The sequence below is a fragment of the Rhizobium sp. Leaf306 genome (assembly GCF_001423425.1).
In the GTDB taxonomy this organism is placed as follows: domain Bacteria; phylum Pseudomonadota; class Alphaproteobacteria; order Rhizobiales; family Rhizobiaceae; genus Neorhizobium; species Neorhizobium soli.
This window is the reverse complement of sequence record NZ_LMNX01000003.1, coordinates 57,672-288,357: the sequence shown is the minus strand read 5'-3', so window position 1 is coordinate 288,357 and position 230,686 is coordinate 57,672. Positions and strand designations below refer to the sequence as shown.

Below are 230,686 nucleotides of genomic sequence, written 5' to 3'. Positions count from 1 at the left end.
TCCCGATCTTCGAGCCCGGCCTTGATGCCTTGGTCGAAAGCAATGCCAGGTCCGGCCGTCTTTCCTTCACGACCGAGCTTGCGCCGGCTGTCAGCGAAGCCGACGTCATCTTCATCGCTGTTGGCACCCCTTCGCGTCGTGGCGATGGTCATGCCGACCTCGGTTACGTCTATGCTGCCGCAAAAGAGATCGCAGCTTCGATCAAGGGCTTTACCGTCGTCGTGACGAAGTCCACCGTGCCTGTCGGCACCGGCGACGAAGTCGAGCGGATCATCCGGGAAGCCAATCCGGATGCGGATGTCGCCGTTGTCTCCAACCCGGAATTCCTGCGCGAAGGGGCAGCGATCGATGACTTTAAACGTCCGGACCGCATCGTTGTCGGCCTGTCGGATGACCGTGCCAAGGCTGTGATGACCGAGGTCTACCGGCCGCTGTTCATAAACCAGTCGCCGCTGCTGTTTACATCACGCCGCACATCCGAATTGATCAAATATGCTGCCAATGGTTTTCTCGCCATGAAAATTACCTTCATCAACGAGATGGCGGACCTTTGCGAGAAGGTCGGAGCCGACGTTCAGGACGTCTCGCGCGGGATCGGCCTCGACGGTCGCATCGGATCGAAATTCCTGCACGCAGGTCCGGGCTATGGCGGATCCTGCTTTCCAAAGGACACGCTGGCGCTGGCAAAGACCGCACAGGACTTTGACGCACCCGTGCGTCTGATCGAGACCACGATTGCTGTCAACGACAGCCGCAAGCGTGCCATGGGCCGCAAGGTGATCGCCGCTGCCGGTGGCGATGTGCGCGGCAAGAAAGTCGCTCTGTTCGGCCTTACCTTCAAACCGAATACCGACGACATGCGCGACAGCCCGGCAATTGCCGTCGTTCAGGCTTTGCAGGATGCCGGCGCGATCGTGTCCGGCTATGACCCCGAAGGCATGGCAAATGCCAAGCAGATGATGGACATCGAGTTCGCAGCGGGACCCTATGAAGCAGCAGAAGGTGCCGATGTCGCCGTGCTCGTGACCGAGTGGAATGCGTTCCGAGCCCTCGACCTCGACCGCCTGAAGTCCATCATGAAAACGCCGGTTCTCGTCGACTTGCGCAATGTCTATCGCGCTCAGGAAGTTGAAGCACACGGCTTTGCCTATACGGGTGTGGGCAAGAGCATCTGAACCCGGGATCCGGCACATGGCGGTGTTGCCTTGAGCGGGACAAGCAAGAACCTTCAAAGCGACCGTAATCCCTGGCGGATTTCGAACGGGGATTACGGCGCATGCGAAAGATGATCCGCTGGTTGACCTTGCGCGCCTCACCGCAACTTGGCGAGCAGCGCAGGCGAAGGCTCGACCTTGGAAGCGAACCGTTACCCTACCCGCTTTACGCGATCGGCGATGTTCACGGCTGTCTTGACCTGCTGAAAAGGGCTGAAGCCGTCATTGCGGATGACATGAGGCGATTGGGACGCCCCGGGCTCGTTGTTCTCCTCGGCGATTACGTCGATCGGGGACCCGCATCGGCGCAGGTGCTCGAACATCTATCGAGCCCCAGCGCTCTCGGTTTGAAACGCGTGACGCTTTGCGGCAACCACGACGATCTGTTCCTGCGCTTTCTGGAGCGTCCCGAAGCGTATATGCACTGGCTGGAAATGGGCGGCGACAAGACGCTCGCATCCTACGGCGTGGATCTGCAGCATCTGAGCCTCCGCCGCAAAGGTAGCGGCGCGTCTCTCATGCACGTCTTGCAGGAGGCGGTACCTGAAACGCACCGATCATTTCTTATGGATCTGCCTGTCAGCCTCAAGGCCGGCCAAGTCCTGTTCGTTCATGCGGGCGTGGCACCGGCCATACCGATCGAAGAGCAGCGCGATGAGGATATGATGTGGATCCGCGGGGCGTTCCTCAAGCAAGGGCCTGAACTTCCACATCTCATCGTAATCCACGGGCATACGCCGCAGGAAGATCCTGATTATGGGATCGGTCGCATCGGGATCGATACCGGAGCAGTCTATTCCGGAAAACTGACAGTTCTGCGTATCGATGGTGAGGAGATCTCGATTCTGCAGTGAGGACCAAGCCTTCTGCACTCGTTACCATCAGATGCGCTGGCGAGGCCGATCTGCGCCACGACTTCAAGCAGACATTGTTCGCATGAAAAAACCCGCGCCATCGGCATCTACCGTTGGCGCGGGCTCGTTGTTTTGCTTGTCAGATCAGACCGTGCGGCGACCGACGGTCTCCGTCACGACCACGTTCTTCTTCGTCCCGAAGCTGCCACCGACCCAGCCGGCGATTGCACCGAGTGCCAGGGCGATGAAGCCAAGGATTGCACCAGCAGATACGGCAGTTGCCGTGGCTTCTGCGGCTTCAAGTGCCTGCTGCTTTGCAGCTTCGACGTTCTCGCGGTATGTTGCCTCATACTGCTGAACCTGCTGGCGAGCCTGTTCGACCGGGATGTTCTGCGAGCGAGCGATTGCTTCAGCGGCACGGTTGCGGGCATCTTCTGCCTTTGCCTGGTCGCCGGTTACGGCTGCCTGAACGGCTGCAACTGCAGCGTTCTGGAGAGCCTGCGGATCGTTACCGGTTGTGCTGCGGATCTGCTGCTCGATACCGGCCATCGGGTTGGCGGAATTGGCAATTGCAGGCGCTGCGGTCGACGCAGCCGTTGCTGCCGTCTTGCCAACGCCACCGATGACGCTCGACAGGCCGCTGAATGCGCCGCCGACGAGTGCGCCGATCGAGGTTGTCAGCATGTAGAGGACCACGAGCGTTGTAACAGCCCAGGTCGTCAGACCATGGTAACCGCCCGTCGAGTTGCTCGGGCGGCCGGACAGGCGGCTCGAGACGTAGCCGCCGACGAAGGCCGCAATGATCCCGGCGATGACAAACCAGATGCCGCCGGCGATTGAGAAGGTGCTGGCAGTCGGGTTGTCGGAGGTGACCGGATCAAGCACCGCGGCACCAAGACCGACGCCGAGAAGATTGAGCAGGAACTGCACTGCAAGCGCGATGACGACGCCTGCAAAGATTGCTCCCCAGGATACTTTGTTCAGTGCCGACGTCGCATTGACTGAGACGCCATGAGTGGTTTCGTGCGGTAGATGGGTTGTGACTGGTGTTACCATGATGGTGATCCTTAAAGCGCCTCACAGACGCGTGAGTGCGCCGTTAACAGTTTCGCCTCATTCAAGTTCCGTCAAAATCGTCGGACAACACGAAATATTGGAACAAAAGCAACATAATCACCTTCGACGGTTAATTCTGAGCATGAGTAATATTTCCGGGGAACAAGCATCTTGCCCGGTGGTTGGGACGAGACCTACAACCAAAGGAATACCTCAATGTTCATGCGAGTTGATCAGCTGCAGGCAAACCTGCCGGCACCGAAACGTGCTGACCCCAATGCTGCCGCAGCACTCCAGGAATTGCTGGGCGGGAAATATGGAGAAATGTCGACGCTTGGAAACTACATGTTTCAGAGCTTCAACTTTCGGTCCAAGGAAAAACTGAAGCCGTTCTACAGCCTTGTTGCCAGTATCACTGCAGAAGAACTTGGCCATGTCGAGCTTGTCAGCAATGGCGTTGGAATGCTCAACAACGGCCCGGACATTCCAGGGGGCGACGAAGGCGACGGCGGCGATATTTCGGGCGCACCCTTCGAGGATATGAAGGATATGCGGTTGGCCGCGGCTTTTCTGTCCGGTGGCGGTGGAGCCGCTCCGATCAACAGCAACGGCGTATCGTGGAATAACGATTTCATCACCAGCACGGGCAATGTCGTCGTCGATCTCTTGCACAATTTCCATCTGGAATGCGGTGCCCGACTGCACAAGCTGCGCGTCTACGAAACGCTGACGGACCCGACCGGTCGCGAAGTCTGCGGCTATCTTCTCGTGCGCGGTTCGGTTCACGCCCATGCCTACGCATTGGCGCTGAAGAAAATCACCGGCGTCGAAATCGAAAAGTTCCTGCCGACACCGAACATTCCGCTGTCCAAGATCCCGGAATGCCAGAAATACCTGGATGAGGGTTCGCATCGCCGGCTCTACACGTTCAGCCCGAACGACTACAAGGAAATGGCGGGCATCTGGGGGAATGGCGAAGTCGCTCTTCCGAACGATCCTCCGGGCGAGCTCGAAGTCGTCGATGGAATGCCCGACGGTGGCAAGATCCATCAGTTGACCGGCGTTCCCTCGGCATTCACGCCGGATTACGCGCCGGAAGAAATGTTCGAGATCGCAGAAAAGCTTTACAAGAAGTCGCGTTAATTCAGTCGGCGGCGGGGACTTTGGTCCTCGCCGTTTTTCATTGGACGTGTCACCCGTCCAGGGTCTGCAGCAGCTCCGAAATCCTGATCGTCGAGAAGTTGGAAACCGTATCGCAGACTGCGTATGGCAATATGATCAGGTCGCCGTGCCGCATTCCACCGCATGTGTAGACGACGTTCGGGACGTACCCCTCACGTTCCGACTTTTCCGGACGAACGAGCGGATCGCGTGACCGGGCGAGAACCTTCGAGGGATCCTTCTTGTCGAGAAGTGCGGCCCCGATCGCATACCGACGGACCGGGCCCACACCGTGTGTGAGAAGCAACCATCCTTCGTCGAGCTCGATGGGGGATCCGCAATTTCCCATCTGTACGAACTCCCAGGGAAATTTCGGACGCAGGATCGCTTGGCCGCCGTTCCATTCGTGCAGGTCGTCGGAGTAGATCAGGTAGAGATTTTCGTTGTCCTGCCGACCAATCATCGCGTAGCGACCATCAATCTTCCGCGGAAACAGCGCCATCCCTTTGTTCATCGCCGCGGTGCCGGTCAACGGCGTCATCTTGAACGATATGAAGTCGCTGGTCTGGAGCAATTCCGACCGGATGGCCTTGCCGCTGTAAGCGGTATAGGTCGCATAGAACGTCTTTTCCTCATTCTCCTCCGTCTCGAATTCGACGAAGCGTGCATCTTCGATGCCGTTCGACTGAGCTGGTGTCACCGGAAAGATGACGCGTTCGCTGATATGCTGGTCGGCGCTGAAACTGAGTTCGACGCTCTCATCCGGTGAGCCTGACAGTGGCGTTTGGATCGTTGGGGTGGATGCAAGCCGTGCAGTCGGTTCTATCTCCACGCCGCCATCGGGCGCGATCAGTCCCGTGCGGAACGTCAACGAGGAGACATGCCCCTCGCCGACGGCGCGCAGGCTCAAGACAAACCGGCGGCTACCCTCCGGCACGCCCGATTGGTCCGGGTGAGCGACGATACTGGGGTTGAACAGTGCCGAGGCTTCAAACGAATATTCGTTGAGGAAGTAGGCCCCGATCAGTTGTCGCTGCGTCGGGCTGAAAACCGTGTGCGGCGCAAAGGCTTCTTCCATCTCCTTCGCGCGTGCTTCGAACGTCGCCAGGAGGTTACGGTGGCGGCCCTCAAAATTCTCGAGCACGTCCGCAAGAAGAAGATCGGCGGCCTGCGGTTCCAGCGCCAGCACCCGATCGACAATAAGGTTCGCCCGGGTTTTATCCGTCAGGTTCAGATCCCGGGGTTCGGTGGCGGGCTTGAACGGACGCACGACCACGCGCGAGGAATCGGGTCGCAGGAAGAGCGATTGGCGGTTGACAACAACGGCTTTTGACAAAGCGATCTCATTTCATTTGAACGGAATTCGGGTTCAGGCACTCAGAGCGTGCAATTGGGAGGAGGTTGCCGATTGACTGCCGCTTCGCACGATCCTGCGGTAGTCGACGAGGCCTAAGAGGTAAGCGAGCACGGACTCGGCCCCCCTGTTCTCGTTGGGGCGTGCGCGATGCAGCCCATCGCGACAACTTCCGGTGTCGATATCCACGAGCGGGAGGGAAAGATCATTGGCACCCGTAAACCAGTCCAACGCCATCCGCGCATTGCTTTGCCATTCGGGGCGTTTCTCGGCATGCCAGGCCGTCAGGCAGGCAGAGATGGTTGCGGCCGCCTCGACCGGCTGCTGGTCGAAATGCTGCGGCGGCAAGCCGACATCACCGAAACCATCCGAACCGACCGGGCGGAAATGCCCTGTCCGTGCAGTCTGCATCGTCATCAGCCAGCGCAGGCTCTGCAGGCCAGCGGAGATATGGGTTGGCTTCTCAGCGGCCAGACCCGCAAGGATCAGAGCTTGCGGAAGACGGGCGTTGTCATAGGACAACCCCTCTTCAAACCACGGCCGATCCGGTGTGGCCACACGCGAGAAAAGCGCCATCAGCCGATCTGCAAGAGTGGACCGAACCCGTCGGGCATTGATGTCGTGTCGCCGGGCCGCGCAATATCCGTCCAACCCCAGCAACGTGAATGCCCAGGCGCGAGGTGAGGTGAAATCGACTGCTGTCGGAAGGGCTTCGGCAAACAGATCGGCAGCCCAGTTGCGTCTCGCCGAACTGGTGTCGTTGAGTGCGCATTGTCCAAGCGCCCAGAGGGTGCGGCCATGGCTGTCTTCCGAGCCCTTGTCTTCCAGCCATCGCCGGTCAAAACCCATGAAATTGCGAAAGTGCTTTTGATCCGGGTTCCACGCATGCTGGACAAAGGACGCAAACCGCGTGGTCAGGATATCGGGCAACTGGGTTTCGCCGGAGGCCATGAGAGTGACTGAAAGCAGCAGCGCCCTGGCATTGTCGTCGACGCAGTAACCATGCGACCGGTCCGGGACAGAATGGACGGCATGCTGGAATAGTCCGGTGTCGTCACACATCGACAAGAGGTACGCGAACTGGAGCTCGGGCACACCGGGCGAGCCGAGGGCCGACGGCTTGCGGCCAACTGGCGGGACAGCACCGGGCCGGATTTTTGGCTGGATGACCGCCTCAAACAGCGAGAGGTATCGCTGGCCCGTGCGCTGCCAGGTCATCGAGCGACTGGCGGCATAGGCGCGACGGCGTATCGCGTTGCGACTGTCATCGTCGGTCAGCAATGCTGCGATTTCCTGACCGATCGCCTCGGAATCGCCGAACGGTACGAGAACGCCGGAGCCATCCGCAAGGAGCTCGCTCGCGTGCCAGTACGGGGTCGATACAACGGCTTTGCCGAGCCCGAAACTGTAAGCAAGCGTGCCTGAGGTCATCTGGGCTTCGTTGAGATAAGGCGTCGCGTAGACGTCGCACATCGAAATGAAGTCGAGGAGGGTCGGCAGGTCGACGAAACGGTCGAGGAAGACCACATGGTCTTCGATGCCGAGATCCTCCGCACGCGCTACGAGCGACTGTCGATACGTCTCGCCCTCGGTCCGCACAAGATTCGGGTGGGTCGCGCCAAGCACGACGTAGACTGCGTCCGGCCTGCTCTGCAGGATCACCGGCATCGCGTCGATCATGACCTCGATGCCCTTGTTGGGTGACAACAGGCCGAACGTCAGGATAACGGATCGCCCCTCAAAACCGAGTTTCGTCTTCGCCTCGTCCGGCTCGCTGAAGGCGATTTCCGGGATTCCGTGCGGGACGAACTCGATTTTCTCCGCCGGCACATCATAGACTTCCTGCAGCAGCTCGCGCCCCCGCGCGGCCATCACCACCACCTTCGACGAGATATCGACGATATTGTTGAAGACCCGTCGCTGAGATGGTGTCGGTTCGGCAAGGACCGTATGCAACGTCGTTACGACAGGCATCGTCAGCCGTGACAGCAGCGCCAGGATATGACTTCCGTCATTGCCTCCGAAGATGCCGAACTCGTGCTGGAGGCAGACGATATCGAATTTCTCAGCGTTCAGGTATTTCGCGGCTGCGACATATTTCGCAAGGTCGTCGTCCGCGATCTGCAGATGGACGCTGTGCGGATAGTCATACACCTGGCCATGATCCGTCATGGCGACAATCGCCGTTTCGACGTTTGCTGACGTTTTCGATACCGCTTGCTCAAGATCCGTCGTGAAGGTCGCGATGCCGCAGCGGCGCGGCAGTGAGTTGCCGACGAAAGCAATTTTCCTGGTCTGGGTCATGACAGCGTCTCCGTTGAAGGGAACGCTGGAACGTCCGCTAAGGGTTGAACAAAGGTCGTCTTCCTGGGATCCGGCATGTCCCGGAGCGGACCGACGTCCCGCAGCAGGTTTTCCCGGGCGTCTTTGCCGGCATAGGCGAGCAAAGCTGTGATCGGAGCAGCACCGGCTTGTATCGATGCGTCATCCGCTTCCAGGAAAGCGGCATCACCAAGCTTCAGCGCCATCGATCCTATCGACGCTTTGCCCGCAAGGAGAAGCAGCCAGCATTCGCTTTCGGCCTTGAGTTGCCACAGCGTGTTTGCAGGAAGTGTCACCCGCTCAAGCACGAAGAAGTCGCAGGAGACGAGTAGCGTTCTCTCTTTCGTCAGATGACGCATCGGTTCCTGGCGCGGTGCCTGTCCCAGCTGCGCCACTGAAACTGCCTGTTCGATATGGAGTTCACGCGCGCTTCCATGGTCGAAGAGACGGTATGTCGTGTCACTCGCCTGCTGGATTTCGGCAATGACGAGCCCCGCACCGATCGCGTGGATGGTTCCGGCAGGGACGAAGAACGCATCGCCCGCATAGGCTTTTTGCCAGTTGAGCAGGCAACCGATCGAACCGTCGGATATGGCGTCGCGCAACTCCTCCGTGGACACGGGCGTTTTCAACCCGATCCCCACTTCGGCGCCGTCCTCAGCAGACAGGACGTACCAAGCCTCTGTCTTGCCGTTCCTCATGCCGACGGCCTGCGCCGCCGCGTCATCCGGATGGACCTGGATCGACAGTGCCTGAGACGTGAACAGCAACTTGAGAAGCAGTGCCGAAGCGTCACGGTCTGGACCGTTGCGCGCATAGCGCAGCTCGCCAATGACAGTCGTGCCGTCCGACTGGCTCCACGGCTTCAGTTCACGACGGCCCCACGGCTTTGCTGCGGGCTGCACGCCTAGATGTTCTACCGTCATGATACCTCGTGGGTATGCCGCTAAGATCAGTTCGATCTGAGGTCGTTAGCTGCGCCAGCAAATCAGGTGGAACGGTCGCTATCGCAACGATGTCAGGTTTTGAAACGCGCCCTGGGATATCGGAACCCGCCGGGCCATTCGCGCCGGCAGCCTGTCAGGCTTTGCGCAGGCATACCTGATATAGGGTTATGTCCTGCGAATTTCAATTTTTAAATAAAATCAGCCACCAACAGCTACAAAATAAGATTCTTCACGCATCAGAAATTTTATAAATTATAAGTATATTGGTAATTTACTTAGCTGGATCCAATGAGATACGCTTGAAAGGCCCGAAAAATGCAAAATTGTACTATAAATACGCGTTGCCGCGACTTAGGAATACGCTGCAACATCTAGCCAGCATTGCCCCAATGACCGGAGAGCTGTTCTGCGCTCCTTCACGCTACGTCTTCGCTCAGGACTAGCTCGGCATCGTCGCGATGCATCTCGAAAACCTGCCTCCCGATTTCCGAGCTGAAGCCTGCGCGTGCAAACGATGCGAGCTCCTTGGCCTTGCGTTTCTGATCGAGCTCCACTCTCCTGAACGGGCCAAATGCCCGCTTTCGCGCGAGCACGACCGCGGCACGCAGATCGTTCACGTCAGCGACTGCCTCGGAGGCGGTTTCCCGGTCTATTCCCTTGATCACGAGCCGCTGCGAAATCGCGCGTTTCGACCGGCCGCTTCGTTGCGCAGAACGGGTCGCGACTTCTGCGTAAGCCTGATCATCGAGAGCGCTGTTGTCATAGCCGAACTTCACGGCAAACGCCGCAAGCGCCTCGACTTGCCGATCGCCGATGTCTTCGAACTTTTCCCGCGCCTTGCGCGTGATCGCTTGCCGGAGCTGTTTTTCCGTGTGCATCCGTTTGGACAGACGATAGATAGCGGAGTTGCGCGCCCATGACAGCATACGCGTCGTCGGGATATCCGATACGTGTTTTTCAGCAAGCTCGTTGCTGCTATCGTCTGGTAAAGGCTCCAAAACCAAGTCCTTGTTCCAGTGGTATCACGCGATACCTGACAATCAGAGAACCTTGTTGTATCAACCGCGGTCAGGTTTTTTCGAACTGGATCCTGGACAAGGGCATCGCAGTTGTCACGACGACACCATCCGGCTCGTAATCGGTCGTGGCGGTTCCGTAAGAGTTCAGACTGGACGCGATAAGCCGAGAGCCAAATCCCTTTCTGGTCGGGATAGCGACGGGTGGCCCGCCGACTTCCCGCCAAGACGAGATTAGAAAATCCTCTCCCTCCCGGGCTTCGATTCTCCATGCAATATCGATGTGACCATTGCTCTCGGAGAGTGCGCCGTATTTGGAGGCATTCGTGAAAAGCTCGTGCAGCACCAGCGAGAACGACAGGGCGGCCTGGGGATCAAGCTCGATCTCCGGTCCCTCGATCCGGACTCGGTCGGAACCCTCAAGACCGATGTTGATCGTTGCGGCGTTCACGATCTGGCCAAGCGTCGCGCTCACCCAGTTCTTCTGGAGCAAAATATCGTGTGCCGAGGCGTAGGCCGACATGCGCGACTGGAGCTTCTCGCCGGCATCTTCGAGCGAGGCCGCATTGCGGATCGACTGCGTTGCAATCGACTGCACCACCGAGATGGTGTTTTTCATCCGGTGACCGAGCTCGAGCATGAGCAGGCGTTGCTGGTCGGCCTGTTCTCTTTCCTGCGTTCTGTCGCGAAGGATTTTGATGAAGCCTATGACGGTATCGTCATCGGATCGCAACGCCATCATCTCGCCGGACGCCCAGAAGGTTGAACCGTCCTCGCGCAGATGCCATCGCTCGTCGCTACCACGCCCCTGGCTCAGGGCGGCAGTCATCTCCCGTTGCGGAATGCCCTGCTCGCGATCCTCGAGCGTGAAGAAGGCTGTGGCCGGCCTGCCCACCATCTCGTCTGCATCCCAGCCGAGAACACGCCGAGCGCCCTCGTTCCAACTGGTCACAAGACCATCGAGATCCATCGAAATGATCGCGTAATCGATCGCGCTCTGGACGATGGCTTCGAGATACCGCTCTCTTGAGGAAATCTTGTCTGTGGGTATCTCGATCTTCATCAACTGGTCTTTCGCCATATCGGTCCCAACGTGGTGGCACGAACCAGCTCAACTGGGGAATTTTAGCACTATCTGCAATCCCTATTCAAAGAGGATCGTGGAAATCGTGTGGCACAAGATCGGCCTCCCGTCGAGCCGCCATAGGCGACCCGATCTCGAAGCTGGCGGCGAGACGACAGTTCACATCGTCGGCGTCTCCCGCCCGAGCCATACAGCGGAGGAAAGCACCGACAGCCAGTCTTACAATTCGCCCTTATGAAGAAGGGTGCGAACATCGTCGGAGACCTGGTTGGCGGCTCCCAGCGTCTCGATCAGCTGCGCCTGTCGGCTTCCTCTCAATCCCGCGGTCGTCAGCTGCTTGTCGCGGACATAGGTATAGATGCCGCTTACTGCGAAGGCAGTCGCATGGCTGATCTGGGCTTTCTGGTCGGAGAGCGTTCTCTGGAACAGATCGCCGCCGTAGAACTGCCGACGAGCAAGCGGGCTGGCGAATGCGAGCTCCAACACCGCAATGTGCCCTCTCTCGTCTGGAACAGTATGATCGACGCCGCGAGCAGGCGGTGCGGGTTTTGCGTTGTCGTAGACATCGGGCAAGTGCAGACGCACTTTCATAGCGGCAGGGTCTGAGGAAATCTTCTCGGCAAGGTTCGTCATGAACGTTGCAAAGGCGAACGCATCGCCTGTCCTGGAGCCGAGATGGACGTGGATGCGATCAAGTCCGTCGTCTCCGTTGGGAACCGGGTCGGCGCTGCGATCGATGAGTGTGGTTGAGCCCTTGGGAAGGGCATAGGCAACGGTTGCTGCAAACATGTTCTGCTCGTCCGCAAACAGGATCGAGCAGGCGTCATTGAATTCCTTCTGGTCGGCCGCCGTCTCGAAGCCGATCTCGACGCCGCCGTCCAGGACATAGTTTTCAAATGGCGAAACCCCGTCGATTTCAGGCCAGAGATGCGCGTCCTGTTCGCGGTTGAAGTGGTTTTGTACATACCATCCAAGCCCGGGGATTCGGGAACAGAGCGGGCCATGCACATCGCGCCAATAATTGGCGAACGTTTCGTGCGGCACTTTTGGACGACGAAGGACGGTCGTGTAGGTGTTGATCGCTATGGCGGCATCGCGCGCCGCAAAATTCGTGTCGTTCGATGAAATGGACAAATGAAACTCCGATTCGTTGCACGGGGAGAACATGCAGCGGTTTCGGTTGTTCCTTTTGCCCCAACATTAGAGCCGGCAGACGAGCGGACGCAGGATCATCGCATCGGAAGCGCGCCGTCACCGAGTGACGGCGCGCTTCTATTGCTCCCAAGACCTAGCTTTTATTTTCGCCGCGCGGCCGCAACCTCACCCAGGATGTCATGCAGTTCCGGGAGTGCGTCGAGCTCTTCCAGCATGACGGACAGTTTCGGTTTCCAGTTCGGATAACTGTCGCTCGTGCCAGGGACGTTGGTGGGCTGCTTTTCGTCCGTAAGATCGGCGAGCCGTACAGCCATCAGGAGGGATGGCGTTCTGGCAACGAAGGCATGGGCAGTCGCCGCCAGATTTCTACGAATGGAGTGATCCACCGCTTCCGACCCCATAAGATCGGCCGCCCGGAATGCGGAAAGCACGTCGCGCCTTTCGCTCTTTCTCTCGCTCTTCTGCTGACGGGCAGCGTCTTCGGGCACGAGATCGTTCTTTTCCCGCATCATGACGTCAGCTGCCCGCCACCAGCCGGAAAACGTCTGGTGGTCATGGGTTGATACACATGCCAAGGCCAGCGCCGGATACTGGTCGGGCGGATGAAAGCCCTGCTTTCCCTGCTCGTAGGAGAGAATTCTGTAGGAGAGAATGTTGGCAGCCTCCAATTCTCCCTGCAGCCCTTGCGGCAGATTGCCGAGATCTTCTCCGATGACGAGGCAGCCATATGTGTTGGAGAGGTCCGCAAGCGTCTTGATCAACGCTTGTTGGGGGTAGCCGACATAGGCACCCTCTTCGGGGCTTTCTCCCGATGGCACAAGGAAAAGGCGCCGCAGAGCTGCTGCATGGTCGATGCGAACCGCGCCCGCGTAGCGCATGACACCTTCCATCGTGGTCTCAAATGGGGACGGATTTCCCGAAGCGATCGCCGAAGGGTGAAACGCTGCAAGCTGCCAGTCCTGACCATAAACCGCCATGGGATCTGGCGGACTGCCGATGCTGGCACCTTCGACATAGGCATGACGGCTGCTCCAGGTGGCCGATCCGTCCAGTGCCTCGCCGACGGCGACGTCGAGATAGAGGCCGACGCGCATGCCTGCAGCCTTTGCACGAGCTGAAGCCTCGGTGAGCTGCCCATGTGCCAGATACTGGAGCCACAGGTGGAAATCGACGCGATCGCCGTGCGTTTCCGCAAACAGCTTTACCGTCTCCGACTGCGGATCCTGATATTTTTGCGGCCACGCCTTCCAACCGACGCTGCCCCCAGATGCGACAAGGGTCTCCGAGATCGCCTCGAACAAGGCGTGCAGCCTCAGTTCAGCGTCGCCTTCCCTGCAGAAATCCTGAAACGCGGGGTCCTCTCGGCGTTTTTCTGTCGTCCAGATTCTGTAGAGCACCTCGCGCTTGATCCGCGCGACATTCCCGTAGTCGACCAGTTCCGTTCGTTGCAACCGGGCAATATCTTCCTCCAGCTCAGGCGAGCTTGCGAAGCCGTCGATCCGATCGACAGCAATGTAGAGGGGATTGAGAAAACGCCGGTTGGAGGGTTCGTAAGGACTGCATCGTCCGGCAGCGGCCATGAACGGCGCATGGAGCGGATTGAGACCGACGAAATCGGCACCCCAGCCTGCGGCGAGATCAATGAAAGTGGACAGGTCGTCAAAATCGCCGATCCCCCAGTTTCGGCGCGATCTTAGTTCGTAAAGCTGCAGCGCCACGCCCCAGACCCGCTCGCCCTGCAGATCAGGAAGAAAGCACTGGGGTTGACCGGAATCTTCGACCGAGGCGGTCTGGTCCTGGTCGTTGTTTTGCGAGTACCGCTCCAGCGACGCGAGGATTTTCGCCCGGCCGGCTGTCGAAACGGGCACGTCATTGCCCTGGGGTGAGGGTCTTTTGTTTTCAATATCGTAGGCCTCGGAGCTCTGGCCCCGATCGAGCATGGCGTCGTCAATATTCTGCTTCATTAGCCCACCTCGTCAATATTACACGGTCGGCAGGCAAAGCATGCAGCTTTCCTCCAACGTCGATTTCTGAGCCCAAACCGTCTGCGGGTTGAGGAAGTTCCCCGGCGCAATGCCCGGACTAGGAAAGAGTTTCTGCTCTGCGAGGTACATCTCGCTGCAGCGGACGAAATTGCGCTACGAGTCCTGCAGCATTTGCAGGATGACAGAGCGGTACTCCGGCATGGCCAGTTCCATTGCCTCGAGGTCTTCCCGGCCAAACCAGCCCAATTCGGAATGCTCGGTGCCGAGCAGGGAAGCCTGTCCACCTTTCCAGAGCGGTACCGCATAGGTGTGGAAGGGCGATTTCTGCTTTTCGTCACGGCTCTCGTACAATGTCGCGACCTTGTTGAAGGCAAGTGGCGTGAGCCCCACCTCTTCCTCGCATTCCCGCACCAGAGCCTCGTCCAGGCCCTCGCCTTTTTCGACATGACCGCCGACCAGATCCCACAAATTTGCCGACCACTTTCGGTGCGATGCGCGCCGGACAAGCAGGATCTTTCCATTTCCGACAAAACCTGCGCATACGATCTTCGCCATTGTTTCTCCTCTGTCCTGTCGAAGCGTTCGCAGACATTGAGGGAACCACCTGTGGCAAATTCAGTTCCCTGCCCTTGAGACGCATTGACGAGGGTATGAATGGCACCGCCGCAATTTGGGACTATCGAAGAGATCTGGCGCTACCCGGTAAGCTCGCTTGGCGGCGAGCGTTTGACCTCCGTCGAGCTGGGAACGGACGGAATCGAGGGCGATCGTTCATGGTGCGTTGCTGATGCGCAGTCCGGCCATCCGGCGGCGCCCGAGAAAGAATCTCGCTGGAAACCGGCACTTTTCCTCCACTCGAGATCAGGTCGAGACCGGCCTGAAATCGGATTTCCGGATGGGGAGTGGCTGCGTGTCGGAGAGAGAGATACCGATGCGAAGCTGACCCTCTATTTCGGCTTCGAGGTCGAAACGCGTCCCTATGTCGCGACCGGCGATGCACAGACGGCCGTCAACCGTTATGAAGTGAGCCCGGTCCATCTCGTGACGACCAACTCACTTCGACACTTGTCCACGATCGTCGGAACCGACGATATCGACAGCCGCCGGTTTCGCCCCAACGTCGTGCTGCGAACGCCTGCGGCCGAGGGCTTTGAGGAGAAGTCATGGCTTGGAAGCCGGATGCAGATGGGAGAAGCGACCATCCACATCTGCGAAGAAGCCAAGCGGTGCGGAATGACGCTGATCGCGCAACCCGGGCTTCCCGAAAACCCCGACGTGCTTCGCTCGCTTTTGCGACAAAACAAGCGAAACTTCGGCATCTATGGCGATGTCGAGATACCCGGGAAGCTGACATTGGGTGACCCGGTCGAGATCGTGACGGGCTGACGCCTTAAGCTTGCGCGATTATCAGGGGCGGCTCGTTCGATTTCAGGATCGCTTTCGAAATCACCTCGCCGATATCGCGCGCGCTCGTAATTCCCTGCACAAACGGAAGCTTGTGCAGCAGAAATGCGATCGAGCCGCAGTAGAGGTTGTTCGAGAGATTGTCCGTGAACACCAGCCGGAAATCGTCGTCGAGGTCGATCCCTCCTGTCCGGACTATCTCCTGCTCGGCGCCATCGAGAGAAAAAGCAGCCTTTGTTGCCGCTTTTCGAACGACACCCTGGCCAACGAGCGTCGGGAACGGAATGTCGCGGGCCGACAGCTCGTGCTGTCCTGTGGCGTCGATGAAAGCCTCAAACCGAAGCTCCCGTCCTTCCGTGCGAACGACAGCGCCCCGCTCCACGCTCTTGTTGTCGATCTCGCTGTTACTTCCGAGTGCCACGATCTCAAGCTTGCCGGTGCGATGGAGAGCGAGCAATCGGCGGATCGATTCATGCGGAACCGTCGCATAGTCATCGATGAACACAGTCTTGAAGTGTTTGTGGAACCGCTTGAGGTCATCAGCGTCCAGATGCGGTATCGCCTTCGCAATCACCTCATGCATCCGCAGGATGGCATAGCGCCATTCGACGGTCTGCTTCAGCTTCTTGTTCAGGTCCGCTTCGGCGAGGTTGCGCGCAGCCCAGGCGAACGCCTCGTTGGTCTCTCGAGCACGGAAATATGCTGGCGCGAGCGTCTCCACGGTTAGAAGCGACAGGCCGATGCTGGCGGCATAATCCGGATCGCAGGCCGCCAGCTCCTGTCTGAACAGATCGAATATCGCATCCAGAAGATCGAGTTTTCGCGTGGCAATCGCGTTTTCGATCGCCTGTTCGGTACAGAATGTCAGCGGGCGGTACGGGATTTCGCAGTAGAAATCGGCTTCGGGCAGCACCCCTTTGCGCGACATCATCGTCGCGCGATAGGCTTCTGTTCCCGGCAGCGGCTCATACTGAAGATCGCCCTGCCCATCGAGCATGAAGGCGCCATGTGCGGTAGAGACGGTAATCAGCGCATCGATGCCGCTCAACGACGTGCCCAGAATGCCGAGATTGCATGGAGGTATGGTTTTGAGAAGCGGTGCCGGCCACGGCGACATGAAGTAACCGGGCCGCACCTCGGTGGTCTCCGGCCAGTCGTGGCCAGTCGCCATCACCACGTGATCGAAACCGAATTCCGCCGGTTCGTCGTCCAAGGCTTTTACGCTCAACCGGATATCGTCTGCGCGCAGCTCGATATCGACGACACGATGCCGCGCCTTGAGGTGGATGGCGTGGCCGTTGGCGGTGGCGGCATTCAGAAGCTGCTGGAACTGCGCGTGCAGGAACTCTCCTAGAACCACGCGCGGATAAAACTCCCGCTCGCTGATGGCATCGCGTTCGACGCCGAGATGCTGCAACTCCATATCCGTCTGACGGCGAAGCCACTCGGTCAACGTTTCGCAGATTGGCGGCAGCTCGATGCTGGCAATGTTGGAGAGCATCGCCGCATCGTTAAGATCGGGGCGATAGGGGGTTCCCTTGCCGGGTTCCGCGTCGCTTTCGAAGATGGTGATCTCGAGCGGTTCAGACTTCCCGATGAGGCCCTTCAGCGTGTAGATGCCGGTCGGACCGGATCCGATGATTGCAACTCTCAATGACATATGCCCGATCTATCCTTGCAGGAACCAGAAAGTCTGGAGACTGCGCCAACAAGGCTGATGCCTCGAGGTTCCGTCACGACGCAATGATCGCCGCTCCACGTTAGGTCCGGCTGTATGTCTGCCTGACAGTGGAACCGTTCCCATTTCCGGAAGTTTGTGACGTCGAACATCGCGATCCCGTTCTTCAGTGTCAATGATTAGAGACGTGTATGAGACCACGGCGTATTGTCGTCATCAGTGATTTTCAGGATGGAATCTGGAGCGAGGAGGACCTCCCGCCTCCTCGAAGCTTTGGAACGCTATGGTCATCAGGTTCACGCGGATCTCCTCCCCTGTCCATTCCGGATACGAACGACGTGGTTGTCGACGGCGGCTATATCGAGCGGCTTCCCCTCGCAGCCCTCAAGGACGGGCTGGTCGATTGCGCGGAAATCTGGACGCATTGGCGCGGCGGTGACCCTCCGCCAGAGTGGCGTTCCGGCGATCAGTCGCTGGTGCGCCGTGCATTCCGGATGAACGGTCCGGAGGCTCCCTTTGCCTCGAACGACATGCTCGGGCATATCGAGGCGTTCGGCGCTCCCGACATACTGTGTGTCTGGGGACTTGGGGTGAGCGAGGAGATCATGCTTGCCTGCCGCGACAGCTTTAAGATCTACAACTCCATCGACGCCCCGGCACTTCGCGTGCCGTTCGAGGTCAGCCGTCATTTCGATCTCGTGATCACGGGAGCGGAGTGGCAGTCGGAGGTTGTTCGCGCCCGGCATCCTGACATGCGCACAGTCGTGATGCCGATCGGACCCGAATTCTCATCCGAGATGACATTCCGGCCGCTGAACCTTCCGAAGATCTATGACGTGATCTATGTGGCGGCCGCCCAGCCCTACAAGCGCCACGACATGCTCTTCGAAGCGCTGGGTAAGCTACCGCGGTCGCTCCGGACCCTTTGCGTCTTTGGTTACGGAGAACTCGTACCGGAGTTGAGGCGCCATGCGGACGCGCTGGGCATCAATGTCGATTTCATTGAGCCGCCGGGAATACCCTTCGACGACGTCAACCGGTTGATGAACCAGTCACGGATCGGCGTCGTCTGCGGCGTCGACGACGGAGCACCTGCCATTCTCACCGAATATATGCTGGCCGGCATTCCCGTCCTCGCCAACAGCGCGCTTCGGTGCGGATTACAATACATTATGCCGGAGACGGGCCGAATGGCTTCAGAGCAGGACTTTCACGACGGTATCCGGGATCTGCTCGGGCTCGCCGACGGGATGAAACCACGCGAGACAGTGCTGGAAAACTGGACGTGGCAGCATAGCATCAGCCGCCTGCGAGATTTGATGAACGACAGGTAACAGAATTATGATGAGCGTCCGGAACTTTGCTGCCCAGGCTTTGTTTGGCGGCATCTGTTTCGAGGTGCTTGATGAACGTTCTGAATTCCTTCCCGCAAACGCCTGATGCCTCCCTGCCTATCGATACGCCGCTCATCTGCTTCTCGCATCTGCGCTGGGACTTTGTCCTGCAGCGGCCGCAGCACCTAATGCAGCGCTTCTCTCAGGATCGTCAGGTCTTCTTTTTCGAGGAATTCATTCCAACCGATCATCATCTTGCCTACCTGGAAATTCACCCATTCGCCGGTACGTCCGTCAAGGCGATCCGGCCAAGAGTTCCGCATTGGTGGAGCGAAGCCGAGCGGGATCGGGCGCTTAGCCGCCTGCTCGACGATCTCATCCTGCTTCACGGTGGGCGGCGGCCGATACTCTGGTTCTACACGCCGATGATGTATTCTTTCGCGCAGCATGTGGACGCGGCGGCGGTTGTCTACGACTGCATGGACGAGCTGGCCAACTTCAAGTTTGCGCCGCCTCAGCTGAAAGATATGGAAAACGCGCTGATGGCGCGCGCGGACGCGGTCTTTACCGGCGGGGTGAGCCTCTACGAGGCAAAGCGCGATCTGCATGACAACATCCATGCCTTCCCATCCAGTGTCGATTCGCACCATTTCCGCGCAGCACGAAACTCGGTTGCCGATCCAAGCGATCAGGCAAAGATCTCTCACCCACGGTTAGGCTTCTACGGCGTCATCGACGAACGCCTCGATCTCGACCTGATCCGCGCAGCGGCTGCAGCGCGACCGGACTACTCCTTCGTTTTTCTCGGTCCGATCGCCAAGATATCGCCGTCCGATCTGCCGCGCGCGGCCAATATTCACTACCTCGGGCACAAGTCCTATGCCGACCTGCCGTCCTATCTGGCGGGTTGGGATGCGGCGCTCATGCCGTTTGCACTCAATGAGGCAACCCGTTTCATCAGCCCCACCAAGACGCCTGAATATCTGGCGGCAGGGCGACCGGTCGTCAGCACAAAGATTGCAGACGTCGTTCGTACCTACGGTGATACGCCGGGCGTGTTTTTTGCCGACGATGCCGACAGCTTTGTCAGCGGATGCGATGCCGCGCTTGCCCTTGCCCGCGCCGATACGTCCTGGCTCGAAGCGGTTGACAAGATGCTCGCGCGCTCGTCCTGGGATGCCACGTTCAAGAGCATGGCGATGATTGTCGACCAGACGGCTGTCGATCCTCCATTGCCATCTGCGCTGCTCGGCAAAAACGACATTCTGGTGCATTCAGAGCGTGACTAGGATGCCGCGGATAGTCCTTGCGACGGATAGCCTGGACCCATCCGGGATGGGCGAGCATATGGTTGCCTTGGCGCGCGGGCTGTGCGGGCAGGCCGATGTGTTCATTGCGCTGTTGTCGGAAGACCGGGCAGGATTGCTCCCGCGCGCTGCCCGTCTCGGCCTCGGCATCAAACTTGCGGATGACGTCGATGACTTTGCTCAATGGCTGTCCAGCAGCAATGTCGACCTCCTGCATGTCCATGCGGGGATCGGATGGGAGGGGCACGCGCTGGTCGAGGCCGCGAACCGAGCCGGTATCCCGGTCATTCGCACGGAGCATCTTCCTTATCTCCTCACCGACCGCGACCAGCAGGACGAGTATCAGCGACGCACGCGGGATGTCGCCCATCACGTCGTGGTTTCGGAAGCCTCCCGGGACAGTTTTCGCGGGCACATTGCGCCCGACCGACTGACGGTTATCCGCAACGGTATCTTCGTGCCGCAGCAGACGGCAACAGGCGACGCACTTCGTCGGGACCTCGATGTGCGTGACGAGATCGTGCTTGTGACCATTGCCCGGTTGACCGCGCAGAAGGATCACAAGACCCTCCTCGAAGCCATGCCGCAGATTCTGGAGGCGCACCCCTCCTTGTGCCTTCTCCTGGTCGGATCCGGCGAGGAACGCGTGAGGCTCGGGGCTTTGGCGGATGAGCTCGGCATCTCCGACCGCATTCGATTTACCGGACATCGCCCGGATGTCGCCAACATCATCGCTCTCGGCCACCTCTTCGTTCTGCCATCGCTGTTCGAAGGCCTGCCGCTTGCGGTGCTCGAGGCGATGTCGCTCGGCTGCCCGGTCGTTGCAACCCGGATCGGCGGCACCGTCGAGGCGCTCGGGGAGGACCACCCGCTTTTCGCCACACCCGGCAGTTCCGCTTCAATGGCCACTGTCGTCATCGCGGCGCTTTCGGATCGGCAGAGACTTGCGCATGTCGCCGAGGCTGCCCGCGTCCGCTTCGACAATCACTTTTCCGCACATCGCATGGCGAGGGAAACGAGAGCGGTCTACGACCGGTTCATTTCCCAGCCTGCCAATCTCATGCAAAAGGACCTATCCATGCAGAAGACACGCCTCGCCTTTATCGGCGTTGGAGGTATCGCGCACCGCCATCTCGATGTCATCTCCGGCTTCGACGATGTGGAACTCGTCGGGTTCGCGGATCCGGATATCGGCCGCGCCGATCAGGCCGCAGCGCGCTTCGGAGCGAAATCCTTCGCCCACCACCGCGACATGCTGGACGCCGTCCGCCCCGATGCTGTCTATGTCTGCGTGCCGCCGTTTGCGCACGGGGAGCCGGAGCGGGACCTGATCGAGCGCGGCATTCCATTCTTCGTCGAAAAGCCGGTTTCGCTTGACATCGGGACGGCCGAAGAGATCTCGGCTGCCGTGACGGCGAAGGGTCTCGTGACCGGCGTCGGCTACCACTGGCGCTACCTCGACATCGTCGATGAGGCCCGCAATCTCCTCAAGGACAATCCCGCCCAGCTTCTGTCCGGCTACTGGCTGGATAGCACGCCCCCGCCGCAGTGGTGGTGGAAGCAGGACAAGTCCGGCGGACAGATGGTGGAGCAGGCGACCCATCTTCTCGACCTTGCGCGTTTTCTTGTCGGCGAGGTGACCGAAGTCTACGGGCGTGCCGGCCACACGGACAGGCCCGAATTTCCGGGCCTCGACGTGCCGACCGTGACAACAGCAACCCTGACATTCGAAACCGGGGTTGTTGCGAACGTTGCCTCCACCTGCCTTCTCGGCTGGAGCCATCGCGTCGGGCTTCACATCTTTGCGGACCGTCTCGCGATCGAGCTTACCGACCGCGACATCATGGTGGATGTCGGCCGAGGCCGGCCGGTCCGTGGCGCAGACGGCGACCCCGTGTGGCGCGAAGATCGCGACTTCATCGATGCCGTTCGCGGCGGGGAAAACCGGATCCGCTGCCCCTATTCTGAAGCCCTTGCAACGCACCGGCTGGCGCTGGCTGTCGTTGCCTCTGTGCAGGAAGGCAAGCCGGTTTCGATCGCGCCGCCAGAGATGCGCCAGCCCGAGCCTTTGCCCCTGCAATTCCAGCCTCGGCCGGAAGCTCCTCAGCCGGGATTGGCACCGGGGCACCGGATCATCCGCTCACTTGGCGTCGAGGCCCCCGGGCGGTCCTATTTCTTCGAATACGAGGAAGGCCCTCCCGGCGATGGCCAGGTTCGGCTCGACACGATCTACACCGGTCTTTCCGCAGGGACCGAACTGACGTTCCTCAAAAACACCAACCCCTATTTCCGCTCGCGCTTTGATGGCGAGCGCGGGGTGTTTATCGAGAACGAACCGGACCTGCACTATCCGGTCCCGTTCCTTGGCTACATGGAAGTTGCCAGGGTTTCAGAGTCGCGCACAGGCGGTTTTGCGCAAGGCGAGGTGGTCGCATCCGCCTACGGCCATAAATCGGGCCACACGGCCAACCCGTTCCACGATCTGCTGGTGCCATTGCCGGCCGAAATAGATCCCGTGCTCGGCGTCCTTGTCGCCCAGATGGGGCCGATTGCCGCAAACGGCATTCTGCATGCCGATGCCGAAGCCTATGGGGCTCACGTGCCCTTCCTCGGTGCGGGCGTGAAGGATCGCCCGGTTATCGTGATCGGCGCCGGCACAGTGGGGCTGATGACTGCCCTGTTTGCGAAATCCCTGGGTGCATCCGAGGTTATCGTGACTGACCCATCAGAGTTCCGCCGTCAAAAAGCGGAAGCGATGGGCCTTCAGGCCATGACCGAGGAGCACGCGTGGCAGCATGCCAAGGCCCGCTGGCATGATGGCGCGATGGGACGCGGTGCAGATCTGGTGTTCCAGACACGTGCGTATTCAGGCAGCCTCAACACGGCGCTGAAAGCCTTGCGGCCGCAGGGCACGGTAATCGACCTTGCCTTCTACCAGGGCGGCGCTGATCAGTTGCGGTTGGGCGAAGAGTTCCACCACAACGGCCTCAACATCCGTTGCGCGCAGATCAACCGGGTTCCGCGTGGTCTTGGTGCGCTCTGGAACCGCGGCCGGCTCGCCCGCGCAACGGTCGATCTTCTCCGGACGCATGGCGACATCATCCGCCAGCATATGATCACCCACGTCATTCCGATGGACGACGCGCCGTCCTTCCTGACGGACCTGATCGAAAACCGTCCGGAATTCCTGCAGGTTGTCTTCAAGGTGGGCGAATGACACCTGAACCTCAGCCTGTACGGATTCTGTTCGTCTTCGCGTGGTTGGTGGTCGGCGGCGAGGAGACCGAAGTGCGGCTCCTCGCGGCAAACCTCGATCCGAAGCTCTACCGGATCGACGTCGTTGCCTGCTTCCGCAAGCCCGGAATGCCGGAGCAGACCCACGAGCAACTGCGGGCGCTCGGGGTCGATGTCGATACGACGCCTTACGATCTGTCCTTCGAAGATACGGTTGGCTATCTGGCCGGCAAGGTTCCTGGATACGACATCGTCGTTTCCAGCCAGAACGTTGCCGACATCTATCCGTCGCTCGAACGGCTCCATCTCCGCCCCCCGCTGATCGAGCATGGCGGTCTTGTTTCGGAGGCGGAAGCTGGCCCGAAGCACCTCACGAGCCGGTATGTCGGCGTCTGCCGCTCCATCCGCGACGCGGCTGCGTCAAAAATGCCCGGCCGCGAGCAGCACGCGCTCGAGATACCCTCGATGGTCGATCTCTCCGAGTTCAATTCGGCGAACCGCTCGGTCATGCGGTCAAAGCTTGGGTTGCGGGACGAGCAGGTCGTCATCGGTTGGGTCGGTCGGCTGGATCCGAAGAAGAATGTCGAAGACTTCATCCATGCCGCCGCACTGGTCGTCAGAGACAATGCGCATGCGCAGTTCGTCATTGTCGGCGGCCCCGATGCTTTCATGCCGGACTATGCCGATCACTTGAAGGATCTCACCCGCCGGCTGGGCTTGGCGGACAGGCTCATGTTTTTAGGCGATCGCAAGGATGTGGCCGAGCTTCTGTCGGCGTTCGATATATTTGTCTGGCTGTCGCGCGGCGAAGGCATGCCGCATGTCATTGCCGAAGCAGGTGCCGCCGCCCTGCCCGTCATCGCAACACCTGACAACGGCGCCCAGCAGCAGATCGACGACCAGGTCTCCGGCCTCTTCGTGCCCTATAACGATCCGGCCGCCGTCGCTGACAAGATCCGCTTACTTGCGGGCGACGAAGGTTTCCGCCGTTCTCTCGGACAAGCGTTGCGGCGCAAGGTCGAGGCGAGCTACTCGATCGAGGCCGTGTTGCCGCAGTGGACACAGCTTTTCAGCGACGTCCTTGCGGAGAAATCGCCGCAGGGGCCGACCGGCATCTTCAAATCGTTTCTGATGGGCGGTTTCGAATGCTCGACGCATCGACTACGTCCCGCTAACGGCGAAACAACCGGTCGACGCTTGGATATGATTGCGGCAATCGAGCACGATCGCTTTGCGGAGCAGGACTATCGTCAGCTTGCAGGACTTGGAATCCGTACGGTCCGCGATGGTTTTCGCTGGCATCTGATCGAAAAGTCCGGGACCTATGACTGGTCGAGCGTATTGCCGATGATCGAAGCCGCGCAGAAAACCGGCACGCAGGTCATCTGGGACCTCTTACACTACGGATGGCCTGACGATCTCGATATCTGGTCGCCGCAATTCGTCGATCGGTTTGCAGCCTTCGCCGGCGCCTGCGCACGGTTGGTTCGCGACAACACAAGCGAAGTGCCGTTCTATTGCCCCGTCAACGAAATCTCATTCTTCTCGTGGGGCGGCGGAGATGCCGCCTATCTCAACCCGTTCGCGCGTGGTCGAGGATTCGAGCTCAAGGTTCAGCTTGCCCGGGCCGCAATCGCTGCCATGGAGGAAATCCTGTTGGTCGACCCCCGCGCGCGCTTCGTTCACTGCGATCCGGTTATCAATGTCGTGGCGGACCAATCGAGACCTTTCGAGTCCGGCGTTGCTGAAGGTCACAGGCAGTCGCAGTTCCAGGGATGGGACCTCATCGCCGGCCGCATGTGGCCGCAGATCGGCGGTCAGGAGCGGTTTCTCGATATCATTGGCGTCAACTACTATTTCAACAACCAATGGATCCATGGCGGGCCGCCGATCGACATCGGTCATCCCAGCTACAAGCCGCTGAGCAGGATCCTTGCCGAAACCTACGCGCGTTATGGCAAGCCGATTTTGATTGCAGAAACCGGCATCGAGGATGAGCGGCGTGGGCCTTGGTACCGTTATGTCTCGGATCAGGCAAAACGTGCCATGCAGTCCGGTGTCCCGTTCGAGGGGATTTGCCTTTACCCGATCGCCAATCATCCGGGATGGGACGACGGACGGGCTTGTCAGAACGGATTGCTAGCAAGCAGCGTGTCTCTCGGTGGGCGAGCGGTAGATCCCGGACTGTCGTCGGCTATCCAAGGCAGCGTTGGTTGAGACCCAACCCCCGAAATATCAAACAAGCGACGGCGGCACCAGTGTGCCGCCGTTTGCTATTGGATCGGTTCGAAGAACGGTTGGCTTAGAAGCCCTTGCCATTCGTCAGTTCCATCCTGATGGTTTGGAGGATGATGTAGACGTCAAGCCAGATCGAGAAATTGGCAACATAATAGAGATCGCAGGCGATGCGAGCCCGGGCTTTCGAAGCACGATCCGTTGGCCCTCGCAGGCCGCGCATTTGCGCCAGCCCGGTAAGACCAGGCCGCATGCTGTGTCGCTGGTGATAATCCGGAACGAGTTCCTCATAGGTAACGCCGGCCGCAAGCATGCCGACGGCGTGGCATCTCGGACCGACAAGAGACATGTCCCCTTTGAGCACGTTGATGAGTTGCGGCAGTTCGTCGATATTGGATTTGCGAATGAACCGGCCGACCCGTGTAATCCGGGGATCGTTCCGAGTTGTCTGTGCGACGCCAGACACATCTCCCCGGTCGGTAAACATCGATCTGAACTTATAGATTTTAATTTTGCGACCGTCCTTCCCCCATCGAATCTGGGAAAACAGCGGTGACCCTCTGCTCTCGGCACGGATGATCGCGCATATCAGGACGAACAGGGGAAGAAGCGTAACCAGGGCAATCAGGGATATCAGCATGTCGACTGCGCGCTTGGCCGCGAATTCCCAAGCCGCAGGCTGGTCACTATATGTAAGCTTATAATTATCATTCGCCGAACTACCGGCAAGGTACTCACTAGCATCCAGTTGTACCACCAGCTCCACAGCACTCAAGGGAACCATCCAATATACGAGAGTTAATATATGATCGTCTTATCAATACTCCATATCTCGATTCTAAACACGAGTCAGCCCGGAACTTAATAAATGGTTAAATATAAAGCAAGCAATATTGCTTTATTATTACATATGAAATTAGATTTGATACGTGGATTCGCAGCAACGTGCGGCGAATCCCTCCGGTTCGTTCGAGAGAACCGTGATATTTTGCGGTCGACGACTTGAGAGATCGATCAAATTATGCGCTGCACAGTTTTGCTATCATTGCCGCAATAAATTCGTCGCTTCCCGCACAGTACGCACATACCGAGATGTGCGTTGCTTCCAAACAGAAATCCCCGGGCGCATGAACGAAGGTTCGGGGAACGCTGCAAAAAAAGGGAACGGGTATACTTACCAAACGGGTAAGACGATCGGGTACAAGATCGACAACGGCAAGATCTGCCTGCAATTTCCGAACGGACAGAAAGATTGCGTAAGCGCCGAAACTGACGGCAAGCGCTCTGAAATGATCATTAGAAAAGGTGATCGCTCCGACCTACAATCAGGCTCTTGCCGCAGCCCTCCTGGACTAGGGTCACATCACTCGCCAACAGCTACGATCCATTCGGCGTGATGTTATTTGTGCCTTGCGTTTTAATCTGAAAAATATACTAGATGTAGATGCAAAATACGGGTGATTAGAGAGGTTGAGATGGCCGCTTTACACGTAATTTCGAAGTTAACTATTGCGACATTACTCCTCGCAGCTTCGCTCGGGGCGTCGGCATACGCGGCGGACATCATTCAGCGGTCGAGGTATAACGAGACGCAACCGAACACACATCTTGTCCGCTCGAGCTACGTCACAGAGGAATGCGAACTGCTTGAGATCACCTACCGAGAACCGCGCCAGATCGAAATCGTCAGGGTCTGTTACCCGCCGATTTTCTGAGCGCGAAGTTTCTCGGCGAGCGTTTTCATGGTCGATCGGCGGGCGCTACAGTTAGGTTCAATTTGACCGATCACACTAACTGTATTCGAACTATTGTGCGGTACATATTCCTCATCTTGTGAGGGAAAAATGTCGCGTCGTTTCAGAAATCTGTCATTTGCTTTCGGTGTCTCCATTGCTCTCTGGGCTGTCATCATCCAGGGCATCAGCCAGATTGCCGAGCACATCGGCACGCCTCACGACACGACTGTCACGGCAAGTATCAAGTAGATACGAAAATCAACTCAGTTTGTGACTTGCTGAGCAGGGGCTTTCGGAAGCGGATACGTTCCAACGAGATTGTATCGACTTTCATCCAGCATTTCCCGCTTATATGAAATGGTTGCCGCCGCAATCTCTCTGCGAAAATCTTGCCCGCGCGCCAAGGCGTCTCCGAGCGAAATGGACAGATACGCATCGAGATCGAGCAAGCGTGCAGCAATTGCGGACGCCTGATAGGCGAGCGCTTCCCGTTCGGACAAAGTTCCGAAGCTTATTTTCAGCCGAAATGTCGCGTTCCCTGCAGCCTCCCTACCCCGGATCTGGACGAATATCGATGACTGACGTCCCAAATCCGCTCCCGTCACGAGATAGCTGCATTCCCATTTGGCGCCACCGTCTTCGCGGGTAAACACAGGCTCCACCTCGGCAAGGGCTGCAAGAGTAGCGCACTGCTCGTCAGCACGTATCGGGGCGCGGCCCTTCAAGAGGCGGGCTTTCTTTGCAAAGACCACCGATACCCCCATGCTTGCCTGCGCGGCGGACTGTGCATTGACAAAGGGCACGCTCAGGTTCGCAACGCTGCTTTGCTGGAAACCCAGCCGCAGCAACAAAAGCTTGAGACGCGTGTGATCATTGGAGAGGAGAAGGCTTGCACCGATTGCGCTTGAGAAGGCGGCGAACAGGAGCATGAAGACGACGAGACCTCCCGGCCCCCGATGCCTTCCCCCTTCCGCAAACCGCCTATCGTTGTAATATCTGCTCAAGCCAAGAAAACCTCGTGAGCACTGCAAAAAACAGGAAAGGTACTTTAGGAAATAGAAACTGAAAAGAATCTGGCGTGCATTACAAAGGCACGAACCCGACTTTCTTATTTACAAAAATGGCAATATCGATCGTTTTATTATTCCAATATTACGTTGGCACTGACCCGAGCGCATGCGCTAACGGAAAGCATAATATCTCGCTACCGCAGTGCACGCTAGAGGCGTTTTATTATTCAGCTGCTACTAAACGAAGAATGATTCGAGCCTAGATGTGGGTCATCACAGCCTCCGGCCAAAATCCGTTGGCGAGGGCGTTGGTACAGTTCGAAGGCTCCAGATTTTCAGACGCCTAATCCGCCTTATCGTCTGAACTCACCGGCTTGCTGGTTGGGGGCGAAACACCTCCGCCGTGATCGGCCGACCACGTCTGCGGCGAGCTGCTATGAGACTTTGAATCGCTCGAAGTTTGCTCGCGCTCCTGGCTATGCTCACCCTGCGTGCTCCCTTCCGCCTGTGGCTCCTCATTGCCGGTTTCGCCGCGTTTTTCTTCGGTCATGATGTTGCTCCTGTTCGGCGAAACAACAGCTAGAGCACGCAAGGGTTCCGCCCGGGTCTTCCGGGACAACAGATTGCGGCACGATGGCGTCTTGCCGGAAATCCTGCGCAAAAGCTGTGTCGTGGTTGCGTCGGGTCATGCGCGAAGAAAAATGAGCAAAATAATCTCATTTGCCTGTTTTATTTGCTCGATCCTCTCCTCCAACAGCACAGGTTTTCCTAGATAACACCGCATCGAAAGGCCATCAGGCCTGATGCCCGAAAGGAATGACCATGAACTGGCTGAAATCCATCGCTGCTGCCGCCCTGCTGCAGGCCGTTGCCATCACTCCGTCTGTCGCTGGCGAAAACCTCGACCAGATCAAGGCCGCCGGCGTGATCAAGATCGGGACGGAAGGCACCTATGCGCCCTTCACTTTCCACGACAGCGCCAACAAGCTGACCGGCTTCGACGTCGAGATCGGCGAGGCTGTCGCCAACAAGCTTGGCGTGAAGGCAGAATTCATCGAAGGCAAGTGGGATGGCCTCATCGCTGGCATCGATGCCAAACGCTATGATGCCGTCATCAATCAGGTCGGCATCACCGAAGCCCGCAAGCAGAAATATGCCTTCTCCGACCCCTATATCGCGTCCAAGGCCGTGCTGATCGTTCGCAGCAATGACGAGGAGATCAAAGGGTTCGAAAGCCTCAAGGGCAAGAAGTCGGCACAGTCGCTGACCAGCAACTTCGGCAAGCTGGCCGAGGCGTCTGGAGCAGAGCTCGTCGGCACCGACGGCTTTGACCAGTCGATCCAGCTGGTTCTGACCCGCCGCGCCGATGCCACGATCAACGACAGCCTCTCCTTCCTCGATTTCAAGAAGAAGCAGCCTCAGGCTCCCGTTAAGATCGTTGCCGAAAAGGCGGATGCCGATTTCTCTGGCATCATCGTTCGCAAGGGCGACGACGAGCTGGTTTCAGCCATCAACAAGGCGCTCGCCGACATCAAGGCGGACGGAACCTACAAGACGATTTCTGACAAGTATTTCGGTCAGGACGTCTCGAAGTAAGAACGGACTGTTCCGTTCTTGAAACTGCGCCATATGTATCGAGATCAGAGCGCTCGGCGACCATCGCCGGGCGTCATATGTTTTGAGGTTCGCCGTGCCGCACTGGCTTCAATTGATGATCGATTCGTTGCCGACACTTCTGTGGGCCGGCGTGAAATTTACGATCCCGCTGACACTCCTTTCCTTTGTGCTGGGCCTATCGCTGGGGCTTGTCACCGCGGTCGCACGGTTGTTCGGGCCGTGGCCGGTTTCAGCAATCGCTCGCTTCTATGTATGGATCATTCGCGGTACACCACTCCTTGTGCAGCTCTTCGTGATCTTCTACGGCCTGCCGAGTGTGGGAATTCTGCTTGATGCCTTTACGGCGGCCCTGATCGGCTTCACGCTCAATGTCGGTGCCTACACGTCGGAAATCATCCGTGCAGCCATCTCCTCCGTCCCCAAGGGTCAGTGGGAAGCCGCCTATTCCACCGGCATGAACTGGCGCCAGGCGATGCGGCGCACGATCCTGCCGCAGGCAAGCCGGGTATCCGTGCCGCCTCTGTCAAACACGTTCATATCGCTGGTCAAGGATACCTCGCTTGCCGCGGCAATTACCGTGCCCGAACTTTTCCAGTCCGCGCAGCGTATCGTTGCCACGACGTATGAGCCGCTCATCCTCTATATCGAGGCCGCCATCATCTATCTCGCTCTGAGCTCCATCCTGTCTCACCTGCAGTCCCGACTCGAATTTCGCTTTGCCCGATACGGCGGCATGCTGGAGGCCAACCGATGATCGAACTGTCGCATATCGAAAAGCGTTTCGGCGACGCCGTCATTCTGAAGGATATCTCTCTCAGCTTTCCGGAGGGCAGCGTTTCGGCTCTGGTCGGACCGTCGGGCGGCGGCAAGAGTACCTTGCTCCGCTGCATCAACCTCCTGGAGCAACCGACTGCCGGAAGCGTGCGCATCGGCGCTGAGAGCGTCGACTTTGCACCCGGCCGCAAGGCGCCGTGGCAATCCATTCAGAAAGTGCGCAGCCAGACGGGAATGGTGTTTCAGAACTTCCAGCTTTTCCCACATCGCACGGCCATCGAAAACGTCATGGAAGGGCTGCTTGTCGTCCAGAAATGGTCCCGCGAAAAAGCCAGGGCGCGCGCCATGGAATTGCTGACGAAAGTCGGCATGGAACACAAGGCCGATGCCTGGCCCGCCAATCTCTCAGGCGGCCAGCAGCAGCGTGTGGCAATTGCACGGGCGCTCGCGCCCTCGCCGAAGGTTCTTTTGTGCGACGAACCGACTTCGGCGCTTGACCCGGAGCTTTCCGCCGAGGTCGTCGACGTGCTCGGCACCCTTGCCAAAGAGGGCACGACCATGGTGATGGCGACGCACGATCTGCGACTTGCCTCGCAGGTTGCCAATCTCGTTGTCTTTCTCGAGGCGGGGCAGGTCGTCGAGATCGGCAGCGCCGAACAGGTCTTTCGCAACCCTGTCCACGAACGCACACGTCAGTTCGTGTCGTCGATCAACGCCGCGCAGACCTTCTCGGCGTAGCCATTCCGGTGCTGCACGCCACTGCTGAAACCGCGTGCGGCCGTTGTTTGCATATTCAAAGACAGGGGTTGCTGAGCGATGACACAGACACGACCGCCACTCGATCCCCTCACCCAGGCGACGGTCACGATCGCCTGGGTGATCGTATTCAATAAGCCATTCTATCCCGTCTATGTCTGGTATCTCGTCGGCAATGGCGTGGCTGCGTCATGCGCTACCTTGCTTGCCGCCCCCCTGTTTCTCGCGATCCCTTTCATTGCTCGCCAATCACCTTTCATGGCGCGGTTGGCGTTGCCAATCGTCGGCACGCTCGACACGTTGTTCGAGACCAAACTGTTCGGGCATGGTTCGGGGACGGCGCTTTTTTTCGGTGCCTGCTTCATGCTTTCCGCACTGTCCTTTTTTGCCCAGGAGAAGTGGTGGCAGCGCGGCATGGCGGCCTTTGTCTTCGCTGTGTTTCTATTCTCGCAGTATCTTCTCGGTCCTCCATTGCGGGTGTGGAGCGATCCTGACCTTGCCATCCTGCTCAGGCTCAACATGTTCTCGGTCGCATGCCTGATGGCCTTTATCGCCATACGTTATGCCGGTCTTGAGACGAGATGTGAGCGCCACTAACCATTTGTGATCCCGCGACTGCACAGTGCCTAATCTCCGCAACATCTGGAAACACGGAATTTTCAGGTTTTCCCTAGAGAATGGAGCGGATTGCTGACGACCGTCAATTTTAACAGGATGTCGGAACCTGTCCGCGGTTAAAGCATTATTTTTCGCAACGCTTATGAGGGGCGACGGACTTTATGGCTGTGGAAAAAGATGTTCGCGGCGCAAGAGACGCAGGCGACCGGCTAATCGCCGCCCACGCATCCGGAGATCCGTTCGCAGCAGCTTTCAAAGCAACACGCATGCCGATGATCATCACCGATCCACGCCAGGTCGATAACCCGATCATCTTTTCAAATCGAGCGTTCTCGAAGTTAACCGGGTACTCGGCGCAGGAACTTGTTGGGCGCAACTGCCGCCTCTTACAGGGTCCGCAAACTGACCCTGCGGCTGTTGCCAAAATTCGGGAAGCGGTGTCGCAAGAGCGGGATCTTGCGATCGACATTCTCAACTATCGGCGCGACGGCACGACCTTCTGGAATGCTCTGTTCGTCAGCCCGGTTCGAAACGAAGATGGGCAAGTCATCTACTTCTTCGCGTCTCAGTTGGACTTTACCAACATCAAGAGCAAAGAGGCAGAGTTAGCGGCGGCTCGGCATATCGCGGAAGAGGAAGTCGCAAGGCGCACAGCGGACCTGACGGACGCGCTGACAACAAAGACCGCGCTCGTTCACGAAGTCGACCACCGCGTCAAAAACAATCTCCTCACCATCGCCTCGATCGTCAAGCTCCAGGCGCGGATGGCGGAGGACGAGGTAGCAAAGCGGACCCTGTTTTCCGTCCTCAGCCGCGTCGAAGCGCTGAGCACTGTTCACCGTAAGCTTCTGAATGACGATGATGTCGGCCATTTCGATGTTGCAGAGTTCGCAGGCGACCTCATCGTTGATGTGGTCGGCGCGCTTAGGCGATCTGACATTGTGATGACAACCGACCTGCACGAAGTCATCGTCCCGGCTGACAAGGCATCACCTCTCGCTCTTATCTTGAACGAGCTGATCGGTGATGTCGTTCGACGCGGCCTGAGCGATGGCGGCGGCGAAATTCACCTGGAAGTGAGACGCCTGAACGGACACTTCTTGGTAAGGGTCGTCGACACGGTCACCCCCGTTGTCTTTGACCAGCGCGAACACGACTTCGGCAGACTGATGCTGGAGACCTGTGCCAGGCAGCTGGGCGCTGAAATCGAACGGAAAACGGATGGCAAGCGCACAGAAGTGAGCGTTACCCTGATGGTCAATGAGTAAGGAACAGAATTTTGCGCGTGATGATCGTGGAAGACGAGGCGCTGCTGGCGCTCGAACTTGAAACTGAGGTCGAGGCTGCGGGTCACGATGTTGTCGGCCAGGCGGCTTCAAGCTCGACCGCATACGAACTTGCTGAAAAGACTGCGCCTGACTTCGCTTTCGTCGACATCCAACTTCTTGATGGCCCGACAGGGATCGACGTCGGAAAATTCCTTGCTTCGAAAAACGTCCCTTACATATTTGTTTCAGGAAATTTGAAGCGGATCCCGGATGATTTTGCTGGCGCGCTCGGCGCAATCGAGAAGCCGTACACGATGAACGGACTGCAGAACGCCTTGGATTATCTGGCGCTACGGGTCGAAGGTGGGGAAGTACCGAGCCCCCCTCCTGGCCTAATCCTGGCCTCCGAGGTCGCCTGACTGTTTAGAAGCATGGGCGCCGCCCTGTCTAACCGTGTCCATCTATCCGCAGACATCGGATACTGATGGCCTTCACTTCTCGAAAGTAGGGCCCCGCTGCTGCAGGGCCTCCACTTCTGGTGCTGGTGTAGCGATCAGGCTGCAGCCAGCGCCTTTTCGATATCCTGGATCGAATGGCCCGTAAGGTCCTTGTCGAGTTCGCCAATCAGAACGTCAGACAGCGACTTGTGGTAGCTCTTGCGCATTTCGCCGAGCGTGCGGGGCGCCGCCACGACAACAAGATTTTTGATCTTTCCATCCAGCACATGTTTGTTCAGCATGTCGGCAATGCCGTTGCTGAAACCGTCTTCGTCCTGCTGGCTGTCATCCGGGTTTGCGGAACTGCTGGAATGGCGCGCACCGGAAGAGATTTTCGAGCTGTCGATGTCCGTGGCCGGCATCGCTCTCAGCTTGACGTTTGCTGCGTCACCTTCATTCTTGAAAAGGCTGAGCTTTTCGCCATCGGCAACGGCAACGATCGTGTTCTGTGGTAGCTGCATAAGGGTCTCCATAGTCAGCACCGCCTGCTTCCTTCGAGGAACCAGCCGGTGCATGTTTCGAGGCCTACAGTAATCCCGCAGCGGCGGATCGGTTCCGAGCAAATGACGTGGATAACGCTGAGTTATCTGATCCTTGACACCCGCCGTACCTAGCCGAACTGTCGCAAATCGGGCACCGGCTGCGACGCGGCTCCGTCGGCTACTGCGCGGTAAAAAACGTCAGAAGCACTTTTCCTTTTTCGCCTAGAAGGCAGACGAAACGATCAGGCTTACCGGTTTCGCCGCCGCGTGCGATATAGGCATCGCCCATGACGACGGTCTTCACCGCGACATTCTCGACCTTGGTATCGGCCGAGCTCACGGCCAGGGTTTCCATGTCGAGCACGAGATCGGTGATGGCGGACGATTTTTCCTGCAGCGCCAGCAAGCCGGTCGATTGGCATGCCTGGGCTGCCTCGTCGTTGTTCGTCTGGGCGTAGGTTGCTCCGGCGGTGAGGCAAAGAGCGGCAAAGGCGGTCACGGAAAGTCGTTTCATAAGGGCCCCCAAGAGAAGTCGGCATTGACTGCGACCTCGAATGCATTTGACCTCGATTTGTTCCCTTCCACCCTGAGGCTAAGCCCCGCGGATTATGGCATAACATGATACGCACGGCGTGGTTGACCTTATTGATTTCCTCCGCCGATCAAGCACTCGGCTGCCGCTCGGTCATGATTAGGCGTTTGAGCGTGTACCTGTTAGACCTTTGCCAACGGATCGACCGTCATGACATCGCGCTGACCGTCGTGTCAGCTTTCAAGAAAGAGAGATCGATATGGGTTGGAAAACGCCAAAGGTCGAATACGTGAACGGTTACAAGATCGTCGAGGTCGATGGGCCATCCTTCAAGGTGTACGAAGGCGATCGCCAGCTGGGCGATGACTTCCCTTATTCCGGCGAGGCTGCGGCTCTCGCGAATTCTCTGCCAAAGCTGGATATGCCGAAACCTAGTCATGGGTTGCCCTCGTTCCGCTGACGGCGGGCCATCGCCTTTTCAAGTGACGCATCGCAAGGGATTGGCGATGAATATTTCGGTGCGGCTCACGACTTACCCTGGCCTCGATGATCGGATTGTCATCGTGAGGGCTGGCGACGAGGTCGATGCCGTCTTCGTGCGGACTGATCGGTTCAATGTCCTCGTCGATACGCTTGGCACCCCATCCCTGTGTCGGGAGGCGCTAGCACTGCTCGACGACCAGATGGGCGACCGGCCTCTGCTGGTCATCAACTCCCACATGGACTGGGACCACTTTTGGGGCAATTCCGGGCTTGACGATCGCATACCGATCATCGCGCACGCCAAGGCGCTGGAGCGGCTAAACGATCCCGCTGCACGAGATAAGCTTGTCGAAAAACAGCGCGACGCACGGTTTCGGGATGTCGAGATTGTTGCCCCCAATCTATGCTTCGCTGGCGAGAGCATGATCCTGGATGGCGGCGATCTGGTCCTCGAATTGCTTCACACGCCCGGACATACGCCGGATCATATCGCGGTCTGGATCCCTTCCATCCAAACCTGTCTTGCGATCGATGCCGTCGAGTGGCCGATCCCCGAAGTCTGGAGCAAGGATCCTCACGATCTCAAGGCGCTTTGCTGCTCGTTGAAAACAATCCGTGATCTTGATGCCCGCCACGTCGTTCTAGCTCACGGCCAGACCTCCGCACCGTCGATCGTCGAAGCGAACCTTGCTTACTTCTCACGACTGCACGACCGCATCGCCGCTCTTGACGGCCCCGCGTTGGCCAATGCTGATCTCGACCAGAAAGACGGCCTGCGCCTGCGGGACTTCCTGAGCCTGCCAGAGGATATGCCGGGCGAAACGGCAGCATTTTATGAACGCTGCCATCGGTCCAACCTTTATGCGGCAGCGGAAGCCCGGAAGGCCGGTGTCGCTTATATCTGAACCGACCATCCTCCGGCACGCGTGTTTGCTCGAACCGGACGGAGCGAGAGCACAATCTTCGTTCCCCTTTTGCGAGTATCAGGCTGAGCCTCACGGAACTCCTGCTCTTGCTACCTGTTGGATAGGACAGAAAAGGAGCACTGCAATGAGTAAACCGGAAGACGATGCAAAGGGTCAGTACGCCCCGTCCCAGGCCGATCGCAAGGCGACAGGGGTTCACAGCGCAAAGCCGACAGTCGTGACGGGCTCTGAAGACGCGACCGTTCACCGCGATGCGCCGGGAAAGAAATCCGAAAAGGATTTTGATCTCAACTATGATCCCAAGGACATGAACGAAGGCAGTTTCCGCGGCTGAAGCATAGCACGCGGCCACCTACCGCAGCAGGATCAGCCGTGGCGCTCCATAAGATCGTCACGCTGCTCCTGCGTCAGTGGCCTGATTTTCTCGCCACGCAGCATCAGGAACAGTTTCGCCGTTTCCTCGAGCTCCTCGGTCGCGTATTGCGCCTCGCGCAGCGATTTCCCGGCAACGACCGGCCCGTGATTGGCGAGCAGGACGGCGTGACTGTCGCGAGCACGCTCCCGCACCGCCTCAGCCAAAGCGGCATCGCCTGGCGGGAAATACGGAGCCATCGGCAGTTTTCCCACCCGCATGACGTAATAAGCCGTCAGTGGCGGAAGAAGATCCTCCGGATTTAGTCCTTCGATGAGGCTGATCGCGACGGCATTCGTCGAGTGAAGGTGAACGACCGCTGAAGCCGTGCTGCGTTCGCAATACATGCACTGGTGCAGAAACGCTTCCTTGGTCGGTTTGTCGCCGGAGACATGCACGCCCTCAGCCGAGAATTTCGAAAGGCGCGCCGGATCGAGCGCGCCAAGCGATGCGTTTGTCGGCGTCATCAGCATATCGCCATTCGATAGCCGCGCACTGATGTTGCCGGTCGATCCGAACGTGAAGCACCGGTCGAAAAGCGACTTGCCAACCGTGACGATCTCGTCGCGAAGCTTTGTTTCCTCGGAAAGAACTGCCGTCATTTCAAAAGCTCCCACGCCTTGAGGAAGAAGTCGGCGGTGCCGAAATTGCCGGATTTGAGTGCAAGCGCCATAGGTGCGCCATCACCCATCGTCAGTGTCCAGGGCACACCCGGGTCGATCTCGCGGCCGATAAACAAGGCGGACGGCGCCAGTGCTCCAACGACGGCGCCTGACGTTTCTCCGCCGGCAACGATCAGCCTCCGGACCCCGTTTTCGCGCAGTCCGATGGCGGTTTTTGCGAGGAACTGCTCGACGATCTCGCCAGCCTTTTCCTGTCCAAGGCTGTCTTGGGCTGCCAGAACATCCTTGGGATCGGCGCTCGAGTAGATCAGTGGAACGCCTTCCTGCGCCAGAGCCCATCTGATCGCTTCGTCAACGTCCATACGCCCTTGTGCGATATCGACCGGATCGAGCTTGAGCGTTGACATGCCGGCCTCGATAGCGGCCTTGATCTGGCCCCGTGTCGCCTCTGAACAGGAACCGGCAAGAATGGCGGCCCTCCCGTCCGGCGCCTGAAACTGTCCTGCCGTGATGTCTCGTTGCAAAAGCCCCGCGCGCCGAAAGTTCTCGGGCAGACCGATTGCGATGCCGGAACCGCCGGTGATCAGCGGGAACTCCGCGACTGCCTCACCGATCACGCGCAGATCCTGGTCGGTAATCGCGTCGACGACCACGACGCCGTCACCACGCCGACGCGCCTCTTCGAAGGCCGCACGAACGCTCTCGGCACCCTTTGCGACGTTCTCATGTGAGACAAGGCCGACCTGAAGTTTGGATTGTGCCGCCATCAGACGCACCAGCGACGAATCCGTCATCGGCGTCAGGGGGTGATGGCGCATGGGGCTATCCGACAGCAGTTGATCTGCCACGAAGAGATGACCCTTGTAGATTGTCCGGCGGTTGGCTGGGAAAGCAGGGCAGACGATCGTCAGATCCGTCCCAAGCTCGCGTGCGAGCGCGTCGGTGACCGGCCCGATATTGCCCTTCGGCGTCGAATCGAAGGTCGAGCAGTATTTGAAGATGATCTGGCGGGCACCGGCCGTCTTCAGCCATCGCAGTGCCTCGAGCGACATCGCGATGGCCATTTCAGCGGGATTGGTACGGGATTTCAGGGCGACGACGACCGCGTCGACATCGCTCAGATCGAAATCGGCGGGCGGAACGCCCACCGTCTGGATCGTGCGCATGCCCTCCCTCGACAGCATCAGGGCAAGGTCCGTTGCGCCGGTCAGATCATCGGCGATTGCGCCAAGCAGCATATCATTCTCCCGTCTTGAGGATGGGCTCCGCCTTCAGGCGGTTGCCCCCTCTATAATTGAAAATCCCGTGTCGATGATCCTTGCCTCCTGCGGACGCTGAGGCGTCTCCAGCAAGGCTTCGATTGCCGTCTTGCCGATGGCAAAGCGATTGGAAAGCACCGTCGTCAGCGGCTTTGGCAGAACCTGTCCGATCTCGAGCCCGTTGAAGCCCATCAGCGCGAGACCGTCCGGCACCGGCATTCCGGCCGCCATGCAGTGCATGAAACCGCCCACCGCCATGTCGTCGTTGGAAAACGCCGCCGCATCGATGGCGGCACCGTCGGCAAGAAGACTGGCCAGAGCTCGACGTCCTTCGAGCGTCGAACTTGGCGCCTCTGTCCGATACTCTGCGACCAGCGACAGGCCCGTCTCAGACAAACCTTCGCAAAGCCCCTCATACCGTAAACGCGCGCGCCGATCCGCAGTCCAGTCATGGCCGACATAGCCGATCCTCGAATAGCCGCGCTGAACGAGATGGCGTGCCATCGCGCGGCCGGCCTCGCGATGCGACAGGCCGACCGCAAGGTCGATGGGCCGGTCATCGATATCCATCAGTTCGGCGATCCGCACCCGGCTGCCTTCAAGCATGCGTCTTGCGGCCGTGGTATGCTCGAAACCTGTGGTGATGATCGCCGCCGGATGCCAGGCCAGAAGCGACGAAATAATATCCTGCTCGGTCTCGAGACTGTAATCGGTCACACCGATCATCGGGCGATAGGACGTGCCAATCAGCCCGGCATTTATACCCCTGAGCACTTCGGGAAATACGATGTTCGACAACGACGGCAAGATGACGCCGATGATCGGCGAAGACGAGGACGCAAGCGAACCGGCAGCCCTGTTCGGGACATAGCCGAGTGCGTCGATTGCCGCATTGACGCGGAGCCTTGTCTCCGGTGCAATCGGTCCCTTGTTGCGGATCACGCGCGAGACGGTGTTCTCGCTGACTTTTGCCAGCCGAGCGACATGCGCAAGCGTCGGCGTCTCAGCGGCCGAGGGCACGCTATCGTCTGCAATGGACCTCCCCTCCCCGTCCAAGTCGTTCTCTCCTCCATTTATCTCAGCGCTAACATATGTTGCTTGAACAGGGCAAGAGGATGTGGTTGAAAACATGTTAGCGCTGAGATTCTGACTATACAGCGCTTCATGGAGGTGCCGCTCATGTCCAGCCCAACCACTATCGCCATCATTGGCCTCGGCTCAATGGGACTAGGCATGGCACGCTCGGTGCTGAGCGCCGGTCACAAGGTTCGCGGCTTCGACGTCAACCGGGACGCGCTCTCGACCCTCGAAAATGAGGGTGGCGTTGCTGCCTCCTCGCCGGGCGATGCTGTTGAAGGCGCTGACATCGCGGTCGTTGTGGTCGTCAATGCGGCACAGACGGAAACAGTCCTTTTCGGCAAGGCCGGGATCGTCAGCGCGATGCATTCCGGCGGCGTCATCGTCTGCTGCGCCACCGTCTCGCCCCGCGATGCGAAATCCTTCGCCGCACGGACCGAGGCAGCCGGGCTGCTTTATCTCGACGGCCCGATCAGCGGGGGCTCGAAAAAGGCGCATTCGGGAGAACTGACCTTCATGGCATCGGGCTCACCTGAAGCAATCAAGGCGGCGCGGCCGGCGCTCGATGCGATGGCCGCCACCGTCTACGAGCTTGGCGACCAGCCGGGGGTCGGCTCCTCCTTCAAGATCGTCAATCAGTTGCTGGCAGGTGTCCATATAGCGGCCGCCTGCGAAGCGATCACATTCGCGAAAAGCCTCGATCTCGACATTGCCAGGGTCTTTGACGTCATCACCAAATCGGCTGGCAATAGCTGGATGTTCGAAAACCGCATACCGCATGTGCTCGATGGCGATTACAGTCCTCACAGTGCGGTCTCGATCTTCACCAAGGATCTCGGCATCGTCTCCGACATAGGCCGCCAGCAGAAGTTTCCGCTTCCGATCACCGCGGCCGCATTGCAACTCTTCATCATGACCGAGGCCGCCGGGATGGGTCGCGATGACGACAGTTCGGTTGCGCGGCTGCTCGCCCAGATCACCGGGCTTCACCTGCCCGGCATGCCAGAGAAAGAATAGGCCCATGCCGAAGTTTGCCGCAAACCTGTCGATGATGTTCAACGAGCGACCGTTCCTGGAGCGGTTCGCGGCTGCGGCCACGGCTGGCTTTAGCGCCGTCGAGTATCTCTTCCCTTACGACTATCCAGCCGAGGTCGTCGCCGAGAAGCTTCGTGATGCCGGGCTAAACCAGGCCCTGTTCAACATGCCACCCGGGAATTGGACAGGCGGCGATCGGGGTCTTGCGAGCCTCTCCGACCGGCGCGAGGAGTTCGAGTCGTCGCTGGTCAAGGCAATTGCCTATGGCAAGGCGCTCGGAACGCCGCTTCTTCACATGATGGCCGGGATCGCGCCAGCGGATGATCCCACCGCTGCTTCCTGCTATGTGGACAATCTGAAAAAGGCGGCCGATGCAACGGCCGAAGCCGGTATCGGTCTCGTCATCGAGCCGATCAACAAACGCGATATGCCGGGTTATTTTCTTAACGACTTCAATCGCGCATTCGATCTCGTGGTCGATCTCGATCGCCCCAATGTCAGTCTTCAGTTCGACATCTATCACCGCCAGATCATGCACGGAGATGTCATCACAGCCTTGAGGCAGATGGCGCCGCGCATCGGGCATATCCAGATTGCGGCGGTTCCTACCCGGCATGAACCCATGACAGGCGAACTCAACGACCGCATGATCTTCGAAGAGATCGACGCCCTCGGCTATCAGGGTTATGTCGGCTGCGAATACCGGCCTGCGGGAGTAACCGAGGACGGACTGGGCTGGATGAGTTCGATCTGAACCCGGCTCACCCCTTTACCGAAGTATGCATCCGGCTTGCATCATCCGTCGCTCGTCAGTTCCGCCCTGATCCGTCGCTGTTCTTGCAGCGCCGTCTGGAGTTGCGTCAAGAACGCCTCGACGCCGGGCGTCATCGGGCGATCTCGACGCGTGACGATCCCGTATGATCCCATCACCGCAGGCAGCGTGACCGGGATCTCGACCAGCAGGTTATGGCGGATGTAGAAGTCCGATACGTCGCCGGGCATCACGGCCAGCATGTCGCTCTCGTGCATCAGCGCCACCATCGTCATCATTGACGAAGTTTCGACGATGTTTTGGGGACCGGACAGTCGCATTTCGGCAAAGACGGGCGCCAGAACCTTTCGCATCGGGCTTCCGGCCGGCAGAAGCGTCCAAGGCCATTCGCCGAGCTCGCGCACCGTGACGGACGACCTGCTCGCGAGCGGATGGTCCCGCCGGCCGACGACTTTCAGCGGTTCGTCGATGAGATCGACGTAATCGAAGTCGTTGCGATCGCCGAGCACGATCGGTCGTGCCAGCAGCACATCGAGGTGACCGTTCAACAGGGAGCCAACGAGCGCATCGCTTGTCCCAGCATCGATCGAGACCTGCAGGCCGGGATGCTCGCGCTTGAGCGCAGCGACAGCCTTTGCCAGCAGAAACGGAACGGCGCTGATGACAGCCCCGATCCGCAACGTGCCGGATGCGCCCGACGACAGCGAATCGAGATCCTCCCTCGTCCGGACGATTTCCATCTGCATGAGCCGCGCATGTCTGATCATCACCTCGCCATAGGGCGTTGCGCGCATGCCCCTGGAACTGCGCTCGAACAGCGGATGGCCGACGGCCGCTTCCAGATCCTGAATCAGTTTCGTTGCCGTCGGCTGCGTCATGTTGAGAGCCGACGCGGCTTTTCGCAGGCTCGCGACCTTTCCAAGCTCGACGAGAAGCAGGAGTTGCGTGCTTTTCAGATGGCGCAGGAGCGACAGCCCGCGGTCGAAACGCTCTGATGTCATTGGCGCAATCCATTTCAGCCGGCGGATGCCGTGATCGGAAAAGCCGATCACATGATCTGTATATTTCATTATTTCGGCATAGCCAGTCAACTATATTCCCGGGATGCACGGTGGAGAGGAACGCCGATCAAGGAGGTCGGTGACAACCGGGTGGATGCAAGCCTGATGAGGCCTGCGCCGACAAGTCAGGGAGGATTTGTATCTATGTCCGAAATTGAACAGCAACCCGTTGCCGCTGGCCGCGTGGAGCTAAAGGGTAAAGCGGCAACGAATGTACGATGGTACATCTTCGTCGTCGTTTTCCTGCTCGTTGTCATCAACATGGTCGACCGTACGGCTCTGTCGATCGCCATGCCCAGCATTGCCGCCGAATTCTCGCTCGGCCCCGCCATGCAGGGTCTTATCCTGAGCTCCTTCTTCTGGAGCTATGCATTGATGCAGATCCCCGGAGGCATGCTGATCGACCGCTTTGGCGCACGCTCGGTCATCACGGTGTCCACACTCGGTTGGGGTATCTTCCAGACCATTGCGGGCTTCACGACCGGCGGCATCTCGCTTCTGTTGACGCGCATCGGTCTCGGCGCGGCGGAAGCGCCTCTCTTCCCGGCCGGAGCAAAACTCAATTCGATCTGGCTTTCGAAACGGGAACGGGCACGCGGTGCCGTTTTCATGGATAGCGGTGCCCCGCTCGGGGCTGCCATCGGCGGCGTCCTGATCAGCTGGCTCATCCTTACGCTCGGAAGCTGGCGGCTTGCCTTCATCGTCGCCGGGCTCGTGACCATTCTTTTGGGCTGGCTCGCATGGCGTTACCTCCGTGACAATCCGTCCACGCATCCGGGCATCAACGCTACGGAAATGGATATCATCAACGAAGTGGGGCAACCGAAGTCCGAGGCTACGGAAAGCGAACCGACCGAAATCCTTCGCCGGTCGATCGTCAGCCTCGTGGCAGGTCGCGCCGGATGGGCGATGATCAATTTCGGTCTGCTGACCTGGGGCCCGAGCTATCTTGCGCAGGCGCGCAACTTCAACCTGAAGGAAATGGGCGGAGCGACTTTCGTCATCTTCCTCGCCGGCATGCTGGGTTCGCTCGCGAGCGGCTTTGTCGCCGACAAGATGGTGGCCGCAGGGTTTAAACGATCCGTCGTCTACAAGCTTCTTCTGGGCATCACTGGCCTCGGCGTCGCCGCCACATTCATCGCTCTGCCGCATGTGAGCAGCCCGGTTGCCGCGGTCGCGCTTCTCTCCGCCACACTATTCCTGCTCTACTTCGGCAGCCTTTACTGGAGCCTTCCCTCGATCCTCGCGCCGAAGAGCCGGGTCGGCGTCATCGGCGGCACAATGAATTTTGCCGGCAGTGTCAGCGGCATCATCGTCCCGATCCTGACAGGCTTCATCCTTCAATGGACCGGTGGCTCCTATGGCACCGTGCTCGGCTTCTTTGCGGGCTGCGCCGTCGTCTATGTCATCGCCACTCTCACCATCGACTTCAACGAAGGTACTCGTGAACGGAAGGGCAGCTAATTGGACGACTTTCCTCTTTGGGACGGCCCTATCGTCGATGCGCATCAGCATTTCTGGGACCCCGTCGCCAACGACCATCCCTGGCTAAAGCCGGAGGCAAAAATCCCCTTTCGGTATGGCGACTACAGCTCGATCAAGCGGCGCTATCTTCCGCCCGACTACCTGAAGGACGCGGAAGGTCACAACGTCGTGCAGACGGTCTATGTCGAGACCGAGTGGGATCCAGCCGATCCCATTGGGGAAAGCCGATACGCAACCAAGGTCGCGGATGAATTCGGGCTTCCCAATGCCATCGTCGCCCAGGCATGGCTCGATAGGCCCGATGTGGCTGATGTCCTTGCCGATCAGGCAGCGTTCGAGCTGGTGCGCAGCGTGCGTCACAAGCCGGGCGGCGCCGAAAGCGCCGCTGTTGCTGCCGATCACCGAACTCTCATGACCGACGAGACCTGGCGCAAAGGCTACGCCCTTCTCGAGACGCATGGACTGAGCTTCGATCTCCAGACGAACTGGTGGCATCTCGACGAGGCCCTGCTGCTGGCACGGGATTTTCCTTCCACGACCATCATCCTCAACCACACGGGTCTGCCATCGGATCGATCCAGCGAAGGGATGAAGGGATGGCACGCGGCGATGGGCAAGTTTGCGGATATGCCCAATGTCTGCGTCAAGATTTCTGGGATCGGCCAGAAAGGGCGGCCTTGGTCAATCGAGGACAACAGCGCCATCATTACCGAAACCATTGCTATGTTCTCAGCCGAGCGGACGATGTTTGCCAGCAATTTCCCGGTCGATAGTCTATGCGGTTCATTTGACACGATCTATTCGGGCTTCAAGGACGTGGCGGCACGCTATTCCCTGAGAGATCAGGCAAAACTCTTTGCGGGGACTGCACGCAAATACTACCGGCTGCCGATGGCGAACGAAGCCGGCATGACCGGCACCGCGCCTGAGGTCGCCCGGACGGCTCTCTTTGGGTAGCACGCAGTCGAAGGCTGAATAGACCTGGCTGCGATCGCGAATCGCCGATCGGGACCTGAATTTAAGGTTGCTGTTGTGCTATCCGCATGACGGTTCCCGGTGCCGATCAGCCTAAGTTCTCTAAAAAAAATCTCGCGATCCGTTCAAACTCGCGTTCGCAAACGCGAGTTTGAACAGTCGGGCTATCACGTAAAGCAAGAGCAAATCGATTAGATCGCGCTGATCGATCGTATCGCCGCCTGCGCTCCCCTGTCCGCAAAATTTTGTATACAAAATTCTGAAGACTTGATGTGTGCTAATAGATGGCCTATGATTTTCCTCGGATGGAGGAGATTATGGCGTCAGGACGAAGCCCAAAATCAGTCGGACTTGCGCCCGCAAGAGGCGTCTCGGCGAGGCCCAACCGCCACGATCAGAGTGGCTTAAGCGCGCTCGCTTCTCTCTCATTCGAATTCAAAGAACTGCCCGACATCACGAGATCGCAGCCGGCGTCTGCCTGGCCGCTCATTGCCGGGTCGATCTCACGAGGTGCGCCGAGGACGCAGTTCGCTGCCGCTTCGTGAACACGAGGACCGATCGGCTGTAGGCAAACCTGCAGCCATTTCATCTAAAGGAGGAATAAGATGAAGAAGCTATCCGTAGGATTGACATTTGCGGCCGCGGTCGTGCTGGCGGGACAGGCGCTTGCCTTCGAACCGACACGCCCCGTCGAGTTCGTCGTCGCATCCGGCCCGGGCGGCGGCACCGACAACTTTGCCCGCACCATCCAGTCGATCATCGCCAAGCACAAGCTGATGGAAAAATCGATGGTGGTCCTCAACAAGGGCGGCGGCAGCGGTGCGGAAGCGTTCCTCTACGCCCGCAAGAATGAAGGCGATCCGAACAAGCTCTACTTCGGAACCAACAACGCTTATCTCCTGCCGCATGTCGCAAAGCTTGCCTATTCGATGGAGGACCTGCGTCCCGTCGCAGCGCTCGCATTCGACGAATTTTTGATCTGGGTGAAGGGCGATTCCGAATACGCGACGCCGACGGATCTCATCGAAGCCGCGAAAGCTGCGCCGAACAAGCTTTCCTTCGCCGGCAGCCAGTCGAAGGACACGGATGAAACCCTGGTCGCTCTGATCGAGCAGACGACGGGCACCAATTTCAAGTATCTGCCCTTTAATGGCGGTGGCGAAGTCGGCGTTCAGCTGGCCGGCGGCCATGTCGCTGCCAACGTCAACAATCCGAACGAGAATGTCGGCCAGTGGCAGGCGGGCGCGATCAAGCCGCTTTGCGTCTTCTCCGACAAGCCGATGGCCAAGAGCGATCCGGTCCATGACGGCAAGGGCTGGGGCGATATCCCGACCTGCGCCTCGAGCGGCGTCAACATTCCGTCCTACAAGATGCCCCGCACTGTCTGGACCGCGGCAGGAACGCCTGATGATGCGGTCGCCTACTACAGCGACGTTCTGAAAAGGGTCAGCGAGACTCCGGAATGGGCCGACTATATCCGCAAGACCTCGCAGACCGGCGATTTCATGTCTGGCCAGAAGCTGCAGGACTTCATTGTTACCAGCGAGAAGAACGCCGTCGGCGTCTTCGAAGCCGAAGGTTGGCTGGTTAAGTAAAATCCTGACGCCAATACGATTTTAGGTCCGGCATGTTCGTGCCGGATCTTTCGATCGAGGGAAATCAATCATGCGTATCAAGCGACTCCATGTCGAGATCGTCACCGCCATCACGCTTGCCGCCGTCGGCGCGCTGGGTGCAACAGGTGCCCTGGAACTCGGCGTCAGCTGGAGTGAATCCGGCCCCATGCCGGGCTACTTTCCGTTTTACGTCGGCATCATCCTGATCGTTGCGGCTTTTGCCAGCGCGGCCCAGGCCATTTTCAGGTTGAAAATGGGCAGCGAGGAGATGCGCGAGACGTTCCTTGAGCCGGAACAGACGCGAAGGGTTCTTTCCTTCCTTCTGCCGATGATCGTCTTCGTCATCGTGACGGTCTTTCTCGGCACCTATATCGGGACGGCGCTGTATCTCTTCTACGTTGCCTGGCGCAACGGCGGCTACAAGCCGTGGATCGCGATCCTGATCGGTGTTGTCTTCTCCATCGCGCTTTATTTCGTCTTCGAAAAAGCGTTCCAGGTGCCGCTGCATAAGGGCCCGATCGAAGAAATGCTCGGCATTTACTAAGCACCCGGAGCTTGATCATGGAAAATTTTGAACTGCTTATGGGTGGCTTTGCGACGGCACTTACGCCGATGCACATCACCCTGATGATCGTCGGCGTCCTTCTCGGGCTGATCGTCGGCGTCCTCCCCGGCCTCGGGGCTCCGAACGGCGTATCGCTGCTCATTCCGCTGACCTTCACAATGGACCCGGTATCGGCGATCATTCTGCTGGCGTCGATGTATTGGGGCGCGCTGTTCGGCGGCTCGACGACCTCGATCCTCTTCAACATTCCCGGCGAGCCGAGTTCGGTGGCGACCACTTTCGATGGTTATCCGATGGCGCGATCCGGGCAATCGACCCGCGCTCTCACGCTTGCCTTCATGTCGGCCGGCATCGGCGCCTTCGTCGGTATCGTCGTCATCACGCTTCTGTCCACCTGGGCGGCGCGTTTTGCGCTTCGGTTTGGCGCGGCTGAATATTTTGCCGTCTATTTCCTCGCTTTCTGCGCCTTTGTGGGGATGGGCAGCGCTTCGCCGATCAAGACGGCCGTCTCGCTTAGCCTCGGACTTCTCCTTTCCACTGTCGGTATGGATACGGTCACCGGATCGCTTCGCCTGACATTCGGCATCGAAGCCTTGCTCAGCGGCGTCAGCTTCTTGGTGGTCGTCATCGGTCTGTTCGGGATCGGCGAGCTTCTGGCAACCGTTCAGGACGGGCTGAAATTCCGTGGAGTCGCGTCCCGTATCGATCCGCGCGACGTCTTCAAGACCATGCTGGAGCTGCCGAAATACTTCACCACGATCGTGCGCTCGTCTGCCGTCGGGATCTGGATGGGCATCACGCCCGGCGGCCCGACCGCAGCATCGTTCATGAGCTATGGTCTTGCACGCCAGTGGTCGAAGCCGGGCGAAAAGTTTGGTACCGGTCGTCCGGAAGGTATCGTAGCACCGGAAACCGCCGACCATTCGGCTGGCACCTGCGCCATGCTGCCGATGCTTGCCTTGGGCGTTCCAAGCTCTGCAACCGCAGCCGTGATGATGGGCGGCCTGATGATCTGGGGCCTGACGCCCGGACCAATGCTTTTTACCACGCAGCCGGACTTCGTCTGGGGCCTGATCGCCAGCATGTATATCTCCAACTTCGTCGGCGTTATCCTGGTTCTGCTGACGGTTCCGTTCTTCGCCGCCCTGCTTCGCATCCCGTTTTCGATCATCGGACCGATGATCGTGGCGATCTGCTTTGTCGGCGCCTATACGGTGGCGAATTCGACCTCCGACCTCTGGCTCGTGCTGATTTTCGGCGTCGTCGGTTTCGTCTTCAACAAGTTGGAGTTCCCGCTGGCACCATTGGTTCTCGCCATGGTTCTCGGCAGCAAGGCGGAAAGCTCGTTCCACCAGTCGATGATCGCGTCCGACGGATCGCTCGGGATCTTCTTCTCGAACTATCTGGTCGGCTCGATCATGACCGTGGCACTCGCTCTTCTCATCATTCCGCAGAGCCTGAAGTTCATCAAGTACCTCAGAAGCCACAAGAACGTGGACGCGGCGGCATAAGCCGCGCCCACCAGTTTTTCGTTTCGGTTTAGGAGGGGAACACCATGAACTATCATACCTATTTCGGCAGAGAGTCCGATCCGGTCGAATGCTGCATCGTCGGCACCGGCGGCTTCGGCCGCAGCTTCATCGCGCAAAGCCTGAAGACGCCAATGATCAGCACCCGCGTTGCCGTCGATCTGAAGGCGCAAACCGCGACAGACGTTCTGCGGGGTCTTGGGATCGATCCGTCCAGGATTGCCCAATGCGCAACCGCGAGCGAGGCGAAAACGGCCTGGGAGAACGGACAGTATATCGCGGCGGGTGACCTTTCCGTCGTCCTCGACCTTCCGATCTCCGTGGTTGTCGAAGCCACCGGTCATCCGGAAGCCGGGGCGAAACACTGCCGGCTTGCGATCGATGCGGGCAAGCATGTCGCGCTCGTCTCCAAGGAAGTCGATAGCGTCGTCGGTCCCGGCCTTGCGCTGCGCGCCCGCAACAACAATGTCATCGTGACCCCGGTCGATGGCGATCAGCCGAGCCTGTTGATGGGTCTGGTCACCTGGGCGGAAGTGCTCGGACTGGATGTCATCGCCGCCGGCAAGGCCAGCGAATACGATTTCGTATACGACCCCAAGCAGAAGACGCTGAGCTCCAACGGCAAGACCGCGTCTGCACCTGATTTTGGCGACTGGATCGAACCGGCGACGCTTGACCTGTCGACCATCGCGGCAAGACGATCGGAAATCGCAGCGGAGTTTCCGCAGCGGGCAGTTCCGGACTTGTGTGAAATGACGCTGGTTGCCAATGCCACGGGCTTCCTGGTCGACCGGGCCGACCTGCACGTTCCGATCGCGCGGATCACCGAAGTCGCAGATTTCTTTTCCGAGCGTTCGAGCGGCGGATTTCTCGGCGCGCCAAAGGTGCTCGACGTCTTCCACTGCCTGCGGCTTCCCGGCGAATTGAGCTTTGCCGGCGGCGTCTTCGTGACGGTCCGTTGCGACGACGCGGAGACCTGGCAGATGCTGGCGGAAAAAGGCCATGTCGTGAGCCGCAAGGCCGATGTCGCCATGCTCTACATTCCACGCCATCTTCTGGGCGTCGAGGCTGCAACGAGCATTCTGGAAGTCGGCCTGCGCGGCGTCTCCAGTGGTGCTGCCGAGCCGCGGCCGGTGATCGACCTCGTCGCGCATGCGGATGCAGATATCGAAGCCGGAACAATTCTGACGGCAAGCGGCCACCATCACTCGATCGTCAACGTTTCTGCGCGGATGATCCCGGCCGGCCCGCTCTCGGATGACAGGGCCGTTCCCTTCTACCTGGCAGCCAATCGCACCCTAAAGAGAGCGGTCAGGGCGGGCCAGCCGATCCTTTGCGGCGATGTCGAACTCGATGAGACCTCGGCATTGCTCGAACTGCGGCGCGAGCAGGACAAGGCATTCTTCTAAGCCTCCCAAGGCAATGCGCGGCCGGCGCGAACGCTGGCCGCGCGCTCTCAAAGGCCCTGTGGCCGAACTTGCGTCGAGGATAAGCCTTGCTCTCCTATATCCTCGTCTGCGCCATAGGTTTCGTCGCCGGTTGCCTGAGCGGGGTGATCGGCACCGGCGCCAGCCTCATTCTCCTGCCCGTTCTTGTTCCGATGTTTGATCCCGCTCGCGCCATTCCCGTCATGGCGATCGCCGGGCTGATGGCGAATGCCGCGCGTGTGATGGCTTGGCACAGGCATGTCAATTGGCGGGCCGTTCTCGCTTATGCGCTCCCCGGCATGCCGTCAGCGTCCTTGGGCGCTGTCAGCCTGGTCCATCTGCCGGCAGCCGTCAGCGGCACTTTGCTCGGCCTCTTCATCATGCTGCTTGTCCCGTTCCGGCGATACATTCGCCACCGCAACATGACCATCGGGCTGAGTGGAATGGCAATCGCCGGTGCCGTTATCGGGTTTCTGACCGGGATGTTCCTATCCACCGGTCCACTCAGCATTCCAGCCTTTATGGCCTTCGGGCTGACCAAGGGCGCCTTCCTGTCGACGGAAGCAGCGGCCTCGATTTTCGTGCAGGCCGCAAAGATTTTCACGTTCTATCAGGCAGGTGCGCTGACCCATGATCTCGTGACCAGCGGTCTCGTGATTGGTTCGTCACTGATGGCCGGAACGTTCTTTGCCAAACGGTATGTCCTCAGCATGTCGGAGCGCACGTTCGGTCTGGTGATGGATGGCATTACCCTGGCATCCGGCCTGTGGCTCACCTGTGTCGGTCTGTTCGGCTGAAACCGAACAGACCTTTTCATGGTCAGCCGCGGCTGGCGATAAAGCCGGCAGCAAGCTGCGCGACCATGGACAGCGATACAGCGCCGGCATCCGGATGGCCGATGCTCTTTTCCGCAAGCGGACGCGCACGCCCGAGCCGCGGCGTGAGTGCAGCTGTTGCTTCGGCGGCCGCGCTCGAAGCGTCAGCCGCAGCCTTGAAGGCTTCCGGCAGGGACTTGCCGGCCACGGTCTTCTCCGTCAGCGTCTCGACGAACGGAATGAGGGAATCCACGAGCGTCTTGTCGCCAGTACGGGCACGGCCGAGACTGGTGACGGCATCGAGCGCCCTGCGCGCGCCTTCGGCAATCGCTGCTTCATCAGGCACGTCGTTGTCGCTCAGTGCGCTGCTCCACGACCGCAGCAACAATCCCCAGATCGCGCCGGATGTGCCGCCGGCCCGGTCAGCCCAGGCATCGCCGCCCAGCGCAAGCGTCGTCTGCGCGCCGGCGCCCGCCGATACGGCAGCGGCCATCGCCTTGGCAGCGGCATCGGAACCACGCTGCATTCCCTGCCCATGGTCGCCATCGCCGGCGATCGCATCGATGCGGCCAAGCTCGGACTCCTTATCCCTGAGCATGGCGGCAGTCCTGGCAAACAGATCCGAGATGCACGCGGCCGACTTGCGCGACGCTTCGGAGGCCGCCGGGATCACCGGAGCAGCTTCCTCATCGGTGATGACATCGGTGCGCAATTCGGCGACTTCAGGCCGTCCGCGACGAAATGCCGGCGCATCGCAGGGTGCCGCCCAATAGCGCTCAAGCTCTTCATCGAGCCAAGTCAGCGTCAGCGAGCAACCCTGCATATCGAGGCTGGTGACGAACTCACCGGCTTCCGGCAGGACGATCTGAAGATCGGACCCGGTGAGTTTCTTCTGGACGGCTGTCCACAGCACGAAGAGTTCTTCATATTTTGTCGAACCGAGACCGTTGAGAACGGCTGCGACGCGCGTGCAGCCCTGCGGCCTTTCGGCCAGCAGTTTGTCCGTGAGCACATCTGCAAGATCCGTCGCGCTCGCGATATCCTGCTCGCTGATGCCAGGTTCGCCGTGAATGCCGAGGCCGAGTGCCATCCGGCCTTTCGGGACCGTGAACAACGGCTGCTTTGCACCGGGAAGGGTGCAGCCTGCAAAGGCGACGCCGAACGAAACCGTGCGTTCATTGGCATGCCGGGCGATACGCTCCACCTCGTCAAGCGAAAGCCCCGCTTCCGCCGCCGCTCCCGCTATCTTGAAGACCATGAGGTCGCCGGCGATGCCGCGGCGCTTGGCGTGTTCGTCAGCCGAGGCACTCGCAACGTCATCGGTCACGGCAATGATGCGCACATCGATGCCTTCGGCACGAAGCCGCTCTGCAGCGACCCCGAAGTTCAGCACGTCGCCTGCATAATTGCCGAAGCCGAGAATGATGCCGCCGCCATTGTCGGCATGGCGGCAGACACGTGCAACCGCTGCCGTCGATGGAGACGCAAACACGTCACCGGCGACCGCTGCATCGGCCATGCCCTGGCCGACATAGCCCGCGAAAGCCGGATAGTGACCCGAGCCGCCGCCGACAACGACGGAAACCTTGCCGTCAGGGACCTTCGTGGCACGCACGACACCGTTGGCAATGAGACGCACATGGTTAGGATAGATCTGGCAAAAGCCGGCAAGCGCAGTCGAGGCGAATTCGTCTGGGGCATCAAAGATCGTCGTCATGTAAGCGGTCCTCAAGTACGCGGCAGAATGCGCCGGAGATAGTCGCGGTTGGTCGCGCTGACGGAAAGGCCGTCGCCACCATAATGCTCGCACAGGAACGGGCTGTTGAAACCGTGTTCCAGCGCAAGCTTGATTGCTGTGCGATAGTTGATCAAGCCGGATTCGAGCGGAACCGGGTAGCTGGCGATCAGGCCCGCATGCTCGTCCTCGATCCGCATGTAGTTCTTGACGTGCCAGTATTTGGCGAACGGCGCGACTTTCGTCATCATTTGCAGCCAGTGCTCGACCGGCCGATGGAGACGGATGAGATTGCCGAGATCGGCGTTGATGCCGACATTGGCCAGACCGACTTCCTCGACGAAGCGGACAGAACTGTCCGCCGTTCCGAGATACGTGTCCTCGTACATTTCGAGGGAAACCTCGATCCCGACTTCTGCGGCGTGCCTGCCGAGTTCGGCAATGCGGGCCACCGCCTTGTTCCACGTCGCGGGATCATCGGGGTTTTTGGCACCCTGTTCGGTCCAGAACCACAACGCGCTTTTCTGCTTGTCCGTCAGCGGCTCGAAAAAGCCGAAGGAAACGCTCTGCGCACCGATCTCGGCGGCAGTCTCGATGACGCGGTGGCTGTAGGCGAGATACTCGTCGCCGTGTTTGTCGTCGATGACGCTTCGGCGCGATGTCGAGATTGCGGGGATGGTCATCCCTGCATCTTTCACGACCTCGCAGAACGCACGGCGACGGTCCGCCGAAAGATCGGCGACGCGGAGCCAGCTGTCGGTGGGATCGAGTTCGGTAAAGCCTGCATCCGCGACTTCGCCGATCGTCTTGGCCCATTCCTCGACGTTCTGATCCTGAACCGAACGACCGTCCGGCAACATATTGGGGTATTGAATCATTGCGGCCGCGATCGGCCAGGTCTCACGCGTCCACTTGGGAGCTGAACTTGTCATTGTCGTCCTCCAACCGCGACGCCACCGCGCTCTTGATGGCGCAGGGAAGCCGCACACTCTGACATTTGGCAGCCGGCGTTCAAGCCGACCGACATGCGCCAAGCCCGCGTCCTCTCGGGCTGAGATGACCGGCCATTCACGGCCGGTCATTTATGATCAAGTGATCACGCGGCCTGTGCTGCCAGGCGCTGGCGCTTTGCCATACGGGTCGCAAGCAGGATCGCTTCACGGGTCGCGCCGATATCGGCTATTCCCTTGCCTGCGATGTCATAGGCCGTGCCATGAGCCGGCGTGCAAAGCGGGAATGGCAGGCCACCCATCATCGTCACGCCCTTGTCGAAGCCAATCAGCTTCATGGCGATCTGACCTTGGTCATGATACATGGTGAGGACGGCGTGATAGCCTTCCTTCATGGCGCGAAGAAACACGGTATCGGCCGGGAACGGACCCTCGACGCCGTAACCGCGCGCCTTCGCTTCGGCAACGGCGGGTTCAATAATCTCGATTTCTTCCATTCCGAAGCTGCCGCCATCGCCCGCATGCGGGTTGAGACCGGCGACCGCGACGCGCGGCTCATCGATACCGGCGGCCTTCAGGCAGGAAACAGTCAGTTCGAGTTCCGACAGAAGCCGGTCCACGGACAGGTTGGCAGCCACTTCCTTCAGCGGGATGTGCGAGCTGACACGTGCGTTCCAGATCTTTTCGAGAACGTTGAACTCGCGGATCTTGCCGGTGAACGACAGAACGTCCGAGACGAAACGGATTTCGTCGTCGTAGCCCGGATAGGCAAAGCGCATCGCCTTCTTGTTGAACGGCGTGAAGCAGACCGCATCGGCCTTTCCGGCATGGGCGAGCTCAAGGGCGGTGCGGAAGTTGCGCGTGGCGAACGTGCCGCCGGCCAGCGTCGCTTCGCCGCGCTCAACCTCTTCCGGAGCGAGATGGCCCAAATCGACAAAAGCGTGCTTCGAGCGATCGAGACCCGACAGACCATCGAGCGAAGCCGAGATCAGATCCGGCTGAACGCCCGCTTCCTGCGCGCCCTTGTCGAGAATGCGGCGATCGCCGATCACGACGATATAGGCCTGCTCTCTGATGTCATCCAAAGCCAGAAGCTGTGCGGTCAGTTCGGGGCTGATACCGGCCGGGTCTCCCATCGCAAGCGCAATGGTGGGACGGCTATCGTGATGCTGGGTGATATCCATGGGTCAATTCTCCTACCTCGGTGAGGACGTTTCTAAGCCATCCGGAATCGCAGGACAAGTCTTTTGCATTTTGTATGCAGCATTTTTACGTTTGGTGCCGTTCGGGTTCTGGTATAATCCTGGCGAGACGCTTTGATCATCACGGCGGTCCAGAAATCGAGCTTTCAAAATGAGTGATACACTGCCCGAATTGCCTGTCTCGCCATCCGGCCCCATCCGGCGGACGGCCTTGCACGACACGCTCGTCACTCGGTTGCGCGACATGATCATCGAGGGCGAGCTTGCCCCCGGTTCGCGGATGCACGAAAGCCAGCTCGGCGAACAGCTGGGCGTTTCGCGCACGCCGCTGCGGGAAGCGATCAAGTACCTTGCCAGCGAAGGGCTCGTCGAACTCATTCCAAGCCGCGGCGCGATCGTCAAAAGGTTCAGCGGCAAGGATGTGCACGACATGCTCATCGTTCTGAAGAACCTGGAGGAGCTTGCCGGAAGCCTTGCCTGCGAGACCGCGACGGATGACGATATCGCCCGGGTCAGGCAACTGCATGACGAGATGCGGGCCTGCTACGACGTGAAGGATCGCCTGCGCTACTACAAGCTCAACCAGGCCATCCATACCGAAATCTGTCGGATCGCGGACAACCAGGCACTTAGCAGCGTTCAAGCGCAACTGCAGTCGCGCTTGAAGAGAATCCGGTTCATCGGCCACGAGGGTCCGGACAAGTGGTCGGCGGCCATGGCCGAGCATGAGGAGATGATCGTCGCGCTCGAAGCGCGGGACGGAGAAACCTTGTCCAAGGTATTGGGGCTTCATTTGCTCAATGCGTGGCAGCGCGTCAAAGACGCGATATAGCGCAAGTCGAAATCTCCAGAGCCAACATGGCTGCCACAAAATCACATCCAAAATGTTGATTATAACAATATAGGTGTTATATCCGTTTCATCCCACGCGGACGGTCTCGGATGAAGCGCGAAGAACGACACCAACGGATCATCAATCTGCTGATCGAAAAGCGAACCGTCGATCTCGACGATCTGGCGGAGCTTTTTGCCATCTCCAAGATGACCGTTCACCGTGATCTGGACGAGCTTGAGCAGGCAGGGGTGCTTCGCAAAGTGCGCGGCGGCGCAACGATCGACGCAGGTACCCAGTTCGAGAGCGATTTTCGGATCCGCGAACGTCAGGATCATGCCGCCAAGCACGCCATCAGCAAGGCGGCTGTCGATTTGGTCGAACCCGGCATGACCGTCATGGTCAATGACGGATCGATGGCGGCCGTGCTCGGCGAGGCACTGGCCGACAAACGTCCGCTGACGGTTATCACCAACAACGCGGCCGTCATGGAGCGGCTGAAAACCGAGACCGGCATCACGCTGATCGCCCTCGGCGGCGTCTATTCGCCCAAGTTCAACGCATTCTTCGGCGTGGTCACGGAAGAGGCTTTATCGCGGCTGCGAGCTGACGTTGCGTTCATCTCAACCCCGGCCGTCGCATCGGGGCAGGCCTATCACATGGACGACGCCGTGATCCGGGTTAAACGCGCGATGATGGCATCGTCGGCGCGCGCTTACCTGCTCGTCAACCACGAGCGGATTGGCCAAACGGCGCTACATGTCCTCGCCGGTCTCGATCAATTCGACGCCGTCATCACCAACCATCAGCCTGAGGCCCAACTGCTTCGAGACATCGAAGACACGGGCGTCACACTGACCATCGCATCGTCGGGAGGATCACATCCATGACCACATCGCCAAGCTTCTGGATCGGCACCAGCTGGAAGATGAACAAGACGCTTGCCGAAGCTCTGGAATTCGCGGCTGCCGTGAAGGCAGCTGATGAAGACAGGGATTCGCGCATCCAGCGATTTGTCATTCCGCCATTTACCGCCACGCGCGAGGTCAAGGCTGCCCTTGCCGGAACCTCCGTCAAGGTCGGCGCGCAGAACATGCACTGGGCTGATCAGGGTGCCTGGACCGGCGAGATCTCGCCGCTGATGCTGAAGGACTGCAAGCTCGACATCGTCGAGCTCGGCCATTCCGAGCGGCGCGAGCATTTCGGCGAGACGAATGAAACAGTCGGGCTGAAAACCGAAGCAGCGGTTCGCCACGGGCTCATCCCGCTGATCTGCATCGGAGAGACGCTCGCTGATCGCGACAGCGGCAACGCACAGCAGGTCCTTGCGGATGAGGTTCGCGGTGCCCTTTCCAAACTGTCGGGCGACCAGAAGAATGCCGAGATCCTGCTCGCCTACGAACCGGTCTGGGCGATCGGCGAGAATGGCATTCCCGCCACCGCAGATTACGCATCCGCCCGCCATGCCGAGATCATTGATGTGGCGCAGTCCATCCTTGGACGCCGCATCCCCTGCCTCTATGGCGGGTCGGTCAATCCCGGCAATTGCGAAGAACTCATTTCGAGCCCTCATATCGACGGGCTCTTCATTGGCCGTTCCGCCTGGAATGCCGAGGGCTATCTCGACATCCTGGCAAAATGTGCCGCCAAACTCTGAGGAGACATGACCATGAAGCTTGCAATTGCAGGAGACAGCGCCGGCGAAGGCCTGGCAAAGGTTCTCGCTGATCATCTGAAAGACCGTTTCGACGTGCACGAAGTATCGCGTACCGATGCCGGTCCCGATGCGTTCTACGCGACGCTTTCCGACCGGGTCGCCTCCGGTGTCATCGACGGCACCTATGACAAGGCCATCCTGGTTTGCGGAACCGGCATCGGTGTCTGCATCTCGGCCAACAAGGTCCCCGGCATCCGCGCCGCACTGACACACGATACCTATTCGGCTGAACGCGCCGCCCTCTCCAACAACGCCCAAATCATTACCATGGGCGCCCGAGTGATCGGCACCGAACTGGCCAAGGCGATTGCAGACGCCTTTCTGGCGCAGACTTTTGACGAGAACGGTCGCTCGGCCGGAAATGTCCAGGCGATCAACGAGGTAGACGGGAAGTACAACGCCCGCTGAACCTTTTCCGTGACCGGACAATGTCCGGTCACGCCCTCCTCTCCGACTGACAGATGTCGACACAAGATTCACGTGTCCTTTTTCGCGGCCATACCCTGTCGAAGCTCGCTCAACGGGCAGGCTTACGGGCGACTGGAAACCTAGTCCCCACACCCCTCAAAAATCCTAGTGTCTATCGTCTTTCCGGCGGCAGGAACCTTAATGTTCCAAACTACGTTTCTGCGCCACCTGCGGGTATCAGGGGAGGAGAAACGATGATTGAACATAGCGTTTTCGTACAACGCCACTTTGGCACTCCAGCAAAGCAAATCATGTTTGAAACGAGAGCGATGGCCGCAGCGCAGCTTGTCGCTTTAGCAGCGCCATTCGATCCGCAGGCATAGGCCACACCTACCCCACCTGCTTTCCGTTTCCGTCAATCTTTCTACAGTTTCTAAGTGCGCTGCCCAGCGGACGATCTCGACCGGAGTGTCAATGTCAGAAACCACCTCGACCAAGCCAGGCGCAACAGCCGCCACCCTTACCCCGGAACAGGCAGAACAGGCACGGCGCGCCTATCTTCTCAAACGTTTCTGGGTCAGCGCTCGCGGCTACTGGGGTCGCGATGGCGACAAGATCGCCTGGGTATGCTCGATAACGCTTCTCGCGCTCATCGGTGTCAACGTCGCTTTCCAGTATGGTATCAACGTCTGGAACCGCGGACTGTTCGATGCGATCGAGCAGCGGAATGCCGATCAGGTCTATTCGCTAGGCCTTCTGTTTCCGCCGCTCGTGCTTGGAAGCGTCGCGCTCGTCAGTTCGCAGGTCTATCTGCGCATGCTGATGCAGCGCCGCTGGCGCTCGTGGCTCACGAAATCATTGATCTCTCGGTGGCTTACGAATGGACGCTACTACCAGCTGAACCTGATCGGCGGCGATCACCAGAACCCGGAAGCCCGCATTTCCGAGGATATGCGGATCGCGACGGAATCGCCCGTGGATTTCACGTCAGGGGTGATTTCGGCTTTCGTGTCGGCGTCGACCTTCATCGTCGTCCTGTGGACGATCGGTGGCGCGCTGACGATTCCGATCGCCGGAAATTACGTCACCATACCCGGCTTCCTCGTGATTGCGGCGGTCGTCTATGCCATCATCACATCGAGTTCGATCGCGGTCATCGGCCGGAACTTTGTGAAAGTGTCCGAGAATAAGAACCAGGTCGAAGCGGAGTTCCGCTACACGCTGACGCGCGTGCGCGAAAACGGCGAGAGCATCGCGCTGCTGGGCGGCGAAGAGGAAGAGCGCAACGATCTCGATCGGACCTTCGCAAATGTCCGTCAGCAGTGGCGGCTGCTTGCGTGGCAATATATGCGCACGTCCTTGGTCTCGCACGGATCGATGCTCATTGCACCGGTCGTTCCGGTCCTGCTCTGTGCCCCAAAGTTCCTCGATGGCAGCATGTCACTGGGTCAGGTCATGCAGGCGGCATCGGCATTCACAATCGTTCAAGGTGCGTTTGGATGGCTGGTCGACAACTATCCCCGTCTCGCCGACTGGAATGCCTGCGCCCGTCGCGTAGCCTCGCTGATGGTTTCGCTTGATGGTCTGGAACAGGCCGAACAGAACGAAACTGTCGGACGGATCAAGCACGGCGAGACTGAGGGTGACACCATGCTCAGCCTGAACGAGGTTTCCGTCTCGCTTGGCGACGGCACTGCCGTTGTCAAGGAAACGCAGGTGGAGATCGGGCCTGGCGAACGCGTCCTCGTGGCGGGTGAATCCGGTTCTGGCAAGAGTACGCTGGTGCGAGCCATTGCGGGGCTGTGGCCATGGGGAGAAGGAAGTGTCAACTTCCGCAAGGGCCAGGAACTGTTCATGCTGCCCCAGAAACCATACATCCCCTCGGGCACCCTGCGTCGCGCCGTCGCCTACCCGAAACCGGCAGACACATGGTCGGCAGAAGAAATTCATGTTGCCCTCGACAAAGTCGGGCTCGGGCACCTGCGCGACAGGATCGAGGACGAAGCGCCATGGGACCACACGCTGTCAGGAGGAGAGAAGCAGAGGTTGGCGTTTGCCCGGCTTCTCCTCAACGACCCTGACATCATTGTCCTTGATGAAGCGACCTCCGCTCTCGACGAAAAGACGCAGGACAAAATCATGGAGATGATGATCGACGAGCTGCCCAATGCCACAATCCTGAGCGTGGCACACCGCGTAGAGCTCGAACAGTTTCACAGCCGCAAGATCACGCTCGAGCGCCGGGAGGGCGGGGCAAGGCTGGTTAGCGACGTCGATCTCGCGCCTTATACACGCGGCCGAAACGTCTTGTCGCGACTTCTCGTTCGCCCGATCATCAAGCCGTAGAGGATGTGAATGAGAGTTCGGCTCAGATTCAGACAACGCCCTGTGTAAAAGTCGGAACTGATGCCTCGCCAAAATGTTCAATTGTACGGTAACGTACAGAGAATGTGATGCCGAGGTCCGAAATGAGCCAAGCCGGAGTTATTCTCGTCGTTGAAGATGAGCCCGTCCTCCGATTCATATTGGTGGAGGAGTTGCAGGATGCCGGGTACGAGGTGTTTGCCGCGGTCGATGCAGCCCAAGCCATAGACATCCTGGAGAGCAACTTCGATATCCAACTTCTCCTGACGGATATCGACCTGTTTGCCGAGGGTGAAGGCGTGGAACTCGCTCGGATGGTGCGCGATAGATGGCCACCGATCCGGATCATCCTCACGTCGGGAAACTGGACGCTTCAACAATCCGAGCTTACGTTTGCAGAACGCTTTATCCCCAAACCCCATGGGCCGGGCGTACTTCTCCAGACCATCAGAGAGTGTATGCTTTGACATGCTCTTATGGAACCATTTTGCGCAAACGGCGTTGTGCAGAGCGACCAAGGGATGACTCCGCGTTTACCGTTACGACGCGAGGGATTGCTTGAGGCGACGAATTCGACTGAGACCTTTGCATAAATGACAATGACCGGGGCCCCGTCCGACGCACGGGATGGAGATACGAAACCCATGCACCGCAAATTGCTTGAATCGTTTTACGGCTACGGTGCCGCAACAACAGTCGTCGCTGTTGGTCTTTTGGCGGTGTGGTTAATTCGGTGACCTCTTGCGCCGTACCGAGGGCTCGCTGACTCATACCGGTCCGCCAAGACGCCGCCTCTGGTTTTGCCGGAGACAGCAGTTGCGCGAGAAGACCGGCTTCTCGGGAATATTCTGCGGAAACAACTCGTCGCCTTAGAGGTTGAACACAGACTGTGGCCACCATCCTCCACGCGTCAAACACCGTCTCCCCACCCCTCCCGTTTTCTGTTAGACCCGATCTCCAGACTGAAGCCATTAAACTGAAATGAGCGTAGCCTTCATGTGCCGAACAGCCAGTGAGCCTCTGACGTGATGCAGATCCTTTCAGAGATAGAAGGCGAAATGGCTTCGCGGATTCGCGCGGTCGATTGGAGCACAACCAGCTTAGGACCTATCGAGGACTGGCCGATAGAGCTGCAGACCACGCTGGCCTTGTGCCTCAATACCGATCTGCCAACTGCCATCTACTGGGGAGACGAAATGCGTCTCCTTTATAACGATGCGTGGTCGCCGATCGCTGGAGAAAAACACCCGTGGGCATTGGGTCGCCCCGCGTCGACCGTCTGGGCGGACATCTGGGATATCATAAAACCGCAACTCATGGCCGTCGTCGAGACGGGCAAGGGTTTTCGTGTGGCCGATCAAATGCTGCCGATGCTTCGCGGCGGACGCGTTCAGCATACGCATTGGGACTACAGCTTCGCACCGATCTTTTCGGCGGAAGGTCGTGTCGTCGGGGTTTTCAACCAAGGTACCGAGACGACCGCCCGCCTCTCTGCGCAACGGGCGTTGCGGGCGAGCGAAGAGCGACTGGAATACGCACTCGGCGCCTCAGAAACTGTCGGGACGTGGGACTGGGACATCCCGAACGACAGCGTGGTGGCCGACGCGCGATTTGCCAAGATCTACGGCGTTGAGCGGAGCGTTGCCGCCAGCGGCGCTCCGATCGGTGCTTTTTTCCGTCTGGTTCATCCCGATGATCTGCCGGCCCTTCAATCCGCGATCGACGAAGCGCTGAAGACGGGCACTATATTTTCGCAGGAATACCGGCTCGTCGACGCGGATGGTTCCGTCCGGTGGGTGACTGCCCAAGGCCGCGTCACGCTTGCGCCGGACGGTACACCATTGCGGTTTCCGGGTGTGTCATTTGACATCACCGATCGCCGCGTTGTCGAAATCGCGCTGCGGGAGAGCGAGGAACGCTTCCGTGCGATCACCAATTCGATCGACCAGATGATCTGGGCCACGCAACCCGACGGCCACCACGATTATTACAACCAGCGTTGGTACGACTTCACGGGCGTCCCGCAAGGCTCGACAGACGGCGAGGAATGGAACGGCGTATTCCACCCTGACGATCAGGATCGCGCCTGGTCCACCTGGCGTCGCAGCCTCGTCACAGGAGAGCCCTACCACATCGAGTACCGCCTCCGACATCGTAGCGGTAACTATCGATGGGTTCTCGGCCGCGCGCAGCCTGTGCGGAAGGAGGATGGCGAAATCAGCCGCTGGTTCGGGACATGCACCGATATCCAGGACATCGTCGATGCACGCGATATTCTGTCGAAGTCCCGCGAGCAACTGGCGCGTGAAGTAGAAGAAAGAACCGCGAAGCTGGTCGACGCGCAGGACCAGTTGCGCCAGGCGCAGAAAATGGAAGCCGTTGGTCAGCTCACGGGCGGCATCGCGCATGACTTCAACAATATGCTGGCCGTCATACTGGGTTCGATCAGCCTGCTCGAAAAGCGGTTGGCGCGCGGTGAGGTCGATGTCGGCCGCTACATCGAGGCCGCAAAGGATGGCGCAACGAGAGCTGCGTCGCTGACGCACCGCCTGCTCGCTTTCTCGCGACGGCAACCGCTTCAGCCGGAGGTGATCGACCCCAATCGCATGATTGCCGGAATGTCGGAATTGCTGACCCGCACGCTCGGAGAGCATGTTTCCGTGGAAACCGTCTTGGCGGCCGGACTGTGGAAAGTCTATGCCGACAGCAGTCAGCTGGAAAACGCCATTCTCAACCTCGCCGTGAATGGCCGCGATGCCATGCCCCGCGGCGGCAACCTGACGGTCGAAACCGCAAACTCGTATCTTTCCGACGAATACGCGCAGGACAATGCAGTGGCAGCCGGGCAATATGTCATGATTGCCGTATCGGATACCGGAACGGGGATGACGCCCGAGGTTATGGCGAAGGCTTTCGATCCGTTTTTCACCACCAAGGAGGTCGGCAAGGGATCGGGTCTGGGACTAAGCCAGATCTTCGGCTTCGTCAGGCAGTCGAGCGGGCACGTCAAAATTTATTCGGAAGAGGGCGTCGGGTCATCTATCAAGATCTACCTGCCGCGGCATCACGGTGAGGTTGAAGCCCCCGTAAACATCCAGGGCGTCGTCAAGCAGCCGGGCCGGGGCAGCGTTTCCGAGACGATCCTTATCGTAGAGGACGACCAGCGCGTGCGCGTTTTCTCCACCGAGGCGCTTCGGGAACTGGGATATACCGTCGTCGAAGCCGCATCGGGCGAGCAGGCGCTCACCTTGATCAGGGCAGGTCTCAAGCCGACCTTGTTGTTTACAGATGTCGTGATGCCGGGGATGACAGGCCGAGAATTGGCCGACGCCGCCAAGGTTCTGATGCCGGAATTGAATATTCTCTATACGACTGGCTACACCCGCAACGCCGTTGTCCATAACGGCGTGCTGGAGGGGGGAACGCACCTCTTGCAAAAACCCTTCAGCCTCGATCAGCTTGCCGATAAAATACGGAAGGTGCTGGACCAGTAGCCTTCGCGAATAAAGCGGGGCGGCGTGAGGAGCGTTCGAACTCGGGGCTGGACCGACGGGCAAGCCTGTCTGCGCACAGCTCGCGGTCCGATCAGAGAATGGACAATCGACGAGCGAAATGGGAGGCGGCGGCGCGTACACTCGCGCCGTCATCATTGGCCTGTGATTTTCGCGTATAGCAATGCAACGCTTCGACCCCGTCGGCATTCACCGGATAGACAAGATCGACATGCTCCCTCTTCGATCCCGACCTCTGCTCTTGCAGGGGTTTGGCGGAAAGGCACGGTATCCGTCACTATAGGAGAGGATCAAAGGAGCCGTGAATCCAACCCGCAACCTCATTTTCATTCTTGGCGATCAGCTATCCTTGTCGGTATCGAGCCTTGAGGGTGCCGATCCCACGCAGGATATGGTCCTGATGTGCGAGGTGGTGGAGGAGGCGACCTATGTCGAGCATCACAAACTGAAACTCGCCTTCATCTTTTCCGCAATGCGCCATTTTGCCGATGAGCTGCGTGCGAAAGGCTTCTGCGTCCGGTACGTGCGGCTTGATGATCGCGACAATTCAGGCTCCTTCACGACCGAGCTTTTGCGCGCGATTGCAGAGACGTCACCCCGATCGATCATCGTCACCGAAGCTGCCGAGTGGCGCGTTCTTTCCGCCATGGAAGACTGGCAAGGTTTGGTAAATCTGCCGGTAGAGGTGCGGCAGGACACGCGGTTTATCTGTTCGACGACGGAGTTCAAAGCCTGGGCCAAGGACCGCAAGGCTCTGACGATGGAGTATTTCTATCGGGACATGCGGCGCAAGACCGGCCTCTTGATGAACGGTGACCACCCCGAAGGTGGCCGGTGGAATTTCGACAGTGAAAATCGCAAACCTGCCAAACCCGACCTGTTTCGCCCGAAGCATCATGTCTTTCCGCCCGACACAGCAACGCAGGAGGTTCTTGCGCTCGTCGAGCGCACGTTCCCGAACAATATGGGTTCGACGGAGAATTTCTCGTTTGCAGTGACCCGCGCTGACGCGGAGAAAGCTGCCGACGGATTTATCCGCGACTTTCTACCCAATTTCGGCGAGACGCAGGACGCGATGCTGGCCGAAGAGCCTTTCCTCAACCACGCGCTTCTCTCCTTCTACATCAATGTTGGACTGCTCGATCCGCTCGCACTATGCCGGGCTGCGGAGCGCGCGTATTTCGAAGGACACGCGCCGCTGAATGCGGTCGAGGCTTTCATCCGCCAAATCATCGGCTGGCGCGAATATATCCGCGGCATCTATTGGCTGAAAATGCCGGGATACGAGACAAGCAATTTCTTCACCGCATCCCGTCCCCTGCCGGGCTTTTTCTGGAGCGGTGAAACGGACATGGCCTGTATGTCCACAGTGATCAAACAGACGATTACCCATGCCTACGCGCATCATATCCAGCGTCTGATGGTGGTCGGAAATTTCTCGATGCTGGCAGGTCTTGATCCCTATGCGGTCCATCGCTGGTATCTGGAAGTCTATGCCGACGCCTACGAATGGGTTGAACTCCCCAATGTGATCGGAATGAGCCAGTTTGCCGACGGTGGGTTTATGGCCTCCAAGCCATACGCCGCAGGCGGCGCGTATATTTCTCGTATGTCCAATTACTGCGAAAGCTGCCGGTATGACGTGTCGCAGAAAACTGGCGAGAAAGCCTGTCCCTTCAACGCCTTGTACTGGGATTTCCTCGCCCGTAATGCCGAGTCACTGTCGGGCAACCACCGTTTGGCGCAGATGTATGCGTCATGGCGACGGATGTCGGCAGGAACGCAGCAGGCCTATCGCAACAGTGCTTCTGCATTTCTCGGGAAACTGGATGACGGAAGCCGTGTTTGACCGTGTGGAAATAGGCCGGCGACGGAGCATCTGAGGAGCGCCCCCCGCAGAATGAATGGATCTGATCGCTGACGAGGTCCGTGTCTCTACCCCCAAGAGTGAGCCGGGATCATGCGGAATGGTCCTCCGCTCTCGGAAGGAAAAACAGGGCGGAGGCGAACCGGGTTCACTTGTTCCTTCGAGAACTGGTCGCGACCGCCTTCCTCGAACGATCTGACGCCCGGTCCGGATGGACGAACCTATCTCCCCATTTTGTCGCGCAACGATCGACCGAGATGACAATCTTGCGCGTAAGATAGGACCTCACGGGCAAGGACTGGGTTCGCCAAAGGCAAACGCCGCCGCAGCGCAGCGCCTTTCAAGGAGCATACCACCGCAAGATCCGCTTTCAGCGGTACTGCCGCGAGGTTAAGGCTCGGCTTCGTCAGGCGGTTGTACAAGCGGAACCGCGCCGCAATCGTGTTTTCTTCTGCGGGGGCGTAAAGCTGCGACAGCGTGACGAGCTTTGCGATTTCCTCTGGCTGTTCCCCGACCGCTTGCCTGACCATTGCATACCGGACCCAGAAGTTTCCATCACTCGGGAGGCAGTGAAGCGCAAAGCGCACCACGGTCTCTGCCTCCCCAAGCGCGCTCGACCAGTTGTCGTATTCGACATCCGGGCTTTGCGTATCCAGCCGGACGAGCGCAACCGTTACAGCTGCTTTGACGAACTCGCTTTGGCAAACATCGTCTCTGAGAAGCAGTCTCATCTGCGGTAGAGTTCCTTCGAGCAACTCCCGCGAGACCGGTCTGTCGCGTTCAATCTCGGCCGCGATGTGTCGCATGGTCCCGAACCGGGCGTAACGTGAGATCTGTGTTACCGAGATCGCCAGGCTTCCCATGCAGAGCAGGACGACCGCTCCGATGAGAAGCGGTCTGCGACCACGCCGCGTCATTCTCAGCCTTCCTGGTAGTACTGGGAGTATCGCGAGTAATAATATTCGCTGGAGCCATAGGCTCGGTAGAGCTTCATCCGTTCCTGGTCGACCTTGTTCAGCACGACACCAAGACACTTGTCGCGGACATAGGGATCGGAAGCGAGAACCTGACGAACGACCCGGCGTGCTGTCTTGCCCCATTCGGTGACGAAGATGAACCCGTCAATTCGGCCTGCAATGGCGCGGGCATCGACGACCGGGCCAAGAGGCGGCAGATCGATAATGATATAGTCTGCGGTATTGCTGATGTCTGCGAGCACCTGACGCATGCGCGCGGACGACAGCAGTTCGGACGAATGCGGAATGCGGTGACGGACAACTGCAGGCAAGAACGCAAGTTTAGTCCGATCGTTTCGAAGGAAAAGCGACTGCGGATCCCTGTTGTCGATGAGCACTTCGAGAAGGCCGGATTCCGCATGTCTCCCGATCGCCCGCGTCGCGCCCGGGTTGCGCAAATCGCCGTCGATCAGGACGGTTCTGTTTCCTTGCCCCGCCAGCAACTCGGCAAAATTCACCGCAATCGTTGACTTGCCTTCTCCAGGCAATGACGAAACGACGCCGATGATCTTGCAACTCTTGCCGGTAAGCGCGAGGTCTGCAGCAATCTTGGCGCTTCGAAGCGTTTCCGCGAAGGCGGAGAGTGGGTGATCGATGACATAATTCGAAACGGCATGGGTCTTTCGAACCTGGCCAATGCCACGACCGTCAGAGCTATCCGGAGCATCGACGGCCTTTGCCGGAGCCACTATTGGCGCGATGCCCAGAAATTCCAGATTGAGAACGTCGCGAACCTGTTCGCCGGTTCTAAAGAAACGGTCCCGGAACTCGCGAAACGCGCCAAGGCCACTCCCGACCGCGGCACCGATAATCACGAACAGCGCCAGCACCAATGGCTTGCGGGGATGGCTCGGACTGTCGGGTGCAGCTGCTCGCGTGATGATACGTGCTTCTGTGACCGGGAAGGACTGTTGCTGTATGGCTTCCTGATACCGCTGCAGGAAGGTCTGGTACATGTTCTTGTAGGTGTCAGCTTCCCGCTCGAGTTCTCTCAGCTGTACCTGGGTCTCGCTCGCGGTGGCGCTGATGCCTGTGGCCTGCGCGACCGAATCCGTCAGGCTCTTTTCCCGGGCCTTGGCAACGTTGAGATCGCTCTTGTAGCTTTCGGCAATACGATTGACCTCTTCGAACATCAGACGGTTGTATTCCGTCATTTCGCTGCGCAGCCTGATCGCTTGAATGTGATTGACTCCGAGACGATCGGAGATCTGCGCTTCCCGCTTGGAGGCATCGAGATATTTCTGGCGCAGTTCGTTGGAAATGGAGCTGTCGAGAACATCCGTAACGATCGCGTCTCCTTGGCCCGAAGCGATGATCTGCGCGATCCGCTGCAGGCGCGCCTCAGCTTTTGCGGTATCTGACTGCGCGACGATCAATGCGCTGTTGAGTTCGGACAACTGCTGGTCAGCAACCAGAACCGAGCCGGCAGCAACGAGGCCGTTGGAACTGCGGAACTTCTGGACGGCAAGATCCGAGTCCAAAGCCTTCTGGCGCAGTTCGGCTATGCGATCCTGCAGCCAGCCGCTTGCGCGCCTGGTTGCCTCATATTTCGAATTAAGCTTGTCAACCAGATAGGCCTCTCCGATCGCGTTGGCGATCTTTGCAGAGAGAGAAGACGATGGAGAGGTGTAGCTGATGCTCAAAACATAAGTGCGACCAACGCGGCTGATCTCCATGTTCCAAAGGAGCGTGTTCGCAGCGGTGCGGCGTTTCGCCTCCACCTGATCGCTGGTTTCGGGTTCAACAACGAACCACGAAGAGACATTTGCCAGCGACCGGAGCGTTCCGACCATCGTTCCAATGACAGACCCTCCGGCACTCGCAAACGCCGCATCATTCGTAAGGTCGAGCTTATCCACGACGGACATTGCAATCGTGTCCGATTTCAGGAGTTCAACTTGACTGAGAACGGAACCCTCGTCGTCGACCACGCCACCAATTGTCGAAAGCTGCTGAACGACTTCTCTATTGCCTTGGTCGATCAAGACGCTGACGTTGGACGTATAAAGAGGAACTGCCGTGAATATATACGCCAATCCTAGGACAATAGCGGCCGCCACTGCGGCCGCTACGATCATCCATTGTCGTCTGGCGATCGCTAAAACAGCGTCGAAATCAATTCCTTGAACGGAGCGCTCTAAATCGACATCGTCGCCTTGCAGGCCACCAGAGAAACTCTTGTTATGAATCTGCAAGAAAAACCTCGCTCAATGAAATGCCAGACAGTAGCCGCCTCAGAACGACGCCGTGGTCGAACTGCCTTCGACGATCGTCGTCGAGCCGCCGTCTTCGCTCGCGTAATATCCGCTACCGCCGCCGGAAGAGAAGCTGGACGAGCCCGAGCCGGTCGACGCAGTCGTTCCCGCGCCACCATTGCTGCCGCCACCCGGCGTGCCGCCGCCGCCAATCGCGCCAGCGCCACCGGTTGCAGAGCCGCCACCGCTGAGGCCGCCGCCAAGAGACGCAGTCTGCGTTTCGCTGTTGGCCGCGAGAAACGCTGTCTCGAGAGCGCGATTGCCGCTGTCCGCGATAGCGTCCTGGATACGGGAGGCATATTCGGGATTGACGGTAGCGCAGGCCCTTGCGGCACGAGCAAGCCCCGCGCCGATCGCGGCAGCCTGACCGGCATTAGCCTTTGCAGCGATGGCAATCAGCGGGGACAGTGCGTCGGCGCTGGATCCGGCGAGCGAACGAGCCTGATTGGACAGTGGAAGTCCTCCAGACGAGAACTGCGACAACAGACTTTCTGGAGCTGCGAGAAACGCGCTGATCTCGGCATCAGACATCCGCGCCGGAGCGACGAAGCATCCCGCCGTTGGCAAAGCCGACTGTGCATGAGCCGAAGAAAGGTCAGCAATACCTGAAACTAGAGCAGTGGCAAGCGCGATACCTGCAATATTACTTATAAAAACCTTAAGCATGACTGTCTCCCGAAGATTACTAAACTAATCAATCCATCGCACAGAAGTAAAAAATCATCAATAGTGAGATTAAATTACTGTTAACTTGTGAATTTGAAGCGACGGCTCACGGGACGAGTTCTCGAACAGCATCGCGGGTGGCGATGGCATCCGACGGAACACCAGCGACAGTCGACGTCACAGAATTCAGGATGTTGAGGAACTTCAGCGTTTCGACGGAGTCGGAGTTGGACACATAGATCGTGTCCTTATCCTGCATCGGGAACTTCTGGACAGCGAAGAGAGCCGAAGGATCTCTCATGTTGGCTCTGAAGATAACGGGAACCATTTCGCCGCTGAACCGACTGGTATCCACGCCCAGCTTAGCCAGGAAGTCTTTCTTGACTGTGCGGTAGAGCATGACCTGCGCCGGATTTGCACGCGAGTCCAGCAATCCGCCCGCCTTCCCCAGTGCTTCACCAAGGGTCAGCTTCGATTCCTCGAAGTCAAACCTGCCATTGAGACCCGAGGCGCCAAATGCAAGGTAGGTTCGACGTTCACGATCGACCAGAATGGTGTCGCCAGGTGCGACATAGATGTTTTCAGACGGCGTGGCGACCAGATAATCGTAAAGGACAGTCGCCGATTTTCCGCGTCTTTGCAGCGTAATATAGGTTTCGATGCCGGGCGAGCTCAGGCCGCCGGCTTCTGAAACGACGTCAAGCACGCGCTCACCAGCTTCCGTCAACTCTATCTTCGCAGGCGAGCGTACGTCGCCCAGAACCGCGACCTGAGCAGATCGGCTGCTGACCTTCGTGATCAACACCTGCGGCTCAATCGCGCGATTGGCGAGTGCATCCTCAACTTGTCGCTGGACGTCCTCCACCGGACGCCCGGCGGCCGGGATACGACCGGCGTAAGGGACGCTGATCGTACCCTCCCGATCGATTGTCTGGTTCGGTAGCGACACGTAGTTACCAGGACGACTCCCGGCGTCGTTGGGAATAAACAGGCCGCCGGACTGAGATTCAAAGACGGAGACCTGAACGACGTCACCAACGCCGAGCGGCAAGCTCGGGGCTCCGCCACGACCGCCGCCGAACCCCCCTTTGAGGGAGGTCGCCTTTGTATCCTCTACATAAGCAAGCACAGATTTACTAATGTCGACGAGAGCATAGTCGATCCCGACGGCCTGTGCCTTTTTGGCTGATGTAACCTTTGCAGTTGCCTGCGCCTCCACCTGCCGAGAATCTGGTCCAGAGTTTGGCAGCGCCGTGCATCCCGACAGGAATGACGTCGCCACAAGAACAAAAGTCGATGCGGTTTTGATTTTCACGTGTGTCCCCTTAGAAGCCCCAAGCGAAACTTGCACACGAGATTATTTATTTCTAGTTTAGATTGGTAGGCAACAAATGAATCCGGAACGAAACAAAGTTTTGTTGCTGATAAATCACAGATTTAACTATTAATTATATATATTATTTGTGCCTAAGCTATAAACTAGTACAATATAATTTATCTTACTAATATAGATGCTTTGGATAAACTGCACGTCTTAAGCAGGCAACTGTTTATCTCGCAGGTTGGGCGCCGACGGCAATTGCTCCGCCACGCTTGTTTGGATCGTTCGATTTCGCCTGTTTTTCGACCCGACTTTTGGATCGGCAACGCAGACAACGACGATCGGCGCCAAGGTCGCAGCCACGAAAATGGCGAGGCCGGAGATCTGGATTGAGAAGTCGAAGGCGGAGTGAACGACAAGCAGCAACACGACCGCGAAGCCGGATTCTGGGACATAACGAAGGCGACGCCTCGCTGCCATTCCTCTGACGAGGCACGATAGGATAAAGGCCAGCGCAAACGCGATAATGAGTATGCCAGCGACGCCCAACGTGAAGACTGCTTCGAGATAAACATCGTGGGCACGATTCCAAACCGTATAGACGCCGCAGTCCGGATCGCGATACGCTGTAAAGGCGGTTTCGAAACTTGCCAGTCCGGTCCCGAACGGAAAATGATCGGATACCCCCGAGACCAATCCCGGCATGATGCAGAAGCGGCCGTCGCTTGCGCCCTGCACTTCTGCTCGGAGCAAAGCTCTGCCAGAAAACGACAGGAGGCCTGCTGCGAATAGGCCGGTTAAAGCAATCGCTATCAGAAATGCGCCAACGCGGATGGATCTAAGGCCGGTACCTCGAAGCGCAGGGACAGGATGCTTGCTCTGCGAAGATCTGAACACGAACAACAGGGTCATCAACAGAAGCGCGGCAAAACTTGCCGCAACCCCGGCCCGGGACTTCGTCAGCACAAGAGCCGTGACCGATACCGTAAACAGTATCGCAAAGCTTAGTGCTCCTCGAACTGCCTTTCGTTGATCGAATGGAAGACCCCTGCCTTGATCCAGCGACGTGAGAATTCGCCGGACCTCAACGCACCGCACGTGAGACGAAAGGATTCCATAGTTCAGGATGGCGACAATCCCGAAATAGGTTGCGGCGGTGTTCCGATTGACAAAGAAGCCGGTTAGGCTGTCGAGGTAAGCCGTCTTTGCGATGAAGAGGAGTGTCTTGGGCGCGATCAGGAATTGGGCGATGGACAGAAGAGCGACAACGGCTCCTGCTATCGCCAGCCCTCTGAGGGTGGCGATCGCTCGTTCGTCGCTGTCGCACAAAATAATCCCGATCAGAAAGACCTCAACCGGCACGAGGAAACGAAGCAAAGATGCCCAGTCATCCGCAGGCGTCAAGGATATTCCCGGGGAAGCATCGAGCTGAAACTCGACGAGGTCTCTCCACGACGGTTGACTGAAGATTGCTTCAGGCAGCGGAGTAGTCTGGAAGATTACCCATGCGAAGGCGACCAGAGCCAATACGATAGCGGCTTTCACTGCCGGCTCCCCTGCCTTGGGGATCCCTCGGACGAAGACGGCGATACAAAGTAGGAGAACACTTGCCAATCCGTAGATAGCGACAGTGGAAATCTGCACGGCGCCAAAATTCAAAAGCGCTAAGGCGAGTGCTGACCAGTGGATAAAAACAATTGATCTATAGACAGCGTTCTTTGGCCGCCACCCCCCGCGGATATCTTTCATATTAGCCCCAATCCAAATTACGCCCAACACTGGGAATGCTTTAGCAATACCACATCCAAATCAAAGTATATTTTAGTAATTTATCACGGTCTTTCGAATCAAAGCGGAAATATGACTTGTGATGATTTAACTATACGCCTCCATATACTCTCGCTTTTACCGTTCAAGCGTCTATAGCTACATTCCATATTTTTATGGTATTGGCTCCCACAATCATTGCTATCCGACCAATCGAAACAGACGCATCATGAAATTTGGAACAAGCGGCCTTCGCGGTCTTGTCACTGATCTCGAAGGCAGAGCGTCGGCGCTCTACACCACAGCGTTCGCACGCCATCTTTTAGAGGCCGGTCTTGCCAAGCCGGGGGATCCGGTTCTGGTGGGACGTGATTTCCGGGCCTCAAGCCCGAGGATTGCGGCAACCTGTATCGGCGCCTTGCAGCGGGCAGGACTGAACGCCATCGATTGTGGGGCCATACCCACTCCCGCGCTGGCACTTTACGGTATGAAGCTCTCGGCTGCCGGCCTGATGATCACTGGATCGCATATCCCGGATGATCGCAACGGTATCAAATTCTACCGTACCGATGGCGAGATCGACAAACAGGACGAGATCCGGATCACGGCGATCGCCGGCGCCATAGCAGATGAAAAGATCGACGACACTCCGGGCGAAGCTTCTGATCAGCACGTGGAGGCCGAAGCACTTTTCGTCGAACGGAACGTCATGCTGCTTGCTCAGGATGCATTGGCCGGATTGACTATCGGTGTCTATCAGCATTCCACAGTCGCGCGCGATCTCTTCGTTCAGGTTCTTGAAAATCTGGGGGCGCAGGTCGTGCCGCTCGGACGCTCTGAGCGTTTCATTCCCGTCGATACGGAAGCCGTCTCTGCCGAGACGATTGCGCTGCTGCAGGGTTGGGCCCCACAATATAATCTCGACGCGATCGTCTCCGCGGATGGTGATGGCGACCGCCCGCTCGTCGCAGACGAAAAGGGGCAGCCGCTCAGAGGCGATCTGTTGGGCCTGATCACGGCAAACTTCCTCCATGCCCAAGTGGTCGCCACTCCAGTCACGTCCAATTCACGGATAGAGGCTGCCGGCGGCTATACGGTTGTAAGAACAAAGGTCGGCTCACCATTCGTCATTGCCGCCATGCAGGCGGCAGCCAAGGATGGCAAAACGGCGATCGTCGGGTTCGAGGCCAATGGCGGCACGCTGACCGGCTCCGATTTCACAGTTGCCGGAGGCACGTTGCAGGCGCTGCCGACCCGTGACAGCTTCCTTCCGGCGCTCGCAACGCTTTCGCTGCTCACGAAAGCCAAGCAACCGCTATCGCGTATCGTTGCCGATCATCCGCTTGCTTTTGCAGCGGCAGATCGGCTGGAAAACTTCCCCGTGGAAACGAGTGCGGCACTGATGGCGCATCTGCGGGCATCCGACGACAATCTTTCCGCTTTCCTCGCGCCCATCGGCTCGGTCACTGCGAAAAGCGACATAGACGGGCTTCGCGTGACACTTGAGGACGGGCGCATCATCCATCTTCGGCCGTCTGGAAATGCGCCTGAAATGCGCTGCTACGTCGAAGCGCCGGATGAACGGGCCGCCTCGGAATTGTTGGATCAAGGGCTTGATCTCATTCGGCGTTGGGCGGCAGAACGTAACCGATGACAAATCTCAAAAGCAAAAGCGTCAGTGGAGACTGAGACTATGGTTGGCAAGATCATTCCCGTAATCATGGCAGGCGGCAAGGGCACGCGGATGTGGCCGTTGTCACGGTCTTCTGCACCAAAGCAGTTTATACAGTTCGTCGGCGACCAGACGCTGTTTCAGTCCACGCTTGCGCGTGTTGCCGACGAGACGCTCTACGAGCCTGCAATCGTCATCACCAACGAAGATTTCCGCTTCCTTGCCGCCGAACAGGCACGCGAGCTTGGCCTGCCACTCACGGCGATCATGTTGGAGCCTTCCGCGCGCAACACGGCACCGGCCGTTGCCGCAGCCGCTGCCTTCGTCGCCGAGAAGTTCGGCGATGATGCGATCTTGCAGGTGCTGGCCTCCGATCACGAAATCGAAGCGGGCAAGGCCTATTTCGATGCCATTCAGACCGCACGCAAGACGGCAGCAAGCGGCAAGCTCGTCACCTTCGGCATTACACCGACCGAGCCTTCGACCGGCTATGGCTATATCGAGATCGGTGACCAGCTTTCGACCGGCGCGAACACAGTAAAGCGCTTCGTCGAAAAGCCTGCTCTGCCCGAAGCCGAAAAGATGTTGACGTCTGGCGGCTTTGTCTGGAACTCCGGCATCTTCATGTTCAAGGCCGGCACGGTTCTGTCAGAACTCAACCGCTTTGCGCCAGCCGTTGCGGAAGCGGCAAGCGCTGCCGTTGCAAAGGCATCCGGTGACCTGGATTTCTTGCGCCTCGACGAGGCCTCGTTTTCGGCCAGCCCGAATATCTCGGTCGACTATGCGATCATGGAAAAGACAGCAAACGCTGCCGTCGTGCCGGCGTCCTTTACCTGGTCCGACATGGGCAGCTGGGATGCGGTCTGGAAACTGGGCGAGCAGGATGCCGATGGCAATGTTGCGCTCGGCAACGCGACGCTGATCAACACGAAGAACTCGCTCGTCCTGTCGCGCCATGGTCATATGGCCGTCCAGGGTCTGGATGGCATTGCCGTCATTGCCAGCGAAGATGCCGTCTATGTCGGCCGCCTCGACGACAGCCAGAACGTCGGCAATATCGTCAAGCAACTTGCCGCCGCCAAGGCGACTGCGGCTCTCACCGAAACGCATCCGACCTCCTACCGCCCCTGGGGCGGCTATACCTCGATCCTCAACGGCGATCGGTTCCAGGTGAAGCGGCTGTTCGTCACGCCGGGCAAGAAGCTGTCGCTGCAAAAGCATCACCACCGCTCCGAGCACTGGATCTGCGTCAAGGGCACGGCCGAGGTGACGATCGGTGACACGGTGCAGACCGTGCGCGAGAACGAGAGCGTCTACATTCCACAGGGTGAAGTCCATCGCCTTGCCAACCCCGGCAAGATCATGCTTGAGATGATCGAGGTCCAGACGGGTTCTTATCTCGGCGAAGACGACATTATCCGCATCGTCGACGAGTTCGGACGCGGCTGATCACAACTGTGGAGACCGCCTGGGCGAAGTGAATGGCGTGCCGTGGCATAACGGCACTATCCATTCAGGCGGCTTTTCGAATATGAGAAGGCTACTCATGTTCTCGCATCCGGCCTGCATCGCTGCAGGCCAGATGTGACATCGTCTGCAGGTCAGCATGCTTCGCCGGTTCTTCTCCTATTATCAGCCCTATAAAGGTCTTTTCCTCCTCGACTTCGGCTGCGCCATCGTGTCCGGCCTCCTCGAGCTTGGCTTTCCCATGGCGGTGAAGCTGTTTGTGGACAGGCTTCTTCTCAGCCAGGAATGGCTGCTGATCATCCTCGCGTCCGCTGGCCTGCTCGTCATCTATGTCCTCAACACCGGGTTGATGGCCGTCGTCACTTATTGGGGCCATATGCTCGGCATCAATATCGAGACAGACATGCGGCGGGCGGCGTTCAACCACATCCAGAAACTGTCATTCGGCTATTTCGACAATCAGAAAACCGGACATATCGTTGGGCGCCTCACCAAGGACCTCGAGGAAATCGGCGAAGTCGCGCATCACGGTCCTGAAGACCTGTTCATTGCGCTGATGACTTTTATCGGCGCTCTGCTGCTGATGTTTTCAGTCAATTGGCAGATGGCGGTCATCACTGCGACCATCGTTCCTGTGACCGCCTGGGCAACAAGCCATTTTGGCGGCCGCATGACTGAAAATTTCCATCGGCTTTTCAGCCGGATCGGCGAGTTCAACGCACGCATTGAGGAAAACGTCGGTGGTATGCGTGTCGTGCAGGCTTTCGCCAACGAGGGTCACGAGCGCGCGCTGTTCGAAAAGGACAACCAAAGCTATCGCCGCGTGAAGCTGGAAGCCTACAAGCTGATGGCCGCCACCAGCTCCATGAGTTACCTCAGCATGCGGCTGACCCAGATGGTGGTGATGGTGACCGGCGCCTATTTCGTGCTCGCCGGCGAGCTGACGGCGGGCGGCTTCATCGGTTTTCTGCTTCTCGTCGGCATCTTCTTTCGTCCGGTGGAAAAGATCAATTCGGTGATCGAGACCTATCCGAAGGGGATCGCGGGCTTCAGGCGGTTTACCGAACTGATCGATACGGAGCCAGATATTGCCGATGCACCGGATGCGGTCGCCGTTGATCACCTGAAAGGCGAGATCGCGTACCGGTCCGTGACCTTCGGATACACCGCGGCAAAGACTGTCTTCGAAGAGATCAATCTCGACATCCGTGCTGGCGAGACGATTGCGTTCGTCGGCCCCTCTGGCGCCGGCAAGACGACCATATGCTCGCTTCTTCCGCGCTTTTATGAAGTCGTGTCGGGCAGCATTACGATCGACAGGATCGACATCCGCAAGATGACGAAGGAATCCCTTCGCCAGCAGATCGGCATCGTGCAGCAGGATGTCTTCCTGTTCGGTGGCACGCTGCGGGAGAATATCGCCTATGGGAGACTGGGTGCTTCCGAGGCCGACATTGTCGAAGCGGCGCACCGCGCACGTCTGGAGGACATGCTGGCAAACCTGCCGGAGGGTCTCGATACGGTCATCGGTGAGCGTGGCGTGAAATTGTCTGGCGGCCAGAAGCAGCGGGTGGCGATTGCCCGCATGTTCCTCAAAAACCCACCGATCCTGATCCTCGACGAAGCGACCTCCGCGCTCGATACGGAAACCGAGCGTGCGATACAGCGTTCGCTTGCCGAACTATCGCAGGGGCGGACCACGCTGATCATCGCCCACCGACTCGCCACGATCCAGGGCGCCGACCGCATCGTCGTCATTGATGAGTCTGGTATTGCCGAACAGGGCACCCATCAGGACCTGATCGAACGCAGGGGCGCGTATAACCGGCTGCATTCCGGCCAGGTCGGCATGGTCTGATCGGTGATCAGCATAGAGCCGCGCAAGATCGCCCGACTTTAGCCGACACCGACGTAGCGGGACAGAAGAGACGGATCGGCTCTCAGCGCCTCTACCGGCATAACCGCCTGCGCCTTGCCGTTCTCAACGAAACAGAAGCGGTCGGCGATCGATAACACGGCCTCGACCCGCTGCTCGACCAGCAGGATCGCTTTTCCCTGATTGCGCAGCGTCACCACGACATCACGGATCGTCGCGATCATCGAGGGCATCAGCCCTTCGGTCGGTTCGTCCAGCAGGATGACCTTGGGATCGATACACAAGGCGCGCGCGGTCGCCAGCATCTGCTGCTCGCCACCGGACAGCGTTCCGGAAACCTGGCCGAGCCGCTCCTGCAGCCGCGGAAACAGCGAAAGCGTTTCGTCGAGCACGCGCTGCGGGCTGCGCCGCGTCATCATGCCGATTTCAAGATTTTCGCGCACGGTCAGCTCGGAGAACAACCGGCGGCCCTGCGGCACATAGCCGATGCCGAGGCGTGGCCTTTCATGCGCCGGCAGCGCCGAAATTTCGGTACCATCCAGCCGGATACTACCGGCACCGGCCGTTGCGAGACCCATGATGGCACGCAGGGTCGTCGTCTTGCCCGCGCCGTTTCGGCCGAGCAGGCAGAGAACCTCGCCCTTCTCCACAGTCAGCGACATACCCTGCAGCGTCTTGCTGCTGCCGTGGTAGACATCGAGATCCGAGACTTCGAGCATATCAACCGGTTCCCAGATAGGCGGCCTGCACGGCTGCGTTGGCACGGATGTCACTGGGCGACCCCTCGGCGAGGATTTGACCGTGGTTGAGCACCGTGATCGTGTCGGCGAGCTGCATGACGACGGGCATGTTGTGCTCGATCAAAAGGACCGTTGCAGACGTCGCGATTTCCTTGACCAGCCGGCAGAAACTTTCGATCTCGCTATCCGACAAGCCTTGCGTCGGCTCATCCAGGATCAGGAGTTTCGGCTCCAGCGCCAGTCCCATCGCGACTTCAAGAAGCCTCTGGTGCCCATAGGCCATGGTCCCGGCCTTCTCTCCCTTGCGATCCTCAAGTCCAACGCGGCCTAGAGCTTCATGCACCTTCTCGGCAATATCAGACTGGTTCGACCGGGGGTGACGCCTCAGCGCGCTTTGTGCCGACAGCGCCACGTTGTCGAACACGGTCAGCGTCGGATAGATGCTGGTGATCTGGAACGTATAGGCAATGCCGTCGCGCACGCGCTTATGCGCCGGTAGGTTGGTGATGTCCTTGCCCAGGAATTCGATCGATCCGGCACTCGGCGCGATACGGCCGGCGAGCAGCGAGACAAAAGTCGTCTTTCCGGCACCGTTCGGACCGATCAGCGCGCGGATCTCGCCTTCTCTCATGGTAAAATCGACATTGTCGACGGCTTTCAGCCCTCCAAAATGGCGGCTGAGACCTTTTGTCGAAAGCAGGCTCACGGAAGCCATGACAGCCACCTTTCGCGGATCGTCCCGAGAATGCCTTTCGGAAAGAAGAGGACCAGAACCACGAGTGCCACGCCGGTCACGAGCAGATAGGCCTGCGTGTATTCGCTGGTGATGTCGATGATGTAGAACATCAGGATTGAGCCGAGCAGCGGACCGAGAATCGTTCCGGCACCGCCGAGCAATGTGAAGAGCAGCGCCTCGATCGAATACTGGATGGTGGCAAAGGTCGCGCCGACATAGGCGAACATTAGCCCGTAGGCGGCACCGGCCATCGCAGAGATCGTGCCAGAAAGGACGAGCGCACCGAGTTTCATCCTGAATGTGTCGAAGCCCAGCATCAGCGTGCGTGTCTCGTTTTCGCGGATCGCGATCAGCACCCTGCCGATTGGTCCCCGCACGACGACGAAGATGACGAGCAGTGTCAAAGCCAGAAGGCCGAGCGCCAGATTGTAGCGCTGGACGGCGTTGGTCAGGTCGACGTGGAGACCGAGGAGATCGAAACTGCGCGCAGAGGTCGGCATCGTCAGGCCTTCTTCGCCGCGGGTATAGTCGGTGAAGTAGGTGATCGTGAGATAGGCAACCTGGCCGAACATCATGGTGACAATCATGAAGGCCACGCCGGTCGTGCGCAGCGCGATCACGCCGATGACGAGCGACAGGGCTGCGCCACAGATAATTCCGATGACAAACGCGAGCGGCACGCCGAGATCGGTGTAATAGGCCGTCATGCCGGCGCCGTAGAGACCGGCGGCAAAGAACATCGCATGTCCGAGGCTCAGCAGGCCCGTATAGCCGAACAGCATGTTGTAGCCCATGGCATAGATCGCCAACAGCATGACGCGGGTCAGGGCGAGGTGGTGATAATCGGGCAGCACGAACTGGACAAGAAAGAGGGCTGCCAGCACGCCGACGTGAAGCGCGATGACGCGGATGGTGTTTTCGCTTCTCATCGCGCCTTCGCCCCGAACAGACCTTCCGGCTTAAACACCAGAACAAGGGTGACAAGCAGGGTCGAGATGATCTTCGCAAGCGTCGGTGAGAAGAACACCGAAATGATGCCGTCGCTCAATCCTATCAGCAGCGCGGCGATAACGGTGCCTCGCAGACTGCCAAGGCCGCCAAGGATGACGACGATGAAGGAGAGAAGCAGCGGATCGAGCCCCATCAGGTAATGGGCCTGACGGATCGGCACGATCAGCACCGCAGCAATCGCCGCCAGCATGGCCCCGGCGGCAAAAACGAAGGCATAGACGCGTTCGATCGGTATCCCGAAGGCCTGCGCCATCTCGCGGTCGAACTGCGTGGCACGCATGATGAGCCCGAGCCGTGTACGGCTGAGCACGAACCAGACCGCCAGCAGCAACACGATCGCCGCTGCGATGACGAACAGGTTGTAACCGGAATAGCCGAACCACGGCAGCTGGATGCGGTAATAGAACGGCGCGGACACCGGCCGCGCATCCGGACCATAGGTCAGAAGCACCGTCTGCTGGATGATGTAGAGCATGCCGATCGTGGCGACGATGGTGGATTCCGGATCGTAGTTCAGCCGCTTCAGGATCAGCCGCTCGCTGGCAAAAGCGATCGCCCCGACAATCAACGGGCTGATGACGAGCGCCGCGAAAAAGCCGACTGCCGGATGCAGCGAGAACATCGACGCCACCCACCAAGCGACAACGGCGCCGAGCATATAGAATTCGCCATGGGCGACATTGACGACGCGCATGACGCCGAACACCAGAGAAAGGCCAAGCGCCGTCAATGTGAGGACCGCGGCCTGGAGCAGTCCTTCCAGTGTCGCCAACAGCAGAAACGGACCGAACGCCAAACCCTAGCTCCTATGCACGGACACGACTGTCCCCTTGCCTGATTTGCTGCGGTTAGACAGGAAAAACGACGCGGGGTGAAGAGCGAAGGGACCGGTCAACCGATCCCTTCCGAAAGCAGGGGTCAGAGGGACATCTTCGTGTAGTCCGCCGTCACCTCGTACATGCCGTCTTCGATCGAGGTCCGGTGCACGACATCCATCCGGCCGCCTTCGACCTTGGAGATGTTGTGGTGGCCGTAAACCTGATGGTTCTTGCCGTTGAAAATCTTGTTGCCCTGCGGATGGTCTCGGCCTTCCTCGAATGTCTCGATCGCTTCCAAGGCTTCGATGAACTTGGCCTTGTCCTGCGGGCCGTTGTATCCGGCCGTCTGCATCGCCTGCTTGATGGTGAACAGGGTTTCCCAGACCCCGTACATATGGGCGTAGGTGGCGATGTCCTTCGGATCGGCGATGCTTGCACCATTCTCGTTGACGCCGACTGCCGTGCGATAGAACTTGTCCCATTCGCTCTGGTCCTTCTGGGCGTAGCGGGGCATGCCCTCCCAGAAATAGGTCCCATCGAGGAAGCTCAGTTGCGGCGTCGAAAGATCGACGGCCTCGACGCTATCGATGAAGCCGAAGATCTGGGGTCGCTGCGAGCCGTAGAACTGACCGAGCTCGGTGACGAAGGTGAGAACCGCCGGACCGACCATGATGTGGTAGAGCACGTCGGTGTCTGCGGGAATTCGCGGCAGGTAGCGCGTAAACGATGTTTCCGTCGGGGGAACGGCGATCATCTCCACGACCTCACCACCCTGCGCCTTGATGGCGGGCGGAAGATTATCGCGGTGGTCATAGCCGAAGGCGTAGTCCGGGAAGATCATCGTGACCTTCTTGCCGAGGTTTTGCGTAATCCAGGGTGCCACTGATGTGACCTGGCTGCGGACATCGGTAATGCCGGGCTGGAAGCAATATCGGTTGAGGCTGCCTGAGGACACGTGGGTGCCTTCCGACACCACGAGATAAGGCATCTTCAATTCGCCCGCCCGCGGCGCGGCGGCGACGACAACGTGTGAAAACAGCGTCCCGAACACAGCATCGACCTTGTGCTGGGTCGCGAACTTCTCGACGACTTCGGCGCCTCGTTTCGGATCCGTGCCATCGTCTTCAACGATCAGTTTTACCGGACGGCCGTTGATGCCGCCCTCCTCGTTGATGATCTTGACGGCAGCGCGTGCGACGCGCTCGTACCAGCGACCATAGGATGCGCCGATACCGGTGCGGTGGCATTCAAAGCCGAGCTTGATCGGGGCGGAGGTCTGGGCGTGCGAGTATCGGACGAAGCCCGGCGAGACGGAAGAAAGAATGCCCGCACCCGTTGCCGCGCCCATTCCAAGAAGGGTCGTCCGGCGGGTCACCGAGGATTTCGGTGCTGAAGTCTTGTCGGTCATTCGAAATTTTCCTCTCAACGGTACTGACGCCCATCATGCTGATGCGATAGTCGATGGTCTACCAGGTGCCACCGACAATAAGAGCCCTACCATGTCCTATAGCAAAGAATTCCGCTGATCAGGAGACCTGACAGGAGCGGCACGAGGCCCAGTCTGAGCGAAGATGTCGTGGTATGGGATACGCTTCTCCATCCCGGCATGATGTTTCAGCCGATCACGCCACCAGACGCAGGATGAACCCGTTGCCGTCATTTCCCCGAAAACACCGGTTGCCGGCCTGTCCATCGGCGACGGCAGCTCTCTTGTGGACGCTCATGCCCTGCACGGCCAGCGCGCACGGGACGGAACGCGGGCTGGTGATGCTGCTGCCGACCGAATATTACCTGACAGGCGGCGCGATCGTCGTCGCAGTTACCTTTGTCGCATTGCTGCTGGTTCCGTCGCGCTGGTTCACACATGCTGGCAGTGCCTCCATCACGCTCGATCGCCGGCCGGTGCCGCCGATCGTGATGGTCAGCACTCTGAGCTTCGTGCTTCTGCTGGTACTGATCGCCGCCGGCCGCTATTCGACAGGCGATCCGCTCGAAAATCCGCTGCCGCTTGTCGTCTGGACGCTGTTCTGGGTCGGCCTGACCTTGGTGCAGGCCTTGGTTGGAAACCTGTGGCCATGGCTCAATCCCTGGACGGGTCCTCTTCGCCTCCTGCGGCGAGCGACGGGCGGCAGGCTTGGCGAAGCTCCCCTGTTGAAGCTGCCGGAGGCCGTCGGTTACATCCCCGCGATCCTCCTGTTTCTGATGTTTACCTGGTACGAGCTGGTTTCGCTCGCCCCGGAGGACCCTCCCCGTCTCGCCATCGCCGTCTCGGTCTACTGGATTCTCAATTTCATCGCCATGCTGGTTTTCGGAGAGCGAGATTGGACAGAGCGGGGCGAACCCTTCTCGGTGTATTTCCGCATGATCGGCATGATCGCGCCCTTTGAAATCACGCCGCCGAAATCCGGAATATGGGCGAGTGTCCGGTTCCGCTGGCCGGGGCAAGACTGCGTCGCGGCGGAGCCGCCGCCGATCAGCGCGGCCGTATTCCTGCTGCTGACGCTCGGAACGGCGTCCTTCGATGGCTTTGCAGAGACCTTTACCTGGCTCTGGATGATCGGGGTGAACCCGCTGGAATTTCCCGGCCGCAGCGCTGTGACCCTGCCGAGTACGCTCGGCTTGATCGCCGCTCCGGCGGTGCTCGCAGTGATCTATTTCGCGGCTGTCATATCAGGAGCCCGGCTTGCCGGAGAGGCACGATTAGTCGCTGATCGAGGGGTGATCACGCATCTGGTCTATTCGATCATTCCGATAGCGGTTGCCTTCCATGCAGCCCACTATCTCAGCCTGCTTCTGATCAACGGGCAATATCTCTACTCTGCGATCTCGGATCCCTTTGCGCTTGGCTGGGATCTGTTCGGCACCGCCGATCGCCACGTCACGGCATCGATGCTGATCGACATCAACAGTGTCGAAAAGCTCTGGATCGCACAGACCGCGATCATCGTGGCCGGGCACTGCATCGGCATTCTGATCGCCCACATGATTGCGCTCAAGCACTTCGTGAAACCGGCAAGCGCCACCATCAGTGAGGCTTTTCTGGCCCTTGCGATGATAGGCTATACCGTCTTCGGCCTCTGGCTTCTTTCCACCCCGACAGCGGGATGATCGGGGTGGCAACCAATCAGCGGAGGAGAAGCATATCCCAGTGCCCGACTTCGCAGGCCGAACGCGATGCCATCTCGAGACGCATCCGTCGCCAGTCTTCCAGAACGCTTTCGTCCAACCGGTCTGTTTCAGCCGCAGCGTTTGCCAAGCCTGAAATGAACTGCCGCTGCAATTCGGCTTGATCGCCGCCGAGGCGCCAGGGGCTCTGACCGGTGAGAACCTTGAAGCCCGCCTGCTCTGCCAACCGGGACAAGACCGGTTCCGCCGTTGGACCAAGCGCCGGTCCAAAGCCCTTGTCGCGGCGTTGGTGGGCGTTGAACGCTTCGACAACCAAGGCATCCGCTTCGTGCGCGATTTCCCAGCTGCAGACGCCATCGTAGTTGAGCGCCGTATACAGGCCGATGTCACGCTTCGCGAGGAGATGCAGAAGACGCTCCAGAAATTCGGCGGAGACCAGGTCGAAAAGCGCCGACGCTGTCACCAGCCTCGCATCCGTGAAGAGCTCAGGCGCCAACTGGCTAAGGTCGGCCTGCAGGCATTTCACCTGGTCGGGCATGTCGAGCCTGTTTGCGGCTTCTTCGAGCAGTTGCAGATCGTTGTCGACAAGCCGCCAGTGCCAGGACAAACTCTGGGGCGCAAGTGCGCGGACAGTGGAGCCGGTTCCGCAGCCGAGATCGACGACCGTCGCGCCGTTCCCGTCTGCGGTCACACTTTCAATGGCAGACCGCCGGAGGTCGGGTTCACGCGCAGCATTGTCCGCGGGCTCGCGCAGATCGAGCCAGACTGTGTCGAAGCCACTCATCGCATTTCCTCCAGGAAGTCGGAAAGCACCTTTGCCGTTGCGGGCCAATCGGGCAGCTGCTGGCCCACGGCAAGTGCGCCCGCAGAATAAGCTTGTCGCGTCTCGGGCTGGTCGATCAGCAGCGCCAGAGCTTCGGCGAGCCCGGCGATGTCGCCCGGTTCCACGAGGATCCCGGCATCGTCAGTCACCAAATCCGGTATCGCCCCGCCGCGACAGCCAACGATCGGCAGGCCGCGCACCATGGCTTCCGCAAAGGCCATGCCGTAGCCTTCATATTGGCTGGCGAGTGCAAAAATATCCGCTTGGGCATATTCGACCGCCACATCATCAAGCGCGCCCGTCAAAGTCACCCGGTCGGAGAGCCCGCACGCCTCGATCTGTCGTCGCAGATCGGCAGCGCATTGACGATCCATGTCATCGCTGCCTGCTATCCGGCACTGCCATGGGCGATCGGAGATGCGCTCGAGCGCTGAAATCAACGCCGCATGATCCTTGCGCTGCGTCAGCGATCCGACCGACAGGATTATCACCCCGTCCCCGGCCGTGCTGCCCGATGCAGGCTTTGCCTGCTCCGTTCCAGGCACGGCGACACGCACGAGATCCGGCGCCACGCGGAATTGCGATACCAGAGTTCGCGCCGTGCTGGGGCTTGTGACGACGACACCTTTAGCTGCACCTAGCGCTGTCATCTCGCTTTTTCGCAACCGCTCGGCAACGCCGGCCGGAATGCCGCTTTCGAGTGCCAACGGATGATGGACGAGCGCAATCATGCGGAGGCGGGTCGCCTCCTCCATGGCAATTGCCGGCATTGCCCCAAATGCAAGGCCATCGATCAGAACGAGACTATCGTCGGCGAGGGCTGCGAGTTTTTCGGCTGTTTCGGCAAGCTCGCTTTCGCTCGGTTCCGGAAAGCCGCCGGGAAGCTGCAGGTGCTCGACTGTCCAGCCGATTGCCCTGAGCTCCTCGATCATCCGCCGGTCATAGCCATACCCGCCGCTGCGGGTGTCGATATCGCCGGGGATGGCGAATACCAGCCGTCGCTCCCTTGATGCGGCGTTCAAATCGCAGCCTCGTACCAGGCTCGGGCCACATGGCTTTCATGCAGGGTTACCTTGAGGCGGCGGATGCGCACGCCACCCGGACCAAGATCGCCGGCAGCGATACCGGCTTTCAGCTGATCGAAGACGTGCTTGGCGAGTACCTCGGTCGTGGTGACCTTGCCGCGGAAAATCTCCAGTTCGTCGAGGTTCTGGTAGTTGAGCGGCGCAACGATTGCTTTCAGCACCGTCGTTGCAAGGCCGATATCGACGCCGAGCCCGTTTTCGTCGAGATCTTCGGTCATGAAGGCGGCATCGACGATAAAGGTCGCGCCATGCATCGCCTGGGCCGGGCCGAATACCTCCCGTGGCAAGCTATGGGCAATCATCATGTGGTCGCGAACTTCAACTGCAAACATGCGGGGAATGTCCTTTCAGACTAACGGTATCGGATACGGTGGCAAAGGGTGCCGGGATCGGCGAGAATTTGGCAATAGTCTTGGGCAAGGTCGGGAAAGTCCGTCTCGCCGGAGAAGAGTTTGTCGAGGCGGTCATCCGCAAGCAATGCAAGTGCCGCGGCCAGACGTCGCGACAGCGGCCACCTTGCGCGCCTTTGAACCGGTACGTTGCCGACCTGCGAAGCGACGATCGACAGGCGTTGACTGTGGAAACGACCGCCCAGCGGAATCTTCACGCTGCCTTCGCCATACCACGACATCTCGACGATCCGCGCCTCGAAGCCGGCGAGCGCAATGGATGTGGCAAGACCTGCGGCCGTGGCCGACGTGTGGATCACCACATCGCATCCGCCGGCACGGTCCTTCGCCTGTTCGGGTGATGCAAACCGGCATCCGAAATCTTCGGCAAGACCGCGGCGATCGCCATTGACGTCCACGACGGTGACTTCGGTGCCGGGGATCCTTGCGGCGAGATAGGCAATCAGAAGCCCGACGAGCCCTGCACCGACGACCACGACCTTGTCTCCAGGAAGAATCCCGGCATCCCAAACGCCGTTGAGGGCCGTCTCCATATTGGCTGCTAGCACGGCGCGGGAGGCCGGAACGCCATCGGGAACAGGCACCGCCATCTCCGCCGGCGCGTGAAAGACGTCCTGATGCGGATAGAGGCAGAACACAGTACGGTCGACAAGCGCTTCCGGGCCGTCCTTTACGGTCCCGACAACAGCGTAGCCATACTTGATCGGGAACGGGAATTCGCCATCCTGCAACGGCGCCCGCATGCTGTCGTATTCGCTTTCGGGGACCGAACCGGCCGCCACCAGCGACTCGGTGCCGCGGCTGATGGCGCCGAACTGGCTTTCCAACAGAACATCGCCAAGCCCGAGCGGACCAAGCGGCGTTTCCCGCAATTCAGGCTGGTTTGCTCCCACCAGCCACAATGCTTGCGCTATCGTCATGCTTGGCCATCGCGTGCCGGCTTGGGAAACTTGCCTTCAAATCTGGCGGACGGACGACGCCAGAGCCGGGCTTTATGCGGAACGAGGCGGGTGAGAACCCGCGGCAGACAGCCTTCCTCGGGAATTGCAAACAGTCCGAGACGGGCGGACCAGTAACCGAACCGCTGCGACGCCGTAAACACCGTGAACGGGATCGCCAGAGAGAGCCCGGCGACAACCGGCAGGGCCCAGAGGATCGCATATCCACCGATCAGGCCCGTGATAATGGTAGCCAGCGCCACGCCGATCAATGTCTGCAGACCCATCGCCTTGAAGGCTGTGCCAAGCGTTACGCCGAGCCGGTCGCGGTTCTGCCCGCTCCAGGTGACCGAGCGACCGAACAGAAGACCGATCAGGAACACCGAGACATAGACGGCAACGATCGGCGCCATGATCATCGAGGCCAGGAGTTCGATCACCGCCGACAGACCGAAGCGCAATGGTCCGCCATAGGAGCGGATCGCGCCGGGGGTAAGCAGCACATCGACGACGCCGGCGATCTTGGGGGTGACCGACAGAAGAAAGATGGTGATGAACGACCAGAAGCCGAGTTCGATATAGGTCGCATCAAAGCCGCCGGTCACACCCTTCCATGCGGCGGCAAACGTCGCGACGATCCAGGCCGGCGGTGCCACATACATCAGGAAGGCCTGAAAAAGCTGAAACCTGCTGAGCGGCTTGAGGCCCGGCTCAAAAAGGAAACGCCAATACTGCATGTTGCCTTGGCACCATCGCAGATCTCGCTTGGCAAACTCCAGCAATGTCGGTGGGTTGGCTTCGAAGCTCTGTGTCTCGATCGGCAGCACACGAACTTCGTAGCCGCCCCGACGCATATAGGTCGCTTCCAGCTGGTCGTGGCTCAGCACATGGCCGCCCAATGGCGGCGATCCCGGGAGAACGGGCAGATTGCAGTGGGCCTCAAATGCCGCGGCGCGGATCAGTGCGTTGTGCCCCCAGTAAGGCCCGCAATCAGCGCTCCACCATGCGGAGCCGAGCGTGAAAGACCGCATTCCGTGACGCATACCGAACTGGAACATCCGGGCAAAGCCGCTTTCGGCGGGCACTCCGACGACCAGGGTCTGCAGAATCCCGAGCTCAGGTCGTGCCTCCATGGCAGCCACCAGCCGTATCATCACGTCGCCGGACATGACGCTGTCGGAATCCAGCGGCAGGAAAAAGTCGTAGCGGCTTCCGTGTTCCTTCAGGAAGTCCTGAATATTGCCCGCCTTGTAACCGGCATTGTCAGCACGACGACGATAGACCGGCCGGTTACCGCCATCCGCCACGACATGAGCGGCAACGAGATCGAAGCCCGCTTCTTCCAACTGTATGATGTCTGGCTCGGACGTGTCGCTGAGGACGAAGAACCGAAAGTGGCGTTGAAGGCCGGTCGCCTGAAGGCTCTTCTGCATCGCCTCTATCCGGGCAAAGACGGGCCGCGGATCTTCGTTGCGCAGGAATATCGTCAGCGCTGTCCGCGACGACAAAGCGATCGGCTGGCTTCCCTGACCCTGCGGATAGAAGGGGTAGATGCTTTTGGAGGGAGCGCCGGGGCCATGCTGGAGGACCATCCCGATCACGGCGTTCCAGAACCCAAGCACCGTCCACGGCGTTGCCAGCATCAACCCGATCAGCATGACGGCTTCCGCACCATCAATGCCATCTGGGGAAAGAAGTCGGTAGACGACATACCCAAGCCCCGCGATCGTTGCGAGGTTGAGCGCCAGAACAATACGACGGCGCCACCGGACTGGAAGTCCGGAATATTGGAAGTCGGGACTTCGTTCGGGATCCGACTGCCAGCCCGTTGCACTTTGGTCGGCAGCCATCGCGTTGAGAACGCCTTCTTTTAAATTGCCCATGCGCAACACTTAGGCTGAACCTCCGTCCTAGCAAGCGCCGAGCGATTTCAAATGAAGTTTACCGACGCCGTTGCCCCGCTCCAGATCCGCGCCAGTGCGCAAACAGCCGCAGGTTTTACTGGGATCCTTTTGGATCGTCCGTCACCGCTCGAGGTAGGATGATCCTTCATCCGTCGCCTGGTCAGCTTGCATCGACTTCATTGGGGCGCACCGGAACGACACCGTGCGTCGGCGTTCTTTGCCCGCGTATATTGTATAGATGATCCCCAGAATTGACAGGGTTGCAGTACTGGACACGAAGAAAAACACTCAGTAGAAAGCTGAAGCGACGTTGTCAGACATCGGACAACAGATTGACGGGTGGAGGCCTGATCGATCGGCCGCTTGGAGGATCATAATGACTATACATGGCGGGCTGACGCCCGAACTGATTTTGCCGCAGGATTCCGAGACCGCCACTCTGGTTGGTCGTGTCTGGTCGAAGGCTGCGGACGGCCCCTGCCCTGTCCTTTACCGGAATGGCAGGCTTCTGGATCTTTCGTCGCTCGCTGCGACGCTGTCAGCACTGCTTGAGATCGACGGCCTGGTGGAGCGCCTGACGGCCGCTACCGATTGGACGGATCTCGGCTCTCTCAATGACTTCCTAGACGGCACTGCCGGAACGCTGCTGGCGCCTGTTGACCTGCAGGCGATCAAAGCCGCAGGCGTAACTTTCGCAGACAGCATGCTGGAACGGGTCATCGAGGAACAGGCCAAGGGCGATCCGCTTCGGGCCCAGGAGATCCGCGGCCGCCTGGCGCCGGTTCTGGGCGACAGCCTGAAGGGACTTGTAGCCGGCTCAGAAAAGGCGGCAAGCGTGAAAGCGCTGTTGCAGGATATGGGGCTCTGGTCGCAGTATCTCGAAGTCGGGATCGGTCCGGATGCGGAAATCTTCACTAAGGCTCAACCCATGTCGGCCGTCGGCTGCGGGTCGCTGGTCGGCATTCACCCGAAGTCGGATTGGAACAATCCCGAACCGGAAGTGGTGCTTGCTGTCACATCCACGGGTGCGATTGTCGGTGCGACGCTTGGCAATGACGTAAATCTTCGCGATTTCGAAGGACGGTCCGCCCTGCTTCTCAGCAAGGCAAAGGACAACAACGCATCCTGTTCTCTCGGTCCCTTCATCCGACTGTTCGACGGCGAATTTTCGCTCGAAGACGTCAAGAAATCGGAGATCTCGCTTGTCGTCGAGGGCCCTGAAGGTTTCGAGATGACGGGCGTCAGCCCGATGCAGGCAATTAGCCGCACGCCAGAAGATCTCGTTTCGCAGCTTCTCAACCGCAACCATCAATACCCTGATGGCGCCGTTTTGTTTCTCGGCACCATGTTTGCACCGGTCAAGGATCGGCGCGGCAAGGGTCTGGGCTTTACCCACGAGATCGGCGACCGCGTCGAGATATCGTCGCCAAGGCTCGGGCGCCTGGTGAATTGGGTGGAAAATAGTGAAGCCTGCCTGCCCTGGGACTTCGGGCTGACGGCTTTGATGAAGAACCTCGCGAAGCGCAAGCTCTTGTAGCCGCCGCGGTTGATGGGAGGAGGAACCCGATGCAACGAATAAACGATCTCTTTTACCGCTTTCTGGAACTGCTGCTGATCCTGCTTTTGGCAGGCATGGCAATCATGGTGTTCCTCAACGTGGTGCTGCGCTACGGTTTCAACTCCGGCCTCAACATATCGGAGGAACTGTCGCGCTACTTCTTCGTCTGGCTGACCTTTATCGGTGCTGTCGTTGCGTTTCGCGAACATTCCCACCTTGGTGTGGAGTCGCTGGTCGCGATGCTCGGTCGCTCGGGCCGTATCGCCTGCATGATCATTTCGAACCTGCTGATCATCCTGTGTTCGGCGATTTTCTTCTGGGGAACGTGGGTCCAGTTGCCGATCAACGCCAGCATGGTCGCGCCTGTCACCGGGCTTTCCATGGCGTGGGTATACGGCATCGGCTTCTTCACCGGTGGAGGATGCGTGCTGATCGCGCTTGAGCGGCTGTTCCGCCTGATCACGGGTCGCGTCACCGACGCGGAAATAGCAGCGTTCACGGGTGAAAACATGACGATCGAACAACTGGCGGAGCGGACCTAAATGACTCTTTTCGTCTTTGTTGGATCGCTGCTTGGGGCGATGGCCGTTGGCGTACCCGTGGCCTTCTCGCTGATTTTCTGCGGCGTCGTGCTCATGTGGTACATGGACATGTTCAACAGCCAGATCATCGCGCAGAACATGATTGCCGGTGCAGATACATTCACCCTGCTCGCCATCCCCTTCTTCATTCTCGCCGGCGAATTGATGAATTCCGGCGGTTTGTCGAAGCGTATCATCGATTTCGCGATCGCCTGCGTCGGTCACATCAGGGGTGGTCTCGGGATCGTCGCGATTTTTGCAGCGCTCATCATGGCCAGCATTTCGGGTTCGGCCGCTGCCGATACGGCCGCCCTTGCAGCCATCCTCATCCCGATGATGGCCAAGGCCGGCTATAATATTCCCCGCTCCGGTGGTCTGATCGCTGCCGGCGGTATCATCGCCCCGGTCATTCCGCCGTCGATGGCGTTTATCGTATTCGGCGTTGCCGCGAACGTGTCGATCACCCAGCTCTTCATGGCTGGCATTTTTCCCGGCATCCTGATGGCCGTCTCACTGATCATTACCTGGCTGATCGTGGTGCGCAAAGATAACGTCCAGGCGCTTCCGAAGACTACCTACAAGGAACGCCTGCACGCAACCGGACGCGCTGCCTGGGCGCTCGGCATGCCTGTGATCATCCTCGGCGGCATCAAGATCGGCATCGTGACGCCGACCGAAGCTGCCGTCGTTGCCGCCGTCTATGCGATGTTCGTCGGCATGGTAATCTACAAGGAACTGAAGCCGAGAGACCTTCCGCACGTCATTCTGCAGGCCGCCAAGACGACTTCGGTCATCATGTTCCTCGTCTGCGCGGCACTCGTATCGGCATGGCTCATCACGGCTGCGAACATTCCTGCAGAAATTGCCGGCTATATCGAACCGTTGATCGATCGCCCGACGCTGTTGATGTTCGTCATCATGATCCTGGTTCTGGTTGTCGGTACGGCACTCGATCTGACGCCGACCATCCTGATCCTGACGCCGGTTCTCATGCCGATCATCAAGCAGGCGGGAATCGATCCGGTCTATTTCGGCGTGCTCTTTATCATCAACAACTCGATCGGCCTCATCACGCCGCCGGTCGGTGTTGTGCTCAACGTTGTCAGCGGTGTCGGGAGAATACCGCTTGGCAAGGTGACGGCCGGCGTGTGGCCGTTCCTTCTGGCGCAGTCGCTCGTGCTTTTCCTGCTCGTGCTGTTTCCCGATCTTGTGATCGTGCCCGCACGTTGGTTGCATTGACGGCCGGCCATTCAACCTGTTCACATCAACGTCCAACTGGGAGGACTACTATGAAGAGACTGCTTCTTGCCACTACAGCGATCGCGCTTGCCTGCTCCACAGCAGCACCGGCCTTCGCCGAATTCAAGAGCCGCAACATTCGCGTTTCGAACGGCATCAATGCCGACCATCCCGTCGGCAACGGCATCAAGGCCATGCAGGAATGCCTGGACCAGAAGTCCGGCGGCAAGCTGAAACTGACCGCTTTCTGGGGCGGCGCTCTTGGCGGCGACCTTCAGGCAACCCAGGCGCTGCGCTCGGGCGTTCAGGAAGCCGTCGTCACATCCTCGTCTCCGCTCGTCGGCATCATTCCGGCACTCGGCGTCTTCGACCTGCCGTTCCTGTTCCGCGATGCGCCTGAGGCCTACAAGGTGCTCGATGGCAAATTTGGCGACGAGATGAACAAGAAGCTCGATGGCGCCGGTCTGGTCAATCTGGCCTATTGGGAAAACGGCTTCCGCAACCTGTCGAACTCCAAGCGCGCCGTCACCAAGTGGGAAGATTTCTCGGGGATGAAGGTTCGCGTCATGCAGAACAACATCTTCCTCGACACCTTCCAGAACCTTGGTGCAAACGCGACCCCGATGGCCTTCGGCGAAGTCTATTCGGCGCTCGAGACCAACGCGATCGACGCGCAGGAAAACCCCTATGTGACGATCGACACCTCGAAGTTCTTCGAAGTGCAGAAATACGTCACCGAGACCAACCACGCATATACGCCTTTCCTCTTCCTCTTCTCCAAGGCGATCTTCAACACCTATTCGCCGGAAGAACAGACTGCACTGCGTGAATGCGCAGTGGTCGGTCGCGATGTGGAGCGCCAGGTGATCGGCGATCTCAACAAGAAGTCGCTGGAAAAGATCAAGGCCGCCGGCCTGGAGGTGAACACGCTGTCGCCTGAGGAGCAGGCTCGCATTCGTGAAAAGTCGCTTGCTGTCTATGAAAAGCACAAGGACCAGATTGGTGCCGATGTGGTTGATGGCATCCTGGCGGAACTTAAGGAAGTCCGTAAGTAAGCATCAGGCTTAGGCAGACGAGCCCGCGACGTTACCGTCGCGGGCTTTTTTCATGGCTATTCGATCGCGATCGGCTGCACCCTTTGGCGCTTCTTCAGCGTCTGCTCGCGCAGGAAGATGAAGACGCCGGAACCGACGATCAGTGCTGCTCCGATCAGCATTCCGTATCTCGGCATATCGCCAAAGAACAGCCAGCCGAACAGAACCGCCCAGAGCAAAAGCGTGTACTGTAGGGGAGCGACCGTTGCCGCATCGGAGATCTTCAATGCTCTATTAACGAGAACATGAGCTGTCATTGCCACTATACCGAGCAATGCAAGCAGACCAAAATCGCGGGTAGAAGCGATCGGCGACCAGTCGAAAGGCGCGAAAGCAAGGCCTGCAAGTGCCGCACCGACAATCTGGAAAAAGACAAGCGTCCGGTCTGGGGTGGCCCTCAGGAAACGACCTGAAATCATCATGAACGCGAAGGCGGCACTGCCGAAGATGGATACGATCGCTGGCGGACTGATCATCGCGCTCGACGGTTCGAGCGTGATGACGACACCGATAAAGCCGATGCCGATTGCAGTCCACCGACGCCAGCCGACTTTTTCACCCAGTAGCAGTGGCGAGGCCGCGGCGACATAGATCGGTGCTGCGAGCCAGTAGGTCATGACGTCTGCGAGCGGAAGATACATCACGGCATAGTAGAAGCAGAAAACCTCGGCGGTGGAGCAGAACACCCGAAGGGCTTGCATGCCGGGTCGTTCGACCTTCAGCAGCGAGCCGAATCCTTGAAAGAACAGGAAAGGCAGCAAGATGACAAGCGCGGCGAGGCTGCGCAGAAGCACGACCTGTCCAAGGCCGTAGCTCGAAACGAGCCACTTCCCCATGGCGTCGTTAAGCGCAAACACGACCATGCCGAGCAGCATGATGAGGGGCCCGGCCATGCGCGCCGAGACGATTTGCTTGGAGATGGATGCGATCATGCCGCGATGCCCTACATGTCTGCGAGGTTTGAGAAACGCCGTGTTACGGTGAAGAGCTTGTCCAGGTCTGGATTGAGGTCCATTCCGAGGCCAGGACCAGGCGGAACCGTGATCATGCCGTTCTTCACCTCAGGCAGTGCGGTGACGAGATCGCGGTACCACGTCTTGTAGAAGGCGCGCACACTTTCCTGCACCAGCGCATTGGGTGCGTTAAGCGACAGGTGCGTCGATGCGCCGAGGACAACCGGGCCGGTGCAATCGTGCGGAGCGATCGGCAAATGCCAAGCCTCCGCCATCGATGCAATCTTGCGTGCTTCCGACAGTCCGCCGCACCAGGAGATGTCCAGCATGACGATGCCGGCGACGCCCGTTTCGAGATAATCCCGGAAACCCCAGCGCGTTACCAAGGTCTCAGATGCTGAGATTGGTGCGGGCGATACGTCGGCATAACGACGGAGGCTCGACAGGCTATCCATCTTGATCGGGTCTTCATGCCAGAACGTGCTGTAGGGCGTCAGCGCCCTGGCAATCTGCATCGCGGGCAGGAGCTGCCACATGGAGTGAAACTCCACCATGATGTCGATCTTGTCGCCGACAGCGTTGCGGATCTTTTCGAATGGCTGAAGCGCTGCGTTGAGATCGGAAGGTGAAATATACTGTCCCCTCGTCTTTTCGGCGGCGGCATCGAAGGGCCAGATCTTCATCGCCGTGATCCCCTCCTCCAGCAGCGAATGTGCCAATTCGTCCGCCCGGTTGAGAAACCCGTTGAGATCGTCGTAGTCCGAGCCAGTCGACAGGCCATAGTTGCCCGTGGTCTGGCCGGTGGATTTCTTGATATATTCGGTGCCGGCGCAGGTATTGTAGGTGCGGATTTCCTTGCGGCTGAAGCCGCCCAACAACTGCGCGATCGGCTGGCCGGTAACCTTCCCGAACAGATCCCACAACGCGATGTCGAAAGCCGAGTTGCCACGCACCTCGGCACCCGAGGATCGGAACCCGACATAGCCCACGAGGTCCTGTGCGAGAAGATCGATGGCAAGCGGATCGCGGCCGAGCACCCGCGGTGCAACATATTCGTGAATGTAGCTTTCGACCGTCTCTGCCCCGAAGAACGTCTCGCCGAGACCGGTCAGACCTTCATCCGTATGAACCAGAACCCAGATCAGGTTTGCGCGCTCTGCAACTCGAACGGTTTCGAGTTTCGTGATCTTCATTGATACCTCCCTTAATGTCCTCCACGACATACCCTCATCATTAAGGGATCGCTTGGACGATAGAAAGGCCGGGAACACTCGTTTCAGTTCGCTTTTGTCTTTATTTGCAACGCGTTAACCCGTCAGATCAAAGTATTCCCCAGGCGCGAAAGCGCCCTCGCCCGGTAAATTCACGAAGATTGAGTTCAGCAGCAATTTTCAGCGCGCCCTGCGGGGTTATCTCCAGTGCGTCGGCAATCATCCCGCTCGAAACAAGCGGGCGCGACAAGACAAGTTCGATTAGCTGGGGAAGCCGCGACGACTGTCGCCGACCCACCAGACGGCGCTCGAGTTGCTGCTTGGCGAGCAACAACCTCTGGTGCTCTTTCATGCCATGCTCGGACGCGAGCGCAATTGCTTCCGTGAACGCGAGAAGCCTCACCATGCGGTTCCCGCTCATTCTGCGCTCCCGCGACACCTGCCGGAGACCGAAGTTGACCGCGGACAACTGCGTTTCGGTTAACCCGGCTTCGCGCAACACCGCGCTCGCCAGCAGACGTCCAAGCCAGGGCGCATGCTTCAACACCTGCAGGTGAAACCAAGCGTCCCACGCAACGGCGGCCCTGAGGAGGGGCGGCATGGACTGCGTTTCATCCAGCACCACGCGCCATTCCGACAGACGAGCGTCCTCGTCCCAGTCCTCGTCATAGATGAGGGCGTCCCGGTCTGGTATCTTCATCGCACGAACGCTTACGGCGTCCGCAAGCAGCGCCTGGCTTCGCGCGAGAACGGCATCGATAGCGGCCAAGGGATCCTCGAAATCATCGTCACGCGAGATCGTTGCGAGCCCTCTCGGTGCCGCCTTGATCTCAATGTCTTGAGCCTCGTCATGACGACCGGACCTCAGCGCGGCAAGACCAGCGGCGCTCAAGGCCCATTCCGGTTCGCTCGCCGCAATTCGCCGGCGCGTTCGCAGTACGTCATGGGCAACTGTCAATTCGTGAGTGGAGGCTCGAACTGCCATCCCTGCGTCATGGAGAACAAGGTCTTCGATATGGACAAGTTCCCCATCGATCCACAGGGACGAGCATGCTTCCAAGAATTGGGCGCGATCGATCCAGCCTTGCCGTACGGGGGAACTAGCGATCCGCTCATCGAGTCGTACAACGCCGGCAGTCGCTGCGGAGACCGGTCCGAACAACTCACCAAAGTCTATTTTTGAGAGATCGTAACGCATTGAAAGCGTTATAGTTCAATGCCGTTGTGAAAGCTAGCGTCACGTTCGGTTTCGCTACCGGACACAAGATGGATGCGTCCGTGAGATGGAACCGTTTAGCCTCTGGCGTGATGGATCAAGCTAGCATCTGTATGGAGATAAGCAAGCACCATAAACGCTTATAGACAGGTTAAAGATGGCAAACGTTTAGCGATCCACTCAGCAAAATCTGATACCTTACCCCTGCCCCACTTCTCGTTGTCCGCGGACAACGAGCGCGACTTTTGCTCTCCACAGGCGCAAAATTCATCTGCATTGAATCATTTGTACAACTCGTGCGAATCGGGGCATATTCAACTGCGCAGTTTTCCGAAGAACTTCGCCAATTGCGCAGTTGGAGAGAAAGATGCCGCAGCCAAGCTTGAAAGTCGACGAACCTCAGGAGCACTTGCCAACGACTCTGGCAACAGATGCCCAGGAGCTTGCGCATCAACTTCAGATGCATCAAGCGAAAATCTTCGCACCGACATCTCAAAAGACGATCCGGCCCTTCCAGCCAGCCGAAGCCGCGAGCTTCATCGGCATCGGAGAAGGCTATCTCCGTCAGGTTGCCGCAGAAGGATACGGACCCGAGCCGCTGGCGAACGGCCGGCGTGTTTATCTGCCGACCGACATGGATCGTATTCGTCAGGTTCTCGACGAAAAGAACGGCGTGGCGAAATACGTACCGGCCCGCCGTCCTGGCGAAAAGCTGCAGGTCATTTCCGTCATGAACTTTAAGGGCGGAAGCGGCAAGACGACGACGTCCGCGCATCTGTCTCAATATCTTGCCCTTCGTGGTTATAAGACGCTCGCGATCGATCTCGATCCGCAGGCGTCTCTGTCGGCGTTGTTCGGGCATCAACCCGAGCTCGATGTGGGCGAAGGCGAGACGCTCTATGGTGCGATCCGCTATGAGGATCCGCGCCCTATTTCGGAAATTGTCCGCTCCACCTACACACCGAACCTGCATATTCTGCCGGGCAACCTCGAACTGATGGAGTTCGAGCACGAAACACCAAAAGCCATGGCGTCGGGACAGGTTGCGACGATGTTCTTTGCCCGCATCGGCGAAGTTCTTGCCGATATCGAAGACCTCTATGATGTCGTCGTCATCGATTGCCCGCCGCAGCTCGGCTTCCTGACGATGTCGGCGCTTTGCGCCTCGACATCGACCTTGATTACCGTTCACCCGCAAATGCTCGACGTCATGTCGATGTCGCAGTTTCTCTCGATGACCAGCGAACTGATGTCGGTTGTCGAGCGGGCAGGGGGGCGGACAAGCTATGACTGGATGCGTTATCTTGTGACGCGGTTTGAACCCAATGACGGCCCACAGAGCCAGATGACGGGCTTTATGCGCGCCATCTTCGGCAATCGTATGCTTCACAACGCCATGTTGAAGTCGACAGCGATCTCCGATGCCGGCGTCACGAAACAGACACTGTATGAGGTCGAGCGCAACCAGTTCACCCGCGGCACCTATGACCGGGCGATGGACTCGCTCAATGCCGTGAACCTCGAGATTGAAGAATTGATCCGGTCCGTGTGGGGGAGGCGCTAACAGATGGCACGTAAAAACCTGATCGGCATCTTCGAACCTCCGGCGCCGGACAACAGTTCAGCACCAGCGCCGACACCTGCCGCACCCCCGTCTGCTCAATCGTCACGTCCATTGGCCGGAATGGCACCGGCCGTCCGCAGCGGTGTCCCCGTTGGTGGCATCACGAGAACGCTTGGCAGCATCACGCAGAAGATGGAAAGGGCGCAGGATCTCGAGCGGCAGCTTTCGGAAGGTCTTTCCGTCGTTGAACTGGATCCATCGCTGATCGACAGTTCCTTTGTTTCCGACCGTATGCTGATCGATGGCGAAGCGCTTTCCCAACTGGTCGAGCAGGTTCGCGAGCATGGACAGCAGGTGCCGATCCTCGTGCGGCCTCATCCCGACCAGTCGGGCAGGTTCCAGGTCGCCTACGGTCACCGCCGACTTGCAGCCGTCCGACAGCTGGGCCTCAAGGTCAAGGCGGTTGTCCGCGTTCTGACCGATGACCAGCTGGTCGTCAGCCAGGGTCAGGAAAACAACGCCCGCACGAACCTCTCGCATATCGAACGCGCCTTGTTCGCCACCCGTCTCGAGGATCGTTCGTTCACGCGCGATATCATCATGGCAGCGCTTGGCGTCGACAAGGCAGCCTTGTCAAAAATGATCAGCCTGGTCCGGGCGATTCCGATGGAAATCATCGATGCGATCGGTCCGGCACCTGAGGTTGGCCGCAGGCGGTGGACGGAGCTGTCGGAAAAGCTCAATGCCGGAAACATTCCAAGGCTGCTCTCGTCCCTTCAGAAGGGCAGGGCAGAGGGTAAGACAAGCGACGAGCGTTTCCAGCTCGCGTTTACACAGTTGTCCGCGAAACCTGAGGATAGTGGCAAGCCGGCTCAAGCACAGCTGAGCGGTCTGCCGGTTGTCATGCGCAAATCGGGAAACCGGTCGACATTCGTGTTCGATGCGAAAAGCGCACCGGGTTTTGACGATTTCGTCAGCGAACGGCTCACGGGCCTTTTCGCAGAATTTAAACGCAACAAGGGAGTTTGATCAGCAAAAGAAAAAGGCCCCCGAACGACCAAGGTCGTGGAAGCCTCTCTCCGATTTCTAGCAAGATCGAGAATCGCACTTCCATGAATCACAGTCAAGAGTCTTTGGCACCGTTTCGGTGAGCGGCTTTCTTTTGCCTGAAAAAAGGTGAGAGAAAATGGAGAGTGGAACTGTAACGACGCCCTTTGGGCGGCGGGCGATGTCGTATGGGCTGTTGGCAAACCATCAAAAAGCCAGCGAAATTGCATCCGGAATCAAGAGATCGAAGTGGAAACTGTTTCGATCGATCTGCGAATCACGGTCATCCCTCGGGATCAGTGACCGGGCACTGACTGTGCTCGACGCACTTTTGACCTTCTATCCGGGCGATGAACTTTGCGAGGATGGCAATCTCATCGTCTTCCCGTCCAATGCACAGTTGTCGCTTCGAGCGCGTGGAATGGCACCGGCAACACTTCGCCGCCATCTCTCGGTGCTGGTGGAAGCCGGACTGATCCTGCGCAAGGACAGCCCGAACGGCAAACGCTATGCGCGCCGCAGTTCAGGTGGCAAACTCGATGATGCTTTCGGCTTCAGTCTCGCACCACTTCTGGCACGCGCACGAGAGATCGAAACGATGGCAGCGGGGATCGCTCTTAGCCGTGAACAACTCAAGGCTGCAAAAGAAAGAATTACTCTTTGCCGAAGAGATCTCGCAAAGCTGATTACTTTTGCCGTGGATGAAAAAATTTCCGGTGACTGGGAGCAGGCACAGACAAATCTTCAATGCGTCATACAGGCAATTCCGCGCGTCCTCACACTCGATATCGCAGAGCCGCTCCTCACAAAACTCTCGGTACTTCGTGAAGAAGTCGTCAACCAATTGAAATTAAATATGAAATCACCAGAGATGAGCGCCAATGAATCTCAAAGTGAGCGCCACATACAGGATTCAAAAACAAATATCATTTCTGAATCTGAACCGGTGTCGAAAGGGCTTTCAACCGAACAAGCACCGGAACACACTTTGGCGAACGGCACAGCAATCGAAGAGATTGACGATCAACGCGATACTCGACAAAAGCGCCCTCGTTTGAGCTCGATCACCACACACAAAGCTCTACCACTCCCATTCGTCCTGCAAGCCTGCACCCAGATCAACGATTATGGGCCAAGAGGTGGGATCGCGTCCTGGAGGGATCTGATTACGGCAGCCTATGTTGTTCGTTCCACTCTCGACATCACGCCAGCTGTCTATGAACGCGCAGCAATCGTGATGGGGCCTGAGAACGCCGCAACAGTGCTTGCCTGCATGCTCGAACGCGCTGAGCATATCACGTCTGCTGGAGGCTATCTGAGAGACCTGACACGCCGGGCAGAGAAGGGTGAATTCGCGACCGCGCCGATGCTGATGGCTCTGATGAGAGGCAGTCGATCGAAGCCTGAAACATACCCAAGCACGACCTCACCCCGACAAGGCCCGACCAAAACCGCTTGGGTTTGCTGATGATGACACCGGGGAATTTCCGGTCGATCACCGTCGACAAAGAGGTCCGCGGAACCATCGTTCGGAGTTTGTGAAACAAAGAGAAACCTCTCCTTCCTGACGGCCAGCGCGTCTGGAGATCGCGTCAACGAGTGGAAATCGAACACACAGGCAAACGTCACATCCGCGTAACATTGGTCCCCTAGAGCTACGCCAAGTCAGCGGCGCGGTTGAGGTCCTCCCGAAACACGCGGCCAGCCGGCTCAAATTTGTTTGTCGATTTCGAGTGGCATCTGACGCGGAAACCATTGTGTTTTCCGTGAACGCATTCACTCGCCCACAGGAGAGATCCAATGCTTTCTATCAACCGTCGCTACGCCTTGGGGCTGATGTCAGCCGCAGCCGGCACCATCGTCCTGCCACGCATGTCCTTCAGCCAGTCGACACGCCCATCGGTCACGATTGCCGTTCAGAAGATCACCAACAACAACACGCTCGACGTCTGGAACGAACAGTCGAACGTCGGAGAGCGCGTGTTTTTCCCGAACCTCTGGGAAGGCCTGATCGGCCGCGACTGGATGGGCAATCAGGGACCTGTTGCCAGCCTCGCAACCGAATGGAAGCGCATCGACGACAAGACGCTCGAACTGAAGCTGCGCCAGGGCGTAAAATTCCACAACGGCGACGAACTGACCGCTGAAGATGTTGCGTTCTCCTTCTCCAAGGAACGTGTTTTTGGCAGCACCGAGCCCAAGGGCGGCAAGACTGTCTTTGAAGCGGACAACAAGCCCAATACCGCCAAGGAACTTCCGGCGATCGTACCGGGCGTCGGCCGCCGCATGTGGCCAGCGCTGGCAGGCGTTGAGATTGTCGACAAGCACACCGTGCGTTTCCACAATGCGACGCCTGACATCACGCTCGAAGGCCGTCTCTACTCCTTCGGCAGCCAGATCACCAATCGCCGCGCTTGGGACGAAGCCAAGAGCTATACGGATTGGGCTCGCAAGCCGGTCACGACCGGTCCTTACATGGTTTCCGAATTCAAGCCTGACGTGTCGCTGACGCTCGTTGCTTTCGATGAATACTGGGGTGGCCGTCCGCCATTGCAGCAGATCCGCTTCGTCGAGGTTCCGGAAGTCGCATCCCGCGTCAACGGCCTGCTCTCAGGCGAATACGACTTCGCCTGCGACCTGCCGCCAGACCAGATCGCCGCAATCAAGGCCGCTCCCGGCCTCGAAGTCCAGAGCTCGACCATCTGGAACCACCGCATCTCCACATTCAACACGCAGAACCCGGTTCTCGCCAACCCGCTGGTTCGTCGCGCGATGACGCACTCGATCGACCGTCAGGCGATCGTCGAAGCGCTGTGGGCAGGTCAGACTGTTGTTCCGGCCGGGCTTCAGTTCGAATCCTTCAAGACATCCAACATGTATGTCGAAGGCTGGGCTGCTCCGGAATTCAACCCGGAACTTGCTCGCAAGCTTCTCAAGGAAGCCAACTACAAGGGCGACGCGATCCCGTACCGCCTTCTCAACAACTACTACACCAACCAGACTGCGAACGCGCAGATCATGGTTGAGATGTGGAAGCAGGTTGGCCTCAACGTCGAGATCCAGATGAAGGAAAACTGGGCGCAGATCCACGATCCGGCTGGTGTCAAAGGCGTGCGCGACTGGTCTGCAGGCAACACGATCAACGATCCGATCACGCCACTCGTCGTCCAGTTCGGACCAAACGGCGAAGCGCAGCAGAAGAAGGACTGGACGAACGAGGAGGTCAACAAGCTTTCCGTCATCATGGAAACCTCGACCGACCGCGCCCAGCGACACAAGGCTTTCGCCCGCATGCTGGAAATCTGCGAGCGCGAAGACCCGGCCTATCAGGTCCTGCACCAGAACGCCGTCTTTACCGGCATGAAGAAGTCTCTGAAGTGGAAGGCAGCACCTGCCTTCGCGATGGACTTCCGCACAGCCAACTGGAACGCCTGATCGTTCTGATGTCTCACGCCGGCCGCGAAAATCGCGGCCGGCGCATCTGCTTATAAAATGGAGGTGCGTTCCATGGTGAAAAACCTTGTGGAACTGCGCGGCCTGAAGGTCGCTTTCGACGGCGTTCAGGTACTGCATGGTATCGATCTCGATATCGCCCGCGGAGAGGCGATCGGCCTTGTGGGTGAATCCGGATGCGGCAAGTCCGTCACCTGGCTCGCGGCACTCGGGCTTTTGCCCGGAAAAGCAACGGTCAGCGGATCAGTCCGCGTCGACGGACAGGAAATCCTCGCACAGCCACGACACGTGCTCGAAGGCGTACGCGGCAAGCGGATCGCAATGATCTTTCAGGATCCGTCCAGCTCGCTCAATCCGGTTCTGCGCGTCGGTCGCCAGATCACAGAAGCACTGGCGATCCATCGCGGCCTTCACGGGGAGGCAGCAAAGGCCGAAGCGTTGAGGCTGCTCGACATGGTCGGCATTCCCGATGCCCGCCGGCGCATCGAACTCTTTCCCCACGAATTCTCCGGCGGCCAGTGTCAGCGCGTGATGATCGCCATGGCGCTTGCCGGCGAGCCGGATCTTCTCGTTGCCGACGAGCCGACAACGGCTCTCGACGCGACGATCCAGGCCCAGATCCTCGATCTTCTGATCGCATTGCGCGCCGAAACCGGCATGGCGACGATCTTTATCAGCCATGATCTGGGCGCCGTCTCGCAGGTCTGCGAACGCGCCTGCGTCATGTATGCCGGCCGTATCGTGGAGCAGGGGACGATCCAGGCCCTGTTCGACAACCCGCGCCATCCTTATACGCGCGGTCTCTTCGATGCCATTCCGCGTCTGGATGGTCCGCGCGAACGATTGATCCCCATTCCGGGCACGGTGCCCAATCCACGCGACCTGCCGGAAGGCTGCGCCTTCTCGCCGCGCTGTTCGCATGCCGCAATCGACTGTCGGACCCGCATGCCGGCTCTTCACTCCACGGATGATGGGCGGCTTTTGTCCTGTCACCATCCCGTCGGTTCACATCCTCCGATCGGCGTTACACATCCGGCTGAGGCCCGCGTTCTGGAGCCGCTGTCATGAACGAGCACTTCAAAACCCCTCTCATCGAAGCGAAAGGTCTGGTCAGGACCTACGAAGTTCGCCAGGGCATGTTCGGACGCGCGACACCGGTGCGAGCCGTCGATGGCATTGATCTGAAGGTCATGCCGGGAGAGACGCTCGGCATCGTCGGCGAATCCGGTTCCGGCAAGTCGACGCTCGGCCGCATGCTGCTCGGCATCGATCCGCCGCAGGAAGGGCAGGCTCTCTTCGAAGGCAAACCGATGCCGAAGCTCGCAACGCCGGAATGGCGTGCATTGCGCGCAAAAATGCAGTTCGTCTATCAGGATCCGCTGGCTGCGCTCGACCGCCGTCTGACGATTGCCGAGCAGATCGGCGAGCCGCTCGCCATCCACAATCTCGTGCCGAAACCCCATCGGGAAACGCGCGTCGCCGAGTTGATGTCGGCTGTGGGTCTGAGACCCGATCAGGCGGGTCGCTATCCGCATGAGCTTTCGGGCGGTCAGCGTCAGCGCGCCGTGATTGCCAGGGCGCTTGCATCGCGGCCGAAGCTTCTGGTCTGCGACGAGCCTGTCTCGGCGCTCGACGTGTCGATCCAGGCGCAGGTGGTCAACATGCTGCGCGACCTGCAGGAGAAAAACCACATCGCAATGGTGTTCATAAGCCATGATCTGAAGGTGGTCCGCAATATCGCCGACCGCGTCGCCGTCATGTATCTCGGCCGTATCGTCGAAGAAGCATCCTCGGACGTCATCTTCAAGACGCCGCTGCATCCCTATACCAAGGCGCTGGTTTCCAGTGTGCCGGTGCCGGGCAAGCTACTTCAAGGCCGCGTCATCCTGCAGGGAGAGCCGCCGAACCCTGCCAACCGCCCATCCGGCTGTGCCTTCCATCCCCGCTGCCCGCTTGCCGCCGATATCTGCCGTACCAGCGTGCCGCAGCTTCTGTCGGTTGCCGATGGCCGAACCGCGGCCTGTCACATGGTGACCCGCGCCGAGGCGTCGGTCGCGGCCTAAAGGAATTCCCGATGTTTCGTTTCGCTTCCATCCGCCTCCTTCGCGCGCTGATCACCATCCTTGCTGTCATCACCTTTGCCTTCGTCGTGTTGCGGCTGTCGGGTGATCCGGCGCAGGTCATGCTCGGTCCTGACGTTCCGCAGGAATCCGTCGATGCCTTCCGCAAGGCCTGGGGCCTCGATCAGCCGCTGTGGATCCAGTACCTGTCCTATATCCGGGCGATCTTCACCGGCGATTTCGGCGTCTCCATGCGTGACAAGGCTTCCGCCATGCAGCTGGTGATCGAGCGCATTCCGGCGACCCTGCAGCTGACGATCCCGGCACTGTTCCTGAAGGTCGTGATCGGTATCCCGGCCGGCGTCTATGCCGCGCTGCATCGCCAGAGCGCGATCGATCGCGGCGTTATCCTCGCCGCCATCTTCGGCTTCACCATTCCGTCCTTCGTCATGGGCCTGCTTCTGGTGCTGATCTTTTCGATCACGCTCGGGCTGCTTCCATCCGGCGGTCAGGACACCTGGCAGCACGGCATCCTGCCGACGCTGACGATGAGCATCGGCGGTATCGGCATTCTCGCGCGCTTTTCGAGAAGTGCGATGATCGAGGTGATGGGCCAGCCCTATATCCGCACGGCTTCTGCCAAGGGAATGAAGTGGCAGGATGTCGTCTGGAAGCATGCGCTGCCGAATGCCGCTGTTCCGATCGTCACCATCGTCGGGTTCATGGTCGGCACGTTGATCGCCGGCGCGGTCGTGGTGGAATCGATCTTCTCCTGGCCCGGCATAGGTCGCCTGCTCGTCGTCTCGGTCAGCAACCGGGATCTCGCTGTGGTCCAGTGCATCCTGCTCCTGGTCGCCGCCACCATGGTCGTGTCGAACCTTATCGTCGACCTGCTCTACGGCTTTCTCGATCCACGGCTTCGCGCCCAGAGCGCTCACTAGAGAGGAGGCCGGTCATGACTGTTACCGATATCGCCCGCCCACAATCACCCAACTTGTCTCTCTTCACCCGCTTCATCAAGCAGGTCCGCAAGGTTCCGTTCTCCGTTACCTTCGGCATCGTCTGGCTGGTCGGGATGGTGGTGGTTGCCGTGTTTGCAGACGTCATCCGCCCCTATGGCATTACCGCCATGGATCTGCGCGCCCGTCTGTCGCTGCCGGGCAATCCCGCGCATCTGCTGGGTACGGATGAGCTGGGGCGCGATGTCCTGTCGCGCCTGCTTCAGTCGATCCGTGTGTCGCTGGCGATCGCCTTTGGTGCAACGATCATCTCCGCCGTGTTCGGTACCGTGCTCGGCTTTGCCGCGGCAAAGTTTCGGGGCGCGGTCGAGCATCTTGTCCTCGTTCTCGCCGATTTCCAGGCGGCCCTTCCGTTCCTGATCATGTCGCTCGCCGTGCTTGCCTTCTTCGGTTCGTCGATGCCGCTTTTGATCGGTTTGATGGGGTTTTACGGCTGGGAGCGCTATGCCCGCATCGCCCGCGGCCTCGCGATCTCGGCCAGCGCGCAAGGCTATGCGTCTGCCGTTGTGCAGCTCGGCGCCACGCCTGGCCGCGTCTATCTTCACCACATCCTGCCGAACGTTGCCTCGACCCTGATCGTCTCAATGACGCTCACCTTTCCGGAAATCATCCTGATGGAAAGCGGGCTCTCGTTTTTGGGCCTCGGTGTGCAGCCGCCGGAAACCAGCCTTGGCAACATGGTCGGCTTCGGCCGCGAATACCTGACGCGGGCGCCGTGGATCATGCTGGCGCCGGCCTTCGTCATCATGGTGACGACGCTTTCCATCTCGCTCGTCGGTGACTGGCTGCGCGACAAGCTCGATCCGACCCTTCGCTGATGACATTCCAGGAGACGACAATGACGAAGATCACCGGCCACCGGGGAGCCCGCAATCTCTGGCCCGAAAACTCCATGACCGGCTTTCGCAACGTTCTGGCGCTCGGTGTGGATGCGATCGAATTCGACGTGCACCTGACCGATACCGGCGAACTGGTCGTGATCCACGACGCGACGCTCGATCGCACGACGGACAAGAGCGGTCCCGTCCGCTCGCTGACACCTGACATGCGCGGCGAAACGCATCTCTCCGGTTCTGATGACACGGTGCCGACATTGGCCGACGTTCTCGCCGTTCTGGCGGAATCCGAGGGCAAGCAGCTGCATGTGGAAATCAAGTCCGACGAAGCACAGCAACCCTATCCGGGCATCACCGAGAAAGTCGTGGCCGAAATCGAGCGGTTCGGTCTGGCGGAGCGCTGCCATCTGACCTCCTTCGATCTTTCCGTTCTCGAGGAATGCCGGCGTGTTGCTCCTGATATTGCGCGCCTCGTATCGGTGAATGCGGCATGGGCCGAGAAGCAGGACGGCCTTGAACGCTTCCTTGAGAAGGTCGACGGCCTCGCCGATATTGTTGCCATCCACCACGAGCTGATGGATGCCGAATGGCAGCTTATCACCCGCAAGCTTCCGATCGAAAACCTTTGCGTCTGGACCCTGAACGACGAGGCGCTGATCCGGCGCTGGCTCGAACGGGGCATCGGTCACCTGACCTCCGACAGCCCAGACCTCGCGCTCGATCTGCGACGCGAAACCCAGTTCCAATCCGAACCTGCCTGAAAGGGAATATGACAATGAGCAACATCATCGGCACAGGCTTCAATGCCGGCTCCACCAATGGAGAACTTGAAAGCCTAGAAAAGGAACTGCGGATCCTGAGCGAGATCGGCGTCGATACCGTCGAACTTGGGCTCACCAGCCTCGATCTGATCTCGGGCGGCCGGATCATCGACGAGCGGGCCGAACGGCTCGTCGCGCTGACGAAGCAGTTTGACTTCCGCTACACGGTTCATGGCCTCGTGTCCTCCAACTTCATGGAGCCGGAAACCTGCCGCTACCAGCTCGACGCCGCCAAGGCGCTTGCGCAGATCTGCGACCGGATCGGTGCCGGCATCCTGGTCCAGCACGGCGGTAACCTCCGTGCCGAGCAGATCATGGAGCGTGCCGAGGCCGACGCCCGCGAACGCGAAGCGCTGTTCGAACTCGCCGAATTCTGCAAGCCTTACGGTGTCAGGGTCGCGTTTGAGAACATCTTCACCACGGAGCCCGGCCAGTATCGCCAGACGCCCACCCAGATCGCCGAAACGGTGAAGACGGTCGGGCATCCGAACCTCGTGGCGCTGATCGACTTCAGCCATGCCTATCTCGAATCGACCTATCGCGGCCTGAATTTCCGCGAGGAGCTGCGGGCCATGGCGCCGGTTGCTGGCCATCTGCATGTCCATGACAGCTTCGGCCGCCCGCAGGCTTTCTACAAGGGTTACCACGTGCAGGAAAATACAGCGCTCGGCATCGGCGATCTGCACATGCCGCTCGGCTGGGGCGACATCGACTGGGAAGATATCTTCTCGGAACTCACCTTCCTGCCCGGCACCGTGCTGATGATGGAAATCGGACGGCGCTACCACGCCGAACAGCCCGCAAGTCTGGAACGGGCAAAGGGCCTGATGGCCTTGAACAGCCGCACCGCAGCTATCGCGGCAGAATAACTTCAGGCAGGGCGGGGGGRGGGACACCTCCCCCCGCCCTGGCCTTTTGAGGTCTGCGCTCAGGGAACGGTGAGTTCCAGATTGAGACGGCCGGACGCGCCATCGAGATGGTCGCGCATGGCGCTTCTGGCCCGGGATGCGTCGCGGGCCGCAATCGCGTCGCGGATTGCCACATGCTCGGCGATCGTCACTTCCACGATCTCTTCCAGCACGGCCTTGGCCCTCGCGGCGTTGATGGTGAGCTGGATCCGCTCGGCGATAAAGCCGATGAACTGGATGAAATAATCGTTGCGGGTCGCAGCCGCGACAGCGCGGTGGAAGGCGAGATCGGCAACGATGCCTTCCTCTGTCCATTTGGCGGCACCGGTCATCTGCGCCAGAACCTCGTCGAGGCGCTTGAGATCATCAGGCGTATGGCTGACGGCGGCAAGCGCGGCCGCCTCGACCTCAAGCGCGAGACGCAGCTGGAACAGGTCGCGGAAATTTTCCGGATCGGTCAGATCGGCTGGCTCGACGCGGATCATCTGGCGACGATCCTTTTCCGTTGCAAAGGCACCGACGCCCTGGCGTGTCTCCACCAGTCCTTCATTGCGCAACTGTGCGATGGCTTCGCGAACGACCGACCGGCTGACGCCGAATGTCTGGGCAAGAAGATGTTCGGTCGGCAGCTTTTCTCCGGACGCGATCCGCCCCTCGACGATCTCGCGTCCGATTTCCGCGGCGATCCGGGCCGGTAGATGCGCGTTGCGCCTGATCTGATTGAAATCCGTCAAAGCCAAGGCCGCCTTCCTGTTCCGGATGGTTTCTACGACTCTGCCAACAAATTCAACTGGCATCCCGGGTTCATGACGAGGTCGGGATCGATCGCCCGCTTGATCGCCGTGAGCAACCTGCGTTTTGTCTCGGGAAGCCTGACATCGAAATCCATCTGCTTCAAGCGGCCGATGCCGTGTTCGGCGCTCATGCTGCCAGCATATTGATCGACCACCTCGTTGAGCACGGTCTTCGACCGATAGATCCGTTCAGCCTTGTCCGCTGCCGAAAGATCCGAAGGCGGCAGACAGTTGAGATGCACGTTGCCATCGCCCACATGGCCGTAGGACACGCAGATACAATCGGGCAGGGCGGCATGGATCGCCTGTTCGGCATCACGGACGAAGGCCGGCAGCTTCGAGAGCGGGACGGAGACATCGCTTCGCATGTGCGCGCCGCGCTTTGCCTGTCCCTCGTTCATGCCCTCGCGGATCAGCCAGAGGTTCTTCGCCTGTGCCTGAGAGGATGCGAGCGTCCCGTCGAGAACAAGACCGTCCTCCATCACGCCTTCCAGAAAGCGCTCCATCAGGTCCTGGATATCGACAAGGCCGGATCCGGAAATCTCCATCAGGACATAGGCGGGATAATCGCCCGACATCGGCAAGGGCAGGTCGGGGATCGCTTCTCTCGTGAGTGTCAGGGCGAGCGGCGGCATGAATTCGAAGGCCGACATCAGATCGCAGCAATCCCGGCGCGCCCGCCGATAAAGACTAATGACGTCTTCGAGTGAGGTGAGGCCGAGCAGCGCAGTCGCAACCTGATCGGGGTAGGGGGAAAGCTTGACCGAAACGGCAGTGATGATCCCGAGCGTGCCCTCGGCACCGATGAACAACTGCTTGAGGTCTATGCCGCGGTTGTCCTTGCGCAGCGTCGAGAGCCCGTTGAGGATCGAGCCGTCGGGCAGCACCACTTCAAGTCCGAGCACCAGCTCGCGGGTCATGCCGTAGCGCAGCACGTTGATGCCGCCGGCATTGGTCGAGACGTTGCCGCCAATCCGGCAGCTGCCCTGCGCGCCAAGCGCAAGCGGAAAGAACATCGCCTTGTCGGCGATCGCGTCCTTGAGTTCGGAGAGGATGCACCCCGCCTCGACCACGGCGGAAAAATCGTCTGCGTCGATATTGCGGATCGCGTTCATCCGCTCGAGGCTGATGACGACCTGGCGTGCTGGATCATCAGGCGTACCGCCGAGCACGAGGCCGGTATTGCCGCCTTGCGGAACGATCGCCAGGTTCAGCGCACGACAGGCCTCGACACAGGCGGCGACGTCCTGCGTCGAGCGCGGCCGGAGCACGGCAACGGCGCTGCTGGAAACGTCGCCGTGCCAGTCGCGGCAGTAGCGTGCAATCTCCATCTCGTCGCGGATCACGATGTCGCTGCCCAACGAGGCGGTCAGCGACATGGCCGGGCTATCCTCAAGATCCAATGCCATGGTGTCTCTCCCTTGGGCTCATCCGTCCGCTCTTTGGAAAGGCGCGGCTTCTTGATAACCTCTTTTTCACCCGGTAAGGCTGGACAAACCATATAAGGTTATCAGACAACCGTACAAGAAAAATCATGCCGGGTTCGCAACGTTCTGCGAACTCTTCGGAAAAGGGAGGTTCCATGCATATCTTGATTATCGGCGCGGCCGGAATGGTCGGGCGCAAACTGACGACGCGGCTGCTTCGGGAGGGAGCGGTCGGTGGCGCCGCGATCGAAAAATTGACGCTGGTCGACGTGGTCAGTCCGGAAAAACCCGAAACCACCGTGGCGATCGACAGTTTCGCGGTGGATCTGTCGACGCCGGGCGTCGCCGAAACCCTGGTCGAAGGTCGCCCGGATCTGATCTATCATCTCGCAGCCATCGTCTCGGCCGAAGCCGAACTCGATTTCGACAAGGGTTACCGGATCAATCTCGACGGCACGCGCTATCTGTTCGATGCGATCCGCCTGGCCCACCAGGCTGACGGCTACAAGCCGCGCGTGGTCTTCACATCGTCCATCGCCGTGGTCGGCGCGCCCTTGCCGCTGTCGATCCCGGACGATTTCCACCTGACGCCGCTCACCAGCTACGGCACCCAGAAGGCGATGTCTGAACTGCTTCTGGCAGACTATTCGCGTCGGGGATTTTTCGACGGCATCGGCATTCGCCTGCCGACCGTTTGCATTCGCCCGGGCAAGCCGAACAAGGCCGCATCCGGCTTCTTCTCGAACATCCTGCGCGAACCGCTGATCGGTGAGGAAGCCATTCTGCCGGTGCCTGAAAGCACCCGCCACTGGCACACGTCGCCGCGCTCGGCGGTCGGGTATCTTGTCCATGCGGCGGATCTCGATCTGGCGCAGCTCGGGTCGCAGAGAAGCCTTTCCATGCCCGGCGTCAGCGCCACGGTCGGCGAGCAGATCGAAGCATTGCGGCGCATTGCGGGCGACAAGGCGGTCAGCCTCATCCGGCGCGAGCCGAACGAGATGATCATGAAGATGGTCGCAGGCTGGGCACCGGGTTTCGAGGGAAAACGCGCGATCGAACTGGGGTTTACGGCCGAGAAGAACTTCGACGAGATCATCCAGGTTCATATCGAGGATGAACTTGGAGGGAAGCTGCAATGACTGTCGCAAACCCCTCGGAAAAGATTGCCTTCCTCGGAACAGGTCTGATGGGTGCGCCGATGGCGCGCCGGCTGCTTCAGGCGGGATATTCTCTCACCGTCTGGAACCGCAATCCGGATAAGGCCAAGGCTCTCGAGAGTGATGGCGCGACGGTCGCGGCATCACCGGCAGAGGCCGTCGATGGCGCAGATATCGTCATCACCATGCTGACGGATGGCAAGGCCGTCGGCGACGTGCTGTTCGAAAGCGGTTGTGCCGAGCGTCTGGCTAAGGGCGCCAAGGTGATCGACATGAGTTCGATTGCGCCGGCCATTGCCAAGGAGCATTCAGCAAAGCTTGAGGAATTGGGCGTTGCCCATGTGGATGCGCCGGTGTCCGGTGGTGTCGTCGGTGCCGAGGCCGGCACGCTGGCGATCATGGCGGGCGGCGATGCGGATGTGGTCGCGAGCCTCCACGACGTGTTTTCGGCAATGGGTCGGGTAACGCATGTGGGCCCGAGCGGCGCGGGACAGATCTGCAAGCTCGCCAACCAGCAGATCGTTGCAGTCACGATCGGCGCCGTGGCCGAGGCCATGATCCTTGTCGAGGCCGGTGGCGCTTCCCGCGAAGCCTTCCGCAACGCGATCCGCGGCGGTTTCGCCGACAGTCGCATCCTCGAAATTCATGGTCGCCGCATGGTCGAGCGGACGTTCGAGCCGGGTGGCACGGCAAAGAACCAGTTGAAGGATCTCAACGCCGTCATGGACGTTGCCGACGCCCTCTCCCTCACGCTGCCGCTGACAAGTGGGGTGAGGGCGGAGTTCACCGATTTCGTCGAGGGCGGCGGTGGGCCGCTCGATCACAGCGGATTGCTCCTTCATCTCGAAAAGCTGAACCCGTAGTTCTTTGGAAAGGCTTGACCCGGCTGGCTGAGGCGATACCTGATAGGCTGTCGATTGAAACGAAGCGCTGAGGGGGATGCTTTTGTCAAAAGATAACGGGGAAAAGACCCAGGCCTGGAAAGCTCTTGCCGAGCGGGAGCTGAAGGCTTCGCCTGACACGCTGGTCTGGCACACGGCTGAAGGGATCGACATCAAGCCGCTTTATACGGCTGATGATCTCGAGGGTATTTCGCATCTCGATACGATGCCGGGGATCAAGCCTTTCGTGCGGGGTCCGCGGGCGACGATGTATGCCGGTCGCCCTTGGACGATCCGTCAATATGCCGGTTTTTCGACGGCGCAGGCTTCGAACGCCTTTTACCGGCGCAACCTTGCCGCGGGCCAGAAGGGCCTGTCCGTCGCCTTCGACCTTGCCACCCACCGCGGCTATGACAGCGACCACCCGCGCGTCGAGGGCGATGTCGGCAAGGCGGGCGTGGCGATCGACTCGGTCGAGGACATGAAGATCCTGTTCGACGGCATTCCGCTGAAAGACATGTCCGTGTCGATGACCATGAACGGTGCGGTGATCCCTATCCTTGCCTCTTTCATCGTCGCCGGCGAGGAACAGGGTTGCGAGCGCTCGCAGCTTTCGGGCACGATCCAGAACGACATCCTCAAGGAGTTCATGGTCCGCAACACCTATATCTATCCGCCCGAACCCTCGATGCGGATCGTTGCCGACATCATCGAATACACCGCAAGAGAAATGCCGCGCTTCAACTCGATCTCGATCTCCGGCTATCACATGCAGGAGGCGGGTGCGACGCTGGTGCAGGAACTGGCCTTCACGCTGGCGGACGGCCGCGAATATGTGCGTGCCGCGATCGCCAAGGGCCTCGATGTCGACGAGTTCGCCGGACGCCTGTCCTTCTTCTTCGCCATCGGCATGAACTTCTTCATGGAGGCGGCGAAGCTGCGCGCCGCCCGCCTTCTGTGGTCGAGGATCATGGAGGAGTTCGCGCCGAAGAAGCCGGGCTCGCTGATGCTGCGCACCCATTGCCAGACCTCCGGTGTGTCTCTGGCCGAGCAGGATCCCTACAACAACGTCATCCGCACGGCATACGAGGCAATGTCGGCCGTGCTCGGCGGCACCCAGTCGCTACACACCAACGCGCTCGACGAGGCGATGGCACTGCCGACCGAATTCTCCGCCCGCATCGCGCGCAACACGCAGCTGATCCTCGCCCACGAGACAGGCGTCACCAAGGTCGTCGATCCGCTGGCCGGCTCCTATTATGTCGAAAGCCTGACCAGCGAGTTGGGCGAAAAGGCCTGGGCGCTGATCGAGGAGATCGAGGCGCTCGGCGGCATGACCAAGGCTGTCGCCGACGGCCTGCCGAAACGGCTGATCGAGGAAGCGGCGACGCTGCGCCAGGTGAAGGTCGACCGCGGCGAGGAAATCATCGTCGGCGTCAACAAGTACCGGCTCGAGACGGAAGACGATATCGACATCCTTGCCATCGACAATACGGCCGTGCGCAACGGCCAGATCGAGCGGCTGGAAGAGGTGCGCCGCAAGCGCGATTCCGGCAAGGTAGCAGCGACGCTGGCAGCCCTTGGCGAGGTGGCGACGTCGGGACGCGGCAATCTGCTGGCGGCTGCCGTCGAGGCGGCGCGCGCGCGTGCCACGGTCGGCGAGATGTCGGATGCGATGCGCAAGGCATTTGGCGACCATGCGGCCATGCCGGATGTGGTCAGCGATATCTATGGCCCCGCCTATGAGGGCGACCCGGAATACGAGACGCTGACCAGGCGCCTTGCCGAGTACACGTCGACCAAGGCCAAGCCGAAGATCATGGTCGCAAAGCTTGGCCAGGACGGTCACGACCGTGGCGCCAAGGTCATCGCCTCGGCCTTCGGCGATATCGGCTTTGAGGTTCTGGCCGGCCCGCTGTTCCAGACGCCGGAGGAAGCTGCGGATCTTGCGATAAAGCAGAAGGTCCAGGTCGTCGGCATGTCATCGCTGGCCGCCGGTCACAAAACGCTTGCCCCGCAGCTGGTCGAGGCGCTCAGGCGCAAGGGTGCGAAGGATACCATTGTGGTAGTCGGCGGCGTCATTCCGCGACAGGACTACGACTACCTCCTTCAAAACGGCGTCGCTGCCGTGTTCGGGCCCGGTACAAACGTCCTCGATGCCGCCAACGCCGTGATCGATCTCCTTGAAGGGAAGCGCAGAAATGTGTGAGGAACGATGATCGGGAAGCTCAATCACGTGGCAATCGCGGTGCCGGATCTGGTAGCGGCAGCCGATCAGTATCGCGGCCTCGGCGCTTCGGTCTCCGCACCGCAGGATTTGGCCGAGCACGGCGTGACCGTTGTCTTCGTCGAACTGCCCAACACCAAGATCGAGCTTCTCCACCCCTTCGGAGAGACGTCACCGATCACGAGCTTTCTGGACAAGAACCCGTCCGGCGGCATCCACCACCTGTGCTTCGAGGTCGACGACATTAAAGCCGCCTCCGCAAGGATCGTCGAGACGGGCGCACGGATTCTGGGCGATGGTCAGCCGAAGATCGGCGCACACGGCAAACCGGTGATCTTCGTTCACCCCAAGGACTTCCAGGGCGCGCTGATCGAGTTCGAGCAGGCCTGACGGGTAACTGTTGGCTGCCTGCGAGCGCCACCCAACGCAACGAACCAATCGAGATCACGCGCCGAACTTGGCGCAGTCGCTCAGATCGAAGCGGGGATCTCCTGAAGCCATGGGTGGCGTTCTTTGTCCGAGACCATGTAGCGGGCAATATCGTCGGCGTAGCTTGCGGTGAGGTCGAGATCATCCCAGCCGTTAAGGAGTTTAGTGCGCCAGACGGGCTCGATCTCGAAGCGGAAGACTTGGTTGGCGAGTCGGATCTCGCAGGTGTCGAGATCGACAAAGGCACGGTCCTGGCTATTTTCGATCAGCGAGAGAATGGTCTCCGCATCCTCTTCCGTCACCTGTGCCGGCAAGAGGCCGTTATTCACCGAGTTCGATGCGAAAATATCGCCGAAGCTCGGTGCGATGACACAGCGAAAACCGTAGTCGACAAGCGCGTAAACGGCCGCCTCCCGCGAGGAACCCGCGCCAAAATTACGCCGTCCCACAAGGATTTCGGCGCCTGCGCGGGCAGGGTTGTTCAACGGGAAATCCTGGATCGGATTTCCTTCTCCGTCGAGCCGCATGTCGTAGAGAAGATACTGGCCGTATCCCTCCGATCGCGAGCGCTTCATGAAGCGCGCTGGGATCAGCTGATCGGTATCGACGCTTGCAAAAGGCAGCGGCGCGGCTTTTGCGTCGAGGGTCTTGAACGGTCTCAACTGCGGCCTCCCATCAGATCTCGAACATCGGTCAGGTGACCGGTCACCGCGGCCGCAGCGACCATGGCCGGCGACATCAGGTGCGTGCGCGACTTCGGGCCCTGACGGCCTTTGAAATTGCGGTTGGTGGTGGATGCGCAGCGTTCGCCGGGCGGAACGAGATCACCGTTCATGCCGACACACATCGAACAACCGGAATCGACCCATTCCAATCCGGCATCCACGAAAATCCGGTCCAGGCCCTCTTGCTCGGCCTGCTGTTTCACAAGCGACGATCCTGGTGACACCAGACCTGGAACGGCAGATTTGCGGCCGGAAAGTACGGCGGCTGCGGCTCTGAGGTCTTCGATGCGGCTGTTGGTGCAAGAACCGATAAAGACGCGGTCGACCGGAATTTCTGTCAACGGCATGCCGGGTCTCAGGCCCATATAGTCGATCGCTTCGCGCGTATGGGCCGCGCGTGACTCGTCGGTCATGTCGTCCGGCAACGGCACGGCCGACGTGATCGGCAGCGCGTCTTCGGGGCTGATACCCCAGGTTACGACAGGTGCAATCTCGCTGCCGTCGATCACCAGCTCGCGCTCGAAGGCGGCGTCGCCATCGCCGCGCAGGGAAAGCCAGGCCTCGGCTGCACGCTCGAACAGATCGCCTTTCGGTGCGAGCGGCCGGTGGCGCAGGAAATTCACCGTCGTCATGTCTGGGGCGATAAGGCCGCAACGCGCGCCGCTCTCGATCGAGAGGTTGCAGAGTGTCAGCCGACCTTCCATCGACAGCCCCTCGACCGCCGAGCCCGTGTATTCGATCGCATGGCCCTGGGCGCCATCGGCACCGATCGCGGCGATCATCGCCAGTGCCATGTCCTTGGCGGTGATTCCAGGCCCAAGCTTGCCGTCGAAGCGGACCCGCATCGATTTCGGCTTCTTCTGCCACAGCGTCTGGGTCATCAGGACATGCGCCACTTCCGAAGCGCCGATGCCGAAGGCGATTGCGCCAAAAGCGCCATGCGTCGAGGTGTGGCTGTCGCCGCAAACGATCGTGGCGCCGGGCAGCGTGATCGCCTGCTCCGGACCGACCACATGGACAATGCCCTGGCGCGGGTCGTTTAGTCCGAAGATGCGGACGTCATTGGCAAGACAGTTCTCCTCCAGCTGGGTGATCATCCCAGCGATGGCGGCATCGATCTTCGAAATGTCGCGTATCCGCGTCGGCGCGTAATGATCGACGATGCCGAAGGTGAGGTCTGGCCGGGAAACCCGTGCGTTCTTGTCCTTCAGCTTGTTGAAACCGTGGAACGATCCTTCGTGAACCAGGTGCCGATCGATGAACAGCAACTGCTGACCATCGCTCTGCGATGCGATCACGTGGTTCTGCCAGATCCTGTCGAACAGTGTCTGTGGACGGTGTTCCCTCAGCATTATCAACTCCTCAAGGCCCGCCAAGGCCCTCAAAATCTGTATTGAGATTAAGACAGATTCAATTTGCAAATCAAGCGATGATGACAGACGATCCGAAGTGTTCGAATTCTCCTGAAGGGTGATGCATGTTTTCTCCTCAATGCCTTGAAGGCCGCGTCGTCATCATCACCGGCGCGGGCGGCGATATCGGGCGGGCGATCGCCAAGAGGTTCGCCTCGGCTGGCGCAAGCGTCGCGATGCTCGATCTCGACGCCGTTCCAACCGATGGCTTTGACCCTGATCGCTGCCTTGCAATGCCATGCGATGTTGCCGATCCGGCTTCGGTCGAGGCCTGCATCGACGCGGTCGCGAGCCGCTTCGGCCGTATCGACATTCTCGTCAACAACGCCGCAACCGAAACCCCGCTTGGCACCGTCTGCGACATACCGTTCGAAAGCTGGCGCAAGACACTGGATGTCAATCTCACGGGCGCTTTCCTGATCTGCAAATACGGCGTGCCGCATCTCGGCAGGCAGGGTGGGGTCATCCTCAATATCGCGTCCCAGCTCGGACATGTGACGACGCCCGGGCGTGCCGCCTATTCGGCCAGCAAGGCCGGGCTGCATTCGCTCACCCGCAGTCTTGCGCTCGACCACGCCGACCAGGGCATTCGTGCCGTCAGTCTTTCGCCGGGAGCTGTGCTGACGAGCCGCGTCACCCGACAGGCCGGCAGCGAGGCGGCGGTCATCGAAGCGCTTGCTCCGCTTCATCCGATCGGCCGGATCGGCACACCGCAGGAAATCGCCGCGACGGCGCTTTTCCTCGTCTCGGACGAGGCAAGCTTCATCACCGGCACCGACGTGCTGGCCGACGGCGGCTATACGGCGCGGTAGTTCACGAGGCATTGGTCTGAAGCCAGCCGACATAATCTGCGCAGGCCTCGTCCGGTGTCATGAAGCGGAAACCGAAATCCGTTTCGAACCTCTTGGCCGAGACCGCATGGCGACGTCGGGAGAGGTCGTCGTTGAAGGCGATCGCGCTGTCGCTGCCATCGGCCTTTCCGTCAGCAAAGCGCCAGCCGGGATAGGCTTTTGCCAGATGCGCACAGAGGCGGCTCACATGCCAGGTTTCGCCAACACTGAGATTGTAGAGATCGGACGGCAAGCTTTCCCGCGTTGCAAGCAGCGCAAGCGCTTTCGCGATGTCTCGGCTGCTCGTCCAGTCGCGGGCGCCTCCTGCAGGCAAGAGAACATCCTCACCCGCCACGGCCTTGGCGGCGATCTGGAATGGCGGGCTCATCGTTTCGCGCACGCCGGTTTCATGCTCGTGCGGCCCGAACACCGCGGTGATGCGCGCCCGCACAGTGGATATGCCAAAACTTTTCCCCGCTTCGACAACCAGTCTTTCGCTGGCAAGCTTGGTAAAGCCGTAAAGCGTCGTGGGCATCGGGTTCGTCTCTTCGGTCACGGCTGCGCCATCGAAGGGCGCCGCGCCGTAGACGGCGGAGGAGCTCGGGTAGACGAAGCGGCGGATGCCGGCTTTCCGACCCTCCTCAAGCAGGATCGCGACCGAGACCGTATTGACGTCGAAGGCGTCGCTTGCCGATGCGATGGCACTCTTTGGCCCAAGGGTGATCGCAGCCGCATGGATGATGCAGCTAATGTCGTGGCGCGAGAGAATGTCGGCGATCGCCACGCGATCCCGCACGTCCGCCAATTCGACCGTGACACCCGGCTTCACGGCAAAGGCTGTGGGAAGAGCGCGATCGTTGAGGGCAACGACTGGTTGGCTCTGGGCATTCAAGACCTCGATCAGGTTCAGCCCAAGGAAGCCGGCGGCACCCGTTATCAGAATGCTCATCGAGTGTTACTCCTTCCAGATCTCATAGGTCTCGAGCCGAGAGATGGCCGTGATAGACGGCTTCAAGGGCCGTGCGCGGCGCAAGGTTGTCGCCGATCTGCCGGACAGGCACGGCAAGATGACAGAGCTGCTGGAACAGGGACTGGTCCGCGAAATTGTGTTCGGCGGCGACGACACCGGTGAACCCGAGATGCAACTCACTCTCGCCGGTCGAGAGATCCTCGACAGTCAGGGTCTTGCCGTCGAAGCCTGTAACCTTCCGGAGCGTGGCGATCCTCACCCTTTTCTCGCGCAGCCGTTTCAGGTTTGCGAGTGTCGAATAGATGGTCGTGCGCCAGGCGATGCCGCCAGCCGGCGAAAAGAACGTCACCTTTTTGCCGAGGTCGGCGAGATGTTCCGCAAGCGTCAGTGCGGCCCATTCGCCGGTGCGGTCGAACAGCGCCACGTCGCTTCCGAGGGCTGCCGGATCGTCCAGCGCCTCGACGATCGTGAAGGCCTTTCCGCCACCGGCAAATTCTGTGCGAACCGGCGTCGAACCGGTCGCCAGAAACACCGCATCGGCCGCAAAATCGGAAATCGATCCAGCATCGGCATGCTTGCCTGTTATCACCGTCACACCGAACCGATCCAGATCGGCAATCTGCTCTTCCATCAGCGTTCGGAACTCAGCGCGCTTCGGCATCTTCACCGCGTCGCGAAACTGCCCGCCGAGATCGTCCTGCTTTTCCCACAGCGTCACGATATGGCCGCGCTCCGCTGCCGTCCGGGCCGCCTCCAGTCCTGCCGGTCCGCCGCCGACCACGAGCAAGCGTTTGGGTTGTCGCGTGCCGGTCGTGGCAAGCTCCGGCCATACGCCTTCCAGCCCGGCACGCGGATTGACAAGACATCGGATCGGCAGGTTCTTTTCCAGCATCCCGGCGCAACCCTGATTGCAGGCAATGCAGGTGCCGATTTCGTTCATGCGGCCTTCGACCGTCTTGTTGACGATGGCCGGCTCGGCAAGGTGGGCACGCGCCATACCAACCGCATCCGCGCCACCGGCCGCAATGATCGCGTCGGCTTCCGCCAGTGTGTTGAACCGACAGACGGCGAAGACGGGTATGTCGTGGCCACGGCTGCGCAAAGCGATGCGGATCCGCGCCGGCAATGACCGGAATGGTTCCGGATCGATCGCCATGTCGGCCATTTGCGAAGCGAGCGAATAGGAGGCGTGATAGGCGGAGTGCGAGACATTGAAGAAGTCGATCTTCTCGGCCGCCGCAAGTGACACCGCGGTCCTCTCGGCCTGATCGATGGTGATCCCGCCCTCGACATACTCATCGCCACTGAGGCGAATGCCCAGACAGAAATCGCGACCGACTTCCGCGCGGACAGCCTGCAGGACCTCAAGCGGAAACCGCATCCGGTTTTCCGCCGAGCCGCCATACGCGTCGTCACGGTTGTTCGAAAGCGGTGAAAGGAACTGCTGCAGAAGATGGCCATGTGCCATCTGCAGCTCGATCCCCTCGAAGCCCGCCGCCATGAGATGGCGCGCGGTCAGCACATGCCCTTCGATCACCGCATCCATGTCGGCGCGATCCATCGGGCGTGGCGGCAGCGCGGATGTCGCCCACGCAATCGGCGATGGGCCCCAGGAGACCGTTCGCTCAAAATCGCCCTCAACCTGCCGGCCGAGATGGATGATCTGGCCAAGGATCCGCGCGCCTTCCGCTTTGACAGCCTCGGTAATCCTGCGGAACGGTTCGATACAGGCAGGGTCGAAGCCACAGACGGCCTGCGGCCGGCCAAGCGAGTTCGCGTGAACGCGGATGGATTCAAAGATGATCGCACCGACACCGCCCCTCGCACGTTCACGGTGATAGGCAAGGTGGCGCTCGCTCGGCAGGTGGTTTTCGCCGAAATTGGTCGTGTGCGCCGGAACGAGAATGCGGTTGCGAAACGTGAGATTGCCCACGGCAAGCGGCGCCATCGCACGTGAAAACTCGGTTCCGGCAGATCTCTCTTGCATCGCACAATCTCGCATGTTGCACTGCATATAGGCAAATACGTCTGCTGAGTGTTATATGGGCATTGACGAGATCTGTCAGCCGTTTTATACAAAACCTGTATTAAAAATAAGATAGATTGGGAGCTCACGTTGAGGCCGGCGACCGAACCCTTGAAGACTCAGAAGGTCTATCTTCTGCTGCGGGACAAGATCGTTTCGGGCGAGCTGAAGGCCGGCATGCGCCTGCCGAGCGAGCTTGCGTTGGCTGAACAATACGGGGTTTCGCGGGTCACGGTCCGGCTCGCGCTCGATCTGCTTTCCGCGGAAGACCTCGTCGACAAGCGGGTCGGATCCGGCACCTATGTGCGGGGCTCCAACTTTGCCCAGATGGCCACGGCCGACCTGTCGAATGCCTTTGCGCACCTCATTGAAATGGGGCGGACAACGGCGGTCAAGCTGATCTCTTTTGACTATATCGAGGCGCCCGAGAAGGTTGCCGAGGCCTTGCATCTCGAAGACGACGAGCGGGTTCAGAAGTCGGTGCGCGTGCGCTCCTTCGACGACCTTCCCTTCTCGTACCTGACAGCCTACGTGCCCGAACGTGTCGGTCGAGAATATTCGCGTGAAGACCTTGCCCATATGGCTCTCCTTGAGCTGATGGAGAGAGCCGGCCTGCGTGCTGAAACGGCGTGGCAGGAAGTGGGTGCGGTTCTTGCCAATCCGGAAGTGGCCGAGGCGCTGGGTATCGGTGTGGGCTCGCCCCTCATCGCGCTGACCCGCGTCGTCTACGGCAAGGGAGGGCGCGGCATGGAGTATCTCCAAGCGCTCTACCGTCCCGATAGATACAGCCTGCAAATGAACCTCGTACGCAAGGGCACTGAAGGGAGCCGGCACTGGAGCCCTACGTCCGAGGTCTACCGTAACGAGCGGGCATCCGGCCCCCGCAATCCTAAGAGGGTGGTGAAGGAATGAAGAAGCTCACGAACTCGGTCTCCCGGCGCACGGTGCTGAAAGTTGGCGGTGTCTCGGCGATGGTCCTTGCGGCACCCGGTCTCAGCCGGGCACAGGCACCGACGGTCAAGATCGGTCTGCTGCAGCCGATGACCGGTGGCTTTGCCGGAGACGGCGATCTGGCACGGATCGGCGCGGAATATGCGATCAAGGAAATCAACGATGCCGGCGGCATCAAGTCGCTCGGCGGCGCCAAGCTCGAACTTCTGATCGGCGACAGCCGTTCGAATGCCGAAGCCGGCGCCCAGGCGACCGAACAGCTGAAGGCGGATGGCGCTGCGATCGTCGTCGGTGGTTTTGCCAGCGGCATTTCCATGACCGCGACCCAGGCCGCGGCCCGCTACGAGCTTCCCTTCATCATCGACTGCGCCGTCTCCGACGCGCTGATGACCCGCAACCTCAAAAACGTCTTCCGTTTCAACCCGAGCTTCTCGATGGCGGCCGACGTCGCGCTGAAGAACCTCGTGACCATCAACGACGCTTCCGGCAAGGCCGCAAAGACTGTGGCGATCGTCCATGAAGACGGTCTTCTCGGCTCGGGTCTCGCCAAGCTGATGCAGGCTCGCCTGCCTGCCCTCGGCTTCGAAGTGGTCGAGGCGATCTCGCACCCGACACCGGCGCGCGACATGTCGAATGTTGTTCTCCGCCTGCGTTCGCTGCAGCCCGACCTGATCATTCCCTCGCATTACTTCAACGAATTCGTGCTGTTCGCCCGCACACTGCAACAGCAGCGGGTCAAGCCGAAGGGCGGTATCTATGCTCTCTTCGGCGGTGCGGCCTCCAGCTACCGGTTCGTCAAGGAATTCCCGGAAGCGGCAGAAGGCGTGATGGACGTCAACCACTGGGGCGATCCCAAGAACCCCACCAACGACAAGCTGATGCAGGCCGTTCAGGCCGCCGGCAAGTTCTACGCCTACAACGCGCCGATCAACTATTCGGTTGTCAAGGTCGCAGCGCAGGCGCTGGAATTTGCAAAGAGTGCCGAAAGCGGCGCGATCATCGAAGCCTTGCAGAAGAACGAGTTCGACAGCGGCGTGATGCCCTACGGCAAGTCGAAGTTCGATGCGACCGGCCAGAACGTCAACGCGCTTCCGCTCAATACCCAGGTTCAGGGTGGCCAGATCAAGGTCATCTATCCGGAGCAGTTCGCCCAGGCCAAGCCCAAGTTCCCGGCCAACGGCTAATCCATACCCAGCGAGTGCGGCAGGCCCGGGGCGGCGTTTTTGTCCCGGGCCATTCCGGCAAGCCCTTCTTCGAAGGAAAATCATGTATTCGCCGACAATCATTTTCGAAGCGTTGATGAACGGCCTGATGCTCGGTGCCGTCTATGCGCTGATCGCCCTCGGGCTCACCCTCATCTATGGCGTGCTGCACATCGTCAATTTCGCCCACGGCGCCTTGCTGACGGTCGCGATGTATCTCGTCTGGCTGGCCTCTGACAGGTTCGGCCTTGATCCCTACGTGGCCATCCTCGTCGTCACGCCGTTAATGTTCGCGATCGGCTATTGTCTGCAGCGTTTCATCATCGGTCCGGCCAGCCGCGGCTCCGACAACGGCATATTGCTTGCCACCCTTGGTCTTTCGATCGTCATCCAGAACCTGCTTCTCGCCGGGTTCAATTCCGACACCCGCACGATTGCGACAGATTACGCGTTCGAGATCGTGCCGCTCGGTCCGCTCCTTCTCTCGCTGCCGAGGGTGATCGGGCTCGGAGTCTCGGTCGTGACCGCCGTCCTTCTGTGGGCGATCCTCAACCGCACCGATATCGGCAAGGCGATCCGCGCCGTTGCCAAGGAAAAACTCGGGGCCAGCCTTGTCGGGATCAATGTCGCGCATGTCTACGCCATGACGTTTGCAATCGGCACCGCCTGCCTGGCGATTGCTGGCGGCCTGCTGATGCCTTCGTTCTATGTCAGCCCCACCACAGGGGCGGCCTTTGTTCTCGTCGCTTTCACCATTGTCGTTCTCGGCGGCATGGGCTCGATCCCCGGCGCCCTGATCGGCGGCCTGCTGATCGGCGTCGTGGAAGCCATTTCCAGCCTTTTCCTCGGCGATAGCCTCGGCCAGATCGGTATCTTCCTCATTTTCATTCTCGTGCTTCTGGTGAAGCCCACCGGCCTGTTTGGAGCACGCGCATGAAGAAGAACTTCGAATTCATCGCGGCCCTTGCCTTTCTCGGCGTGGTCGGCATCGCAGCCATTGCCGGGCTGCCGGGCAATATTCTCAACCTTCTGATCTTCATGATGATCATCGCACTCACAGCGCAGGGTTGGAATGTTCTCGGCGGCTATGGCGGGCTCTCCTCCTTCGGACACGCGGCCTTTTTCGGTACCGGCGCCTATACGACAACGATCCTGCAGACCAGCTTCGGCATCAATGCCTGGGTCGGCCTTGTCTGCGGCGTCATCCTCGGTGCGGCCGTTGGCGCCATGATCGGCTTTCTGAGTTTTCGGGCAGGCCTGAAAGGATCGTATTTCGCGCTGATCACGCTGGCATTTGCGGAAGTGCTGCGCATCCTTGCCAATAGCTGGGATTTCACCGGCGGCGCTGCCGGCATGATGGTCTCGATCAACAACGGCTTTGCCTATCTGCAATTCTCCGACCGCCGCTGGTTCCTGCTGATCCTCATCGGCTTCGTGGCAGGCGGCCTGCTTCTGACCCGTTGGCTGGAACGATCCGCCTTTGGAGCCTATCTCATCGCGCTTCGTGAAAACGATCAGGCGGCACAGGCGCTCGGCGTTGATATCTTCAAGATCAAGATGCAGGCGATCACGCTGTCTGCCGCAATCACTGCGCTTGCCGGCTGTCTCTACGTGCAGAACTTCCTCTTCATCGATGCCAATGTCGCCTACGGCTCCTGGATTTCGATCGAGGCGCTGTTTGCCGCGATCGTCGGCGGCGCAGGCACGATGCTCGGGCCGCTGATCGGCTCGGTCCTGCTTTTGGGTCTCGGCGAAATCACCAAGTCGTTTTCGGGCGGCATCGCCGGCGTCGATCTCGTCGTCTTCGGCATCATTCTCATTCTCTGCGTCGCTTTTGCACCGAACGGGATCAGAGGGTTCGTGGCGGATCTCTGGTATCGGCGCAAGAGCCGCGGCAAGGCGATGTGAGGGGCATGACCATGTTGAAAGCGCACAATCTCACCAAGCGATTTTCCGGGCTTCTCGCCGTCGACGATGCAACGATCGACGTGGCGGAGGGTTCGATCACCGGGCTGATCGGTCCAAACGGGGCCGGCAAGACGACGCTGTTTGCAATGATCGCCGGCTTCCTCAGCCCCAATGCGGGAACCGTCACGTTTCAGAATGAGGACATTACCGGCGAGAAACCGCACCTGAGGGCGCGTCGCGGACTGGCGCGGACGTTCCAGATCGTCCAGCCTTTTGCGGGTCTCGACGTTCGCGACAACATCGCCGTCGGTGCCTTCCTGCACACCAAGGATCCGGCCGAGGCGAGGCGTCTTGCGACCCTGACGGCTGAGAAAGTCGGTCTTGGCCACGAACTCGACAAGCTTGCCTCGGGCCTCACGATTGCCGGCCGCAAGCGGCTCGAACTGGCAAGGGCGCTGGCGACGAAGCCGAAGCTGTTGCTGCTTGACGAGGTGCTGGCGGGTCTCAATCCATCCGAAATCCGCGATGTTTTGCCGATCATCCGGCAGATCCGCGAGGAGGGTGTCACGATCCTGATGATCGAACACATCATGCAGGCGGTGATGAACCTCTGCGACACCGTCTACGTGCTCTCGCAGGGTAAGATGATTGCAAGCGGCGAGCCGCGTTTGGTGTGTACCGATACGGCTGTCATCGAGGCCTATCTCGGCCACGGCGCTGCAGCGCGCATCAAGGCGGAAGGGGCAGCCCATGCTTGAGATCGCAGACCTGCGCGCCGGCTATGGCGGAACCGAAGTCCTTCGCGGCCTCAGCCTTTCCGTCGGCAAGGGCGAGGTGGTCGCCGTGCTCGGCTCGAACGGCGTCGGCAAGACCACGCTCAACAAGGTGCTGTCAGGAGTGCAGCCCGCCCGCAGCGGCTCGGTGCGTTTCGACGGCCGTGAGATACTGGGCACCAGCGCTCGCGATATCGTCGCATCCGGCCTCATCCACGTGCCGGAAGGTCGCAAGATCTTCCCCAACCTCACCATTCTGGAAAATCTCGAACTCGGTGGCTATTGCCGGCCGAAGCGGGTCCGGGCCGGCAATATCGAAAAGGTGTTCTCGATCTTTCCGCGGCTGGAGGAACGGACCCGGCAGTACGCGGGCACGCTTTCAGGCGGTGAGCAGCAGATGCTGGCGATCGGCCGCGGCCTGATGAGCGAGCCGAAGCTGCTGATCCTCGACGAGCCTTCGCTCGGCCTGTCGCCGCTTCTGGTCGAGGAGATGTTCTCGCTCATCCGCCGCCTGAGCGACGATGGCCTGCCGATCATGCTGGTGGAGCAGAACGTCATGCAGTCGCTGGACCTCGCGAGCCGGGCCTTTATCCTGGAGAACGGTTCGGTCGCACTATCAGGCGATGCCGCCGAACTTCGCGGCAATCCTGAATTGAAACGGGCTTATCTCGGCCTTTGAGCGACAAGAACACGGCCCAGAGAGGCCGGCAAGAACAAGGAAACATACCATGAGTCTCAGCCAGGATTTGAAGAGCGGCATTCCGATTGTCGCGCCTGGAGTGTTTGACGCCCTCACGGCGTCGATTGCAGCAGGCGCCGGCTTTCGCGCAGTGTATTTGAGCGGCGCGGCCATCGCCTACACCCATCTTGGGCGACCCGATATCGGCCTCGTGTCGATGGCGGAAGTGGCCGACCGGATCGCGATGATCTGCGACCGGATGACCGTGCCTGTCATCGTCGATGCCGACACGGGCTACGGCAATGCGCTCAACGTCCAGCGCACCGTCCGGCTGTTTGAAAAGATGGGCGCCCAGGGCATCCAGCTTGAAGACCAGACGACGCCCAAGCGCTGCGGTCACCTGAACGACAAGTCGGTCGTCTCCACCGCAGAGATGGTCGGAAAGATCAAGGCAGCCGTCGACGCAAGGGCAAGCGAGCAGACGCTGATCATCGCGCGCACCGATGCGCTGCAGATGGAAGGGATCGATCGGGCACTGGAACGCGCGCATCTTTATGCGCAAGCCGGTGCCGACATCCTGTTCGTCGAGGCGCCGAAAAGTGGCGAGCAGCTGGGCGATATCGCCGGCGCGCTGAAGGGCGTAAGGCCACTGGTTGCCAACATGGTCGAGGGCGGCACCACCCCGATCCACAACGCGGCTGAATTGTCGGAGCTCGGCTTCCAGATCGTCATCTTCCCGGGCGGAATCGTCCGGGCAATGGCGAAGACGGCGGTCGATTATTACGCCTCGCTGGCCGCTGCCGGATCCAACGCGCCTTTCGCGGACCGGATGTTTGATTTCAACGGGCTCAATGCGCTGATCGGCACGCCCGACATGCTCGCGCTCGGCAAAAGCTATGAAGATGCCGATCGCCAGGACACACGAGAAGAGGACGCGAGATGAGTTCGCAAGCTACCGTCACACGTGATGCAGTGACGCTTGATCCCGTAACTTTGGCGGTGCTGAAGGGACGGCTGGAACAGATCGCGGACGAGATGGATGCGACGCTCTATCGCTCGGCGTTCAACCCGACAATCGCCGAAGCCAAGGATGCCTGCCACGGCATCTATCACGCCACGACCGGCGACACGCTTGTGCAGGGCACATCCGGCCTGCCCATCTTCGTCGGAGCCATGGCATTTGCCGTGCGCGCCGTCATCTCCAAGGTCGAGCGGGAAGGGGGCTTGCAGGAGAACGATACGTTCATCTTCAACGACCCTTACGAAGGCGGGACGCATCTCAACGACTTCCGGCTGGTGCGGCCGATCTTCCGCGATGGAAAGCTGTTCTGCTGGATGGCCTCGGTCGGTCACTGGCTCGACATCGGCGGCAATGTCGCCGGCAGCTACAATCCGAAGGCGGTCGAAAGCTTCCAGGAAGGCGTGCGGATCCCGGTCGTCAAGCTGATCTCCGCGGGCACGATGAACAACGATATCATCGAAATCCTGTCCGCCAATTCCCGCGTTCCGATGTCGAACTGGGGCGATCTCAACGGTCAGCTCAATGCGCTCGATCTCGGCGAGAAACGGCTTGGCGCTCTTCTCGGTGAATATGGTCCAGCGACAGTCGATGCGGCGTTCGAGGCTTTCTCGAACCGCGCCGAAGCGCTGATGCGCTCGGCGATCGCTTCGATCCCCGACGGTAACTATTCGTTCGAAGACGTGCTCGACAATGACGGCATCACCGACGAGATGCTGACGGTGGCGCTCGACCTGACGATTTCCGGCGACACGATGGCGCTCGATTTTTCGCGCTCCACCCAGTCGGCCCAGGGTCCGATCAATATCTCGCGCTCGACGACGATTGCCGCCTGCTACGTGGCGCTGAAGCATATCTTCACCGAAGTGCCGGCGAATGCCGGTTGCCTTCGCCCGATCTCGTTCAATATCGTCGACAATTCGCTGCTCGGCGCAAATGCTCCAAAGCCGGTTGCCGGCTATACGGAAACCATCCTGCGGCTGATCGGCGTCGTTCTCGGCGCCATCGCCCAGGCTGATCCGGCGCGTGCGACTGCGGCTCCGTTCGGCACGATCAACGCATTGTCGCTCGCCGGCTACAGGGCGGACCACAAGCGATGGGTGATGTTCTCGTTCTTCGGTGGCGGTCTCGGCGGCAATCCGATGTCCGACGGCTTGAACCATGCCAACAACCCGATTTCGACGGCGACCATTCCACCGGTCGAGATCCTGGAAGCCGCCTATCCCGTCATGTTCACGCAATGGGCGCTGCGGCCGGATTCGGCCGGTGCCGGAACCCATCGCGGCGGCGTCGGTTCCGTCTATGAGCTGGAGCTGCTCACCGGCGCCGATGTGGCGCTGCTCGGCGAACGCGGCAGACGCGCGCCGTTCGGCGTCGTCGGCGGAGAGTCTGCGGCATTGAACAGGTTCTCGTGGCAGACGGAAGATGGCGGCGAAGCGGTTCCGCCGATGGCGTCGAAGATCACCGATCTGAGGCTGAAGCCCGGCAAGCGGATCCGGTTGGAAACACCTGGGGGCGGCGGCTGGGGCGATCCCCACGGGCGCGATCCGGATAAGGTTCTGCATGACGTGCGCCTCGGCTTCGTCAGCACCAGCCAGGCGGAAGCCCTCTACGGCGTGGTGCTCGGCGCAGATGGCGAGATCGACCACGAAGCAACCGACAAGCTGCGCAAGGGAGTGGCCGCGTGAGCGATCTGGGAACAACAAAACAACAAAATGAAAAACTGGGCCAGTCGGGATTGGGCCGGATCGTCGGCGTCGATGTCGGCGGCACCTTTACCGATCTCTTCTATTTCGATGAAGCTTCGGCGAAATTCCGCACCAACAAGGTCCCCTCCAACCGCGGTGATGAAGCTGTCGGCTTCCTCGATGGTCTGAGGGGTTTCGGCGCCATCGCTGACCTCTCCTCGATCGTGCACGGCACGACCGTCGGCACCAACGCGCTGCTCGAGCGCAAGGGCGCCAGGGTTGGCCTGATCACCACCGAAGGCTTTCGTGACGTACTGGAAATGCGCCGCCGGGACCGGCCCAATACCTGGGGCCTGTGGGGCGATTTCATCCCCGTCGTTGAACGCGACATGCGTCTGGAAGTGGCGGAACGCACGCTTGCCGACGGTACGATCCGTCTGGGCGTCGATGTCGCTGCCGTGCGCGTCGCTGCCGAAAAGCTGAAGGCGATGGGTGCTGAAGCGCTCGCGATCGTCTTCGTCAACGCCTATGCCAATCCCGAAAACGAGGAGCGTGCGGTGGAAGCCGCCCGTGCCGTCTGGGACAACGAGAACCTCGCCTGCTCGACGCAGATCCTGCCCGAAATCCGTGAATTCGAGCGCACGTCGACGACCGTTCTCAATGCCTATCTGCAGCCGGTGGTCGGCTCCTATCTCGGCAAGCTGGAAACGGCACTGGCAAGCGAAGACTTCGCCGGCCGCTTCCATATCGTCCAGTCGAACGGCGGCGTCATGTCGACGGAGACGGCGCGCAGGCTTCCGGCCCGCACAGCGCTGTCCGGTCCGGCGGCAGGCGTCATTGCCGCAGCCGCGATCGCAAAAGCGGCAGGCTTTCCAAACGTCATCACCGGCGATCTCGGCGGCACGTCCTTCGATGTCTCGCTGATTGCCGACGGCAAGGCAGCGCTCGCGGCCCAGACGACGATCGATTTCGGCCTCGTCATCCGCACACCGATGATCGAGATCACCACGATCGGTGCCGGCGGCGGTTCGATTGCGCATGTGGATGCCGGCGGCCTGCTGCAGGTCGGCCCCGAAAGTGCCGGCTCGCGGCCCGGCCCGGTCTGCTACGGTCAGGGCAATACCCGTCCGACGCTGACGGATGCCAATGTCGTGCTCGGCCGCATCAATGCCGACCGGCCGATCGGCGGCAAGCTTGCCCGTCTCGATGTGGAGGCCGCCAAGGCCGCGATCGACCAGCATGTCGCAAAGCCGCTCGGCCTCGGTGTGATGGAAGCGGCCGAAGCGATCGTGAAGATTGCCGACAGCCGCATGGCCGGCGCGATCCGGCTGATGTCGATCGAGCGCGGTCACGATCCGCAGAAGTTCGCGGCCGTTCCCTTCGGTGGCGGCGGGGCATTGCATGTCTCGGCGCTGATTCGCGAAGTCGGGCTGAAGGCGGCGCTTGTGCCGCGTTATCCGGGTGTGACATCTGCGCTGGGTTGCGTCATCGCCGACATCCGCCACGACCAGGTCCAGACCTTGAACCTCTCGCTCGAGGGCATCGACGTTGCGGCGATCGACGCCCGCATGGTCGAGGAGGCGGGCAAGGCGCGCGCCGTCGTCGAGGATGCGCATCTGACGGTCGAGCGGATCGATACGCTGTTCGAGCTCGACATGCACTATGTCGGTCAGACCCATACGGTTCGGGTCACACTGCCGGCAACGATCAGCGGGAGCCAAACCGATGTCAGCGAGGCGATGATCCAGCAGGCTTTCGAGGATGCCTATCAGGCAAGTTTCAGCCGGCTTCTGCCGGGTGTTCCGATGCGGATCGTCAACCTTCGCACCAGCGCGATCGGCATTCGTCCGAGCTTCGATCTGAAGGCGCTGGCCGCACCTGTCGATACGACGGTTGCCTCCGCAACGACGGGCTCGCGACAGGTCTGGTTCGACGGCGCCTGGCATGAAACGACGATCTACGATCGCCTGCAACTGCCGGAGAGTTCCGAAATCCAGGGCCCGGCGATCCTCGAACAGCCGGATGCAACGACAGTCGTCTCGCCGGAATTCAAGGCACGCGTCGATCTCTACGGAAATATCATCGTGGAGCGGAAATCATGAGCGGACATTCGATCCCCATAGAAAAGACCGGCCTGATCATCGTCGATCTGACCAATGATTTTCTGGCCCCCGACGGCGCCTATGGCCGTGCCGGTCAAGGCGCGCCTGAGATCGCGGCATTGCAGGAACGCATCAAGCCACTTGTGGACGTAATGCGCGCAAAAGGCGGCTACATCATCTCGGCCCAGTTCACGCTGGTGCCGGGCAAGGGTGGCGAGCCGATCATCTCACCGCATCTGAAGGAACTCCGGCCCTTTCTCGGCAAGGGCGATTTTGCGCCAGGCACCTGGGGCAACAGCCTGATCGATGATCTGGCGCCGGCCGATCTCATTGTCGAGAAAGTCGCCTATTCGGCGTTCTACATGACCCGGCTCGAATGGGTCCTGCGCAAATGCGGCATCGAGAAGCTGGTGGTCGGCGGCATCGTCACCAATGGCGGTGTCGCCTCCACCGTTCGTGACGCCCATGTCCGCGATTTCGAAACGATCACCCTGTCGGATGGTTCGGCCGCCTTCTCGCAGGAAACGCACGAGACCGCGATCGCAGCATTGAAACCTGTCAGCCGGATCGCGACAATCGAAGACATGATCGCCGAGTTCGACGCCCAATGAGAAAGGTCGAAGTCTCGGACCGGGAATTCGAGGTGATGGTGCCGCTTGTCGTGATCGGCGCCGGTGCCGCCGGTATGGTTGCAGCACTTTCCGCCAATGCGGGAGGCGTCGAGGTGATTGTGCTGGAGCGCGATCCGCTGCCGCGCGGCTCGACGGCGCTGTCGGCCGGCCTCATTCCGGCAGCAGGCACGCGCTGGCAGCGCGCGATCGGTGTCGAGGACACGCCGGAAGCCTTCGGGGCGGATATCCTGCACAAGGCGGATGGCGAGCCGGATGTGGATCTCGTTCGGCTGGTCACCGAAACAGTCGGACCAACGCTGGAATGGCTGGCGGAGGACCACGGCCTGGCATTTTCGCTTGTCGACAATTTTCGCTATCCCGGTCACGCGCACCTTCGAATGCATGGTCTCCCCTCCCGGTCTGGCGAGGAACTGATCGATCGTCTGCGCGACGCCGCGGAAGAGGCGGGCATCGATATCCTAACGGAAGCGCATGTGGACACGCTTGTCGTCGGATCTGACGGCAAACCGCGCGGCATGACCCTGTCACGCCCGGATGGTTCGAGGGAAGACATCGGCTGTGAGGCGGTGATCCTTGCCTGCAATGGTTATGGCGGCAATCCGGCACTGGTGGCCGAACACATTCCGGACATGCGGGATGCACTCTATTTCGGTCACCCAGGTAACCAGGGCGATGCGATCGTCTGGGGTGAGGCGCTGGGTGCTGCGACCCGGCATCTGAGTGGTCATCAGGGCCATGGATCGGTCGCCCATCCTGCCGGGATCCTGATCACCTGGGCGACCGTGATGGAAGGCGGCTTCCAGGTGAATGTCGCAGGCGAACGCTTTTCCAACGAGGCGAAGGGGTATTCCGAGCAGGCGTCCAACGTGCTTGCCCAGCCGGAAGGGATCGCATGGACCGTGTTCGACACGCGGATCGCCGAGATCGCCGGCCAGTTCGAGGATTTCAGAAGCGCCGAGCGTATGCAGGCGATCATCGAGGCCGATACGATCGAGGCGCTTGCGGAGCGGATGCAGGTCTCGCCGGAGAAACTGACGGCAAGCTTCCGTGCTTTCGAGAATTGCAAAGCCGAGGGTGGGGCGGACCCCTTCGGCCGTTCTCTGGCAGACGTGCCGCCACTTCGAGCGCCCTTCAAAGCGGTAAGGGTCACCGGCGCACTCTTCCACACCCAGGGCGGGCTTGTTGTTGACGGCGAGGCACGTGTGGTTCGACGCGACGGTTCGACCATCGCAAACCTTTTTGCCGCCGGAGGCGCCGCCTGTGGCGTATCGGGCAGCAAAGCGAGCGGCTACCTGTCCGGGAACGGTCTCCTGACTGCAGTGGCGCTCGGACGCATTTCGGGTCTTCGCGCCGCCGCTTACCTGCGCAACTGCTAGAATCGAAGGACAGCCGGAAACATCTCGTTCGTCACAGTTACCGTACCCAACCCGTCCATCTCTTGTTTCCACGCCAGTTTGCGCTAAGTCAAAAGTCGCAAAAGGAAAAAACATGATCGACGGCTTGAGTACAAAGGCGAGGACAGGCGTTCGGGGACTGGACGATGTATTATCGGGCGGTCTGACTCGCCGCCATGTTTTCCTGCTCGAAGGGACGCCGGGCACGGGCAAAACTACTATTGCCCTGCAATTTCTTTTGGAAGGCGCGACACTTAAAGAGCGCTGTCTTTATATCAGCCTGTCGGAGAGTGAAGAAGAACTGCGGGAAAGCGCGCTTTCGCACGGTATCGAATTCGGGGATTCGATCGAAATCTTCGAGCTCGTCCCCCCGGAAAGCCTGCTTGACGCAGACCAGCAGCAAAGCCTGCTTTACTCCTCAGATCTGGAGCTCGGCGAGACGACCAAGCTGATCTTCGAGGCCTTCGAGCGTCTGAAACCGCAGCGTGTGGTGATCGACAGCTTGTCGGAAATCCGTCTGTTGGCACAGAGTTCTCTCCGCTACCGCCGCCAGATCCTGGCCATGAAGCATTTCTTTTCTCGATCCGACGCCACAGTCCTTTTGCTCGATGACATGACGTCGGACAATCTCGACAAGACCGTCCACAGCGTCGTTCACGGCGTTCTTCATCTCGAGCAGCTGGCTCCAGACTATGGTTCGGAACGCCGCCGCCTGCGGGTGATCAAATATCGCGGCCAGGCGTTCCGCGGCGGCTATCATGATTTCGTCATCAAGACCGGAGGCGTCTCGGTCTTTCCGCGGCTGCGTGCGATCGAGCACAAGACGGCATTCGACCGAGCTATTTTGAAAAGCGGCATTGCCGAATTCGACGATCTTCTTGGCGGTGGTATAGAGCGCGGGTCGAGCACGCTGCTTATCGGACCTGCCGGTACCGGCAAAAGCCTGTTCGCGCTCCAGTTTGTAGCAGCTGCCGTGAAGCGCGGTGAGAAAGCAGCCGTCTTCATATTCGACGAGGAGCTCGGCCTGTTGTTCTCGCGTACGAAAGCAATGGGGATCGACCTTGAGAAGATGCGCGACGACGGCGCTATTCACATCGAGCAGCTGGATGCGGCCGAGCTGTCGCCGGGGGAATTCTCGCAACGTGTGCGGGATCGCGTGGCGACCTTCAAGGCCGGGACAGTCGTGATCGATAGCGTGAACGGCTACCAGGCGTCGATGCCCGAGGAAAACGCGCTGATCCTGCACGTGCATGAACTGCTGCAATACCTCAATCGGCAAGGCGCCAATACATTTCTGACAGTTGCCCAGCACGGACTCGTCGGAGACATGAAATCCCCGGTCGATGTCACCTACCTCGCCGATACAGTTATCCTGCTGCGCTATTTCGAGGCACTGGGCAGGGTTCGGCGTGCAGTCTCGGTCATCAAGAAGCGAACCGGTCGGCACGAAGAAACCATCCGCGAGTTTCGCATCACCGATGCAGGGCTGACACTGGGCGATCCGCTTTCCGGTTTCCAGGGCGTGTTGCGCGGTGTACCGACGCTTGTCGGCGAAAAGCAGCAACTGCTGGAGCTTTCAAACGAGGACGAAAGCCATTCCTAACAGAGATGCCGTCGGCCTCATTCATGCCCCACACGGTCGCGATGCGCAGATTGCGGCATCCCTCCTGAAGGAAGCCGGTATCGCTTCGAAGGCGGCCCCGGACCTGTCCGGTTTCGTCGACAGCCTTGACGACAACATCGCGCTCGCTGTCATCACCGAGGAAGCTCTGCGCTCCGCCGACCTGCGCGCCATCTCCCAGTGGATCGAGAACCAGCCGAGCTGGTCGGATCTACCTTTCGTCATTCTGACAAACCGCGGCGGTGGTCCGGAGCGTAATCCCGCAGCTGCGCGGCTGTCGGAGGTCCTTGGCAATGTCAGCTTCATCGAGCGCCCTTTCCACGCAACGACATTCATCAGCGTTGCCCGTTCTGCCGCACGCGGGCGTCGGCGCCAATATGATGCACGTCTGCGGATGGAAGCTCTCGACGAAGGAGAGCGGCGTTTGCAGACAGCACTCGAGGCCGGTCGCCTCGGCGCTTGGGAACTGGATCTTGCAACTGATGTCCTGAGCACGTCTGCGACCTGCAAGAGCATTTTCGGACGCGGTCCGGAAGAGGCGTTCACCTATCAGGACCTTTTTGCCAGTATCCATCCCGATGACCGGCAACGCGTACAGGATGCTCATACGGCAACAGCCGAGAGCGGTGAGGATTATTCTGTCGAATACCGCACCGTCTGGCGCGACGGCACCGTGCGCTGGGCAGAGGTCCGGGCACAGCTCTACCGCGACCACTCGGGCAAGGCGGTCAAGCTGGTCGGCGTATCCGCCGACATTACCGACCGGGTCATCAACGAGAAGCAGCAGCGGCAGATCAACGAACTGCTCGAAGAGCGTGTCGCCGAGCGGACGCGTGAACTTGAACAGGCCCATTCGGTCGTGATGGACGAGGTGTCGCAGCGTGAGCGGGCGGAAGATCAACTGCGCCAGGCGCAGAAGATGGAGGCGATCGGCCAACTGACCGGCGGCGTCGCCCACGATTTCAACAATCTTTTGATGGCAGTGCTCGGCAATCTCGAATTGCTCCGCAAGCTCGTTGCGGGCGATCCGAAAGCCGAACGCCTGATCGATGGCGCCCTTCAGGGTGCAAGACGCGGGGCGTCGTTGACCCAGCGGCTGCTCGCCTTTGCCCGCCGCCAGGATCTGCAGATCGGCCCGGTTGACCTTGGCGCCCTGATCGGTGGCATGCGCGACCTTCTCGAACGCTCGGTCGGGTCGACCATCCTCGTCGAGACCTCGATACCGGATCATCTGCCGAAGGTTTCGGCAGATGCCAACCAGATCGAGCTGGCGCTTCTCAACCTCGCCGTCAACTCGCGTGACGCCATGCCCGACGGTGGCACGCTGCGGATCAGCCTCAGCCATGAGGAGCAGAGGTTCTCAAACGATACGCTTGCAGCCGGGCGTTACGTCGTGCTCTCGGTCAAGGACGAAGGCCAAGGCATGGACGAGGCGACGCTGCAGAAAGCCATCGAACCGTTTTTCTCAACGAAGGAACTGGGCAAGGGAACGGGCCTCGGATTGTCGATGATCCACGGCCTGGCGTCCCAGTTAAAGGGAGAGTTGAAGTTGTCGAGCAGGATCGGTTCCGGCACTACCGCCGAATTGTGGATTCCGGTCTCTTCCGCTGCCGAGCAGCCGAGGCAGGCCGAGGCACCATCGCCTCCGGCAGAATATCAGGGCGGACCCAAGCGTATCCTGCTTGTCGACGACGACGTCCTCATCGCCATGAGTTCCGCCGACATGCTGCTGGATCTCGGACACGACGTTGTCGAAGCCCATTCCGGCAAGGAGGCGCTGGAGCATCTGGGTAAGGGACCAAAGTTCGATCTGATGATCACCGACTACTCCATGCCTGGCATGACCGGGGGCGAACTCTCGAAGGCTGCACGAGCCTTGCTGCCCGAATTGCCAATCCTGATCGCCTCCGGCTACGCGGATCTTCCGCCTGGCGTTGATCTTGAGGTTGCGCGGCTCGGAAAGCCGTATACGCAGGCACAGCTGGCGGAACAGATCGGCAAGCTTACGTCGCCGCGCTAGGTGCTCTCGCAACCGGGCGCGACGTCATAAAGCTCAAAGGGTCAGAAACTCGGCACGGCTATTACGCCTGCCCGTCTCCGCCCATCGGCAGTTCGTCCGTGATCACTTCGAACCTTGCCAGGATCGCCGGGCCGAAGGCCGTGGACAACGCGACATCGGTCGCATCGCGACCGGTCGCCATCAGGATCCGGCCGATACGAGGTTTGTTGTGACGGGCATCGACAGTGTGCCAGCGGCCGCCGAGATAGACTTCGAACCAGGCACTGAAGTCCATCGGATTGTGATCCTTGGGAACACCGATGTCACCGAGATAACCCGTGCAGTAGCGTGCGGGAATGTTCATGCACCGGCAAAGGGTGATCGCCAGATGCGCGTAGTCCCGGCACACGCCCGTCTGGTCGTTGAAGCCGCCGAACGCGGTCCGCAGCGAATCGGCGTTCTGATAGTTGAACGCAATGCGGTTGTGCGCGAAATCAAGAATGGCTTTGACGCGCGGCCAGCCCAGATCAGTCGAGGAAAACGTGTTCCAGGCGAAGTCTGACAGACGGTCCGTATCGCAATAACGGCTGCCCAGCAGGAACACCAGAACGTCGTCAGGTAGATCCTGGATGAGGTGCTGCTGCGCATCTTCCGGGATCGGGTCCGGGAGCCCGGTGTCATAGATCTCGAACTCGGTCGAGATCGTCGTCAGGCCGGGCGGTGCAACGATGCGGCTGCAGGCGTTCCCGAAGACATCCTGATAACCCCAGGCTTCGATCGGTCTGTCGAAAGTCAGCACCTGTTCGGTCAATAGATCTACGCGACGGGAGGGGTGGATATTCAACGCCAGAAGCATGGCAGTCGGCTGTTGGCATTCATAGCCCAGATGAAAACCGGCGCGTATCCTCATGAAGCGATGTCTCCTAAATACCGTTGACGAGATGGCAGCAATGCGGCAATGCCCGGGCGTTGATACGGTTCCGTTTAGCCATGAAGTTTGGCCTGGAACTCGTCGGTCGTGACGTTGACCTGCACTGACATGCTTTTGAAATCTTCCGCCTCACCGTCATAGCTGCCACGAAGCGGGATAGCCTGTTTCGGGTCGCGGGCGACGCCGACGCGAATGAGGTCGCGGTTACCGACAATGCCGTTGGTCGGATCAAATTCCACCCATCCGGCTCCCGGCAGGTAGACCTGGCACCACGCGTGGGTAGATCCGCCTCCAAGCGTCGTCGATCCGTCGCGATCGGGAACGTAGATATAGCCGGTGACGAAACGGGCAGCGAGGCCGAGGGCCCGTGCGGCTTCCATCATCAAAAGCGCAAAGTCGCGGCAGGTCCCGCGACGCAGCTGCAGCGTCTCGAGCGGAGCCTGGGTGCCGTGTTCGTGGCGACGGGCATAGACGAAGCTTTCACGGATCGCGTAGCAGAGCGTCATCAGCAATCGGCCGGTCTCGGTCGGCTGGCCGGGTTTGACGAACTGCCGCGCCCATTTGCCAACCTCGTCGTTGGCATCTGGGTAATGGCGACGGATGGTGCATTCCAGATCGAACGCTTCCACCGGATCATAGGTGAAGGGATAGGTGAGGGCTTCCTCGTCGATCTGAAAATCCATCGCGAGCTGCGGCGTATGATCGAGCCTGATAGTCGTTTCGAATTGGAGCTTCTGAGACGCACCCTCAAAACCGACCAGCGCCACGCAGTTGCCAAACACGTCATGGATCCAGCGGACATAGGCAGGCTTTGGAAAAACCTCAAGGCGCGACACGAGCAGCGTCTGGTCGAAACTGTCCCTCGGTCGGAACAGCAGCCTGTGTTCGCCGAACTCGACCGGCTTATGATACTGGTAGGACGTAAGGTGACGAACCGAAAAGATCGTCATGCGATCACCGAGCCGAGTTCGACTGACATTGGGTCAGATCGGATAAACACATCATGTCGGGACGATGAGCGATCACGCTCAGCAGAAGTCTGTTCATTTGAAATTCTCGAGATCTAGCATGATGGATTGTGCGTTTTTCGCCTTGTAGGCAGCTTGGGCTGCCTTCAGGATCTTCGGTCGTAGCGCATCGAAAGAGGCAAGATAATCATCGCTGACGGCAGTTCTTTCAACAAGGTTGCTGCTGAGAACTTCAGCAGCAACGAAGAACCGAACCTCGAACATGCCGTCATGACCCAGAAAGCGGACGCGTCTTTTCGATTCATCGTAACTGCGCGCGGGATTTGGGAAAGAAAGTGTCATGGCAGCCTCTGTCGTCAGCGTGGCTCCGAATGTCGGACTACCACGTTTGCATGTCGGGTATCTTGCTGCCATCCGCTTAGTCGATGATAACAAGCCCAGTGACGTTTCGCAGGTAACCGGCTTTTTGGTCCCGCAGTCCGTATTGAGGCAGCGCCGCCAATTGTCCAAACGCCGGATCGATGGCATCCTATGCCGACGAACCATATGACTAGGTCACGTTGAGCCCCCGAAGTCCAACGCGAAATGGCGAGCCTGCTGCGACAGACCGCATTTTAAGCCTGAATTGGCGAGGGATGCTTGGGGTGGGCAAGCCGGTCTCAGCTCGAGGCCGGAGCAAAGCGTGCAGTGATCGCATGGCTGTCGGAAGGGTAGCTGAACCGCACCGACGTCACCGGGCCGGAAACGTCCCAGGTCTTGCGTTCTACCACGAGGCAGGCAGACTGCGGCGTGATTTCCAGCCGCCTTGCCAGCTGTTCGTCCGCAAGCTGGGCCGAGATCCGATGTTCCGCAGCGGTCCATGGTATCTGCGCGATCAGCCACTTGCCCGGTGAAACCGTCGAGAAATCCATGTCCTTTGCCTGCGGCACGGTCTTCAGATTGATCAGTCGTTCCTCAAGACAGAACGGCTTCCCGTCGGAGAAATGCAGGCAGACGACGTAGATGGATTTTTCCTTGCCGGAGACGCTCAGGCGCAGCCGGTCCGTTGCCACAGTCTTCCGCTCCCGGCATTCCTCCATCCGGAAATGGTAGTCCTTGTTCAGCGCGCGGACTTCATCTTCGATGTCGTAGATCTCAAGAATGGCAGCCTGGTTGCGCGGCTGGGCAACAAAGGAGCCCGATTTCTTGCGCCGCTCGATCAGTCCGGCATTGGCAAGCTGGGTCAGAACCTTGTTCGCGGTCATCCGCGAGACATTGTAGTGCTTGGCGAGCTCGACCTCGAAAGGGATCCTGTAGCCCGGGGGCCATTCGCCGCTGACGATATTGTTTTCGATGTCGCCGAGGATCTTCTGGTGCAGTGTGCCCACCGCACGGGTCGCCTTGATATCTTTTTCTCCGGTCAAGGCGAAGTCCTTCGGCTCTCTGCATCAAACGGCTTCTCCACCATATCCGGTCAGCCGGCGTCAAGCAGAGCGGCCATGACAGCCTGGAACCTTGGCAGGATCGTATCCCTCTTCGCATGCCGGCCGCCCGTCACGAGCTTCTTGCCCGCCGCCCAGACGCAATCCACCTTGATCGTGTCAGCGAAGATCCACTGGTCGAGAACCTGATCTGCCGAAAGGTAGGGGGCGGCCTCAAGGTCGAGCGAGACGAAATCCGCCGATGCACCTGATACGATGTCGTCCTGCGACTGCAATGCGCGGGCGCCACCTTTCAGCGCTTCCTGGAACAGGCGCGCACCCGTCGATTGCTGCGGTAGTGCCACGACGTTTCTCGAGCGTAGTCCAAGACGCTGCGAATATTCGAGCTGCCGAAGTTCATGCGCGACCGAAATCGAGATGTTCGAGTCCGAGCCGACGCCGAACTGGCCGCCTTCCTCGAGGAATGCCGGCGCCGGAAATATGCCGTCGCCGAGATTGGCTTCCGTGATGGGGCAGAGACCGGCGATGGCTCCTCGGCGTGCCATGTCGCGCGTTTCCGCCTCGGTCATATGGGTAGCGTGGATCAGGCACCAGCGCTCATCGACCGGCATGTTGGCGAGCAGCCATTCGACGGGACGTGCGCCCGACCACGCGATACAGTCCTCGACCTCTTTCGTTTGCTCGGCGATATGGATGTGGATCGGGCCTCCACCTGCCATCGGCAGAACGTCCCGCAGTTCTTCCGGCGTCGCGGCCCGCAGACTGTGCGGCGCGATGCCGAGTTGGCCGCCGGGAAGCGCAGACGTGATCTTCCGGCATTCCTCCATCAGCGTGGAAAAGCTTTCGACCGAGTTGATGAAGCGTCGCTGGCCCTCCGTCGGTGCCATTCCCCCGAAACCGGAGCGGGCGTAGAAGACTGGCAGCAGGGTGAGGCCGATCCCGGTCGCAGCACTTGCCGCACCGATCCGCGCCGCGTGCTCCGCGATATTGGCGTAGTGGCGCCCGTCACGGTCGTGATGCAGGTAATGAAACTCGCCGACGCGGGTAAAGCCCGCCTCCAGCATTTCCATATAGAGCTGCGCTGCGACCGCCTCGATATCGTCAGGTGTCATCGACAGGGAGAATTTGTACATCAGCGTGCGCCAGCTCCAGAAGCTGTCGCTTGTCGATCCGCGAACCTCCGTCAGTCCTGCCATGGCGCGCTGGAAAGCGTGGCTGTGGAGATTGGCCATGCCGGGCACGATCAGCCGGTGCCGCTCGTCGGTGGCCGCAGGCATGGCGCTACGCTCGATCGACTGCACGGTGCCATGCTCGATCTTCAGGCGAGTGTTGCTCGCCCATTCCCCGCCGATCAGTGCGCTTTCTGCAAAAATGGTGTTCACTGCCAACTCCACTCGTCGGTCCCGTCTGCGTCCAGCAGGCGCCTGCAAATTCTTCTTGCCATGGGTTTTTATGTATATACATTAAAACAAAAAGAGGAAGGCTTCGTGGTCGAGAATAGTGATAATTCACCGGTGGTGCCAACCAGAACGGTATGGCGCAACGCCCGCCTGCTCACGCTTTCGGACGAGGCGCGAGGGCTTGCTCTCATCGAGCACGGTGCCATTGCCGTAGAGGATGGCCGGATCGTCTTCGCCGGTCCCCAGTCCGATCTGCCGTCATCATTTCTCGAAGCCGACGAGATCATCGACGTGGAGGGCAGGGTGATCACGCCCGGCCTGATCGACTGCCATACGCATCTGATCTTCGGCGGCGATCGCGCCATGGAATTCGAAATGCGGCTCGAAGGGGCGACCTATGAGGAAGTCGCGCGCGCCGGCGGCGGCATCGTCTCCTCCGTCAAGGCGACCAATGCCCTTTCCGTCGACGGTCTCGTACAGGCGGCCTTGCCAAGGGTCGATACGCTGCTCGCAGAAGGCGTTTCGACGCTCGAGATCAAATCCGGTTACGGCCTATCGATCGAGGGCGAACTGAACATGCTGCGCGCCGCCCGGGCGCTCGAAAAGATCCGCCCGGTCCGCGTCGTCACGTCTTTCCTCGGCGCCCACGCAACGCCCGTCGAATACCGCGGACGCAACGGCGACTACATTACCGACGTGGTGCTGCCCGCTATGGACCTTGCCCATGCGGAAGGCCTGGTGGATGCAGTCGACGGGTTCTGCGAAGGCATCGCGTTCTCGGTTGCGGACATGCGGCGCGTGTTCGATCACGCAAGATCGCTCGGCCTGCCCGTAAAGCTGCACGCCGAACAGCTTTCCAACCTCGGCGGTGCAGCGATGGCGGCATCCTACGGTGCCTTGTCCGCCGATCATCTTGAATATCTCGATGCCGAAGGTGCTGCCGCGATGGCGGCGTCGGGCACGGTTGCGGTTCTTCTCCCGGGCGCCTTTTATGCGATCAACGAAACGCAGAAGCCGCCAGTCCAGCTGCTGCGCGATGCCGGCGTCCGGATCGCGATCGCGACCGATTGCAATCCCGGCACGTCGCCGCTCACCTCGCTGCTGCTGACGATGAACATGTCGGCGACACTCTTCCGGCTGACCGTCGAAGAATGCATCGCAGGCGCGACGCGCGAGGCGGCGAGGGCGCTCGGTCTTCTCGCAGAAACCGGCACGCTGGAGGCCGGAAAATCGGCGGACTTCGCCATCTGGAACATCCAGCGACCCGCCGAGCTGGTTTACCGCATCGGCTTCAACCCGCTCCATTCGAACGTCTTCAGAGGTCAACAGCTATGACGATCACGCTTCACCCCGGCAGCGTTACTCTGGCCGAGCTTTCCGATCTCTACTGGAACAATGGTTCGGCGGTTCTCGATCGCTCCTTCGATGCAGGCATCGAAAAGGCAGCGAGACGGATCGCGGAAATCGCCGCCGGAAACGCGCCGGTCTACGGCATCAACACCGGCTTCGGCAAACTTGCCTCGATCAAGATCGACAGTGCCGATCTCGCCACTCTGCAGCGCAATCTCATCCTGTCGCATTGCTGCGGCATCGGCGCGCCGCTGCCGGAAAATGTGGTACGTCTCATCATGGCGCTGAAGCTCATCTCGCTCGGCCGTGGCGCGTCCGGTGTCCGGATCGAGTTGATCCGCCTGATCGAAGGCATGCTGGAAAAGGGCGTCATTCCGGTCATTCCGGAAAAAGGCTCGGTCGGCGCATCCGGCGATCTGGCACCGCTTGCCCATATGGCGGCCACCATGATGGGCGAAGGCGAAGCCTTCCTCCACGGAGAACGCCTACCGTCTGCCGATGCACTCGCCAAGGTGGGTCTGACCCCTGTCATTCTTGCCGCCAAGGAAGGGCTGGCACTGATCAACGGCACCCAGACGTCCAACGCACTGGCCCTCGCCGGTCTGTTTCGCACGCATCGCGCAGCCCAGACGGCACTTGTTACAGGCGCCCTGTCGACAGACGCCGCGATGGGGTCATCAGCGCCGTTTCACCCTGACATCCACACCCTGCGCGGCCACAAGGGCCAGATCGATGCCGGTGCTGCGCTTCGCAACCTTCTCGAAGGCTCCGAAATTCGTGCGAGCCACATTGAAGGCGATGAGCGCGTTCAGGATCCCTATTGCATCCGTTGCCAGCCGCAGGTCGACGGCGCCTGCCTCGATCTGTTGCGGTCCGTCGCAAGGACGCTGGAAGTCGAAGCAAATGCCGTCACTGACAATCCGCTGGTTCTGTCAGACAATTCCGTCGTCTCCGGCGGCAATTTTCACGCCGAGCCGGTCGCCTTTGCCGCGGATCAGACGGCGCTCGCGATCTGCGAGATCGGTGCGATCGCCCAGCGTCGCATCGCGCTTCTGGTCGATCCAGCTCTGTCCTATGGACTGCCGGCATTTCTCTCGAAGAAGCCCGGTCTTAACTCGGGGCTGATGATCGCCGAAGTCACGTCGGCGGCGTTGATGAGCGAGAACAAGCAGATGTCGCATCCCGCCTCGGTCGATTCGACGCCGACCTCCGCCAATCAGGAGGACCATGTGTCGATGGCCTGCCACGGCGCCCGCCGCCTGCTCGGCATGACCGAAAACCTGTTCGGCATTCTCGGGATCGAAGCGCTGACGGCCGTCCAGGGCGTGGAACTGCGCGGGCCGCTCAAGACCAGTCCCGAGCTCGAAAAAGCCGTTGCCGTGCTGCGGGCTTCCGTCCCTGCGCTCGACGATGACCGTTACCTAGCGCCGGATCTCAAGGCCGCAAGCGAACTGGTCGCGTCCGGTGCCTTCGCCCACGCGATCTCGCCGGGCATCCTGCCGGTCCTTGAAGTTTAATCATCAGAAGAAATTGGGGAGCCACGACATGACCAATCCACGCCACAACATTCGCGATGTCCGCTCGCCCAAGGGCACCGAGCTCAATGCCAAAAGCTGGATGACCGAAGCGCCGCTTCGGATGCTGATGAACAACCTCGATCCCGATGTGGCGGAAAACCCGCATGAACTCGTGGTCTATGGCGGCATCGGCCGGGCCGCCCGCACCTGGGACGACTTCGACAAGATCGTCGCGACGTTGAAGACGCTAACGGAGGAGGAGACGCTTCTCGTGCAGTCCGGCAAGCCGGTCGGCGTGTTCCGCACCCATAAGGATGCGCCGCGCGTGCTGATCGCCAACTCCAACCTCGTGCCGCATTGGGCAACCTGGGACCATTTCAACGAACTGGATAAGAAGGGCCTGGCCATGTACGGCCAGATGACCGCCGGATCGTGGATCTATATCGGCACGCAGGGCATCGTCCAGGGCACCTACGAGACCTTCGTGGAAGCGGGCCGCCAGCATTATGGCGGCAGCCTCAAGGGCAAGTGGATCCTGACCGGCGGCCTCGGCGGCATGGGCGGCGCACAGCCGCTCGCAGCCGTCATGGCCGGCGCCTGCTGCCTCGCGGTCGAATGCGACGAGACCCGCATCGATTTTCGTCTGCGCACCCGTTATGTCGATGCCAAGGCGAAGACACTGGACGAAGCGCTGGCGCTGATCGACCAGTGGACCAAGGCCGGCGAAGCGAAATCGGTCGGCCTGCTCGGCAATGCCGCGGAAATCTTCCCCGAACTGGTCGCCCGCATGAAGGCCGGCGGCGCTCACCCGGATATCGTCACCGATCAGACATCCGCCCATGACCCGCGCAACGGCTACCTGCCGGTCGGCTGGACCGTCGAGGAAGCCAAGGCCAAGCGCGAAAGCGACCCCAAATCCGTGGAGGTTGCGGCCCGCGCATCGATGAAGGCGCATGTCGAAGCCATGGTCGCGTTCTGGGATGCCGGCGTGCCAACGCTCGACTATGGCAACAACATCCGCCAGGTCGCCAAGGACGAAGGCCTGGAAAATGCCTTCGCCTTTCCGGGCTTCGTTCCGGCCTATATCCGTCCGCTGTTTTGCCGCGGCATCGGCCCGTTCCGCTGGGCGGCGCTGTCGGGCGATCCTGAGGACATCTACAAGACGGATGCGAAGGTAAAGGAACTGCTGCCCGACAACACCCACCTGCACAACTGGCTGGACATGGCGCGCGAGCGCATCGCCTTCCAGGGACTTCCGGCGCGGATCTGCTGGGTGGGTCTGGGGGATCGCCACAAGCTCGGTCTCGCCTTCAACGAGATGGTGAGAAGCGGTGAACTGTCCGCCCCTGTTGTCATCGGCCGCGACCATCTCGACAGCGGTTCCGTCGCCTCGCCGAACCGCGAGACGGAAGCGATGAAGGATGGCTCGGACGCCGTGTCCGACTGGCCGCTCCTCAACGCGCTCCTCAACACCGCATCCGGCGCCACCTGGGTGTCGCTGCACCATGGCGGCGGTGTCGGCATGGGATATTCGCAGCATTCCGGCATGGTCATCTGCGCCGACGGAACGGATGATGCAGCCCGGCGGATCGAACGTGTCCTGTGGAACGACCCTGCGACCGGCGTCATGCGCCACGCCGATGCGGGATACGAGATCGCGATCGACTGCGCCGAAGACAAGGGTCTTCGCCTTCCCGGCATCCTCGGGAACTGACGCGCATGCGAATCCTGCCTGCATCGGACCATAAGCGGATGCCCTGGAAGAACGGCAAGGGCGAGACGGTGGAGATCGCCGTCTTTCCCGAGGCCGCCACAGTCGATGATTTCGACTGGCGTATCAGCATGGCGACGGTGGCCGAGGACGGCCCGTTCTCTGTGTTCGCGGACATAGACCGGACCCTCAGCATTTTGACGGGCGACGGGATCGAGCTTTCGGTCGAGGGCGAGCCCGATCGTGTCCTGCGCCCCGACACGCCGCCCCACGCGTTTCCGGCCGATGCAGTGACCAGCGCAAGGCTACTCTCTGGCCCGATCACCGATCTCAATGTCATGACCCGGCGCGGAAAGTTTATTCACGGCGTGACGATGCTCCCCGCCAGTGAACGCGTCATTACTTCGAACGGTTCGGACGTGACCCTGGTTCTGCCGACGTCGGATTTGGTGCTGAAAGACGGCACATTGCTTGGCGCGTATGATGCGATCCTGCTGCATCCGGGCGATTCGGAGATCGAACTTAGTCAGGCGCCATCAAGCCGGACTTTTCTTGTCCGCATCGCCTCACGGCAAAAAGCCTCGGTTTCGTTACAGGTTTGACGCATTTGTGAAGATGCCGTGAGGCTGGCCGCAGCGATCGCGCTAAAGAACCGGAAACGCGATATTTCGTCTCTTTCGGGTGATCACATCTGCCCGGTTCCAGACCGGGTTTGGCGGAGGCGACGGCGCAGAAGCTGAAAGTTTTAACTTTCCGGTAACCGCCTCCTCCCCCTATGGGATCACTTACGGATGCATTCGTACCCGTATTTCCCTTGCCATTCCCAACAGGAGACGAGATGTCCTTCAAACCTTTCGCCCTTGCGCCTCTCTTTGCAGCCGTGATTGCCCTGCCGGCATTTGCCCAGCCGAGCCCGACGATGCTGAGGCAGTTCGGCGACTGGAACGTCTATTCCTATCAGGCGGGAGCTTCGAAAAGCTGCTACGTCCTGACCATTCCGAAACAGGCGACGCCCGCAAGCGTCAACCACGGCGATAACTTCTTCCTCGTGGCGCCCAAGCCTTCGGGCAGCGGATATTATCCGCAGGCCATCATGGGATATGATCTTCAAAACAGCTCACAGATGACGGTCACGATCGATGGCAAATCCTTTGCCATGACGCCGCGGGGTAACTCCGGCTGGACGCAGCAGGAAAGCAATGATTCCGCGATGATCGACGCCATGCGTACGGGAAGCAATATGACCCTTCAGGCGGTCTCGGGGAGAGGCACCCGCACATCCTATACGTTCTCGCTCAGCGGCGTTACCGCAGCCCTCAACCAGGCCGGTCAGTGCAACTGACGTCGATCTCTTAAGATCTCTGATGGGTGGAGTTCGAAACCGGCATTCGCCCATCGCCGATCTTGACAAGCTCGTCCGGTCAACGTCGACGGATATAGGCGAATAGCCGCTCGGCCGCGTCTTCGATCTGCTTCGGGTCGCGCAGAAAACAGGCTCTCATGAATGGGGCGCCGCCGGGGCCGAATGCGGTGCCCGGCGCCATGCCGACGCCGGTTTCATCGACAATCCTGAAGGCTTCGGCGCGGCTGTCTGTTACGCCGTCGATCTTCAGGAACGCGTAGAGCGCCCCTTCGGGCTTTCGCGTTTCGACACGGTTGGTGGCGACCAGCGCGTCACACAGAATGTCGCGCGAGGTTCGGGCACGCTCGACATTCGAGCGAATGAACTCGTCGCCAAGGTCGAGTGCCGCAATCGCGCCCTTCTGCATGAACTGCGCAACGCCTGACGTGGAATACTGTATGAGATTGGTGAGCGTCTGGCCGATCTCCGCCGGCGCCACCACCCAGCCGATACGCCAGCCGGTCATGCACCAGTTCTTCGAGAACGAGTTGGCAAAGATGATGCGGTCTTCCGCGTCCATGACATCCATGAACGACGGCGCCCGCGTGCCTTCGAAATAGTAGAGCCCGTAGATCTCGTCGGCGATGATCCAGAGACCATGGCGGCGCGCAAGGCTAAGGATTGCCTCGAGATCATCCTTCGTCGCGGTCCAGCCCGTCGGGTTGGATGGGGTATTGATGAACAGCGCCCGGGTTTTCGGCGTGATCGCAGCTTCCAGTCGGCCCGCATCGAGCACCCACCGGCCGTCGATGAAATCGAGGACGACAGGCACGGCCTTTGCCTCGGAAACACTTGCGGCATGGGCAGCGTTCGGCCAAGCTGGTGACAGGTAGATCACCTCGTCGCCGGCCGATGCGACCGTCTGAATCGCCAGCACGATCGACTGCATGCCCGATCCGGTGACATAGATGTTGTCGACCGAGAGATCGGCCGTGTAGTGGCGCTGGTAGTAGCGCAGGATTGCCTGGCGAAGCTCCGGGATCCCTTGCGTCCAGGTATAGAATGTCTCGCCTGCGAGAAGCGCGTCGCTGGCCGCGCGGGTGATGAAGTCGGGCGTCGCAAGGTCGCCTTCGCCGATCCACAGCGGCATGAGGTTGTCACGACCGCGTGCATAGGTGACGATTTCGCCAATACCGCTACGCGGAGCGGCCGCAGCGCGGGCGCTGATGTCTGGTCGGATGATCGTCATGCGAATCTCGGCTGAGTATGGCGGGGAACTATGCCTAGGCCAAGTTCCGACGCACGGTCAACCGGTTGCAGGCCGCATCGGACACGGAACCTTCGGTCCAAAAGCGTTGATTTGGCGATGGTTTCGACGGCTCTTCGGGCGTGCCCGGTTTCGCCACCGGGGCGAAGGTCAGCGCCTCGATCAGGAAATACGCAGATTGGACAAGTTCGTCTTCGCCCATGTCATCCTCGAACTGCGGTTCGTCTTCGGAAAACTGCTCTTCAGGAAGGATTTTCATAAGGATGCGGTGCATTGCTGATTCAAGAACCGCTGCTTTACGCCGATTGGTCGAAAAAGGCCATGCGCGGATTGGCGCATGGCGTTGATTCGGTATCAGATGCGGCGCATCGCCTCGATAAATAGCTTGGCCTTCGCCGCCACCGACGCAACATCGTCACCCGGCTTGTAAAGCGATCCGCCGATGCCGAAGCCGTTCGTGCCGGCGTCGATAAAGGATTTCATGTTGTCAGGCGTAATCCCGCCAACGGCCAGAACCGGCATATCCTTCGGCAGAACCGCCCGCCAGGCCTTGATGACCATGGGCGGGATCGCTTCCGCCGGAAAGGCCTTGATGCCGGTCGCACCGGCGCCGATTGCCGCAAAGGCTTCCGACGGCGTCGCGACGCCCGGCAGGCTGATCATGCCGCGCGAGACGCTCGCTTCGATGACCGAGAGGTTCGCGTTCGGCGAGATGATGACAGTTGCACCCGTCGAGGCAACGTCTGCGACCTGAGCGGTCGTCAGCACCGTTCCCGCACCGATCAGCGCCCTGTCCCCGAACCGCTTTTGCAGTTTTTCGATGCTCTTCAGCGGCTCCGGCGAATTGAGCGGGACTTCGATGATGCGCCAGCCGGCTTCGATCAGCGCCTCGCCGATCGGCTCGGCCTCGTCAGGCGTGATGCCGCGCAGGATGGCAACCAGATTGCAGGCTTGCAGCGCGTCTTGGAACGTCATCGAACTATCCTTCATTCGTCAGTTGCAATTGTCCGGCGATCAACTGGACGCCGCGCTTGGCGGCATCGGTTGGGCCCGGCTCTATATCAAGATCAAACAGCGGCGCGACGCGGCTGTAACGGCTGTTCAGCACGTTGTTGCCGACAATGCCGATGGCTTCACCGGGTTTCAGCCAGCCTGCCGCGCGGGCCTGACGGAACTCCGAACCGATGACAAGACCGGAAACGTAGTCGCCGATATCATCAGGTGCCAGAACGCCGGCGAGCACGCCCGTGCGGGCGCTGAAGACGGCAGACAGGAACGCGTCGGCGGCACGCGCGTCGCTTGCGGCAAACCCGGCACCACGGTCAAATGCCTCCCAGCGCGGCTCGGAGCCCGGTGCCGGCTCGGATGCCTTGGCGATAAATGAATGCTTGGTCAGCAGAGCGAAGATTTCACCGGTCGCATAGGTCTGGAAACCGGCGATCCGGCCACTCTCGACCCGTGCCCATTTGCTGTGGGTTCCAGGCAGAACCAGGGTCCGGTTCTTGTCCAGCCCGAAGCCGACGATCTGCGTTTCCTCGCCGCGCATCACGTCCGGAAACGGCTTTGCGGCGGGATCGCGCATGCCGGGCAGGAAGGTGACGATGGCGCCGTTGGCAAGCGTGATCTGCCGCGTGCCGGCTGCCAGTTCGGCAAGACCCGCGGGCGCATCGACGTAAGGCACCTCGATCCAGCCATTGCGGCTGGTGATCATGCCGCTAGCGAGGACTGGAATTGCGCCGTGCGCGTCGAACCATGCCCCGACCGTTTCCATCAGGGCGGCCTCGAAGGCCCCATCCTTAACGAACTGGATGCCGCCGCTTGTCGTATCCCGGGTGTCGAGCGTTTCGCCCGTTTCAGATACGAGCGCGGCGCGAAGCGAACTCGTGCCCCAATCTAGAATGATCGACTTAGGCTCTGGCATCTCTCGGTTTCCTCCCCGAACATTTTGGCCTTCGATAGCGCGGGCAGGGCTGCCTTGTCGAGAGCAAGTGCTGCGAAAAGTCATACTTTTGAGGAGGGGCTTGAGGTTTGTAAATCGAGGCTCAGGCTTCGGGATCGAGAATGCAGCACTGTTCCGGTACAGGCACCAGAACAGCGCTCGTGCCAGGGTCGTATGGTTCGGATAGTGCTCCATTCGCCGTGATCTCGCCGGCGACGGTCACACATTTGTATTGGTAGGCGCGGCCGAGATAGGTGCGGGTGCCAAGGGTCGCGGGAATGCCTTCGCCGGACTGGCGAGCGACAAGGCCGTCGGCGCGGGTGGCCAGAACGAAATCGTCCTTGATCGCACCGAAGACATCCTGCGAGAACGACAATCGCGCACCGCCGGCAGCCTCGGCTGTGACGGTCGCGCCGTCGCGGGAGACCACCTTCATCGGAACGAGGTTCTCGAAGCCGACAAAACTGGCGACGAAGGCGTTGGCCGGTTTGCGGTAGAGGACTTCGGGCGTGTCGAGCTGCATGATGCGGCCTGCATTCATGATCGCCACGCGGTCGGAGATCGAGAAGGCTTCTTCCTGATCGTGGGTGACATAAAGCGATGTCGTACCGTTCGCCTTCTGCAACTGGCGGATTTCGACGCGCATGTCCACGCGCAACTTGGCATCGAGGTTCGAAAGCGGCTCATCGAACATCAGGAGCGGTGGTTCGATGACGAGCGCGCGGGCCAGTGCGACGCGTTGCTTCTGGCCGCCTGACAGTGCCGACGGCAGCCGGTCGGCCAGGTGCGAAAGGCCGACGCGGTCGAGCATGCTTCCTGCGCGCTTGGCCCGATCGGGTTTGGCAATGCCGCGCTGCTTCAGACCGAAGGCGACGTTTTCCATCACGGTCAGGTGAGGAAAGAGCGCGTAGTTCTGGAACACAAGCCCGATATCGCGGGCATGTGCCGGAAGCGTGGTGAGATCGCGATCCCCAAGCCGCACGCGGCCGCTGGTCGGCTCCAGGAAGCCTGCGACGATCCGCAGCGTCGTCGTCTTGCCGCAGCCGGACGAGCCAAGCAGCGACACGAGTTCACCGGCCGCGACCGAGATCGACAGATCCTTGAGGACCGGTGTCGATCCGTAATGGGCCGAGAGGTTTTCGATGGTGAGCGATACGGTCAAGAGGGTTCTACTCGTCTTACTTGGTCAGGAAGGTGAGGCCGAGCGTGGCTTCGACGATGGCCATCACGCCAACCGTCACCAGCATCAAAAGCACGGAGACGGAGGCGATGGTGGGGTCGAAAAACTGTTCCATATGGGCCAGAATCTGGATCGGCAGCGTGGAAATGCCGGGACCGGTCAGAAACACCGAGATGGACACGTCGTTGATCGAGGTGATGAAGGCAAGGATGAAGGCGGCGATGACGCCGGCGCGAATGTTCGGCAGCACCACCGTCAGGAAGGTCTTGAGCGGCGGGCAACCGAGGCTGATCGCAGCTTCCTCCACGGAGAAGTCAAAGGCGGCAAGGCTCGCACCGACGACGCGAACGGAATAGGGCAGAACCAGAAGTGCGTGACCGAGGATTAGGCTCGGATAGACCGGCAGGCCGAAGCCGATGGTAATCGACTTCAGAAGCGAGAAGCCGAACACGATTTCCGGGACCAGGATCGGCAGGACGAACAGCGTGGAAAGCCATTTCGGTAGTTCGACGCGGTATCGGTTCAGCGCATAGGCGGCGGGAATGCCCATCAGCAGCGACAGCGCCGTTCCGAGGATCGCCACCTGGAAGCTGGTGATCGCGGTGTTCCGGAAGGCGGAGATCTCGAAAATATTGGCAAACCACCGCAGTGTCAGGCCCTGCGGCGGAAACGTCAGGTAGGATGTGTCGGAAAGCGACGCACCGACGATGATGACGAGCGGCGCGAGCAGGAAAAGAAAGACGAGGGCGGCGAAGGCGCCGAGAACGGGATGGATGCGTGTGGTCATCTTTTCATACCGCCATCGGGTTGAGGCGCCGCGCCATGCGGCTCATGATCGTCACTACGGCAATGGTGATGACCACCATGATCGCTGCGATGGTGGAGGCGCCCACCCAGTCGAAGGTGACCATGGCGCGCTGATAGAGCAGCGTTCCCATCATCATCATCTGCTCGCCGCCAAGCAGCTGCGGCGTCGCGTAGGAGGTGAAGCTGCCGGTAAAGACGAGGACCGCGCCGACGATGAGGCCCGGCACGGCAAGCGGCAGGATAACCTGGAAGAATGTGGCGATCGGCGTGGCACCCAGAGAGGTTGAGGCTTCGACCACTTCGCGTGGAACGCCCTCGAGCACACCGGTCAGGGTGAGGATCATCAGCGGCACGAACAGATAGACCATCGCAACGATCACCGATCCCTCGGTATAGAGCATGGACAGCGGCTCAGAGATGATGCCGAGCGACATGAGCGTGTCGTTGACGATGCCGTTCTTGCCAAGGATGATCAGCCAGGCGAATGAGCGAACCACGACGCCGGTCAGAAGCGGGAAGACTGCGGCGATGATGGCGATCGACTTCAACCGCCCAGGCATGCGGGCAATCACGTACGCCGTCAGAAAGCCGATGACCAGCGAGATCGCTGTCGTGATCAGGGCGATACGCAGCGTGCGGTAAAGGATATTGGTCCGAAAGCCGCTGTTGAAGAAGGCGGTGTAGGTCGAAAAGGCGCCTTTCGGCTCGCCGAACGTGGTGGCGATGGTCAGGAGAACCGGAATAACGAGGGCAACGACGACCGCAATCGTCGCCGGCATCGTCAGCCCCCATTTGGCAAAACGCTTCATGTGTGGTCTTTCAAATTCCTGGCTGCCGCCATCGCCTTCAGGCAGCGCCTGTCTTGAAGAGCGGATGCGCTCTGCGTTCCCTGCCCGGATCAGAAAGGGCCCTCGCCTCGGATTGAGGAGAGGGCTTATGCTGTTTCCCCGTGAGCGGCTTACTTTCCGAAGACCTCGTTCCACTGGTCGATCCAGTCGGTCTTGGCGTCATTCAGCTTGGCATAGTCGATGCGGCCAAGCTTCGAGACCTGGTCTGCGCCATAGGTCCACATCTTGGCCTGTTCCGGCGAAAGCTCGACCTTGCTGTTGATCGGCGCATCGACGCCCTGTTCGGCTTCCTTTTGCTGGACTTCCTTCGACAGAACGAAGTTGATGAACTGGTGCGCCAGCTCGACGTTCTCGGAGCCCTTCGGAATGTTGACCATGTTGAGCGTGGCGATATCGCCTTCCTTCAGTGTCGCCCAGGTCATGGTCTTGACGGCTGCCTGCATCGAAGCGAGCGTGAAATCCTGCGCCAGGGCAACGCGCACCTCGCCGGTCGAGATCAGGTTCACAAGTTCGGAGCCGGTATTGTAGTTCTTGACCACATTGGGCTTCAGTTCGCTGATCGCCTCAAAGGCCTTTTCGGAGTCCTCGTAGGCATCGACGCCCGCATGCTTGCCGGCCTGCAACACGACCATTGGGCCGGCCGTGGTGGTGATGCCCGGCAGCGAGAGCGAGCTCTTCATGTCGGCGCGCCAGAGATCGGCCCAGGAGGTGATCGCCGGATCCACCTTGGCGCTGTCATAGACGAGACCGACGCGGCCGATCGTGTAGGCCGGACCATACTTGCCCTGCGGGTTGCGGCCGAGTTCGTAGATTTCCGAAAGGTTCGGGATCTTGGACGCATCGACTTCCTGAAACAGGCCCTGCGCGACGCCGAGCTGGGAGAAGCTGTCCGAGAGGTAGATCACGTCCACGCCCTTGCCGTCGCGCAGCTTCAGCTTGTTCAAGCGGTCGGCATTGTTGCCGGTTTCAAACACAATGTCGCAGCCGCAGATCTTCTTGAACGGCTCGATGATGTTGGCTTTCATCTTGTCGCCGTTATAGCCCCACCAGGAAATGGTGAAGGTCTTCGTCTGGGCACTGGCCGAGGCGACGCCGGAAAACGTGGCAAGAATTGCAAGCGCTGCAAACTTGGTGAGGCGATGAGCCTTCATGAGGTGATCCTTTGTCGAACAATCGGTGTTGAATTGGCTGCTCGGACAGTGCCGAGCGTAGAACGACAGTATTTTTTCATCGCTTTCCCCGCAAGCTCAATAATTGTGCATGCGCAATATGAGTGGGGATATGCACTGCAATAATGATAATGCGCTGTAGCTACGTCTCTAGAGCCAGATCGAAAGACTGAACCTGTTGGGAAATTTCAAGCGCTGTCTCGCAGCTTTAGGAACTTCGATCCAATAGATTTATTCGACGGTTTTTTGGCGCGTCACTGCTCGTCGCTGAGAGGCTGGAATAGGATCGGCTATCCCCTTGCGTTACGAGATTGCATCATCAGGCTACTACCTGAAGTCGGTCGTAGATCAGTGGGTAGTCAACGTAGTGACATGCGGCCGCGACCCGTCAGGATCTGGTCATGCCCGGTAGGCATGCCGAATAGGTCGGCTGTGCAGCGTTCGAACTGGAACCAGTCCTCGGTGCATCGACCCCAAAATGATTGGCTTCTTTAAGTCGACGACACAATCTGGATCCGACCGCGGCTGCCGCAGCTTTCTAGACAGTTTCAAATCTTCGTTTCAATTGATCCATCGACGCAGTTGCACGCTCTCTCGAATCTACGGCCTTCCAAACGAGATGCCTTACGAAACCTTGAGGCGTAGAGCCGCTAACCTGGACAGGGGCGAAAGTAGCGCCCGTATAATCGACCTTCAGTTTTCTCTTTGCGCGACCGGATTTGTGAATCACCATTATGTTCGGCAACAGGAGGTTTTAGAATGTCACGAACTGTGGACGGGCCCGCTTTGCAGAGCAGGCAGATCATGGAATCTCTCGACCTAAAAGCACTAGCTTCGATTGGGAACACGGCTCTGGGCGAGCTGAGAAACGAGCTTATCATGAACCGTGGTGATTTGTCGCGGGTATCACCATCGCTAGTTCGCAAGCTTGAAGTCGCAGCGAACGACTACAGCGCGATGCGTACGCAGCTCACACTGTTGGATGCCGAGTTCGGCATGTACCTAGAGCTATATGATCTACTTACCGAGCAGATGTCTTCAAGCGATACGGCGTACTCGACGGCAGTCGGCAAAGTGACAACGACATTGAGCGATGTGTTTGAGCCATAGAATGGACTTCGCGCGGCCCATGGCTCAGCCTGCTCGCTGACTTCATGGTGAACCGCGCCGGGTTTGCCGGAGGGCATTTCGATTAGGTTATGCGGCCATGGCTGGTGCGTCCAGGCTGGCGTAATCCTGCTCCACGGCTTGGGCTGGCGGTATGTCGCCTATGGGCTCCAGACGACGGCGGTTGTTGAACCACTCGACCTATTTGAGTGTGGCGAACTCCTCAGCTTCGAAGTTGCGCCATGGTCCTCGCCGATGGGTGACCTCTGCCTTGAAAGCGATCAACTTCCTGGACCGACCCGAGAGGTCACCGAGCATCGCCGCCGTTCACTTCGACATGCAGGCAATAGCGGCTGATGGCAACCGTGTCCTCACCGAAAGACTGACCTCTTTGTTCGTGCCGACGGCAGCGAAGTCGCGGCGTGCAAGGATAGACGTTAGCGATGGTCGCTGCCGTTCGGAGTGCTAAGTGTCGCGCTGTCGAGGAGGTCCTCAACGACCGCAGCAATCTTCATTTCGCGTTCCGCAAGATGCTTTCGGTACTCGAGCTCGTCAAGACGGCATGCGGCCCTGTAAACCTGACTACGTGCTGATCCGTGTTTCGGGCTGGCACCTGAAGTGAGATCAAGAGCTTTGATTAGGAGTTCTTTCAGAAACCCGAAGTCCACCTCGGCATCGTCTGGCAGGGCCTGTATCCCTCCTGCGAAGCTTGGCACATCGGATAGGGTGACAGGCACCTGCAGGCCACCATTGAGCGCTTCATCGCGCCGACGAATGCCTTTGCCAACAGGCTTCTGGAACGCGGTCTTCTTCCCCGAAAGCCGCTGGATCGCTTCCGTACGGCGATGGCTCTGTCGCTCTAGCTTTAGCTTCTCGATCAGATCAGCCACAGGCAGATTGGAGGCCCTGGCATAATGGAACTGTGGCAACCAGCCACGCGATCCCGATGCGGAGTGGAGGACATAGGCAAGGGGTTCCGCGACCACCTCGTCCCTGAGGTAGTTCAGGAGCGTCGCCTCGTCGGTCACGTTTGTGCGTACGGTTTTCTGCGCGCCACTCTGGACCGCAGATACGTCTCCTACCAGGCGAAGGGCAGCTGCGCCGACTTGCTCCTTGAATTCGCCTTCCCGAAGAAACTGAATCTTGGGCAGGAGGTCTTCTCCGATCACGAAACTGGCGGCCTTGCCTTCAACCTTGCCATTGTCGAGGTCAAGCGTTGCGGTTTCACCCGACGCAACTTTCGACATCCTACTGGCAAATTCAGCGACTGCTTTCTGCTCCCGATGGGCGATAATCCTGTGAAGTTCCCCCGGCTTGATCGGACGCGTTTCACCCACGTATCGGTAGTAGATCGTGCCTTCGCGGAATTCGTTGTTGACGTTCTTCAACGCCACGACGGGAGCATGATGATGTTTTTCCACATGGATCACACCTATGGTTTTCCCATCCACTTCGATCATGAAGGTTGCGAATGTAGGAACGGGTACAAATGCGCCCGCCAGGCAGCGGTTCAGGTCGGCGGGGTCTGCCTTGGAAAAAGCATCATCGCTCATTCCGACCACCTGCAGGCTGCCGTCAGCCAGATCCTTGATGCCGAAGAAAATGAAGCCGCCTTCATTGTTTGCAAGGCCCGCAATGGAACGAAGTGGGTCCGCGAACCTGTGTTCCGGTTTTAGGGCGAAGTTCTGCTTTGCTTCGACACGCTCGTTCTCATGCGTCTTAAGAAACCAACCGGATTTCCCTCTCTTCTCAAAGAAGGAAATCGCGATCTCCGCAAGGGACGGCTCAATGATTTTACTAGGCGCTCTGGAATATGTCGTAGAGCTATCGGCGAGAAACGTATCAAGTTCCTCCTCGGTGGCCTGCAATACTTCAGGTCCGTACGATCCGTCTCGGATCTGCGTTATTCGTCCCGAATTGACAGGGCGGTCGGGTCGATTGAAATAGAACTGTATATCGCGGTTCTTCATCTTCCGCGAGAAGACCATTGTTTTGATGAGCGAGATCTCACGGCTGGTAATCGACTTTTTCGGCATTTTCCAAGGATTCGATTTCGTTTCGGGAAAGAGTATACATCCGCTGGATCTTTGGAAGTGAGCCGCGCAATAATATCTGCGTTGTATTGGAAAACCTCGTTCGCTCGGTAGCCTTCCAAGCCGCGCGGCGAACTGCATCGTTTTATCAGTGTACGGACTGCCGCTGCGATTGCTAGAATAGAGGCGCAAGCACTCTGACGTAGTGCATGGCAAGCTCAGCAAATTCCTGCACCTTCGCGGAGAGAATTCCGAGATAGCCCAGAGAAGGAGCGACGGCAGGCTGCCGAGAGCGTTTCTCATGGCGCCCGCGAACTGGAAGCGTTGCTGGCTGAAAAGCGATTCCTTGCGGGGAGCTACCAAAGTAGATGATCAAGCAGGTCTTCGCTGGAATCGCTGAAGACGATGACATCTACGCGGAGCGAAAGCGGCTGGGCGACCTCGTGGAGCAAAATCGCCGGCCGAGTTCGCTTTACATCCTCATCGAAGACACTCCCTTGGACGATGTCACGGGCCTAGCGGATCGCCTCGAGCGTGCCGAAGCCGAAGGGGACTTGGATGCTTTGATCGATGAAGCCACTTCGGCAGGGGTGCCGGGCTTCCGGCGCTGAGCAAGTAGGATCGAACCATGTCCCGATGCTTCCGGAATATTGGCTTTCAGTATTGCGGAGCCTCCCCAATGGGATCGTAGATAGCGGCTTCGAACTGCTCGCCCCTATGACGGAAAATCACCTTCCTAAACATCTGCAGGCTAGCTCTCGAGGGCGCGCTCAAAAAGAGAGTTTGTATGTTGCAGGTCCACGCGTTGCTATCCCTTGGCGAACGCGACGATGCCGAGGTGGGGCACGAACACGCCGCCAAATGACATGGCATGGATTTTGTGCTAGGGATCGACAACAGGAGAGCCATATGGCCAAACCGGGATACATCGACGGCGTAGATGACATGTTGGCGGATGCCGAGAGGTTGGACGCTGAGCAGACCGATGTGCTGAATCCGGTGCAATCAGACATGATCGAGATGCTCTTTTACGATCTCGACTTTTCCGTTGAAGACATTGCCGGGCATCTGGGGATCGAAACAGACGATGTACAGGAAACTCTGAGAGCTAGGGGGCACTCCCCAGGATATACCGGTTAAATCTTTTGTGCTGCTGATCGTGATATTCGTGATCGTCGTACTCTAGGGTGCCTTTCCAAGTGGTTAGGCTTTCAGCGAGTAGCGCACGACCAAGGCTTATGTTGTGGGCCGGTTGAATGTCGGAAGCGACCAATGTGCGTTCGTCAGCGATTGCCCAAAGCGATATGGGCTTCTCGCTGTCGACAAGCCGTTCAATCCGTGTGCGGACCGGGCGTTCGATCGTCTTGAGGCTATCGAGCTTGCATAGGATGAGATGCTTGCATTTCCCATGGTTCCAATTCTCTTCAGAAGGGAGAAAGCCAGCTCTTGCCCAGAAATAAGCACCTCCTTCTACCGCTGTGACATGCAACCGAGTGAGGCCGAGCATAAGGGCAACGTTGTGGCAGTTCCGGGCAAATATCTTTCCATATCCATAATCACGGAGGTCCTTTCGTATCTCGAGGAAACCTTGAAACAGGCAGCCGGAACTCAGGTCGAATGCCCGCGACGTCTCGTACGGCGGCTGACGACACGCATCGTGACCCAAAATCTCAAACTCGGCATATCTCTGTCCCGATATTTTCTCGAGTTTACAATGGAAGTCATAAGGAATGTGCTCGACCAATTTTCTGCAGAAGTCATATGGTTTAAATTCGATCAGCCCAAAGCGCCTGAGCCACCATTCAGCAGCTTTTTCAAGTTCTTGTCCGAAGAGCGGCGGAACGTCGACGCGTAAGAACAGATCGGAAGTTTTCATGCTGATTCCAATAAATGCCATTTCGGCGAAGTTACAGCGATCACACCTACAAATCGTGAAAAAACCCACTTAATCTTAAACTCGGCAATTGACGGTAGCGCTGGCGGTGTCCGAGTTCCATGGCGGGCAGTCATTGAGATCTATCCGCATCCGAGCATTGATTGAGCCAACGGCCGAAGGCCGCCTCCCTTACGAGCGGTCGAAGAAGTACAAGATCCATCGGGGTTGACTACGTCGCCCGACATTCCCTCTAGTCCAGCTTGCCTTGTTGGCTGGTTTCCGACGCGGTGACCGACCGCGCTTCGGAGCGACCTCATCGACGTAATCCGCTGGACTGCGGTGAGGGCCCTGCGGCGGCCTAGCGACTGTATGCAGGGAAGAGCGAAAGCGGAGCGCTGTCTAGGTGCTGTCGCATGATCCCGCGCTGACAACATGTCTAGGAGTGGACCTATGCACCAGAATGCTGTTCTCATGCACCCTGATCTGAGCTGAACGCTGGGTTCACGATGCAATTTTGACCAGCGATGATAGGTCGGCTATCTGAGGAACGATTCTTCGGGGAAGCGTGCGGTGCCGGCAACACCCTTCACCGGCGTGGGCGGATAATCGATCCTTCTTTCAAAGCGGCCTTTACTCTTTCCGTTGCCGGACGCAACATCGTGGTATGAGAGATTCTGCCGCTAAGATAATCGCCTCCGACAATGTAGTGCCGCTGCTCCGAAAGGCGGAGGTATCACGTCTTCCCGAGCAGGCCATGAAGTATCCCGAACTCCGGTACATGGGGTCCAAGAAGCGCCTGCTGCCGTGGATATTCGACGTGCTAAACGGTCTTGACTTCGAGAGTGCGATGGACCCCTTCTCGGGGACGGGTAGCGTGGGCTACCTCATGAAGTCGATGAACAGGCGCGTCGTTTCATCCGACTTCCTCAACTTCTCGAGCCTCGTCGCGCGCGCGACGATCGAGAACAATACCGTCCACCTCGATGGCAAAAGCATCAAGAAGCTGATCAACCCGTCCCCGGCGGCTGCTAATTTCATAGAGAGCACTTTCATCGATGTGTTCTACACTCGCGAGGACCTGCGGTTTTTAGACCGCGTGTCGGCCAATATTTCGACGCTGGATAACCCGGTCGAACGAGCGATGGCTTACGCCGCGCTTTTTCGGTCTTGCCTGAAACGTCAGCCTCGCGGAGTGTTCACGATCTCGGGCAATCTCGATCGCTACGACGACGGCAGAAGAGATCTCCGGTTGTCGCTGGAGGAGCATTTCCTCGAACAGATCGAGGTATACAACAACGCCGTATTCGATAACGGAAGGCGAAACCTGGCCGTCCGAGGAGACGTCTTCGAACTTCCGGACAGGAAAGTCGATTTGGTTTACCTCGATCCCCCTTATGTGCCCCGCTCGGACGACAACTGCTACGTGAAGCGATATCATTTTCTGGAGGGACTTTCGGCGTACTGGCAGGAAATGCCGGTTGACGAGACGACGAAGGTGAAAAAGATCGCCAAGAAATATACCCCCTTCAGCTATCGCCGCAGCGCGGTAGAGGCATTCGACCGGATGTTCGCGAAGTTTCGAAAGAGCACGATCGCGCTGTCATACAGCTCGAACGGCTATCCCGATCTGTCTGAGCTCGAGGGGCTCCTTAGAAGGTACAAACCCGACGTCAGGGTTTTCGAGAAGCCCCATCGCTACCATTTCGGTACACACAGCGGTGTCGAGCGAGCCTCGGTAACAGAATATCTCATCGTGGGGCGCTGATGCGAGCGGTTATTCAAGAACTGGACGCCATTGTCGCGTCTCTGAGCCCGCTGGACGTCGACTGGATGGACGAAACCGCGGGGTCTGCTATTGCCCGGCTCAAAACTGTTCCGATCAAGGAAACCTACTCGTCTGAAGACATCGCCGATCTCTTGGACGAGGATTTCGAGGAGGGCATTCTTTGCGCGAGGCTCTTCCTTGCTCTGTCGAAAGACAGCATGACCGAGCGCCTGCGAAGCATGCTCGGGCCAGGAGGGATCGGCTCGACGAGGTTCGCACGCGATAGGGCTCGCTTTGTAGAAGTCCTGGAGGAGCTTGGCCTGCTGGAAAAAATGGGTGCGACCATCAACTACCAGCCCGTATGGAGCGATATACTGGCAGAGCGCCTGAGGTCGGGTCGCGGCTCTGCTATCCAGGGCCAGAAACGCGGCCGGGGGCTGGAAGACTTCGCCGAGAAGATCGTCGAGCAGGTGTTCGGCAAGGGCGGATACGAGACCCGCTGCACGTTCGTCGGAGCAGAGGGTTTGACGGCCAAGTGCGACGTCGCGGTACCCGATCGGAGCCGGCCGCAGATCGTCCTCGAGTCCAAAGGTTACGGCGCTACGGGTTCGAAGATGACCGACATCATCGGCGATCTCGACGCGATCATAGCTGCCAAGCGGCATGATTGCCCTTTTCTTTTCGTAACCGACGGACTCACTTGGAAGTCGAGACTTTCCGATCTCCGGAAAATCGTGCACCGACAGAACCAGGGGAAGATAACCAAGGTCTACACGATGGAAATGGGGTCCGAGCTCTTCGACGATCTGACGACGCTAAAGGCCGAATTAGGGATACAGCAAACCAAAAACTCAATAGCGTAACGGTTGTTCATTCCTACGCGAGGAAAGGAGAAGGACCCTCGCTGGTGCGATGCCCGGCTTCCAACACACAGCGGAGCGCCTCCTGTGGCCGACGGAATACCGAGCCACCCTTATGCGTAGTGGACTGTTCCGACGAGGCAGACATTGCCGTACGACGGAGAACGGGAACAAAGACTACAATTATATCATCGAAGGCAGATGGCTTCTTTATGAGAAAGGAAACCGCGGACTACACAGTCAACGATGCTCTAGACCTAACTCAAGACACCAGGCTTCCCAGGTTCTTCTCCGTCGCCCGGCTGTACGAGACGGGGAGGGTCCGGTTTGTAAATAGCGCCATCGAAGGCCTCGCGCTCGCTCTTCATACCTAGCTACCTCCAGGAAAGCCGTCGCCTCGCAGTCAGAATGGGTCGTTGGCCGATAACGAATGAGATGTCGCGTTGGTGGACAACACTACCGTCCTGAAAGTGACTTCGCGCAGATAGCCGCCGAAACGCGCCCGGACAGACACCTGCTCTACAGCCTCAAACCGTCCTACAAACCGTTGTTTTCCACAACGTCGCGAACAACGGGCTTGGAAAGACGACGGAAGGTAGAAATTGCTGCTGTGCCGATGCCGGCGGTTGATCAACGACGAGGCTAAGGGCGAAGGCCGAGAGTGCAACCCTGAAACGGTCAAGAACGCGGAGCAGTCATGTGTTCAGATACAAAGCGTCACTTTGGCCGACCGGCGTTTGAGGGCGGCGACGAGAACGGGCGTGAGGTTTCGGGGCAGTTGACGTCGACGATATCTTGGGTGACCATTTTCGTACTGGTTTACTCGAAAGCACTTCCATGACTACTGATGAGGTCTCTGTCGCCTACCCCCAATCCACTACCGAACGCGACTTTGCTGACTTGCAGATAACAGAGGCGCGGAGGAATCAGCTTTGCGCCGTCGGAGATTTCGCATGCGACAAAATCAAGTACGGTTACCCTCCGACTTCTGCCTCCGGCCATTTGGATGGCTATCGATGGTTGTTCTGCTTACAGAAAGCAGCGAGCCAGACCTGGTTCGTGATTTTCGCTGGGGGAGATGCGGAATCCGTAAAATGGGACAACATCAAAGCGCTTGCTTATGAGGCTAGCTGGGATCATTTCCAGACGATCAGACTGCTACCTCCGCATGCGATGATGTCTCATGACGAGGTTTTGACCCATATCTTGAGGTCGGTCGAGCTATTCAGAAAAATTCGGCCCTTCGGAGCGAAATGAATACCTGGATCTACGGCTACCTCACGGTGACAGCGCGGTGCTTGCCGCTAACCGGACCAGCACCGTCTGTGATATCGCTGGGCCGAAGCGCTCCGCCGGACACAGACCCAAGGGTAGCTATCGCTCGCGAGTATTCTCGATGCCCGATCCCGCATATCTGACTTCACCCCTCAGCGTGACCGTCTATTTCCGCTAGACCTCCATGCCTCGCTTTTCCCTGAGCATTTCCTTGAATTTCTGATCTTGCCGCTCCTTGAGGTACCAAGGAAGGTCTTTCTCGGGGATGATACCTCTTTCGGGAAGCTGGTAATTCTGGAACGGCACGCCGTTTTCCTCGAGATGGGTTCTCAGCGCCTGTCCAAGATGCATGGCCAACAATGGAGGGACCGCGTTCCCTATCTGCAACCTTACCGATCCAGTGCCGCCATGGAATTTATAAGAGTCGGGGAAACTCTGCAGTCGAGCTGCTTCCCGAATTGTCAGCGCCCGGTTTTGCTCGGGATGAATGCATCGCGCGGAGCTTGGCTTTGCGAAACTGCTAGTGATGGTCTGCGAGGGGCGTTCCCAACGCAACCTTGCATAGGAGCCTGCGAATGCCTTCGGTGCATTGGGGAGGTTCAGATCGCGTAGGCGGCCGCCATATGGAATCTGGCGGATAAGGTCCACGAGGTCCCTCGAATGATTGGGCGCCACGTGCCCAGTCACCGTCCTGCCGCCGACTTGAACTTCTCCGTCATCCGTTGGCATCGGCAGGTCGCCGAGTGCGTCCCTGAGGGTTTTGCGGTACTTGGCGGCGACAGGTTCGGGGAAGCGGAATCCGGGGAATTTCGAGCCGACGATGATAAGTCGACGTCGGCGCTGAGGAACGCCGTAGTCGGACGCGTCCACTAGCTCGGTGGTCAGGTAGTACCCGCACCCTGCCAACGCAGTTTGGATTGCCCTGAGGTCCGAACCGCCCCGCACGCGCGCAAGACCTTCGACGTTCTCGAAAATAAACGCCGACGGCGGCTTGAAGTGGGGCCTGTCGACACCATTGAGCAGCTTGACGTACTCCTTGAACAGATCGGCCCTGTCGTCGAGAGGGTTCTGCAAACCCGCTTCCGAAAAAGGCTGGCAAGGCGGTCCGCCGACGACCACGTCAATTCCTTTGGTGAAACTCAACATGATCATCGGAAAAAGTTCAATGTCCGCCCGCATCGCCAGCAGATCCGTGGGCGGGTGGTTGGCTTTGAAAGTGGCCATTGCGTGCTTGTTGAACTCTACAGCACCACTTACGTGAAAGCCTGCCATCGACATGCCCGTCGAAAACCCACCAGCACCGCTAAAAAGATCCATTACTCGATACATATGCAATCCACTCACGCTTCCGATCCAGAACTGAACAGACCTTATGGGGGGGGGCGGTTAATAGAAATGCGCGCGCCGTTGATTAACAGAAATGCTCGTAAGTCATGGTAAAACATAGCTTAAAAGCTTCTACCTACAGCGCGACAGTGTCGAGCCGGCGTGGAGATAGCAGCGACGCAGTCTCCGGTCGTCGTCCAGGCATCACGCGATAGCGCGAACCGGGTCTGCAGCGTCTGCAGATCGTCGTAGTCCAGCTAGCAATCCACCGCTCGCAAAGTCGCGCCAGGGTTCAACGTTCTAAAAGCCTTAGCAGGTTCTGAGAAGGAGATTATCGAGCGCCCGGATGGTTTCCTTGACAGGCGTCGCATGGCAAGCCGCGACCGCGCCTGGAACAGCGGTTAGACTCGGTGCATCGCGCTCCCAGACATATCAGGGCTACTACTCAATCACCCTGCTCTCGTGCCATCCACAAACATCCGAATGCATTCCTCCATATAACGGCGTCTCTCAGCTTTGCTGTCCCAGTGCTTCAACCTTCCGTCTTGCGTGAAAAGCCCGCCGTAAAACATCTCGAACATAATGGTTGTCGCAACTTCGGGATCAATTGCCCTCATTCTCCCGAGAGCGATCTGGCGGGTTACCCAATTACCGAACAGGCGCGCATATGCGTCATAGGCTTCCTGCATTAGCGTGAGTTCGACTTCCCTGGTGTCGCTTCTCTCCTGTCGGCAAAGGCGCATCATGGCGATCCGTTCGAAGCAAACCTCGTCGTCGACGTCGACTCTGAATATGTGCCGCAAAGCATCCATCATAGATGCGCTGTCATCTTCGAATGGCAGCCTCATTATAGTGTGACGTCCATCGTCCACGATCATTCCCAAGACTGCGCGCTTGCTGGGGAACAGCTGGTAGAGCGTTTTTTTTGATACTCCACGTTGGGCGGCCAGTTCGTCCATCGTCGAGTGACTGTAGCCTCGATCTAGAAACAGACGCCGAGCCTCCTGAAAGACCTTGATCCTCGCCTCCTGATCGCTTTCTAATTTCGGCCGCCCCCTTGAGCGCCGCACTAGCGAACTGTGTATCTGACCCACAATCTTCGCCGTCATCTTCGCAAAACCGCTATCATGGAAAAGCTGTATGACAGCTGATCTTGCGATCCGAGCAAGACGATACAGCGTCGTTCGGTCTGGTGATCGGGGTTCATGCCTATGAGTTCCAGGTCGGGTTGCATACTCGAGATCTCCGCTGAGCTTCAAGTATCGCGGACGGGTTAAAGACTGGAAAACGCCATTGATATCGATCGATGGAGGCAACCCAGTCCCACGTTTGGATATGAAGAGACCGACCATGCCTGTTTGGAATGCCCTGTCATTTCGGGCGATTTGTCTCCAGATCCAAGGGAGACCGCGTGAGATACGGCGTCGGAGTTGCGGACGCGAAGGTCGGCCTGGCTGATAGGACGGGCTTCGCTTAGAGAACGCATGCCAGGTCCGCCCTCCTGTAAAACGGTTCCCTAGATCCCGACACCTTGTTCGCGGGCAAAACGCCCTGTGCCGCCAAGAGAGCTTCCACCTCCGCCGGTTGCCGACCCAACTCCTTCGCAAGCCCGGAAAGCGATACGTGGTCGATAGCGAAAGCCGCGAGCGATGTCTTGTCCACGTACATCGGTCTCAAGATCGCTACCACGTGCCGTAGTTCCGTGGCCGCCAGCTGTCCGCTTGCGACGAGCGCCCTGACGGTTTGCAGGGTCGTCTGGAGTTCATTTGCCGCCTTCGTGACACCTACCGTGCGTTTTCTGAGTTCCGCGAGGCTTTCGCGACCGGGAATGGCAGCCAGGACTTCCGTAGCTTCATTGCGGTCCACGACGAGGTCGGTGAGAAGGGTGCCGTCACCTACTCGCCGAAGAGAGCGAAGCCGTCGCTCCAGAACGAGGCGGACCATCTCGTCGAAACCGCATAGGCAGTGAGACGTCGCGTCGACGAGATTGGTCAGCCCGTGCTCTCGCTTCGCTTCAGGGACACCCTCGAAGATGGTCTCGATGAACTTCGCCAGCGAAGCGGGGTGTACTTTGGCTCGGCTGTTCGTGCCATGGGTATAGAGGTTTTCCGGAATGATCCCGGAGGTCCTTAGGGCCTTCGCCAGATGTGGCGGGACACCGACCGCGCAGCCTACATCGGAATCCCGCATCGCTGGCATGACGGCCTCGAGATAGGGACGCGCTGCCGCTGCGGAAAACCATGTCGCCGAGGCACGCTGGGTCCGATCGGCAATCACGCCTGCCTTCGAAAGCAGATCGCGAACGACCTCTTTCGACAGGCCGAACTCCTTGCTGGCCATGGTCACCGACTGGATTTCGGCCTTTGCGGGGTGCACGAAGATATCCTTGTCGGTGAACGGCAGGTTCCTGACCGCGATATCCTGCAACGCTTCGATGACCGGGGCGAAGTCGGGGTTTCTCTTCTGCTCCCGTAGCCACTGCACCAGGCGACCGAAAAACTTATGGATGGTGTGGTTGTTCGGTTTCGCTTTCCGGATCAGGGCGACCACGGTCTCTTCCAGAGCAGCGGGGCCGCCTCTCGCGACCCCGTATCCGAGCTCGAGATCGGATACATCGCTGCTATCTCCGTGCTGGCGCATGAACGCGGCAAACCGTTTGCAGGTCTTCACGACGACGTAGAGCTCGAGTTGATCGAGAAACGGGTTGGATCGAACGCCCCCGAGACGGCCTTCGATGTATTTCTGGGCCGGCGGTAGCGCGCGGGGCACCAAGGTAGCAGCCGCGGCACGGATATCCGACCCGTAAGTCTGGACGAAGCGCGCGAAGTCGTGTTCCAGGTGTTTGGGCGGTGCGACAGGCACGAGCTCCACTTCGTGGAGGCCGCACACTTCGATTTCCGGCGTCTGCCACTGGTGCCTCTGGTACGGGCGGGCTAGCGGGACGCCGCTCCCGTTGGCGAGATCTGCTTCGATGCAATGCGGGCAGATGCGCCGGATGGGCAGATAGAGCAGGGTTTCCTCGGAGACGATGCAACCCCCCAACGACGATTTGCTGTTGACGGACGGTCGCATTGCATATCGGGAGACGTCTGCGACCGGAAAACCGGACAGATCGGCCAAAATTCGGGTGGCCTCGGGTTCTCCGCGGGCGATCGCCAGCGGCTTGATTCCGAGGAGCCGCGTGAGCATGCCGAGCGAAGCGAAGCCGTTCGCCGCCGCCAGCCTGGATGCGAGGCTGATCGGCGGCTCGTCCGGGTGGAAGTCCACGGAGTTGGGAAGGCGCATCTCGGTTATCTCCGTTTCTTCGTCATACGGGAGGCGATGTCGGCGCGGGCCTTGCGCGGGTCGATATCGGCGTAGGGCGTGGCCGTGAACACGTTGTCGGCCGGAAGGCAGGCGTAGTGGCGCTCGTAGTAGCGTGCGAAGTGCGCGCTCGTGAGGACCGCGTGGTCGTTCTTGACCGCCATGAAGGAGGCTTCCTGTACCGTTTCGATCGAGGTCCCGAACGCCTTGAGGCCGGCGACCCAGATGCGGCCGTAGATATCGTCTTTCACCATCTCCTCTGATAGCTTCAGGCCGCACTGCTCGCAGGCGATTTCCCTGACGATATGTTCTAGGACCGCGCGGTCACCGGGCCAGGTCAGCTCGCCGAAACGCCTGACGTGGGAACGGTTGCCGAGCTGGTAGTCGTCGGTGCCGAGAAGGAGATCGAGGTCGTCCACGCCGCTGAAGATGACATGCAGAGGCCACTCGCGCGTCTGGACCAGTACCTTCAACTGGTCCTGCATCGTCCGGATCGCCCGCTCGGTAGGATGCCGAAGAAGATGCTGCGCCTCGTCGACATGGAGGTAGACCACTCCGTGCTCGCGGAGGATCGTGGATAGCAGCTCCCTTGCGAAAGCGGGCTTCATGTTGTGGTTCTGTGGTAGCTTGAGCTCTTCCAGGACCGCGTTGCAAAGGTCGACGATGCCGCAGGGACGGGGTGCTTCCACGCTGATCGCAGGGCGGATCCTGCGAGCGTGCTCGTCGTTGTAAGGCTGGAATTCCGGGAGGGTCGCGAACAGCTGCTGCAGCGAGAACGACTTCCCGCTGCCGGATTCGCCAATGACGAAGAGGGACCGCTTGCGCGATCCCCCACCATTGCGGATGTCCCTGACGTTGTCGATCATCTCCTGCACCTGAGAGCGGAGAGGCGCGTCGCGGTCGTTGGCGATCGCGTGGGAACGTACCCGGGCACGGAACTGGCTGAGTTCTTCTTCGTTCACGGCGCGGGCCTCACTTCCAGTTCTTTTCGTCGTTCACGAAGCTCGAGACCGCCTCTGCCGGCTTCTCCGGCGCCTTGACGCCGAAGTTCTCGAACAGCTTGGAGATCACGGCCGAGTCGGCCGCAACGGCGGCACCGATGGCCACCTCGCCGTCGCGCAGCGGATCGGGGCGCATGACGAGCTCGTTTTCGAGCTGCGGCAAGATCTTGACCGGGGCCGCGACCCAGGTGCCGTCGAGCTGCTGGTGCAGCTTCTCGAAGTCCGCGTCGGTGGGAACGACGTGGCTGAGGTTGGCGCGCAGCGTCGCCGCTTCGCCGATGCGGCGGATGCGGTCGATCGCCTCGTACATAACCTCCAGCCCCTTCACGGCATTGTCCGCGTGACGCTGCCTCTCGCTCTTGAGCGCGGCGGCCCACTCGTGCAGCGTGACGGTGCCGTCGAGGCCGATGGTGTTGCGGACCGGGTACCAGTGCGTCAGCCCCTTTACCAGGATGAATTCGGCGCACTCGGGGTCGTACATGATCTCGACGTCGTCACCGACCGTGCGGCGCTGGGCCTGGAGCTCGTCGCTGGAATAGGTGATGCCCATGTTGGAGACACCCCAGACCTGGATCTTGCGCTTGGCGGCGACGCCGAAGATACGGGCAAGACCGTCCTGACCCGGCGGGAACTTGATCTCGTAGTTCTGTGTCGCCTGGACCCACGCGTTGTGTGGCGTGTTGCCGCCGAGACCCGCGTGCGGACGGTTGTGGTAGACGTCCAGGATGGCGAACAGGAAGACCTTGACCAGCTCGTCTACGTCGATGGCGACGTGGCCGGCGGCGTCGTAGTCACCCTTCTCGGCGACGGAGTTGAAGGTGCGGCCGTCGAAGTAGCTCGTCAGCAGCGGACCCACCACGTGGAACAGGCTCTCGATGAAGGGGCGGCGCTGGGGATCACCCGCGGCTGGCCGGGTGTAGCCGACCTGAGCCGTGCGGAACACGGTTTCCGTGCGGTCGGCAGTGAACTCGGTCCCGTTGTCCGTGTAGACCTCTTCCGGCCAGATGCGGCCGATCCATGGCGTCCGCGCGCCGACGTACTCCGACAGCCACTGCTTGGACGACATGATCATGCGCAGCGCGGCGACGGCCGAAGCCGCCTTGGGGTTCGTAGACGCCTTGAAGGCCAGGATGTAGCGCGTGGCGACGTCGATCGCGGCGACGATGTGGATACGCTGATGGAGCATATCCGCTTCCTTCAGCTTCTCGATGACCCACTCCGGAAGGGTGCTCAGGGCGCCGATTTCCGAGAGCAGGGTGATCAGATCGACCTTCATGTGGTCGATCTCGATGCGCTGGCCGGGGCGCAGGATGTCGAAGTGGCGGCGAATCGCCATGAACTTCCGCACCGCTGCCTTGTAGCCATGACGCGCCGCTACCGTGTCGAACTGATCGAACTTCTTGATCATGGACACGAACTTCTTGCGCGACACGGGCTTCAGCTTGGTCGTGCGGTTCTTGTTTTCGACGTGGAGCGCCGAAAGGTAGTCGCGGAAGACCACCGAGTACTTTGGACGCAGGCGCGAAAGATAGCCGCGGGCCTTGTCCACGGCGTACGCGATCGATTCCGGATCGGCGTGGAAGAAGCGCTGGCCGGGACCGTGATGACGGTGGATGAGCGCCAGGCGGTTGCAGTCGGCGGCGTGGTACCTTTTGTAGTCGCGCTGGAAGGTCTTGACAGTCGGCACTGCGAACCATTCGACCGTGACAGGTTTGTTCGCCCGGACTTTGCCTTCTCCATTGCCCTTGGCGGCCTTCATGGCTTCCTCGAACAGCTTTGCGTCCTGTTCGTCGATCCACGCCTGCATGGCCGCCGTGGAGAGACGCGGGTTCTTTCCAAGCTCAGCGACGTGGTCGTCCCAGAGATCGATAAGCTTTTCGCGGTACTTCGCGAGGTTCTGGCGTTCGATCGGGAACTCCTCGAACGACTTGTCTCCGAAGAGGACGCGAAGGCGCGACATCTCCGGGCAGTTCCAGCCATACACGATCTGGGAAATACCCTGGTCGAGCTCGTTGTAGATCTCCTGGTGCGACATGAAGATCTCGTGCTTGCCGTCGTCTTCGTTGCGGAGCTTGTAGCCTTCCTTGTCGCAGGCGACCGGGATGAAGTTCGTGCCGGTGGCCTTGCGGGCGAAGCGGTCATGGTGGCCCATCTGTACGACGGCGTTATGGAAGATCTGGGCGGGGACGGTGTTCGTGTTCATGGGTCGGTCCTTTGCGTTTGGTCAAGGCAGATCTGGGTACTGCGTTCGAAGGCGTTCCGGAGGGTGTGATCCCTCCTATGTCCTCCGGTATGGTCCGCTCCTGGCCATGCCCGTTGAGGCAACGGGACGCGAAGGTCGCAGGCGAAAACGCGCAGGTGTTCCGGTAGGCCGTCATGGACAGCTCCTGTTCTGGTTGTGGATTGTTGGTTCAGCCGCGGAAGCGCAGCCAGGCAAGTTCGTCGATCCGCCCGGTGGAAACGGCCAAGAGGTGACCGTCATCGATCAGACGCCAGATGGCGGTACGCCGCTTGGCGATGTTGGCGCAGTTGCGGAGCAGCTCCCCGAGACGGAATCGTCCAGGGAGTTTGCTGACGATGTCGAACAGCGTGGAATACTCCGCGGCGTCCGGGTGCTTACGAGAGGCCAGGATGCACTGGGCGTTCTCGAAGTCATCGATGGAGGCGTCGACTTCCGAAATGTGCCGCATGTCGTCGACGGCACCGACCGTGAGCTGGCTCTTCCCGTCGTGCCGGGTGAAGCCGGCGATCCGGATGCGATTGATGAGATCTTCCATCTTCGCCTTCTTCTTCTCGTATTTCACCGCCACGGCGAGGCGAAAGCCATCGTCGAAAACGACGAAATAGTCGCAGGTGTGCTTGCGGATCTCGCCCTCGGCGTCGATCCAGAGAAGGATCGGATACTGCGAGTGCAGCTCCTTCACGTCGTTTCGTCCTTGAATCTTGACCGACACCCGATGCTCCAGTTCGCTCTCGTGATAGACTTCCGTACCCTTGTAGAAGGTGGCGCCGCGTGCGGTCGCTTCCTGCTTGGAAGCAGGCTTGCGAGTCGCATGTCCCGCGGTGGGATCCAGCTTCAGGACATCGCTTTCGGGACTTTCGCTTTCGCAAAAGTCCCTACGATATCCCCAAGCCTCCTGGCTGGATGGGGATGCGGACTTCCGAGGAGGTCGCTGCGGGGAGGTAGTCGGGCATCACGATGCCCTGAGGCGCTGTCAGGAAACCGAATCCTGCGCGTTTCCATTGAATAGAGCGGGCAGTCTGGCGATTGAAGTTCATCTGGCTCTCCTGTTCGATCGGGTCTCGATGAAGGAGATGCGGTGGATGGATAGGCGCGCCTATTCCGATACTACTGCAGCTCCTATGGCTATATGTATCGGGCGCATCGGCCTACTCCGTTTCAATCTGGTGCTCATGTAACGATCTAGTGCACGGTGGTCTAGACGCAAAATAGATCTACTGAACAGTGGTGGACGAGTCTTACGGAAGAAGGTGAAAATTGAGTTAACCGTCAACATAACAATACCTAATCTTCCGCCTCCTCCGTTTTGCATACCTCTCTTCGGTAGCTGACTTTCCACCCTGCCTCTGACACGGGCGCGTGTGAAGGAGGCGCAGGATCGGCTTGTACGACGTGAGATCGAACCTGATTCGACGCTTCTTCAGAGACGAGAGAAGCCTCTTTGCCGCGCCCTACCAACAGGGCGTACGTCAGCAGCGCTTCAAGGTGAGCTACTGACTCGTCCAGTACCTGCTCGGAGCGCGGGTCGAGGCCATCGAGGTCGATCAGCCGAAGGTTCCTAAGGACCGCCACCAGGGCTTCCCTTGTCTCTTCCTCACGGAACGTGAGTGCTGTTTCAACGCATCTGGCAGTGAGGTTCTCGTCGAAGGCAAGGTTGAGCAGCTGCTTTCCGGTCCGTCCCGTCTCCTTCTGGTAAAAAAAGAGAACGTCCTCATCCGCCGTCATCAGGTCCTCCCAGGACCCGACGAGGAACACCCGTTCGTCCGACGGAAACTCACGGACTTCACCGGGCAGGCTTACATAGAACTCGTCGACCAGCTTCCTCGCGAATGCAGTGATCCGGCCGTTTCTGGAGGCTCCGTCGACCTGCCGCACGAAGCTGTTCGGGAAGGTGAGTACGTTGCTCATCCTACAACCTCTCCGAACGTGCGCTCGTAGAGCGTCGAGACAAACTCTTCGACGCGTTCGAAGGACAGCTGGTTGCGGGAAGGAGTTTCGCCGAGTTCCGCGCGCACCCCGAGCGTGATGCCGATGAACATCAGCTTGGCGTAGGTATCGGTGAGGTCTTTCAGGATCAAATCTGCGATGTCGCCTTCCGTCATACCGTTCCACGGTTCGAGCTGAGCCAGTTCGAACGGGTCCCCGGGAGCGAGACGACGTAGGTCGCCGTGCTCGCCGAGGATATGGACGGACGGAGTGAACAGAATGCTCGGCTGGCTGAGCACGCGAAGCTCGCCGAGCTTGCCGCGGAGTTCTGCGATCGAGGCGATTACCGCCATGTCTGCCTTAGTCATGATGCCGCTGTGCATGAGCACCTCAGCGGCCGTGGCGACGTTCATTGCGTTGTCGGCCATGTTCAGTCCTCTCTTTTCGGAGCGCTCGGGGCTCTCGGTGTGTTTCGCGTCAGCGCAGCCGCTCGTATGCACGCGTCATGCTCAGGGGCTTCCAAGGTCGCGGTATCCGGCTGGTTGTTTCGACTGTTAGCTAGGCAGCGGCTTTGAAGCCGCTACCGATGCTTCCCTTCCGCGCCTACTTCATCGACGCGATCGCGGCGTCCAGCTGGGCCATGTCGCTGACCGTGTACCCATAGGAAGCAAAGTCCTTGTAAGGCCAGCCTCTCGTATGGCGACTTACGAGACGGGCGACGTCGGCTGCCTGGAGCTTCTCATAGATCCACGGCCCCATCTCCTCGATATCCCAGTAACCGAGGTTGTTTTCCTTGCCCTCTGCGTCGGCCTTGCACTGCTGGAGCCAGTACTCGACTTCCTCGACGAGTCCTCCGGAGCCCCGGACGCCGCACTTCAGTACGTCGCGGATGTGCCCTTCCGAGTTGGTGACGAAATTCGCGAGAAAGTGCGCGGCGCACTGGCTCGTCAGATCGTTCACGAGCAGGGGCGGTACGCAGTAGTCGTTGTGACGGTGGATCCGGGTGCTATTGCTGGTACACTTCGGACGATGGTTATCTGCGCGCATGGATGTTCCTTTCCGCACGTAGTGGTGCCTGCGAGCGTTGTTGAATGAGATCGGGAACCGCAAGCCCGGAAGGCAGGCGGACACCGGGAGGGAATTAAGAGGGGGCGTGGGACATAAGGGTCATCTCCGTGAGCGAGCGGATTAAGGGGAAACACTCTCCGGCTTGACCAGCACCGGGAGTAGGCCGCCGGGTTATAATCCCGGCACTGCGGAAGGCGGTGTGTCACCCTTGGCCGCGTGCGCTCAATGGCGCTCATGTGGAAATCCGTTAGCCCTACACCCAGGGCAACGGCACATTCGAACGCATCCGTAATGAACCACGGCAGATCGCTGCGTGCAATCCCAAACACGTCTGAGGAAGCCGAACGACGACGAATTTATGTCGTTGATTCAAATGTAAAAAAACAATAAAATTTTAGTCGTCCGGCCAAAGTTGCGTCTTAACCGGAGGTTATGCGTGTGTCTTGAAAACGTGCTCTAATCGCTATGGCGTCGTTTTTGCAACACGGCAAATAACTCAGGGAGACGAGGTTGAAATACGGGTATGCGTCACCCAGGGGGGAGCAGGCTCCTGAATTCACTAGGACGTTGAACCAACTGTCTATCATGAAGCCGAAGCGGTGGAGCTTATGCATGCGACGACCTACGGCATCGAGACCGGGTCATCGGATATTACTGGCCGTGGACGGCAAGCACCCGGTAAAAAAGAGACTTATAGAATCGCTGATTCTGCAAAGCTGCCATCGCGCACCCTTTCCCCGTGTGATCAAGATCACGCATGGCTCATGGGTTCACGGTCCTGTGCCGGCTCGGTCCCCGACAGCAGTAGTTCTCGACGACGCATTTTCTTGAACAGCGCGTCTTGCTCGAACTTGAGATACCAATCACGCTCGCTTTCAGGGACCAAAATCCTTTCAGGGGCTTCGCTCCCACGACGACATTGATCCCCCGTGCGAAGGCGAACATGATTGACGGATAATCGGTCGCGTCCGATGACACGCTCATCCGGTTGCCGTGGGATGCTTTGCAACGAACGTCGCTACGGCGTCCCTGTTGAAATCCAGGGGAAAGAGGTGTGGAACCCGCCATGCCCCAGCGAAAAGCCACCGGCACCCGCGAAAAGATCAGTAACTCGATACATATGAGTAAGCCCCTTGTCCCCTTACCGTCGTCCTGAATTAGCGGCCTGTCCGTTAAACGCCCGAGGTAGTTGGCACGGTAAATTCCGAGTTCGTAGAGCTGGTAAAGTTTAGCGACGGAATCGAAGACTCTAACACCGATGCAAGCAGAACCGGGTCGATCTGGAAGCCCGTCGCTATGCGAGGTCCCTGTCCAGGATTTCTGGCGATCGTGAACCTTGCATCCGGGGCCGCGATGATCGGAAAGCGTTGTCTGACTAACCAGTATCCGGGGTGTCCGCTCGCACGGTCTCCTATGTCTTCGACACCGGCCCGAAAAATGGATTCGGTTGTTGGGGAGGGCCTGCCCCCCGGTTCCGTACGAATCGTGATCAAGGACGCTTCGTCCGCTGTTGACAAGGCGCTCGATGTTCACTAAACGTTCGCCTGTGGCGAATACGGACTGCGAGCCTAAGGGGTTAGGGCCATGCAGCAACGGTCGTTACCGCCGGTATCACTTGTCCCAACATGGAGAGCAATGGCGCCCAGAACGAATCGTTATCGGAGACGTCTGCAGAACTGGATGGTATTGCCAGCTACTGGCGTCGCGTTGCGGAATCGGGATCTCTTTCCGGCGGCAAGCTCACGCCTGTTTATGGGACGCCGTCGGTTTAGTTTGCGCTTTAGGCTTCCTTCCGAACTGGACGAGCCATATCTGTGCGGCAAAAAGGCCGATAGAGCGTATATGTGAAAGACCTGCTGAGTGGCGACGCCGATTCAAATACGCGCTCAGTTTTCCACGACGTGGGCGGGTGGCACGCCGGACGACACCGAAACGAAGATTTAATACAAGGCTCCGGCAACATTCCCCTCCGACGCGGAATGAGATATGGAGTCTTCATACGAGGCGAGGTTGATGGTGCTCGATACTGTTAAGGACTGGGATAGGTCCGAGGCCGAAAAACGGTTTTCCGATGTGCTGGACGGGGCGAAGGACGGCCGTCTGCAGAGGATTGCCGACGCCGACGGCGTTTTCGAAGTAAAGTTCAGGGCAGCCAGGACTACGCGTGCAGGAGACGTTCTTGCTCGTGGCGGTCCCGGGACGGAATAAGGTCCGGATAGTAGGCGCCTTTCAGATAGTTCGCCGCCGCTTCCTTCATTCCGCTGTCGTGTGCTTCCTCGAAGATCGTGTCCAAGAGAATTAGTTCCGCCTCGATCATGTCTTCACGGTGGCGGCATAAGGGAGGTACCGCCCATATTCCCAGCTGCGGGTTGTACACGCCTGGAAGAGGGAAGTAGCGGTCGATGAACACGAAGTCCTTTTCGTTCATCGTCGCTATGGGAAGATCGTGAGCGATGGAAATCGCGGCGAAGAAGAGGTCCTGGCTAGGCCGCGTCTCTTTCTTGTTTTTTGGCTCTACGTACCAGAAGTTCTTCAATGGTCCGCAGCAGTACATCTCAGCCAGTATCCTGGCTACCTTGGAGCCTATCTCCGGATATTCGAATTTCGACTCGAGAACCTCTTGCAGCCACTGGCTGATCTCGTCGGCCTTTTCCGGTTTGTTTTTCCGAACGCTGACGATCCCCTGTTCGATCTCGAGGATCGCGGGAAACGGAATGGCCACGTTGGTCTGCCGTCGAAACCACGTCTGCAGGCGTGCCAACGGCTTGGGTTTCTGTGCGTTACTGAGAATACTCGTGTCCAGTAGAAACATTGCCCACCCGCCGATAACAGAGCGCCCCAACTGTCATTCACGGTCGCCGGCTATGGTTAAATTTTAGTTACCGGGTATGAAGGAGGTCGTGTTTTGGCGGACAATGGTGAGATCTCCTTGTTCGGGCGCGGCTGGCAACCACAACGCGAGAGCTATCGGGGTGTTGCTCAGACGTACGCCACGAGATGGACAGCGGGCGCTCTCTCGTTCCTTATGGAATGTTTCGACCATGGCGACTTCAATAGCTCTGACGCGTCGCTCCATAAGAAACAATGGAGCCACGCGTGAGCAGCTTCACGGTGTTCGTGGGATGAGGCACTAAAGGTAGACGCGTTCTCACAACGCGGATACGCAACCCAGCAATAGTGGTCGACGAGATCGAGTTCGAGCTGGCATAGGGCAAAAGTTAAAGCGTACAGCGGCAAACTGCGTTTCTTCAATCACGGCGCGCCTTCGCTTGTCAGCGAAGGCAAGATCGTTGGGCGCGTTGGCTGGGCTATCGATGACCCTGATGCGGACGTGACCACCGCTGCCAGCTACGAACTGCTCGCTCGCCCGCAGGTCCCCGAGGATATCCTGAAGGCCAGTAAAAACGGCAAAATGTTCGCGGAGAGGGCCTTGTTCATTCAGGCGAAGCGCATGTTCAGAGGCGCTACCGCGTCGGGGGGAATACTATGAGGTCGATATGCAGCAGCTCCGCGACCTCGCGAAACAGCCCTCGAGTTTCATACTATTCGTGGGCCCGCGATGCGGTGGCGTGACTATGCCGGTGATGCCGGCGCGCTTGTTTCAAGAGAGGTTTGACAACGGGAGCAACACGAAGCGCCCGCCGATAGGAACGGTTGCCGCAAACGGCCGAAACCTGGCGGAGTGGCTCGTGGACGATGTCATAGGACTGTGGACCGGAGAGTCGGATGCGGCGGCTGTGGACAAAGCACGCCGGGGCGGGGGAGACACCGCAACTCTGCTGGAAGAGTTGAGCGTTGCCCTAAAAATAGTGGAAACGGAGGACTGAACGTGGCGGTTCAATATGCTCTGTTCCCATCGCTAGCCCTATCTGCGTCTCGGCATCGCGGAATCGGCCCATATCCAACTACTCCTCAAAGGGCACTTGTCGTAAGATCTTTTGCAAGTTCCGTTGTATCCATTCTGACGCAAGACCTCGATCATTGACTCGTTGATGATCTCGATGAAAAACGTAACAATGACGGTTTCCGGTAGATCCGCTAGGTCCGAATCCTTTCGCTGGACCGGCCGCCGGGCTAAAGATCGTGCGACTACACTCTTTTAAGGAGTGATCGACATACCGCGGCGAGAGAGGGCCTGCGTTTCATGAACAGGCGACTGAAGCGTCCCTTATTACTGATCGCTTCCGCGCTTCTTGCGGGACTGGTTTTCATATTCGACTGCTTTGCGAACTACGACTACTCGGTGGCGGTTCTTTATCTAGCCGTTCTGGTACTTGTCTCCGCGGCAGGTAGCGGAAAGGAAGTCACGCGCGCTGCACAGGCGTGCGTCTGCCTTACATTGCTTTCCTGGGCGATTGTACATCTCGAAAGCCCGACACCGGCAAATGCCCTGCGCTGCCTTTTCGCCTGTATAGCCATTACCGTAACGGGTGCATTGCTAGTCAGCCGCAAGCGGCTAGAGGCCACTAAACTTGACCTCGAGCGTAGTCGCTCCGAGGTTGAACTCTTTGCCAATTCTGTGCCGTTCGTTCTATGGCGTTCCAACCCCCGCGGAGAAATCGAATACCTCAACGCAAGCTGGACGACGGTGACAGGGCTAGATCGTTGGACGGTCCTTGAAGGTCAGCGCTACAATGACGTGGTGCACCCGGAGGATATGGAAGCGCTTTCCGAGATTGTCTCGAAAGCGGTTGCGACCCGCACAACCACGAACATAAAGGTGCGGGTTCGTCAGGCAGACGGATCCTATCGCTGGATGCAGGTGTACGACAATCCGGCATACTCGCCTCTGACCGGCCTCGTGGAGCGCTTCGGTGGACTTTCGGACGTTCACGACGAGGTCGTTGCAAAACAGGAGCTTGAACAGCTCCGGAACGAACTGGAGATCAGCAGGACTGAGCTCATCAACTTCACGGATTCAGTTCCGCAGATTCTGTGGCGGGCCGACGGGCTGGGGAAGATCGATTTCTTTAATCGTCGGTACACGGAGATTACTGGCCGAGACGTCCAGCAGGCATTGGACCGTCAGGATTTCATAGAGGACTGCCACCCGGATGATCGGGAGGTATACCTGCGTCTGGTACGCGAGGCGGTCTCTTCGAAGATGGAGTTTCGTGCCAGCTTCCGTCTGCGTCATGCCAATGGAAGCTACCGCTGGATGTCGCTGGTGGGGCGCCCGGTCCACTCTGCTGAAGGATCAAACGAGATCCGCTACTATGGAGGCATATCCGATATCCACGACGAAGTGACTTCGCATCAGAAGGTGCGCGAGCTGAATGAAACCTTGGAACAGCGTGTCGTAGAGCGAACAACGGAGCTCACTCGCACGGAGCGCCGGTATGCGGGGCTGTTCGACGTCAGCAACATGACATTCGCCGAGATGGATTTCAGCGCGGCGGAGTTGATCCTGGACGAGATCAAGGCTAGTGGCGTTACCGATCTGCGAAGTTACATGATTGCGCACCCGGAAGAACTGTCGCGCGCGCTAGGCTTGGTCCAGACTGTCCGGGTCAATCAAGCTCTGGCTCGGATGATGGGCTATGATAGCGTCGCCGACCTTGTCGCCAACCCTCCTGAACAGAACGCGGAAGACGGTCATGAAGTGCTCCTGCGCCAGCTCGAAATGTATTATTACGGTGTCGACGACATTGATGGTCGGACCGTGCTCGTCGGAAAGGGGGGGCGGCGAATTCCGGTTTACTTCACGGTAACGCGGCTCTCCGGAGGGTTGCACCTGTCCAGCCACGTCGATCTTTCTGAACAGGAGCGCGTCGAGCAAATACGCCAGGCTGCGCAGGCAGAACTTGCTCGCGCGAATCGCGTAGCGACGGTTGGCGCTTTCTCGGCGTCGATCGCGCATGAACTGAACCAGCCCATAGCCGCCATGGTGATAGATGCGAGGACGGGGTTACGCCTTATTGCCCGCGAAAAGCCTGGTTTAGATAACTTGGAACGCATCTTGGAGCGTGTCGAGAAGAACGCGCAACGCGTGGCGGGCATCGTACAACGGACCCGGGAGAACCTCGTGGCACGGCGACATGCCGGAAAGGCTATCGATCTCTATCTACTGGCTTTCGAAACACGCAGTCTAATCGACCATGATCTTAAAAGAGCCGATGTCGAGCTGGAAATTGTCTGCCCGGACAGTCTGCCGCCGGTCAAAGCCGACCCTGTCGCGTTACAGCAGGTCTTCGTGAATTTGATAACCAATGCGGTCGACGCGATGCGCGGCCAAATCGGGGTACGCCGAGTCACGCTGGAATTCCTCGAAGATGAAAAAACCGTACGGATTAAGGTGGCAGACACAGGACCCGGAATAGCCGAGGAGCACTTAGAGAAGCTTTTCGAGCCGTTCTTCACCACGAAGTCCTCGGGAATTGGCGTGGGGCTGCAAATCTGCCGGTCCGCCGTGGAAACCATGGGTGGCGAACTAACGGTGACCAATCCGGCCGGAGGAGGGGCCAGCTTCGAGTTTGACCTCCCGCTCGCGCTGGATGAGCTGGACGGAGAACTATCTGGCGCTACCGCGCCCTAAGGCTCTAACGACCTAGCTAGACGGCGGGCTGTACTCAAGCGCTTCTTTTCGGACGCTTCACAGTGGTCAAGCCTCGCCGCTGTCAGCAGGATGTGCACCGAGACTAGACCTCACGAAGGTTGGGCAAGCGCGGTTCGCAGAACGGTACTCATGCCCGGATTTCGGCTAGGAGCATCGTAGTACGTGCCCGGCGCTTTTCTCCACGTCCCTTTGAAAGTTCGAGATAGCGCCGACACCGCGCCATCTCGTTTCTCCAGAGATCCAGCCGTTCACTACCGCCACGAACCTCTCGTCTGCCGAGTGGCGACGGTTCGCGCAAGTCATCCGGGACAGCGCCTTTGAAATCGTGGTCCAGGATGAGAGTTGGGAAAGCGGCTCAAACTCTCCTGAGCCGGCTCACTGCGCGATCGGGCTTAAGATCGCCTTTGGTTCAAGGAAGCCTTCTAGGCCAAATTCACCGAATTCGCGGCCAATTCCTGATTGCTTGAAGCCACCGAACGGGGCAAGGGGCTCATGGGGAGCGCCGTTGATGACGACACGACCCGAGTCCAAACGCGAAGCGATGTCATTCAAGCGCGCCATGTCTTTGCCATGCAGGTAGGCCTGAAGTCCGTAGTCCGTATCATTTGCGATACGGATTGCGTCCTCGTCGTCGCGGTAGGTGATAACCGACAGCACCGGCCCGAAAATCTCTTCCCGTGCGATCCGCATGTCGTTTCGGACGTTGGTAAAGATCGTTGGTCGAGAGAACCAGCCGCGGGTTAGTCCCTCGGGTCTTCCCAAGCCCCCGGCAACCAAGTCGGCTCCTTCTTCAAGTCCAAGGCGGATGTAGGACTGAACCCTCTCGTACTGCTTCTCGCTTACCATCGGGCCGACCCTGACATCGGGGTCCGTAGGCAACCCCGTCTTGAATTGTGTGATTTCGTGTTTCAGACGTTCCAGCGCTTCGTCTATCCGGCTCTCGGGGACCAGGATGCGGGTACCTGCAACGCAGGCCTGGCCGCTGTTCACGAGTCCCATTCCCAGCACGGTCGCGATCACGTTGTTGAGGTCCGCGTCATCGAGAATGATGTTCGGGCCCTTGCCACCCAATTCAAGCGTCACCCGCTTCATCGTATCCGCGCCAGCCCGCAGTATTTCCTTTCCGACTGCGGTCGATCCCGTGAAAGTCACTTTCGCGATATCGGGGTGGCGACTGAATTCGGCGCCGACGACGTCACCGCGCCCGTTGACGATATTGAAAACGCCCTTCGGCAACCCGCCTTCATGAAGGCATTCAGTCAAAAGCTGGGTCTGTATGGCGCTCATTTCGCTGGGCTTGATCACGATCGTCGTGCCCGCTGCGATCGCGGCCGCCAGCTTGGAGCAGATGAAGCCGTAATTGCTGTTCCACGGAGTTATGGCGGCGGCAATCCCAATCGGTTGCATCCTGACTTCCGCGTTTCCGATACGTCGCGTAAACTCGTAGTTTCCGAGCACCTGCGCCATGTGGAGGAAAGCGGATGCGGCATTCGCTACGGCGAAACCAGTGAAATACTGTGGTGCGCCGTATTCCTCCGCCATGGCTTGCGTAAGTTCGGCACTGCGAGCGGAGACTGCAGCGCTCAGGCTCTCCAGCATTTGAATCCTTTCCGACTTGCCGCTCCGCGAAAAAGCTGGAAAAGCACGCTTTGCCGCGGCGATAGCGTCCCGTGCGTCCGAAAGGTCACCGAGGATTACCGTGCCAATTCTTTCCTGCGTCGAAGGGTTGAACAGGTCGGCGGTCTCCGTGCCGTGCGGGGCGACGAAACGCCCGTCAATGTAGATATTGTCGATGTTGCGCATGTCTATCTCCATAGGGAAGTGATGCGGACTATCTGGCAATTTTTCATTGCATTGATAAGCTGAGCGAACGCGGACAGGCTGATAAGGATTTACGGACAATGTTGCGAGGTACCCTGGCCGAACTGGAAGCCGTAATGACTGTGGCTTCCCACGCCGGGTTTCGCGCCGCCGCCCGCGAGCTTGGCGTATCGTCCTCAACGCTAAGCCAACAGATAGCTACGCTCGAGGCGCGGATGGGCGTTCGCCTCTTCAATCGATCGACCCGAAGCGTAGCACTGTCCGCGGCGGGTAAGCTGTTTGTAGCGGAGATCGCGCCGGCACTAGCAACGATCCGCAATGCAGTCGATCTGGTTGACGAGCACAGAAGCGTACCCACGGGCACCCTACGCATCAATACCTCGGTTGGTGCCTCGCGAATGGTCCTTTCACCGCTCGTGCTGGAATACATGAGGCGATACCCCGGTGTCGGCGTGGAGATTGTCACCGAAGGCGCGCTGGTGGATATTAATGCCAAAGGCTTCGATGTCGGTATCCGGATCCGCGAAGCTGTCCCGCCGGATATGGTCGTCGTGCCGATCACCCATTCCGTACGCCCGGCGATCGTTGGCACGCCATCCTATTTCGAGGTGAAGGGCATCCCGGGGGTGCCCTCCGACTTGCAAATGCACGACTGTATCCGCGGGCGCATGGCGAGCGGTTCGATCTATCGCTGGGAGTTTGAAAGGCGAGGCGAAGCTTTCACTCTGGATGTGCCTGGGCGGCTTACGCTCGACGAAAGCGATCTCATGCTGCGGGCTGTAAGGGAAGGCGTGGGATTGGCCTATCTCAATGAATGGCAGGTCGCAGACGATCTCTCGGCTGGACGCCTGATTCAGGTCCTGGCCGATTGGACCCCACCCTATCCCGGCCTATGCCTCTATTATCCCGGCCGGCGCCATATCCCGGCAAAGCTACGCGCCTTTGTGGATTTGGTTAAAGCGGTCGCATGGGACTAGAGGCTTATCGGCTCAGGTGTCATCGTTGAGGGGTCGAGTTCCCTCACGGCCTTCGCGGTCGTCGGGTACGGTCGGTCCACTCATCGCCCTCCCGCGTCAGGATGCGACAGTGCCGCTCAGTTCGACATGTATCGTGAAGCGGCTGCCATCCCATCAAATCTCGTAGCTCCTTTTAGGGCCTTCGGGCGCCCGTGTTTTGAAAGGAGCTCTTCCGCCTTCCTTGCTCACGAGAGCCACCTGGAATTCATCACTGTCCTCTCTGCGTTGTCGATGTTGCCGAGCATGGGAAGGCATGGTCGAATCCAACGGTTCGTGACGAACCGTTGGAGCACTGGCTTTACCGTCATAACGAACGTGGGTTCAGGAATGAATTCCCGGCATCCGGCCTGCCCCTTGGCCCGATGACTGAAGCGGCTTCCGGCGGGAACGTCCCGCCTCCGCCGTGCGGCCATGGAGCGGGTCCGCTCCGCCCGCAAGGGTTCCTCCCGCTCCGCGAGGCGGTCGCCCGCCAGACGTCGTCCTCGCGGGTCGGGACCTGCGTCCCGGCGACCGCAGCGCTGCGGGCTTGGGTGTTGAGGGTGCTCTTGAACCACAGACCCGGAACCGGCGACCGGACTTAGCCAACAGCGTATCCTGTCGTTACCTATCGAACGCCCCGCACCGTAACGGACACAAAGGAAACAACTAGATGTTGCACTTGGTGTCGACCGTAACCAAAGGTCGTGCAGTGGATTATACGTACGCACTAATCAATGTCAGCGGCGCAATCGCCCCAGGCAAGGCCTGATGTGGATCGGACTGCGCGGGTGAATACTTGAACCGTGTAGATTAACACTAATCTCAAGAGCAACTTGCGAATCGGCAAGAGTAGGTTACTGCTTACGTGCCACGATCATGTGGCCCAGGGGATTATCAAATGACTTCCGTTATTCGCGCTGCACTTTCTGCGGCGGTCTTTTCGTGCGTGCTCGCCTCGTCTGCATTTGCAACAGGAGCTATCGCAGTCAACGATTCTACCGGCACTGCAGCAGAAGAAGCAGGATACGCCGTCGGCTACGGCTCGACCAAGAAGGAAGCGTCTTCTTCAGCTATCAGCGAATGCAAATCTGCAGGCAATGAATCATGCGAGGTCGTGCTGACCTTCGAACAGTGTGGCGCATACGTCGGTAACAAGGCGAGCTACGGCACCGGGATCGGCAAGACCGAGAAGGCCGCTACTCAGGCGGCGATGGCCGATTGCCCAGAATGCAAGCTGATCGTAGCGGACTGCCATTAAACCAATCGGCCCGCTGGCCTCCACCGGCGGGCTAACACTCTAAGGCGCTCAAATCACTGTTCAAGTATTCGGGCAGTCTGGCTTCGCCTTCCACTGGAGCTTGAGATACGCGAGTCCGATACCTATATCGAACATATGTGAGCGGAAGCCGCCTTTGCGGTATCTATTCCGCCGCCTCGCCTCAAGGAGACAATCATGCCCGACCAGCACAGCGCTCCTGCGCTATCGCACCTCTATGACCCAAAGGTTCTGGCCAAGAAGCATAGGATCTCTATCGATGACGCTGTGAAGATCATCGCGGTGCACGGATCAGACCGTAAGGCGATCGACAAAGCAGCGCGCCGGGTCGCAGCTTAAAACAAACGCGCCGACCTCTACCCGAAGGGAGGCCGGCGCACGATCGCCGCGTCGCGAGAGGAGGCGCGCTGCAGCACTGGGAGAGAGGGTTGAACCGATGTTTGACTGGGGCTGCTGGCCTTTGAGGCTTAACGGATTGTTAACCGACGCGGCGCATGACTTAGGTGCTTCAAGTTGTGAGAGACGAGAAGTTGTCGGCAGGCTCGCCTCGTCCAATGGTCGCGAGCCTGCTGGTTCGCCAGCGGCGATATCGCCCCCTTGCTGCTGTTGCCGTCGAGCGTGAACTGTGCCGAACGTCTGTTGCGCCAGTCGTTGCGCACTCCGCCATGCCGGAATAGCCATTCGTTTCAAGGTGGAACTGGGCACGGTAGAGCTTGGCGGAGCCGAAGCACAGTGAGGGTTGTTCGCCTGCTCTTCAGCCTCCGCGCGCTTGTCTTCCAGAACTCCGAGACGCCGCTGGTGCTGGTGCAGGCCGAAACGAAGGTCCGCTACCTGTTCCTCGAGCGATCTGCGTCCCTCCACTCCGTCATGATACTGGCCGAGCAGAAGCTTGACCACGAACTGCTGGTCGTCCCGGGTCTTGTCACCAGCCGCGACCAGCGCAAGACGTCTCTTTCCGATCCTTGTCTGGAGCGACGCCGTCTCAAGCCGGGTCTTCGCCAGTCCGGATATCGAGCGTCGTAGTTGTTTTGTTTGCGGGCAATGTCGGTCCCTTCGAGCCGATCCTCTGCGTCAGGTCCTTCAGCCGCTCCGTGGCCAGTTCCGCCACCGACGATAGCTTCGCCATCAGTTGCCGATAGGCCATGTCGAGATGAGTAGCCGACAGCCCCAGCGACTGGTAGAACGAGACCTTGAGGTCTCCAGTCCAGACGCGTCCGGCCCTGAGGAGGGCGAGCAGCAGGCGTTCAGCACGGGCCATGACCGAGGCGTATTCGCAAAGCACCGGACCGAGACGCGAAATATCGCTCCCGCTCAAATCCAGCCTTGTTTCGAACGTCCTTATCAACCGTCTGGGTCGTTGCCATCTCCGACTATGACAATGGTCAGGCGAAAAACGATCGGCCGTAGGCTTGCTTAGGAATCTATTCAGAGCGAAGGAAAGTGATTTCGACCGTTCGTGACGAATACCCAATTCTACCTGTCACAGCAGCTGACACACCCGAAGCCACTCGTTCTAAATCTGCAGATCTCCGGTGCTACCCCTACCCAAACAGATAGGTATCAGACGGCCAGTTTGTGATGCTAATACCTTAGCACTACATCTCTCGTTCAGAGGCAATCAGCGGCGATATCCGAGCTCTGACAGCCCAGACCGACGGAGCCCGCGGCTTCCCCGTAAGCCATCATCTACGGCGATCGCTGGTTCGTAGAATCAGTCTCTGCCGGAGGAGGAAGGAGGGCGGCGTTTTGTAGGCTGCCGCGTTTTGGTATTCGTCGAGAGGGAGGCCGTATGTTCGAGATAGCCAGCGACGCCAGTTCACTAGGTCTGAAAAATATCAACGCTGCATCCCAGTGGTCACGATCGAATATGGTGGCAGGTCCATTTATCCGAGGCGTTGCTCGTCGAGCTGCTGACTTGAGCGAACGATGGTCGTTAATGGGCGTTCTATCCGCAGGAGTTGGCATCTGTCTGGATAATTCGGGGATAGGCCAGGGCTCGACTTCCAATCTATATTTGGTGGCACTATTTCTAGGCTCGCATGGTCAGAGCCCTCGCTTCACATCGTTATGGACCTTTGCCTGTTCCATGATGGTTGTTTCGAGTGGTGGCACGAACCTGTCATACTCTATCTGGCTCTCTGGGGACAAACTGCTGGCTTTGACCGTCGTTCTGGTTGTTGCCCTTACTCTTCTGTGTCAGCGGAGGCGTAGGGATAAACTCGGCAGACGAGCTGACATCGCGAGCAGCGAACGCCAAGAACTCGCTGACGCACTGCCGCATGTAGTTTGGGGCACAAGCACAGGCGGCCAATGCGAATTCCTCAATGACCGTTACACGGAGACGTTCGGCATCTCCCGTTCCGATGCGATCCACGAGCAGAGCTGGATCGATCCAATACATCCCGCGGACCTCGACAAGATGCAGGGCGCATGGCGTATCGCGGTCGATACAGGAAGCGCGTTCTATTCAGCTCATGCCCGGATGCGGATGAACGACGGTTCCTACCGCTGGATGGAGGCTGTCGGTCGATCGGTCCGGTCGCCGACGACGGGCGAGACGTCGAAGTGGTTCGGCAGCCTGATAGACGTTCAAAGACAGGTCGAAGATCGGGAGACCATCTCGCGATTGCAGTTCGATCTACAGGCTCGTTCAGACGAACGCGAAAAATGGATGGGTGGAGCCGACGAAAGGCTCAGGGCGATTTTCGAAACGAGAGAATTAGGCTGGATCGAATACGACGTGAGGTCGCTGGGCCGACTGGCAGGATCGCTTAGATCGCTGGGCGTCACGGATATCCGCAAATATCTCGAAAATCACCCCGCAGACGCTGAACACCTGAGGAAGAACGTCAGGATGCGGAATGCAAGTCAGCGCACGTGGTCGTCGCTGGGCTTCGGAAGCTTCTCAGACCTGAAGTCCGTAAGGAAGCTAACTCGAGGTAGACATGCGATGGACGTAGAGACAGCGATCTTGTCTGCGCTTGTCGCGGATGCGTCAGCTGTCTGTGGTCTGGCGAACCTATCGGATGTTGGCGGTACGTCTCGGGTTTTCGCGTTCACAGTCTCGATTTCAGAACACGGGATTGCGAGAGCGGCTTTTCTCGACACTTCGACCTCGGGTGATCGCTCGAACACAGCTGGCGATGCCCGCAGGGAACTCGCACGGGTGAACCGGATCGCTGCCGCGTCCGCTCTGTCGGCATCACTTATCCATCAGATTAGCCAGCCCATTACAGCGATTTCGCTCGAAGTTGCTACAGCGACAAGGTTGATCGCGTCCGACGTAAACGGTGTCGCAGCGGTCGCCAAAGTCATGGAGCGGCTACGCTGGAACACCCAGCGCCTGTCGGATATCGGCACGTCAGCTCGCGACGCCCTGAAGAGCGGGCACCAGACCCGCGAGCCCATAGACATTGTCGAGGTGATAGCCCGAACCTATGATCTCCTCCTCGATCCTCTGGACGCCAAGCGAAACAATCTTTCGATCGTGGCAGAGGAAGGTCTCCCGCTGATCTCGGTGGACCGCGTCGCGCTCCAGCAGGTGATCTTCGCGCTTCTACAGAATTCACTGGAAGCTAGATCATCGACGGGAGAACCGCCGGATATCTCTGTCACGATCACACGTACGAAGACGACAGAGCTCAGTATAGTAGTTGCGGATCGTGGCCCTGGAATACGGCGAGAACACGCTGGGCTTCTCTTCGACCCGTTTTTCAGCACGAAATCCGATCATCTCGGGTTTGGTCTCACGGTTAGTCAAAGCATTGTAGAGGGTTTCGGCGGCTCCCTAAGCCTCGTTAACAGACCGGGTGGAGGGGCTAGAGCAGAGCTGTCGGTACCCTTGAAAGAGGCGAAGAGACGCGAGACGGCGATGTAGAAGCGCCCGCGTTTTGAGAATGAAATGGCAGCGCTATCGAAGTCGTCAATCTATCCGCTGAGACAACCGCTAGAACGACGTCGGCGAGCGTCCTAATGGATGGATTACCGTAGTTTGCGAGACGTGACGCAACTACCACCGGCACAACGGAACCGGGAAATTCGCGCGCACTCAGCCCCTTACAAGGACACACGTGCCGTCGTCGAAACAGAACGCCCGCCGCCGAAGCCAAACCGATGGCACGTCCTTCCAGAGTGCATCATTTCCGGCTGAGCGCCAGTACAAGCGCAAGCAAGCCAATACCCATGAAGTACAGTCCAAACGCCATCTGAAGGCTTGGAACTACCCTAACGGCGCGGGCGATTGCCCCGCGACGTCCGGGGTGAAGGTGAGGCATTGTCATCGCTTCGGCTCCTTAGCGTTCAAAACGCGCTGCCTCTCCCTTGGTGCTTCATGCGCCTCGAAACGCCTGCCCTCGAGCGCCGCACTTACCTTTGCAACCCGCGGGACTGAACCTGTGACTACACGATCCGGCTTCGTTATTGGCACGGGCACCGTTTCCGGAAACACTAGATCCGTAATCGACGTTGCAGAGGCGGTGGCCATCGGTGCGTTCACCGCAATCGACGCCGCGATGGCGGAGACCGTAAGGTAGTTTCTGATCTTCATTGTCAGGGACATTTGCTTTCCTCTCTGTTGTGACGAAAAGAGGTTCGAATTCGTCATCAGGGAAGGATAAGGACCCACGCAGATGGGGGGTATTCTATACTGGTTTCGTTCGGGTAACCTTTTGGTATTAACAACTTCGCCGGTGAGTGCCGTTTCGTCGATGAGTCAACCGTTTCGACCTTTTGCGCGCGATCAACGGGGAGCCGCACCGCTGCTTACACCAAGGGTGGCAGAAGATTCATTAGCAACACCATTATCAGGCCAACTGCGGAAACGAGCGACTGAATGACGGATATTGTCTTTGTCGCCTCGCCCATCGTCATGCCGAAGGATTCTTTGACGAGCCAGAAACCCGCGTGGTTCGCATAATTGAAGAAAAGAGAACCGCAGCCGATCGCGAGAGCAAGAAGAGGAGTATTAACGGCTTCAGCATTGGCGAGCGGTGCGAGTAGACCCGACGCGCCGACAATTCCCACTGTCGCAGAACCCGTGGAAACCGACAGAAGCATCGAGATAATCCAGCCGAGGATCAATGGACTGAGCTGGAATTGCTGGCTCATTTGAACGATGGCGTCTCCGACCTTGGCGTCTGTCAATACGTGCTGGAACGCCCCGCCGCCGGCAATGATCACCAGGACGTTGGCGATTGGCTTCAAGCTCGCCGACAACGAGGTTCGGAGCTTCTCCGCGTCCCCCGAATGGGCGTAGACCAAAACACAGGCCGCGAATATAACGCCGATGACCATTGCGATCACCGGGTCTCCTACGAATGCGGCGATCCGGGATGCGGCCGTGTCTTTCGGCATAACGAGTTCCAAGATGGCGTTCAGTAGCATCAACAGGGCGGGTAACAGCGCGACCAGTACGCTCAACGCAAGTCCGGGCCGCCAGCCGGACGTGTTAGGAGCATCTTCTGCCGATCCGGAGAATTGTTGGACTAGGGACGGGTCCGGCCTGACTGCGAGCCGCGGAGTCACGAATGCGCCGTAGAGCGGGCCGCCGAGTACGATCGCCGGAATGGCAGCGACAAACCCGTAGAGCATCGTTGCCCCGATATTGGTCTTCAAAGACGCGATGGCTGTGAGTGGCCCGGGATGCGGCGGAACCATGCCATGCATCGCCGCGAGGGCGGCAATGACCGGAACGCCGACATAGACGTATGCCGAACCTCGAATTCGCCCTGTTTCGTCGAGCTTCCTCGCTACACTGAAGATCATGGGAAGCATCACGACAAGGCCGACCTCGAAGAACATCGGAATGCCTATGATGAAAGCGACGCCGGACATTGCCCACGGGAGGAGCCTGATCGACGTTCTCTTGATGATCGTCTCCGCTATCCCCTCCGTTACCCCGGTATCGGCAAGTATCTTCCCGAGCATCGCACCAAGCGCGACGACAAGGCCAATCGCGCCGAGGGTATTTCCCGCGCCGCTCTCGACTGACTTCAGGACCTTGTCCATGGGCATTCCGGCGGCGAGGCCAACCAGTATTGAGGTAACGATCAGAGCGAGGAGCGGGTGAATCCGTATGCGGGATACGATCAAGCCCACAAGAAGGAAAACTCCTCCGACGGCGATCGCGAGAAGTTGGACGTCTGAGCTGCTCATTTTGTGTTCCTGAACGGTCGCGATTGCGGAGGTTTTTCGCCGTCTGTTGCCGAATTCGAGATCGAATCTGACAAGATCTAAGCCGTCGTCTTGTACCATCGCGCACGGACACGTTTATCATTTCGCATGTCTCGGGATAACGGCGGATGAACTCGGGAGAGCGGGCCTTTGGTACAAAGCAAATCCGGCGGGCGCCCGGCTGGAAGTATCTAAGGCACAGCAAGCGGCCTTCATACGAGGATCGGGAACGCCCCGCAGGGCGTACGATCAGCACTTTGATACCAGAGGCGCGATGAGGCGCGGACTTCGCCGTAGCGAAGCCTTCCACCTCGCAGCTCCTAACAGTCCTTCCGCCATGCGAATGTTTCGAAGGCTAAGCACGGAAGGTGAAATCGTCCTCGATCGCGAGGTCGGTGCATTGTTCCTTCGTTAAGCGGAAGCGGCATCCTACAATAAAAGAGGTTCTCAAACCTATTGGCTCTCCCAAACATCAGGAGAGCCTCATGACAGAAACCGCTTCGACGACCCCGACGAAATACGCCGACCTCGGAGACCGGAAGATCGCTTACCGGAAGTTTGGTAGCGGGACGCCGCTTGTCCTCAATATAAGGTTCCGCGGCACCATGGACTCCTGGGACCCGCTGTTCCTCGACGAACTTTCAAAGAACTTCACGGTCGTCATCTTCGACTACACGGGCCTCGGTGCATCCACCGGAACTCCGACCTATGACCGCGCCTCCCTCGCGAAGGATGCCAAGGATCTGATCGACTTTCTCGGCCTAGAGAAGGTCGTCATCGGCGGCTGGTCGCTCGGCGGCGTTGTCGCTCAGAAGTTCACCGCGACTTATCCGGAGATGGTCTCTCACACGATCCTCATCGGCACGGCACCTCCGGGCAAACCCGAGGTCAGCGGCGAGCCGCTTTTCATCAAGACCGCCATGCATCCATTCAACGGCCTCGAGGACCAGACCATCCTGTTCTTCGAACCCGATTCCGAACGAAGCCGCGAAGCCGCCCGCAAGTCTTACGACCGTATCGAAAGCCGCAGAGTCGATCGTTCCCCGGTAATTCCGGAGGCCGTTTTCATGAAGTTGCTAAGCGAAGCCAAGGACAAGACGACGATCTATCCCGATCCCGAAGGCGCGGATATGGAGTTCCTTGCTTCCGGCGCGCATCCGCTTCTGGTCATCAGTGGCGACCATGACATCGCTTGCCCAATCGAAAACTGGTTGCCGCTAACGACCAAATGGAAGACCCTGCACCTCGTCACCATTCCCCAGGCAGGACATGGGCCGCATCATCAGGAGCCCGCATTCTGTGCGGACGCCGTCGCGTCATTCGTGGAAAACGTTCTCTGACCTGCAAACGATAAGGCCTCGGCCAGAGGCCACAATCCGTGGCCTCTGGCCGGGATGGCGGTTAGGCGAGGCGGCTTAGGAGCTGTAGCGACAGCGGTTCGGCGAGCAGCTCGTCGAAATGGGACTGCAGCGAGCGGAACGGAGCCGCGGAGCCGTGAGCGTCGAGCGTCGCGGCAGTCTCCCACGCTTCAATCATGACGAACACCGTGGCGTCATTCCGGTCCACATGCAGGTTGTAGGCTAGGCATCCGGGCTCTTTCCTGACATACGGAATAATCTCTTCGAGCCGACGGCGAAGTTCTTCCGCCATGCCGGATTTCGCCTTCAGTATTGCGACGAGGTGTACGGTCTGGTTAGCGTCCATTGTTCTGCGCTTTCTTGCTCTGGTCTTCCGTCGCGACATGCTGACGGATGGGCGACGTCACGGATCGGGGAGGCGGCCACCGGAGTTGCCGCCCGGTCTTGTCAAACACCCTCGAGAACGATCTTGCCCTTGGCCTTGCCGCTTTCGAGCGGGGCGTGGGCCTTCCTCGTGTTTTCCGCGTTCATCGGCGGATGACTTCCCTAACCGTCGTCTTGATCTTGCTGATGTCGATGAGGGTGGCAAATCCAATGTTCGGGAACTGAGAGCTCAAGGAGCGATCGAAAGGCGCCTCCCCGGCGGCAACGAGTGTCTTGACGCTTGCTCGGCCTACCGCCAACACGGATTCCCATGCTTTAGGGACCGTATACTTAGGTGAATGTTTGGACGCGACGAGGTCGATGGGCTCGTTCACAACAACCACGGCCTGCGGATTTTCAATCATCAGTCACTGTTACAATCGATAGGGTAGAGTGGGACACAGAGCAGATGTCAAACGAGGCACAACGCGCTTGTCACGTTGCGCTACGCTTGAAGCCTGAAGGCTTCATGGTGGGGGGACCGAGCAGGAAACGAGGAGCGGCACATTCGCCGCACCCTCTTTTACAAACGGGACGGCGCTACTTCGCCGTCGCTGCGTCTTCGATCACTTTCGCCACGCGGTCGGGATGCGAGACCATCACGACATGTGACGCGCCCTTGACGACGACCGTCTCCTTAGCTTTCGCGCGACCCGCCATCCATTTCAATGCCTCCGGAGGGATGTTCTTGTCGGCCGAGCCGTAGATCGACCAGGATGGGATATCCTTCCAGCCCGCGTTCGTAGCGGCTTCGCCGAGAGCGACGTCGGTGACCGGACGCTGCGATGCGGCCATTGCGAGAGCTGCCTTCTCGGGAACGTCGGCGGCGAACTGCTTGTGGAACTTGGCCTGCTGGATGTAGAGGTCCTTCACCCCGTTCTCCAGCTCGACGGGCTTGTCGAGTGTTGGTGGAAGAGTGCTGCCCGGGAACTTGCCCGTCAGACTAAGCGAGGATTCGCCGATGTCCGGCGCGAAAGCGGAGACGTAGACGATAGCCTTGATCTTGCTGTCGCTGGTAGCCGCTTCCGAAATAACGGCACCTCCGTAGGAGTGGCCGACGAGCACTACTGGCGTGTCGAGACCCGAAACGATCCGCTTCACGTAAGCGCTGTCGCTTTTTACGCTGCGAAGGGGATTGGCGACCGCGACGACCTTGTAGCCGTCCTTCTCGAGTTTCGCGATCACACCGTTCCAGCTGGAGCCATCGGCGAACGCACCGTGCACCAGGACGATAGTGGGTTTCGTTTCAGCTGTCCGGCCGGGCGTCGCGTTCAAAGCAGTTGCGAGCAGGGCTGAGCACAACATCGTTTTTAACATGGAAGCTCCTTATCCGTTGATATCTTCGGATGCAGGAAACAACGTTAGGACAGTGTTTTATTGTATGATTGAGGTATGAGTTCGGGTGGAATGACTGCGGCAGCAAGCATGCGCCGTCGATGTGTCCGGCATCATATGCCATCGACGGCACGCCGGCCAACGATGGTTCACTCAAAAAAGCTGCTGTTGTCGACCCTGACCCGACCAACGATCCCCGGCTTGAGGTCGGCCACGGGAGCGACCATTCTGACCAAAAACGGATACTTGCCCCTCATCGACGCACCGTCGCCCCGGCGGAAGTCAGAGCTAGAGCCATAGTTGAGCTCGACATAGACTGTCCCCCTGACGTCCAGTTTTACGTCTCGCGGACCTATTTCCACGACGCGAATATCGTCGGCGATGACCTCGTCGACAACGGTATGAGTAGAAAGCTCGTCCAGTTCCTGAACGACGCTGTCGGTGAGAGCGTCGATCGCTAGATCATTGGCATGCTCTGAAACTGCGACGGAGATCGCCGAGCGCACGTCCGCGACAGCGCTAAGAAACCGCATCATGGCTTCCAGCGCCTGCTCCATGAATACCGCGACGGCTTCGTCTCCGTTGACAAGGGTACCGGGTCTGACGTGGGTATGCTTAGAGAGATCGTCTACGACTGCGCGCAGTCGCTTGTGCGCATCACCGATATCGATGCCCAGCTCCTCGAGCACCTTGTCCGATATGCCGCCTTGGGTGGCGTACACCATACGATGCACGCGAGTGGGCTGGTCCTTGAACTCGATTTTCAGTTTTTCGCAGTCCTTTTTCTGCTTCTCGCGATAGGCCTCGTACCAATCGCAGGATTTGACAGCCTCTTCAGGAGCAAGAAGGTGAAGGATGTAGGTCACCACCTCCCGCATTCCCGCCGCGAACAGGTTGGCCCTGATGGGGTTCGCGCTGTCCCAGGCCACGCCGAGAGAACCGGCGAGGACGGTTCTGGCGAATTCGTCGGGGAGCATGGAGGAAAGCCTTTCGGCAAGGGCGAGGGTAGACGAACGCAACACGACATCGGTCCTTTTTTCCGGTGGCCGGCGGCCACTATTAGTCATTATTCAGCGTCGCACATCCCGGACGTCCCTTCGAGGATACGCTCCGAGATAGCGAGATCAATCGGCGGCGCCTCCGCGAATTGACCGAGCAATCGTTCGACGCGTCGACGGTCCTCGTCGAAGGTAGCGGCAGTGGCAGAGCCCGCAAGGCTGTTCGCGCATCTCAGCTGCCACGTGAGGGCGGACTGACGGGACGCCAGCTCGAAGCCCCGTGACAACCATAGACGGCCGTCGCCGTCGCGGCGCTGCAAAAGTTTGGTGCCCTTGAGGCGCAGCAGTTCCGGCTCGCACCAGCCTGCTTCCCCGGATAGTGCCATTTCAAGAAGTTCGAGAACGATACGTTCGCCGCCGATCATGACCGTATTCTCGAGCCTTGGCCCGTTGCCTCCGATCCTCAAGCTGGCTAGGGCGGTAGAGGGCGCGACCATGTCCGTGCCGAGAGCGTAGTCGAAACCGTTCGCCCATTCCTGCCAGCGAACGAGCGAGTTCCGGGTCGAGATGTCGCGAAGTATCTCGAGATAGTATCTCCCTTTCTCATTCATGCCGAGGCCGAAATACACCGGGCACACACCGACCGAAAGCGCGAGGCAGGTCGAGATCGGGTGATCGACCTCCATTACGTCCGCTATCAACTCGTCCAGCAGATCAAGTGATTTCCTTATTTCGCCACGCAGGTAGGCAGTCTTCGCCATGATCATCAGGCAAAGGGTTTTCTGGCCGAAATTCGCCCCGCTCGTAAGCGTGCCCCTTAAATTCACACCGTTTGCACGAAGGGCCTTTTCCGCCATTGCAAACGCGTCGGCGTGACGGCCGAGATAGTGGCTATTGTGCGCCAGTATACGGTTGACGGCAGACTCCGCTGCGTCTCCCATCTCGTTTTTTAACGTCAACGCCAGCTCGTAGGCCTCGCGATATCTTCCCTGCGTGGTCAGGACGGCGCAGATTCCGCTTTGAGCTCGCAGTATCTTTGTCGTTTCACCGAGCCTTCGGGCCGATGACGCGGCGAGATCGAATTGTCGTATCGCTTCCGCGTCACCCGCGACGCTGTGGACGTTGTAGGCGATAGCGCCGTATGCCGACCGGAGCTGGGTGTCGATCGCGGGGTCTGGTGCATCCGTTTGATCGAGGGCTGCGATAGCCTTCTCGATGTAGAGAAACTGCTCGTTCATCAGCCCGAGCTGTGTCCAAAGCAAACCCGAACCCGCGACGAGCTCCAGGAACAGCCGCGTATCTCGTACCGTCTCGGAGAACGCCAGCGCCAAGCGCAAGTCGTTGATCAGTCCGCCGTAGCCGGACAGCCATTGGTATGTCGCCAGATTGTCCCAATCGAGCTCTGCATCCCGCAAGCGGGAGAGGACAAGGCGAGCGTGCGCCTCCCGCGCCGTGGTTTCCCTCATGGACGACCGAAGTTTTATCGAGGCGTACTCCCTCGTTGTCTCAAGCAGTCGGAGCGCCGATCCGGCGTCCGACCTGCTAAGGAGGGACTTCGACTGCAGACCCCAGATCGCGTCCTCGATGTCGTCGTTGCGGAGGAGCGTACCGCAAACCGCGGCCGCGCCCTCTCTGGAGAAGGTCTGTGCGAATACGGATAGCACCTGCAGGACCGTCTTCTCGTTCTCCGTCAGGAAGCCGTAACTCCAGTCGAGCGTCGCCTGGAGTGTCTGCTGGCGATGAGGTGCGGTGCGACGTCCACGTCGGAGCACTGTCAGGGGTTGGTCCAGGGAGTGCAGGAGCTGGTCGAGTCCGAGGTCGATAACCCGGGCAGCGGCGAATTCGATAGCCAGAGGAATCCCGTCCAGCTTCCGGACGATCGCGGCGACACGTACTAGATCGTCGATCTGGTTTAGGGAGCCGACATCAAAGGAGTGCTCGACGCGGTCCATGAACATCGCCATGGCCGAGTAGCCGGACGGACTGGACGGACTCTCACCCTCCGCGGGAGTGTCGAGCGGGCCAAGGCGTCGGACCATCTCCGACGGTATGCCGAGCGTTTCCCTGCTGGTCGCGAGGATGAATACGTTAGGGCAGGCAAGGCTCACCCTTTCGATCACTTCTGCGGCCTGTTGGATAACGTGTTCGCAGTTGTCGAAGACGAAGATGAGCTTGCGCTGACCGATGGCGGTGATAACCCCAGGCATGGGATCGGCTCCGTATACCGACAATCCCATCAACGAGGCGAGTGTCGCCCCGATGCTCGCTCCGGCGCTCAGTGCAGCGAGGTCCAGGAAGAAAGCGGATTCGTAGTCGTCGCGGATCCTGTTTGCGAATGCGATCGCGACGGTGGTCTTCCCGATGCCGCCGGGACCGACGACGCTCATGACGCGCGTCCTTCGCGCATTGAGGCACCTCTGGATAAAGTCTTCTCGACCTACCACGGCCGTATGGATGCCGGGCAAATTCCCCCTGATTTCAGGGGCGCGCGGTGCGGGCATCTCTGAGGGTTTGTGGGTTTGAACGGATGCGGACAGCAAGTAACCGCGACCTGCGACGCTCTGCACGAGGCCGTCGGTTTCTTCTGGTTCAAGAGCCTTCCTGAGGGCCATTATCTGGACGCGCAGGGAATTCTCAGCAGACGAGCTTCCGGACCAGACGGCGTCGAAGAGTTCTTCGCGAGTGACGACTTCTCCGGCTTTCGAGGCGAGTACGACAAGGATATCCAGTGCCTTCGAGCCCAGCTTTACAGGCTGTCCCGCGCGCGTGAGCTGCCGTCGAGATTCATCGAGTTCGAAATCGAGAAATCTCAATACCGCCATTCAGTTCCCTCAGCCTCACTAGCCATTGGACAGGACAAAGCGGTCCAAGCGGAACGCCATCATCGTCATAACCCGTCGGAAGCTCCCGCCATACCTAGCCATAGGGTTAGCTTGATCAGACCATAGTGCCCGTCATAACTGGACGGGCATCGAAGGGGACGAAACAAGATGAAAATCGGTAAAGCCGAGGTCACACGCATCGAGGAATATCACGGTCTGGGGTTTCCGCCGCAGGCGTTCCTTCCCGACTGGAGCGACGCGGCGGTCGAAAAACACCTCCAATGGATGGTTCCCGACCACTACTCGCCGAACGACGGGCGGCTTGTTGGATCGATACATAGCTGGCTGATCAGACTACCGAACCTTACCGTGCTGGTCGACACATGCAGCGGCAACCACAAGAACCGTCCCGACAGCCCGTTCTTCTCGATGATGAACTCGCGGTACATGGAAAACCTCGCCGCAGCGGGGGTAGACCCTGAAGATATCGATATTGTCTTCTGCACTCATCTCCACATCGACCACGTTGGATGGAATACCCGTCTCGTCGACGGCCGGTGGGTTCCGACCTTCAAGAACGCGAAATACATAGCTTCCCGTTCGGAGTTCGAGCTCCTGGTCGGCGAAGAGCAGCGCCTAGCTGACAACCAGCATATGATCATCGATACCATCCAGCCGATCATCGACAGCGACCAATGGCTTCTCGTCGATACGCCACACCACATCTGCGACGAGCTCTATATCGAGGAGAGTCCCGGCCATACCCTGGGACATTGCCATCTGACGTTGACGTCAGGCGGCGGCAAGGCCGTATTCACGGGGGATATCGTCCACCATCCCATCCAGGTTCACTTCCCGACCTGGAACTCGGGTGCATGCGCCGCGCCTGACCTAGCTGTTCCCACACGCCTCAAAATGCTCGAAGGCCTCAGCGAAACCGGGGACTGGCTTATGCCGGTCCATTTCGCAAGGCCTTTCTGCTGCCGCGTCGGCAGGCCGATCAACGAAGGCTTTGAATGCGTTATGGAGTAAGGTTAAGCCCAGGGCGTTGACGGCACGAGCAGCCTCAAGGGATTTTCATGTTCCCGCGGACCGAACCTAGAATGTCCTAGTTCGGGCGGACTTCAACTGCGGACATGGCGCTCATCTCCGTCATTTCTGTTGAGTCGTAGCGCCTGATGGCCGCGGAATGCAGTCGGCGTGAGGGCAATATTACCGGGAGCCTTAGTAGCAAAACCATTTTTCCGACGAGCCAAGTGAACTGTCGACCCATTGTCGTGACGTAGAGGGTCCTAGAGACGCTGGGACGCCTCATCTCCCGAGATGGTCCATATTATTGAAAGGGCCGCATCCTTCATTGATGCGGCCCTTCCCGTTGGGCAGCCTCAAGGGCTTCAGCCCTTCACGAACGCCAGGAGGTCCGGGTTGATGACGTCGGCGTGTGTCGTCAGCATGCCGTGCGGATAGCCGGGGTAGACCTTGAGGGTGCCGTTCTTCAGCAGCTTCACGGACAGGCGCGCCGCGTCGTCGATCGGGACGATCTGGTCGTCATCGCCATGCATGACCAGCGTCGGCACCGTGATCTTCTTGAGGTCTTCGGTCTGGTCGGTTTCCGAGAACGCCTTGATACCGTCGTAGTGCGCCTTCGCACCGCCGATCATGCCCTGCCGCCACCAGTTTTGGATGACGCCCTGGTAGACCTTCGCGCCTTCGCGGTTGAAGCCGTAGAACGGGCCGGAAGCGACGTCGAGATAGAACTGCGCGCGGTTGGCAGCAAGGCCATTGCGCAGGCCGTCGAAAACCTCCATCGGAAGGCCGCCCGGATTGGACTCCGTCTTGAGCATGAGGGGCGGGACGGCGCTGACCAGTACGGCCTTTGCGACGCGCTTCTGGGGCTCGCCATAGTTCGCGACGTAGCGTGCTACTTCGCCGCCGCCCGTCGAGTGCCCGATATGGACTGCGTTCTTGAGGTTCAGGTGTTCGTAGACGGCGGAAGCGTCGGCGGCGTACTGGTCCATGTTGTGGCCGTCAGCGACCTGGGACGAGCGGCCATGACCGCGGCGGTCGTGGGCGACGACGCGGTAGCCGTGCTGGACGAAGAAAAGCATCTGGGCGTCCCAGTCGTCAGACGACAGCGGCCAGCCATGATGGAATACGATCGGCTGGGCGTCTTTGGGACCCCAGTCCTTGAAGTACAGCTGGACGCCATCCTTGGTCTTGACGAATGCTTCGGTCATTTCGAATTCTCCTTTGATGTCCGCGGGTCTCTTTTTGTCGGCTGCGTCGGCGACCGGCACGAACATAGAGAAAGAGACGGCTGCCCCTGCAATGAGTGTCTGTCTGCGGGAAAGGTCGTAGGTCACAAGTCGCTCCATTATTCGTGCCAGTCTCGGCATGTGCTTGACACTAGAGGCGGCAATGACCGTATTATTGTAGGATCGGGCACGCTTGTTCGGGGCGAAAGCCGCGAGGGCTCGGCGCTTAGTCTACGTGCGCGCCGGGAGAGGCCTCACGGTGCACGCCGGGGTTCCGGCTCTTGCTTCCCGGCTGGGCAAGCTGCGTTGCCCAAGCTATCGATGGGCCACGATATCGCGGGGCATCAGACTTGAGGACGCTGTACGCGGCGACGCTGAGGACGACGATCCCGTAGGCCGCGATTACGGGCCAGATCTGCGGATGTCTGGGCGAATAACGATCGTATTTATCCATGTTCCGGATCTCCTTTGACGGAAATCCGTAGACCCGGACGGCGGATAGATATTGTACTAAGCGGTGTCGTTATCGCCCTTGTCTTTTCTCAACCCACTTTAAGTCGACGCCGGCCGCAACCTGTCGTTTTTCCTTTTACGGCCGAGATCCGAAGCCTTGAGGACATCTATGAACGCTCTGAGACCGGGCCGAAGCAATCTCCTGCCGGGATAGTAGAGGTATATGCCCGGGGTAGGGCGGGCACCTATCGTTGGCAACCTGTGCTACACAATTGCGGCACGGGCGGTCGAAATGATAACAAAGGGCGGCGACACCTACTACATCTACAAGCGCGTTCCGAAGCGATACGCGGCAGTAGAGAAGCGCGGGACCATCTGGCTTTCAGTCGGCACTGATTCCGCCATAGGAGCGAACCGGAAGGCCGGGCGCGTATGAGTTTCATGGAACAGGCGTGGAGGCGCGCTTTGCAGGCGAGACGAACCACACCAATATGAAGAGGTTCATGCCATTCCCTCATTGATGTCAGCGCTCTGCACGTGGCCAAAGTCTAAGCTGCGGCACAGATGCCGCTACCTTCGTCTCGAGTGGCTGCGTACGTATGTCCCATTTTTTCGATAGTAGCCGCGGACATAGGTTGTTCCGACACTGTACGATGGAGAATTGCTGGCCGACGAGCTATATCCGTCGTAACCGCCAGCCTTCGACGCCGCGCTCCTTGCACCGCAGCGTCTACCCGCGGCGTCAAGGCTCTCGGGAGTAGGGCAGTTTCCGCTGTATGTTCGGCCAGAAGTAGTACTCGATAAACCTCCGAAGCTCGGGTCTTGCGCCATGACCGACATCGAGCTAGCTGGTAGGCCAGGGCTCAACACCGCACTGGCCTGATCACCAAATGCTACGCGACCCTGCTGCCCATCTGAAAGGACTACAGATCCTGAGCCACCGCGGCCATCCGGGGTTCTTAGGACCGTTAAGGTTCCATACCTGCCGTCGGAACACTTGAACGGCGTAGAGAGAACTGGCCTTGTGTCAAGAGCGTCATAGCTGCCGGAACATCCGATCGAGCCGACGGTGTTGTTGACAGTGAATGTCCCCCCGCTCACCGCCGCCGTAGTAGTACCGATGAGAGCCTCGCCGTTCTCCAGACGAACAGCGGCCGGAAGTGATATGGAACCACAGCTGGCGAGTAGCAGCGGAAGCGCAAAGTAAAGTGCACGACAGTCTTTCATGATTGCCCCCAATCAAGAACTATCATTGCACACCCTATGAGGGTGTCGAGTCCTTATTTGAGGTAGATGGCGTGACGTTGTGGTGCGGGCCAAAAGTCTCGCAGACAAGCTACGGAAGGCTAATACCCAGCACCTTCTTCACTTCATCCTTAATGTATGCTGTCGCAATATCTCTCAAGATCTCAAGCGACACGCCGCCCAGTTTACCAGCACCAGTCTTCGTCTTTTTCCAGACGGTATCGGATCGGATCGCAGAGACAAAATCATGGCCCTGATTGGTCATACGAAAAACGCCTGTCTGGACTTCCTTCATCAAGGCGGCATCGCAAAGAAGTTGCAGATGGTAGTATTGTTTCTCTTGCTCCTCATCAGAACTAATGAGGAGGGTGGAGACCAAGTCGGTTTCCTCGGAAGCCTCGAGATCCAACAGAAGCTGCCTAATGTATTCGTCGTCCCGTTTCATGGTAGCCCTTCAGGTTTTGTTATCTTGCCCCGACCAAACCTCATTCATGTTCACATCAACCTGTGTCTGGTGGATGGGTGAATATAAGTTACCTACTTACCTTTGGCTCTGTCGTTATGACGGCTTGAGCGAATGACCGCAGCGCTCTTTCGCGATCCGCCTTGATCATCAAGGCAGCCAGTGCATCAAAGTCCTCTATCGAAATGTGCATCGTGACTAGCGAGCCACGCTTCTCTCCGCCCCGCGAAGCGGACAGGCGTAACCCTAGTTTGTCTACCTCCACGTCGAGGGATTGCTGATCCAACCGATCTCCATCGATGTTGGTAACGGGACGGCTCCTCATAGTCGAGCGGGGTAGAGAGGATGTTATTCGAAACGCGGACAGCTTCATGTTTTAGCCTCTCAGCAGCTAGGAGGTCACGCGTCAGATGCGGGCAAGCACATTTTGACGGCGTGTAGATTGGTTTGCGCCTCCGGCTTCACGAGCATCTTTTTGAGCTCGTAGAACATCATGTTAATGCCTTCGGATGTCGTGTTAGAGGTGTGCCATCCCGGTAAATATGGCACAGCTGGCATCCTCGATGCGCGTCCCTGTGTTCGAAGTGAGCTGGCGGGTTACCCGTGGGGCCAGCTTTATGCGCTCTGACTGCTCCATGACACTCTACGCAGCGAAGCCTACGCTCAGACCACTTCATTAGCACGTCGTCTACTCTGACCACTTGCCACGTCCCGCTTGCCCATAGTTCGCATTCGTCTGCTTTAACTGCCATGCTGTAGCCTACCGTTGATATTCACACGCAGATGTCTGCAGTTCTCTATCACCGCCCCGACGGGGTCAATCTCGCTTTTCCGTTCTGGTCAGTCGTAGATGTCACGACCACTGCGACAGCGACAAGCACGATTGCGGCTAGGTCAGTGTATGGCATCTTCTCCGGTTCTAAATCCTTTGTGAGAGGAGATTCTGTCGCGGAGGAGTGACGTAAGTAAAACGGCGCGATCGTCTAGCCGTTATATGCCTCAAGCCCGGCATCGAGATCGGCAGCTACGCGAGCCTGAAGCCCTTCGTTGGCTTGGCACCATTGGGCTCTTCCCCATCGGTCCTCATAGAGATGACGATGCAGGGGTTCCGCGTTTCGCAGAAGTTAGACCAGACGACCATCGGCCTTCGACGCTTCTTGAGCGCGTCGCCCCGCCCCGCTGACACTATTGGCAAACATGGATGTCTCTGGACCGTTTTAGATCTCGGTTTTGCGGACACCATTCCTCTAGCGATGAGCGTCGTAGCGAGAAGCTTAGAGATCGAGCGTCGATTCAACGCGACGCTTACCGAGACAGGATCGTTCAATATGCGCATCAAGCCCGCCGCTAACGTTACTGCGGGCCTCGCGACTGAACGTCAGGCCAGAATACCTTCACGGTCATGGCGGAATTCCCCGCACGGCCCGGTGTATCGGAAAGGCGGGTGCCGTGGAAATTGCCCCGTGGACGCTGACGGAAGAAAGGCGGCGCCGCCGTGCAGCGGTTCCAACACAGCACTTCTACCAGGACGACGAGCCCTTCGAGTACCCCGAAGGTCAGCGCCCGGCTATCCCCGGCGCTCCCGGATTTCCGCCACACCCTACCCGCCGACGCGTTGTCTATGCGTTCACCTCAGTCCTCGTCGGAATTACCGGAGCGCTCGGAAACGCGATCGTCGCGGCTAATCTTCCTTATCTACAGGGCGCGCTTGGTCTGGACCTTAGCGAGGCAGCTTACCTTACCGTCGCCTATCTCGTGACGAACGCCATCGCGGGCTGCGTGCTCGTGAAATACCGCCAGGTTTTCGGGATCAGGTCGTTCTGCATGATTTTTCTGATGCTGCAGGCGCTCCTGATCACCTCGCACCTGCTCGTTCATGGGTTGGCGGGTGCCATCCTTGTCCGGGGGGCGAGCGGGATATCGGCTTCGGCTTTGACGACCCTCGCCGTGTTCTACATGATCCAGGCGTTCCCGGCCGCACACAGGCTCAGGGCCGTTTGCCTCGGCATCGGCGCGCCGCAGCTTTCCCTGCCTCTCGCCTGGCTCGTCCCCAAGGACTTGCTGGCATTGGGAAACTGGAACGGGCTCTACCTTTTCGAACTGGGCCTGTCCCTCACGGCCCTTGGCATCGTATCGATCGTCCGCCTGCCGCCGAGCGTGAAATCCAAGACGTTCGAGCGCATGGACGCCGTCAGCTTTTCGCTTTACGCGGTCGGCTTTGTCTTGTTCGGATCGGCCATGGGGCTCGGGAGCTATCTCTGGTGGACCAACGTCGCCTGGATAGGCTGGTTCTTCACTGCGTGCATTCCCTGTTTCGCGCTTTTTGTCTCGATCGAGGCACGTCGCAAGCGGCCGCTGGTCGACGTGAAGTGGCTTTCGGCAGGAACCTTCGTCAGATGGGCGTTGATCGCCGTGCTCTGCAGGTTCGTCCAGTCGGAGCAGACGATCGGCATCCTGACGATGCTACGCGATTTCGGACTTACGAACGATGACATCAGACCGCTGACGGGCTCTATCTTTGTCGGGGCGGTTCTGGGAGTGGCCGCTGCGGCGCTGATCGTTTCTCCAGCGCGGCTCCCCTACATGGTTCTCGCTTCCCTGCTCCTGGTCGCTACGGCGACGTATATCGACTCCGGATCGAGTGTTTCGACACGCGTGCCGCAGTTACTGATCACGCAGGCGATGATGGGGTTCGCGGGGACTTTGTTCATCGGTCCTCTCTTTATCTTTGGCCTGGGCCGGGTACTCGCGGACGGCGGGGAGCGGATGACGAGTTTCATCGCGCTCTTCAACGTGACGCAATCCGTTGGAACGCTAACGGGAAACGCGTTCACCCAGACCTATCTCTTCGAAGCCCAGCAATACCACCTTGGGGCCTACGCCGCGCAGGCCGCGAAATCCGAACCAGATGTGACCTCACTCCTGTCCTCGCTTACCGAGCGATACTCCCCGGTGATAGCAGACCCCGTGCTACGATCAGCCGAAGGCGTCGCGGCACTCTCTCAGCAGCTCTCCCTCTACGCCCGTGTCGCCGGATACGTTGACGTCTTCACCGCCATTTCGCTCGCGGCGTCGGCCGGGGGCGTGGCGCTTGCTGCTATCATCGCGGTCAATCTGATCAAGCAATATCGGAGTAAACCTTCATGAACGCGGTCTCCCCGGTTCCCTCCGTTCCACCTACGCGGCCAGCGGACGAAGCCCCACCGCCGCAGCAACTGCAGTGGCAACCAAAGATCAGCAGCCTGTTGACGCGGGTCTTTGCCGTCGCACTCGTAGGAGCAGGCATGGCGGCCATCCTGGCCGCTTGGCAGCTGCCTCCGTTCTCCACGAGCGTGGTGAAGACCGACAACGCCTATGTCCGTGGACGGACGACGGTGATCAGTCCCCAAGTCACCGGCTATATCCGTGAAATCTCGGTCAAGGACTACGCGGGTATCCGCCAGGGCGACGTCCTCATGCGTATCGACGACCGGGTCTACCGGGCGCAGGTTGCAGCCGCCCGGGCCGACCTGGACATCGCGGGTTCCAATCTGGCGAACAACGAGCAGGCGATAGCCCAGAGACAACTCGATATCACGACGGCTGAAGCAAAGACCGCGAGCGCGAACGCCCAGCTCGTCAAAGCGGAGGCGGACTTCAAGCGGGCTTCGCAGCTCGCGGGGCAGGGGTCGGGTTCTGTCAGCGCCGAGGACGCTACCCGCGCCGCGCGGAGTGTGGCCGTTGCCGCGGTCCAGGAGGCAGCTGCGGGTCGTGGCAGCGCGGAGCAAGCGCTAAAGGCCGCCAGCGTGAACGAGAAGGCTCTCGAGGCGTACGTAGAGAGCGCCAGGGCAAAACTGCAACTCACGGAGATCAACCTCGGCTACACAGTCGTAAGCGCTCCCGAAGACGGAAAGCTGAGCGACGTGAGCGCCAGACAGGGCCAGTACGTGACGAATGGCAGCCAGCTGATGTTCCTGGTGCCCAAGTCCCGTTGGGTTATCGCCAACTTCAAAGAAGCCCAGTCGGCAGCGATACGCCCCGGACAGCGGGCTTGGTTCTTTGTCGACGCATTGGCGGGGGCCCGCTTCGACGGGACGGTCGAGGACATTTCGCCAGCCGCCGGATCGGAATTTTCGGTTTTGCGCACCGACAACGCAATCGGCAACTTCACGAAGATACCGCAACGTATCGCCGTCCGCATCCAGATCGACGACAAGCAGCCCGATATCGAAAGACTAGGCCCGGGAATGTCCGTGGAAGCCCATGTCGATACCACCTCTCACAGCGCACCCTAATCAGCCATTCAGGAGACACGCATGGCCGTAATACTCAACGATCCGACGGACCCGTGGCGGCGAGAAGCGCAGACCTACCCGGTCCTGCCTCAGGAAATGATCGAACGTGTCCGCCCGTACGGCGAGATGCAGGTCAGCCACGAAGACAGCGTCGCCTTTACACGCGGAGACCGCGCACTTGACCTTTACCTCATTCTGGACGGCGAAATGGAAGTCCACGCCGATCATCCGTTCCATGGAAAGCAGTACCTCTACAGCTATCGCGGTGGCCAGTTCAGCGGTGAGCACAACATGTTCAACGACCGCAACACGCTCCTGTCCGGCAGGCTGATGGCCGGGACGAAATTCATCCGGATTCCCCACGATAGGTTTCGTGCACTGATAACGGGTGAGCCGGATATCGGCGAAATGATCATGCGGGCGTACATCCTCCGTCGGGCGGGGCTCGTCCGCCACGTCACGGGTGGCGGCGTGCTCGTCGGGCACCGGGACCACACCGATTTGCTGCGGATACAGCGCTTCCTCACACGCAATCTCTATCCGGTGGAAGTGCTGGACGTCGTTGCAGATGCGCAGGCGGCGCAAGCGATGCAGGAGTTTTCCATTCCGCTTTCTTCGTTGCCCGCCTTGATCACGCCGGATCGGACTGTGCTGTCAAAGCCGTCCGACGAAACGCTAGCAGAAGAACTGGGGCTGTTCGAGCCCCCGGAACCGGGTGCCATCTACGACGTCGCGGTTCTCGGGGCCGGGCCCTCGGGTCTTGCCTCGGCGGTCTATGCCGCTTCCGAAGGACTTAGAACGATCGTCGTGGAAACGCTCGCGCCGGGCGGACAGGCCGGGACGTCGTCGAAAATCGAAAACTATCTGGGCTTCCCGACCGGGATTTCAGGCGAAGCCCTCGCAGGCCGCGCCCATATCCAGGCGCAGAAGTTCGGCGCACGTATCTGCGTCTCGCGGAGTAGCGTGTCGCTCGACTGCTCCAATAAACCGTTCGAGATCGGTCTGTCCGACGGCAGCACGGTCCGGGCAAAGGCGGTGGTCGTGGCGACAGGGGCGCGATACAGGAAACTGGACGTTCCCAACTACGGCCGTTTCGAGGGGCAGGGCATCCACTACGCCGCGACGGCGATGGAAGGGAATCTTTGTGCAGCGCAAGAAGTCGTGATCGTGGGCGGAGGTAATTCGGCAGGACAGGCGGCGGTATTCCTTTCGCGCACCGCCCGGCATGTGAACATGGTCATGCGTAGCGGCATATCCTCGACCATGTCGGACTACCTCGTCCAGAGGATCAAGAACTCGCGACACATCACTCTCTACGAATCGTCTGATATAAACGCGCTGCGTGGCGATAGCATTCTTGAGGGCGTGAGCTGGACCAACAGAAAAACCGGGGAGACTTACGAGCGTCCGGCGACAAATCTCTTCGTTATGATCGGCGCATCACCCAACACCGACTGGCTGGAAGGCTGCGTCGATCTCGACCGCAGCGGTTTTGTTGAGACCGGGTTTTCAGACGAGGGAGAACTGTCCGTTCCTTCCACGCCTTACCGCACAAGCAAACCAGGCGTTTTCGCGGTCGGAGACGTCCGTTCCGGTTCTATCAAGCGGGTTGCGTCCGCTGTAGGGGAAGGGTCCGTGGTCGTCGCGGCGATACACCAATACCTAGCCAGCGCCTGGTAGCGTTTGTCGGGTCTGCCCGCGGCGGGAGCCGTCGGGTGGGCTCCACGGAATCGGGGAACGGGGCCGAGGTGGCATGTCTGATCGGCAGCTCGACGAACTACTCTTTGATGCAGCGCTGCAAGCGCCTTCTTGTGATGCTCCTTGTTCACTCCGTTCCATTGCGGCCATACATACCTCGAACCAGTCCTCACTGGTAGGTCGAGGGTGACATGGACGGAGCCGTTCGTAGGCACCGTGAGGGTTAAGGTCAAGGAACCGGGCAGTCTTTCGGAGATGGTGACTGAGGCGGCTTCGTGGACGCTCAAGCCGTAGCGGCGAGCGAACTTCACGCAGCCGATGATCAAGGTGTATGAGGGATCGTGCCGCACCAGTGCCACGCCCCGACGCAGACACGCGGAGGAAAGCGCCTGACCGAACGCGCTGTAGGCGAACGACGACGGCATGCGGGCGTAGCATGGATCGACGGACTTCAGGTCTTGCATTTTTTGGCGAAGTCGAGCTGTTCTGCGACGACGGGTACCCCGTAGCGCGCCGCGAGAGCGGCGATCTTCGCCGCCAACTTCGCGGCCTATCGTCACGAGGATGGACGGTCCGCGCGTCGCGCTGTGTTACGGAAAAAACATCAGAAATGATCTGAGGTAGCCGGAAAGCACGGCGGAGATCACGTAGAACGTCCCGCCCGAGATCGCCAACAAAACCAGGATCGGTCCGACTTCGGCGAGCGACGGGTTATGGTCAGCTGACGAAGCTTCGTCTGTCTCGACGCAGACAACATTGTCGTTCGCAGCGAGCAAACTCCGCGCGACCGCTCGCGGCTTCATTCTCGTTAGGGGAACCTGTCTGAAGATGCACGAGGTTTCTGAAAGCTTGAGATCCATGTCGTCACCTTCCGGTTCGAGTTGATTGTCCCTCTCCGCTACAGGTAACGCCATGATTTGAGAGACTATAGTACGATCGTTCTCTTGGCTTCAAACCGAATGATCCGCCTGCAATTTTGCATGGGACGGTTTCCACGATCGTCGGCGAACAACAGGGGGTACCGTGGTCAGAACATAAGGGGGCCTTCCGTCTTGAACACGTCGATCCGGCGATTAAAGAACGCATAGATAGCCCTCGCCGCCCCGGCTGCTCATCCACTTTGATGAACTATAGCCAGGAAGCAGTGGGGAGCGTACTGAGCCCACCCACCGCGAGACTGATGATGGCCTGCGCCAAGATATGTGCAGGATGTAGGCGCGTTTCGTGTTGATAGGTACCAACCCCAGGCATATCCACCTCGAATTCGCCCAGAAATGCGATGTTTGAATGGACCATTGCGAACGTCTCGGCGGTGCGGGAATGTCGACGCTTCCGTGAATGCGGGCCATCGGCCATTCCGGTTATCGCTTGTCGAAACTACGAAAGCGAAACTTCAAGGGGAATAGGGTTTCGCATGGAGTTGGCGACCGGGGAGAAGTAGTTCGCCTGCCTGACGATTTCTTCCAACTCATCGCGAGTGGCGTCGCCTTCCAGATCCACCTTCACCCGGATCGCCTGGAAGCCCATCTGCGATGGCTCACGAGGCGCGCCGCCTGCACCCCAGGCGGCGGTATTGCCGACGTCGCCCTCGATATGAAGTTCGAGACGAGAAAGGCGGACGTTCTTGAAAGTGGCAACGGCGGTAATCCCGACCGCGAGGCATCCGCCCAAGCCCGAAAGTACGATTTCGCCGGGGGCGGGCGCGGTGTCCTGGCCGAACAGGTGCAGTGGCTCGTCGACAACTACCGGATTATGATCTCCGACGTAGCTCAGCGTGCGATACTGGCCCTCGCACAGGGTGTGAACCACGTTCGTACCGCGACGTTCGGGGTTCTCGCGGCCGCGCTGGGCGAAAGCGATCAGTCCGTCACGATCGATAGGACGGAGATATGCCTTGATGGTAGTCTTCATTTCATTCTGCAACATGATCGTCTCGTTTGCTTGGGTTGATGATGGCGTCGCTCGGGCGGTCCGGTCAAATGCGGCTCTGTAGAATGCAGACCCGCTTCCGGGCAAAACGGAAGCGGCCTTGCCGACTGCCTTGAAGTTGCGTGACCGGTATCCGGCGCATGGGTCGCCTAGCCTATCGGTCGCTGCCGATCTGGACGCGGCCTGTGATGACCAACGACCTGTCGGGCTGGATCATGTAGGTTTCGGTGTAGCGTTCTCCGCCGGAGTAGAAGGTTTCGTCGAATGTGCTCCCGACCGGAGCCTTCTGCAGGCGATGAACGGGCTGGCCGCCATAGGTCACGCTGCCAGGGATGGGTTCCAGCGCGAATGCGGAGGAGACGAAGAGGGCCGATACGCCAAAGGCGGCAAGTAGGAGTTTCATTTTTCTTTCCTCAGTTGACCAGGGATCATTCCCTGCCAGAGGCGAATATGAGCGGGAGCTTTTCCGACTTATTGTAGTATAGCGCCCTCGGTGCCCAGGCTCAGGATCGTACGATCAGACAATCTCGAGAAGGCCTTTTCATCAATCCTGTCGGCACAGCTTCGACGATGGACGCATCCGCGTCGCATCCGAGCGTGTGGAGTTAGTGAGATGGCAAGTGTGCTTCCGAATATTGGCGACGTTTCATATCTCGAGATCGACGGCTTAAACGTCCGCCTGGCCACCGGCGGGCGGGCGGATGGTATCCCGGCGGTGCTTTCCAGCCCGTGGCCAGAAAGCATCTACGCCTTCAGGGATATCCTGTCGGAAATCGGCAGTTCGGCGCCTTACGTAGCCATCGACTTGCCGGGTTTCGGGATGTCGCAAGGCCGACTGGATCTGATGTCGCCTACCGGAATGGGGCGCTTCATCGTTCGAGCCGCTCGAAAACTGGGGATCAAACGGATGCACGGCATCGGTCCCGATGTCGGCGCGCTCGCGATGCTTTCTGCAGCCGCGGACTGCCCCAATCTATTCGAAAGTCTTGTCGTGGGCAGCGGGGCTACGAGCGTCGAGCTAGCCGCCGGCGGGCTTACCGATCTGATCTGGTCGCACCCAGGGGCGTTCGCCGAGGCGGAGGGTGGCGATCTCGCCGTCGGTTTCGTCACTCAGTCCGCCGCCAATCCCACTCCTCCGGCCGTTATGGAGGACTATTGGCTATCGTCTTCCGCCTCGCGCTTCGATCAGGCCGCAAATTTCGTCCGGTCATATCCCGAAGAGCTGCCGATCCTCAAAGATCAGTTGCACAGGATCGAGACGCCGGTACTGGTTTTAGCCGGCCGCAACGATCCTCTGGTTCCGCCCGCCAATGGGCAGCTCCTTCTCGACCATATCAAGCGGAGCCGCCAGGTTCTTCTCGACGGAGGGCACTTGATCTGGGAGGACGCCGCGGCGCAGTACGGAGCGACCATCAAGGATTGGATAGATGGTGCCTACATGCAGCTCGATCAGGGGAAGCGCAGCTCCAAATAGAACCGGCCTGTAGACCCTCAGCTAGGCTCGGAAGCATGATCCTGCAATAAATCGCTTCGGGCCTGGGACATAACGTCGGCGTCATGTGTGACGGGTAACAACTTCGAGCCGCCCAGCTCGATACGATGGGGAAAAGACCGCAATGCGAATCCTAGTTCTGTTCGCGCATCCGGCGCAGCGGAAGTCCAGCATAAATACGGCGATGGCGGCGAGAGCGAGAGCAGTGGATGGTGTAACTTTCGTCGATCTCTACGCGGAATACCCCCGTTTCTCCATCGACGTGGACCGCGAACAACGCCGGCTTATCGAACACGACGTAATTGTCTTCCAATTCCCCGTTTTCTGGTACTCGACGCCGGCCCTTCTCAAACAGTGGCAGGATCTAGTTCTCGAATACGGTTTTGCATATGGCCCTCAGGGAAAAAAGCTGGCGGGAAAACTTACGCTGGCATGCATCACGACTGGGGGAAGCAGGTCGGACTACGCGGAAGACGGTGGCAACCGCCGCGTAGTCGAGCATTTCCTCTACCCCCTTGAACAAACGGCCATTCTTTGCGGGATGGAGTACCTTCCGCCTTTTGTCCTCTACTCCGCCAATCATCTCGATGACGCTGGCGCGCAGCATCATATCCAATCGTACCCTCGTCTTCTAACCGCTCTTCGCGAAGAGAGGCTCGACCTGTCGAGTGTACGTCTCATGCCGACTTTCGGCAGCTTCGATCTAACTGACCTGGTGAGGGACTGACCATTGGAAGGCTTGGCATTCTACGCATTGTGCTATCTTGCGGCGGCGGTTCTCGCCGTAATCGTATCGCAGCGGATCGGGCTAGGTTCCGTTGTCGGCTATATCGCCGCAGGTGTCCTGATCGGCCCTGTATTCCAGATTTCGGTGGCCGGATCTGGCTATCTCGAACAGTTCTCCGAATTCGGCATCATCATGATGCTGTTCCTGATCGGACTGGAAATCGACCCACAGATGGTCTGGCGGCTGAGAGATAAGCTACTCGGCCTTGGCGGGCTTCAGGTGGTCGCGACGATCGCTGCCGTGACCGCAGCCGGGATCGGCTTGAGCTTTAGCTGGCAGCAGAGCCTTCTGTTTGGCTTTGTCGCCGCACTGTCCTCGACGGCGATCGTCCTCCAAACCCTCGAAGAGAAGGGTCTTCTGAGATCCGATGGGGGACAGGCGAGCTTCGCGGTGCTTCTTTTCCAGGACTTGGCGGTCATTCCGATGCTCGCATGCATTCCGCTGATTGCCGGGAGCGGACATGGAGCTTCGTCGGGGCACGGAGGAGCCGCCGTGCTGGCAGACCTCCCCGGATGGATCTCTGCGATCCTAACCCTCGCGGCCGTGGGCGTGATCGTGGCAGCTGCGCACTTCCTTTCGCGACCGGTCTTCAGGACCATTGCGCTCCTCGGCCTTCGCGAAGTCTTCACCGCAGCCGCGCTTCTGGTCGTGGTCGGTATCACCGTGCTGATGTCCGCCGTAGGCCTCTCACCCGCACTCGGAGCATTCCTGGGGGGCGTGGTCCTTGCGAACAGCGAGTTCAAGCACGAGCTCCAAAACGATATCGAGCCCTTCAAGGGTCTCCTGCTCGGGCTTTTTTTCATGACGATCGGTGCGAAGATCGATCCGGCAATCCTACTGGCGAACTGGCTGACGGTAGCCGCCGCCACGTTGGGCCTGATAGCGATCAAGGCGCTTGTCCTTCTGCCGCTGGCCTGGTTCTTCCGCGTCCGAGGGCCTGCCGGTTGGCTCTTCACCCTCGGGCTCGCGCAGGCAGGGGAATTCGGTTTCGTCCTGCTGACGATCGGTGAAGACCGCGAACTGCTCTCGTCTACAACCGTGTCGGTATCGGTGCTGATCATCACCTTCAGCATGGTCCTCACTCCCCTGCTTTTCGCGCTGTCCAACAGGATCGTCGTCATGCTTGAGATTCGGGGACCGCAGCACAGGGACGCCGACCAGCCAGAAGAGGGCACGGTCATCCTGGCGGGAGTCGGGCGCTTCGGACAGATCATCAACCGGATGCTTCTAGCGGACGGCTACAAGCCCGTCGTCCTCGACTACAGGGCAGACGTGGTCGATAACGTCCGCAAATTCGGGGTGAAGTCATTTTTTGGAGATGCAGGACGTCCAGACCTGTTGGAATCTGCCGGGCTCGCACATGCGACGCTTCTTATCGTAGCCATAGACGACCCCGACAGAGCAACCGAAATCGTGGCCTACGCCCGGAGGAGTAATCCCGGCATCCAGATCATCGCCCGCGCCTATGATCGACTGCATCACTACAAGCTGGCAGACGCGGGTGCGAATCATATCGTCCGGGAGATGTTCGATGGTTCGGTGCAGGCTGCGGGCATGGCTTTGGAGTCTCTCGGCATGCATCCATACGAGGTGCAGAAGCGGAAGACTGTCTTTGTTGAACAGGATACGGCGGGCCTGTCCCGGATGGCCGGTTTGGTGGACGTAGATACACCCGCCGCTAACAATCCGGATTTCGTTGCCGGTTTCAACGATATTGGAAAAGTAATCGAGAACGCGATGATGGGGTATCGTTCTGGCTATGAAGAAATGGTAGCGCGTGGGTGGAACGCGCCAGACGCTAGCTCCATTCATGTACCGAGGAGTGTCGAACCAGATCGGCCTTCTTGAACATTGCGAGTCGCCGATTCACGAATATCCTGCTGCAAGAATTTCGGCGTGCGCCGCAGCGACAGTTTTCTCGCAACTTTAGATTTTAGCTGGAGGTCGCTCGTGCGGCCTCAGTGTCTCTCTCCGGCCTGAAGTTCTATGTTGGCAAACTGACACGGTCTTACCTCTTGGTGGATGATCCCGTCAGCCGAAGCCGAGGTCTAGACCAAGCATCTTGCTAAGAACGACCGCGATAAGCCCTACACCTAGTACGGCTAACACGAACAGCGCGGCCATCTTGCCGCCCGTTAGTAGTAACGCTCGCGTGTCCGCCTTCCTCCCTTGATCGTAATGCCACTTGACGGCGAAAAACATGGCCGCGCCTAGAGCAAAGACCTTAAACGTAACGAAGACGATAGGGACCCAATCCATGGCAAGACTCTCATTTGTACCAGCGGCGCGCTTTGCGACCTTATTGAAGGCAAACCTGCGACTTTTATTGTGCAATACTGCCGCGTATCATTAGTTGGCGATTTCCTCGATTGCGTCGTTGAACTGAGGGCCCACTGCAATGGTCCGACATGGATCCTATTCCTGCTCGGCGTAGAGCGTATAGGGGGCTCGATCGAAAGCCCGCCGACCGAGCGTCTTGACGGGTCGTTCGTCGCTTCCGTCTGCGATCCTGACGGAAACATGCTTCCCACGCCGACGCTTCCGGCAGAATGAGATGCGTCAGAAGCCGTGTGCCCGGAAACTATCGGCCAGCCTCGGCATCTGCCTAGCCTTACAATTTCACGCCAAATCGGCGCAGAAGCGACCGGGAACTCATTCAATAAGGCCACCCGAGGTCTGTAAGCTGCCCGCACGTCTCGGACACCCGATCGTCAGTATCACTATCGCCACTCTCGACTCCATCTCGACACCGCATCAGTGGCCTGACAATGCGCTGCTGTATACCTCGCATCGACTATTCTCTTGCACGTGGCCATGGGGTCGGGAGTCCGTGCTGCTGCACCGCGTTAACGTATAAGATCATGAGGACCGGCCGACCCCCTTCGGAGCCAAATATCGTGGCTCTCGGATCCACATCACGCTTTGGCCTGCCACATATAATCAGAAGGTATGGTCTCAACACACTGTGGTCCAAACAGATTTCAGGCCGCTGGAAAGGCAACATCTGCTCATCGAAATTCAAATCACGGAGAGCACCGATGAACGCCTACACACCCACCAAGAACCTCAAGATCATCGCGGCAGCCTCGCTGGCAATCATCTCGGATATCGATTTGTCTGCTGCCGTTCCTGCAGCTACCCATGCTCCGATCGTGCTTCCAGACCTGCCGTCGGAGATCGTACAGCGTGACCTTCTTCTGCCGTGGCAGCGCCGCAAGATCATGCAGTTCATCGAAGAGCACCTGACGGAAACGATCAAGGTCGAGGAACTTGCCGCCCTGACAAAGCTCAGCAAAACCTATTTTTCCAGGGTCTTCAAGTCGGTGTACGAGGAGAGCCCGTACAACTATGTCCTTCGCCGCCGCATGGAGCTTGCAAGGGAGCTTATCGTCGAAACCGACGCGCCGCTCAGCGAGATCGCTCTGGATTGCGGGATGGCGGACCAGGCCCACCTTTGCAAGACCTTCCGCAAGATCTTCGGAACCACCCCGAACTACTGGCGTCGTTCTTCGCAAGCGGTCAACCGTGCGTCGGAACCACGTCGCTCCCATACTTCTCGCCAGGAAACCAGTTCCGCGCGGTTCAATTGACCGAGCTTTCGAAGTTGAGACCTACAAGCTGATCACGCCCTGCACGGGCATCCTCAGTAGTCAGCGGACGGTTTCGCTCGATCCGACGGCCACCCTTGGAGGCCGGAGTGTTCGCGGATCAGGCCGCGGATCACAATAGCGAAATAACTCGACTGGCCAGAAATGGACGTAAAAGCGCTTCTTGCTTTCGTCGCTGCGCTTACCGCGCTGTCTCTGCAAGCGCCTTTGCGGCCTCCGAACATCTCGTCGAGGGCAGGCTGGAATGTGATCTCTCGCGTTCGGAGGGAACGCTTTTCGGTTCGCAGCAGGACGGCGATTGCTTTTTCTGCCTTCCAGGCGTGGCCTTTGATACGCTACGCGGGACTTATCGACAATTTCGGCTCGAAATCGGCGAATTAGAGAAGGCGAGAATGGTCTGGGCCGTCACCGCAGTCAGTAAGCGGCAAAGCTTCGACCTGGAAGGCACCTACAGTGGTTTTGGAGCGGCAGCGGCAGTCGGAGTCGGGGTAACTATTCTTACGGGCGGACCCACGGCACGTTCCACCTTCGGCCGATCGCCGTCAACGGACGCGATGGGCCTTGATGTTTCCTTCGGGATCACGCAGTTGCATCTGAAGCCCGCTATCTTACTTGGTCATATTTATCCGCAAGGCCGACACGAGACCTACGTCGGCTTTATTCTTATTCGTCGAACGGTCACCAGAACTGCTTTTTACAAGAACCGAAAGACGCGAGAGCCAATCGTTTCAGGCATAGTTCTGTAACCAGCCTAATCAGGATATCTCGCATGAGCGCCGAGCTTCTTTCCGTCATCCTTGTTCTACTGAGCGCCTTATCTGCGAATGCGGCCCAAGCGGATGACAACACTGGCGTCCATATCGCGTAGCCCTGGGTGACTGTCTTTTAAAAGGGGGGCCGATCGAAAGCTCTTCGCGGAAAGCGCAAAAGCCGCAGACAACTTCTACGGTTTCTGGAAAAAGGACGTCAGTCTCTACTCGACGCGGCAATATCAAAGACTTCGTCGATCATACTTATTCGGCAGGACGCACTCAGGGACCGAATGGCCTCCGCGATCGCTTCGAACTCTTTTCAAGTGGCTGTACCAGACCTCAGTGCTGAAGTCGTGCAGCGTCTTTTCGTCAGGGATCGCGTGGCTTGCACCTGCTGTTCACAGGCCGTTTCACGAGGAGTTCATGGGCAGGAGAGGCAACGGCCCAAAGCGCTGACTTCAGCGCGACGGACATCCTCGGAGTACGCAAGGCGCGTATCGCCAACGACTGGCATCAGGAAAACCATCTGGACCTTCCTTCAGCAGACCGGCGTCATTCCCAAACGGTGAGCACGATACTCGCCAGCTTAGACTTCTTCGATACACCTGATCAGGTCATCGGCTAGAATCGGCTTCTGGAGAAGCTCCTTTGCCCCGTTCGCGATCGCACGCCTCCTGATGACTTCGTCCTTGAGGGCCGTCATCATTATGATAGGCATTTCCGGCCAGTGCTGCTTCACGATATCAAGCAGCTCAAGCCCGGTCATCTCCGGCATGTTGATGTCGGTCAACAGCAAGGCGACAAGGTCGATATGATCGTAGGCGAGAAACGAGTGCCCGGAGCTAAAGGGTAGAGCGTCATAGCCCATCGACTCGAGAAACCCGGTTGTGGCTTCGAGAAGCGCTTCGTCGTCGTCGACGATCGCTACGGATTTTTTGTCGCCGGACACCAGATGTTTCCTCTTGCCCGACCTACGGGCGTTGATATCTAGGTAGATGGATCGGCGACGTTTTGTAATAATACGATTGTATGGGTAGGCGCGTGTTCGCGCCCCACGTCTTCCGACAGTTCAATCGGGTATTCGTCACGAACGGTTGAAACTACTTTTCACTCGCTCTGAATAGATTCCTACGTAGGCTTGTGGCCGATCGTTTTTCGCCTGACCATTGTCATAGTCGGAGATGGTAAAAGGCCCGGACGGTTGATCAGGACATTCGAAACAAGGCCGGATTTGAGAGGGAGCGATACCGCGCATCTCTGTCCCGTGCTTTGCGAATATGCCTCGGTCATGGCCGGGGCGGAACGGCTGCTGCTCGCCCGCCTCAAGGCCGGGCGCGTCTGGACGGGAGACCTCAAGGTCTCGTTCTACCAGCCGCTGGGGCTGTCGGCTACTCATCTGGACATGGCGTATCGGCAGCTGATGGCGAAGCTATCGTCGGTGGCGGAACTGGCCGGGGAGCGGGCGAAGGACCTTGCGCAGAAGATCGGCTCGAAGACAACCGACATTGCCCGGAAACGAAAACAGCTTCGAAGGGCGGCCTTAAGTCTCGCGAAGGCCCGACAGGCGACGGCGTCGCTGGAAAGCCGCATCGGAAAGCAGCGTCTTGCGCTGGCCGCGGCTGGTGACAAGACAAGGGACGACCAGCTTTTCGTGCTCAAGCATCTGCTCGGCCAATATCACGCAAGCGTGGCAGCGACCGTATCCCTGCGGAAGCAGATAACGAGCCGTCGTTTCGGCCTGCACCAGCACCAACGGCGTCTTGCAATTCTGGAATGCAAGCGCGCGAAAGCTGAAGAACAGGCGAAGGACCCGTCGCTGTGCTTCGGGTCGTCGAAGTTGTTCCGCGCTCAGTTCCAGCTTGAAGCGAACGGACAAGAAGACCTTGCCACATGGAGAGAGGACTGGCGGGCCTCGAGATCCTCGCAATTCACGCTCGACGGCAACAGCAGCAAGGAGGGTGGCAACCAGTTCGCGCGGCTGCGACGTCGCGCCGACGGGCTGTTCGACCTGGAGCTGCGGCTGCCCAAGGCGATCACCCATCTGGCGACACGGACGTTCAAGTCCGCAGGTCACGACATCGCGTGTATCGACCTACGGGGTCTTTCATTCAACCACGGTGACGCGGTCATCCGGCAGGCATTGGAGAGCGGACGTCCCGTCACGGTCAAGTTCCGTCGCGACAAGAAGAGCTGGAAGCTGTCCGTCAGCGTCGATCACGCGATGGAAGCGAAAGCGGCCGACTTCGCAGGCGGCGCGCTCGGTGTCGATCTCAACGCCGGGCACGTCTCCGCGGCGCTGCTCGACGCGTCGGGCAATCCGGTCGAGGTCTTCGATTTCCCCTGCGTCAGCTACGGCAGGACGGCGGACCGGGCGAAGGACGCGATCCGCAATGTCGCGGCTGACATCGCCGCCCTCGCCGCACGGCACGGCGTACCCGTCGTCGCCGAACGACTCGACTTTGCCCGGAAAAAGAAAGACCTGAAGGCGTCCGACCCGCGCTATGCCCGCATGCTATCGTCGTTCGCCTACAGCGCCTTCGGTCAGGCGCTCGCCTCTGCGTGTCTGCGTCGGGGCGTGGCGCTGGTGCGGGTCAATCCCGCATACACCTCGATCATCGGTCGCGTGAAGTTCGCTCGCCGCTACGGCTTGAGCGTCCACGAGGCCGCCTCATTTACCATCGCCCGTCGGGCGATGGGTTATTCCGAGAGACTGCCCCGTTCCTCTGACGGTACCGTCACGGTGCCGACGAACGGCTGCGTCCATGTCACCCTCGACCTACCCGTGAGGAATGGTTCGAGGCATGTATGGTCACAGTGGAACGGGCTGAACAAGGAGTATCACAAGAAGGCGCTTGCAGCGCTGCGGTCGTCGGGGCGCAGGTCCCGACCCGCAAGGACGACGTCCGTGACGTCCGGCGGGCGACCGCCCGGCGGAGCGGGAGGAACCCTTGCGGGCGGAGTGGACCCGCTCCATGGTCACACGGCGGAGGCGGGACGTTCCCGCCGGAAGTCGCTTCAGTCATCTGGCCAAGGGGTAGGCCGGATGCCGGGAATTCATTCCTGAACTGACGTTCGTTATGACGGTAAAGCCAGGGCTTCAACCGTTCGTGACGAATACCCGTTCAATCTTGCGAGTTTCTCAGGCCAACGCCTTGAGGATTTCGGCTTTGCGAACCAGGTCGGCAAACGACGTGACGTTCATCTTCCGCATGACGTTGCCGCGATGGATTTTCACGGTCACTTCAGAAATTTCGAGGAGATGGGCAACCTGTTTGTTGAGCAGGCCTTTGACGACAGCATCCATCACTTCATGTTCGCGCGGGGTAAGCGAGGAAGCTGCCGTGACCGCTTCATTCGCCGCGAGTAGCTCGAGACGCCGCGACCTGTCCCGCTCGATTGCCACGGAAACAGCGTCGAGCATCTCCTGATCCCTGAAAGGCTTCGTCAAGAAGTCCGTCGCTCCGGCCTTCATTGCGCGTACGCTCATAGGGACGTCGGCATATCCGGTCATGAACACGATCGGGAGCTTGTTGCCCATGCCGTTCAGTTTTGTCTGCAGGTCGAGACCGCTCAGGCCGGGCAGTCGAACGTCGAGGATCAGGCAGCCCGGGCGGTCGGGCAGAGGCTCAGCGAGTAGTTCCGTCGTGGAGGAGAAACCGAGCGCATCGATGCCGACCGAGCTCAAGACGTCTATCACGCCGTCGCGCATTCCGTCGTCGTCGTCCACGACGACGACCAGTGGCGTATCGCCTCTGGCAGCAGAGGCGTCATGCGCCCGATTACCTAAAGCAGCCGACATCGGCAAGGACCTCACAATAGTCGATTGGAAACGTCGCACGTTATCGACGTTAAGATGGTGTCTGCGCATCTTTACCCGGGAATAGCTACTACGCGCGGGCGCAAAGCTCGACCTGGCCATAAGGATAGGTTCTGATCCCCTTACATTATTGTAAAGTTCTGTAGGTTTGGGAGGGCCGAGAAAAAAGACAAACCCCGGGATCCAAATCCATGAACGTCAGAGCCCAGCCCGATACCTACGTCGGCGACGAACCGCTGCCGAGCGGAATGACGTTCCGTATCCTCATGTCGAGTTTGGTCGGCACGTCTGTCGAATTCTACGATTTCTATATTTACGCGACCGCCGCCAGCCTGGTGTTCGGGCCCCTTTTCTTTCCCGCGTCCATGACCTCGATGGAGTTGATAGGAGCCTACGCCAGCTTCGGTATCGCCTTCATAGCCCGACCACTCGGCGGTGCGGTTTTCGGCCACTTCGGCGACCGGGTTGGGCGCAAGGCAACCCTTGTGGCCTCGTTGCTGCTGATGGGAGCCTCGACGGCGGCTATCGGACTGCTGCCGACCTACGCCGTCGCTGGCTGGCTCGCTCCGGCTCTTCTATGCCTGCTGAGGTTTGGCCAGGGACTGGCGCTCGGTGGCGAATGGACCGGGGCGGCGCTCCTCGCGCTAGAAAACGCACCCAAGGGATGGCGAGCGCGATACGCGATGTTCGCTCCGCTCGGCGCGCCGATAGGCTTCGCATTGGCCAACAGCCTCTTCCTTGTCCTGACACTGACCCTGTCGCCGGAGCAGTTTGCCGACTGGGGATGGCGGGTGCCGTTCCTCCTGAGCGCGCCTTTGGTTTGGATGGGTATCTGGATCCGCTTCAACCTCGTCGAGACAAGGGACTTCCACGCAGCCCTAAGCAAGTCGAAGCCTTCTCGAGTACCCCTGCTAGACATTTTCCGCCTGCATATGGACCAGGTCATATCCGGCTCGTTCGGCGTCGTCGCATGCTTCTCGCTTTACTACGTCGTGACAGCGTTCGCCCTTGGATACGGCACCTCGGAGCTAGGCTATACCCGATCATCGTTCCTGATGGTGGAGCTGGGCGCGATCCTCTTCATGGCTGCTGGTATCGTGGTGGCGAGCTGGCTATCCGATCGGATCGATCCCGAGCGCATCCTGATTTTCGGATGCGTCGGCACCATTATCTCGGGCGTCGTGCTCGCTCCGATGCTGGGAAGCGGATCGCTGGTAGTCATCTTCCTCTACCTCGCTTTCTCGCTCTGGGTGATGGGCTTCGTGAACGGACCTCTCGGCGCGTGGCTGCCCGGCCTGTTTCCCACCCGGATCCGTTATTCGGGGACGTCGGTCGCTTTCAATATCGGCGGCATCATCGGCGGGGCGCTGACCCCGGTGGTATCGCAGGCCCTTTCCCAATATAGCGGACTTGTCGCAGTCGGCTTCTATCTCGCGCTCACAGGGGGGGTGAGCCTTATCGCATTCGATGCAAGCGCCAGACGGAAGGCTCTCGGAGCGCTAGCCCAAAGCGAGATAAGGTACCGTTCCATCTTCGAGCAGAACCACGTTTCGCTCTGCGAGGTCGACCTTTCCCTTCTGTGGAAGCGGCTGGAGGCGGTACGGGCGTATCCTCCGGCAAAACTGCGAGCGCATCTCAGTGCTTCGCCGGAGTTCGTGGATCAGTGTTCGAGATTCGTGCGGTTCGTGGACGTCAACGACGCTACCGTTTTGCTACTCGGCCGAGAGAGCGAGCGGGACGTCCTCGGCTCGATAGACCGCTTCCTTCCACCGCAAAGCGGGCTGGTCGAGGCGATCATACTCGGCATGTGCTCGGGGGAAGATCGCGTGGAGATGGAGGCGCGCCTTCTTCGCAGCCCTGGCAATGAGGTCATCGTCATCTTCGTCATCGCTTTCCCGGAGGACAAGGACGCCTTCGACCGTGTCGCTTGCGCGATGATCGACGTGACGCAGCGCGAGCAGGCCCAGGAAGCGCTTATGGCGGCGCAGAGCGAGCTAGCCAGGGTTGGCAGGGTCGCGACGGTAGGTGCGATTTCCGCCTCTATCGCCCATGAGGTGAACCAGCCGATCGGCGCCGTGGTCATGAGCGCCCAGGCCTGCATGCGTTGGCTTCAGGCTAACCCGCCGGATATCAAGGCAGCCTCGACGGCGGCAGAGCGCGCGATCAAGCACAGCATGCGGGCGAGCGAGATCATCCAGCGGACGCGGGAGCAGGTGCGGGGCACCAGGAGGAGGCTTGAAAGCGTCGACCTCGGAAATATTGTGACCGACGTAATCGGTCTACTGGACCGCGAACTGATGTCCGCATCAGTTAGGGTGACGACCGAGTTCGCGCTGGATGCTCCTATGGTGCTGGCCGACAGGGTCGAGATGCAGCAGGTGATCGCAAACCTAGTCACCAACGGCTTGCAGGCCATGGGAGAAATTCCCCTGAACCAGCGCGACCTAAGCATATCGATTTCCGCCGGCGAACCCGATATGGTGAGGATGCAAGTCCGGGACCATGGCACCGGGATCGCGCCCGAAAGCCTGGCGAAGCTTTTCAGTCCCTTCTTCACGACTAAACAAGACGGAATGGGTATGGGGCTCGCGATCTGTAAAACGATTGTCGAAGCCCACGGCGGCTCGTTGACCGCCCGAAGCCACGATGAAGGCGGCGCGAGCTTCGAGATCGTACTCCCGTTGTCGGTTGAAGAACAACAGGAGCTGCCTGTGGCGGCGGCTCAGGGCGCATAGTCGTCAGTTCAAAAGCCGTTTGATGGGGGCGGCGGCTTTCTCGGCAAGGCTCGTAAAGTCGTGATCCGAAATTACAAGAACGCGTCCGTTGGAAGAATTACGTTGGCGCGCCTTCGAGGCTTTTCGCGCCTCGCAACGAAAATGGAGTTTCCGATGAAAGCATCCGTAGGCAGCCATTCCTCAACCGTCCGGTCCGAGCCGCAGCGTAGTCGTGCCGTTCTCCTGGGTGCGCTTGGTCTGCTAGTAAACTGGGCGGCGCAGGCTCAAGCTCAATCGACTGTCGATCTTGATGCCGCCACCGCGCGCAGGATAATTTCGGCCGCTGTGGTGGAAGCGGAAAAGGGGCCGCCCGCGAGCATCTTCGTGGTCGATAATTCGGGCGCGATGGTCGCTGCCGAGCGCATGGACGGAGCGTTCCCGGCGAGCGCGGAGGTCGCGAGGGGCAAGGCCGAGACGGCCGCCGCGTTCTGGCAGAGCACTGGCAACCTGGAAGACGCGGCAGACGGAGGCCGGGCAGCTCTCCTGTCGTCGGGTTACGTGGTCATGCAGGGTGGCATTCCGCTCAAGGTGAATGGCAAGGTCGTTGGCGCGATCGGTGTAAGTGGTGGCACCAAGGGCCAAGACGAAGCGGTCGCCAAGGCCGGAGCCGCGGCGTTCGCGGAGTGAATGCTCGAGGTCTGACTGGCACCTAGCTGATCTAAGGGGACCGACCACGGAAATGCCCGCTGGGTCGAGCGCAACGGCCATTTATCTGAGGCGCTAGCCTAGTCGTCGTCCACCACCTCGGTCTCCGGCCTGTCGCCGCCCCGAGCGTGTTCGGTTCGCCAGTTACCGTCCGCGGCCTGGTAGGTGATCTCGGCGTCGCGACCCTCGAGATGCTGGCGCTCCGCCGCGGCCTTGGCCTCCTTGAGGGCCTGTTGGTGTGTCGCGAATGGCTCGGACCAGACGTTGTCGAGGCGGTACGCGTAACCGCCATCATGTTGGCCGACGTGATAGGTGACTTTCATAGATGTTCTCCTCGAAAGCGCGCTGCGAGAGCGCGAATATGACATGGACCGTAAGCGTCGCGGATCTGCGATGGCCCTCCTAGATTGAAATAACGAAGGCTGTGCCGGAGGATTGTCGAATACAGTCGCGCCAACCCCGGCAGGCGTCGAAATACGGCCTCGACGCAACGTGCCTACGGCAGATGAAGCGCTTGTTGCGGCGGGAGGAGGGCTTTTGCGGCACGGAGATCGCTGCGGCACCTAATAGCCATTCTTATGAGAAAAATCGCAGTTTTGCGTACGAGCCATCGCGCGACAGTTTCATTGCGGCATAAAGTCTATACTTGCGAAACCGGAAATCATTGCCCGATACTGGTCAATGATCCAGATCGCTAAAAAGATGTCCGGCAAGCCTAGTCAGGTTCCACGGTTCGGCCCCGGTGATCTGATCTTCCGTTCTCAAGCGAAGTCATTGTGGCGCACCAAAACCGCGCGGCGCCAGATCCGGCGTCTTGCAACTGCGCAGGCCAACTGCAGCTGGGAAATTCTCCATTGGCCGCCGCGAAAGGACCTCTCCTTTGTATGAGGTTGCCCGTGACGAGTTGAGTCAGCGCTTGGCAACGGGCTTGCCGTAGAGTTCGGGCATGTCGGCGATGTAGACGCGAGCCATCGGGCTTGCCCTCAACGTCTCGCCAAAGGCTACGAGATACCCGAGCATGCCGACCATCAGGCAGAGGATGAAAAGGATCAAGGGGCTCGTGCCGTAGTTGACCTGCCCGGGCTGATAGCTGTCTCTCATCGCTTATATCCTTTCTCGAGGCGTCGATAAGCGAAGGCTATGGGCGTCGGTCGGGGCATTATTGTATTAAATGACAATGTGGGCGCGGGGGTGGTTCGAGAAGGTAGGATTGTCCAAAAGCGGGTGGCCCCGGCGTCGCGAAGGCCGTAAGTTACAATCGCCGTACAGCTGCCGCGGACATGATGTCTCCCTGGGATTACCTCGAGAGACAAGGCTCTGACCATGAAACCCAACCTACCCGCCCGCTCCCGGAAGCATGTGCAGTCAGCCATCTTCGCGACGTTGGCCACATTCTGTTCCGCGACGGCTACCCTGGGTCAGGACATGGCTGCGCCACCGCCGGTTACCGTCGCCAAGCCACTCGTCCGCGACGTCACGGAGCAAGACGACTTCATCGGAAGGTTCCAGGCAGTGGAGGAGGTCCTCGTCCGCGCCAGGGTCGGAGGATATCTCGATAAGGTTCAGTTCACGGACGGCTCCCTCGTCAAGAGCGGAGACCCATTGTTCGTGATCGACCAGAGGCCATTCAAGACCGCACTCGAACAGGCGACTTCGGCGCTTGAGGTTGCGAAATCCACCCTGACTTATGCCGGGGCCCAGTTCCACCGCGCGGAGGCGCTGTCCGCCAACGGCAGCCAGTCGATTTCGGTGCTGGACGACCGCCGGCGCGAGTGGTTATCGGCGCAGGCCAATGTCCGCGGCGCTAAGGCGAGCGCGGACCGTGCTCAACTGGACCTGGACTACACTCAGATCACCGCCCCGTTGAGCGGGCGGATCGACAGGCACATGATTTCTCCGGGGAACCTCGTCCAAGCCGACCAGACCGAGCTGACGACGATAGTGTCGCTGGATCCGATCGATTTCTATTTCGACGTCGATGAACGCAGGTTGCTCTCATATGCGGCGCTCGCACGCGAGAACGGACAGTCCCTTCAGGAAGGGGGTGGCGGTCTCAACGTCACCGCGACGATCGCGGACGGCTCGTCGAAACCCTTTCACGGCAAGCTGAACTTCTCGGAGAACAAGGTGGACAGCCAGTCCGGCACCATGCGCGTGCGGGCCCGGTTCCCGAACCCCGATCTCGTGCTCCAGCCTGGCTTGTTCGGCAGGATCGAGGTCGGCGCGTCGAAATCCTACACCGCGATTTTGGTGCCGGATGAAGCGCTTTCGGCCGACCAGAATCAAAGGGTCGTCTACGTCGTCGGTCCCGATGGAACTGTCACCACGAAGGCCGTTCGTACGGGGCCGAAGCTCTACGGTTACCGGGTAATACGCGAAGGCCTCAAAGGCGACGAGACGGTCGTCGTCAACGGCCTGATGCGGGCACGCCCCGGCCAGAAGGTAACGCCCAAGATGACACAGCTTCCGCAGGAAGCCCTTGTAGCGGGAGCGGTCCAATGAGATTTTCGCACTTTTTCATCACGCGACCGATTTTCGCCTCGGTACTTTCAATATTGCTGTTGATCGTCGGCGGGATCGCCTACTTCAATCTGCCCGTAGCTCAGTATCCGGAGATTGCCCCACCTACGATCGTGGTGCGCACGTCCTACCCCGGCGCGGATTCGCAAACTATCGCGGACACCGTCGCGACCCCGATCGAGCAGGAGATCAACGGCGTCGAGGACATGCTCTACATGTCGTCCTACTCGAGCGCGGACGGCGTGATGTCGATCACCGTGACTTTCAAGCTCGGAACGGACCTCGACAAGGCGCAGGTCCTCGTCCAGAACCGCGTCGCGATCGCCGAGCCTCGCCTTCCCGAGGACGTCCGTCGTCTCGGTGTGACGACCGTGAAGAGTTCGCCGGACATCATGATGGTCGTCCACCTGCTTTCGCCGGACAGCCGCTATGATCAGCTCTACATCTCGAACTACGGCCACAACCGCATCCGCGACCAGCTCGTAAGGCTCGAAGGGGTAGGGGACGTCACCCTGTTCGGCGAACGCGAGTACTCTCTTCGTATCTGGCTCGATCCCGAGAAGCTCTCCGGTTACGGAATGACATCCGGTGACGTGGTGCAGGCATTACGCGACCAGAACGTCCAGGTCTCAGGCGGCTCGATCGGCAGCCCGCCGGCGGCAGGTACGAACGCGTTCGAATACACGGTGAGGACCGAAGGCCGTTTCAGCGACGCCCGCCAGTTCCGCTATGTCATCGTCAAGTCGACGGACAGCGGTCGCCTCGTTCAGCTCCAGGATGTCGCCCGCATAGAACTGGGTGCGAAGAACTACGTCACGAACAGCTACCTGGACGGCATCCCTGCTGTCGGCCTCGGTATCTTTGCCCGTCCGGGGACGAACGCCCTCGAAGCGGCGGCGGCGGTCAGGAGGATTATGGAGTCCGAAGCCAAGAGTTTCCCGCCCGGCCTCGAGTACAGGATCGTCTACGACCCGACCAAGTTCATTTCGGAATCGATCGACGAAGTCTACAAGACCATCTTCGAAGCCGCGGTACTCGTCGCCGTCGTGGTGCTGGTCTTCCTGCAGTCATGGCGCACGGCGCTCATACCCATCGTTGCGATCCCGGTGTCGCTCATCGGCACGCTCGCGTTCCTTCTGGCGTTCGGCCTCTCGCTCAACATGCTTTCGCTCTTCGGGCTGGTTCTCGCGATCGGCATCGTCGTGGACGACGCGATCGTCGTGGTCGAAAACGTCGAACGAAACCTCAGGAACGGCCTGACACCGCGCCAGGCGGCTCACGTGACTATGGACGAAGTCGGAACCGCGGTCGTGGCTATTTCCCTGGTGCTCATCGCCGTCTTTATCCCGACGGCCTTCATCCCTGGAATCACCGGGCAGTTCTACAGGCAGTTCGCGGTCACGATCTCCGTCGCGACGGCGATCTCCGCCCTTAACTCGCTTACGCTTTCGCCCGCTCTGGCCGCCATCGTGCTGCGCCCCCACGAGCATGGCAAACCCACGGGCATCCTGGCCCGGTCTGGTCAGTGGGCAGCCGAGAAGTTCAATGGCGGCTTTGATCGACTCAGCGAGGGATATTCCTGGATCGTCCGCAGAATGGTTACCACCAGACTCGCCCTGGCGATTTCCGTCGTGGCTTTCATCGCGCTGCTCGGCGGCACCTTCTACATGACACAGATCGTGCCGCGGGGATTCATTCCGACAATGGACCAGGAATACGCGCTCGTGGTGGTCCAGCTGCCGGACGGCGCTTCCCTAAGCCGCACAGACGATGTCGTAAAGCGCGCATCGGCGATCATGAACAAGATGCCAGGCATCGCGCATACGGCCTCGTTCGCAGGTCTTAGCGGAGCGACGTTCACCAACGCGTCGAACCAAGGACTGATCTTTGCCACCTTCGACCCGTTCGAAACGCGCCTCAAGCAGGGGCAGTCGGCGGAGAAGCTCATCGGCCAGCTCTATGCCAACCTGCAGTCGATCGAAGAAGCGTTCATCATCGCCATTCCTCCGCCTCCCGTCCGTGGTGTAGGAAACTCGGGCGGCTTCAAGATGCAGATCAAGGACCTCGACAACTCCGACATGAAACGGATCCTGCCGCTGGCATATGAAATCATGGGCGCGGCCAACAAGACAAAGGGGCTGACTGGCGTCTTCACGACCTTCAGCGCTTCGAGCCCGCAGTACTTCCTCGATGTCGACCGGGACAAGGCCCGCTCGCTTAACGTACCCATCCCGAATGTCTTCGAGGCTCTGTCCATCAATCTCGGTACCTCGTATGTGAACGACTTCAACGCCTACGGCCGCGTGTATCAAGTACGGGCGCAAGCGGAGCAGAGCCATCGCATGGAGAAGGACGACATCCTGGCGCTCAAGGTGCGATCGGCAACGGGAGCACTTGTTCCCATGGGCACTCTGGTGGACATCAAGGATACGACAGGTCCTTCGCTCGTACAGCGATACAACATGTACGTGTCAGTTCCCATCCAGGGGAGCGCGGCACCCGGCGTCTCCACGGGGAGCGCACTGGAGGCGATGGAGCAGGTAGCCGCCAAAGTGCTGCCACCCGGAACGAGCTTCGACTGGACAGAGCTGTCCTATCAGGAACGGAACACAGGGAACACGGCGACCTACATCTTCATTCTGTCGGTGGTCTTCGTCTTCCTGGCCTTGTCCGCGCAGTACGAAAGCTGGACCTTGCCGTTGGCGATCATCCTCATCGTGCCGTTGGCAATCCTCGCCGCGCTCATCGGCGTGCATTTGCGTGGCATGGACAATAACATCCTTGTTCAGATCGGGTTGATCGTCCTGATCGGTCTCGCCGCGAAAAACGCCATCCTGATCGTGGAGTTCGCCAGGCAGGCCCAAGACGAGGGTGCCCCGGCCGTCGAGGCTGCCGTCACGGCGAGCAAGCTGCGGCTGCGCCCCATCCTCATGACCGCGTTCGCGTTCATCCTTGGCGTGGTACCCCTAATGATCGCCGAGGGCCCGGGTGCGGAACTACGTCAATCGCTGGGAACCGCGGTGTTTTCGGGAATGCTGGGAGTGACGTTCTTCGGCCTGTTCTTAACGCCCGTGTTCTTTGTCCTGCTTCGATCACGTTACAAGCCGCGTCCGGTGGTCGGATTCGAAATGAAGATCGTGGCCTGACCACCACTCAACCCGCTAGTAAAAAGAGACGCCGATCCTTAGGGTCGGCGTTTCTTTTCGGTCTCAAATACAGTGACGGATCGTACAAAAAATCTTCCCACAAAATCGAATTTTGCAAGAAAACAGGA

At 59.4% G+C, this 230,686-nt stretch carries 193 protein-coding genes and 3 pseudogenes (1 of these 196 running past the window's edge); 106 read left to right on the top strand and 90 right to left on the bottom strand.

Going from position 1 to position 230,686, the window contains the following annotated elements:
* A protein-coding gene (locus ASG19_RS14805; protein WP_062458806.1) for a UDP-glucose/GDP-mannose dehydrogenase family protein crosses the window boundary here: on the top strand, positions 1 to 1,175 show its 3' portion. Its footprint begins 130 nt before the window's first position; 1,175 of the gene's 1,305 nt are visible here — the last part of the coding sequence; its start codon lies off the left edge, out of view; it ends in the stop codon at positions 1,173 to 1,175.
* 101 nt (positions 1,176 to 1,276) lie between these two features.
* On the top strand, positions 1,277 to 2,068 hold the full coding sequence (locus ASG19_RS14800; protein WP_062458804.1) for a metallophosphoesterase family protein: 792 nt from the start codon (positions 1,277 to 1,279) through the stop codon (positions 2,066 to 2,068).
* 144 nt (positions 2,069 to 2,212) lie between these two features.
* Here ASG19_RS14800 and ASG19_RS14795 read toward each other — a convergent pair whose 3' ends face one another.
* On the bottom strand, positions 2,213 to 3,124 hold the full coding sequence (locus tag ASG19_RS14795) for a hypothetical protein (protein WP_062458801.1): 912 nt from the start codon (positions 3,122 to 3,124) through the stop codon (positions 2,213 to 2,215).
* Positions 3,125 to 3,340: 216 nt separating this feature from the next.
* On the opposite strand from ASG19_RS14795, the gene ASG19_RS14790 reads away from it, so the two are divergent.
* Entirely contained in the window at positions 3,341 to 4,267 is a 927-nt protein-coding gene (locus tag ASG19_RS14790) for a manganese catalase family protein (protein ID WP_062458791.1), read from the top strand.
* Positions 4,268 to 4,316: 49 nt separating this feature from the next.
* Here the strand turns inward: ASG19_RS14790 and ASG19_RS14785 are convergent, their stop codons facing one another.
* The 8 genes from ASG19_RS14785 to ASG19_RS14750 all read right to left on the bottom strand — a co-directional run bounded on the left by ASG19_RS14785 (position 4,317) and on the right by ASG19_RS14750 (position 14,703).
* On the bottom strand, positions 4,317 to 5,621 hold the full coding sequence (locus ASG19_RS14785; RefSeq protein ID WP_062458788.1) for a glycoside hydrolase family 130 protein: 1,305 nt from the start codon (positions 5,619 to 5,621) through the stop codon (positions 4,317 to 4,319).
* Between the two features lie 33 nt (positions 5,622 to 5,654).
* On the bottom strand, positions 5,655 to 7,943 hold the full coding sequence (locus tag ASG19_RS14780; RefSeq protein ID WP_062458784.1) for a glycosyltransferase: 2,289 nt from the start codon (positions 7,941 to 7,943) through the stop codon (positions 5,655 to 5,657).
* Positions 7,940 to 8,887 (bottom strand): class I mannose-6-phosphate isomerase, encoded by a 948-nt coding sequence (locus ASG19_RS14775; RefSeq protein WP_200933908.1) that lies wholly within the window; start codon positions 8,885 to 8,887, stop codon positions 7,940 to 7,942. The genes ASG19_RS14780 and ASG19_RS14775 overlap by 4 nt, the downstream gene beginning before the upstream one ends.
* A gap of 437 nt (positions 8,888 to 9,324) precedes the next feature.
* Positions 9,325 to 9,906 (bottom strand): recombination regulator RecX, encoded by a 582-nt coding sequence (gene recX / locus ASG19_RS14770; RefSeq protein WP_280136952.1) that lies wholly within the window; start codon positions 9,904 to 9,906, stop codon positions 9,325 to 9,327.
* A gap of 70 nt (positions 9,907 to 9,976) precedes the next feature.
* Positions 9,977 to 11,005 carry an HWE histidine kinase domain-containing protein gene (locus ASG19_RS14765; RefSeq protein WP_244476183.1) on the bottom strand — a complete coding sequence of 343 codons (1,029 nt, stop codon included), beginning with the start codon at positions 11,003 to 11,005 and terminating at the stop codon, positions 9,977 to 9,979.
* A 222-nt stretch (positions 11,006 to 11,227) separates the two neighbouring features.
* Entirely contained in the window at positions 11,228 to 12,142 is a 915-nt protein-coding gene (locus tag ASG19_RS14760) for a hypothetical protein (protein WP_244476182.1), read from the bottom strand.
* A 161-nt stretch (positions 12,143 to 12,303) separates the two neighbouring features.
* On the bottom strand, positions 12,304 to 14,127 hold the full coding sequence (gene malQ, locus ASG19_RS14755; RefSeq protein ID WP_062458775.1) for a 4-alpha-glucanotransferase: 1,824 nt from the start codon (positions 14,125 to 14,127) through the stop codon (positions 12,304 to 12,306).
* Positions 14,128 to 14,301: 174 nt separating this feature from the next.
* Positions 14,302 to 14,703 (bottom strand): NUDIX hydrolase, encoded by a 402-nt coding sequence (locus ASG19_RS14750; RefSeq protein ID WP_062458772.1) that lies wholly within the window; start codon positions 14,701 to 14,703, stop codon positions 14,302 to 14,304.
* Between the two features lie 99 nt (positions 14,704 to 14,802).
* Here ASG19_RS14750 and ASG19_RS14745 point away from each other — a divergent pair, with 99 nt between their 5' ends.
* Entirely contained in the window at positions 14,803 to 15,534 is a 732-nt protein-coding gene (locus ASG19_RS14745; RefSeq protein ID WP_062458769.1) for an MOSC domain-containing protein, read from the top strand.
* A gap of 4 nt (positions 15,535 to 15,538) precedes the next feature.
* Here ASG19_RS14745 and ASG19_RS14740 read toward each other — a convergent pair whose 3' ends face one another.
* Complete coding sequence (locus tag ASG19_RS14740) at positions 15,539 to 17,212, bottom strand: FAD/NAD(P)-binding protein (protein ID WP_062458765.1); 1,674 nt, start codon at positions 17,210 to 17,212, stop codon at positions 15,539 to 15,541.
* A 356-nt stretch (positions 17,213 to 17,568) separates the two neighbouring features.
* Here ASG19_RS14740 and ASG19_RS14735 point away from each other — a divergent pair, with 356 nt between their 5' ends.
* The 4 genes and pseudogenes from ASG19_RS14735 to ASG19_RS14720 all read left to right on the top strand — a co-directional run bounded on the left by ASG19_RS14735 (position 17,569) and on the right by ASG19_RS14720 (position 25,322).
* Positions 17,569 to 18,564: a glycosyltransferase family 4 protein gene (locus ASG19_RS14735; RefSeq protein ID WP_244476181.1), complete on the top strand. Its 996-nt coding sequence runs from the start codon at positions 17,569 to 17,571 to the stop codon at positions 18,562 to 18,564.
* Positions 18,565 to 18,635: 71 nt separating this feature from the next.
* Positions 18,636 to 19,778 (top strand): annotated as a pseudogene (locus ASG19_RS14730) (glycosyltransferase family 1 protein); the annotation flags it as partial.
* 121 nt (positions 19,779 to 19,899) lie between these two features.
* On the top strand, positions 19,900 to 23,088 hold the full coding sequence (locus ASG19_RS14725) for a glycosyltransferase (protein WP_244476180.1): 3,189 nt from the start codon (positions 19,900 to 19,902) through the stop codon (positions 23,086 to 23,088).
* Positions 23,085 to 25,322, top strand: coding sequence for a glycosyltransferase family 4 protein (locus ASG19_RS14720; RefSeq protein ID WP_062458758.1), 2,238 nt, complete (start codon positions 23,085 to 23,087; stop codon positions 25,320 to 25,322). The genes ASG19_RS14725 and ASG19_RS14720 overlap by 4 nt, the downstream gene beginning before the upstream one ends.
* Positions 25,323 to 25,407: 85 nt before the next feature.
* Here the strand turns inward: ASG19_RS14720 and ASG19_RS14715 are convergent, their stop codons facing one another.
* Positions 25,408 to 26,088 (bottom strand): sugar transferase, encoded by a 681-nt coding sequence (locus ASG19_RS14715; RefSeq protein ID WP_280136957.1) that lies wholly within the window; start codon positions 26,086 to 26,088, stop codon positions 25,408 to 25,410.
* Between the two features lie 1,096 nt (positions 26,089 to 27,184).
* Here ASG19_RS14715 and ASG19_RS23940 point away from each other — a divergent pair.
* Positions 27,185 to 27,325, top strand: a complete 141-nt coding sequence (locus ASG19_RS23940; RefSeq protein WP_156461709.1) for a hypothetical protein — start codon at positions 27,185 to 27,187, stop codon at positions 27,323 to 27,325.
* Between the two features lie 14 nt (positions 27,326 to 27,339).
* Here ASG19_RS23940 and ASG19_RS14705 read toward each other — a convergent pair whose 3' ends face one another.
* A complete protein-coding gene (locus ASG19_RS14705) occupies positions 27,340 to 28,005 on the bottom strand; it encodes a DUF6030 family protein (RefSeq protein ID WP_062458753.1) in 666 nt (221 codons plus the stop codon).
* A gap of 424 nt (positions 28,006 to 28,429) precedes the next feature.
* Entirely contained in the window at positions 28,430 to 28,636 is a 207-nt protein-coding gene (locus tag ASG19_RS14700; protein ID WP_062458749.1) for a hypothetical protein, read from the bottom strand.
* Positions 28,637 to 28,908: 272 nt separating this feature from the next.
* Between ASG19_RS14700 and ASG19_RS14695 the strand changes: the two genes are divergently transcribed.
* From ASG19_RS14695 to ASG19_RS14670, 6 genes are all read left to right on the top strand, one after another.
* On the top strand, positions 28,909 to 29,682 hold the full coding sequence (locus ASG19_RS14695) for an amino acid ABC transporter substrate-binding protein (RefSeq protein WP_062460378.1): 774 nt from the start codon (positions 28,909 to 28,911) through the stop codon (positions 29,680 to 29,682).
* Positions 29,683 to 29,776: 94 nt separating this feature from the next.
* Positions 29,777 to 30,457, top strand: a complete 681-nt coding sequence (locus ASG19_RS14690; protein ID WP_062458746.1) for an amino acid ABC transporter permease — start codon at positions 29,777 to 29,779, stop codon at positions 30,455 to 30,457.
* The gene (locus tag ASG19_RS14685) at positions 30,454 to 31,215 is read left to right on the top strand and encodes an amino acid ABC transporter ATP-binding protein (RefSeq protein WP_062458743.1); all 762 of its coding nucleotides are present in this window, start codon (positions 30,454 to 30,456) and stop codon (positions 31,213 to 31,215) included. The genes ASG19_RS14690 and ASG19_RS14685 overlap by 4 nt, the downstream gene beginning before the upstream one ends.
* Before the next feature lie 78 nt (positions 31,216 to 31,293).
* Positions 31,294 to 31,830: a hypothetical protein gene (locus ASG19_RS14680; protein WP_062458736.1), complete on the top strand. Its 537-nt coding sequence runs from the start codon at positions 31,294 to 31,296 to the stop codon at positions 31,828 to 31,830.
* A gap of 182 nt (positions 31,831 to 32,012) precedes the next feature.
* Positions 32,013 to 33,119, top strand: coding sequence for a PAS domain-containing protein (locus ASG19_RS14675; protein WP_062458733.1), 1,107 nt, complete (start codon positions 32,013 to 32,015; stop codon positions 33,117 to 33,119).
* A gap of 11 nt (positions 33,120 to 33,130) precedes the next feature.
* Positions 33,131 to 33,538: a response regulator gene (locus ASG19_RS14670; RefSeq protein WP_062458730.1), complete on the top strand. Its 408-nt coding sequence runs from the start codon at positions 33,131 to 33,133 to the stop codon at positions 33,536 to 33,538.
* Between the two features lie 134 nt (positions 33,539 to 33,672).
* Here the strand turns inward: ASG19_RS14670 and ASG19_RS14665 are convergent, their stop codons facing one another.
* On the bottom strand, positions 33,673 to 34,077 hold the full coding sequence (locus ASG19_RS14665) for a host attachment protein (protein ID WP_062458727.1): 405 nt from the start codon (positions 34,075 to 34,077) through the stop codon (positions 33,673 to 33,675).
* A 199-nt stretch (positions 34,078 to 34,276) separates the two neighbouring features.
* On the bottom strand, positions 34,277 to 34,612 hold the full coding sequence (locus ASG19_RS14660) for a hypothetical protein (protein WP_062458725.1): 336 nt from the start codon (positions 34,610 to 34,612) through the stop codon (positions 34,277 to 34,279).
* A 277-nt stretch (positions 34,613 to 34,889) separates the two neighbouring features.
* Here ASG19_RS14660 and ASG19_RS23570 point away from each other — a divergent pair, with 277 nt between their 5' ends.
* From ASG19_RS23570 to ASG19_RS14645, 3 genes are all read left to right on the top strand, one after another.
* On the top strand, positions 34,890 to 35,090 hold the full coding sequence (locus ASG19_RS23570; protein ID WP_062576573.1) for a hypothetical protein: 201 nt from the start codon (positions 34,890 to 34,892) through the stop codon (positions 35,088 to 35,090).
* A gap of 46 nt (positions 35,091 to 35,136) precedes the next feature.
* A complete protein-coding gene (locus tag ASG19_RS14650) occupies positions 35,137 to 36,018 on the top strand; it encodes an MBL fold metallo-hydrolase (RefSeq protein ID WP_062458719.1) in 882 nt (293 codons plus the stop codon).
* A 145-nt stretch (positions 36,019 to 36,163) separates the two neighbouring features.
* Positions 36,164 to 36,373, top strand: a complete 210-nt coding sequence (locus ASG19_RS14645; protein WP_062458716.1) for a hypothetical protein — start codon at positions 36,164 to 36,166, stop codon at positions 36,371 to 36,373.
* Between the two features lie 32 nt (positions 36,374 to 36,405).
* Here the strand turns inward: ASG19_RS14645 and otnC are convergent, their stop codons facing one another.
* Genes otnC through ASG19_RS14630 form a run of 3 tightly spaced genes read right to left on the bottom strand, consistent with a single transcriptional unit; the run spans position 36,406 to position 39,389 of the window.
* On the bottom strand, positions 36,406 to 37,053 hold the full coding sequence (gene otnC, locus ASG19_RS14640) for a 3-oxo-tetronate 4-phosphate decarboxylase (protein ID WP_062458713.1): 648 nt from the start codon (positions 37,051 to 37,053) through the stop codon (positions 36,406 to 36,408).
* Positions 37,050 to 38,312 (bottom strand): 3-oxo-tetronate kinase, encoded by a 1,263-nt coding sequence (gene otnK, locus ASG19_RS14635; RefSeq protein WP_062458710.1) that lies wholly within the window; start codon positions 38,310 to 38,312, stop codon positions 37,050 to 37,052. The genes otnC and otnK overlap by 4 nt, the downstream gene beginning before the upstream one ends.
* Before the next feature lie 33 nt (positions 38,313 to 38,345).
* Positions 38,346 to 39,389 carry a LacI family DNA-binding transcriptional regulator gene (locus tag ASG19_RS14630; RefSeq protein WP_062458707.1) on the bottom strand — a complete coding sequence of 348 codons (1,044 nt, stop codon included), beginning with the start codon at positions 39,387 to 39,389 and terminating at the stop codon, positions 38,346 to 38,348.
* A 123-nt stretch (positions 39,390 to 39,512) separates the two neighbouring features.
* Here ASG19_RS14630 and ltnD point away from each other — a divergent pair, with 123 nt between their 5' ends.
* Together ltnD and otnI are read left to right on the top strand one after the other, a co-directional pair.
* Positions 39,513 to 40,427, top strand: coding sequence for an L-threonate dehydrogenase (ltnD, locus tag ASG19_RS14625; protein WP_062460376.1), 915 nt, complete (start codon positions 39,513 to 39,515; stop codon positions 40,425 to 40,427).
* A gap of 4 nt (positions 40,428 to 40,431) precedes the next feature.
* On the top strand, positions 40,432 to 41,199 hold the full coding sequence (otnI, locus tag ASG19_RS14620; RefSeq protein WP_062458704.1) for a 2-oxo-tetronate isomerase: 768 nt from the start codon (positions 40,432 to 40,434) through the stop codon (positions 41,197 to 41,199).
* A gap of 41 nt (positions 41,200 to 41,240) precedes the next feature.
* Here otnI and ASG19_RS14615 read toward each other — a convergent pair whose 3' ends face one another.
* Positions 41,241 to 42,287, bottom strand: a complete 1,047-nt coding sequence (locus tag ASG19_RS14615) for a LysR family transcriptional regulator (RefSeq protein ID WP_062458703.1) — start codon at positions 42,285 to 42,287, stop codon at positions 41,241 to 41,243.
* Positions 42,288 to 42,422: 135 nt separating this feature from the next.
* Between ASG19_RS14615 and ASG19_RS14610 the strand changes: the two genes are divergently transcribed.
* The 7 genes from ASG19_RS14610 (at position 42,423) to ASG19_RS14580 (ending at position 50,672) form a co-directional block, all read left to right on the top strand.
* On the top strand, positions 42,423 to 43,742 hold the full coding sequence (locus ASG19_RS14610; protein ID WP_062458697.1) for an MFS transporter: 1,320 nt from the start codon (positions 42,423 to 42,425) through the stop codon (positions 43,740 to 43,742).
* Positions 43,743 to 44,720, top strand: a complete 978-nt coding sequence (locus ASG19_RS14605) for an amidohydrolase family protein (protein WP_062458690.1) — start codon at positions 43,743 to 43,745, stop codon at positions 44,718 to 44,720.
* Between the two features lie 623 nt (positions 44,721 to 45,343).
* Entirely contained in the window at positions 45,344 to 46,333 is a 990-nt protein-coding gene (locus ASG19_RS14600) for a tripartite tricarboxylate transporter substrate-binding protein (RefSeq protein ID WP_062458687.1), read from the top strand.
* Between the two features lie 70 nt (positions 46,334 to 46,403).
* Positions 46,404 to 46,898, top strand: coding sequence for a tripartite tricarboxylate transporter TctB family protein (locus ASG19_RS14595; protein WP_062458685.1), 495 nt, complete (start codon positions 46,404 to 46,406; stop codon positions 46,896 to 46,898).
* A gap of 17 nt (positions 46,899 to 46,915) precedes the next feature.
* The gene (locus ASG19_RS14590) at positions 46,916 to 48,430 is read left to right on the top strand and encodes a tripartite tricarboxylate transporter permease (RefSeq protein WP_062458682.1); all 1,515 of its coding nucleotides are present in this window, start codon (positions 46,916 to 46,918) and stop codon (positions 48,428 to 48,430) included.
* A 44-nt stretch (positions 48,431 to 48,474) separates the two neighbouring features.
* Positions 48,475 to 49,857 carry a hypothetical protein gene (locus ASG19_RS14585; RefSeq protein ID WP_062458679.1) on the top strand — a complete coding sequence of 461 codons (1,383 nt, stop codon included), beginning with the start codon at positions 48,475 to 48,477 and terminating at the stop codon, positions 49,855 to 49,857.
* An 86-nt stretch (positions 49,858 to 49,943) separates the two neighbouring features.
* Positions 49,944 to 50,672: a sulfite exporter TauE/SafE family protein gene (locus ASG19_RS14580; RefSeq protein WP_062458676.1), complete on the top strand. Its 729-nt coding sequence runs from the start codon at positions 49,944 to 49,946 to the stop codon at positions 50,670 to 50,672.
* 22 nt (positions 50,673 to 50,694) lie between these two features.
* On the opposite strand, the gene ASG19_RS14575 is transcribed toward ASG19_RS14580, so the two are convergent.
* The 3 genes from ASG19_RS14575 to ASG19_RS14565 form a co-directional block, all read right to left on the bottom strand.
* Positions 50,695 to 52,407 (bottom strand): dihydroxyacetone kinase family protein, encoded by a 1,713-nt coding sequence (locus ASG19_RS14575; protein ID WP_062458673.1) that lies wholly within the window; start codon positions 52,405 to 52,407, stop codon positions 50,695 to 50,697.
* An 11-nt stretch (positions 52,408 to 52,418) separates the two neighbouring features.
* Positions 52,419 to 53,357, bottom strand: a complete 939-nt coding sequence (locus ASG19_RS14570) for a sugar phosphate isomerase/epimerase family protein (RefSeq protein ID WP_062458670.1) — start codon at positions 53,355 to 53,357, stop codon at positions 52,419 to 52,421.
* 164 nt (positions 53,358 to 53,521) lie between these two features.
* Positions 53,522 to 54,559: a 4-hydroxythreonine-4-phosphate dehydrogenase PdxA gene (locus ASG19_RS14565; protein ID WP_062458667.1), complete on the bottom strand. Its 1,038-nt coding sequence runs from the start codon at positions 54,557 to 54,559 to the stop codon at positions 53,522 to 53,524.
* 169 nt (positions 54,560 to 54,728) lie between these two features.
* Here ASG19_RS14565 and ASG19_RS14560 point away from each other — a divergent pair, with 169 nt between their 5' ends.
* The 9 genes from ASG19_RS14560 to ASG19_RS14525 all read left to right on the top strand — a co-directional run bounded on the left by ASG19_RS14560 (position 54,729) and on the right by ASG19_RS14525 (position 65,259).
* Positions 54,729 to 55,409, top strand: a complete 681-nt coding sequence (locus ASG19_RS14560) for a GntR family transcriptional regulator (RefSeq protein WP_062458664.1) — start codon at positions 54,729 to 54,731, stop codon at positions 55,407 to 55,409.
* 110 nt (positions 55,410 to 55,519) lie between these two features.
* Positions 55,520 to 56,299, top strand: coding sequence for a DeoR/GlpR family DNA-binding transcription regulator (locus ASG19_RS14555; RefSeq protein WP_062458661.1), 780 nt, complete (start codon positions 55,520 to 55,522; stop codon positions 56,297 to 56,299).
* Positions 56,296 to 57,066: a triose-phosphate isomerase gene (locus ASG19_RS14550; protein ID WP_062458658.1), complete on the top strand. Its 771-nt coding sequence runs from the start codon at positions 56,296 to 56,298 to the stop codon at positions 57,064 to 57,066. Before ASG19_RS14555 ends, ASG19_RS14550 begins: the two co-directional genes overlap by 4 nt.
* A gap of 12 nt (positions 57,067 to 57,078) precedes the next feature.
* Positions 57,079 to 57,534: an RpiB/LacA/LacB family sugar-phosphate isomerase gene (locus ASG19_RS14545; protein ID WP_062460374.1), complete on the top strand. Its 456-nt coding sequence runs from the start codon at positions 57,079 to 57,081 to the stop codon at positions 57,532 to 57,534.
* Between the two features lie 254 nt (positions 57,535 to 57,788).
* Positions 57,789 to 57,917 (top strand): hypothetical protein, encoded by a 129-nt coding sequence (locus tag ASG19_RS24630; protein ID WP_274598295.1) that lies wholly within the window; start codon positions 57,789 to 57,791, stop codon positions 57,915 to 57,917.
* A 91-nt stretch (positions 57,918 to 58,008) separates the two neighbouring features.
* Complete coding sequence (locus ASG19_RS14540; RefSeq protein WP_062458656.1) at positions 58,009 to 59,880, top strand: ABC transporter ATP-binding protein/permease; 1,872 nt, start codon at positions 58,009 to 58,011, stop codon at positions 59,878 to 59,880.
* Between the two features lie 122 nt (positions 59,881 to 60,002).
* Positions 60,003 to 60,365 carry a response regulator gene (locus ASG19_RS14535; RefSeq protein WP_162237932.1) on the top strand — a complete coding sequence of 121 codons (363 nt, stop codon included), beginning with the start codon at positions 60,003 to 60,005 and terminating at the stop codon, positions 60,363 to 60,365.
* Between the two features lie 591 nt (positions 60,366 to 60,956).
* On the top strand, positions 60,957 to 63,392 hold the full coding sequence (locus ASG19_RS14530; RefSeq protein ID WP_082476419.1) for a PAS domain-containing protein: 2,436 nt from the start codon (positions 60,957 to 60,959) through the stop codon (positions 63,390 to 63,392).
* A gap of 319 nt (positions 63,393 to 63,711) precedes the next feature.
* Positions 63,712 to 65,259 (top strand): cryptochrome/photolyase family protein, encoded by a 1,548-nt coding sequence (locus ASG19_RS14525; protein ID WP_156466522.1) that lies wholly within the window; start codon positions 63,712 to 63,714, stop codon positions 65,257 to 65,259.
* A gap of 239 nt (positions 65,260 to 65,498) precedes the next feature.
* Here the strand turns inward: ASG19_RS14525 and ASG19_RS14520 are convergent, their stop codons facing one another.
* From ASG19_RS14520 to ASG19_RS14500, 5 genes are all read right to left on the bottom strand, one after another.
* On the bottom strand, positions 65,499 to 66,008 hold the full coding sequence (locus ASG19_RS14520) for a hypothetical protein (protein WP_156466521.1): 510 nt from the start codon (positions 66,006 to 66,008) through the stop codon (positions 65,499 to 65,501).
* A gap of 188 nt (positions 66,009 to 66,196) precedes the next feature.
* Complete coding sequence (locus ASG19_RS14515) at positions 66,197 to 68,455, bottom strand: polysaccharide biosynthesis tyrosine autokinase (protein ID WP_062460371.1); 2,259 nt, start codon at positions 68,453 to 68,455, stop codon at positions 66,197 to 66,199.
* A gap of 72 nt (positions 68,456 to 68,527) precedes the next feature.
* Positions 68,528 to 69,214, bottom strand: coding sequence for a hypothetical protein (locus ASG19_RS14510; protein ID WP_210168448.1), 687 nt, complete (start codon positions 69,212 to 69,214; stop codon positions 68,528 to 68,530).
* Between the two features lie 106 nt (positions 69,215 to 69,320).
* Positions 69,321 to 70,529, bottom strand: coding sequence for a polysaccharide biosynthesis/export family protein (locus tag ASG19_RS14505; RefSeq protein ID WP_156466520.1), 1,209 nt, complete (start codon positions 70,527 to 70,529; stop codon positions 69,321 to 69,323).
* Positions 70,530 to 70,748: 219 nt separating this feature from the next.
* Complete coding sequence (locus ASG19_RS14500) at positions 70,749 to 72,284, bottom strand: O-antigen ligase family protein (RefSeq protein ID WP_062458642.1); 1,536 nt, start codon at positions 72,282 to 72,284, stop codon at positions 70,749 to 70,751.
* Positions 72,285 to 72,531: 247 nt separating this feature from the next.
* Between ASG19_RS14500 and ASG19_RS24105 the strand changes: the two genes are divergently transcribed.
* The 3 genes from ASG19_RS24105 (at position 72,532) to ASG19_RS14485 (ending at position 77,299) form a co-directional block, all read left to right on the top strand.
* Positions 72,532 to 73,956 carry a phosphomannomutase gene (locus ASG19_RS24105; protein WP_062458639.1) on the top strand — a complete coding sequence of 475 codons (1,425 nt, stop codon included), beginning with the start codon at positions 72,532 to 72,534 and terminating at the stop codon, positions 73,954 to 73,956.
* Positions 73,957 to 73,995: 39 nt separating this feature from the next.
* The gene (locus tag ASG19_RS24100; protein WP_062458637.1) at positions 73,996 to 75,423 is read left to right on the top strand and encodes a mannose-1-phosphate guanylyltransferase/mannose-6-phosphate isomerase; all 1,428 of its coding nucleotides are present in this window, start codon (positions 73,996 to 73,998) and stop codon (positions 75,421 to 75,423) included.
* A 157-nt stretch (positions 75,424 to 75,580) separates the two neighbouring features.
* The gene (locus ASG19_RS14485) at positions 75,581 to 77,299 is read left to right on the top strand and encodes an ABC transporter ATP-binding protein (RefSeq protein WP_062458634.1); all 1,719 of its coding nucleotides are present in this window, start codon (positions 75,581 to 75,583) and stop codon (positions 77,297 to 77,299) included.
* Positions 77,300 to 77,337: 38 nt separating this feature from the next.
* Here the strand turns inward: ASG19_RS14485 and ASG19_RS14480 are convergent, their stop codons facing one another.
* From ASG19_RS14480 to ASG19_RS14460, 5 genes are all read right to left on the bottom strand, one after another.
* Positions 77,338 to 78,036 (bottom strand): ABC transporter ATP-binding protein, encoded by a 699-nt coding sequence (locus ASG19_RS14480; protein WP_062458631.1) that lies wholly within the window; start codon positions 78,034 to 78,036, stop codon positions 77,338 to 77,340.
* 1 nt (position 78,037) lies between these two features.
* Positions 78,038 to 78,772 (bottom strand): ABC transporter ATP-binding protein, encoded by a 735-nt coding sequence (locus ASG19_RS14475; RefSeq protein ID WP_062458629.1) that lies wholly within the window; start codon positions 78,770 to 78,772, stop codon positions 78,038 to 78,040.
* Positions 78,760 to 79,722, bottom strand: coding sequence for a branched-chain amino acid ABC transporter permease (locus ASG19_RS14470; protein WP_062458627.1), 963 nt, complete (start codon positions 79,720 to 79,722; stop codon positions 78,760 to 78,762). Before ASG19_RS14470 ends, ASG19_RS14475 begins: the two co-directional genes overlap by 13 nt.
* Complete coding sequence (locus tag ASG19_RS14465) at positions 79,719 to 80,600, bottom strand: branched-chain amino acid ABC transporter permease (RefSeq protein ID WP_062458623.1); 882 nt, start codon at positions 80,598 to 80,600, stop codon at positions 79,719 to 79,721. The genes ASG19_RS14470 and ASG19_RS14465 overlap by 4 nt, the downstream gene beginning before the upstream one ends.
* A 122-nt stretch (positions 80,601 to 80,722) precedes the next feature.
* On the bottom strand, positions 80,723 to 82,030 hold the full coding sequence (locus ASG19_RS14460; RefSeq protein WP_062458620.1) for an ABC transporter substrate-binding protein: 1,308 nt from the start codon (positions 82,028 to 82,030) through the stop codon (positions 80,723 to 80,725).
* A 242-nt stretch (positions 82,031 to 82,272) separates the two neighbouring features.
* Here ASG19_RS14460 and ASG19_RS14455 point away from each other — a divergent pair, with 242 nt between their 5' ends.
* The gene (locus ASG19_RS14455) at positions 82,273 to 83,730 is read left to right on the top strand and encodes a hypothetical protein (protein WP_210168447.1); all 1,458 of its coding nucleotides are present in this window, start codon (positions 82,273 to 82,275) and stop codon (positions 83,728 to 83,730) included.
* Between the two features lie 16 nt (positions 83,731 to 83,746).
* Here the strand turns inward: ASG19_RS14455 and ASG19_RS14450 are convergent, their stop codons facing one another.
* From ASG19_RS14450 to mdoH, 5 genes are read right to left on the bottom strand one after another with little or no spacing between them, the layout of a single operon-like run.
* Complete coding sequence (locus ASG19_RS14450; protein WP_062458606.1) at positions 83,747 to 84,532, bottom strand: class I SAM-dependent methyltransferase; 786 nt, start codon at positions 84,530 to 84,532, stop codon at positions 83,747 to 83,749.
* Positions 84,529 to 85,593, bottom strand: coding sequence for a glycosyltransferase family 4 protein (locus tag ASG19_RS14445; RefSeq protein WP_062458603.1), 1,065 nt, complete (start codon positions 85,591 to 85,593; stop codon positions 84,529 to 84,531). The genes ASG19_RS14450 and ASG19_RS14445 overlap by 4 nt, the downstream gene beginning before the upstream one ends.
* Positions 85,590 to 85,988 (bottom strand): 6-carboxytetrahydropterin synthase, encoded by a 399-nt coding sequence (locus ASG19_RS14440; protein ID WP_062458601.1) that lies wholly within the window; start codon positions 85,986 to 85,988, stop codon positions 85,590 to 85,592. Before ASG19_RS14440 ends, ASG19_RS14445 begins: the two co-directional genes overlap by 4 nt.
* Before the next feature lie 20 nt (positions 85,989 to 86,008).
* Positions 86,009 to 86,986 carry a zinc-binding alcohol dehydrogenase gene (locus tag ASG19_RS14435; protein ID WP_062458598.1) on the bottom strand — a complete coding sequence of 326 codons (978 nt, stop codon included), beginning with the start codon at positions 86,984 to 86,986 and terminating at the stop codon, positions 86,009 to 86,011.
* A complete protein-coding gene (gene mdoH / locus ASG19_RS14430; RefSeq protein WP_062458596.1) occupies positions 86,983 to 88,887 on the bottom strand; it encodes a glucans biosynthesis glucosyltransferase MdoH in 1,905 nt (634 codons plus the stop codon). Before mdoH ends, ASG19_RS14435 begins: the two co-directional genes overlap by 4 nt.
* A 397-nt stretch (positions 88,888 to 89,284) precedes the next feature.
* Here mdoH and ASG19_RS14425 point away from each other — a divergent pair, with 397 nt between their 5' ends.
* The 4 genes from ASG19_RS14425 to ASG19_RS14410 are packed head-to-tail and all read left to right on the top strand — an operon-like array spanning position 89,285 to position 93,341.
* Entirely contained in the window at positions 89,285 to 90,445 is a 1,161-nt protein-coding gene (locus ASG19_RS14425; protein WP_062458594.1) for a fumarylacetoacetate hydrolase family protein, read from the top strand.
* Between the two features lie 29 nt (positions 90,446 to 90,474).
* The gene (locus ASG19_RS14420) at positions 90,475 to 91,008 is read left to right on the top strand and encodes a TRAP transporter small permease (RefSeq protein WP_062458592.1); all 534 of its coding nucleotides are present in this window, start codon (positions 90,475 to 90,477) and stop codon (positions 91,006 to 91,008) included.
* On the top strand, positions 91,009 to 92,286 hold the full coding sequence (locus ASG19_RS14415) for a TRAP transporter large permease subunit (protein ID WP_062458589.1): 1,278 nt from the start codon (positions 91,009 to 91,011) through the stop codon (positions 92,284 to 92,286). It abuts the gene before it with no gap.
* Positions 92,287 to 92,336: 50 nt separating this feature from the next.
* On the top strand, positions 92,337 to 93,341 hold the full coding sequence (locus ASG19_RS14410; RefSeq protein WP_062458586.1) for a TRAP transporter substrate-binding protein: 1,005 nt from the start codon (positions 92,337 to 92,339) through the stop codon (positions 93,339 to 93,341).
* Positions 93,342 to 93,397: 56 nt separating this feature from the next.
* Here ASG19_RS14410 and ASG19_RS14405 read toward each other — a convergent pair whose 3' ends face one another.
* The 3 genes from ASG19_RS14405 to ASG19_RS14395 all read right to left on the bottom strand — a co-directional run bounded on the left by ASG19_RS14405 (position 93,398) and on the right by ASG19_RS14395 (position 96,742).
* Positions 93,398 to 94,312 carry a DMT family transporter gene (locus ASG19_RS14405; RefSeq protein ID WP_062458583.1) on the bottom strand — a complete coding sequence of 305 codons (915 nt, stop codon included), beginning with the start codon at positions 94,310 to 94,312 and terminating at the stop codon, positions 93,398 to 93,400.
* An 11-nt stretch (positions 94,313 to 94,323) separates the two neighbouring features.
* Entirely contained in the window at positions 94,324 to 95,526 is a 1,203-nt protein-coding gene (locus tag ASG19_RS14400; RefSeq protein ID WP_062458580.1) for a mandelate racemase/muconate lactonizing enzyme family protein, read from the bottom strand.
* Positions 95,527 to 95,653: 127 nt separating this feature from the next.
* Positions 95,654 to 96,742 (bottom strand): RHE_PE00001 family protein, encoded by a 1,089-nt coding sequence (locus ASG19_RS14395; RefSeq protein WP_062458577.1) that lies wholly within the window; start codon positions 96,740 to 96,742, stop codon positions 95,654 to 95,656.
* Between the two features lie 385 nt (positions 96,743 to 97,127).
* Here ASG19_RS14395 and repA point away from each other — a divergent pair, with 385 nt between their 5' ends.
* From repA to ASG19_RS14345, 10 genes are all read left to right on the top strand, one after another.
* Entirely contained in the window at positions 97,128 to 98,324 is a 1,197-nt protein-coding gene (repA, locus tag ASG19_RS14390) for a plasmid partitioning protein RepA (RefSeq protein ID WP_062458574.1), read from the top strand.
* Between the two features lie 3 nt (positions 98,325 to 98,327).
* Complete coding sequence (gene repB / locus ASG19_RS14385) at positions 98,328 to 99,353, top strand: plasmid partitioning protein RepB (RefSeq protein WP_062458571.1); 1,026 nt, start codon at positions 98,328 to 98,330, stop codon at positions 99,351 to 99,353.
* 157 nt (positions 99,354 to 99,510) lie between these two features.
* The gene (gene repC / locus ASG19_RS14380; RefSeq protein ID WP_082476342.1) at positions 99,511 to 100,839 is read left to right on the top strand and encodes a plasmid replication protein RepC; all 1,329 of its coding nucleotides are present in this window, start codon (positions 99,511 to 99,513) and stop codon (positions 100,837 to 100,839) included.
* Between the two features lie 332 nt (positions 100,840 to 101,171).
* Entirely contained in the window at positions 101,172 to 102,806 is a 1,635-nt protein-coding gene (locus ASG19_RS14375; RefSeq protein ID WP_062458567.1) for an ABC transporter substrate-binding protein, read from the top strand.
* Positions 102,807 to 102,878: 72 nt separating this feature from the next.
* Positions 102,879 to 103,892, top strand: a complete 1,014-nt coding sequence (locus ASG19_RS14370) for an ABC transporter ATP-binding protein (protein ID WP_156466518.1) — start codon at positions 102,879 to 102,881, stop codon at positions 103,890 to 103,892.
* Entirely contained in the window at positions 103,889 to 104,887 is a 999-nt protein-coding gene (locus ASG19_RS14365) for an ABC transporter ATP-binding protein (protein ID WP_062458562.1), read from the top strand. Before ASG19_RS14370 ends, ASG19_RS14365 begins: the two co-directional genes overlap by 4 nt.
* Positions 104,888 to 104,898: 11 nt before the next feature.
* Positions 104,899 to 105,825 carry an ABC transporter permease gene (locus tag ASG19_RS14360; protein ID WP_062458560.1) on the top strand — a complete coding sequence of 309 codons (927 nt, stop codon included), beginning with the start codon at positions 104,899 to 104,901 and terminating at the stop codon, positions 105,823 to 105,825.
* A 14-nt stretch (positions 105,826 to 105,839) separates the two neighbouring features.
* Complete coding sequence (locus ASG19_RS14355) at positions 105,840 to 106,721, top strand: ABC transporter permease (RefSeq protein ID WP_062458558.1); 882 nt, start codon at positions 105,840 to 105,842, stop codon at positions 106,719 to 106,721.
* Between the two features lie 20 nt (positions 106,722 to 106,741).
* Positions 106,742 to 107,500 carry a glycerophosphodiester phosphodiesterase family protein gene (locus tag ASG19_RS14350; RefSeq protein ID WP_062458555.1) on the top strand — a complete coding sequence of 253 codons (759 nt, stop codon included), beginning with the start codon at positions 106,742 to 106,744 and terminating at the stop codon, positions 107,498 to 107,500.
* A gap of 14 nt (positions 107,501 to 107,514) precedes the next feature.
* Positions 107,515 to 108,429 (top strand): TIM barrel protein, encoded by a 915-nt coding sequence (locus ASG19_RS14345; protein ID WP_062458550.1) that lies wholly within the window; start codon positions 107,515 to 107,517, stop codon positions 108,427 to 108,429.
* Positions 108,430 to 108,488: 59 nt separating this feature from the next.
* Here ASG19_RS14345 and ASG19_RS14340 read toward each other — a convergent pair whose 3' ends face one another.
* Together ASG19_RS14340 and ASG19_RS14335 are read right to left on the bottom strand one after the other, a co-directional pair.
* Positions 108,489 to 109,208, bottom strand: coding sequence for a FadR/GntR family transcriptional regulator (locus ASG19_RS14340; RefSeq protein ID WP_062458546.1), 720 nt, complete (start codon positions 109,206 to 109,208; stop codon positions 108,489 to 108,491).
* A 26-nt stretch (positions 109,209 to 109,234) separates the two neighbouring features.
* Positions 109,235 to 110,671, bottom strand: a complete 1,437-nt coding sequence (locus tag ASG19_RS14335) for an FAD-binding oxidoreductase (RefSeq protein ID WP_062458543.1) — start codon at positions 110,669 to 110,671, stop codon at positions 109,235 to 109,237.
* Between the two features lie 173 nt (positions 110,672 to 110,844).
* Here ASG19_RS14335 and denD point away from each other — a divergent pair, with 173 nt between their 5' ends.
* The 4 genes from denD to mce all read left to right on the top strand — a co-directional run bounded on the left by denD (position 110,845) and on the right by mce (position 115,344).
* The gene (gene denD, locus ASG19_RS14330; protein ID WP_062458540.1) at positions 110,845 to 111,828 is read left to right on the top strand and encodes a D-erythronate dehydrogenase; all 984 of its coding nucleotides are present in this window, start codon (positions 110,845 to 110,847) and stop codon (positions 111,826 to 111,828) included.
* Positions 111,825 to 112,709 carry an NAD(P)-dependent oxidoreductase gene (locus ASG19_RS14325; protein WP_062458538.1) on the top strand — a complete coding sequence of 295 codons (885 nt, stop codon included), beginning with the start codon at positions 111,825 to 111,827 and terminating at the stop codon, positions 112,707 to 112,709. The genes denD and ASG19_RS14325 overlap by 4 nt, the downstream gene beginning before the upstream one ends.
* 82 nt (positions 112,710 to 112,791) lie before the next feature.
* Positions 112,792 to 114,936: a methylmalonyl-CoA mutase gene (scpA, locus tag ASG19_RS14320; RefSeq protein ID WP_244476179.1), complete on the top strand. Its 2,145-nt coding sequence runs from the start codon at positions 112,792 to 112,794 to the stop codon at positions 114,934 to 114,936.
* Between the two features lie 6 nt (positions 114,937 to 114,942).
* Positions 114,943 to 115,344, top strand: coding sequence for a methylmalonyl-CoA epimerase (gene mce, locus ASG19_RS14315; protein ID WP_062458532.1), 402 nt, complete (start codon positions 114,943 to 114,945; stop codon positions 115,342 to 115,344).
* 80 nt (positions 115,345 to 115,424) lie between these two features.
* Here mce and leuD read toward each other — a convergent pair whose 3' ends face one another.
* Positions 115,425 to 116,045, bottom strand: a complete 621-nt coding sequence (leuD, locus tag ASG19_RS14310) for a 3-isopropylmalate dehydratase small subunit (RefSeq protein WP_062458530.1) — start codon at positions 116,043 to 116,045, stop codon at positions 115,425 to 115,427.
* Positions 116,042 to 117,460: a 3-isopropylmalate dehydratase large subunit gene (gene leuC, locus ASG19_RS14305; RefSeq protein ID WP_062458527.1), complete on the bottom strand. Its 1,419-nt coding sequence runs from the start codon at positions 117,458 to 117,460 to the stop codon at positions 116,042 to 116,044. The genes leuD and leuC overlap by 4 nt, the downstream gene beginning before the upstream one ends.
* A gap of 125 nt (positions 117,461 to 117,585) precedes the next feature.
* Between leuC and ASG19_RS14300 the strand changes: the two genes are divergently transcribed.
* Complete coding sequence (locus ASG19_RS14300; RefSeq protein ID WP_082476340.1) at positions 117,586 to 118,332, top strand: SDR family oxidoreductase; 747 nt, start codon at positions 117,586 to 117,588, stop codon at positions 118,330 to 118,332.
* A gap of 1 nt (position 118,333) precedes the next feature.
* Here the strand turns inward: ASG19_RS14300 and ASG19_RS14295 are convergent, their stop codons facing one another.
* Both ASG19_RS14295 and ASG19_RS14290 read right to left on the bottom strand, forming a co-directional pair.
* Positions 118,334 to 119,299, bottom strand: coding sequence for an NAD-dependent epimerase/dehydratase family protein (locus ASG19_RS14295; protein WP_062458524.1), 966 nt, complete (start codon positions 119,297 to 119,299; stop codon positions 118,334 to 118,336).
* A gap of 22 nt (positions 119,300 to 119,321) precedes the next feature.
* Positions 119,322 to 121,307, bottom strand: coding sequence for an FAD-dependent oxidoreductase (locus ASG19_RS14290; protein ID WP_062458521.1), 1,986 nt, complete (start codon positions 121,305 to 121,307; stop codon positions 119,322 to 119,324).
* 150 nt (positions 121,308 to 121,457) lie between these two features.
* Between ASG19_RS14290 and ASG19_RS14285 the strand changes: the two genes are divergently transcribed.
* The 13 genes from ASG19_RS14285 to ASG19_RS14225 all read left to right on the top strand — a co-directional run bounded on the left by ASG19_RS14285 (position 121,458) and on the right by ASG19_RS14225 (position 137,334).
* The gene (locus ASG19_RS14285) at positions 121,458 to 122,258 is read left to right on the top strand and encodes a GntR family transcriptional regulator (RefSeq protein WP_244473911.1); all 801 of its coding nucleotides are present in this window, start codon (positions 121,458 to 121,460) and stop codon (positions 122,256 to 122,258) included.
* On the top strand, positions 122,255 to 123,481 hold the full coding sequence (locus ASG19_RS14280; protein WP_062458513.1) for an ABC transporter substrate-binding protein: 1,227 nt from the start codon (positions 122,255 to 122,257) through the stop codon (positions 123,479 to 123,481). Before ASG19_RS14285 ends, ASG19_RS14280 begins: the two co-directional genes overlap by 4 nt.
* 82 nt (positions 123,482 to 123,563) lie before the next feature.
* Complete coding sequence (locus ASG19_RS14275; protein ID WP_062458510.1) at positions 123,564 to 124,436, top strand: branched-chain amino acid ABC transporter permease; 873 nt, start codon at positions 123,564 to 123,566, stop codon at positions 124,434 to 124,436.
* Positions 124,433 to 125,407, top strand: coding sequence for a branched-chain amino acid ABC transporter permease (locus tag ASG19_RS14270; RefSeq protein ID WP_062458508.1), 975 nt, complete (start codon positions 124,433 to 124,435; stop codon positions 125,405 to 125,407). The genes ASG19_RS14275 and ASG19_RS14270 overlap by 4 nt, the downstream gene beginning before the upstream one ends.
* Positions 125,408 to 125,418: 11 nt before the next feature.
* The gene (locus tag ASG19_RS14265; RefSeq protein ID WP_062460365.1) at positions 125,419 to 126,165 is read left to right on the top strand and encodes an ABC transporter ATP-binding protein; all 747 of its coding nucleotides are present in this window, start codon (positions 125,419 to 125,421) and stop codon (positions 126,163 to 126,165) included.
* Positions 126,158 to 126,859 (top strand): ABC transporter ATP-binding protein, encoded by a 702-nt coding sequence (locus ASG19_RS14260; RefSeq protein WP_062458505.1) that lies wholly within the window; start codon positions 126,158 to 126,160, stop codon positions 126,857 to 126,859. Before ASG19_RS14265 ends, ASG19_RS14260 begins: the two co-directional genes overlap by 8 nt.
* A 49-nt stretch (positions 126,860 to 126,908) precedes the next feature.
* Positions 126,909 to 127,802, top strand: coding sequence for an isocitrate lyase/PEP mutase family protein (locus tag ASG19_RS14255; RefSeq protein ID WP_062458502.1), 894 nt, complete (start codon positions 126,909 to 126,911; stop codon positions 127,800 to 127,802).
* Complete coding sequence (locus ASG19_RS14250; protein ID WP_062458499.1) at positions 127,799 to 129,565, top strand: hydantoinase B/oxoprolinase family protein; 1,767 nt, start codon at positions 127,799 to 127,801, stop codon at positions 129,563 to 129,565. Before ASG19_RS14255 ends, ASG19_RS14250 begins: the two co-directional genes overlap by 4 nt.
* Positions 129,566 to 129,570: 5 nt before the next feature.
* Positions 129,571 to 131,667 (top strand): hydantoinase/oxoprolinase family protein, encoded by a 2,097-nt coding sequence (locus tag ASG19_RS14245; RefSeq protein WP_244476218.1) that lies wholly within the window; start codon positions 129,571 to 129,573, stop codon positions 131,665 to 131,667.
* Positions 131,664 to 132,278, top strand: coding sequence for a cysteine hydrolase (locus ASG19_RS14240; protein ID WP_062458496.1), 615 nt, complete (start codon positions 131,664 to 131,666; stop codon positions 132,276 to 132,278). Before ASG19_RS14245 ends, ASG19_RS14240 begins: the two co-directional genes overlap by 4 nt.
* Positions 132,275 to 133,675, top strand: a complete 1,401-nt coding sequence (locus ASG19_RS14235) for an FAD-dependent oxidoreductase (protein WP_062458492.1) — start codon at positions 132,275 to 132,277, stop codon at positions 133,673 to 133,675. The genes ASG19_RS14240 and ASG19_RS14235 overlap by 4 nt, the downstream gene beginning before the upstream one ends.
* Positions 133,676 to 133,787: 112 nt before the next feature.
* A complete protein-coding gene (locus ASG19_RS14230) occupies positions 133,788 to 135,296 on the top strand; it encodes an ATPase domain-containing protein (RefSeq protein WP_062458489.1) in 1,509 nt (502 codons plus the stop codon).
* A complete protein-coding gene (locus ASG19_RS14225; protein ID WP_156466553.1) occupies positions 135,289 to 137,334 on the top strand; it encodes a hybrid sensor histidine kinase/response regulator in 2,046 nt (681 codons plus the stop codon). The genes ASG19_RS14230 and ASG19_RS14225 overlap by 8 nt, the downstream gene beginning before the upstream one ends.
* Before the next feature lie 61 nt (positions 137,335 to 137,395).
* Here ASG19_RS14225 and ASG19_RS14220 read toward each other — a convergent pair whose 3' ends face one another.
* The 5 genes from ASG19_RS14220 to ASG19_RS14200 form a co-directional block, all read right to left on the bottom strand.
* On the bottom strand, positions 137,396 to 138,223 hold the full coding sequence (locus ASG19_RS14220; RefSeq protein WP_062458483.1) for a transglutaminase family protein: 828 nt from the start codon (positions 138,221 to 138,223) through the stop codon (positions 137,396 to 137,398).
* A gap of 74 nt (positions 138,224 to 138,297) precedes the next feature.
* Positions 138,298 to 139,194 carry a transglutaminase family protein gene (locus ASG19_RS14215; protein ID WP_062458480.1) on the bottom strand — a complete coding sequence of 299 codons (897 nt, stop codon included), beginning with the start codon at positions 139,192 to 139,194 and terminating at the stop codon, positions 138,298 to 138,300.
* 93 nt (positions 139,195 to 139,287) lie between these two features.
* The gene (locus ASG19_RS14210; RefSeq protein WP_062458477.1) at positions 139,288 to 139,554 is read right to left on the bottom strand and encodes a DUF1488 domain-containing protein; all 267 of its coding nucleotides are present in this window, start codon (positions 139,552 to 139,554) and stop codon (positions 139,288 to 139,290) included.
* Positions 139,555 to 139,871: 317 nt separating this feature from the next.
* Positions 139,872 to 140,597 carry a histidine utilization repressor gene (gene hutC / locus ASG19_RS14205; RefSeq protein WP_062460361.1) on the bottom strand — a complete coding sequence of 242 codons (726 nt, stop codon included), beginning with the start codon at positions 140,595 to 140,597 and terminating at the stop codon, positions 139,872 to 139,874.
* Positions 140,598 to 140,665: 68 nt separating this feature from the next.
* Positions 140,666 to 142,015 (bottom strand): formimidoylglutamate deiminase, encoded by a 1,350-nt coding sequence (locus tag ASG19_RS14200; RefSeq protein ID WP_062458475.1) that lies wholly within the window; start codon positions 142,013 to 142,015, stop codon positions 140,666 to 140,668.
* A 105-nt stretch (positions 142,016 to 142,120) separates the two neighbouring features.
* Here ASG19_RS14200 and hutI point away from each other — a divergent pair, with 105 nt between their 5' ends.
* The 5 genes from hutI to ASG19_RS14175 all read left to right on the top strand — a co-directional run bounded on the left by hutI (position 142,121) and on the right by ASG19_RS14175 (position 147,953).
* Entirely contained in the window at positions 142,121 to 143,368 is a 1,248-nt protein-coding gene (hutI, locus tag ASG19_RS14195; RefSeq protein ID WP_062458472.1) for an imidazolonepropionase, read from the top strand.
* The gene (gene hutH / locus ASG19_RS14190) at positions 143,365 to 144,900 is read left to right on the top strand and encodes a histidine ammonia-lyase (protein WP_062458470.1); all 1,536 of its coding nucleotides are present in this window, start codon (positions 143,365 to 143,367) and stop codon (positions 144,898 to 144,900) included. The genes hutI and hutH overlap by 4 nt, the downstream gene beginning before the upstream one ends.
* 28 nt (positions 144,901 to 144,928) lie before the next feature.
* Positions 144,929 to 146,614: a urocanate hydratase gene (gene hutU / locus ASG19_RS14185; protein WP_062458467.1), complete on the top strand. Its 1,686-nt coding sequence runs from the start codon at positions 144,929 to 144,931 to the stop codon at positions 146,612 to 146,614.
* Positions 146,615 to 146,619: 5 nt separating this feature from the next.
* Complete coding sequence (locus ASG19_RS14180) at positions 146,620 to 147,213, top strand: HutD family protein (RefSeq protein WP_062458463.1); 594 nt, start codon at positions 146,620 to 146,622, stop codon at positions 147,211 to 147,213.
* A gap of 236 nt (positions 147,214 to 147,449) precedes the next feature.
* The gene (locus tag ASG19_RS14175; protein ID WP_062458460.1) at positions 147,450 to 147,953 is read left to right on the top strand and encodes an invasion associated locus B family protein; all 504 of its coding nucleotides are present in this window, start codon (positions 147,450 to 147,452) and stop codon (positions 147,951 to 147,953) included.
* A gap of 79 nt (positions 147,954 to 148,032) precedes the next feature.
* Here the strand turns inward: ASG19_RS14175 and ASG19_RS14170 are convergent, their stop codons facing one another.
* The 8 genes from ASG19_RS14170 to ASG19_RS14135 all read right to left on the bottom strand — a co-directional run bounded on the left by ASG19_RS14170 (position 148,033) and on the right by ASG19_RS14135 (position 155,145).
* Positions 148,033 to 149,202 carry a pyridoxal phosphate-dependent aminotransferase gene (locus tag ASG19_RS14170; protein ID WP_062458457.1) on the bottom strand — a complete coding sequence of 390 codons (1,170 nt, stop codon included), beginning with the start codon at positions 149,200 to 149,202 and terminating at the stop codon, positions 148,033 to 148,035.
* Positions 149,203 to 149,236: 34 nt separating this feature from the next.
* On the bottom strand, positions 149,237 to 149,494 hold the full coding sequence (locus ASG19_RS14165; protein WP_062458454.1) for a hypothetical protein: 258 nt from the start codon (positions 149,492 to 149,494) through the stop codon (positions 149,237 to 149,239).
* A gap of 80 nt (positions 149,495 to 149,574) precedes the next feature.
* The gene (locus tag ASG19_RS14160; protein ID WP_062458450.1) at positions 149,575 to 150,195 is read right to left on the bottom strand and encodes a 2-dehydro-3-deoxy-6-phosphogalactonate aldolase; all 621 of its coding nucleotides are present in this window, start codon (positions 150,193 to 150,195) and stop codon (positions 149,575 to 149,577) included.
* Positions 150,196 to 150,199: 4 nt separating this feature from the next.
* A complete protein-coding gene (locus ASG19_RS14155) occupies positions 150,200 to 151,141 on the bottom strand; it encodes a 2-dehydro-3-deoxygalactonokinase (RefSeq protein WP_062458447.1) in 942 nt (313 codons plus the stop codon).
* A 121-nt stretch (positions 151,142 to 151,262) separates the two neighbouring features.
* Positions 151,263 to 152,321 (bottom strand): ABC transporter ATP-binding protein, encoded by a 1,059-nt coding sequence (locus tag ASG19_RS14150; RefSeq protein ID WP_062458445.1) that lies wholly within the window; start codon positions 152,319 to 152,321, stop codon positions 151,263 to 151,265.
* Positions 152,322 to 152,337: 16 nt separating this feature from the next.
* The gene (locus ASG19_RS14145) at positions 152,338 to 153,126 is read right to left on the bottom strand and encodes an ABC transporter permease (RefSeq protein ID WP_062458442.1); all 789 of its coding nucleotides are present in this window, start codon (positions 153,124 to 153,126) and stop codon (positions 152,338 to 152,340) included.
* 4 nt (positions 153,127 to 153,130) lie between these two features.
* Positions 153,131 to 153,955: an ABC transporter permease gene (locus ASG19_RS14140; protein ID WP_062458439.1), complete on the bottom strand. Its 825-nt coding sequence runs from the start codon at positions 153,953 to 153,955 to the stop codon at positions 153,131 to 153,133.
* 149 nt (positions 153,956 to 154,104) lie between these two features.
* Positions 154,105 to 155,145 (bottom strand): ABC transporter substrate-binding protein, encoded by a 1,041-nt coding sequence (locus tag ASG19_RS14135; protein ID WP_062458435.1) that lies wholly within the window; start codon positions 155,143 to 155,145, stop codon positions 154,105 to 154,107.
* A gap of 822 nt (positions 155,146 to 155,967) precedes the next feature.
* On the opposite strand from ASG19_RS14135, the gene ASG19_RS14130 reads away from it, so the two are divergent.
* Positions 155,968 to 156,273, top strand: coding sequence for a hypothetical protein (locus tag ASG19_RS14130; protein ID WP_156466517.1), 306 nt, complete (start codon positions 155,968 to 155,970; stop codon positions 156,271 to 156,273).
* Between the two features lie 87 nt (positions 156,274 to 156,360).
* Here the strand turns inward: ASG19_RS14130 and ASG19_RS24480 are convergent.
* A pseudogene (locus tag ASG19_RS24480) lies at positions 156,361 to 156,546 on the bottom strand (IS3 family transposase); the annotation flags it as partial.
* On the opposite strand from ASG19_RS24480, the gene ASG19_RS23565 reads away from it, so the two are divergent.
* Positions 156,482 to 156,739 carry a limonene-1,2-epoxide hydrolase family protein gene (locus ASG19_RS23565; protein WP_244476178.1) on the top strand — a complete coding sequence of 86 codons (258 nt, stop codon included), beginning with the start codon at positions 156,482 to 156,484 and terminating at the stop codon, positions 156,737 to 156,739. The pseudogene ASG19_RS24480 and the gene ASG19_RS23565 overlap by 65 nt on opposite strands.
* Here the strand turns inward: ASG19_RS23565 and ASG19_RS14125 are convergent.
* Positions 156,708 to 158,306 (bottom strand): RNA-binding domain-containing protein, encoded by a 1,599-nt coding sequence (locus ASG19_RS14125; RefSeq protein WP_062458431.1) that lies wholly within the window; start codon positions 158,304 to 158,306, stop codon positions 156,708 to 156,710. The two genes, ASG19_RS23565 and ASG19_RS14125, sit on opposite strands and share 32 nt — an antisense overlap.
* Before the next feature lie 365 nt (positions 158,307 to 158,671).
* Here ASG19_RS14125 and ASG19_RS14120 point away from each other — a divergent pair, with 365 nt between their 5' ends.
* Positions 158,672 to 158,914: a hypothetical protein gene (locus ASG19_RS14120; RefSeq protein WP_062458429.1), complete on the top strand. Its 243-nt coding sequence runs from the start codon at positions 158,672 to 158,674 to the stop codon at positions 158,912 to 158,914.
* A gap of 298 nt (positions 158,915 to 159,212) precedes the next feature.
* Positions 159,213 to 159,443: a hypothetical protein gene (locus tag ASG19_RS14115; protein WP_062458427.1), complete on the top strand. Its 231-nt coding sequence runs from the start codon at positions 159,213 to 159,215 to the stop codon at positions 159,441 to 159,443.
* Here the strand turns inward: ASG19_RS14115 and ASG19_RS14110 are convergent.
* Positions 159,412 to 160,179: a hypothetical protein gene (locus ASG19_RS14110; protein WP_062458424.1), complete on the bottom strand. Its 768-nt coding sequence runs from the start codon at positions 160,177 to 160,179 to the stop codon at positions 159,412 to 159,414. The genes ASG19_RS14115 and ASG19_RS14110 overlap by 32 nt on opposite strands.
* A gap of 754 nt (positions 160,180 to 160,933) precedes the next feature.
* Here ASG19_RS14110 and ASG19_RS14105 point away from each other — a divergent pair.
* Positions 160,934 to 161,944: a DNA adenine methylase gene (locus tag ASG19_RS14105; protein WP_244476177.1), complete on the top strand. Its 1,011-nt coding sequence runs from the start codon at positions 160,934 to 160,936 to the stop codon at positions 161,942 to 161,944.
* A gap of 65 nt (positions 161,945 to 162,009) precedes the next feature.
* Positions 162,010 to 162,807, top strand: coding sequence for a DpnII family type II restriction endonuclease (locus ASG19_RS14100; protein ID WP_244476176.1), 798 nt, complete (start codon positions 162,010 to 162,012; stop codon positions 162,805 to 162,807).
* A 395-nt stretch (positions 162,808 to 163,202) separates the two neighbouring features.
* On the opposite strand, the pseudogene ASG19_RS24685 reads toward ASG19_RS14100, so the two are convergent.
* Positions 163,203 to 163,389 (bottom strand): annotated as a pseudogene (locus tag ASG19_RS24685) (efflux transporter periplasmic adaptor subunit); the annotation flags it as partial.
* Between the two features lie 252 nt (positions 163,390 to 163,641).
* On the opposite strand from ASG19_RS24685, the gene ASG19_RS14095 reads away from it, so the two are divergent.
* Entirely contained in the window at positions 163,642 to 164,061 is a 420-nt protein-coding gene (locus ASG19_RS14095; protein ID WP_062458418.1) for a hypothetical protein, read from the top strand.
* A gap of 192 nt (positions 164,062 to 164,253) precedes the next feature.
* Here the strand turns inward: ASG19_RS14095 and ASG19_RS14090 are convergent, their stop codons facing one another.
* The 10 genes from ASG19_RS14090 to ASG19_RS14045 form a co-directional block, all read right to left on the bottom strand.
* Positions 164,254 to 165,396 (bottom strand): DNA cytosine methyltransferase, encoded by a 1,143-nt coding sequence (locus ASG19_RS14090; protein WP_062458415.1) that lies wholly within the window; start codon positions 165,394 to 165,396, stop codon positions 164,254 to 164,256.
* 458 nt (positions 165,397 to 165,854) lie between these two features.
* A complete protein-coding gene (locus tag ASG19_RS14085; protein ID WP_062458412.1) occupies positions 165,855 to 166,514 on the bottom strand; it encodes a TetR/AcrR family transcriptional regulator in 660 nt (219 codons plus the stop codon).
* 364 nt (positions 166,515 to 166,878) lie between these two features.
* Positions 166,879 to 168,690, bottom strand: coding sequence for a TniQ family protein (locus ASG19_RS14080; protein ID WP_062458404.1), 1,812 nt, complete (start codon positions 168,688 to 168,690; stop codon positions 166,879 to 166,881).
* 5 nt (positions 168,691 to 168,695) lie between these two features.
* Positions 168,696 to 169,670, bottom strand: a complete 975-nt coding sequence (locus ASG19_RS14075) for an ATP-binding protein (RefSeq protein WP_062458397.1) — start codon at positions 169,668 to 169,670, stop codon at positions 168,696 to 168,698.
* A 10-nt stretch (positions 169,671 to 169,680) separates the two neighbouring features.
* On the bottom strand, positions 169,681 to 171,912 hold the full coding sequence (locus ASG19_RS14070) for a DDE-type integrase/transposase/recombinase (RefSeq protein WP_062458394.1): 2,232 nt from the start codon (positions 171,910 to 171,912) through the stop codon (positions 169,681 to 169,683).
* Between the two features lie 208 nt (positions 171,913 to 172,120).
* Entirely contained in the window at positions 172,121 to 172,663 is a 543-nt protein-coding gene (locus ASG19_RS14065) for a WbqC family protein (RefSeq protein WP_244476174.1), read from the bottom strand.
* 572 nt (positions 172,664 to 173,235) lie between these two features.
* Entirely contained in the window at positions 173,236 to 173,859 is a 624-nt protein-coding gene (locus ASG19_RS14060; protein ID WP_062458388.1) for a hypothetical protein, read from the bottom strand.
* On the bottom strand, positions 173,856 to 174,305 hold the full coding sequence (locus ASG19_RS14055; protein WP_062458385.1) for a hypothetical protein: 450 nt from the start codon (positions 174,303 to 174,305) through the stop codon (positions 173,856 to 173,858). The genes ASG19_RS14060 and ASG19_RS14055 overlap by 4 nt, the downstream gene beginning before the upstream one ends.
* Before the next feature lie 175 nt (positions 174,306 to 174,480).
* Positions 174,481 to 174,924 carry a hypothetical protein gene (locus ASG19_RS14050; protein ID WP_156466515.1) on the bottom strand — a complete coding sequence of 148 codons (444 nt, stop codon included), beginning with the start codon at positions 174,922 to 174,924 and terminating at the stop codon, positions 174,481 to 174,483.
* A gap of 2,179 nt (positions 174,925 to 177,103) precedes the next feature.
* Positions 177,104 to 177,757 (bottom strand): PIN domain-containing protein, encoded by a 654-nt coding sequence (locus ASG19_RS14045; RefSeq protein ID WP_200933907.1) that lies wholly within the window; start codon positions 177,755 to 177,757, stop codon positions 177,104 to 177,106.
* Between the two features lie 685 nt (positions 177,758 to 178,442).
* Between ASG19_RS14045 and ASG19_RS14040 the strand changes: the two genes are divergently transcribed.
* The gene (locus ASG19_RS14040; protein ID WP_062458382.1) at positions 178,443 to 178,772 is read left to right on the top strand and encodes a hypothetical protein; all 330 of its coding nucleotides are present in this window, start codon (positions 178,443 to 178,445) and stop codon (positions 178,770 to 178,772) included.
* A 317-nt stretch (positions 178,773 to 179,089) separates the two neighbouring features.
* Positions 179,090 to 181,480 (top strand): ATP-binding protein, encoded by a 2,391-nt coding sequence (locus ASG19_RS14035; RefSeq protein ID WP_062458379.1) that lies wholly within the window; start codon positions 179,090 to 179,092, stop codon positions 181,478 to 181,480.
* 396 nt (positions 181,481 to 181,876) lie between these two features.
* Here the strand turns inward: ASG19_RS14035 and ASG19_RS14030 are convergent, their stop codons facing one another.
* Entirely contained in the window at positions 181,877 to 183,304 is a 1,428-nt protein-coding gene (locus tag ASG19_RS14030) for an aldehyde dehydrogenase family protein (protein WP_062460355.1), read from the bottom strand.
* 98 nt (positions 183,305 to 183,402) lie between these two features.
* On the opposite strand from ASG19_RS14030, the gene ASG19_RS14025 reads away from it, so the two are divergent.
* From ASG19_RS14025 to ASG19_RS14015, 4 genes are all read left to right on the top strand, one after another.
* Entirely contained in the window at positions 183,403 to 184,299 is an 897-nt protein-coding gene (locus ASG19_RS14025; protein WP_062458376.1) for a LysR family transcriptional regulator, read from the top strand.
* A gap of 916 nt (positions 184,300 to 185,215) precedes the next feature.
* On the top strand, positions 185,216 to 185,575 hold the full coding sequence (locus ASG19_RS14020) for a DUF4189 domain-containing protein (protein ID WP_062458373.1): 360 nt from the start codon (positions 185,216 to 185,218) through the stop codon (positions 185,573 to 185,575).
* Between the two features lie 195 nt (positions 185,576 to 185,770).
* A complete protein-coding gene (locus tag ASG19_RS24250) occupies positions 185,771 to 185,932 on the top strand; it encodes a hypothetical protein (RefSeq protein ID WP_200933906.1) in 162 nt (53 codons plus the stop codon).
* A 393-nt stretch (positions 185,933 to 186,325) separates the two neighbouring features.
* Positions 186,326 to 186,616 carry a hypothetical protein gene (locus ASG19_RS14015; protein ID WP_062458370.1) on the top strand — a complete coding sequence of 97 codons (291 nt, stop codon included), beginning with the start codon at positions 186,326 to 186,328 and terminating at the stop codon, positions 186,614 to 186,616.
* Here ASG19_RS14015 and ASG19_RS14010 read toward each other — a convergent pair.
* Positions 186,576 to 186,908, bottom strand: coding sequence for a hypothetical protein (locus ASG19_RS14010; RefSeq protein WP_156466514.1), 333 nt, complete (start codon positions 186,906 to 186,908; stop codon positions 186,576 to 186,578). The two genes, ASG19_RS14015 and ASG19_RS14010, sit on opposite strands and share 41 nt — an antisense overlap.
* Positions 186,909 to 187,679: 771 nt before the next feature.
* Between ASG19_RS14010 and ASG19_RS14005 the strand changes: the two genes are divergently transcribed.
* Positions 187,680 to 189,470 carry an ATP-binding protein gene (locus ASG19_RS14005; protein ID WP_062458364.1) on the top strand — a complete coding sequence of 597 codons (1,791 nt, stop codon included), beginning with the start codon at positions 187,680 to 187,682 and terminating at the stop codon, positions 189,468 to 189,470.
* Between the two features lie 399 nt (positions 189,471 to 189,869).
* Here ASG19_RS14005 and ASG19_RS14000 read toward each other — a convergent pair whose 3' ends face one another.
* Positions 189,870 to 190,151 carry a hypothetical protein gene (locus tag ASG19_RS14000; protein WP_062458362.1) on the bottom strand — a complete coding sequence of 94 codons (282 nt, stop codon included), beginning with the start codon at positions 190,149 to 190,151 and terminating at the stop codon, positions 189,870 to 189,872.
* Between the two features lie 203 nt (positions 190,152 to 190,354).
* Positions 190,355 to 191,746, bottom strand: a complete 1,392-nt coding sequence (locus tag ASG19_RS13995; RefSeq protein ID WP_062460353.1) for a gluconate:H+ symporter — start codon at positions 191,744 to 191,746, stop codon at positions 190,355 to 190,357.
* Positions 191,747 to 192,249: 503 nt separating this feature from the next.
* Here ASG19_RS13995 and ASG19_RS13990 point away from each other — a divergent pair.
* The gene (locus ASG19_RS13990) at positions 192,250 to 193,104 is read left to right on the top strand and encodes an alpha/beta hydrolase (protein ID WP_062458359.1); all 855 of its coding nucleotides are present in this window, start codon (positions 192,250 to 192,252) and stop codon (positions 193,102 to 193,104) included.
* A gap of 61 nt (positions 193,105 to 193,165) precedes the next feature.
* On the opposite strand, the gene ASG19_RS13985 is transcribed toward ASG19_RS13990, so the two are convergent.
* The 5 genes from ASG19_RS13985 to ASG19_RS13965 form a co-directional block, all read right to left on the bottom strand.
* Positions 193,166 to 193,468, bottom strand: a complete 303-nt coding sequence (locus ASG19_RS13985) for a putative quinol monooxygenase (RefSeq protein WP_062458356.1) — start codon at positions 193,466 to 193,468, stop codon at positions 193,166 to 193,168.
* Between the two features lie 181 nt (positions 193,469 to 193,649).
* Positions 193,650 to 193,910, bottom strand: a complete 261-nt coding sequence (locus ASG19_RS24475) for a hypothetical protein (RefSeq protein WP_156466513.1) — start codon at positions 193,908 to 193,910, stop codon at positions 193,650 to 193,652.
* Positions 193,911 to 194,085: 175 nt separating this feature from the next.
* Positions 194,086 to 194,862, bottom strand: coding sequence for an alpha/beta hydrolase (locus ASG19_RS13975; RefSeq protein ID WP_062458350.1), 777 nt, complete (start codon positions 194,860 to 194,862; stop codon positions 194,086 to 194,088).
* Between the two features lie 167 nt (positions 194,863 to 195,029).
* Positions 195,030 to 195,857, bottom strand: coding sequence for a hypothetical protein (locus ASG19_RS13970; protein ID WP_062458347.1), 828 nt, complete (start codon positions 195,855 to 195,857; stop codon positions 195,030 to 195,032).
* A gap of 89 nt (positions 195,858 to 195,946) precedes the next feature.
* On the bottom strand, positions 195,947 to 198,700 hold the full coding sequence (locus ASG19_RS13965) for a winged helix-turn-helix domain-containing protein (RefSeq protein ID WP_062458344.1): 2,754 nt from the start codon (positions 198,698 to 198,700) through the stop codon (positions 195,947 to 195,949).
* Between the two features lie 168 nt (positions 198,701 to 198,868).
* On the opposite strand from ASG19_RS13965, the gene ASG19_RS13960 reads away from it, so the two are divergent.
* Positions 198,869 to 199,732 (top strand): MBL fold metallo-hydrolase, encoded by an 864-nt coding sequence (locus ASG19_RS13960; RefSeq protein WP_062458341.1) that lies wholly within the window; start codon positions 198,869 to 198,871, stop codon positions 199,730 to 199,732.
* A gap of 362 nt (positions 199,733 to 200,094) precedes the next feature.
* Here ASG19_RS13960 and ASG19_RS13955 read toward each other — a convergent pair whose 3' ends face one another.
* Entirely contained in the window at positions 200,095 to 201,075 is a 981-nt protein-coding gene (locus ASG19_RS13955; protein WP_062458338.1) for an alpha/beta hydrolase, read from the bottom strand.
* 1,669 nt (positions 201,076 to 202,744) lie between these two features.
* Positions 202,745 to 203,098: a DUF2513 domain-containing protein gene (locus tag ASG19_RS13940; protein WP_062458328.1), complete on the bottom strand. Its 354-nt coding sequence runs from the start codon at positions 203,096 to 203,098 to the stop codon at positions 202,745 to 202,747.
* Between the two features lie 1,467 nt (positions 203,099 to 204,565).
* Between ASG19_RS13940 and ASG19_RS13930 the strand changes: the two genes are divergently transcribed.
* The 3 genes from ASG19_RS13930 (at position 204,566) to ASG19_RS13920 (ending at position 209,070) form a co-directional block, all read left to right on the top strand.
* Positions 204,566 to 206,263 (top strand): MFS transporter, encoded by a 1,698-nt coding sequence (locus tag ASG19_RS13930; RefSeq protein WP_062458324.1) that lies wholly within the window; start codon positions 204,566 to 204,568, stop codon positions 206,261 to 206,263.
* A 137-nt stretch (positions 206,264 to 206,400) separates the two neighbouring features.
* A complete protein-coding gene (locus ASG19_RS13925) occupies positions 206,401 to 207,390 on the top strand; it encodes an HlyD family secretion protein (protein ID WP_200933905.1) in 990 nt (329 codons plus the stop codon).
* A gap of 21 nt (positions 207,391 to 207,411) precedes the next feature.
* On the top strand, positions 207,412 to 209,070 hold the full coding sequence (locus tag ASG19_RS13920) for an FAD-dependent oxidoreductase (protein ID WP_062458319.1): 1,659 nt from the start codon (positions 207,412 to 207,414) through the stop codon (positions 209,068 to 209,070).
* Between the two features lie 1,395 nt (positions 209,071 to 210,465).
* Here ASG19_RS13920 and ASG19_RS13910 read toward each other — a convergent pair.
* Entirely contained in the window at positions 210,466 to 211,014 is a 549-nt protein-coding gene (locus ASG19_RS13910; RefSeq protein ID WP_062458313.1) for an OsmC family protein, read from the bottom strand.
* Positions 211,015 to 211,171: 157 nt separating this feature from the next.
* Positions 211,172 to 211,420: a hypothetical protein gene (locus tag ASG19_RS13905; protein ID WP_062458310.1), complete on the bottom strand. Its 249-nt coding sequence runs from the start codon at positions 211,418 to 211,420 to the stop codon at positions 211,172 to 211,174.
* A gap of 210 nt (positions 211,421 to 211,630) precedes the next feature.
* On the opposite strand from ASG19_RS13905, the gene ASG19_RS13900 reads away from it, so the two are divergent.
* From ASG19_RS13900 to ASG19_RS13875, 5 genes are all read left to right on the top strand, one after another.
* The gene (locus tag ASG19_RS13900; RefSeq protein ID WP_062458307.1) at positions 211,631 to 212,491 is read left to right on the top strand and encodes an alpha/beta hydrolase; all 861 of its coding nucleotides are present in this window, start codon (positions 211,631 to 211,633) and stop codon (positions 212,489 to 212,491) included.
* A gap of 142 nt (positions 212,492 to 212,633) precedes the next feature.
* Positions 212,634 to 213,236 (top strand): NAD(P)H-dependent oxidoreductase, encoded by a 603-nt coding sequence (locus ASG19_RS13895; protein WP_062458304.1) that lies wholly within the window; start codon positions 212,634 to 212,636, stop codon positions 213,234 to 213,236.
* Between the two features lie 3 nt (positions 213,237 to 213,239).
* The gene (locus ASG19_RS13890; RefSeq protein WP_062458300.1) at positions 213,240 to 215,144 is read left to right on the top strand and encodes a cation:proton antiporter; all 1,905 of its coding nucleotides are present in this window, start codon (positions 213,240 to 213,242) and stop codon (positions 215,142 to 215,144) included.
* A gap of 1,190 nt (positions 215,145 to 216,334) precedes the next feature.
* Positions 216,335 to 216,886 carry an AraC family transcriptional regulator gene (locus ASG19_RS13880; RefSeq protein ID WP_062458297.1) on the top strand — a complete coding sequence of 184 codons (552 nt, stop codon included), beginning with the start codon at positions 216,335 to 216,337 and terminating at the stop codon, positions 216,884 to 216,886.
* 107 nt (positions 216,887 to 216,993) lie between these two features.
* A complete protein-coding gene (locus ASG19_RS13875; RefSeq protein ID WP_062458295.1) occupies positions 216,994 to 217,650 on the top strand; it encodes a DUF992 domain-containing protein in 657 nt (218 codons plus the stop codon).
* 592 nt (positions 217,651 to 218,242) lie between these two features.
* On the opposite strand, the gene ASG19_RS13870 is transcribed toward ASG19_RS13875, so the two are convergent.
* Complete coding sequence (locus ASG19_RS13870; protein ID WP_062458293.1) at positions 218,243 to 218,605, bottom strand: response regulator; 363 nt, start codon at positions 218,603 to 218,605, stop codon at positions 218,243 to 218,245.
* 282 nt (positions 218,606 to 218,887) lie between these two features.
* Between ASG19_RS13870 and ASG19_RS13865 the strand changes: the two genes are divergently transcribed.
* On the top strand, positions 218,888 to 220,720 hold the full coding sequence (locus ASG19_RS13865; RefSeq protein ID WP_244476173.1) for a hypothetical protein: 1,833 nt from the start codon (positions 218,888 to 218,890) through the stop codon (positions 220,718 to 220,720).
* 75 nt (positions 220,721 to 220,795) lie between these two features.
* On the opposite strand, the gene ASG19_RS13860 is transcribed toward ASG19_RS13865, so the two are convergent.
* Positions 220,796 to 221,455 (bottom strand): response regulator, encoded by a 660-nt coding sequence (locus ASG19_RS13860; RefSeq protein WP_062458286.1) that lies wholly within the window; start codon positions 221,453 to 221,455, stop codon positions 220,796 to 220,798.
* Between the two features lie 209 nt (positions 221,456 to 221,664).
* Between ASG19_RS13860 and ASG19_RS13855 the strand changes: the two genes are divergently transcribed.
* Positions 221,665 to 224,208, top strand: coding sequence for an MFS transporter (locus ASG19_RS13855; protein ID WP_244476172.1), 2,544 nt, complete (start codon positions 221,665 to 221,667; stop codon positions 224,206 to 224,208).
* Positions 224,209 to 224,361: 153 nt separating this feature from the next.
* Positions 224,362 to 224,874, top strand: a complete 513-nt coding sequence (locus ASG19_RS13850) for a heme-binding protein (RefSeq protein WP_082476415.1) — start codon at positions 224,362 to 224,364, stop codon at positions 224,872 to 224,874.
* Between the two features lie 98 nt (positions 224,875 to 224,972).
* On the opposite strand, the gene ASG19_RS13845 is transcribed toward ASG19_RS13850, so the two are convergent.
* A complete protein-coding gene (locus ASG19_RS13845) occupies positions 224,973 to 225,215 on the bottom strand; it encodes a DUF2188 domain-containing protein (RefSeq protein WP_062458282.1) in 243 nt (80 codons plus the stop codon).
* A 586-nt stretch (positions 225,216 to 225,801) separates the two neighbouring features.
* On the bottom strand, positions 225,802 to 225,993 hold the full coding sequence (locus ASG19_RS13835; RefSeq protein WP_062458276.1) for a hypothetical protein: 192 nt from the start codon (positions 225,991 to 225,993) through the stop codon (positions 225,802 to 225,804).
* A 324-nt stretch (positions 225,994 to 226,317) separates the two neighbouring features.
* Here ASG19_RS13835 and ASG19_RS13830 point away from each other — a divergent pair, with 324 nt between their 5' ends.
* A complete protein-coding gene (locus tag ASG19_RS13830; protein ID WP_200933904.1) occupies positions 226,318 to 227,394 on the top strand; it encodes an efflux RND transporter periplasmic adaptor subunit in 1,077 nt (358 codons plus the stop codon).
* Entirely contained in the window at positions 227,391 to 230,558 is a 3,168-nt protein-coding gene (locus ASG19_RS13825) for a multidrug efflux RND transporter permease subunit (RefSeq protein ID WP_062458271.1), read from the top strand. The genes ASG19_RS13830 and ASG19_RS13825 overlap by 4 nt, the downstream gene beginning before the upstream one ends.
* Positions 230,559 to 230,686: the final 128 nt, after the last annotated feature.

Bases quoted from the DNA above. Each gene is read 5' to 3' on its own strand.
- ASG19_RS14800 (WP_062458804.1), top strand. From the start codon at position 1,277: ATGCGAAAGATGATCCGCTGGTTGACCTTGCGCGCCTCACCGCAACTT.
- ASG19_RS14795 (WP_062458801.1), bottom strand. From the start codon at position 3,124: ATGGTAACACCAGTCACAACCCATCTACCGCACGAAACCACTCATGGC.
- ASG19_RS14790 (WP_062458791.1), top strand. From the start codon at position 3,341: ATGTTCATGCGAGTTGATCAGCTGCAGGCAAACCTGCCGGCACCGAAA.
- ASG19_RS14780 (WP_062458784.1), bottom strand. From the start codon at position 7,943: ATGACCCAGACCAGGAAAATTGCTTTCGTCGGCAACTCACTGCCGCGC.
- ASG19_RS14775 (WP_200933908.1), bottom strand. From the start codon at position 8,887: ATGACGGTAGAACATCTAGGCGTGCAGCCCGCAGCAAAGCCGTGGGGC.
- ASG19_RS14765 (WP_244476183.1), bottom strand. From the start codon at position 11,005: ATGGCGAAAGACCAGTTGATGAAGATCGAGATACCCACAGACAAGATT.
- malQ (WP_062458775.1), bottom strand. From the start codon at position 14,127: ATGAAGCAGAATATTGACGACGCCATGCTCGATCGGGGCCAGAGCTCC.
- ASG19_RS14750 (WP_062458772.1), bottom strand. From the start codon at position 14,703: ATGGCGAAGATCGTATGCGCAGGTTTTGTCGGAAATGGAAAGATCCTG.
- ASG19_RS14745 (WP_062458769.1), top strand. From the start codon at position 14,803: ATGGCACCGCCGCAATTTGGGACTATCGAAGAGATCTGGCGCTACCCG.
- ASG19_RS14740 (WP_062458765.1), bottom strand. From the start codon at position 17,212: ATGTCATTGAGAGTTGCAATCATCGGATCCGGTCCGACCGGCATCTAC.
- ASG19_RS14725 (WP_244476180.1), top strand. From the start codon at position 19,900: ATGGGCGAGCATATGGTTGCCTTGGCGCGCGGGCTGTGCGGGCAGGCC.
- ASG19_RS14720 (WP_062458758.1), top strand. From the start codon at position 23,085: ATGACACCTGAACCTCAGCCTGTACGGATTCTGTTCGTCTTCGCGTGG.
- ASG19_RS23940 (WP_156461709.1), top strand. From the start codon at position 27,185: ATGTCGCGTCGTTTCAGAAATCTGTCATTTGCTTTCGGTGTCTCCATT.
- ASG19_RS14705 (WP_062458753.1), bottom strand. From the start codon at position 28,005: ATGCTCCTGTTCGCCGCCTTCTCAAGCGCAATCGGTGCAAGCCTTCTC.
- ASG19_RS14700 (WP_062458749.1), bottom strand. From the start codon at position 28,636: ATGACCGAAGAAAAACGCGGCGAAACCGGCAATGAGGAGCCACAGGCG.
- ASG19_RS14695 (WP_062460378.1), top strand. From the start codon at position 28,909: ATGAACTGGCTGAAATCCATCGCTGCTGCCGCCCTGCTGCAGGCCGTT.
- ASG19_RS14685 (WP_062458743.1), top strand. From the start codon at position 30,454: ATGATCGAACTGTCGCATATCGAAAAGCGTTTCGGCGACGCCGTCATT.
- ASG19_RS14680 (WP_062458736.1), top strand. From the start codon at position 31,294: ATGACACAGACACGACCGCCACTCGATCCCCTCACCCAGGCGACGGTC.
- ASG19_RS14675 (WP_062458733.1), top strand. From the start codon at position 32,013: ATGGCTGTGGAAAAAGATGTTCGCGGCGCAAGAGACGCAGGCGACCGG.
- ASG19_RS14665 (WP_062458727.1), bottom strand. From the start codon at position 34,077: ATGCAGCTACCACAGAACACGATCGTTGCCGTTGCCGATGGCGAAAAG.
- ASG19_RS14660 (WP_062458725.1), bottom strand. From the start codon at position 34,612: ATGAAACGACTTTCCGTGACCGCCTTTGCCGCTCTTTGCCTCACCGCC.
- ASG19_RS23570 (WP_062576573.1), top strand. From the start codon at position 34,890: ATGGGTTGGAAAACGCCAAAGGTCGAATACGTGAACGGTTACAAGATC.
- ASG19_RS14650 (WP_062458719.1), top strand. From the start codon at position 35,137: ATGAATATTTCGGTGCGGCTCACGACTTACCCTGGCCTCGATGATCGG.
- ASG19_RS14645 (WP_062458716.1), top strand. From the start codon at position 36,164: ATGAGTAAACCGGAAGACGATGCAAAGGGTCAGTACGCCCCGTCCCAG.
- otnC (WP_062458713.1), bottom strand. From the start codon at position 37,053: ATGACGGCAGTTCTTTCCGAGGAAACAAAGCTTCGCGACGAGATCGTC.
- otnK (WP_062458710.1), bottom strand. From the start codon at position 38,312: ATGCTGCTTGGCGCAATCGCCGATGATCTGACCGGCGCAACGGACCTT.
- ltnD (WP_062460376.1), top strand. From the start codon at position 39,513: ATGTCCAGCCCAACCACTATCGCCATCATTGGCCTCGGCTCAATGGGA.
- otnI (WP_062458704.1), top strand. From the start codon at position 40,432: ATGCCGAAGTTTGCCGCAAACCTGTCGATGATGTTCAACGAGCGACCG.
- ASG19_RS14615 (WP_062458703.1), bottom strand. From the start codon at position 42,287: ATGAAATATACAGATCATGTGATCGGCTTTTCCGATCACGGCATCCGC.
- ASG19_RS14610 (WP_062458697.1), top strand. From the start codon at position 42,423: ATGTCCGAAATTGAACAGCAACCCGTTGCCGCTGGCCGCGTGGAGCTA.
- ASG19_RS14600 (WP_062458687.1), top strand. From the start codon at position 45,344: ATGAAGAAGCTATCCGTAGGATTGACATTTGCGGCCGCGGTCGTGCTG.
- ASG19_RS14595 (WP_062458685.1), top strand. From the start codon at position 46,404: ATGCGTATCAAGCGACTCCATGTCGAGATCGTCACCGCCATCACGCTT.
- ASG19_RS14590 (WP_062458682.1), top strand. From the start codon at position 46,916: ATGGAAAATTTTGAACTGCTTATGGGTGGCTTTGCGACGGCACTTACG.
- ASG19_RS14585 (WP_062458679.1), top strand. From the start codon at position 48,475: ATGAACTATCATACCTATTTCGGCAGAGAGTCCGATCCGGTCGAATGC.
- ASG19_RS14575 (WP_062458673.1), bottom strand. From the start codon at position 52,407: ATGACGACGATCTTTGATGCCCCAGACGAATTCGCCTCGACTGCGCTT.
- ASG19_RS14570 (WP_062458670.1), bottom strand. From the start codon at position 53,357: ATGACAAGTTCAGCTCCCAAGTGGACGCGTGAGACCTGGCCGATCGCG.
- ASG19_RS14565 (WP_062458667.1), bottom strand. From the start codon at position 54,559: ATGGATATCACCCAGCATCACGATAGCCGTCCCACCATTGCGCTTGCG.
- ASG19_RS14560 (WP_062458664.1), top strand. From the start codon at position 54,729: ATGAGTGATACACTGCCCGAATTGCCTGTCTCGCCATCCGGCCCCATC.
- ASG19_RS14555 (WP_062458661.1), top strand. From the start codon at position 55,520: ATGAAGCGCGAAGAACGACACCAACGGATCATCAATCTGCTGATCGAA.
- ASG19_RS14550 (WP_062458658.1), top strand. From the start codon at position 56,296: ATGACCACATCGCCAAGCTTCTGGATCGGCACCAGCTGGAAGATGAAC.
- ASG19_RS14545 (WP_062460374.1), top strand. From the start codon at position 57,079: ATGAAGCTTGCAATTGCAGGAGACAGCGCCGGCGAAGGCCTGGCAAAG.
- ASG19_RS24630 (WP_274598295.1), top strand. From the start codon at position 57,789: ATGATTGAACATAGCGTTTTCGTACAACGCCACTTTGGCACTCCAGCA.
- ASG19_RS14540 (WP_062458656.1), top strand. From the start codon at position 58,009: ATGTCAGAAACCACCTCGACCAAGCCAGGCGCAACAGCCGCCACCCTT.
- ASG19_RS14535 (WP_162237932.1), top strand. From the start codon at position 60,003: ATGAGCCAAGCCGGAGTTATTCTCGTCGTTGAAGATGAGCCCGTCCTC.
- ASG19_RS14530 (WP_082476419.1), top strand. From the start codon at position 60,957: ATGGCTTCGCGGATTCGCGCGGTCGATTGGAGCACAACCAGCTTAGGA.
- ASG19_RS14520 (WP_156466521.1), bottom strand. From the start codon at position 66,008: ATGAGACTGCTTCTCAGAGACGATGTTTGCCAAAGCGAGTTCGTCAAA.
- ASG19_RS14510 (WP_210168448.1), bottom strand. From the start codon at position 69,214: ATGCTTAAGGTTTTTATAAGTAATATTGCAGGTATCGCGCTTGCCACT.
- ASG19_RS14500 (WP_062458642.1), bottom strand. From the start codon at position 72,284: ATGAAAGATATCCGCGGGGGGTGGCGGCCAAAGAACGCTGTCTATAGA.
- ASG19_RS24105 (WP_062458639.1), top strand. From the start codon at position 72,532: ATGAAATTTGGAACAAGCGGCCTTCGCGGTCTTGTCACTGATCTCGAA.
- ASG19_RS24100 (WP_062458637.1), top strand. From the start codon at position 73,996: ATGGTTGGCAAGATCATTCCCGTAATCATGGCAGGCGGCAAGGGCACG.
- ASG19_RS14485 (WP_062458634.1), top strand. From the start codon at position 75,581: ATGCTTCGCCGGTTCTTCTCCTATTATCAGCCCTATAAAGGTCTTTTC.
- ASG19_RS14480 (WP_062458631.1), bottom strand. From the start codon at position 78,036: ATGCTCGAAGTCTCGGATCTCGATGTCTACCACGGCAGCAGCAAGACG.
- ASG19_RS14475 (WP_062458629.1), bottom strand. From the start codon at position 78,772: ATGGCTTCCGTGAGCCTGCTTTCGACAAAAGGTCTCAGCCGCCATTTT.
- ASG19_RS14470 (WP_062458627.1), bottom strand. From the start codon at position 79,722: ATGAGAAGCGAAAACACCATCCGCGTCATCGCGCTTCACGTCGGCGTG.
- ASG19_RS14460 (WP_062458620.1), bottom strand. From the start codon at position 82,030: ATGACCGACAAGACTTCAGCACCGAAATCCTCGGTGACCCGCCGGACG.
- ASG19_RS14450 (WP_062458606.1), bottom strand. From the start codon at position 84,532: ATGAGTGGCTTCGACACAGTCTGGCTCGATCTGCGCGAGCCCGCGGAC.
- ASG19_RS14440 (WP_062458601.1), bottom strand. From the start codon at position 85,988: ATGTTTGCAGTTGAAGTTCGCGACCACATGATGATTGCCCATAGCTTG.
- ASG19_RS14435 (WP_062458598.1), bottom strand. From the start codon at position 86,986: ATGACGATAGCGCAAGCATTGTGGCTGGTGGGAGCAAACCAGCCTGAA.
- mdoH (WP_062458596.1), bottom strand. From the start codon at position 88,887: ATGGGCAATTTAAAAGAAGGCGTTCTCAACGCGATGGCTGCCGACCAA.
- ASG19_RS14425 (WP_062458594.1), top strand. From the start codon at position 89,285: ATGACTATACATGGCGGGCTGACGCCCGAACTGATTTTGCCGCAGGAT.
- ASG19_RS14420 (WP_062458592.1), top strand. From the start codon at position 90,475: ATGCAACGAATAAACGATCTCTTTTACCGCTTTCTGGAACTGCTGCTG.
- ASG19_RS14415 (WP_062458589.1), top strand. From the start codon at position 91,009: ATGACTCTTTTCGTCTTTGTTGGATCGCTGCTTGGGGCGATGGCCGTT.
- ASG19_RS14410 (WP_062458586.1), top strand. From the start codon at position 92,337: ATGAAGAGACTGCTTCTTGCCACTACAGCGATCGCGCTTGCCTGCTCC.
- ASG19_RS14405 (WP_062458583.1), bottom strand. From the start codon at position 94,312: ATGATCGCATCCATCTCCAAGCAAATCGTCTCGGCGCGCATGGCCGGG.
- ASG19_RS14400 (WP_062458580.1), bottom strand. From the start codon at position 95,526: ATGAAGATCACGAAACTCGAAACCGTTCGAGTTGCAGAGCGCGCAAAC.
- ASG19_RS14395 (WP_062458577.1), bottom strand. From the start codon at position 96,742: ATGCGTTACGATCTCTCAAAAATAGACTTTGGTGAGTTGTTCGGACCG.
- repA (WP_062458574.1), top strand. From the start codon at position 97,128: ATGCCGCAGCCAAGCTTGAAAGTCGACGAACCTCAGGAGCACTTGCCA.
- repB (WP_062458571.1), top strand. From the start codon at position 98,328: ATGGCACGTAAAAACCTGATCGGCATCTTCGAACCTCCGGCGCCGGAC.
- repC (WP_082476342.1), top strand. From the start codon at position 99,511: ATGGAGAGTGGAACTGTAACGACGCCCTTTGGGCGGCGGGCGATGTCG.
- ASG19_RS14375 (WP_062458567.1), top strand. From the start codon at position 101,172: ATGCTTTCTATCAACCGTCGCTACGCCTTGGGGCTGATGTCAGCCGCA.
- ASG19_RS14370 (WP_156466518.1), top strand. From the start codon at position 102,879: ATGGTGAAAAACCTTGTGGAACTGCGCGGCCTGAAGGTCGCTTTCGAC.
- ASG19_RS14365 (WP_062458562.1), top strand. From the start codon at position 103,889: ATGAACGAGCACTTCAAAACCCCTCTCATCGAAGCGAAAGGTCTGGTC.
- ASG19_RS14360 (WP_062458560.1), top strand. From the start codon at position 104,899: ATGTTTCGTTTCGCTTCCATCCGCCTCCTTCGCGCGCTGATCACCATC.
- ASG19_RS14355 (WP_062458558.1), top strand. From the start codon at position 105,840: ATGACTGTTACCGATATCGCCCGCCCACAATCACCCAACTTGTCTCTC.
- ASG19_RS14350 (WP_062458555.1), top strand. From the start codon at position 106,742: ATGACGAAGATCACCGGCCACCGGGGAGCCCGCAATCTCTGGCCCGAA.
- ASG19_RS14345 (WP_062458550.1), top strand. From the start codon at position 107,515: ATGAGCAACATCATCGGCACAGGCTTCAATGCCGGCTCCACCAATGGA.
- ASG19_RS14335 (WP_062458543.1), bottom strand. From the start codon at position 110,671: ATGGCATTGGATCTTGAGGATAGCCCGGCCATGTCGCTGACCGCCTCG.
- denD (WP_062458540.1), top strand. From the start codon at position 110,845: ATGCATATCTTGATTATCGGCGCGGCCGGAATGGTCGGGCGCAAACTG.
- ASG19_RS14325 (WP_062458538.1), top strand. From the start codon at position 111,825: ATGACTGTCGCAAACCCCTCGGAAAAGATTGCCTTCCTCGGAACAGGT.
- mce (WP_062458532.1), top strand. From the start codon at position 114,943: ATGATCGGGAAGCTCAATCACGTGGCAATCGCGGTGCCGGATCTGGTA.
- leuC (WP_062458527.1), bottom strand. From the start codon at position 117,460: ATGCTGAGGGAACACCGTCCACAGACACTGTTCGACAGGATCTGGCAG.
- ASG19_RS14300 (WP_082476340.1), top strand. From the start codon at position 117,586: ATGTTTTCTCCTCAATGCCTTGAAGGCCGCGTCGTCATCATCACCGGC.
- ASG19_RS14295 (WP_062458524.1), bottom strand. From the start codon at position 119,299: ATGAGCATTCTGATAACGGGTGCCGCCGGCTTCCTTGGGCTGAACCTG.
- ASG19_RS14290 (WP_062458521.1), bottom strand. From the start codon at position 121,307: ATGCAAGAGAGATCTGCCGGAACCGAGTTTTCACGTGCGATGGCGCCG.
- ASG19_RS14280 (WP_062458513.1), top strand. From the start codon at position 122,255: ATGAAGAAGCTCACGAACTCGGTCTCCCGGCGCACGGTGCTGAAAGTT.
- ASG19_RS14275 (WP_062458510.1), top strand. From the start codon at position 123,564: ATGTATTCGCCGACAATCATTTTCGAAGCGTTGATGAACGGCCTGATG.
- ASG19_RS14270 (WP_062458508.1), top strand. From the start codon at position 124,433: ATGAAGAAGAACTTCGAATTCATCGCGGCCCTTGCCTTTCTCGGCGTG.
- ASG19_RS14265 (WP_062460365.1), top strand. From the start codon at position 125,419: ATGTTGAAAGCGCACAATCTCACCAAGCGATTTTCCGGGCTTCTCGCC.
- ASG19_RS14260 (WP_062458505.1), top strand. From the start codon at position 126,158: ATGCTTGAGATCGCAGACCTGCGCGCCGGCTATGGCGGAACCGAAGTC.
- ASG19_RS14255 (WP_062458502.1), top strand. From the start codon at position 126,909: ATGAGTCTCAGCCAGGATTTGAAGAGCGGCATTCCGATTGTCGCGCCT.
- ASG19_RS14250 (WP_062458499.1), top strand. From the start codon at position 127,799: ATGAGTTCGCAAGCTACCGTCACACGTGATGCAGTGACGCTTGATCCC.
- ASG19_RS14240 (WP_062458496.1), top strand. From the start codon at position 131,664: ATGAGCGGACATTCGATCCCCATAGAAAAGACCGGCCTGATCATCGTC.
- ASG19_RS14235 (WP_062458492.1), top strand. From the start codon at position 132,275: ATGAGAAAGGTCGAAGTCTCGGACCGGGAATTCGAGGTGATGGTGCCG.
- ASG19_RS14230 (WP_062458489.1), top strand. From the start codon at position 133,788: ATGATCGACGGCTTGAGTACAAAGGCGAGGACAGGCGTTCGGGGACTG.
- ASG19_RS14220 (WP_062458483.1), bottom strand. From the start codon at position 138,223: ATGAGGATACGCGCCGGTTTTCATCTGGGCTATGAATGCCAACAGCCG.
- ASG19_RS14215 (WP_062458480.1), bottom strand. From the start codon at position 139,194: ATGACGATCTTTTCGGTTCGTCACCTTACGTCCTACCAGTATCATAAG.
- ASG19_RS14210 (WP_062458477.1), bottom strand. From the start codon at position 139,554: ATGACACTTTCTTTCCCAAATCCCGCGCGCAGTTACGATGAATCGAAA.
- hutH (WP_062458470.1), top strand. From the start codon at position 143,365: ATGACGATCACGCTTCACCCCGGCAGCGTTACTCTGGCCGAGCTTTCC.
- hutU (WP_062458467.1), top strand. From the start codon at position 144,929: ATGACCAATCCACGCCACAACATTCGCGATGTCCGCTCGCCCAAGGGC.
- ASG19_RS14180 (WP_062458463.1), top strand. From the start codon at position 146,620: ATGCGAATCCTGCCTGCATCGGACCATAAGCGGATGCCCTGGAAGAAC.
- ASG19_RS14175 (WP_062458460.1), top strand. From the start codon at position 147,450: ATGTCCTTCAAACCTTTCGCCCTTGCGCCTCTCTTTGCAGCCGTGATT.
- ASG19_RS14170 (WP_062458457.1), bottom strand. From the start codon at position 149,202: ATGACGATCATCCGACCAGACATCAGCGCCCGCGCTGCGGCCGCTCCG.
- ASG19_RS14165 (WP_062458454.1), bottom strand. From the start codon at position 149,494: ATGCACCGCATCCTTATGAAAATCCTTCCTGAAGAGCAGTTTTCCGAA.
- ASG19_RS14160 (WP_062458450.1), bottom strand. From the start codon at position 150,195: ATGACGTTCCAAGACGCGCTGCAAGCCTGCAATCTGGTTGCCATCCTG.
- ASG19_RS14155 (WP_062458447.1), bottom strand. From the start codon at position 151,141: ATGCCAGAGCCTAAGTCGATCATTCTAGATTGGGGCACGAGTTCGCTT.
- ASG19_RS14145 (WP_062458442.1), bottom strand. From the start codon at position 153,126: ATGACCACACGCATCCATCCCGTTCTCGGCGCCTTCGCCGCCCTCGTC.
- ASG19_RS14140 (WP_062458439.1), bottom strand. From the start codon at position 153,955: ATGAAGCGTTTTGCCAAATGGGGGCTGACGATGCCGGCGACGATTGCG.
- ASG19_RS14135 (WP_062458435.1), bottom strand. From the start codon at position 155,145: ATGAAGGCTCATCGCCTCACCAAGTTTGCAGCGCTTGCAATTCTTGCC.
- ASG19_RS14130 (WP_156466517.1), top strand. From the start codon at position 155,968: ATGGAATCTCTCGACCTAAAAGCACTAGCTTCGATTGGGAACACGGCT.
- ASG19_RS14125 (WP_062458431.1), bottom strand. From the start codon at position 158,306: ATGCCGAAAAAGTCGATTACCAGCCGTGAGATCTCGCTCATCAAAACA.
- ASG19_RS14120 (WP_062458429.1), top strand. From the start codon at position 158,672: ATGATCAAGCAGGTCTTCGCTGGAATCGCTGAAGACGATGACATCTAC.
- ASG19_RS14115 (WP_062458427.1), top strand. From the start codon at position 159,213: ATGGCCAAACCGGGATACATCGACGGCGTAGATGACATGTTGGCGGAT.
- ASG19_RS14110 (WP_062458424.1), bottom strand. From the start codon at position 160,179: ATGAAAACTTCCGATCTGTTCTTACGCGTCGACGTTCCGCCGCTCTTC.
- ASG19_RS14105 (WP_244476177.1), top strand. From the start codon at position 160,934: ATGAAGTATCCCGAACTCCGGTACATGGGGTCCAAGAAGCGCCTGCTG.
- ASG19_RS14100 (WP_244476176.1), top strand. From the start codon at position 162,010: ATGGACGAAACCGCGGGGTCTGCTATTGCCCGGCTCAAAACTGTTCCG.
- ASG19_RS14095 (WP_062458418.1), top strand. From the start codon at position 163,642: ATGACTACTGATGAGGTCTCTGTCGCCTACCCCCAATCCACTACCGAA.
- ASG19_RS14090 (WP_062458415.1), bottom strand. From the start codon at position 165,396: ATGGATCTTTTTAGCGGTGCTGGTGGGTTTTCGACGGGCATGTCGATG.
- ASG19_RS14085 (WP_062458412.1), bottom strand. From the start codon at position 166,514: ATGACGGCGAAGATTGTGGGTCAGATACACAGTTCGCTAGTGCGGCGC.
- ASG19_RS14080 (WP_062458404.1), bottom strand. From the start codon at position 168,690: ATGCGCCTTCCCAACTCCGTGGACTTCCACCCGGACGAGCCGCCGATC.
- ASG19_RS14070 (WP_062458394.1), bottom strand. From the start codon at position 171,912: ATGAACACGAACACCGTCCCCGCCCAGATCTTCCATAACGCCGTCGTA.
- ASG19_RS14060 (WP_062458388.1), bottom strand. From the start codon at position 173,859: ATGAGCAACGTACTCACCTTCCCGAACAGCTTCGTGCGGCAGGTCGAC.
- ASG19_RS14055 (WP_062458385.1), bottom strand. From the start codon at position 174,305: ATGGCCGACAACGCAATGAACGTCGCCACGGCCGCTGAGGTGCTCATG.
- ASG19_RS14050 (WP_156466515.1), bottom strand. From the start codon at position 174,924: ATGCGCGCAGATAACCATCGTCCGAAGTGTACCAGCAATAGCACCCGG.
- ASG19_RS14045 (WP_200933907.1), bottom strand. From the start codon at position 177,757: ATGTTTCTACTGGACACGAGTATTCTCAGTAACGCACAGAAACCCAAG.
- ASG19_RS14040 (WP_062458382.1), top strand. From the start codon at position 178,443: ATGCAGCAGCTCCGCGACCTCGCGAAACAGCCCTCGAGTTTCATACTA.
- ASG19_RS14035 (WP_062458379.1), top strand. From the start codon at position 179,090: ATGAACAGGCGACTGAAGCGTCCCTTATTACTGATCGCTTCCGCGCTT.
- ASG19_RS14030 (WP_062460355.1), bottom strand. From the start codon at position 183,304: ATGCGCAACATCGACAATATCTACATTGACGGGCGTTTCGTCGCCCCG.
- ASG19_RS14025 (WP_062458376.1), top strand. From the start codon at position 183,403: ATGTTGCGAGGTACCCTGGCCGAACTGGAAGCCGTAATGACTGTGGCT.
- ASG19_RS14020 (WP_062458373.1), top strand. From the start codon at position 185,216: ATGACTTCCGTTATTCGCGCTGCACTTTCTGCGGCGGTCTTTTCGTGC.
- ASG19_RS24250 (WP_200933906.1), top strand. From the start codon at position 185,771: ATGCCCGACCAGCACAGCGCTCCTGCGCTATCGCACCTCTATGACCCA.
- ASG19_RS14005 (WP_062458364.1), top strand. From the start codon at position 187,680: ATGATGGTTGTTTCGAGTGGTGGCACGAACCTGTCATACTCTATCTGG.
- ASG19_RS14000 (WP_062458362.1), bottom strand. From the start codon at position 190,151: ATGTCCCTGACAATGAAGATCAGAAACTACCTTACGGTCTCCGCCATC.
- ASG19_RS13995 (WP_062460353.1), bottom strand. From the start codon at position 191,746: ATGAGCAGCTCAGACGTCCAACTTCTCGCGATCGCCGTCGGAGGAGTT.
- ASG19_RS13990 (WP_062458359.1), top strand. From the start codon at position 192,250: ATGACAGAAACCGCTTCGACGACCCCGACGAAATACGCCGACCTCGGA.
- ASG19_RS13985 (WP_062458356.1), bottom strand. From the start codon at position 193,468: ATGGACGCTAACCAGACCGTACACCTCGTCGCAATACTGAAGGCGAAA.
- ASG19_RS24475 (WP_156466513.1), bottom strand. From the start codon at position 193,910: ATGATTGAAAATCCGCAGGCCGTGGTTGTTGTGAACGAGCCCATCGAC.
- ASG19_RS13975 (WP_062458350.1), bottom strand. From the start codon at position 194,862: ATGTTAAAAACGATGTTGTGCTCAGCCCTGCTCGCAACTGCTTTGAAC.
- ASG19_RS13970 (WP_062458347.1), bottom strand. From the start codon at position 195,857: ATGCTCCCCGACGAATTCGCCAGAACCGTCCTCGCCGGTTCTCTCGGC.
- ASG19_RS13965 (WP_062458344.1), bottom strand. From the start codon at position 198,700: ATGGCGGTATTGAGATTTCTCGATTTCGAACTCGATGAATCTCGACGG.
- ASG19_RS13960 (WP_062458341.1), top strand. From the start codon at position 198,869: ATGAAAATCGGTAAAGCCGAGGTCACACGCATCGAGGAATATCACGGT.
- ASG19_RS13955 (WP_062458338.1), bottom strand. From the start codon at position 201,075: ATGGAGCGACTTGTGACCTACGACCTTTCCCGCAGACAGACACTCATT.
- ASG19_RS13940 (WP_062458328.1), bottom strand. From the start codon at position 203,098: ATGAAACGGGACGACGAATACATTAGGCAGCTTCTGTTGGATCTCGAG.
- ASG19_RS13925 (WP_200933905.1), top strand. From the start codon at position 206,401: ATGGCGGCCATCCTGGCCGCTTGGCAGCTGCCTCCGTTCTCCACGAGC.
- ASG19_RS13920 (WP_062458319.1), top strand. From the start codon at position 207,412: ATGGCCGTAATACTCAACGATCCGACGGACCCGTGGCGGCGAGAAGCG.
- ASG19_RS13910 (WP_062458313.1), bottom strand. From the start codon at position 211,014: ATGTTGCAGAATGAAATGAAGACTACCATCAAGGCATATCTCCGTCCT.
- ASG19_RS13905 (WP_062458310.1), bottom strand. From the start codon at position 211,420: ATGAAACTCCTACTTGCCGCCTTTGGCGTATCGGCCCTCTTCGTCTCC.
- ASG19_RS13900 (WP_062458307.1), top strand. From the start codon at position 211,631: ATGGCAAGTGTGCTTCCGAATATTGGCGACGTTTCATATCTCGAGATC.
- ASG19_RS13895 (WP_062458304.1), top strand. From the start codon at position 212,634: ATGCGAATCCTAGTTCTGTTCGCGCATCCGGCGCAGCGGAAGTCCAGC.
- ASG19_RS13880 (WP_062458297.1), top strand. From the start codon at position 216,335: ATGAACGCCTACACACCCACCAAGAACCTCAAGATCATCGCGGCAGCC.
- ASG19_RS13860 (WP_062458286.1), bottom strand. From the start codon at position 221,455: ATGTCGGCTGCTTTAGGTAATCGGGCGCATGACGCCTCTGCTGCCAGA.
- ASG19_RS13855 (WP_244476172.1), top strand. From the start codon at position 221,665: ATGAACGTCAGAGCCCAGCCCGATACCTACGTCGGCGACGAACCGCTG.
- ASG19_RS13850 (WP_082476415.1), top strand. From the start codon at position 224,362: ATGAAAGCATCCGTAGGCAGCCATTCCTCAACCGTCCGGTCCGAGCCG.
- ASG19_RS13845 (WP_062458282.1), bottom strand. From the start codon at position 225,215: ATGAAAGTCACCTATCACGTCGGCCAACATGATGGCGGTTACGCGTAC.
- ASG19_RS13835 (WP_062458276.1), bottom strand. From the start codon at position 225,993: ATGAGAGACAGCTATCAGCCCGGGCAGGTCAACTACGGCACGAGCCCC.
- ASG19_RS13830 (WP_200933904.1), top strand. From the start codon at position 226,318: ATGGCTGCGCCACCGCCGGTTACCGTCGCCAAGCCACTCGTCCGCGAC.
- ASG19_RS13825 (WP_062458271.1), top strand. From the start codon at position 227,391: ATGAGATTTTCGCACTTTTTCATCACGCGACCGATTTTCGCCTCGGTA.